This is a genomic window from Photobacterium ganghwense, from assembly GCF_003025595.1.
Classification (GTDB): domain Bacteria; phylum Pseudomonadota; class Gammaproteobacteria; order Enterobacterales; family Vibrionaceae; genus Photobacterium; species Photobacterium ganghwense.
On sequence record NZ_PYMI01000002.1, the window covers coordinates 749,730 to 980,415 of the forward strand.

Below are 230,686 nucleotides of genomic sequence, written 5' to 3' on the forward strand. Positions count from 1 at the left end.
TCAGAACTACTTGTGGGGTGACTTCGCGGCGGCTGCGGTATTGTCGGCGCTGCCAATCACCCTGGTATTCCTCCTGGCACAGAAATTCTTGGTTGGTGGCCTGACAGCGGGCGGCGTGAAAGGTTAACGGCAGCCTTTGAACCGAGTCTTCCGTAAAGCGAGTGGCTTCTGGAATAAATAGCGAAAAAGTAAAGCACATCAGGGCCTGCATATGCAGGCCCTTTTTTATGTGTTTATTCGCTTATATTTGGCGAGTTAACTGAGTCACTATCAGGTTTTGAAAAATGAGATTTCAGTGTTTGAAGTGAATGTTTGACGAGAATGAATACGGTCAAACGATATTATATGAAACGTTAGGCGATGGCTGATTTATTATTAGATTTATCAGGAAATTGATAATATAACGTATTAAATTTGATGAGTTTTGTAGTCTTTTTTATTTCCCATTCAGCTTGAGACTGTTATTATAATTTGTGTGGGGTATGTTGAGTACCTCATCTAATAACCTTAATAATAACACGCTTGTCGGTTCACTTAGGCAAGTGTTTTAAGCCGGAGTCTGACGTTGGTTTGGCCGCCGATCCGTCAGCAATAATTCGCGCTTATCTATATTGGCGTTGCTGCATAGCTGGGCTTGTTTTCTTTCGGGAAGGCAAGTTGACCTTAGTAACCGAACCCGATATCCATGGTCGGGTTTTTTTATATCTGTAATTTCACGCTCGCGTTTTCTGTGTTGCCTTTCTGTGTGCTTCTTTTGTGAACGTCATTTATGAGCTTCTATTTATAATGGCTTTCTGAGTGGATTCCTCGCAATGCGCTCTCGATCCCTAGATGCCAAGTCACTTAAGCCGCTATTCAGGACAGCTAAGTCAAGACAGCTAAGGCAATGCCCTAAGCCAAGGGACAAAAAACGCCTGTTGAGATAAAACCCAACAGGCGCTTATGCAAATCAATACGGATTACTTTTTAAGAAACGGGAACAGCGTTGCCACTTCCTCTGGTGTCAGGGCTTCTACCCGTTCAATGTTTCGCTCCGGGATCCCTTCAGGGTCAGGATAGTGTTTCAGAACTTTTTCCATGCTGTCTTCACGGATCAGATGGAAAATCGGGTAGGGCGAGCGATTGGTCAGGTTCTCTGCATCATCTGGGTGCGTGCCGTAGAAGCAGTAGTCCGGGTGGAAACTGGCAATCTGATAAATACCATCATAACCGGCTTGAATAAGTAGGCCATCAAGAATATCGAGAAACTGATTGTAGTCATCGAAACTCTCAAACAGATTCGGGGTGACAACCAATGTCGTTTCAAGGTCTTCAACAGGCGTCGTATCAAGTTCCTGCATCTGGCGGTAGATGTCTTCTAGCGCATCATTTTCTGTTGAAGCCTCACTGACGTGAATCTTAATTTGTTTATTGCGCTGTGGCTTAGCGGCAAACGGACACAGGTTCAGTCCGATCACGACGTTGTCCAGCCATTGCTGGACGGCAGTATGAACCGTGTTGTGATCTGATGTTGTTGATGACATAGCTGACTTCTTTTCGTAGTTATTGTACGTATTCGTTTAATCATGTTTGCAGGCAAGCAGATTGGTTGCACTGCGGATCGTAATGACAGCCTGAAAACTCAGGTAAGCAAAACAATCAATGTGCCCTGAACAAAGTATAAGGGCCAGCATCTGCTGACCCTTATTATTCTGAACAGTTTTTCTGAATCAGCGAATTATGCTTTTTCAGCTTCTGTTGTTTCTGATGTTACAGACGCTTCAGTCGCCGCAGATTCCACCGCAGGGGCAGTTGTTTCAGCTTCTGGCTTGTCTGATGGCAGATCAGGGTACTGCTTCACTGGTTTCGCAACCAGCTGACGGGTAGCAGCACGAACTTCAGCAATAACCACTTCGAAGTGGTCACCCAGTTGGTATTCGCGCACTTTGTCGATATTAATGATACCCAGATCGCCGTTACATTCGATACGCTCTTTGTTATCCAGGATAAGCGGAGCAGGAATGAAGGCCGCAGCACCGTTTTCGAGCAGACGCACGCGCATACCGGCACGGTTGATATCGAATACCTCAGCTGTGAAGACGGTACCTTCTTTAACAGCATCTTTCAGTAGGCGAACGTATAGCCAATCAGCCACATCACGTTCAGCCATGCGATGGTTACGACGGTGCGTTGCAATTTCTTCACCTACGCTGTCATCTGGCGTTTGTACCGGCTCCAGACCTGAAATCACCGCTTTCAGCAGACGATGGTTAATCATGTCGCCGTATTTACGGATAGGCGATGTCCAGGTCGCGTACACATCTAGACCCATTGCGTAGTGTGGAGCTGGCTTGTTGCCCACTTCACTGTATGCCTGGAACTTACGCAGACGATTGTCCAGATAGGTAGTGTCCTGATCGTTCAGCCAGCGGCGCAGCGCACTGAAACCTTCAAGCGTCAGCAGATCGTCTTTTTCAAACGGAGCTTCAGCGTTAGTCAGGAATTCCATCGCTACATCCAATTTTTCCGGATTGAAGCCGCTGTGGAAGTTGTACACACCCAGACCGAATTTTTCTTGCAACACGCGGCCTGCACAGATGTTAGCTGTGATCATGGCTTCTTCAATCATGCGGTTTGCAGTACGGCGAGGATCGGTATGAATCGCGATGACATCGTTATCTTCGCTCAGCTCAAAGCGGTAATCAGGACGATCCGGGAAAACCACGGCATGCTTGGCGCGCCATTCGCTGCGTGCGTTGGCCAAACCATGCAGGGCTTTAACCTGTTCAATCACGACGTCAGACGGTTCCCAGCCTTCACACTGGCCATTTTCCAGCAGATCAGACACATTGTCATAAGCCAGGCGGCCATGAGATTTGATCCACGCTGCGAAGAAGCTGATATCGTTCTGAATAACACCGTCTTTATCGATGGTGACACGACAGCACAGAGCCGGACGGGTCTCACCTTCCATCAGAGAACACAGTTCGTCACTCAGTTCACGTGGCAGCATTGGGATATTGCGGCCTGGCAGGTAGATGGTAAAACCACGCTGACGGGCTTCATCATCCATCTTGTCGCCAACGGTGATGTAAGACGTTGGATCCGCGATAGCGACCGTCAGTTCAAAACTGCCGTCTTCGTGAGCAACTGTATAGATGGCATCATCCATATCTTTGGTTGACTCACCATCGATAGTGATGAATGGCAGATCAGTCAGGTCCTGACGCTCCAGGCCTTCTTCCAGCATGCTCCAGCTTTCCTGTGGGGCTGGTTCTGCATTTGGCAGATCGTGACGTGCCAGAGTTACCCACCAAGGCGCAATTTTGTCATTGCTGTCAGTGATTTTCTCTTTCACTTCACAGAAGAAAGTTTTGTTATCACCGACCAGCGGGTGGCGGGTCATGTGAGCAACTACCCAGTCACCTTCTTTAAGAAGTTCAGGATTCAGACCTTTAACAGGGCGAGCCTTGATAGCGTCCTTTAGTTGCGGGTGATCCGGCACGACATGCAGGCGGTCGCGGATCAGTTTAATGCGGCCGATAAAACGGCTCAGGAAAGGCTCAATCAGTTCTTGCGGTTCAGCAACTTCACGCTCTTTCTCTGTACGAATCACAGCGATAACACGGTCACCGTGCATCACGTTCTTCATATAGGTCGGTGGAATGAAATAACTTTCTTTGTTATCGACTTCAAGAAAGCCGAAACCGCGGTCAGTGGCTTTGATGCTGCCTTCTTTCTTAGGAAGCGTTTCCTGAATCTGTTTTTTAAGTTGTGCTAGTAAAGGATTATCTTGAAACATTATGCCCGGTCTCAGGTTGTTAACTCGGACACTATAAAGTTTTCGGCCGCTAAAACCAAGTTTCTCGGGAGGAAGACACAGGAATGTCACAGAAAGATATACTGAAAAGAGGCTCAAATAGCGGATGGTATAAAAATTGTGACCGATAAGGCTGCTTATATATGTATCCGTTATAAAGGGTAAGGAACAAGGGGGAAGGGACACGTTGCGGGCGAAGAAACCCAGCGATATAGCTTTGGTTTCAGCCAGCAATAAGCAGTAAGTGGCTAGCTGAAGCAATCGGCTTAGGAATGTCGGAATAGGCATAAAGAGGGCTAAACGTAACGGTTTTGTGAGCTGTAGAACGTAATAATTGAGCCAGATGCGTTGTTTTTAAGACGGGTTGTGAAAAGCCGACGTGGGAGCGAAGCAGAACGGTGTATTCGGCGCCGTTATTTAGGGAAAGCCATGAAATTACTGTGTTTGTAAGGCACTGAACGGGGCGGTCAGGTTTGCCAAGGTGGGACTTCAGACGCTATCACTTGCATAGAAAATGCGTCGAAAAGAAACAAAAAACGGCAAGTCATTGGGCGAATTGTTTAAATAGTAGTTTCTTGAAAGTTAATTTGTGACAGCGCTCAATTTTTTCTGGCTTTTTATCGAGTAATGGCGCACAATGCGCGCCTTCACTATTGTCGAGGCCCAAGCTTGTGGTTGCTGTTGCAGAACCGTTTTATAGCCTTAGGGGCCCCGTTTTATGTTCGATTATTTATTGGGATCCCAATGCAAGAATCTGTTACAGAATTTCGCCAGTTAGACCTGGCCGACACACTACTATCCGCACTTGACTCAATGGGCTTCGTTGCGCCGACTCCAATTCAGGCGGCGTCTATTCCTCTTCTACTTGCCGGTAATGATGCGCTGGGTAAAGCGCAGACAGGTACGGGTAAAACAGCTGCATTCTCACTGCCGCTGCTGAACAAACTTGATCTGAACCAGCACAAGCCACAAGCCATCGTTATGGCGCCGACTCGTGAGCTGGCTATTCAGGTTGCAGCTGAGATTAAAGTTCTTGGTCAAAACATCAAGGGCCTGAAAGTTCTGGAAATTTACGGTGGTGCTTCTATCGTTGACCAGATGCGTGCTCTGAAATCAGGCGCTCACATTGTTGTGGGTACTCCTGGTCGTGTTAAAGACCTGATCACTCGTGATCGTCTGCACCTGGACGAAGTACACACTTTCGTTCTGGATGAAGCAGATGAAATGCTGAAGATGGGTTTCGTTGATGACGTAACCTGGATCATGGAACAAGCGCCTGAATCGGCACAGCGTGTTCTGTTCTCAGCAACTATGCCTCCAATCGTTAAGGAAATCGTTGATCGTTTCCTGCGTGATCCAGCGCGTATCGACGTAGCCGGTGAAAACCGTACTGTTGCTAAAGTTGAGCAGCAGTTCTGGGTTGTAAAAGGCGTAGAAAAAGATGAAGCAATGATGCGTCTGCTGGAAACAGAAGACACTGACGCGTCAATCGTGTTTGTACGTACTCGTCAGGATACCGAGCGTCTGGCTGACTGGCTGTCTGCGCGTGGCTTTAAGGCTGCGGCACTGCACGGTGATATTCCTCAGTCACTGCGTGAGCGTACTGTTGAGCACATCAAACGCGGTGTGATTGATATCCTGGTTGCAACTGACGTTGTTGCTCGTGGTCTTGACGTGCCACGTATCACGCACGTATTCAACTACGACATCCCGTTCGATGTAGAATCGTACATCCACCGTATCGGTCGTACAGGCCGTGCCGGTCGTAACGGTAAAGCGATCCTGCTGGTTCGTACCAACCAGATTCGTATGCTGCGCACTATCGAACGCGTGACTAAATCACGCATGGAAGAAATCCAACTTCCTCTTCGTGATGCTGTTGCTGAAGCCCGTCTGAGCCGTCTGGGCCAGGAGCTGGAAGCTCAGAAAGAAGAAGCAAGCCTGGAGTCTTTCGTTGAGCTGGTAGAAAAGCTGCAAGAAAGCATCGAAGTTGACGCGGCAACACTGGCTGCAATGCTGCTGAAGCGTCAGCAGGGTAACCGTCCTCTGTTCTACAAAGGTCCGGACCCAATGATCGCTGCAGTTGAGCGCGACAAGCAGCGTCGTGACCGTCGTCGTGATGACCGTGGCGAGCGCGGTGAACGTGGCGAACGCGGTGAGCGTCGTGAGCGTCGTACTTACAACACTGCTGACTGGGATACTTACCAGCTGCAAGTGGGCCGTGAGCAAGGCGTACAGGTTAAAGATATCGTTGGCGCAATCGCAAACGAGCTGGGCCTGAACAAAGACAGCATCGGTGCAATCAAACTGGCTCCTGAGCACACTTACGTTCAGCTGCCTAAGAAACTGCCAAACGAAGTTGCAGCTCAGCTTAAGAAGCTGCGCATCCGCCAGAACGACGTGAAAGCGGTTGTGGTAGAAGACGATGTACTGCGTGAGCACCGTCGTGGTGGCCGCGAAGGCAACCGTGGTGAAGGCCGTGAAGGCAACCGTGGTGGTTACCGTGGTAATGCCAATAATGGCAGCCGTGAAGGTTTCCGCCCACGTCGTGACGGTGAGCGTCGTTTCGACCGTAACCGTGGCGGCGATAACCGTGGCAGCTTCCGTGGTGAACGTAACCACGGTAGTACGGGTGCGCCACAGCGTCGTAGCAAGCCTCGCTTCGAAGACTAATCGTCTAGCGTAAAGCACTAAATCGTAATCCAGCCCTTAGGGGCTGGATTTTTTTTGCCTGTAAAACGCCCCTGCCAGTTGAATATAGCAATATTTACATTTGAGTTGATAATGGTTATCAGTTAGATTGTTTGGTCGCCACATTGAGACAGATTTCGTTGTCCCATGTAGCACAACCTCTATACTTTTTTCAGTTGTTTCTGAACTGTACAGAACCCTTGGAAGGACGGTGTGCTGATGCAGCACGTAAACGGCCTGACAATTTCGCCGTTAGGGCGGGTTCAATAGCATTCTTAAATGGTAGGACTTCCATATGAATACAGAAGTATCAACTTGGCTGGCACGCGATCCCGATCCGGTTACAAGAGAAGAATTACAACGGCTTATTGATACGAATGACCGTGATGCGCTGGAAGATCGCTTTTCATCTCGACTGGCGTTCGGTACTGCCGGATTGCGTGGGATTGTTGGCGCAGGACCCAATCGCATGAACCGCCTGGTGATTCAGGAAACGGCACTGGGACTTGGGAAGTACCTGCTGGCCACTTTTAGTGACGCAGCCTCACGAGGCGTGGTGATTGGTTATGACGGTCGTCCTGACTCCTCACAGTTTGCCCGTGATGCAGCCGCTATGCTGGCCTCACTGGGGATTAAGGTCTACCTGACTGAGAAAGTGGCCCCTACACCGCTAGTGGCATTTGGTGTCCGTCATCTTGGAACGGCTGCCGGTATTGTTGTGACTGCCAGCCATAATCCGCCAGCGTACAATGGATTTAAAGTGTATTGGGACAATGGCGCGCAGATCATTCCTCCACATGATTCAGGGATAGCAGCACAGATTGATATTGCAGCATCTGAACCACTACCGGTGATGAGTGTGGAAGATGCTGAGCATCAAGGGCTGTTGACCTGGCTGAACGGTGACTTTTACACTGAGTACCGTAAAACGCTCAATAACAGTGCGATTTTGTCCAATCATCAGCAGCCGGAGGCGGTTAGTCTGGCGTATACCGCGATGCATGGTGTTGGAGCTGACATGGCAGAGCAGTTGCTGGCTGATGCTGGTTTTAAAAATGTGTACAGCGTTAAAGCCCAACGCGAGCCGGACGGAACTTTCCCGACGGTGAATTTCCCCAATCCAGAAGAAGCCGGTGCGATGGATATGGTGATCGCTGAAGCCAAAGCCCATGATGCAATGCTGGCTTGTGCCAACGATCCTGATGCTGATCGCTTTGCGGTGGCAGTCAGGACGGAAGATGGCGAGTACAAAATGCTGACCGGTGATCAGGTCGGTGTGTTGTTGGGTCATTACCTGCTTACCCATGCTGCGCCGGAGCAAAATCTGGTTGGTACCACTATTGTTTCTTCTAGCTTGTTGAAGAAAGTTGCTGAGGCCGCTGGGGCGAAGTATTACCAGACATTAACCGGCTTTAAATGGCTGACCAACATTGCCATGCAGAAGCAAACCGGGGACAACCAGTTCTTGTTTGCGTATGAAGAAGCGCTGGGTTACACCGTGGGGCAGACCGTGTGGGACAAAGACGGCTTGTCAGCCTTGGTGGCCTTCGCACAGTTGACCTCAGAATTACAGGCTCAGGGTAAAACGATCTGGAACCGGTTGGAAGATATTTACCGTGAACACGGTTTTTACCTTAATGCGCAGCGGAGTATTGCCCTGGATCCGAGCTCGCCACCGGTTGGTGACAGTTTACGTACCACACCACCAGAAGCCATTGCAGGTCGCGCTGTGGTTTGCATTGACGATTTGAAAACATCGCAGCGCCAGTATGCTGATGGTAAGGTGGGAGCTATCGACCTGCCTGCGAGTGATGTGCTGATTTACTGGCTGGATGACGATTCCCGTGTGGTTGTGCGCCCGTCCGGTACGGAGCCAAAACTTAAGTGTTACTACGAGGTGGTAGAGCCGATTGGCCATGAAGATTGTCTCAAACATGTCCAGCAGCGGGCGGCTGAAGCGATGGACGATCTGATCACCAAACACCAGGCATCTTTACCGAAATAGTTTACCGAAATAGCGAGATGGAACACTGGTATCTGCGAAAGCTTCAAAGATCGCGATAGGTTTTAGCGGATAACAAATAGCCGGGCATAATCGCCCGGCTAATTTTTATAATGACTTTTGTTTTAACGCGTTGCTGCGGTGACTGGCTGCCTTTGTCCGATAAACAACTCATCGTATAAGCAACCTGTTCTAAACCAGCTTGTTCAATGAACACTCAGCTTAAAAGTTATTGGCTGCGTTTTTCGTTAAGTTCTGCGTAGGTATGTAGCAGCTCGGTCAGCACTTTAATCCAGCCAAACGCGTCAGAGGGTGCATTTGGAAGAATTTTTTCTACCTGATCACAATGTTGTTCCAGTGTCACTGCCTCTTCCAGATTGAAAGAGATCGCGTAAAAATGCCAAAGCAGCAAACGCGTCATGCGCTCGGTATTTTGAGACGCATTGTCAGACTCACTAAACGCACCTTTCACTTCGCCCAGCGCAATGGCTGTCATACGTAACATCGCATCAAATTGCGCCGAAATAAGTCGCTCCTGACTGTCGACTTCTTCTTTGTCAAACGTAAACAATTCCTGCATGACATCTTCCGGCACCATGCGGCTCACCACTCGGTGGCTGAATTCTTCCAGTTCATGACGCGGCATGGTCATCAGGCATTCGAGTTTATAATCACGTTCCATAATTTTCGGCTTGATCGTTCAGTTAAAAATAGAATTCCCGCGTTAACATCATCACTATTTCGCGTAAAAACGCGGTGTGTGAATGATTCGGTGGGGGCAGGTATTCTGCGGGATTTTATCGCGGATTACCAGTCGGGTTGCAACCTTGTGCTGTGATCTCGCCATCTGCAAAAATCAAGTGTTTAGCCGCTTTTCATGTAGGCTTTGACATTTTTCTGACACCGCAAAATGATGCTTGCGCTAATGTCTGCGCGTTATTTCTACCAGAAACAGACTATGACAAAGCAACAGACACCTGACGATTCTAAGCAATCACCTGAAAACACCCCTTCTTCACGCATGGTTCCGCCTAAAAAGAAGAAGGAAAAAAAGCGTAGCTGGCTGGCTTACACCGCAATTGCAGCGGTTATTGCCACATCTGCTGGCCTGATGAAAATGGGCTACCAGCTTAACGATGAGGTGACCGCCAAATTTGAAGGGGAGCTCTGGCAGCTGCCTTCTGTGGTTTATGCCCGAGAGCTGACACTTCAGCCGGGCGCATTGATCCGTTACGAAGATCTGGTCAATGAGTTGAAGGTACTGAAATACCGGAAAGTGGACAAACCGTCTCAACCGGGTGAGTACACCACCAGTCGATTAAAGGTCGAGTTCATTCGCCGCCCGTTTGAGTTCCGTGATGGGGAGCAGGATGCCCGCCATGTACAGGTGACCTTTGATTATTCCAGTGTAAAGAAAATTATCGATGTCGCCAGCAAGCGAGAAATGGGGATCTTGTCGGTTGAACCGAAACTGCTTGGCATGCTGGAAGCGAAAACCGAAGAGCAGCGCATTTACAAGCCAAAAGATGAAATGCCGCAGCCTCTTATTGATGCGCTGATTGCCACCGAAGACCGCGACTTTTATGAGCACGAAGGGGTGTCTCCGACTGCGATTATGCGCGCATTTGTCGCAAACCTGAAAGCCGGCCGTACCGTTCAGGGAGGCAGTACCCTGACCCAGCAACTGGCGAAAAACATGTTTCTGACCAGTGAACGCAGCTTGTGGCGGAAATTCCGTGAAGCCTATATGGCTCTGATCCTGGATTACCGATTCACCAAAGATCAGATTCTCGATGCTTACCTGAATCAGGTATACCTGGCGCAGAGCGGTCGTGAGGCGGTGCATGGCTTTGAGTTGGGCTCTCGGTTCTATTTCGGGTTACCACTGTCTGAGCTGCGGGTTGATCAGCAGGCATTACTGGTGGGTCTGGTCAAAGGACCGTCTTACTACAATCCGTGGCGCTATCCTGAACGTGCAAAAACACGCCGTAACTTGGTGTTGAAGCTGATGGCAGATAATGGCGTTCTGGAAGAAAACGAGTACAAGAAGGCTTTAGATAAACCGTTGGATTTGCAACCGAAAGGTAAGATTGCTAACCGACAGCCTGCGTACTTTGGCCAGTTGGAACGTGAACTGCAAGCGAAAGTCGACGGTTACCAGCCGGGGAAAGGGTTGCGTCTGTTTACTACGCTGGACCCCCGCTCACAAGAGCTGGCTGAGCGATCGGTCAATTCGGTTATTCCACAATTGGAAGCACGAGCTGGCAATGAGCTGGAAACCGCGGTGGTTGTGGCGGATCGCCTGACAGGTGAAATCCGCGCGATGGTGGGAGGCTCTCGTACCGGTTTTGACGGGTTTAACCGTGCGATTGATGCGAAACGTCAGATTGGTTCGGTGGTGAAACCTGCGGTGTATTTGTCAGCACTGGAGTTGCCAAAGCGTTTCTCACTGGCGACCAGTTTGCAGGATCGACCACTGACGCTGAAAGGACAGAAAGGTGAAAACTGGACGCCACGAAATTATGACCGTCAGTATCGAGGAGAAGTGCCATTGTATCTGGCACTGGCTAAATCTTACAACATCCCGACAGTCAACCTGGGGATGGCGGTTGGCTTGGATCATGTCATTGATACCATGACCAAGCTGGGAATCGATGAAGGTGAAATCCCGAAATTACCTTCAATGCTACTGGGAGCATTTACGCTGACACCACTGGAAGTTACTCAGATGTACCAGACCATCGCCAGTGGCGGTCGTCGCAGTAAGCTGACGGCACTGAATGCGGTGGTGGATAAAGAAGGCAATATTCTTTATCAGCATTTGCCGACATCCAAAGAAGTGGTATCTGAGGAAGCGGCGTGGCTGACACTGTACGGTATGCAACGCGTGGTGACAGAAGGTACAGCGCGTTATCTGAATTCTGTATTGCCGTCTTCCCGTCTGGCTGGTAAAACCGGTACCTCAGATAAGGGCCGTGACAGCTGGTATGTGGGGGTCGACGGTCGTGAAGTGGTGACGATCTGGATGGGGCGCGATGACAACAAGGCGGTGAAGCTAACAGGTTCTGCCGGGCCACTGCGTCTTTATGCTGACTATATCCAGCACCGTGATCCTGAACCGTTGGTGCTGAAACGTCCGTCAAAAATTGTTGATTTTGATTATTACACAGACCGCCAGGGCGTACTGGCACAAAGCTGTATCGGCCAAACGCATCTGCCTGCCTGGGATCCGGAAGGAACGTTAAAGCAGGGCTGTATCCATCAGGGCTTGGGTGATGATATTTCGGAAGGGATTCGCAAAGGCTCCGGCCAGGTTGAAGGCTTCCTGAAGCGTCTGTTTACCTGGTAACCCTGAGAAACTGATTCGCTGGTTTATCCTCACTGGCTTTACTGCTATAGGGGATCGTACCGATAAGGGGATCGGTGCCGGGCATTGTCGAAATGGCTTCAGGCCGCTACAATGCCCGGCTCTTTCATCCGGTAGCAGAGACTTCTTCCATGCGTTTACTCCAATCAAGTGTCCATCCCGAGCTGACTAATTTGGACGGCACGCTTTTCCATCGTAAAGCGGCACGTGGCATCATCCTGAAAGGCGAAGAGATCCTGATGGTGTATACCGCACGTTATCACGATTACACGTTGCCGGGTGGTGGACTGGATGATGGAGAAGACGCTGTTGAAGGGCTGATTCGTGAGCTGCAGGAAGAAACCGGTGCCAGAAATATTCGCGACATTCGTGAATTTGGTCTGTATGAAGAATATCGCCCTTGGTATAAACCGGATTTCGATATCATGCACATGGAATCATACTGCTATGTGTGTACGATTGATGATGAACTCGGTGAGACCCGTTTGGAAGACTATGAAGTCAGTAATGGGATGAAACCTGTGTGGATCAATATCTTTGATGCTATCGCTCATAATGAACACACCATGGCGAACAGTGAGAAGAAAGGCATGTCGATTGAGCGCGAAACGTTCCTGCTCAAGCGCATTGTCGAAGAGTTGTTGCCTGAGGCGTCTGAAACGGTGCTTCAGGCTGCGAGCTGAGCATACAGAAGCCAGCGTAGTATGTTAATGCTTTGCAGCGAAAACATCTGCGGCTCCCAAAGACTTATATCTGTGAAAGGCTGCCAAATGGGCAGCCTTTCATTTATGTACTTGAACCTGTTTTACGTTGTTTTACGTAATGTGGCATTTGGTCTGATGCTGAACTTGATTTCAGCAGGCTGGATGCCGTTGTCATACACCAACGGTTTTATCAAATTCACTCTTGGTGACTTCATCAAAACGGGCATTAGGGGTCAAAGCTTTCATGCGGTTAATGCAATCCAGTCGTATTTTGGTGTATTGATACTGTGTTTTACAGATCAGCCATTCCGATTTGTCCGGCTGAATGTCGGTATCGATACACCTTCCTTCTACAGTAGAACCATCCCGTAATTCCAGCTGCACATCGTAATGATACAGGCAGGCTAGCTCAAAATGGTCATACAGGGCGCAATCAATGGGTTGGTAGCGGTCACTCATGGTTCCCTCATCTGGTAGTGGACACGTTTCAAACGCAGGTAATTTACACGCAAAACTAAACACCTGTTATTTAACCGTAGACAACATCACTGTGTCACAAAACCGTCATGAGCGACTTTTGAGACTCAATATCGAAAAACTGTCTGTAGTTTGAGACACCACCGTGACTAATTGATTCCTGTTATCCCTGAGATTGTGTGTTTGAATAGGCGCTTCACAGCACTTTTCACAGAAGTCGTAATTATGCTGTGAAGCTGCACTTTCGATGGTTTGTGATTACGGGTATAAAGTTGGCCGCCGCTCATTAGGTTAGAGAGGTAAATTGGTAGATAGTTACATAGGTGGATAGTTAAATAGGTTGATAATAGCTAGGTTGATAATAAGTAGATAGGGACGACGGATCCGACAGCAGTGGGTCGGCGGCCAGAACTGCAGTTTACATGCTGAAAACTAAAACCCGTCGATTAAAACCCCTTTTTAGTCAATCCCGCTGAGTAATATCAGTGTTAGTGCCTGGTGTGAACCTGACGGCTGGTTAGCTAGCCAGCCGGTTAGGGTGCAGGTATTGCTGCCAGGCATCATGATACAGAGCCTGTGAAGTAACCCTAAGTTGGCTGATTTGGGCCAGTTCAAATTCACTCAGGTCGCGAGATTCATGTTGTGCGCGACGCTCAATGTGCTGAATCTGTTCATAGATGTCATGCTCAGGGCCGCTTTTGACGGTAGAAATCGCATCCAGGTGAAGCTGAACTTCAGCAATCATGCCGGTTTCCGGCAATTGAACCAACACTTTCAGGTCGCGGTAACCTGACGGGGCCGGATTTTTAAAACGGTTCTTAACCGCAATCAGGGTCGACTCCTTTCCAACCAGTTCAAATGCCTGTACCAGGCTGGGAATATCACGGGCAACAATGGATGCACGAGCCAGGTCGGTGATCTGGCTGGCATCGCCATTGAGCTCTGTCTCAATTTTACTGAGCGCGCGTTCTTTGGATTTTACATCAGGAATAATCACGTCGTTCCCGGTCATCATCCCCACTTCTTTAATCAGGTTGCTTAGCTCTTCTTGTGCATGCGGAGCGACCTGATACAGCGCATTAAAGTGGCTGTAAGGCTGTCGAATGTCTGATGAGCGCCAACTATTGATGCTATATAGGCCACTCAGACTGCGCTGAAACGATTTCTTGCTAGTCTCGGATTGCTTGGATGAGACCTCATAATCCAGACGGTCAAAGTCATTCAGTGTCGGGGAGGCAATGGCAGAGCCTCGACCCATCACACAGAACAGAATAAATGCGGTACGTAGTACGCCTTTAATATCCATTAAACAACTCCTGTTTCGCCAGATTTCTGGCTGATACGTAAAACGTTAAAATGATGGGTAGCCCCATGCAAAAGCGACGTATCCAGTTGTGTTGCCGAATGATTTTCTTCAGTAATGAGATTATCAACTTTATCTGAACGACACATGAATTTTACGTCAGCGTGAAGTGAAATCGATCACATTGGTGATAAATCATCGATTCTGTGAAGTGATTTGTAACATTCCTTATCATTCCGAAAGGATCTGACGTGTTTAATGATAAAATTTTGGCCTGATAGCGGGAGGTGAGTCAGGAAAAAGCGCCTGGATAAGTGCCTTACACACGAGATATGGCTGCTATGACGCTATCGGAATGGCGTGAGCAGATGAGACGCTACATCTGCTTTTTTAACATCTACAGGCGAGCACAACTGCCAGGGTAAAATATGCAACAAGATCTATTAATCATTTTTGCGGCCGTATGGCTTGGTATGGCGCTGGGCAGCTTTATGCTGTTTCATCGGGGAAAAGACGTTGCGAAAAAACGTAAGTTGTGGCCGGTGTACACGATCGTCAGTAATGTCGTGATTGCTGCGGTGATTGTTTACATGCAACCGCCATTCACCATGATGCTGGGATTGCTGGCTTTTATGGTGCCTTTGACCTGGCTTACCATTCGTTCAACACGTTTTTGTGATGCCTGCGCACACCCGAGCCGCAGCCCATTTTTTATGAAGCCGCCATCAACGTGCTCGCACTGTAAAAAGCCGCTGCATTAAGCATTCTAAACAACGCCCGGTATTCAGTGATGATCGGGCGTTTTCTTTTGCGGGCGTTTGTTTAAGCTTTATTGCTTATGTTGTTGATGTAATAAAAAGCTCGAAACATCAGGGTTTGGTGGTCAGAGGGCAGTCGTCAAACTTAATCCCGGCCCAGCCATACTTCATAAAATGGCGAATGTTCTGATGATCGCTGCCAGCTGGGTGTTGCAAAACATCATTACGGTAAAACTCACCAAAGCAGGCGAGTGTTTCAGCTTCTGTCAGTTTGTTCAGTTGAGCGAAGGCAAAGATGCGGCAGGAGCCTTCATTCGTACCGGCTGGATTAGTCAACGTTTCTTTGCCTAAACCGTTTGAGAAGGTCACAGGGGCATATGCGTAGTTGTCGTTGATAACCTGCATGACCTGGCTGAAACTTACTGATTCCGGCTGCTGTTTGAGTTGGGTAAAAAATGCCTCCATGGCAACATTCCTCGTAAAGTTAACGCAGTTTCTGTAGGAAGTGATGGTAAAAAAGGGGGAGTCAAACACTCCCTCTTTATTGGTGTCAGCAATTTTGAGAGCGGGTTGCCCAAAAATTCGCAGGAGCAATAATCGCAACTTAGCGGGATTGTTTCTTTTCCTGCTGACGCAGTTCAAAATCCAGCTCTTCAGGATCGATAACTAAGCCATCTTCGTCCACATTCGGAAAGACGACAACAGCCAGTTGATCATCCGCTAAGCCATAAGTCCAGCGGCTATGCCATTTATTCAGCGAAATTGATTCAGCCTTGCAGGACTCCCAGTCTCCGGTTGCCCAGGCTTCTGCAAACTCACGGTTAGGCCAAACCGGTACACAGTCATCATCTTCTGTATTCAGCATGACGCAGCCATGTTCGTCAGTCAGAATCCAAATTTCTCGATTGGCTACCACTTCTTTCAGCAGATACTGGTAGCGTTTCTCTGAATCATAATTTTGGATTGTCGCAATTTGGCTTGGGTCTAGTGGCGTAGACATGCAATTTTCCTGTCACTCATAGTAATAGCGTTATAGCTTAGAGGAAAATTAGACTTTAGTCATTGAAGGATTCCCCGCCAGTGAACTGACGGGGAACAGATGCGCGTTATTTCAGCGTATATGGAATGCGGACAGAAAGTTGGAAGTCAGGGGCGTCAGCGGTTAAACCGGCTGTCACACCGACGTTCAGTGTTGTATCTCGGTTAATGGCGTAGTTGGCACCCATCGAAATAGAGTCCAGTTGCAGCAATTTGGCATCCGCCGGGGTAGAACCATTCACTTCTGATTTGAAGATGGTTTTGTGGCTAAGGCCCAGGCTGAATGAAAAACGGGGATTGACGGCAAAACCCATACCGGCGCTGAAACCAATGGTATCACCTAAGTCAATACTGGTTTTAGTCCGTTCACCGTCTTGTTCAACCGTTACATCATCTTCAATATTCCAGATGTAGCTCAGGTTGGCATAAATAACCGCCGGGTCGATGGGCATAATCATTGTCATGCTCGGCTCTATACTTGGAAATCCAGAGCCCGTAGGCAGTTCTGCAAAACCGAACTGATCGTCAATAGGCACATCATATGGCGATGAACCTGTGGTTGTTTTAAAACGGACACCTGCGATCCAGTAAGGCGCTTCTAGCATATTAATTTGATACTTAAAGGCCGCTTCTATATCGCCAAGATCACTATTATCAAAGGTTCTGAGTTCAGGCGCATCACTGCCTGAGCCATTCACGCTTCGACGAGAAATCGAATCATAACGATATACCCAGGGAATTCTGGCTTCTACTTCCAGTCGGTTGGTGATCCCGTAACGGCCCGTTAAACCGAATGTGAGTGTTGTTCGGTCAGTGTCATTGGCTTCGATAAGGCCAACAATCAAAGACGGCAAAACGGTGTAACCTACGACAGATACGGTATTAGATGAGTTCTGGGTAAAGGAAAGACTGGTATCCAGAACAAAGGATCCTTTAGGGGTCAGAACGCCTGGCTGTTCAAAAATGTCAGCGACCGTTTGAACCCTTTTCGGCTTTTTGTCTGGAGCTGTTTCAGCAGGTTCTTCTGCTGCTACACCTCCGGACACCAAAGCAAGAAGCACGATTAGGCTTTTGTTATTGAAAGTAGTCACGATTTCCTCACTTATTACTAAACGGCTAACCCCTGAAGGTATAAAAGCAGTAGGCTTCTTTTATGAATAAAAAAGTGAAACGAACTGTTAAGAAAATCATAGTCGAGGTGAGAATAAGGTGGTAACTGAGATTCTCAGAATAAGTCTTAGTAATGAGAACAAACCATATCCTTCTATAAAATGAGAAACAGGTTAAATTTTTCTTAAAAATAAAAAGGTGCTCTGACAATTGAAAATGTGAGACAAAATTTCAATATGTTTACGATATAAATAGAGGTAATTAAAAAGGAAATTTAATGATTTAATTGATTCTATTTTTATTAAAAATAATACAGAAGCCAAACTTGCCATCGCTATAGTTAAGTTATCTCGCAAACACGTGCGAGTGATTATAAGAAAATAACTCTCAATATATTTGGAGTACTATCATGCGTAAAACACATATCGCACTATTAGTAGCAGTCGTAGCTTCACCTCTTGCGCTAGCAAATACATATTATGACCCTTATAACCCATACGGTGGTTATGACAGCAGTGATAAAACAGTTTCTGACTCATACAACAAGTCTTTAGACGCCAGTCTGTATGTAGACGTAAATAAAGAGTACAACATCGAAAAGACTTACAAGTCTGATGACGATGTTTTGAAAATGTACGACGTGAATAACACGTACAAAAAAACCTGGACTGATAACAGCTCACATGATTACAGCCAGGATTGGAATATCAATTTAGAGTACAACGACGTTCAGGCTGTTTCTCACCTAGACGGTGCAGTCACCTACAGTGAAGTGACTTACGGCGGTGCTTGCTGTGACAGTGGCCATGGTTACGGCAGCTACGGCGGTGGTTACGGTGGTGGCTATGGTTCAGGTTCAACACTGACTGTTAACCACACTAATGATATGTCCGGTGCATTTGGCGGTGCTTCAGGTATCAATATTGCTGGTCAGAATGCGGGTAACAACTCCTTGGTTCAGCAAAGTGCTAGCACCAACGCCATGTTAGCAGGTAATTAATCAAGTATAACTGAGGGCTGCAAGTCAGCCCTCAGGAGGATGTCATGAAATATTTAACGCTGATAGCGGCAATGATAGCAACAACCAGTGCTTTTGCTGCTGATGAGTTGGATATTCTAGCAAATTCCGAACAGCTCTCGTCCGAAATGATGTCTGTTTCAAGGGGAGGGGAGTATGAGCTGAAGTTGGATAATCTTTACGCCAGTTCGGAAATGAATGGTGATGTTGCAGGAAACGCGGCCTATAACAATACAACAGGTGATAACCTGATTGATGCAGGTTCATTAAGTAATTCATCTGGCGTGTTTAATATAGTCCAAAACACAGGTAACAATGTGTTAATTCAGAATGCAACAGTGGTAAACCTGACATTGAAGTAATTGTTAGTCTATCTACGCTAACTGAAAGTTAGTATCCAACAAATAACAATAGAAATATGTTGGTTTCGCAGGGCATAACAAATCTTCTAAGATCTTGGTTTTTATCATTATCCTCAAAGATAATTGATTACCATTTGAAACGGATTTATCTGAATAAATATATATAATTAATTTGGAGTATGATCATGCGTAATACAAAAATTATGCTACTAGCAGCAATTATTGCGTCACCTCTTGCACTGGCTGACGGCGGATATGGTGGTTACGGCGGTTACGATAATGGCTATGACGATTATGATAACGTCACCATTGATGGTAGCTATAACAAAACTACAAATGTTGACGTTGATCTTTCATACGATAAGACTGTCAATTACAGCAAATACAGTTCATCAGATGATGATTATCTGAAAATGAAAAATGTGGGTAATACTCACGAGTTTGACTATGAAGATAATTCTTACAAGGATGCTTCAAAAGATGTAGATATTGATGTTGAAGTCAACAAATACCTTGCAGAATCAACACTATATGGTTCTGTTATGGATACGAGTGTTACTTACGGTGGGGCATGCTGTAAAGGCTCATCAACTGATGTCATGGTTGACCATGCGAACAACATGCACATGTCTTACGGTAGTGCATCAGGTATTAACATCGCGGGTCAGAACGTGGGTAACAACTCCCTTGTACAACAAACTTCAAGCACAAACGCAGCGCTTGTTGGCTCAGGTAGTGGTGGTTCCTACTAAAAATATAAAGGGCCGTAAGGCCCTTTTTATTTCGGGTTATCAAATCTGATATTTGTGACTTCTGCAGATTCACTATAGTAACTATAACTTCAGTTTTCAGGTAGGCGGCAAGCGTATGAAAAGATCAACTTTATTGCTTATCGGCCTGTTTACATCAACACATGTATTGGCACTGGACTATTTCCCTAGTCGCGGCGGGTACAACGTTCAAGTAAAGAGTTATCAAGAACAACTTTTTGGTGATGTTTTTAAACAACAATATGACTTTAGCTGTGGTTCAGCTGCCCTGGCATCGCTGTTGAGGTTTCATTATGGTATTGATGCGCAGGAAAATACGATTTTTGATTTCATGTTTAAAAATGGTGATAAGAAAAAAATTGAAAAACAGGGATTTTCAATGTTAGACATGAAAAAATATCTGGATTCTCTTGGGCTTGATGCGAACGGGTATAATATCCCGCTTGAACGGTTTCAAAAAATACGCATTCCAGCAATTACAATTGTGAACTTTGATGGATATATGCACTTTGTTGTTATTAAAGGGATGAATAAAAAGAATGTGATTCTCGGTGATCCATCTCGTGGTACACTTATGATGCCAATAGATGATTTCAAAAACTATTATAAAGGCGCTGTGCTACTTGTGAAGAACCGAGCGAAAATTGGTCGCGAAAGCTTTATTACTGCAGATAATTACAATATTTATACACCTTCACCCTCGTCAGAAGCGGTTGTCAGAGACTCGTTATCGACATTCAGCATTACTCTACCTGGGTCGAATGAATATTAGAGGCTAGTATGAAAAGGTTAACTCGGTTATTTGTCGCTACGGCATTTGGGAGTACTGCGCTGTTAGCGCATGCTTCTATCAGTTATCTATCCGTTGATGAATTGGGCTTAACCTCCTTGAGTGAGAGTGAAATGTCCTCATTAAGAGGGGGATTTGTCTCTATCAGCGACAACATAATCAACATAGGGCTATCAATCAGTACCGCTATTAATGGCGAAACTGTATACTCCACTCACATCGCCGATTTTACGATTAATAATGGTATATTGACCAGCCGGGATGGCAGGGACACCTATGATTACGGTGACCCGGTAAAAATCATTTCTCATGGCTATAATAATATTGTTAAAGGTAAGCCAGGATCTGATGTGATGGGTGTCTTTGTCCAGAACTCAAAAGATAACACCGTTATTAACAACCAGACTGTTTTGGATATTGAAGCTGATATTAAAAGCTTTAATCAACAAACTCTCTTTAAAACCCGATTGGAAAACTCCATTCTTTACAATGGATATTAAACTAGTCTTATAGTAAAAATTTGTCATATTATCACTTTTTTGTCCATTCTAAAGGTATTGCTAATGCAATACCTTTTTTATTTGCATCTCTTTTGGCGTAAACAATAAAAAGTTCAGTTTTTTTTGTCTTTTTTCACCACTGATAAGTTAATGATAATGTTGATATTAAGTAATTAATTGTTTATTTGTTTTAGGGTTTTAAGCATTTCTTAATTTTGAAACTCTACCAAAAATGAATTTTTTGCCTATATTTTTATTACATTGATAATAAGTATAAATTGATAGAAGGTGACTTCGATGGTGGCTCAAAGTCAAAATAAATCAATGACTGGTCGTTTAGTTGCAATTGGATGTAATTATGAACCTTGGATTGCGCTGCTTGAACAATCAGGTTGGAAAACACATTGTTGTTATGACCTGCGTACTGCAGATTCAATTCTTGAAGAGTACAGTCCATGCATCTGTGTCGTTGATTTAAGCAATAACGACTTTAGTTTGAATAGCATTTCTTTGAGGGCAAATAAAACTAAACAAGTTAAATGGATTGCGATTATTAAAAAAGAGCAGCTGAAAACGGATGCCATCTGCCAATTTATCAATAACTTTTGCGTTGATTATTTCACCGTTCCGGTTCCGGGTAGTCATTTGCTTGACACGGTCGGACACCAGTTAGGAATGTTGGAAATTGAATCACGTACCTGGGTCGAGATAACCTCACAGCATGATATGGGCCTGTTTGGTGAATCGAAATCTATTAAACAATTACGGGATATGGTTCGTCGTGTTGCAATGACCGAAGTGAATGTATTCCTGACTGGGGAAAACGGTACAGGTAAAGAGTTGATAGCAAAATCGATTCACAACCTGTCCAAGCGTAAAAATACACCATTTACTGTCGTAAACTGTGCCTCTTTAAATCGTGACGATGACAAAATGTCACTGCTGGACGGTTCATATCGTCAGGAAGATGGTACGCGTTTTACCGGCACATTAATGCTCGATAACGTGGAAGAACTGTCAAAAGACTTACAAGAAGATCTGCTGACTTATTTACAAGCGCCGGCCAGCGAAACACTGGATGGAGAAGATGCGGCTGATATACGAATCATTGCCACTTCCAGTGCTGATCTAGAGGCGGCTGTGGCAAGCGGAGAATTCAGTAAAGAGCTGTTCTACCGGTTAAATGTGTTCCATATCAAAGTACCAACCTTGCGTGAACGTGGGTCAGATATTTTCCTTTTAGCAGAAACGTTTTTGACCAAGTTTGCTCGCGAGTACAGCACAATGGCTGCTTCGTTTTCGGAAGATTCCAAACAGCTACTGCTTCGCTACAGCTGGCCGGGTAATGTGCGTGAGTTGATTAATCAGGTCAAACGTGCGGCATTGCTGGCAGAAGGCAGCGAAGTACGAGCAGAACATTTTGATCTGCCTAGTAAGGCAAACCTGAAGCAAAGTCTGCGAAATATTAAAGATGAAGCTGAAAAAGATGTTCTGGTTGCGGTACTGGAAACACATCGTGGTCAGGTCGCTTCTGCAGCCAAAGACCTGGGGGTTTCAAGAGCAACAATGTATCGCTTGTTGAATAAACACAACATTGTGCCAGATTCCCGTCACTACAATAATGGGTTTATCAGAGACTGAACTGAGGCAATACCCAGATAATCAGAAGCCCCCAAATGGGGGCTTCTTCTTTATTTTATCTTTGTTCTGTTCTCTGCTCTGCGTGAAAGCGGCCTTTGTGAAGTTTATGAATTAATGGGTACGAACATGCTGGCTCAGGTAGTTTTCTACACGCCAGCAATAGTTGGCTTTATCCTCATCGGAGATAAAGCTGGCTTCAATCGCATTCAGGGTAAACTGCGCGAGTTGTGAATTGCTGAGTGGATGGGCTTGCGCCACGGCTAAAAAGTTGTCTGTCATGTACCCGCCAAAATAGGCAGGATCATCAGAATTGATGGTGACGCAAAGCCCTTTATCCAGTAAATCCGTAATGTTGTGTTCGGCCATGGTCTTAAACACTTTGAGCTTAATGTTTGAGAGTGGGCAGACAGTCAGTGGCATTCGCGATTCAGCCAGCTGGCTGACCAGGGTTTCGTCTTCGATACAGCGTACGCCATGGTCAACCCGCGAAACGCCAAGCATTTCTATCGCGTCATAAATGTTCTGTGCCGGACCTTCTTCACCAGCGTGGGCCACTGTTTTGAACCCAGCCTGCAATGCGGTTTTAAAGACCCTAGCAAATTTTTCTGGCGGGTTGCCTTGTTCGGATGAATCCAGACCAACACCCACGATTTTGTCTTTAAACGGCAATGCTTCTTCAAGGGTTTTGAACGCCGATGTTTCATCGAGGTGACGCAGGAAGCACATAATGATCTGGCTGCTTATACCAAGCTCTTTCTTCGCCTGATCAAGGGCGCGGCTGATACCGTTAATGACGGTATCAAAAGGAATTCCGCGTTCGGTGTGGGTTTGAGGGTCAAAGAAAATCTCTGTGTGAATCACATTATCCTGCTTACAGCGCAGCATGTAGGCCCAGGTCAGATCGTAAAAGTCCTGTTCGTGAATCAGTACATTGGCGCCCTGATAGTAAATATCCAGGAACGATTGGAGATTGGTGAACTGATAGGCGGCCCGAACGGCTTCAGGACTTTCAAAAGGAATTCTGACCTGGTTGCGTGTCGCCAATTCAAACATCAGCTCTGGCTCAAGAGAACCTTCGATATGGAGGTGGAGTTCAACTTTAGGTAATCCGTTGATAAAGTCTTTCATAGTAAGCCCTTATTCTTCTCATAGAGTTAAATCTGTTTCCGGTACATGGCCAGAAGGAGGAGATTAGCGCTAAGGTACTTTTCTGCTGAGTAGTGAAAGAATTACAAAGAGAAAAGCACATTTGCGCTTCACTCTTCGTAATCAGAATTTTACGGATTCTGGTAGAAACCCCCATACCTTATTAATGGGGTTATACGAAGTGTTCTGCCAGCTATGGAGTAAGTCTAGACATCGATCTTACTGAATAGCAAAACAATAACGATATACAGGCGGGCGATGATTGCATAAAGTGGCTGACCTTGCAACGTAGTTTATCAATAGTGGATTGATACGTACGCGGTTTTAGATGCCTGTCAGACCCAGCTTCAGCGTCGCCGTAGGGCTCGCTTAATTTTACTTTTCACGGCTCGCCAGTGAGTGATCGGTTTGCGTGGGGCGCGCTCCAGCACATGCTGATAGTCTTCTGGGGACGGTGTAATTTCTCCGCCATGAGCAAGAATGATGGCATCCGGTTCAAGTGCCATAATACGCTGTACTGAGGCGCGGTAACGGTTAGGGTAGAATACGGGAAATGGCGGGATGGAGCGCCCCTTCACTTTTACCATCAAGTCGGCCACATAGACTTTTCTTGATGGTTGGTGATAAAGAGACAAGTCACGATCTGTATGGCCCTGAGTTGAAATGGCTTGCCAATCTGGAAAACCGGGAATCTTTTCGCCGTCATCTAGCAGAAAGTCAGGTTTGAGTTTGGCGGAGTACCAGAGAAAACGACGCGGCTTGCCCATACGTTTGGCAACCCAGTCTGCCAGCACCAGATCGGCCCAATGCATCAACTGTCCGTCAAGTCCGCTGTACCATTGGCCGGGAACATTTGCCGAGGAAATTCGGCATCCTGTTAGTGTTCGTAAGCGGTGTGCAGCCCCGGCGTGGTCAGGGTGCATATGCGTGACAATCACCAGGGATAAATCACTGAATGCACGCTGCAGTGTGTGGGTGATGTAACTTCTGATAAGAGGGATATCTGCCCGGCAGCAGCCGTCAAGGAGAAGCAGGCCGCGGCGGTATTCCGCCAGATAAATGGTCTGTATGTAGCCTTCAATTCTGTGAAGTTTGATCATTGATGACACGTCCTGCGTCCTTATGTAAACATCCGTTTAAATTTAATTATGCCCATTTTTTATCGTGCGACAAGTTGCGGTGGTGAGAAATGAGTCAATCGCTCAGAAAGGACAAGGAAGACAGCAGAACAGAAATGACGGCTTGATGATATTTGCGGCTCAGCACCTTGGTTGACTATAGCGCGTCGATAAGTCATTTAAATAAATAGAAAATATAAATGTCTACATTGTAAATTGTAGAAATAGGGTAAGCAGAATGGTTACATTAGGGGCAACTGATGTATGAGATTTTCCAAGTATCTATGTCGTTTAATATTGTTAAATATAGAATAGAGATTTATATGGCGATAACCTGATTTCGTCCTTTGTTTTTAGCATTGTAAAGCGCATCATCAGCACGGTGAAATAGTGCATGAAACTTTGTGTCATCATTTGACAGATCTGTTACACCAATACTCAGGGTTAAATTGATATGTGATTTACCGACGTTGAATAAGTGCTTGCTGACGGCCTCACATAAACGATCTGCTAGTAAATGTGCCGCATCGAGCGGGGTGCCGGGTAATAAAAATGCGAACTCTTCTCCACCGATCCGACTGATCGTATCTTCATTGCGAATGTTGTTGCTCAGAAAAATACTGAGGGCTTTCAGCACCTCATCACCAGCATGGTGACCAAAGGTATCGTTGATTTTTTTGAAGTGGTCAATGTCAGCGATCAGCAGCGAGAGAGGAACACCATGGCGCTTGGAGAATGAGAAAGCTTTATCAGCCTGATAGAAGAAGCAGCGCCGGTTGGCCAGTTTGGTCAGATAGTCTGTATTGGCTTGATTTTCGAGTTTCAGTTTCAGCTTATGCAACGCAGTGATATCGGTTGATACACCATATAAGCCGATCACTTGTTTGTCTTTGCCGAAGATTGGCGCTTTGACTGTTTTAAAGACGCGAAGCACTTGCTGGGAAATCAGGTAACCGCTTTCTTCAATTTCGACCAATTGCTTCTTTTCAATAACGCGCCTGTCACTGTCTAAAATCCCCTGTAAATGACTGGAGGTAAAAAAGCTTTCATCACTTTTTCCTATAATGTCATCTGGCGTGCAATGAAAAAGATCGCAAATTAATTGGTTAACGTATAAATAGTTTCCATAAACATCTTTAATATACACATATGCGCCCATATGATTTAAGACACTTTCAAATATTGTGTTTACATTATTTATAGTAAGCTCACTATCTTCAATTTGTATCATTTTTTCCATGTGAAAGGATGAAATAGGGGGAATGATAGTAAGATTCTATATCTCAAATTAACGCATGTGGGTTTAAATTATTCTGTCTGGATGAATTTGTGAAACAATTCATATTATGAATGAAAAAATAAGCTGCCAACTTGGCAGCTTATTTAATTATGATTTTGTTATTTCGCTATCAGTGACCGCTATGATCCATCTTCATCGCATCTGACTGATAAGTCGCTTTTTCAACCTTCACTTCAACTTCTACGGTACCGGCATGTTGGAAGTTCAGAGTGAGCGGGAAACTTTCACCCAGTGCCGGGGTTTTCTTCAAATCAAAGAACATGATGTGCAGTCCGCCGGGTTTAAGGTTCTGCTGGCCTTCTGCAGGAATGGTGATTTCTTGTACTTCCCGCATTTTCATCATGCCATTTTCATTCACATGGGCATGCAACTCGGTTTTTCCGGCGATCGGAGAGCTGGCGCTGAGCAGGGTGTCCGCTTCTTTGCCGTGATTATCGATAGTAAAGAAAGCGGCAGCAACCTGTGAGGTCGGTGGGACTTCTTTTGACCACGGGTGATCAATGTTCAGATTTCCCCCTTTGTATTCATGGGCTGACGCGATACCAGAAAACGTAAATTGTGTAGCAAGCAACATTGTGGCGCAGATGAAGGCATTTTTAAGTGTCATAATTTTTCTCCTTAAGGCTGGAAGGTCAATCCAGCGGTAATAATCACATTGAATACTGAGTTGAGTTAACGTGATCCAGTGGTGGAGAATGTTTGGGCGCAAAGCGGTAAAAACGTTTACTAATCGTAAAGGGAGAGGAAACAGGCTTAACACGCCGACGATAACTGACCAGCGCCATGATCAGTAAAAATGCCCCTTCCAGATTGAAGTGGTTGCCAGGATGCAGTTTAAACACCGGACAGTGGCTTTTCAGGAGAGTCTGGTGGTCAGTTTTTGTATCTGATTCAGCCTGGCTGGATTGCAGGCTACTGAGTGAAACCCACTTCAGTCCCTGACTGGTGCATATCAACACTTTGTCCCGTGTCTGCCAGTTTTGTGGCACGTTGCTTAGATATGCGTTTTTTTGATGCTCGTTTACTTGGGATACTGCTTCTTGGTAGCCAGTCTCTTGGTATCCAGTTTCTTGGTATCCGGCGCTGGCACCCGGTAGCAGGCCGACATTGAACACCACCAGTGAAGAAAGTAAACCCGATACGATGATCGACACCACCACCAGGTAACAAAGACCAGTGTGCAGGCTTTTGGGTATGGGAAACAATGTATGGTGGTTGACTGACATTTTTTCAGTGTAGGACTTTTTGGGCGTGAATATTAACAGTCACACATATACTTGTAATCAAAGTTGTTACATAGACGTTGGGAAATTGAGATCTGTCTAACGCTTGTTATGCTGACCTGAATAATTGGGTCAGCCTGCTGTGCCTGTGCCTGTGCCTGTGCCCGTGCCTGTGTATTGTGATCATTAAAAGTATCAGCTGCCTAAACGTAGTCAGATGATTCACAGCGGATGGTATCGACGTTCAGGACGACCGACAGTGCCGTAAGACACTTCAGCATTCAGCTCGTCGGTACTGACCAGAAATTCCAGATAGCGGCGTGCTGTCGTCCGGCTGGCACCGATTAACTGCCCGACTTCTTCGGCATTAAGGGCATTGTGGCTGCTTTTGAATACCGCTCGAATTTTGTCCAGGGTAATGCTGTCAATGCCTTTGGGAAGGCGAGGGGCACCAGATGTATTTTGCTGGATTGTCGCTGATTGAAGCAGGCCATCCACATCGCTTTGTACCAGAGATTCCATGTCGGAAAGTTTGCTGAGCTGACCACGAAACTTATCTAGTGACGCCTGCAGGCGCTCAAAAACCAATGGTTTGAGAATATAGTCAAAAATGCCGTAACGCATTGCGGTGCGTAAGGTCTCGACTTCTTTGGCTGCGGTAACCAGAATCACGTCAGTGTTGCAACCATCGGCGCGTAACTCCCGGAGCAAGTCCAGCCCCGTCCCGGTCGGGAACTGGTTATCTAACAGCAGCAACTGAGGTTGAAATACCTCAATTAAATCACGTGCGTCGTTCAGACTGTGGGCGATACCAACCACATGAAAGCCGTCGATCCTTTCGACAAAACGTCGCTGAATTTCTGCGATTTGTTGATCATCTTCAATGATGACCAGGCTTATTGGGGTTGTCATTTGAATTCCTTTCGTTTCTATCAGTTTGCTGGCCCTGAAAAGGGGATTGGACCGGCATTTAAATCTTTACCGCGTAGTAACTCACTCAGTTCTTTCGGTAAATATAAGGTGAAGCGGCTGCCATATGGCGAAATAGGCTCGACGGTGATCATGCCGCCTAAATGATCGGTCAGGCTTTTCACTAAGTCGAGCCCGATACCATGGCCGGGTTGAGACTTGGTAGAAAAGCCCCTAGTAAATATTCTCTCACGGTCACTTTCCGCGACGCCTGGCCCTTGATCTTCGATTTCAAAAATCAACTCTTTACCATAATCAGAAAGTGACAATGTCACGGATCCGCCCCGACCATAATGTGCCAGTGTGGCTTCCAGCGCGTTATCGATCAGGTTACCTAAAATGCTGACTAACTGCTCTCGCGGCAAGGCATCAGGCAGTGCCGACATCTGACTTTCCTGCTCAATGTGTAGCGTCAGGCCCAGTTCTTTGGCGCGGTTGTATTTACCCAGCAGGCACCCGGCCAACACACTGTCAGAAGTCACGCTCATCAACTGCTGTATAAAAGCCTGATGACTGGATGTTTCCTGACCGATCACCGCCAACGCTTCGTCTTTAGCGTCTATCTGAATGAGCCCGGCAATAGTGTGGAGCTTATTGTTGTATTCGTGTGCCTGACTACGAAGGCTGTCAGCGTATTGCTTGATGCGGGTCAGCTTCCGGCTGACCAGATCGACTTCATTTTTCAGTCGGAAACTGGTGACGACACCCGTGGTCTTATCGTCCTGGCGAAGTGGGATGCGGCTGGCAATCAGCAGATGATTGTGCAGCCAGATTTCTTGATCGAACTGTGGCTGACCGCTTCGCAGAACGTGCAGCATGCCGGTATCTGGCAGTACTTCCATAATATGTTTACCAATATACTGCTCGTTTTCCGGTAGTTCTAACGTCCGAATTGCCGCATGGTTAAAGGTGGTAATCATGCCTTTCTGGTTGATGGCAACAATGCCTTCCCGCACCGCTTCCAGTGTGGCATTCCGCTCTTCAAACATCTGTCCGATCTGCTCCGGCTCTAAATCAAAAATCGCTTTCTTAAAGTGACGGGCAAACCAGATAGCGGTGAACACACTGAAAGCAAAGGCCGCGGCGATGGCCAGCATCATGGACAAGCGATGATTACTGACTAATTGTTCAACGGTATCAAGTAGATAACCAACGGACACAACGCCGATAATTTGAGTGCCTGTGTGATTGAAAATCGGGGCTTTGCCGCGTACCGACCAACCGATACTGCCTAACGCTTTGGATACATAAGGTATTCCTCCAATAAGCGCTGGTGCATTGGTATCACCGTCATCGTCAGACATGGGTTTCCCAATACGCTCCGGAAATGGGTGAGCGAGGCGGATGCCATCCCGGTCTCCAATGACGACAAATTTTGCTTCGGCAGATTTTGCTATCTTGTAGCTTAAAGGTTGCAGTATGTCGGTGTTTCTTGTTTCAACGGCATCGATCAGCGTGGGGGAGGCTGCAATGGCCTGTGCGACTCGCATGGCCTGGTGGCCAATTTGTTCTTCTAATACTGTATCGAGATAGCGTATCGCGAACTGGCCAAGAATACCTGTCTGTGATACCGCAATGACGCCTAAAATCAACACCATACGTGTTTTTAACTGTAGGTGGCGCAGCGATAATAATTGGGTCATGTGGGTGAATCCTTCCACCAGAACGTGCAGGGGGACTACTTTACCGTTTTCTGTTCAGCTTTGCTGTGAACATTATGAACAAAATGATGTTTAACTTCGTTATTCACAATAAATTTACAATCTGTTAATCGGGATGACGCTGGCATAACTTTAGCGGTGGAGGAACACATAACTATTTTAAGAGGACATCTTATGCTTACTCAGTTCATCTCCCGCAAACGTGTTACTGTACTTGCAGCATTTATGGCGTCGGCATTGAGTGTTGGGCACGCTCAGGCCAAAGTTGAAGAGGTTCATTTCCTGGTTCCAGGTGGCGCTGGTGGCGGCTGGGACAGCACAGCCCGTGGCATTGGCGAAGCCCTGTCAAAATCGGAGCTGGTTGATAAAGTTTCCTACGAAAACATGTCCGGTGGTGGTGGTGGTAAAGCGATTGCTTACCTGATCAAGACCGCTGAACAGTCCCAAGACACGCTGATGGTCAACTCCACACCGATCATCATCCGATCTCTGTCTAACGTGTTTCCACAGTCTTTCCGTGATCTGACTCCTGTCGCTGCGACGGTTGGCGACTTCGGCGCGTTTGTCGTGGCAAAAGACTCTCCTTACCACTCGTTCACTGAACTGGCGGAAGCTTACAAGAAAGATCCTCGCTCAGTTTCTGTTGCTGGTGGTTCTGCTCGCGGCAGCATGGATCATCTGGTTGCGGCACTGGCTTTCAAAGCGGCAGGTGGTGAACCACGTAAACTGAAATACCTGGCTTACGATGCTGGTGGTAAAGCCATGGCGGGTTTGCTGTCTGGCGAAACACAAGTGCTTTCTACCGGTCTGAGTGAAGCGCTGAGCCTGGCTGAAGCCGGTGAGATCCGCATTCTTGCGATGACAGGTGATGCGCGTTCTACTGCAGCACCTGATGTCCCGACGCTGAAAGAGCTGGGCTACGACGCTACCTTTGTCAACTGGCGTGGCTTCTTCGGTGCTCCGGGGCTGAGCGATGAGCAGGCCGATGAGTTTGCTGATGTACTGAAGAAAATGTACGAAACCAAAGCTTGGGAAACCGTTCGTGACCGCTACGGCTGGACTGAAATCTACAAGCCTCGCAAAGAGTTTATGGCGTTCCTGGAGCAACAGGAAAAAGAAGTGGGCGGCCTGATGCGCGAGCTGGGTTTCCTTAAGTAATCTTCAACGGCGTACCCGGATGTTCTGTTCTTCGATGAGAGATTTATCCGGGGCGCCATCTGTTGCGGCGCTGGTTCGTTACTACAGGTTGGCATCCCGCCTTGTGCCTTGTCCGGGCGCTGTTCGAAATCAATCTAACCTGTTCAGTTCACGTGCTGATCATGTTCTCACTAAATACATGTTTCTGCTCAGGTCATGTTTTAGTTAACGACATGTTTTAACTAAAGAAAAGAGGGATCACCAATGACGATAACGAAAGATCATATCGGCGGTCTGGTGTTTTTATGTTTTTCCATCGCCTACGGCTACTACGCCAATGAAATCGTGTTGTTTCCCGGTGATGAATTTGAACCCTTCAATGCCAGATCCATGCCAACAGCCCTGGCTTTAATGGGAGCCGTTCTGGCGGTGTGTCAGCTACTGACGGCCAGTAAAAAAGAGAAAGAATGTCTGAAGCTAACCGGTTACGACTTTTCGCTGGTGGCTAAGTTACTGGTTCTGATGGTGCTGTTTGCCGTGTCACTGGAATGGCTGGGCTTTATGGTGGGAACCATTTTCTTCCTGGCTGGTGGCTACTGGCTGCTGGGTGAGCGAAGAATCAGGATTGTCGTGTTGGCGTCTGTACCGTTTGCTGTCGGGTTTTGGTATGTCCTGACGCAACTGTTAGATATTTATCTGGCTCCGGGCCGGGTCTGGACAATGATGTTGGGGAGCTAAACCATGTTTGATGGAATGATGTCAGGGCTGACAACTGCGTTTATGCCCTTCAACTTACTGATGGTTGTCGTCGGGTGTTTTGCCGGTACTTTTATCGGCATGCTGCCGGGACTGGGTCCTATTTCTGCTATTGCGCTGATGATCCCGATTACCTACGGGCTTGATCCTTCTTCGGGTATTATTCTGATGGCCGGGGTGTATTATGGCGCTATTTTCGGGGGATCAACCTCGTCGATCCTGATCAATGCGCCGGGCTGCGCGAGTACTGTGGTGACTGCGTTCGACGGTTATCCGCTGGCACAAAAAAATCAGGCTGGCAAAGCACTGGCACTGGCGGCGTATTCTTCTTTCACCGGTGGTACGGTTGGCGCCATTATTCTGTTGTTTGCCGCACCGGCTCTGGCAAAAGTATCGCTGAGCTTTCAGTCGTCAGATTACTTTGCACTGATGGTACTGGGGTTAACGGCGGTAGCGGCTTTTTCCGGGAAGGGGCAGGTGCTGAAAGCCCTGATGATGACGGTTTTTGGCCTGATGATTGCGATGGTCGGCAACGATGTGATGACCGGCATCCCACGTTTTACCTTCGATAATATCAACTTGATTGATGGCATCAGCTTCCTGCTGCTGGCAATGGCAACATTTGCCCTGACAGAAGTCATTATGACGGTACTGCGTGGCGAGCATAAAGAAGAAGAGCCGCAGATGGACATGAATTCCCTCGGCAGTATGAAGCTGAATAAAGAAGAGGTGAAGCATGTTGCGCCGACTATTGCGCGCTCGTCGGTGTTCGGTTTTCTGGTTGGTGTACTGCCGGGTGCTGGTGCAACTATCGCCTCTTTCCTGAGTTACGGTATGGAGCGAAACCTGGCACCAAAAGCGGAGAAAGCGAAATTCGGGAAAGGCGCACTTCGCGGGCTGGCAGCACCGGAGTCAGCGAACAATGCGGCTTCTACTGGTTCGTTTGTCCCTTTGCTGACACTGGGCATTCCTGGGTCAGGTACCACTGCTATTATGCTGGGAGCGCTGATTGCTTACGGGATTCAACCGGGCCCGCGTCTGTTTGTCGATAATCCGGATGTATTCTGGTCAGTGATCATCTCGATGTACTTCGGCAATCTGGTACTGCTGATTCTGAATCTGCCGTTGATCCCTTACATTTCTAGATTGTTGGTGATCCCGCGTCCGATTCTGATCCCGTTGATCCTGTTCTTCTCTATCACAGGGGTATATCTGGTTAGCTTCAATGCGTTTGATATTCATATGATGGTTATCATTACCGTGATTGCGACATTCCTGAAGTTACTGAATTTCCCGATGGCACCGATGCTGCTTGGCTTTATTCTGGGGGATATTCTGGAGAAGAACCTGAGTCGATCACTGACATTGAGTGACGGTAGCTACTCTTTCCTCTGGGAGCGCCCACTGACACTGTCGATCATGATCATCGCGGCGCTGGCACTGCTGATGCCGTTGGTAACTGCGGTGCTGGAGAAGCGCAAGCAAAAGTCTGCTCAGGCGACCTTAACGGAACTGAACGATGGCGAAGCCAGGCTCAAAGCGGGTGAATAAGCTGTTGTTCAGACAAGCCCTTTAAAAGGTATACACATTTAAAATCCCGGTGACTTGCCGGGATTTTTTATTGTCGCTACACTCCGTTGATTTATTGGGATGGAGCCTTGCTAAAAGGCTTTTTCCTTACCGACTCAGTCCTTGTTAACGCTTTCGGGAGAGTGTCCAGTGACCCATGACAAAGCCAGCCAAATGGTGATTTTTGATACCTTATTGCAGGCCGGAAGTTTTACCGCTGCCGCCAAACAGCTGGGTGTCTCGACCTCTCATGTCAGCAAGCAGTTGGGCGCGCTCGAAGAAGCGTTGAACGTAAAGCTGCTGCAGAGGACGACCCGGACATTTACTCTCACCAATGCGGGGCAGGAGTTTGCCATTTATGCCCGCCAGGTTGTAGAAGCCGTTAATAATGCCACGGACTCTATGGCGTTCGAGCGTGATGACGTGGCCGGGGTGCTGCGTCTAGGGTTATCCCAGTCTTTCGGCACCATGCACATCATTCCCGCCATTGAAATTCTGCAGCAAAAATATCCGGAACTGCAGGTTGAGCTGAGCTTGTTTGACCATCAGGCTGATATGCTGGCTGATGGGTTGGATCTTTGGATCACCAACTATGAAAATATTCCGCAGGGCTATGTTGCACAGCGACTGGCTGATACTCGCTTTGTTGTTGCTGCATCACCAAAGTATCTGCTGAAGCGAGAAGTGCCATACCACCCGTCAGAGTTGGTCAACCACAATTGCCTGACTTATCAGAGCCGACAGCGAAACTACAGTTGCTGGGAGTTTGCAAAAGACGGTGAGGCTACCACGGTGAATGTTTCCGGCAATTATCGGGTGGATCTGGCAGAAGCCGTACGAGATGCCGCCGTGGCTGGGTGGGGGGTAGCTTATCTGGCCACATACTTGCTGCGCGATGAGTTTCGGGACGGTAAGTTGATTCAGTTGTTACCTGACTGGCAGGCAGCGCAACGTATGCCATTTTACGCGGTTTATCCGAGCCGTAAGCATTTGCCGCGCAAGATCACGGCGGCGATTGACTTCTTCAAACATCACATCGGCGAACAGCCTTACTGGGATAAAGCGCTGATGCCTTGGGTTAAGCTTTGAGGCCGTGATCCAACCAGATACGAAAATAGCAAAGTGAATGACAAGGATGGGCATCCTACGATTAAGAGCTATTTCTAGGCTCGGCTTTTAGTACGAGACTTTTCAGCATATTCGTATCAGTACAAAACAGGCAGTGGTTAGAGTAAATACAGGTCAGTGTGGTTTTTTTCAGCAGCTCCCTGAAAAGATTGTTCGCGCTGACAGAAATATTTTTTCCATATGGAAAAAATTTCCTTTGGAACTCCAATATTTTCAATACTATCAATTTGTTGAAGACTCTCGACAGGTGAGGTAAGAAACTCAGTAACAAACCGGCAGCAAAAGGATCTTGAAGGCAAACCTTTGCGCTATAGAATGCGCCGCTTCTTCATTGAACGTAAGGTTTTACTATGTCTTCCCTCTTCGGTATTGCTGCGATTCTGCTGTTTGCATACCTGCTATCGACAGATCGCCGGAATATTCCGCTGAAAACGGTCAGTCTGGCTTTCACCCTTCAGGTGTTGTTTGCCTTACTGGTGCTTTACGTACCCGCCGGTAAGGAAGCACTCAGCCAGGTTACTTCTGCGGTCTCCAGCGTAATCGATTATGGTCAGCAAGGGATTTCATTTCTGTTTGGTGGTCTGGCTACAGGCAGTGTCGGGTTCGTTTTTGCCGTTAATGTTCTTGGTATCATCATCTTTTTCTCCGCTTTGATCTCTGCCCTGTACCATATCGGTCTGATGCCAAAAGTCATTAATGTGATTGGCGGCGGGCTGCAACGTTTTCTGGGTACCGGACGTGCCGAATCGCTGTCGGCCACCGCGAATATTTTTGTCGGTATGGTAGAAGCGCCGCTGGTGATCAAACCGTATTTGCAAAAAATGAGTGATTCTCAGTTTTTTGCTGTCATGACCTGCGGTCTGGCCTCTGTAGCCGGCGGCACGTTGGTGGGGTATGCCTCTCTGGGTGTTGAACTGAATTTCCTGATCGCTGCCGCGTTTATGTCAGCACCGGCAGGTTTGCTAATGGCAAAAATGATGGTTCCGCCATCCGCTGAACAGAGCGGGGATGACGAAGTAACCTCGGTTGAGATTCCACGCGCCACCAACGTGGTGGAAGCGCTGGCGGATGGCGCAATTGCAGGCCTTCGTTTAGCGGTGACCGTTGGTGCGACCCTGCTCGCATTCATCAGTGTTATTGCCCTGCTGAATGGGTTACTGGGAGCGGCCGGTGATCTGTTCGGTCTGTCTCTGAGTTTTGAAAAGTTGCTGGGCTACGTATTCGCGCCGGTCGCTTTTTTACTGGGTGTTCCCTGGAATGAAGCCAGCATTGCCGGCTCACTGATTGGCAATAAGATTGTGGTCAATGAGTTCGTGGCATTTATTCAGATGATGGAAGTGAAAGATCAGCTGAGTGAGCACTCTCAGGCAATTGTGACTTTCGCGCTGTGTGGTTTTGCCAATATTGGTACGATGGCCATTTTGATTGGCGGCCTTGGCAGTATGGTTCCTGAACGTCGCTCATACATTTCTAAAATGGGCTTCCGTGCAATTGCGGCAGGCGTACTGGCTAACCTGATGAGTGCTGCGGTGGCCGGAGCCATTTTGTCTTTCTGATTTACACCGCTCCAACCCGTTAATACGTTAAACCAGAAAGGGCCTTCGGGCCCTTTTTTGTGCCTCTCGAACGGGTGTTGAGCCGATAGGCGTTCGCAAAGCCTGCTGGATTAAATGATTACGTTATGTACTTAGGTGAAGTAGCTATTCTGATGGAGTAGCCGTTCAGATGGGGACAGGGAGCCAGGGCTTACGTCTGCCACACTGTAAATCGTGTCAGCTTACCGTTCAGCAGTATGTCTCAAACCAGAGGCTCCAACAGTGAAAATATAATCTGTGTTGCATATTTCCTTTTAAGTAAACTTAAAAATTTACTTAATCGATGGGTTTTGGTAGCGTGAGTATTAAGAAGAGCTGCAACAGCGTTGTGGAACGAACCGTGTGCTCCCAATGGGTACCGGTTATCTGATACCACCTTGCGTTAATGAGGTTGAATCGGGGCCTGTGGCTCAATCAAGACAGAGATTAATGCGGAACGATGAAAAGGATATCTGGATGAAAGTTATTGCTTTTGCTGCAACAAACAGCACGACATCTATCAACAAACAACTGGTTAGCTATGCGGTATCGCTCCTCGGTAATGTTGAGGTGGAGCTGCTGGATCTGAATGACTATGAAATGCCGCTATACAGCGAAGATCGGGAAAAAGCGACGGGTCACCCAGAACTGGCCAAGCAGTTTTTGAACAAACTGAATGATGCCGACGCCATTATCATTTCATTTGCTGAACATAACGGATCTTACTCTGTGGCTTATAAGAACGTTTTTGACTGGTGTTCTCGTATTCAGCATAAGGTGTATCAAGGCAAACCTATGGTACTGCTGGCAACGTCACCGGGAGCGGGTGGTGCACAGAGTGTACTGGCGGCGGCAAATGGCTCAATGCCATATTTTGGGGCTGAGGTGAAAGCGTCCTTGTCAGTACCGAATTTTTTTGACAATTTCGACACCGAAAACCAGCGCATGATCAATCCTGAATGGGATGACCGACTACATTCTGCAATGCAACAACTGTTAGCCTAATGCAATTCCTGTCACGCTGTTGTGAACGATGATCACGACATAACCGTTCCAGGTGTTGGATGCTGAACTTTAGCGGCTGCTTTGATTCACCCCCTCAGTTTCATCTGTTGACGGCGGTGATGAATAGCAGCCGTTGGTATAAAGAGCAGCAATCCATAGTCTCGAATTACGACAAGAGGAACGGGAAAATATAAGAACTATTTTATATGTCATATTTTCTCTTTGTTATTTTTAAAAGTTAAATAATTACAACTACCGTTGATTCAGTCACACTCATTACAATAAATATATTTATCAGAATGCGAATTGCTTCTTATTTGACAGTTTATTTCAAAAGGTTTCAAAATATTTTAAATTATTTACTTTTATTTATCTGTCTGAATATTAAGGATTTTAAACCAGTTTCTTCATACCAAATGACTAACTCAAACATCATTGTGGCCAAATATTGCTCAGTTGTGTGTTGAGACTTTTAGTCAACCTTATATAATTCCGCCGTACACAACACTGTTTTATACGATAGAGTTTTAAACACTATTCCCCATTTTTATTCCAGCTTGTCAAAGCGGAAGGTCGTTCTTTGCCTGCGATTTGGAATCCATTATGAAATTATTGAAATTACACTTGCTGCCTGTTTTAGTACTCGGCCTGACCGCCTGTGGGGGAGGGAGCGGAGATGACACACCTTCGCAACCTACAGTGGACAGCGGATCACGTGCTCCGCATGGATATAAGATGACGCTGAATATTGATCAGAATGATCTACAGGCGCTGCAGAACGTGAAATATGCCTCCAATGGTGGTGCGGGGATCTCTACGCCGGATAATTTCAAAAAATAGGTAATATGATGAAAAAATTGATTATTGGCTCGGCAGTATTGGCTGTCTGCACGCAAGTCAATGCGGCTCCATCAGTTCAAGGTTATTACCAGGCGAAAGAGCTGATTACGTATACCACGGAAAAAATTCAGCAGAACAAAGCGGAATTTTTCATGCTCGACTTTGCATTGACGAAACCGGCTCAGTCACAACCGCTGTGGATTACCTCCAATGATGCGTTGGGATATTTCCAGGCTAACAATACTGATGTAAACGAGGATGAGTTTACGCGGATTTTGACTAAAGTCAGTCCGAATGGTCTTCAGGATCAGTCTGTCTGTCGGGTCGATAGTCAGGGTACTCAGGTTGCTTATTTTGCTAATGGTCGTGATAACTGCTCCGAACATTATGAGCAGCAGCCAATGGCTATGAGTAAAAAAGGCAACAAAGTGTCTTTTATGCGTCGTTGGGATTTCGACAATAATCAGCCGCATTTTGATATTCAAAGTTACGATTACACTGATCAGTCTGAAACATTGACCCTGGACTATCTGCTGCAATTTGAAGGGCGCTGGATTGGTACAGTTGTGCGTATAAACAAAAGCGAAACAACTCTTAGTTCAGGGGAAAAGACACCCACATACGATGTGGCTAGTTATGGGTATTCCGGCCCGCGATCAGGAATACTCTCAGGTGGCGAAAGCTTACTTTACAGTGAAACGCCGTACTATCTCTCAGACAGTGAAGAAGATACTGCGCAAGGTTCGTCGGCAAAACATTTAGTTAACACCCGTTTCTATACCGTCAGCCTTGTGGATGCGGACTATCGTGGGCGCAATCTGGTTACAACGAGTCCGACTTACCAGATCAACCGGGATTTCGTAAAAGCATATACTCTGGAAAATGGAAAAACGGCGTATTTTGTGTCTGATCCGCAAACGTTCCGAATAGATCAATCGCTGACAGGCCCTTACGACAGCGGGGTATATATGGATGAAACCCCGTATGATCCTGAACGCGGCACAGATGCTGCCAGTAGCGGTGAATGGGTAAGCCATGCGTTCAATAACACGCACCATCTTGTTAGTTTCAGCCCGACATACTGCATGATAGAAGATATCGCCAAGGATCGCCCGGTGACCTCATATCTCACCCAAGACGGAACAGGTTCATGGCTACCGTCAATGTATGATTGTAAGCAGCATGAAAACGGGACGGTGCCGAAAGTGTATACCCATTTCATCAACAGCAACGGCGATGAGTTTCCGGTGACGGCATATAAACAGAGCGCCAAAGATATTTTGTATGTGCGTAATCAGCATCCACAGGGAGAAGAGGAGCTGTTGACACCTAGTGAGGTGACTCAACTGGTAAATTCATCCCGTTATCAGGAACTGAAAGCTGAGTTGAGTCAGCGGTTTCGTTGGTCGGAGCCATACAGTATTCTGTATTAAGACGCGTGCGGAGATTAAGTCAGAAACAAAAAAGGTCGCCGAGGCGACCTTTTTTGTACGTCTGTTTTACGGACTCGGCATGCCGGATTGCTTGGCATCTGCTGATTGCCGAACTTGTACATCCGGAAAGTGCCTCCGTAATGGCTCAGGCGGCTGTTTCATCGCTGTACAAGTCAGCAAATCCGATACCATTGATGGCGCATTGTTCATCAATGTCAGAGAGATCACCACTTACACCAACTGCCCCCAGTACCGTTTTACTGGCATCTCGAATCAGCAGACCGCCGGGTACCGGCACCATATTGCCGTGAGCCAGAACGTTTACGGCAGAAATAAACGCGGGACGAGTGTCTGCATCTTGCGCCAGCTTACGTGATGAGCAACCCAGCGCCAGCGCTCCCCAGGCTTTTGCGATGGCAATGTCCGGGCGCATCATGCTGGCCCCATCCTGCCGTTGCAGAGTGATCAATTTTCCTCCGCTGTCGAGCACCGCGACGGTAAGTGGTGCGCAGTTGCACTGTTTACCGGCCTGAAATGTGCCATCAATAATGGCTAACGCTTGTTGTAGACTTAAACTTCCCATGTTAACTCCTGATTTTTGTTAACTTAGGCTGCTCCTTTCAGCAGCGCATAACTTGGTAGAGTCAGGAAGTTGGCAAATTCGTCAGCTGTAGACAGTTTATAAAAAAGGTCAGCGGTTTCTTCAAACCGTCCGGCAGCATAACGAGGCTCACCAACTTCCTGTTTTATGGTATCCAGCTCTTGGTAGAGCCAGGTGTGAAAAAGTTCTGCGGTAAAACGCTGGCCATCGTCCAGCGTTACGCCGTGATGGATCCATTGCCAGATATTGGCGCGGGAAATTTCTGCTGTCGCAGCATCCTCCATCAGGCCGTAAATTGGCACGCAGCCCATGCCCTGAATCCAGGCTTCGATGTAGTAAAGGGCGATGCGAATATTTTTTCTGACCCCAGCTTCATCTCGGGAACCCTGGCAAGGCTGGAGCAGTAGCTCGGCAGAAATCGGGCTTTCTGGACTCTGGAAGTTGAGCTGATTCTTCTGTCCGTTCAGGTGTGCGTCGAAAACGGACATGGCCAGATCGACTAACGCCGGATGTGCGACCCACGTACCATCGTGGCCATTACGGGCTTCACGCTCTTTATCGTCGATGACTTTGGCGGTGACTTTTTCCATCTCAGCAGGATCTTTAGCCGGAATGAAAGCAGACATTCCGCCCATCGCCAGTGCGCCTCGTTCATGGCAGGTACGCACAAGTAACTGGCTATAGGCTTTGAGGAATGGCTGATCCATGCCAACGCCGTGGCGATCCGGTAGGATCCGGTCGGTATGATTTTTCAGGGTCTTGATGTAACTGAAAATGTAGTCCCAGCGGCCACAGTTCATGGCGACGATGTGATCCTTCATCGCATACAGCATTTCTTCCATCTGGAAAACGGCCGGTAGGGTTTCAATCAGCACTGTGGCACGAATTGTGCCCCGTTCTACGCTGAAGTGATCTTCAGTGAAGCGGAATACATCATCCCACCATTGGGCCTCTTCCATGCATTCCAGCTTCGGAATGTAGTAGTAAACGCCCAGGCCTTTTTCGGCACGAACTAGGTAGTTGTGGAAAAAGTACAGGGCAAAATCCATCAGACAGCCGGGAATTGGCTGGCCATTAAAGGTAATTGATTGCTCAGGCAGGTGCAGGCCACGCGGACGAGCAATCAGCAGCGCAGGGTTGGCATTCAGCGAATAGTGTTTATCTTTCTGATTGTCATAGTAGCTGATGGTACCCAAATTGGCATCGCGCAGATTGATCTGTCCCTCAACCATGTTCTGCCAGGTCGGGGAAGATGCATCTTCAAAGCAGCACATGAAAACTTTGGCGCCGGAATTTAGGGCATTGATAACCATTTTGCGGTCAACCGGACCGGTGATCTCTACCCGGCGGTCTTTCAATGCGTCGGGAAGGGCTGCGACTTTCCAGCTTTTATCTTCACGAATTGCTTTTGTGTCTTCACGAAAATCCGGTAATTCACCGGCATCAAATCGTTTTTGTTTACGTTCGCGCTCAGTCAGTAACTGATTGCGTCGTTCGCCAAACTCACTCACCAGCAAGCATAAAAAATTCAGCGCCTCTGAAGAGAGGATTTGTTGGTATTGACTGTCGGCGGTACATCCTCGTACTTCCAAGCAGGCACTCAAGGCTCTGTCCGTATTTTCTGTAAGCATGTTTTTATCGTCTCCTTTAAACAATATCTTACGATTTTGTGTACAAAAAATAAGATACGTAAATACTTATATTGGAATTTATGTAAACAATCAAAGGTTATTTTAACAATCTTGTTTCATTTTAAAAAGGGCAAAAAATATTTTTATCAACGAGATGTAAAATTAATCGCTGCAAAGACAGGGGCTTACCGCTGTTGGGGTGAAAAAGAAATGGCGTTGTTGTTAAGAAAATGTTTTTTCGAGGGTTGCGAAATTCTGTATATCAGCCATAGTACACAAAATGATTGAAAATTGTATACAATGAAATGGAGGTCTGAATGGCAAAGATGAAAGCAATCGAAGCCGCGGTTGAAGTACTGAAACGTGAAGGGGTAGATATCGCCTTTGGTGTTCCCGGTGCGGCAATTAACCCTATGTATGCGGCAATGAAAAAATTGGGGGGCATTGATCATGTTCTGGCCCGTCACGTAGAAGGGGCATCCCACATGGCGGAAGGGTATACCCGTACGTCAGCAGGTAACATCGGTGTATGTATAGGTACGTCAGGTCCGGCGGGGACAGACATGATTACCGGTCTGTATTCGGCCACGGCAGATTCTATTCCGATTTTGTGTATTACCGGCCAGGCACCACGTGCCCGACTGCACAAAGAAGATTTTCAGGCCGTGGACATTGAGTCTATCGCTCAGCCTGTCACTAAGTGGGCGACCACAGTACTGGAACCGGCTCAGGTACCGCGAGCTTTCCAGAAAGCATTCCACCTGATGCGTTCAGGCCGTCCTGGCCCGGTGCTGATTGACCTGCCGATTGATGTGCAGTTGGCGGAAATTGAGTTTGATATTGACAGTTACGAACCACTAGAAGCCTATAAGCCGCAGGCTACCCGTGCGCAGGTTGAGAAAGCCCTGGCGATGTTGAGTGCTGCGGATAAACCAGTGATTGTCGCCGGTGGCGGGATCATCAATGCGGACGCATCTGATCTTTTGCAGCAATTTGCTGAAATTACCGGTGTTCCTGTTATTCCGACCCTGATGGGCTGGGGCTCGATTCCGGACGATCACGAGTTAATGGTCGGTATGGTGGGTCTGCAAACGGCACACCGTTACGGTAACGAAACACTGCTCAATGCTGATTTTGTCATGGGCATTGGCAACCGATGGGCAAACCGTCATACCGGCTCTTTGGATGTGTACACCGAAGGCCGCAAGTTTGTTCACATTGATATTGAACCCACTCAGATTGGTCGGGTGTTCTGTCCGGATCTGGGGATTGTTTCTGATGCGAAGGCCGCACTTGAATTGCTGGTGGACGTTGCTCGCGAATGGCGTGCTGCCGGGAAACTGGCTGACCGCAGTCAGTGGGTTGGGGAATGTCAGGCGCGTAAATCCACGATGCTGCGCAAAACCCATTTTACTGATACCCCGATTAAACCAATGCGCGTCTATGAGGAGATGAACAAAGTCTTTGGCCGTGATACCTGCTACGTCAGCACAATCGGTCTGTCGCAAATTGCCGCAGCCCAATTCCTGCATGTGTACAAACCGCGCCATTGGATTAACTGTGGTCAGGCTGGCCCGCTGGGCTGGACAACACCTGCAGCATTGGGAGTGAAAGCAGCGGATCCGAGCCGTGATGTGGTGGCTATCTCCGGTGACTATGACTTCCAGTTCATGATTGAAGAACTGGCGGTAGGGGCGCAGTTCAATCTGCCGTACATCCATGTGCTGGTGAATAACTCCTACCTGGGGCTGATTCGTCAGGCTCAACGTCAGTTCGATATCGATTACTGTGTTCAGCTGGCCTTTGAGAACCAGAACGCACCAGAGCTTAATGGCTATGGGGTCGATCACGTCACGGTGGTGGAAGGTCTGGGCTGTAAAGCCATTCGTGTCACCGATCCGGATCAGTTGCCGACGGCGTTTGCTGAAGCCCGTGAGCTGATGAACAAACACCAAGTGCCGGTTGTGGTGGAAGTCATTCTGGAGCGTGTGACCAATATCGCGATGGGTGTTGAGATTAACGCCATCAATGAGTTTGAAGCGCTGGCTGATAGCATTGCAGATGCTCCAACTGCGCTGGCTCATCAGGCCGGGACGTCTGACCCATCTTGAGCAGCCTGAATATGAGTTGGATTGCAAGTTTAGAAAGTTAGAAAGGTAAGTGGCTGCGGACTCTTTGTTTGGGCAGCCGCTGCCAGGAACGGCTCTCTTAACGTTGACTGGCCAACTCAGGAAATAGCGTTCCCACGCTGACAATATCGTACTTTGCTGGTCACGATAACCGGCAAAGTACCGGACTTGCTTAGAAGCAGTGGCTCAGTGGTAGAGCCACAGAAATGGATACACATTTTAAGGACAGAACCATGCCAAAATTTGCTGCAAACTTATCCATGCTGTTTACCGAACATGCTTTTCTGGATCGCTTTGAAGCCGCCGCAAAAGCCGGGTTTGACGGGGTTGAATACCTGTTTCCTTACGATTTCCCGGCGGAAGAAATTAAAGCTCGACTGTCAGAATACCACTTGCAACAAGTGCTTTTTAATCTGCCTGCAGGTGACTGGGATGCCGGCGAGCGCGGGATAGCGGTTGACCCGTCTCGGGTACAAGCATTTCGCGATGGTGTACCAAAAGCGATCGCGTATGCCAAAGCGCTGGGCTGCACTCAGGTCAACTGTCTGGCCGGTATTGTGCCGCAAGGTGTCAGTGCACAGGAGGCACATCGTACTTTTGTCGACAACCTGCGTTTTGCTTCTCAGGCGCTGGAAGCCGAAGGTATTCGTCTGGTGATTGAAGCCATTAATACCCGTGATATTCCGGGGTTTTTCCTGAACACAACTGAGCAGGGGAAAGCCGTGATTGCAGAGGTGGGCAGCACTAATCTTTCACTACAGTACGACATATATCACATGCAGATCATGGAAGGGGATCTGGCAACCACCCTGACTGATAACTTGGTGCAGATTGGACACGTACAGCTGGCAGATAACCCTGGTCGCCATGAACCGGGTACCGGTGAAATCAACTACCCGTTCGTGCTGAGCCACTTGGACTCGCTGGGGTATGAAGGGTGGGTCGGCTGCGAATACAAACCGAAAACGACCACGCTGGAAGGACTCAACTGGCTGAATCAGTACCGCTAGTCTGGCAATACAGCCACAGTACATCATCGGATTTCAGTGAGTTCGGAATACATTCAAGATTAAGGAGAATTAGGGATGAAAATCGCATTTATCGGTACCGGTATCATGGGTAAACCTATGGCGGAAAATCTGCAAAAAGCCGGTCATACACTGGTACTGTCGGATCACTACAGTAAGCCACCACAGGATCTGGTCGACGCGGGTGCACTGGTTTGCCGGACACCGAGCGAAGCCGCCAAGATTGCCGACGTGGTCGTTCTGATGGTGCCAAACACACCACAGGTGGAAGCGGTGCTGTTTGGTGAAAACGGCATTGAGCAGGGTATTCAGGCCAGTGGTGATGCGACCAGCAAGCTGGTCATCGACATGAGTTCGATTTCCCCAATTGCCACCAAAGAATTTGCTGCTCGCATCAAAGAAAGCGGGGCACAGTATCTGGATGCGCCGGTATCCGGTGGCGAAGTGGGCGCGATTAACGGTACGCTGAGTATCATGGTCGGCGGTGCTCAAGCGGCGTTTGACAAAGCAGCACCTCTGTTTGACATCATGGGCCAGAACATCACGCTGGTGGGGGATAACGGCGCCGGTCAAACGTGTAAAGTCGCGAACCAGATTATTGTCGCACTGAATATTGAAGCGGTTTCGGAAGCACTGGTGTTTGCCTCTAAGGCAGGAGCGGATCCGGCTCGAGTGCGTGAAGCTCTGCTGGGTGGGTTTGCCAGTTCGAAAATTCTGGAAGTGCATGGTGATCGTATGGTTAAAGGCACCTTTAACCCAGGGTTCAAAATCGCACTGCACCAGAAAGACTTGCGCCTGGCACTGAGCGGAGCTGAAGCATTGGGTGTGTCTTTGCCGAATACAGAGACCGCACAAGTCTTGTTCGACGAGTGTGTGGCACTGGGTGGTGAAAACTGGGACCACTCAGCATTGATTAAGGCCATTGAAAAGCGTGCGGGTCATTCGATTCGCGGCTGATAGCCTGACTATGCTAAAAGGCAGTTAAGCAGGGGCATGCTAAGCTGCCTATCTCGGTGATATCAGAATTCTTACTAAACCGCGCGCTTTTGTCTCCTTTATCGCGCGTTCCCGCTGTCCTGAACGGTACGGGGTCAGGTGTCGGTGAAAACTGGCAGGACTCTGGCATGCAGGCCTGCCGCTGACTGGCAGCGGGATCTTTTCCTCACTCTCTCACGTTTTATCTGTCGACAAGGAGTTGCAGATGGATATCGATGCAAAACAGTTTTTGCGCATACTTTATGACAGTGCAGTAAAGCAGGCTTTGCCGAAAGGCAATATGGCTGCGTATCTGCCGGATACACTTTTTACGCAAGCTGGTAACAAACGCGGGCGAACCGTGGTGATTGGTGCCGGTAAAGCGGCGGCTTCTATGGCACAGGAGCTGGAACTGATCTGGCGGCAGAAGGTGCCAGCAAATCTGTCGTCTGAGGCGTCATCAAAAGCAGTGTCAAAGTTTTCAGCCGCTGCAAAGCAGAGCCATGATTCAGAGACCGTGGTCGAGTCAACGGGGGGCAAGCTGGAAGGGCTGGTTGTGACACGATATGGGCACACAGCTGCGTGTGACATGATTGAAGTCATTGAAGCCTCACACCCGGTGCCGGATGCCATGGGGATGGCAGTCGGTGAGCGTGTGCTTGAGCTGGTGTCTGGTCTGAACGAAGAAGATACCCTGATCTGCCTGATTTCAGGTGGCGGCTCTGCCTTGTTGAGTTTACCGGCTCCGGGCATTACGCTGGCCGAAAAGCAGGCGATCAACAAATCGTTACTTCGTTCCGGTGCGGCGATTGATGAAATGAACTGTGTGCGTAAGCACTTGTCTGCCCTGAAAGGCGGTCGGGTGGCGAAGCTGGCGTATCCTGCTCAGGTGATCACGCTGGCGATTTCGGATGTTCCGGGTGATGACCTGAGCGTGATCGCTTCCGGCCCGACAGTGCCCGACAATACCACTCGCTTTGATGCACTGGCCATTCTGGAACGTTACAAGATCGACATTCCGGCTTCAGCGTTTCAGTGGCTTAATCAGCCGGAGTCTGAAACGGTGAAACCGAATGACCCGTGTTGGTCACGGTGTCAGAACCATCTGATTGCGACCCCACAGCTGGCGCTGGAAGCGGCGGCGGCAGATGCTGAAGGCATGGGGATTCCGGCTTATATTCTCAGTGACAGTATGGAAGGTGAAGCCCGGGATGTCGCCAAAGTGCATGCTGCGTTAGCGCGTCAGATTGTCTCACACCAGCAACCCTTTCAGACACCGTGTGTGCTGATCTCTGGCGGCGAGACTACTGTGACCGTAAAAGGTGAAGGGCGAGGGGGGCGCAACTGCGAATTTTTGCTCAGCTTACTTAACGAGTTAAAAGGGTTACATCGGGTTTATGCCATTGCCGCTGATACAGACGGTATCGATGGCGTTGAAGATAACGCTGGTGCGTGGGTAACCCCCGAAACTTGGGCGAGGGCACAGGCGCTGGAATTGAACCCGGACAGTTACCTCGACAATAACAACAGCTACGCGTTTTTCGAAAAGACGCAGAGCCTTATCTTTACCGGGCCTACGTTAACCAATGTGAACGATTTCCGTGCCATTCTGATCGTGTAACCCGTCCTCGTTGGTGAGGGAGCCACGCCAGTTAAGGGGCTATGCCAGAGTAACCTCATCCTCAGTCACTGAGTTTACGCCTGTCAAACTGGCCTGGCCCCTTCCTTCTGTCAAATGTTTATGTCGGTGTGTTTGTCACACTGACATCATTGATTAAAGACAGAGACAAAGTTGACCTGAGCACCATTTTTACTTCCCTCTCGTTGGTGTTTATCGTTGATTTCTTTAGACTAAATGAATCAAGTTTCAGCCAGGACATGGCAATGACCCGGATCAGGCAAAAAAATCAGGCGCTCATCATTCAGGTCGCTAGTGAGCAGTTTGCAACACACGGTTACTCAGCGACCAAAATGGTGGATATCGCCAGGGCAGCGGATATCCCGAAAGCCAATGTTTTCTATTATTTCAGTTCGAAAGATAAGCTGTATTTTGCCGTGCTGGAAACCGTGACAAAACCTTTGCTGGCAGCGTCGCGCCCCATTGAAGAGTTGGATGACCCGGTTGAAGCTCTGACCCGTTACATTCAGACGAAGCTGATGATTTCCCGTGATCATCCTCATGCATCCCGCGTGTTTGCCAGTGAGGTGATGTCAGGCGGTCAGGCATTGCCGGATGATATTCGTGAAGAGCTGTTTCTACAGTCTCAGATGATCATCGGAAAGTTCACCAGTTGGAGCGAACAGGGGCTGATGGATAAAGTGTCTGCTCATCACCTGATGTTTATGATCTGGTCAGCCACTCAGACATATGCTGATTTCAGCTGGCAGATTTGTAATGTGATGAACAAAAATGCACTCACTCACGACGATTACGATGACGCGGCACAGTTTCTGACCCAATTAGTCATCAAAGGCTGCGGAGTGAAAAGCCACACTCAGGTATGAGTGCGGCTCAGTCATGCCGAGCCACAAAGAGTCTGGCTGCAAAAAATCTGGCAATACAGGAATCCAGCCATCTCTCAAGCTGAATTTTAAGTCCAGTCCGTTCTTCAGCGTTTAAAGCGACATTTGAAAACGTGACAATGGTTTCCGTGCTATCTGCGGTTTAACGTACCATGGAATACTGGTTAAAACGATAAACCGAGAGCCCTCAATGCTTGTTCACACTGCGCCGCGCTCTCAAATTGAATGGCTGTGATACTGACTGATTCTGCTCCTCTGACATTATGTGGCATGTCGTCGATAAAAACAGTCTCCGACGCTGACAAGGCGTGCTGATCTAACAAGGAATGGTAGATTTCAGGCTGAGGTTTTAACAGTCCCAGCTCGGCTGAGACTGTGGCTCCGTCAAAATGTTCCCAGAAGGAATAAGTTGACTGGAGATATTCCACAATCTCGGTCACGTTATCTGTGAGCGCGTAAACACCATAGCCTGCCGCTTTAACTCGCTGGAGTAAGTCTACGGAGCCAAAAAGCAGTATCTGGGTTTGTTTTACGTAGTAAAAGAGGCGTTCACATTCTAATTCAGATAAACCAATCGTTTGTTGGTATTGCTGTTTGGCTTCAGCTTCAGTCAGCAGACCTTTATTCAGGTCTAGCCACGTATCGCTTCTGAAAATCGTGCTACCTAATTGTTCGGGAGATTCTACGTCACCAAAAGTGAGTCGCACAATCTCTTGCGGTGCCCAGCGGACAATGACATTGCCTACATCAAAGACCACGTTCTTAATGCTACTACGTTCCATTTTTACTCCTGTCTCTTAGCCTGCTTGCAAATAAGTTACCGTATTTAATGGGCCTGCATCAGATAGGTATGTCTTGATGCCGCTTTTAGGATGTATCTGGCAAATAGTATGTATCAGCCAAAGAGGGACTTGGAAGGTATGCCGTGGCATCAAAGTCATACATTGATGGTATATGCGACCAGTCTCACTAATTTCGACTTACTTTCCGATAAAGCGATAAAGCGATAAAGCGATAAAGCGATAAAGCGATAAACAGAATTGTTTTTTCTCTTGTTGCATCGGCGCGGTAAATTCAGGATTGGTCGCTCAGGAAAAGCAACGCTATCGTACTTTCAGCGACAATAAAAAAACCGCCCTGCAGGTTGAAGCTGTCAGGGCGGAAAGGACAAAGTCTTTATCGTGACATGGTCTTTTAATTAGACATGTTCTTTTATTGTGTTAGTAAACGTTATTGGTGAGTGCTGTTCGCCTCGGGACGGTTTTCCAATGGGCGATATACAGCAGTCATATTTGCGATTAAGAACCTTTATCGGCGAATGGTCTGTTGTGCTTTTTGCGCCAGGCGTTTGGCCGCTGCACGGTGTCGGTGCAGCAACAACTCCATGTCGACACCTCGCACAGTACCGTCCAGCACGCGCCATTCTCCTGCAACCATGACTCTGTCAGCGTGCTGCGCTCCACACAGAATCAAAGCGGCCAGCGGATCGTGGCTGCCTGAAAACCGGATGTCATCTAACAAGAACATGGCCAGGTCGGCCTGTTTGCCGACGGCAATTTCCCCGATATCGGTACGTCCCATTGCCCGCGCGGAACCGGATGTCGCCCAGCGCAGGGCATCAAAGTGGGTCACATTCGCCGAGCCGTATTGCAGACGCTGCAGATACATGGCCATTCTGACTTCTGCAATCAGGTTGGAACCGTCATTCGAGGCGGAACCATCAACGCCGAGGCCAACTTTGACGCCAGCGGCTTCCAGTTCACGATTTTTGCAGATGCCGGAGGCCAGCATCATGTTAGATGTCGGACAGTGACAGATCCCGACGCCCGCCTTGCCCAGACGTTCGATTTCCTGCTTGTTGAAGTGGATGCCGTGGGCCAGCCAGGTGCGATCGTTCAGCCAGCCCACTTCTTCTAAATAGTCCACCGGACGCAGGCCGAAGCGTTCAATACAGAAATCCTCTTCATCCAGTGTTTCGCACAAATGGGTGTGCAGCATGACCTGATACTCTTTACCCAGGTAGGCGGTTTCTTTCATCAGGTCAGTCGTAACAGAAAACGGAGAGCAAGGAGCCAGCGCAATTTGGGTCATTGCACCGTCATGGTTCTGGTGGTATTCGCGGATCAGACGGGTACTGTCATCAATAATTGCCTGCTCAGTCTGAATCGTGTGTCTTGGCGGCAGGCCGCCATCGTCTTCACCGAGACTCATCGAGCCACGAGTGAAAATAGCCCGCACTCCCAAATTTTTTGCCGCCTCAACTTGCAGGTCAATGGCATGCTCCAGCCCTGTGGGCAACAGATAATGGTGATCGGATGCGGTGGTACAGCCCGACATCATCAGTTCCACTAAGGCCAGTTCAGTCGCCACCTGCATCATTTCTTCATCAAGGTTGGCCCACACCGGGTACAGGCTTTGCAGCCAGTGAAACAGCTCCTTGTTGAGAGCATCCGGGTAGGCCCGGGTCAGGGTCTGATAAAAGTGATGGTGGGCATTGACCAGTCCCGGAGTGATCACATGCCGGGAGGCATCAACCGTGTAATCGACGGGGATGGAAGGGGACTGGTTGAGGGCGAGCAGTTCAACAATTTTATCGCCTTTTACCACGATACCGCCACGGGCATCATCAGTGTTGCCGGTGTAAACGGCGAGTGGATGTTTAATCCAGATGGTTTCCATTCATGCTATTCCTTAGCCATCTCTGCCTTTGCAGGGGAGAGGGTCTTGATGTGTTGATAGTGGTTGAAAATAGGTTTTTTGCGTTGTGTTTCAGGTGTTAAAAGTGCCGGTCACGTGCATATTATTTGTGACCGGCGGGTAGTCAGCCGCATCTGCCATCTGTGGGTGTTCATCACCGAAATCGCAGAGCGGCTGTCAGATTTAGTCTTGCTGGATGTTCAGTTGCTGAGGCTGCGGAGCCCGCGCTGATTTTTTATTATCTTGTACCGGTACCGCTTCTTTTGTTGCTCCCGCTTCTTTTGCCAAACCAGGCGCAGGGTGTTCACTGTCATGCTCAGCCAGTTCAAGTTCAACCTGGGTCTGGCTCTCGACCAGCGCTTCGCGTTCCTCTTTACGAGAAGCTCTTGGCAGCAGCTGGTTCAGAATGACTGTCACGATAGTGCCCGTTGTAATTCCGGAGTGCAGGAAGTTCGACAGGTCATGCGGCAGGTGCTGCAGCAGGCGTGGCTCAAATGTCACTGCCAGGCCCGATGCCAGACCAACACAAATTACCAGCGCGTTACGTTTGGTATCTGCCGCTTTAATCAGCATGCGGATACCGGCGTAGGCAATCATGCCGAACATGATGAAGCCAACACCACCCAGCACCGGTTTCGGGATGGTCACGGCAATAGCTGCCAGTTTCGGGAACAGGCCGCCCAGAATCAGTAATCCGCCGGTCGCTGCAACCACGTAGCGACTGGCAACACCGGTGATACCTACGATACCGACATTTTGGCTGAATGATGCCAAAGGCATTGCGGTTAGCAGAGATGCCAGAGTGCTGCCCAGACCGTCGCCCAGCAGACCACGTTTCAGGTCATTACCGTCTATGCGGGTCTGGCAGTTGTTGGCCAGTGCCATGAAGTCCCCGGTGGCTTCTGCGATCACCACAATGTAGACAAGGCTCATGCTGATGATGGCTCCGGTTGAGAAAGTCAGGCCATATTTCAGTGGTTCAGGGCCACCGACCCAGGGAGTTGCCGCGATCTGCTCCAGATCCACCATGCCCAGTGACAGTGCAACCAAATAGCCACCCGCCAGACCAATCACAATGGCTGAAGCTGCCACTGCACCTTTGCAGTACACCGATACGATAACCACAATACCCAGTGAGATCGCGGCCAGGAAGAGTTTCGGCAGAGTGGCAAATTCCTGACTGACGGCAGGCGCATCACCGACCCAGTTCATGGCCACGGGCAGGATAGTCAGACCAATTAAGGTCACTACCACTCCGCTGACGACGGTGGGAAACAGCTTGCGGACTTTGTCCATGTAGAAACTGGCAAAAATCACGAAGAAGGATCCAACCAGTGCTGCCCCCATAATGCTGCCGACACCGCCGTCTTTACCAATACTGATGGCGACGCCCAGAAAACCGAAACTGGAGCCCATCACAACCGGTAATCGGATGCCTACCGGGCCGAAGCCGATACACTGGGCAATGGTCACGATGCCGGAAGCCAGTAAGGCGGCATTGATGAGTGAAACAATTTCTCCATTGGGCAGGCCAATGGAAGAGCCGACAATTAAGGGGACTGCAACGATCCCACCTATTGAGGCCAGCATGTGTTGCAGAGCGAGTAAAAACGTTAATCCATAAGGTGGTCGTTCGTTTAAGGTATACAGTAGTTTCATTGACTGTTCCTCTCAGAGCCGTTTCCGTCCGGGCTCATTGTGGTTTGTAGTTTAACGACCGCTACATCCGGGGCAGGGCCATCCTTGTCATCCAACGCTGAAAAAACTCTGCTGACCGGACCAGCGTTGGCTGAAAACAAGGTGCACGAAACCGATAGAGCTGACAGGCGTTGTCCTCTATGACGGGTTATCAGTGCTCGGTGCGTGCACCTTGTGTGTGACTGTATTGCGTACTGCGTTTTATGTGCTGAGCGGCGAAATATGGACTGCCGTCTCAGGGGTGCCGCGGCTAGCCGATGTAGACCAGTTTGGCGATAAAGAGTGCTGTCAGAACGTACATTGAGACAGAAACATCCTTGTTGTGTCCGGTTGAAACTTTCAGCACGGTATAGGTGATAAAGCCCAGTGCGATTCCGTTGGCAATGGAAAATGTCAGTGGCATCATTAACGCGGTAATTGCTGCCGGGGCAGAATCAGTGAACGACTTCCAATTCACATGCTGCATACTGCCCATCATGACAAACGCCACATAGATCAGGGCTCCGGAAGTTGCATAGGCCGGAATCATGCCTGCAACGGGAGAAAGAAAGATTGCGGCAACAAACAGGGCGCCTACTACCAGAGCCGACAGGCCTGTACGTGCACCTGCCGCCACACCGGCCGCACTTTCTACATAGCTGGTGACCGGAGGGCAACCCACACAGGCACCGGCGACACTGGCAACACTGTCGGCTTTGAGCGCTTTGCTCAGTCCTTCAATTTTGCCTGTTTCGTGGTTGATCAGGTGAGCTCGCTCAGCCACCCCCATCAAGGTACCTGCGGTATCGAACATATTGACAAACAGGAATGCCAGAATCACGCTGATCATCGAGATCTGAAACGCACCACTAATGTCCATAGCAAGGAAGGTCGGTGCGAGACTCGGCGGTGCGGCAAAGAAGCCGTTATAGGTGACCAGCCCCAGCATCATGCCGATGAGTGTGACACTTAGAATGCCGATCAGGACGGCACCGAACACCTTACGCTCGCTCAGTACTGCGATAATCAGAAAGCCGATGGCTGCCAGCAGCGCCTCGGGGCGGGTAAAGTCGCCCAATGAGACCAGCGTCGCCGGGTTATCGACAACGATCCCTGCTGTTTTCAGACCAATCAGGCCCAGAAACAGACCCACACCGGCAGTCATGGAAAACCGCAGGCTGGGGGGAATACTGTCGATAATCCACTCCCTTACCTTATAAAAACTCATGCCGACGAATAATAGGCCGGACAGGAAAACCGCCCCCAAAGCGACCTCCCAGCTATAACCCATTTCGTTGACAACGGTAAAAGAGAAAAAGGCATTTAGTCCCATGCCCGGAGCGAGGCCAACCGGCCAGTTCGCAAACAGGCCCATCAGCAGGCAGCCCAGCGCCGCACCAATACAGGTTGCGACAAAAACGGCACCTTTATCCATCCCGGAGACGGCCATGATGTTCGGATTGACGAAAATTATGTACGCCATGGTGGCAAAAGTGGTTATGCCGCCAATCATTTCATTCTTAACACTGGTGCCGTGCGCTTTTAATCGGAAAAAGCGCTCCAGGATCCCTTCCGATCCCGATTCATTGAGTACTTCCGTTTTGCTTTCACTCATTTTCAGCAAACCTTTACTATGTTCGTTTCAGCAAATTGAATACAACCAAACTTCAATTCTCCATCTGCTGTTTTATTGTTGTGTTTGCAATGGCTGTGTTTGCAACGATTGCGTGTATATAACGTGTAATAGTTTTTATGGATGGAAGGCCATGCCGTCGGGATGCTGTTCCTCTAACGGCGGGTTGTGAGCCACTGGCCTCTTGCTGTATCTGCTATGGATGAACAGCGGTTGCTTCAGATTTAGCTGCCCCGATAGGTTGAGAAGCTGTATGGCGAAACCAGCAGCGGCACGTGATAGTGCGCCTGCTCATCATTCAGACCAAAACGAATCACGACATCATCCAGGAAAGGGACGTCGTCAAGCGTGACCCCTTTTTGGGTGAAATAGTCAGCAACATGAAACACCAACTGATATTTACCGGCTTTAAATGCCGCGCCTTCCAGTATCGGACCGTCTGTCCGGCCGTCGGCATTGGTCGTGACGGTTTTTACCTTTTCACACTGTTCGCCATTCAGACGAAACAGTTCTACCTTAATTTCCGCGCCTGGAAAGCCACTCATTGTATCCAAAACATGTGTTGTCAGTTTGCCCATAAGCTGTAAACGCTGTGCGTTCTCCTTGTGTTTTCCTTTCCTATTTGTGTACAAGTGCCGTTGGCTCTTGCCTTGATTTGGATCTTATATGTACACAATGTACTTGGTTAGTAAAGCACACTGTTACTAAAATGTTAATTATGAATTTGCAGAATTTCCAAGACCGTGAGCCATTTAAAACTTGTGGCAATTTGCACTATCCCGCTAAGCCACTGAAAATGGGTGTGTTGTTATAAAGATGTTTTGTTGAAACAAATTCTTTACAAGATCGAATTTTATTGTATACAATGTTTAGTACAAAATGATTGGTTCATGTATTACAGAAATACATGACTGAGCGTAAGGAGAACTTGGATGGAAACGGAATATTCAAGAGATCTGATCGGGTACGGGGCAAATCCACCTGATCCGAAATGGCCAAATCGCGCCAGAGTCGCGGTGTCATTTGTCTTGAATTATGAAGAAGGGGGCGAACGGTGCCTGCTTCATGGTGACGATGAATCGGAAGCATTCCTGTCGGAGATCCCCTCCGCACAGCCAATAAAAGGTGAGCGACATATCAGTATGGAGTCCATCTATGAATATGGCAGTCGTGCTGGCGTGTGGCGGGTGTTACGATTGTTTGAGGAATATAACATTCCTTTAACAGTGTTTGCGGTGGCAATGGCATTTGAACGTCACCCGGATGTCGCCAAAGCCATGGTCGAAGCGGGGCACGAAATCTGTAGTCATGGTTATCGCTGGATTGACTATCAGTACATGGATGAGTCAGAAGAACGCGATCACATGTTCAAAGCGATCGACATCATTCGTAAAGTGACCGGAGAACGTCCTTACGGCTGGTATACCGGCCGCACAGGGCCAAATACCCGTCGGATTATCGCGGAAGAGGGCGGTTTTTTGTATGACTCTGATGCCTATGATGATGATCTGCCTTATTGGCACACGGAAGTGGGTAAGCCACAGCTGGTTATCCCTTACACGTTAGACGTGAACGACATGCGTTTTGCAACGGTTCAGGGCTTTAACTCAGGCGAACAGTTCTTTCAGTACTTGAAAGACACCTTCGACACCCTATATGCCGAGGGAGCAACGGCGCCAAAGATGATGTCGGTCGGTTTGCATTGCCGTCTGATTGGCCGTCCGGGTCGTATCGCTTCACTGCGTCGCTTCCTGGACTATGTGAAACGTCACGATGACGTCTGGTTGTGCCGTCGCATCGACATTGCTCGCCACTGGCATGAACACCACCCTTACCGGGGTAAACCAACGAAAGGATCCGGTGCCTGACGCCGGCTCGACCAAGGAAGGAGAACCTTTTTATGACTGCATTTCGTTTCTGTAAGCCTTCTGATATGAGCCGCGAGCACTTTGTGGAAGCATTCGGCGATATCTATGAGCACAGTCCGTGGGTCGCGGAAGCCGTGTTCGAACAAGGGCTTCAGGCTGAAGACAATCAAATTGAAACCCTGCACCTGAAAATGGCGACGGTACTGCTGGGGGCTGACAAACAAGCGCAGCTTGATCTTATTAATGCGCACCCGGATTTAGCCGGACGTGCCGCAATTAATGGTGAGCTGACAGAAGCATCGACAAAAGAGCAGGCCGGGGCCGGGATTGATCAGTGTACTCCGGAAGAGTTCGATAAGTTTACGACCTATAACGATCGCTACAAAGAGCGTTTCAAGTTCCCGTTCATCATGGCAGTGAAAGGTGCAAACCGACATCAGATCCTTGATGCGTTTAAAAAGCGCCTGACCAATGACGGTGAGACAGAATTTGAAACCGCCATCAAAGAAATTAACAAAATCGCGTTTTTACGTCTCTGGGATATGTAAGTCACTTCGCTGACAACCGTTCCCGGAACCCTCTCTGGCACATGCACAGGTGAAAACCTGGTGGTTGCAGGGGTAGCCAGACACACACTGAGTTGTTTATTGATTAACTACTTAATTGGAAAGGATGACAAGACATGTCCTTAGATTTTTCGCAATACGTCAATCTGGCTGATGAAAAACTGGGCGCAGAAGCGCTATTCGCAACTGATGATTTTTTCGCAGATAAAAGCCGACTCCTGCGCCGTGAAGCGCCTGAGTGGAAAGAAGGCGTATTTGACGACAACGGTAAATGGATGGATGGCTGGGAAACTCGCCGCAAGCGTTCAGAAGGTTACGACTACTGCGTTGTGAAGTTGGCTCTGTCTGGTGTGATTGCCGGTGTGGATATCGACACCTCTTTCTTTACCGGGAATTTCCCGCCTTCTGCATCGTTGGATGCCTGCTACAGCCCGGATGGTACACCGGATGACAGCACTGAGTGGGACGAAATTGTCCCGTCACTGAGTCTTCAGGGTAACAGCCATCATCTGCAGGCAATCAGCAGCGAGAAAACTTATACCCACGTTCGTCTGAATATCTATCCGGACGGTGGGGTAGCCCGCCTGCGCGTATACGGCCAGCCAGCCGTTGACTGGGATCGTATTGACCCGCAGCAGCAGGTTGATCTGGCAGCAGTGGAAAATGGTGGTCGAGCTGTGGCCTGTAGTGATGAGCACTACGGTAAAACATCGAACATTTTAGGCCCGGGCCGTGGCGAAAACATGGGGGACGGTTGGGAAACTGCGCGCCGTCGTACACCAGGTAACGACTGGGTGCTGGTGGCGCTGGGTCATGCCGGTACGATCGACCGTATTGTCGTTGATACCGCACACTTTAAGGGGAACTACCCTGACAGCTGTTCAATCCAGGCTGCTTATGTGAAGGGCGGTACTGACGAGCAAGTCGCGACCCAGAGCCTGTTCTGGCGTGAACTGTTGCCATCTCAAAAGCTGAGTGCGCATGAAATTCATGAATTCAGCAATGAGATCAATGACATTGGCCCGGTAACACACGTTCGACTGAACATCTTCCCTGATGGTGGTATCAGCCGTTTGCGTCTGTTTGGCACCAAAGCCACGACAAAAGCATAACCATCAGGAAGGAATAAAGAATGAGTAATGGATTACGCCGTTTAACGATTGAACCACTGACACAAGATGCCTTCGCACCGTTTGGCGATGTGATTGAAGTGGAAAACCGTGACTACTTCATGATCAACAATGGCTCAACCCGCCGTTATCACCAGCTGGCGCAGGCCGATGTAGCAGAGCAGGGTGGCAGGGCTATCATCAGCATTTTTCAGGCAACACCCCTGACATACCCGCTGACGATATCCATGCTTGAACGTCATCCGCTAGGTTCACAGGCGTTTATTCCATTACTCGGGCAACCATACTTAATTGTGGTTGCCCCTAAAGGAGACGACCCGCAGCTCTCCCAGAGCCGCGCGTTTCTCAGCAATGGGCGCCAGGGTGTTAACTACCACAAAGGTGTGTGGCATCACCCGGTGCTGGCACTGACCGAACAGGATCAGTTCCTTATTGTTGACCGTGCCGGTAATGGGAACAACTGCGACGAAGTCTATTTTGAAAACGAGCTGGTATCACTGCATTTAGAGGACATACCGCATTGCGACACCATCATTAAACAGCATCAAGCAAACACGGCTCAGTTGCTGTCAAGGAGTTAAAAATGGATCCACATATCACGGAATGGCTGAATTTGGCAGTACGCTGGATTCATATGATTGTCGGGATTGCATGGATAGGTGCATCCTTCTACTTCGTATGGCTGGAAAACAACCTTAACAGGGTTAATCCGAAAACCGGCCTTTCCGGAGACCTTTGGGCAATCCACGGTGGGGGGATCTACCACCTGGAAAAATACAAACTGGCACCACCCAAAATGCCGGAAAACCTTCACTGGTTTAAGTGGGAAGCCTACTTTACCTGGATATCTGGAATCTGCCTGCTGTTCATCGTTTACTACCTGAACGCGAAGATTTACCTGATTGCACCGGGTGCGGATATGGCACCATCAACTGCAATCGCAATTGGTATCGGTTCCCTGGTTGCTGGCTGGCTGGTGTATGACTTCTTGTGTGACTCGCCACTGGGTAAAAAACCAGCGCTGCTCGGACTGGTTCTGTTCCTCGGGTTAGTTGGGGCGGCATACGGCCTGGCACAGGTGTTCAGTGGCCGTGGTGCGTACATCCATGTGGGTGCAATCATCGGTACCATCATGGTGGGAAACGTATTCCGTGTCATCATGCCAGCACAGCGTGGCCTGGTGAAAGCGATTGAGGAAAACCGCGAGCCGGATCCGGAGTTGCCAGCAAAAGGTCTGTTGCGTTCGCGCCATAACAACTACCTGACGCTTCCAGTGCTGTTCATTATGATCAGTAACCACTTTCCAAGCACCTACGGCTCGGAATACAACTGGTTAATTCTGGCGGGACTGGCGGTATTCAGTGTACTGGTGCGCCATTACTTCAACACCCGACATGACGGCCAGAAATATGCCTGGACTGTGCCTGTTGCCGCGTTGGGTATGATTGCGCTGGCGTTTGTGACATCGCCATATGCCAATCAGCCAAGTGTGTCGGTAACGGCTAAAGCTGCCACCGTATCCAATGTCGTAGACTCAAACTCGGCATCAGTAACGGATTCGGCAACCCCTTCGTCGGCTGACGCGATTGCTTTTGCTGAAGTGAAGGACGTTATAAACAACCGGTGTACTGAATGTCATTCAGCGACACCGACCAACGCCGCATTCAGAACTGCACCTGCCGGTGTGATTCTGGATACTGCAGAAGAAATTCAGACTAACGCACCTCGCATCGTCGCTCAGGCGGTACAAACCAAGGTGATGCCATTAGGGAACTTGACCCAGATGACAGATGATGAGCGCTCTCTCATCGGCAAATGGGTACAACAAGGCGCGTTACTGCAATGAGTCCCTTAGTGTCCACTTAGATTGCAATCAACAATCTCTTAATCGCCTGTTAGGTGTTCGCCCCGGTCCCTGTCCGGGGCTTTTTTTATGAATGATCCCCATGCTTAACACTGTATCTTCCCTGTTATAAGATATTGAGTTCATATTTTGTGGAGCAGGATGTATGACAGTTTGGGCTTTTAATGGATGTAATGAAAATAAAGAAAAAGGGTTGCTACTAGGTTCGTTGAAAGCAGGGAAATCCAGATTTGGTTGGTCTCAAGATGAAAACCACAATCTGCTGATTAAAAATAATTGGACAGATTGGCACTCGCGACAGCTATTTTTATTAGAAATAAAAGAAGATGATTGGATTGTCCATATAAATGTCCCAACTTGGGGAAGATGTGTTGCTGCAAAGGTTGTTAGCCGCTATGGTTTTGACGAAGGGCTTGAATGTTCTTGGGGAACGGATTTTAGGCATTTTTTTAGTATAGATATTGAATCAATTATTGAATTTGAACGTCGTGATCCTAATGTTTTACCAACTGTTAACTTAAATCCACGATATAGATATCACAGAATTCATGCTCAAGAAGATTTTTATACATCAATAAATAATATAAAAAGTAACAAAGTTAATCTGTCTGAAGGAGAAAACAAAGAAGAATATCATTTAAAGCAGAGTACATATTCCTATCTTAAAGAACTGACGGTATTAATACAGTCTATGAATAAAAGTAAGAATCTTGAACGATTTCTTGCTAAGGTATTTAGAAAAATGCCAAATGTCATTGATGTCGAAGAAAACGGATTCGGTTGGGGTACTGATTATGGGGCTGATCTCATTGTAACGGTTAAGTCACAATTAGTATTAAGTGATATGGAAACTAAAATGATTATTCAAATAAAGTCGTACTCAGGTGACCATACTGACTTATCAGCAATTGACCAAATTAGAACAGGTTTAGAAAAGTATAATGGGGATATCGGTCTATTAATTACGACAGGTGAAAAAACTGAAAGCTTGGAAAAAAAAGCAATGGAAGTTTCTGATAATATTGGGTGCCCAATAGATATACTATCGGGTGATGATGTTGCTAGATTTGTTATCAAGTATGCTCCCGACCTTATTTTTGATATGGGTGTTTTGGCATAACATTAATAATACTATTTTTAACTAGGAGTTTTTATGCCAGAAAGAGTGAACTATGAATATTTGCCGACTATTGCAGGGCCTTATGTGCATGCGGTAAAGCACAAGGATACCTTGTATGTGTCAGGGCTAACCGCCTTTGGTACATCAGCGCAGTCAGACCCATTAATTGCACAGAGCGAAGTGATTCTTGCTCAACTGGCTCAAATACTGAAAACCGAAAAACGCTGTAAAGAGGATTTGGTCAAGTTGACCATTTTTGTTAAGGATATTAGTCAACTCTCATTGATACGCGAACAACTTTTTGGGTTTTATGAGAGTTTCTTACCGGCTTGTTCATTGGTTGAAGTCTCTAATCTGATTCATCCGGATCTACTGATTGAAATCGAGGCGGTTGTCGCGCTGTCTTAGTGAAAATACTTATAGTCCGTCTTTTCAGCCAGCATATTCTTGGACGATATTTTTATCCCATTATTGTCGAACTGCACTTGTGAGGCAGACACCCGACAGGTTAACCCGAAACATCTGAGCTGGCATTCCTGGCTAACTGTAGATTGCGCCAAGAATGTGAATGCATCAGGCTGACTCATTCTCGCTGCAAGGTGTTTAATTCTTCATCAAGTACAGCTGATCACATTTTTATGATCTTAGCGGGTATAGATTAACCACTAAACTTGCAAGGATAATGAAAGGCCGCCATGCATAGACGCTTGCTTTAAGCAGGTGCTGAGGGCTGGTTTTGTTCTTTCATTGTTATAAACCGTGGGATAAATGCAGTAAAAGGAGTCCTGGAATGAAAAGCATCATGATGTTGATATCAATGGCTATTTTGTTGAATGTGACTTTTACCAGTGAAGCGATAGCCCAGCAGGGCATGTCATGGCACGGGAGTGGTGGATGGGGACATGGTTCTCAATATGGGATGATGTATGACCCGCAAACTATAGAGTCGATCAGCGGTGATGTAGTCTCTGTTGATAAAGTCACTCTCATGCACGGGATGCATTATGGTGTTCACCTGACGGTGAAAACCGCGGAGGGTAACGTCTCCGTCCATCTTGGTCCTGCGTGGTACATTGAAAATCAGGATGTGAAAATCACCCCCAATGATAAAGTCACGATAAAAGGTTCCCGTATTACGTTTGACGGGCAACCGGCCATGATTGCGATTGAAGTACGAAAAGGCAACGAAGTGCTGACATTGCGAGATCCTGAGGGTTATCCTGTCTGGAGTGGATGGAAGCGTCAATAGGCTTAAAATCATCTGAAGCCAGCGAAACGCCGGTTTCTGGTAATGCTCGGGGAGGCGGATAACGACAATGCTCGTCTGTTATCCGCTTCCTGAAATCGTTTCCGACTATTAGCCGGAGTTTGTTTAATGTTTAACAGCTGATGACCACCCCGCTGTGAAAGCGGAAATTGTTTTTATGCGATGTTTTATCCTAAAAGCAGTTTTAAATTCGTTCATATAGAAAGCAATTTAATTTTTACCACTATCACCACCTCCATCACCATTAAACGGTGTCAAATCCATTTCCTCTATCGTACATACGGCCTGAACGGTCGGGTGAGCAGCCATTTTCATCAGGAAAGCTGATAGGTGAGGGAAATGCATCGGAGACTTCTTAACCGGTAGCGACCATTCGGCGAGCATAAACAAGAAAAAGTCACAAGCGGTCAGGTGTTCACCAAGTAAATAGGGCTTTCCTGCTAACTGTTCATCAATGACGGTCAACGCTTCAGAAATGCGTTCATCTTGTGCGGCAATGATATTGGGAATGGTTGACTCATCATTCGTATGACGGTGCGGATAATAACGTACCATCAGTTCGGCTTGCAGGGTGTTATTGAGGTAAGCCAGCCACTGGAAGAAAAGTGGGCGTTCTGGCGTACCCAGGTGGGGAATCAATCCGTATTCAGGGTGTTGTTCGCAGAGGTGAATACAAATGGCTGGGCTTTCAAAAATGGCCATACCATTATCTATTAAGGTTGGAATACGGCCCGCCGGGTTGAGTTTAAGATAATCAGCCGATTTCTGAGCATTGGATTTTTTATCCACCAGTAACAGCTCATACTCAAGCCCCATGTGATATAGCAAAAAGTGCGGTGCCAGGCTGGCATTATTTGGGTAGTAATATAGCTGATACATAAAATCTCCTGTTAGGTGAAGGTCACTGTAATCGAGACGAAAGTTGACGGGTTGCCTGAATTAAATGTGCTGACAACATGCGTATATTTTGCTTAGTAAAGTCAGTTTTATTTACGCCTAAACTGATAGCTGCAATGGCTGTATTGTTTTGGCTTAAAACCGGTGCAGCAATAAAATTAAGATCATTTTCAGACTCGCCTTCAGCGATGGCATAACCCAGTCGGTATGCCTGTTTCAGTTCTTCTATTTTGATGTTCAGTCGTTTGTTGAGATCCAGTCCTTTAGGCAATATGTGAGAAAGGTATTCTCGCTGATATTTTTCATCGCGTGTGGAGAGAATCGCTTTCCCTGCTGCCGCGTCGTGAACAGGGAATGTCGTACCTATATAGACATTGGATACTTTCGCCATCGAAGATTCGGTTTTCGCAATCACGACAATTCTGCTGCCTACTTCAATGTTCAAATACACTGACTGGTAGGTTTCATTCTTCAAAATTTCAGCAATAGGGTGAAAAATCGATATGGAATCTTGTCGGCTGAAAACGGTTGAAGCCAGCTGAAAGATGGTGGCACCCATGCAGTATTTTTTCCTAGTACTCGGGTCGAGACTAATCATGTTGTGTTGCAGAAGAGAGTCAATCAGCCTGTGTGTGGTTGAATATGCCAGGCCCGTCTCTTCTGCAATTTCAGACAAGGTTAACGAGCTTGATGAGCGTGCCAGCAGCTGCAAAACCTGGATGGCGCCATCAACAGCAGGGGCTTTAGAGTGGGTGTGTGGCATCGAGATTGTGTCCCGTAAGTTCAGATGAAGTCACAGATACTTTTCCATATATGGAAAAATAATTCTTTTACATTGTTCACATTTGACCAACTTATATAAAGCTCAATAAGATTCGTGAAAACACCTTGGAGAGACTTTATGCGAGTGGAACGTAACTTTGTAAACAATCAGTTTCAGGAAACATCCGTCAGTGATCTGATTACGGTGTACAACCCTGAGAACGAAGAGCCGATCGCTCAGGTGACGGCAGCAACATCAGCCGATGTGCTTGAAGCGGTGAACATTGCCAACCAGGCACAAAAGACCTGGCGTAAGTTGACGAGTATCCAAAGAGGGGAACACTTAAAAAAACTGGCGGATAAGTTGGCGGAGAAGGCTGACGAAATTGGTCAGATTCTCGCGCTGGAGTCAGGAAAAAGCGTAGAAGATGCAACAAACGAAACTCACTATGCCGCGGATATCACTCGCTACCATGCAGAATGGGCTCGACGTATTGAAGGCGAAATTATTCCCAGCGACACACCGGATGAAAACCTGTTGTTGCACCGTGAGCCTATCGGGGTGGTTGCTTGTCTCATTCCATTTAATTACCCGGTGTACACGCTGCTGCGTAAAATCGCGCCGGCACTCATCACAGGCAACACTGTGGTTGTCAGACCTAGCAATAATACTCCCTGCTCAGCGTTTGCCATTGCCCAGGCCATTTTGGAAGCGGAACTCCCTGCTGGGGTGGTAAACATCCTGACCATGGATCACACCACGGCAGAAACCATGTGTACACATCCTAAAGTGGGCATGATCACTTTAACCGGCAGTGTCGGGGCGGGTCGTAAAGTGCTGGAATATTCTCAGGTGAACATCGCTAAATCGTCACTTGAGCTCGGTGGGAAAACTCCGGCAATTGTTACTCCTGACGCTGATCTTGAGAAGGCGGCACGTGAGATTGTGATTTCAAAAACATCAAATTGTGGACAGCTATGTACTGCCGTTGAACGTGTATATGTTCATGAATCTATTCAGGCTGAGTTTATTCAGCGACTGAAACAGGAAATGGAAAGTATCTCGTTTGGTGCCCGCTCTCTGAAGCCGTCCAACATGGGGCCGTTAGTGAATGAGAATGCTCGCCTGAATATTCATCAGATGGTAGAACGTGCCATCGATGATGGTGCGCATCTGCTGACGGGTGGTTATATACCTGAAGGAAAAGGGCATTTTTACCCGCCTACGATTCTGACTCAGTGCCGTCAGGATATGGAAATCGTACAGGAAGAAATCTTTGGGCCTGTGCTGCCAATTCTGACTTACAAAACTATTGATGAAGCCATTGAACTGGCCAATGACCATCAGTTTGGTCTTGCCTCACTCATCTATACCGAGAATTACCGCGATGCGATGAAAGTTGCCAATAACATCGAGGCCGGTGAGTTCTACATTAACCGGATTCCTGCCGACCCCTATCAGGGGTATCACCAGGGCTGGAAGCGCTCGGGGCTGGGCGGTGATGACGGCAAGCACGGAATGCTCGACTACACCCAGACACGGTTAGTTATCGCGAAGTACTAATCGCTAGCTTACCTCCGGAAAGGCGCACGACAGATAAAAAGACACAAAGTGCGCCTGCAAACACAAAAGGACTGAATCATGTCAAATGCAACGATAGAAAACGTTGTAGGCACTCCTACATCCAAAAAAGAACGCATTAGCCGCTACTTTCAATTTCTTCTGCTGTTACTGGCGGGCGGAGCGATTTACCCGCTGTTGTATCTGCGCCAAAACTTCGAGGTTTCTATTCTGGAGGTGTTCAATATCACCATTTCAGAGCTTGGTAGCTATTACTCCGCTCTGGGCGTGATGTACATGGTGTGCTACCTGCCTAGCGGTTGGCTGGCGGATAAGTTTTCCCCACGTTTACTTATTACCTTTTCAATGGCAGCAACAGGAGGACTTGGCCTGTGGTTTGCCACGATTCCTTCCAAAGCAGTTTTGCCTTACATCTTTTTAGGCTGGGGGCTGGCAGCCGGACTTACTTTTTGGGCATCACTGATTAAAGGGGTCAAAATGCTGGCCGGTAAAAATGAACAAGGCCGGTTCTTTGGAATCCTTGATGGGGGACGGGGTCTGGTTGAGGCAGTTTTGGCCACCATCGCCGTGGGTTTGTTTGCCTATATGATTGAAACCAATGGTGACTCCACCACTGTGGCCTTAAAGCAGGTTATTCACCTGTATGCCTATACCTGTCTGACGCTGGCGGTTGTGATCTTCCTGTTCTTCAAAAACAAAAATGAAGTCGAAGAAGTAAAAAATGTTCGCGAAGGCAATTTGCTGAGCAACCTGAAGTTTCTCGCGTCAATTCCTGAAATGTGGCTGGTGGCCGGGGTCATCTTTTGTGGCTACCAACTGTTCTGGGCAACGTACTCCTTTTCAGCCTACATGCAGCAAAGTTACGAGGTCACAGCCGTGACAGCCGGGTTTATCACTGTGGCTAAGTTATGGATGCGTCCAATTGGCGGGATAGGTGCCGGATTTCTTGGGGACAGGTACCGCATTGAAAATGTGCTTGCTGTGTCGTTAGTCGGTTCATCTTGCGGTTTGCTGCTGATGATTGTCTTACCCGGCATGCAAAGTATCTTCTTCCTTCTGTTGCTGGTGCTGTTTATTGGTGTGTTGACCTATGCAATCCGCGGTCTGTACTGGGCCATTTTGGATGGCTGCGAAGTGCCACCACAGGTTACCGGTCTGGCTGTTGGGGTTATATCGCTGATTGCATATACACCGGATATATTCCTCCCCATGCTAAACGGCTACCTGGCAGAAAATTACGAAGGATTGACGGTTTACCACCTCTATTTTGGCTATATCGCGGTGATGGGTTTTGTTGGCGCGGTTGCCTGTATGAAATTGAAACAAATGATTGATGCAAAGCAGGGAGCTTAATTTATGAAAGTCACACATTTAGAAACCCATATTGTGGCGACGCCACCTCCTCATATTGGTGGAATGTACTGGATTTTTGTTCAAATCCGCACAGATTGCGGCATTGAAGGGATCGGTGAAGTTTACGCTGCCTCTTTCCATCCTGAAGTGATGAAGATGGCGATTGAGGATGTCTTTGAGCGATATCTGAAAGGTCACAATCCTCACCATGTTGAACGTTTCTATCGCGAAGCCTACTCCAGTGGCTTTACGCAAAGGCCTGACCTTACCATGATGGGGGTCGTGAGCGGACTGGAAATGGCGTGCTGGGACATCATAGGTAAAGCCGCCGGGAAACCTGTCTATGAACTGATTGGCGGAAAGGTCCATGACAAACTGCGTTCGTATACGTATCTCTATCCGGAGAATAAGCGTGGGGAATATGATTACAACAGCGTAGATCTGGCCGTAGAGTGTGCGATCAAAAACATGGAGCAGGGGTTCACTGCACTCAAATTTGATCCCGCAGGCCCTTACTCCGCGTACTCCGGTCATCAACTGACGTTAGAGGCCATGGATAAGTCCGCCCAATTCTGTGCCCGTATTCGTGAAGCGGTTGGCAATCAATGTGATCTGTTGTTCGGCACTCACGGCCAGATGTGTGTCTCTTCAGCGGTCAGGCTTGCAAAGCGGCTTGAGCCTTTTGACCCGCTCTGGTTTGAAGAGCCTGTGCCACCGGGTCAGCATGAGGCCATGGCTAGGGTCGCCGCCAAAACGTCGATTCCCATTGCGACCGGAGAGCGTCTGACAACGAAATATGAATTCCATGAAGTTTTGCGCAATCATTCCGCTTCAATCCTGCAAATGAATCTGGGGCGTGTGGGTGGCATTCTGGAGGCGAAGAAAATCGCCGCGTTGGCCGAGGTGCATTACGCCCAGATCGCGCCACATCTTTATAACGGTCCGGTAGGCGCCGCAGCCAGCATTCAGCTTGCGACGGCAACGCCTAACTTCCTGATTCAGGAAAGTATCATGACCTGGGGCGGTTTCCATGCCGACGTGTTGCAGGAACCCATTCGCTGGGAGAAGGGCTATATCATTCCATCAGAGAAACCGGGGCTGGGTGTTGAGCTGAATATGGATGTCGTTAAAGCCATGTCGCCATACAAAGGGCGCGCACTGCATTTATCGATGGATTCTAAACCTTACGATGTCACCCAAGAATCCTCAACATCATGGAAAGTGAAACCGGAGTAATGAATATGGAGCAGTACGATTACATCATAGTGGGTGCAGGCTCGGCAGGATGTATTCTTGCTAACCGACTGAGTGAGTCCGGGGAGCACTCCGTTTTGCTGATTGAAGCTGGGGGGAGAGATATCAATCCTTGGTTTAAATTGCCGGTTGGTTTTGCCAAAACCTATTATCACCCTAAGTACAATTACATGTACTACAGTGAGCCAGAAGTGGAAATGGCTGGCCGGTCAATCTATGCGCCACGCGGTAAGGTACAGGGTGGCTCAGGCTCCATCAATGCCATGATCTATGTTCGTGGTCAGCGCAAAGACTATGATGACTGGGCACAACAGGGCAATCCGGGGTGGAGCTATGATGATGTTCTGCCTTATTTTAAGAAACTTGAGCAGCATCCATTGGGTGACACTGAATATCACAGCTCAACAGGGCTGATTGGTATCACACAGATGAAGCATGATGCGCATAAAATCTGCGATTATTACCTGAAAGGATGTGAAGAGCTGGGATACCCGTTAAACGATGATTTCAATGGGGCGCAGTTTGAAGGTGCTGGTATTTACGAAACTAACATTCGTAACGGCATGCGAGATTCCAGTAGTTTCGCTTACCTGGAACCGGCAAAGAAACGTTCAAACCTGACTATTTCGCATCATACCCAAACACGTAAAGTGCTCATTGATGGGCATTTGCGAGCAACGGGGGTTGAAGTAGACGTCAGCGGCGTGCGGAAAGTGTTTCATGCCCGAAAAGAAGTTATCTTGGCTGCCGGGGCGGTGGATTCTCCCAAGCTGTTGATGTTATCCGGCATTGGTGACCGCCAACAATTAGAAACTATGGGCATTAACGTTATTAAAGAATTGCCTGCAGTCGGCCAGAACCTGCAGGATCACGTGTGTGTGAGCTTCTTTTACCGCGCGAACCAAAAAACGCTTAACGATGATCTGACGAGCTGGTGGGGACAAGCAAAGGCCGGGGTTCAGTATTTGCTAAATCGCAGAGGGCCGCTGGCGCTCAGTGTAAATCAGGCGGGGGGATTCTTTAAAGGTGGGGAAGACGAAGAGCATCCGAATATTCAGCTGTACTTCAATCCATTGTCTTACGAGATTCCGAAAGATCCCAATGCGAAGTTAGTCCCTGATCCATATTCAGGTTTTCTGGTAGCCTTTAACTCTTGTCGCCCAAGCAGTCGGGGAGAGATCGCGCTGAAATCGGCTAACCCGGAAGACGCTGCGGTAATAAGGCCTAAATACCTGAGCACGGAAAAAGATCGTCAAGAGGTGATTCAGGGCAGCAAGCTGATTCGCAACATAATGAGTTCGCCTGCGCTGCAATCTTTGTCCGACTCAGAAGTAAAGCCTGCCGGTTTGGTGCATGATGATGCCTCAATGATTGCCTATTTTCGTGAAAATGGTGGCTCGATTTACCACTTGTGTGGGTCATGTGCCATGGGGCCAACCGAAGTTGATGCGGTGGTAAATCATGAATTGAAAGTGCATGGTATTCAGGGATTGAGGGTTGTTGATGCGTCTATTTTCCCGAATATCACCTCCGGCAATACCAACGCTCCGGTTATGATGGTTGCGGAAAAAGGTGCTGATTTAATTTTGCAGGCATCAGCGGAACCTGTTCCTGGCCAACAAAGTGGCAGCATGAAGGACTGTGCCTGATTCAGCGTGCTGGAGTAACATCGAAAGCAATACGGATATAAAAAGCTAGGCGTATATAAAAAGCTATGCGTTATTGACGCATGGCTTTTTTAGACACATGTGGCTTTTTATGTTCGCGTGGTTTTATTTTTATGTGCCTTTTTATTTGTACATGGATTTGTATCGTTTTGAGGGCATAAAGGCAATTTCCCAGAAAGAGCAAAGGATGAAATGTTCCTGCCGGGCTCTGTTGCCGAAATGGCTCCAGAGCCTTTTGCTGTAAATGCTGGTTTGTTGCTGGGTTTCCTCGCTTCTTCAGCGCAAGGCTGAAGGTGGTATCAACGTCGCGGACTCGTAGAAGTCATCAAAAATGCCCGGACAGAAAGTCCAGAAAAGCCCGGATTTTGCTGGAGACTAAATGACGGTGCTGATAAATCGCATACGTTGCGGTCAGTTGTTCGCAGGGGCTGAAGGTGTGTTTATCCAGAACCTGCACCAGCGTACTTGAAGCCAACTCTTTCTCGACCGCCCAGAATGGAATCAGGGCGATACCGCCACCATGCAGAATCAGCTGTTTTTGCCCGTTGACTGAATCGACGGTCATGTAGCCGTTTACATCCAGTTTGACCGGCTTGCTGTTCATCACGAACCAGTCGTGCCAGCCTTTATAGCCATACAAAATACAGTCGTGAATGGCCAGATCATCAATGTGTTCAGGTGTTCCTCTGTGTGACAGGTAGCCGGGGCTGGCACACAGAATAAAATCGTTGTTCATCAGCTTCTTGGCGATCAGATTCGAGTCCGGAAGGTGACCGCTGCGAATCGCGATATCGACGTTTTCCTCAATCATATCTACCACGCGTTCTGTCAGTTCAATGGCCACATCAATATCCGGATACTGCTTTCGAAACAGTGGCAACAGCGGCAAGATTTTACTCTCGCCAAAACCGACTGTGGTACTGACTTTCAGTTGACCTCTCGGGTTGTGGTGCAGATCACTGACAGCTTCCCGCGCTTCATCGAATTCACTGACAATGCGTTTGGCATATTGGTAAAACGTTTGTCCGGCTTCGGTCAACCCGACATTGCGCGTTGTCCGATCGAGCAGTCGAACCCCCAAATCATTTTCCAGTGCAGCCAACTGGCGGGAAATGGATGAAGGTTGGACATCGAACTGACGGCTGGCTTTCGAGATACTGCCGTGCTCAACCACACAGTTAAAGTACATTAGGCGGGTAAATAAACTCATGGATTCAGTTTTGCTTAAAAGACAAAAGTGTTTTGATTATAGAGATATTGTTGCGTCACAGGCAATCCATAGAATGCAGGGAGCCGTTTCCAGAAGCTGTGCCTAAAAGCTTTTCCTGAAACCATTTCCAATTGCCATTTTCAAGAGCAATCTCCACAGGAGTAAACGATGAAAGCCATGATTCTTACCCGTCTGGGTGACGTAACTGTTTTTGAAGAGCAAGATCGCCCGGATCCGATAATTACTGACGGACACGTGATTGTTGAAGTCAGAGCAACCAGTGTTAACCCTATCGATACGATGCTGCGCGCTTCGGAAACACCCTGGTCGCAAAATTTGCCGGAAATTTTGCACGGTGATTTTGCCGGTGTGGTGATTGAAACCAGCCCAAACAGCCGTTTCAGAGTTGGCGATGAGGTGTATGGCTGTGCTGGCGGTATCGCTGGCATGAACGGCGCTCTGGCTGAAAAAATGCTGGTGGATGAATCGCTGATTGCACTAAAACCGGCATCACTGACGATGCGAGAAGCAGCAGCTCTGCCTTTGGTGGCCATTACAGCCTGGGAAGCATTGGTAGAAAAAATGAATATTCAGCCGGGTGAAACCCTGCTGGTTCACGGTGCAACAGGCGGTGTCGGGCATATTGCGGTACAAATCGGGAAGGCTCTGGGAGCAACCGTTGCGGCCACGGTTCGTCCTCATAAATACGATCATGCACAGACGCTGGGTGCTGATTACGTGATTGATGTTACTGATACGACGGTCAGTGATTATGTTGGGTTGTGTACTGACGGAAAAGGGTTTGATGCGGTGTTCGATACCATCGCAGGCGAACATATTCAAAATAGCTTTGAAGCCGTGCGCTTTAACGGCAAAGTCGCGACGATTCTGCCGGTTAACGATACTTTACCGGTTGCGCTGAAAGGACTGAGTTTTCACAGCGTGTTGATGCTAATTCCGATGACTGAAGGCATTGAGCGATTTCGTCATGGCGAGATCTTACGTCAGATCGCAGTCTGGGTTGATCGCGGGTTGCTGAAACCATTGCTGGATGAATCCCGTTTCACGATCTGGGATGTGGCTAAAGGGCATGAACGGTTGGAGTCGAAAAAAGCTATCGGCAAAGTGGTGCTGGAAGTGTAGTGCTCGTGGTTAAACCGCGGTCTTAGAAGCCCTGTGATTTTTTACGTTCAGTGTTGTTGGCGTTCGCTGAATGAACACCAATCGTTTTCAAAGAGAGTGACGTTAAACGGTTCTGAGGCCGCAGCCTATACCTAAATCCTAGACCTTATGAGGGACACGGATATTGGCTGGCTGGGTTGCAGAAGGTGGCGCTTCGCTGGTAAGGAGACGAGAACACAGACGAAGCGCCGAGGTAAAACACGGTGCTTAGCTGGCGATTTGTTTGGTCTTTTCAGCATTGGCTGAATAGGCCAGATCGCCATAGATGTAGGTTTGGTACACGGCCTGTTCCCCGCCCAGACTCATCAGAACAAACAGCTTTTCTTCCAGAGTTTTTGTCTGCTCCATTCTAAAGCGCATTAACTGAGTGGCATGGAGGTCGAGAACAACAAAATCGGCCTCTTTACCGACCTCAAGATTGCCAACCTTATCGTCCAGGCTCAGAGCATGCGCTCCGCCCAGTGTCGCCAGATACAATGACTTGAACGGATGCAGTTTTTTCTGTTGTAACTGCATGATCTTATAGGCTTCACTCATGGTCTGCAGCAGTGAGAAGCTGGTACCGGCTCCGACATCGGTGCCCATTCCGACTTTAATCTTAAACGCTTCCATTTTTGGCAGGTTGAATAAGCCCGAACCAAGGAACAAATTAGACGTCGGACAGAAAGCGATGGCCGAATCGGTTTCAGCGAGACGTTGGCACTCACAATCTGAAAGATGGATACCGTGAGCAAACACCGCCCGCTGGTGCAGTAAGCCATAGTGATCGTAAACGTCGAGGTAACTTTCCCGTTCAGGAAATAGCTCCAGTACCCACTCAATTTCTTTTTTGTTTTCTGACAGGTGCGTGTGCAGGTAAACATCAGGGTATTCTTTAAGCAGTCTGCCGACCATGGCCAGTTGTTCATCAGTACTGGTTGGTGCAAACCGGGGCGTAACGGCATACAGCAGGCGACCACGTTTATGCCATTTCTCAATCAGTGCTTTGGAGTCGGCGTAGCCTGATTCCGGCGTATCGGTTAAATAGTCCGGCGCGTTACGGTCCATCAGCACTTTACCGGCAATCATGCGCAAGTTGCGTTTTTCGGCCTCTTCAAAAAATACATCGACGGACGATTTGTGGACGGTCCCGAATACCAGTGCTGTGGTAGTGCCGTTGCGGGCCAGCTCATCAAAAAACAGGCGGGCAACTTTCAGGGCATAGACCGGGTTTTTAAATCGGCGTTCTTCCGGAAATGTGTAGTTTTCCAGCCAGTCGAGCAGCTGTTCACCGTAAGACGCGATCATACCCGTTTGCGGGTAGTGAATGTGCGTGTCGATGAAACCAGCGGTGATCAGCTTGTTATGGTACTCGGTTACGTTGAGATTGTTCTGATGCCTTGCTAATACTTCGTCGGCTTCACCAATGTCGGTGATGTGGCCGTTTTCCACCACCAGGATACCGTCATCAAAGTACTGGTAAGACGCTTCCTGCCCGACAACGGCGGGGTCAGCAAGACTGTGTAAAATACTGGCTCGATAGGCCTTACGATGGGTGTTCATATGTGTCTTTCCTTCTACTTCCTTGCATAAGGAAGGGCTAGGCGATTTTTTCTTCCAGCCCAGCGTCGTTCACTGACTCAGATTCATTGTCTGGCTGCGGGCGTTTTTGTTCAAGTGGGTGGCCCTGATAATGGGCGATCAGTTCACCGGCAACAGAAACGGCAATCTCAGCCGGATGTTTACCATTGACCATGCTGATGCCGATAGGGCAGATCATGGTGTGAATCTGTGTCTGGGTGTAGCCACGCTGAGCCAGTCGCATGTCGAATTTTTTACGTTTGGTCAGTGAGCCGATCAGGCCGAAATAGCGGCTGTCGGCTCGGTCGATAATCGCTTTTGCTAACTCAAAGTCTAGTTGGTGATTATGTGTCATGACTAGGTAGTAGCTATTGGGCGGCTGCTGGTTGACCTCACCAACCGGATCATCGCTGACGACTTTTGTGACACCGTGAGGTAAGGTTTCCGGAAATTCTTCGGCGCGTGAATCTATCCATGTGATGCGAAACGGCAGGGTAGCCAGTATCGCGACTAAAGCTTTGGCGACATGCCCGGCACCAAACAGCACAAGGTGTTTTTCCTGCGTGCCGATGGGTTCGAAGCTTAGTGTCGCCATCCCGCCGCAACATTGCCCCAGCCGAGCGCCTAAATTAAAGCGCTCAATTTTCAGGGTGCTTGCATCAGCCAACAGCATTTCACGGGCCTGTTGGGTAGCGACATGCTCAAGATGGCCGCCGCCAATGGTCGCGATAACCCGATCGCGGGTCACCAGCATTTTTGTACCGGCATCCCGAGGGACGGAACCGCGATCCTCCAAGACCGTGACGATGACACAGGGCTCGCAGTTCGCTTCACATTTTGCCAGCTCGTGAATCCAGTTGTCCTTAAACATAGTGTTCCCCTTGTTGTGTCTGTTTACTGCTGTTGCTGTTGCTGTTGCGCGAATTTCCGGTATGAGGCTTTTTGTAACGTCACGTTATGCCCACGGTTAATCACTATCGTGATGTTCCTCCGTTACGCCGCCACGGTTTCATCCTTGTTGCTTGGCTCAGTTGCCCCCTGGCTGACAGCCTGAATAGCCATTAGCACGCGCTCTGGTGTCGCGGGGGTATTGAGTTTCGAAATCGCTCCATTGACAGCGACGGAAGCAATGGCATCTTTCAGCGCACTCCATACCGACATCCCCAGCATAAAGGGCGGTTCACCCACGGCTTTGGAGTGGAAGACGGTATCTTCCGGGTTGCTGCGGTTTTCCAGCAGATGGGTACGGAAATCGATCGGCATATCGGCAATGGCCGGAATTTTGTAACTGGCCGGGCCGTTGGTCATCAGGCGTCCGTCATGGTTCCAGACCAACTCTTCCGTGGTCAGCCAGCCAGCCCCCTGAACAAAACCACCTTCAATCTGGCCGATATCAATGGCTGGGTTGAGGGACGCCCCCACATCATGAAGAATATCGACCCTCAGGATCTTGTATTCCCCGGTCAGCGTATCGACGATCACTTCTGAGCATGATGCGCCGTAGGCGTAATAGTAAAACGGGCGGCCACGGGCTTTTTCATGGTCATAGTGAATTTTCGGGGTACGGTAGAAACCAGTGCTAGACAGCGAGACCTGATTAAAATAAGCCTGCTGAACAAAGGCCTCAAAGGTGATTATTTCATCACGAATGATCACCATGCCGTTTTTAAACGTGACTTCTTCAGGTGTCACTTTGTAGTGACCGGCAGCAAAATCAATCAGGCGCTGCTTGATGTTTTGTGCTGCATTTTGAGCCGCCTTACCGTTGAGATCTGTGCCGGATGAAGCCGCTGTCGGTGAGGTATTCGGCACCTTATCGGTGTTGGTCGCGGTGATCTGATTGCGATCAATGTCAACCTGAAATTCCTGTGCGACGATCTGTGCCACTTTGGTGTTCAGACCTTGCCCCATTTCGGTGCCGCCGTGATTCAGGTGGATACTGCCATCGGTGTAGATGTGGATCAGCGCACCGGCCTGATTCAAAAACGTCGCCGTAAATGAGATCCCAAATTTTACCGGGGTGATCGCCAGACCCTTCTTCAGGATCGGGCTGGTACGATTGAAAGCTTCAATCTCGCGGCGGCGATGATGGTAGTCACTGTTCTGTTCCAGTTGCTCGGTGATTTCCGGCAAAAAGTTGTCTTCCACGGTCTGATAATAATGGGTGACATTGCGACCTTCACCGCCGTAGTAATTGGCTTTGCGTACTTCCAGCGGATCTTTTTTCAGATAACGAGCAATTTCATCCATGATGTGTTCAATCGTCATCATGCCTTGCGGGCCGCCAAAACCACGGTACGCCGTATTCGAGGCCGTGTTGGTTTTACAACGATGGCCAGTTACTGTGGCGTTGCCCAGGTAGTAGGCGTTATCTGAGTGGAACATGGCTCGGTCAACAATGGAATTGGATAAATCCGGCGAATAACCGCAGTTGCCGGATACGGTAATTTCCGCCCCTTGAATCACACCATTGTCGTCAAAACCAATACGGTACTGGTTATAAAACGGGTGACGTTTACCTGTCATGGTCATGTCTTCGTTACGAGGCAGGCGCATTTTTGTCGGGCGTCCTGTCAGGTGGGCGATGACTGCAGCCATACAGGCCGGTGCTGCCGCCTGGGTTTCTTTCCCCCCAAAGCCGCCACCCATGCGGCGCATGTCGATGACGACCTTGTGCATGGGAACGCCGAGCACTTCGGCGACCAGTTTCTGGACTTCAGTCGGATTCTGGGTAGAGGTATAGACAATCATTCCACCGTCTTCGGTTGGCATGACACTGCTGACCTGGGTTTCAAGATAGAAATGTTCCTGACCGCCAATGTCCAGATCACCTTCAATGACATGCTTAGCCGCGGCAATCGCGCTGGCAGCATCCCCACGCTTTTGCTGATGGCTAGCGGAGACAAAATGTTTTCTGGCCAGAGCGTCTTTGACATCCAAAATGGCGGGCAGCGGCTCGTACTCTACAATTGCCGCCATCGCTGCTTTACGGGCCGTCTCCATATCATTGGCGGCCACAGCCAGCACTGGCTGACCGTAGTATTCCACTGTTCCGTCCGCCAGTAGGGGATCGCCCGGTAATACGGCACCGATATCCAGCTGACCGGGAATATCTTTGCTGGTAATTGCAATCGCAACACCTTCAAACTCATAGCAAGGCGAAACATCCAGCTTTGTGATATTGGCGTGGGCATGCGTACTCAGCCGCGCGTACACGTGCAGCTGATTTGGAAATTCCAGTCGGTCGTCAATATAAATCGCTTCACCGGTTACTTGCTTCGGGGCACTGTCATGTTTCACGCTTTTCCCGACACCGGTTTTCAGATCCTGCTTCGCGATGGCGACCATTTCTTCATGGCTCATGGTGTTGTGATTCGCATTAGACATAAGACGTTACCCTTGTTTCGATGTGGTTATCCTGGTTCTGCTGCTCAATGAAATACCGGCGTAGCATGTTGGCAGCTGTCAGGGTGCGGTACTCCTGGCTGGCCCGAAAATCAGACAGCGGCTGGAAATCCTGAGTCAGTGCCTGCATGGCTTTGCTGATGGTGTCACTGTTCCAGGGTTTACCTGTCAGGCTGGCCTCGCAGTGACTGGCTCGCTTGGGAATGGCGGCCATTCCACCGAAGGCAATTCTGGCGTCTGAAACCGATCCGTCCAGAATAGTGATTTGAAAGGCACCGCAAACCGCAGAAATATCATCATCAAGACGTTTTGACAGCTTATAAGCACGGAACTGTGTATTGGCTGCGGGCTTAGGAATGATGATCTGTTCAATAAATTCACTGGTCTGACGGGCAGTCACTTTGTAACTGATGAAAAAATCTTCCAGCGGAATGGTTCGGGTGTTGGCGCCGCATCGCAGTTTAATATTGGCTCCCAGTGCCAGCAGTAACGGTGGTGCATCACCAATGGGGGAGGCGTTGGCAATATTGCCGCCCAGTGTGCCTTGGTTACGAACCTGCAGAGAGGCAAAGCGATGTAACAATTCACCAAAGTCACTGTAATGCGTAGCAAGAAGCTGATAAGCATCGCTGATCGGCACGTTAGCGCCAATGATCAATGCATCATCAGTTTCAGCGCAGACTTTCATGTCCTGCACCAGGTTCACGCTGATCAGCGTCTCTATTTCGCGGTGGAACTGGGTAACCTCCAGCGCTAAATCTGTGCCACCGGCAACCAGTTTTGCCTCTGGGTATTGCTGGTAAAGGCTCGCCAGTTCTTCGGTCGTGCGAGGAGAAAATGCTTTCAGTCGCCCGTCAGTCAAGGAAGCAGGCGTTGCTTGCATCGCTTTGAGCTTGGCAATGGTTTCACGCTCAAGTTCTACAAACTGATCCCGCAATGGCTGATCGGAGGACAGGGACAACGCGGCATCAACAATTGGACGGTAACCCGTACAACGGCACAGGTTGCCGGCCAGTGATTCCATGACATCGGCTTTGTCTGCGGCGGGCTTGTTCTTGCTCAGCGCAAACATTGACATGATAAAACCCGGGGTGCAGTAACCGCACTGCGAGCCGTGAAACTCGACCATAGCCTGCTGTACCGGGTGCAGGGATTTATCTTTGTTTTGCAGATCTTCTACGGTGATTAGCTGCTTGCCGTGCAGCGCTGATACAAATGTCAGGCAGGAGTTGACCGAACGGTACTCCAGCCGACCATCGACCAGTTCGCCTAACACAACGGTACAGGCGCCACAGTCACCTGAACCACAACCTTCTTTTGTACCTGTTTTCTTTTGGACGGTGCGTAGATAATTCAGCACGGTCATATTGGGAGACAAGTTCTCTTCTTGTCGGATTTCTTGATTGAGCAGAAAAGTAATCAAGAGACCTCCTTGTACATTGACTCACTAATTCGATTTTTTCTGACCTTTGGGTCAATAATTGGTCAATCTGACCTGTTGGTCAACTTTATTTTTCACAAGTTGATAACATTTGGTGGTGTGGAAAAACCAAGAAATGGGCTGAATGCAGATCTTTATTGTTGATACACTCAATAGAAGTTTGAGGATGTTCTGCTGTCTCTGAGTAATTTGGATACAATAACTGTATACAATTTTGTTTCAAATTTGTGTTGGGACACAAATCTAGCCCAGAAAATGGCGGACGAAAGTAACCAGTTTTGAGTAGGTAAAAGTTGTAAATATGAGGAAAAGACTGGATGGGAGCAAGTTTACGAGAGTTGTGTCAGGGGGGGCTGATAGGATGCTGTAAAAAACAAGCCACCAAAAAAGGTGGCTTGATTTGATAAGGGGAAATCTCAGTCTCAGCGATTTTTCAGTACATTAGAGAAAACCACATGCAGGTCGCTTGATGCTGTACGGCCATCCAGATTCAGTTTCGAGCGGATATGATCCAGGTGCTCCTGCATCAGAGCCAGTGCCTTCTCCTTGTCACCGGACTCGATGGCATTCAGCAGGGCACTGTGTTCATCTTGCGAGCAGTTTGAATGATTGCTGGTTTCATACTGGGCAATCAGCAGTGAAGTCTGAGAAACCAGGCTGCGTTGGAATGCCAGTAATGGTGCGTTCTCTGCCATTTCAGCCAGCTTGATGTGAAACTCGCCAGACAAGCGAAGACCACTGCCGTAATCACCCTGCTCAAAAGCTTTGTTTTCTTTTGCGACCAGCTTGCGGCATTCATCTATCTGAGCTTTGGTGGCGTTTTCGGCGGCCAGTTCTGTGATGGCAAGTTCCATGACTTCGCGGGCTTTGATGATTTGCCTTGCTTCATCTACTGTTGGTGAGGCTACCATTGCACCGCGGTTTGGGCGAATGACAACTACCTGCTCCAGAGACAGACGTAACAGAGCACGGCGGATGATAGTGCGGCTTACGCCAAAAATCTCAGCCAGTGCTTCTTCGCTGAGCTTGGTTGCCGGTGGCAGACGTTGTTCCAGAATGGCATCAAAGATGTGGCAATAAACGACATCATCTTGTGACTGACCGGCAGTTTTAGTTTTTGTGGCTGGTTTCATCGAACTTTTAAGGCTTCCCATCAGCGCTATAACCTTCAACCTTTTTATTTCCCTATTAAAACCATCATACTGACTTTGCTTTCACTGATGGCGACGGGTATTCAGAAGTGTGACGCATTTTACAGCCTGATGAAAAAAATCACCATTATTGTGCACAATTAAATCGGAAAGTTTTGTACACATGAAAGGCGCTAAACTAAAAATCCGTTTAACGCCTTGTGTTTGGGGGAATTGAATCAGATCTGGCGGGTTAGCTTGCCGTGCACGTGCTTTGTGCAACCACGGCGGGCTTTCGGTGCAAATCGTGCCACATCATTGGAATTACTATCATTGCCAGTGCGATATTGGATAACGGCATGGCAAGCCAGATCCCATCGATTCCCAGCATTTTTGGTAGCCAGTAGAGGAATGGGAGCTGAATCATCATATTACCGGCTGAGATAAACAATGCTTTCCCCCCTTGATTCATCGCCATAAAGTACACGGCAGACAGAACAATGAATCCATCCAGAAATAACCCGAATAAATGCAGACGAATCCCGTGTACCGTTTCAGCCATCAGCGCCGCGTCTCCGTGCGCAAACAGGTTCGCCAGTAAGTCGGGGTAAAGGTTCAGGAGGCTGACGGCGGCAATGCCTATGAATACAACGACTTTGCTGGCAAGGATGACGGTGGCCTTGATACGGTCGTGCTGCTTCGCACCCAGATAGTAGCTGACTGGTGGCTGCATACCCATCGCAATACCTTCTGCCAGCAAATAATACAGCGTGACAAGGTAACCTATGATTGCAAATGCCCCGACATGAACTGGCGTGCCATAACTCATGAATAAGGTGTTATGGATGGCCAGTACGAAGCTGAAATAGGCATACATAAACAACTGTGATACGCCAAGTTTGACAATCTGACTCGCCAGAGGCAGTTTGAAACGGCAGGCCGAGGCAGTCAATTTGAGCGGTGAGTGACGGGTAAAACAGTAGCCGACAGCGGCGATGGTAATCAGTGCCTGCGCGATGATAGTGGCAATCGCTGCGCCCTCTAGTCCCCACTGCATCACACCGATAAACACATAATCCAGTGCAATGTTCAACACGGCGCCTGTAGCCATAAGCCCGGTCGCAAGGTTAGGACGGTCCAGGTTTCTGACCAACATTGGCATCGCACCTGCCGCGATAGTGAAAATGGCGCCAGTGCTGAATACCCTTAGGTATACTTCACCCATTGCTAGCAGGTGGCCTTCAGCGCCTTGCTGAGTCATTAACCAAGTGCGGGTAATGCTGAGCAAACCGGTCATCAGCAGTCCGGCAATCACAGTCAGCACGATGCCGGAAAACAAAGCATGACGTGCCTGATGGCGGTTTTGCTCTCCGCGGAAAATCGACATCAGCGTGCCAGCGCCCATACCAATCAGGACGCCGATACCGGTCAAGATACCGATCACCGGCCAGGCAAGGTTGATGGCAGCTAAGCCTTCATAGCCGATGTAGTGGCCAACGAAGAGGCCGTCAATGATTTGATACATACCATTAACCAGCATGGCGACCATAGAAGGAATGGCAAAACGCCAGAAATTCTTGCCGATTGAGTGTTCTTGTAATTGCATATTTGTACTCGGTTAGTTTCAATGCGGCCATTATGTCCATAAATCGGATTGTTCAAAGTTAGTTACCATCCGAAAATCGGATGGATAAAGCGCGCAAACTTCACTACACTCACCTCAGTCGTTTTCAAATTGATAGAGCTAAGATACTGAATGAACTGGACTCTTGACCAACTGGAAGCCTTTGTCAGTGCGGTACAGCAAGGCTCATTCACTGCTGCTGCCCGCAAGTTAGGCAAAGCGCAGTCTCGTGTCAGCACAGCAATTACCAATCTGGAGCTGGATTTAGGGTTTGATCTGTTTGACCGCAGTGCCAAGCTGCCCGTTTTAACGGTACGCGGCGAGGACATGTATGTAGAAGCTCAGGCCGTATTGGCCCAGTGTCAGCGGTTACAGTCACGGGCATTGACCATGGCGGCAGGGGAGGAGAGTGCGTTCACTATCGCGATGGACGAAGCTGTGCCGATCACTGTGTTCGAATCCCTGTTTGCGCAGCTTGGAGAGAGTTTTCCTCTGCTGAAACTAACGGTGATAAATGGTTCCCAACAGGACATTGCACAGTGGGTTGCGGAGAAAAAAGCCGACATCGGAGTGGTGTTCCATCAGTCTGCGTTACCGGACGGCCTGGAATTCACCTCCATCGGCCAGTTTAAACATGCATTGGTGGTGGCCCCGCATCATCCGCTGGCGAAAAATCCAGCCCCTACAATTAGTGAGTTGACCGACTATCGCCAGTTGGTGATCCGAGATCGTATGGGACGAAGTCAAGGTAAGCCACTATCGGCGAATTACTGGCATATCGATAGCTACTATCTGATTTCCTCAATGGTGATTCGAGGCATTGGATGGGCTTTGGTGCCTGAACATGTGATTCGGGAGGACTGGTATGCGCCTTATCTGGTTGAGCTGTCAACGGAAGCGATTCCTGAGCCTCTGATGGTAGAGATGGGAGTGGTCAAACGTCGAGACAAAGGTGAGGGACGGGTGATGAACTGGTTGTACACAGAACTGGCACGCTTGTTTCAGCAAAATGGGCGCTAAGTGTACTTATTTGCTTTAGGTCCACTTAAGACTGAGCAACAGTATCTGCGAGCAATCCACAGAGTGAAGCTGCTGGGTAAAAACGGTGTCAAGTTATGTGATTCTGCCCAGGCAGAGGATAGATCGTCACGCGCATTATTGGTACTGTGATTAAAAAAGAATAAAAGAGTCATCTGGTTATGCCTGAAACATCACAAGAACAACTACAAACGATTGTATCTGATCTGCCGCTGATTCTTGCGGGCCCGGTGTTACGTAAAGTGACACCGCAGGAAATAACGCTGTGGCTGGCCGTTTCTTCCCCACTGGATGGCACGTTTACACTTCACCGTGCCAGTGAAGAGGAAGCCTGTTTTGAAGCGGATCTGGCATCCGGACATCATGTTCGAATTGGGCAACATGCCTGGATATATCAGGTAACGTTTCACGGCGAATTCCCGGCGAACACGCCACTGGAATATGATTTGCTGACGCAATCTGGTTCACTGGCGAAATTACAACCTTCTTTGCTTTATGGTACAGAGCAACGGGTTTCTTTCATCATCAAACCGCGGGCAGATTATATTCTGCATGGCTCTTGCCGAAACCCTCATTATCCAAGTAAAGACAGCTTGGTGGCAGCGGATACCCAACTGGAAAGCCAGGCTATTGAAGAACGTCCATCACTGCTGATGCTCAGTGGCGATCAGATTTATGCCGATCACGTGGCAGGCGCCATGCTGGATGCAATCCAGCAAGTCATTGAACGGTTGGGGCTCTATGATGAGACGTTTGAGAAAGCCAGAATTCAGAGTGCCTCCGAGTTGTACCAGCATCCGTATAACTTTTATCTGCGTGACAAAATTCTGCCGCATTATTTCGAAGGCGGAGAAGAAATTATTGATAAGTTGCCAGCGCTTGGCCGCTGGCTGCGACGCCGGGTGCCGGTTTTCAGCTCGCGCGAATCAGGGAACCACCTGATCTCGCTGAGTGAATTCATGGCGATGTATCTGTTAGTTTGGTCGCCGGTTTTATGGCGATGTGTTAATCCGCTGCGCCTGCAAGAATCCCAGTTCAACTGGGGTGGAGAAACGTTGCCGTCCCAATGGCAGCAGCTCTGGATGAAAGAAACCCCGGAAATTACCGCGTTTGTTGAAGGCTTGCCGCAGGTTCAACGACTGCTGGCGCATTTGCCGACATATATGATTTTCGATGATCACGACATTACTGATGACTGGAACCTGACAGTGGGTTGGGAACAGGCAGCATACAGCGATCCATTTTCCCGCCGTATTATCGGGAATGGCCTGGTCAGTTACTGGTTATGTCAGGGATGGGGGAACGCACCTGAGAAGTTTGATGAGACTTTTCTGACTCACGCTATGCGTTATTTTGATGAGCCTGACAGTGATAATCAGGATAGCTTCATTGATTATCTTTATCGCTTTGAAGGCTGGCACTATACCGTTGCCACGACGCCGAAAATGGTGGTGCTGGATACCCGCACCCGACGCTGGCGCTCTGAGTCAACAATGAATAAACCCTCGGGGCTGATGGACTGGGAAGCGCTGCTGGAATTTCATCAGGAGTTGATCGATGAGTCGGCGGTGATTGTGGTATCGGCGGCACCGATGTTTGGGGTGAAATTCATCGAGACGTTACAGCGTCTGATGACCTGGCTGGGGCGTCCGCTAATCGTGGATGCGGAAAACTGGATGGCGCATCCGGGGTCGGCCAATACCATGATCAGCATATTTACGCATTCAAAAACGCCGACGAATTTTGTGATTTTGTCCGGAGATGTTCATTACTCGTTTGCCTATGACGTGAAGCTGCGTTTTCGAAAAAGTAGCCCGAACATCTATCAGATTACCGCCAGCGGCATTAAGAATGAATTTCCTGAACGACTGTTACGTATCTGCGACTTTCTGGATCGGATTCTGTACAGCCCGCGGTCGCCACTGAACTGGTTCACCAAACGTAAGCGATTGAAAATATACAAACGCGATCCGGATCTGGATAACGATCATCGCCTTATCAACCGCAGCGCCATCGGAGAAGTTCGCCTGGATGACAAGGGGAAACCGATTGATATTGCGATCTTAACCGCAGAAGGGAAGCGAGTTTCTTTCCCCCCCATTAACCGACGAGGTAAAGCTGGCCTATAGTTCTAGGATTGCAAACCAAAAAACGAGGTGAATGATGGCTTTAGGGATGAAAAAGGCAATATGCGGGTTAGCCGTGGCTGGTTTGATGCTGGCGGGCAGTGTACCTGCGTTTGCAGGCTGGAATCTGGATGGCAGCAAATCCAGCGTTGGCTTCTCTTCCGTTAAAAATGACGCGGTGTTTGAGCAACACGGATTCCGTAACCTGAGCGGTTCCATTTCTGACGATGGCGAAGTAAAACTGACCATTGACCTGAACAGTGTTGATACCAATATTCAGATCCGCGATGAGAGGATGAAAAAAGAGCTGTTCGACACTGAAAAATTCCCTTTCACAACAGCTATGGCGAAAGTCGACGTCGCCAAGCTGAAAGCATTGGCGCCGGGTAAAACAGAAGTGACCGATGTTGAATTTGCGTTAGATCTGCATGGCAAAAATGAACGCCTGGTCGCATCAGTACAAATTACCGGTTTGGAAAATGGAGGTTTACTGGTTTCGACGATTAAACCTGTGGAAGTAAAAGCAGGGGCATTTGGGCTGGATGGCGGTGTGGACAAACTACGTGATATTGCCAAACTGAATTCTATCTTGCTTTCAGTTCCTGTGAATGCAAACTTAGTATTTCTCTCTGAGTAACAGTAGAATAGCGAAACAACCTTAAGTGCCGGCACGATGCCGGCCTTATTGCTTTTGGCGTTGCTGATTTTAGCAGCTTGAGTTATGTGAACAGACAACTGTGGATTGATTCTGACGGTTGTCTTGGCTCATAGCACTTGATAACAAGAACTGTCACCGCCGCGAATTTTTACATGCTTGGCGTGATCCATGCCTGAGGCTTTATTGCTGTAGTTTTAGCCGAAGTGATAGCTGTCGTTTTCCAGACTTGAGGCTACCTGTGCATGGGTGAATCTTCCAAGATACTGATATTTCGAATATTTAAATCATCCAGAGCCTGGATTATTTAGCACTGTGATTAGTAAACAAGGATGCCCAATGAAAACAGTAGTCGTTGAAAATACACCTGTCTCCCCCGGTAAAATTATTTGTGTTGGCCGAAACTATGTCGCTCACATCCATGAGCTTGGCAATGATATCCCCGATGAAATGGTGCTGTTTTCCAAACCAAATTCTGCAATAACAAATCAACTTTCCGCTTCTCACAATGGCGATGAGTTACATTACGAAGCTGAACTGGCTTACCTTTATCAGGATGGTGTTTTTTCTGCTGTTGCCGTGGGGCTGGATCTGACTAAGCGTGAAGTGCAGAACAAGCTTAAGGAAAAGGGGCTGCCGTGGGATCGTTGCAAGGCATTTGACGGCGCGGCTCTGTTCAGTCCGTTTGTTTCTATCAGTCCCGCAGTGAGCAGTGATGCATTGCAGGAAACGCCATTGGGTCTGACGCTTCATATTGATGGTGAACTCACGCAAAGTGGTACAACAGACCTCATGATTTACAAACCTGACGTCGTTCTGGCTGAGATACAGAAATTCATGACGCTGGAAAATGGCGATATCGTTATGACGGGGACTCCGGCAGGGGTGGGGAAAATTAATGCTGGCGCAGTGTTCAGTGCAGCAGTGGTATGTGGTGACCACATACTGACATCTGTGGAATGGACTGCGGCAGCGTAACCTGACCAAATCATTAAGTAACGACAATTTAAAGAAGGTATCCCGTGAGTAGTGAGCATTTTCAAGGGAAATACGAAGTTGAGTTAAAATACCGACTGGCATCCAAGTCTGCTTTTCTGGCACAGCTGAAACAGATGCCACATGAAGTGATGCTGGAAGAAAATGTTGAATCGGATACCTTTTTTGATACACCTTCCCGGACTTATGCTAAACAGGGAAAGTTGGTGTCTATCCGCAGCATGTCGCCTTCCGGTATTCAGCTATGGATTGTGAAGGGGCCTGAGCCGGATCGCTGTGAAGCGGTCAATATTACCGATGCCGATAAAGCCTGCAGTATGCTCCTGACGATGGGGCTTGATCCTGTGCTTCAGACCAGCAAAACACGCAGTATTTATTTTCTGGGGGAGTTTCATATTACAGTCGACAGTCTTGCGGGTATTGGCGACTTTGCGGAGTTTGCCATTATGACTGACGATGAAGCCAAACTGGATGGTTACCGTGAACAGCTGACGACTATGGCTGCGCAATTCGGGTTGCAGGATAGTGATCGGGAATGCCGTTCTTATCGAGACATGCAAGCCTGAGCCCTATCAGGCTAATTCTACATTTTTCAGCTTATATGTTGCCTATGTTAAGGCTCCATGTTACGGCACTAAGTTGAGGCTCTGTGTTGAGGCTGAAGCACTGTGTTAAGACACTAAGTGACATTCCGCATACTAAGGCTTAAAGATGTCTTTTCTGATATGATCAGACCGATTGAAAACAACATGCAAAAGTAGTGACTCACATGTTTGATAAAGAGCAAATAGTAAAACTGGCTAATGTAAAAATGCCGTTTGGAAAGTACAGCGGGCGTGTCATCATCGATCTGCCTGAAGAGTATCTGCTTTGGTTCGATAAAAAAGGCTGGCCGAGTGGCGAGCTGGGTGACCTATTAAAGCTGTGTTTAGCGTTGAAAATTGAAGGGCTGGACAGCGTCGTGAAACCTTTGAAGCGGATGTGACCTACATCGGTAACCTTAATTTTTCCCACTATACAATGTGTTTTTCTTCAAAAGAGTAAGACTGTCTGGCTGACTCCTTTTTGCCCTAAAGTGAGTCGCGACCGCCTCCATAGTGAATAGTAGAGTTCTGGTTATAAAAAACATTAACTCATGCTAGCTAAAGGAAATACCTGACCCGATAGTTCTTCTCTAGCCAATCTTCTGTTTGGCTCATTATCGCTAACACCCTCGCGCTAAATAGCATAAGATACTCGGCCTTTACCCAGTACTGAGCCACTCATCGTAATGACAGATAAAACACAGCAAGCGACATTTGCCGACCTTGGCCTGATTCCAGCCTTAGTCGAGCGACTAGAAGTGTTAGAATATAGCCAACCAACACCTATTCAATCTCATGCCATCCCGCATGTGCTTGACGGCAGGGATATGGTAGGCGGAGCCAATACGGGCTCAGGTAAAACCGCCGCTTTCTCGCTGCCAATTTTGCAGAAAATTCTTCAGCAAGGTGAATCAAATGCTCGTCGTGGCAACTTCGTTTCTCATCTGATTTTGGTTCCTACTCGTGAGCTGGCATCGCAGGTGGCTTACAACGTTAAATCCTACTCATACCATCTTAGAGATAAGATCAAAACGGTTGCCGTATTTGGTGGTGTATCCGTGAACCCACAAATGCAGGCGCTGCGTGGTGGCTGTGACATCATTGTTGCAACGCCGGGACGACTACTTGATCTGGTATCGAGTAACGCGATTAAGCTAGACCAAGTAAAAACGCTCGTGCTTGATGAAGCCGACCGTATGTTGAGCCTAGGATTTACCGAAGAACTCAATAAGATTCTTGCTTTACTGCCTGAGAATAAGCAGACGCTGCTATTTTCTGCCACTTTCCCTGAGAAAGTCACGACTTTGGCTCAGCACTTACTTAACGATCCTGTTGAAGTTCAGTTACAGAGTGCAGAAGCCAGCACTTTGGTGCAGCGCGTGTTTAGTGTCAATAAAGGTGAAAAGACGGCGGTACTCGCACATCTAATCAAACAGCATCAATGGCGCCAGACTTTAATTTTTGTGAATGCTAAGAATGCCTGTAACCACCTAGCTCAGAAACTGTCAAAACGCGGCATCACTGCCGAAGTTTTTCATGGCGATAAAGGGCAAGGCGCTCGTACTCGCGTTCTTGAGGGTTTTAAGTCTGGTGAGATTCAAGTACTGATTGCTACCGATATCGCAGCGCGCGGTCTCGATATTGAAAAATTGCCAGTGGTGATTAACTTCGATCTTCCGCGCAGTCCTGCCGACTATATGCATCGAATCGGGCGTAGTGGTCGTGCAGGTGAAGTGGGTCTAGGGTTATCTCTTATCGATTACGATGACTACCACCACTTTAAAGTGATAGAAAAGAAAAACAAGTTCCAGCTTGAACGCGAGCAGGTAGAAGGCTTTGAAGTGGAAGACGACCAAAGTGAAGCCTACTTTTTACCGATGAAGCCGCGTGCAAAGCCGGCAGGAACGGGTAAAAAGAAGAAAAAGCGTAATCAGTAGAAGACGTAACCTACAAGTTAGTCGAATTACGAGAGTTTCTTGGGCGTAGATTAACCAGTTGGCCACTCGCTGCCGTTGACCCGTTTAAAGAACAATAGAGCCTTGCTGGATCCGTCAGCAGGGCTCTATTGCTTTCTAAGGAAGTGTACTAGCGACGTGTCGGACGGTCACGAGATGAGCGTTTTTTAAATGAGGATGCTGCTTTAGCTTGTGACTTAAGAATAGAGTCAACGGTTAGCGGCATCGGCTCTTTAGGTTCAAGACCATGAGGAAAAGTTCGAGCTCTCGGTGGTAAGTTGTATTCTTCTTCGCTCGCGCGTGGCATGCGCTTAAAGCGATAAAGGTAAAAGTTTTCTAATTTTTCTCTCGCCCATTCGGTTTTCTTCAAATACTTCACGCTACTTGCAATCGAGGGTTTAGTGTTAAAGCAATTAAAGCGCATGGCTGTATCTAGAATGTCCCAGCCATAAAAATCCACCAACTCTTGCAACATAGTCTCTAGCTTTAACCCGTGCAGTGGGTTGTTTTGTTGCAGTTCGATTCTCTCTTCGTCAGTCATCATTTCAGGGGCCTTACTCATCAAAGGGCGGAGTTTAGCAAAGTATACAGTGCAGAGATATCTATAGTTAGGCCGCGATGGTTTGAGTAGAAACGCCAGAAGAAATTTGCTTTCTTTGGGCTCAGAAAGAAAGGGTTCTCGGAAGGTGAGTTGGGTTTACTGATGGCACTGGCACTTAAGATTGAAGGGCTTGACAGTGTCGTCAAATCGCTGAAACGTTGAGTATGATGTTTCTTCTTACTGGCTATTTGTTATCGTTCAGAAGAAACTTGCACGTAGAGTCACACTGACTCAACAACTGATAGATTGAAAGGGGGCTGAAAGTACTGAATTTATTTCAGGAACAATGGGTCTTCCGCATGAGTCACATCTTTCAGCATTTTTTGAAAAGACGGGCATTGTAAATGGTTTTCTTCAGGGCATTCAGCAACATGCCGTAACCCTAACTGAATTTTGGTTAATTGGCGGATTGCTTGTTCGAGTGCATTGGCTTTATTCAGTAGTACGGCGCGATCAATATCCAGATGGCCGTCATCAGTGAACATTTCACGGATCTCTTCCAGTGTCAGGCCTCCCATTCTTCCGAGTGAAATAAGCGATAGCTGCTGAATCACTTTGGGGTGATATTGTCTTCGTAATCCTTTTCTGCCAACTGCCCGGATTAATCCACGGGATTCGTAATAACGCAAAGCTGAGGGTTTTAATCCTGTCTGCTTGGTGACTTCACCAATATCGAGCCATTCCATACTTGACCTCAATCTGACTTTAAGTTGTACGATGCAACTGTAGCAGGATATGCACATGATCCCAATGGTTAGATCTAATTGAATAGATCGTGACAGTTTCGCTGAGAATCGGGTGAGAGGTATGGCTGCAGAATCAATCTTACAACGGTAACACTGTATCAAAGGAGCAGGGAATGGTTATATCTGGGGTGAATGAATTCATTGTTCAGGCTGTGATTCTGGGTGTGGGCGCGACAGTGGTGATGGATGCATGGGCGTTGTTTCAGCGTCATGTGCTGGGCGTTCCGACGCTGAACTATGCAATGGTCGGGCGGTGGCTGGGGAGAATGACCTATGGTGAATTTGCGCATGCTTCGATTGCTGACGCGTCAGATGTGAAAGGTGAAACCGTACTCGGATGGGGAGCCCATTATCTGATTGGCATTTTGTTCGCCGCAATTTTGATTGCAGTGGTCGGCGAAAAATGGTTATCGGCCCCTACATTGTGGCCGGCTGTGATGGCTGGCGTTATCAGTGTGTCGGCTCCTTTTTTGATTATGCAGCCCGCATTTGGATTAGGGGTAGCGGCTGCGAAGATGCCATCTCCCTTAAAAGCCAGAATCAGAAGTGTTATCACCCATGTTATATATGGCTTGGGTCTGTATCTGACAGCATTGCTGATGCAATATGTATCTGATAGTTTCTAATACTGTTCCTGCAGCCGGATAAAGCTGATGGACTTAAGCTGGCTGCCAGCAGACTTTGACGCGTTGTATGCTATTTATTCAGATTTGGAGGTTGTCGCGAATAATCGTTTTTTACCTTACAGCTCTCGCAATTGTTTTGAAGCCATGTTTATAGATGATCAATACAATTTTGTCTGTTGTGCTGATGATGGTGAAATACTGGGTCATCTGGCTATCATCGGATCAAATAAGCCGAGGACCCGACATGTTGTGTCTTTTGGAATCGCGGTCTCTAAACGCAGTAGGGGGCAAGGTGTAGTGCGACAACTCATGCAACACCTTATCGATTATTGTGATAACTGGCTGAATGTGAGGCGTATTGAACTGGAAGTTCATGCCAATAATGAAGCTGCTTTAGGACTGTATAACACCTTTGGTTTTGAGCTTGAAGGTGCGAAAAAACAGGCCGTGTTCGTATCGATATATTGTTGATGGCCAGGCTCAATGGTCGCTCTTAATAGCGTTACGCTTTCAATTACAACAAGGACTGTTTTCATGAATATCATTGCTCTTTCTTCCGTTGATGGTTACGAAAATCAACTACGGGAGTTATTACAGGACTGCGTCGGCAGCGGTGCATCTGTGGGTTTTATTGCGCCAATAGCACATGCTGAAGCAAACAGCTACTGGCAGGATGTTCAGGGCGGATTAGCGAATGGTACAAGAAAACTCTGGGTGGCAATAGAAAATGGTATGGTAGTGGGCGCAGTTCAGCTGGGGTTGTGTTCCAAAGCGAATGGTTCGCATCGTGGTGAAGTAGAAAAGTTGATGGTGCATACTTCAGCGCGAGGAAAAGGGATTAGCAAAAAGCTAATGGCGTCACTGGAAGAGGTGGCTGTATCGCTTGAACTGCTACTATTGGTGCTGGACACCCGACTCGGTGATATCGCTTCCACACTATATCGTCAGCTTGGGTATACCGAAGCAGGTCAGATACCGGCCTTTGCGCGAAGCTCTGACGGACAACTCGACGCGACGGTGCTATTTTATAAGCAAATTAATGGTATGAAGCGTTAAATGGTTTGTAAATGGCGTGATTGGGATAGTCATTCCAGTTATCAATTTCCACTAGCAGCCATCATTCATTCTGTTGTTGGCTTTCATTTTGATACCTATACCATCTTACCTAAACTCTGGAGAGAGACATGATAACGGGAAATGATCTGCTGTATCTGCAACGCTGTATATCCTTAGCTAAGGAAGCCTTGGACGCCGGAGATGAACCGTTTGGCTCTTTGCTGGTGGCAGAAGATGGCACCATTTTATTTGAAGATCGTAACCGTGTGGCCGGGGGCGATCGTACCCAGCATCCTGAGTTTGCTATTGCTCGCTGGGCAGCAGCAAACATGTCGCCTGAAGCGCGAGAAAAAGCGACAGTATATACCTCCGGTGAACACTGCCCGATGTGTGCGGCGGCACATGGCTGGGTAGGGCTGGGACGTATTGTCTATGTCAGTTCATCGGCACAGTTATCGACATGGCTGCAGGAGTGGAATGTCCCCTCAGCGCCTGTAAAAGCATTACCCATTCAGGATGTAGTACCAGGTGCTCAAGTGGAAGGCCCAGTACTGGAATTAGCGGATGATATCCAGGAACTGCATCGTCGTTTTTACCAGGTTTAATTTATTTGAAAGAAAGAGAGTGCATGAGGCGCCAAAATGATGGCGCTTTTTTTGTGAAACGATTTCTATGATTAATGTGATAGTTCGTGACAGGTCACAAAAATGAAAACTGGTTAAAGCATTTTTGGGTAGTTAAACGTGCCGGCAAGTAAGCCAGTTCTCGGTCAAAAAATGTGGTTTTAGATAATCAGTTTAAAAATAAAGGTGTCAATAAGGATAAATCATGTTTATAACTGGATTTAAAGCATAGCCATATTGTAGTAGACGCATTTTAAATCCCAAGAGTCATTAAATCTCAACACGTTCCTTTTATATAAAATTCCCATAAGGAATCATTTGTTCATCTATATTGTTATTTAGATGTATAGATGACAGGGAATGTCCGATGTTTGGTCTATTGAAACGCAATACGGTTTCTCAGGAAACACTTTTATCCGTTACCCATCTTTACCATGAATCTCATCAGTTATTGACTGCAATTACAGACTCATTTGCCTCTATTGAATTTACCCCATCCGGTCAGATCCTTTTGGCTAATCCACTTTTTCAGAGCGTGATGGAATACTCGATTGATGAGATAGAAGGTAAACACCACCGTATGTTTTGTACTGAGCATACCCGGAATAGCCAGGAATACAGAGAGTTCTGGCACCAATTGGCGTCGGGTGTCCCGATTAATGGATTATTCCAACGGGTAACAAAAAGTGGTCGGGAAGTCTGGCTAGAAGCCAGTTATTGCCCGGTGCATGATCAGGAAGGACGGGTGTGTAAAATCATCAAGGTGGCGACCGATGTCACCGAGCGGGTTATGGCCCATCACCATTTAGAAAGCCAGGTGAAAGCGGTTTCTCGATCGATGGCTATCATTGAGTTCGACCTGTCCGGCAATATTCTGTTTGCCAACGAAAATTTTCTCGGGGCCGTTGGATACCGCCTGGAAGAAATACAGGGACATCATCACCGTATGTTCGTTTCACCGGAATATGCTCAGTCTAGGGAGTATCAGCAATTTTGGGCAAAACTGAATCAAGGGCAGTTCCTGGGCGGCAAATTTGAACGGGTGAATAAAGCGGGGGATCGTCTTTGGCTAGAGGCAACTTATAACCCGATTTTTGATACTAATGGCCAATTATACAGAGTGATCAAATTTGCCACGGATATCACCCAGTCGGTCTTGCTGGAGCAGGAAAATAATCAACTGGCTTACGAGTTATCCGTAAAAACCTGCCAGCTGTCGGCCGAAGGTTGTGAGTCGGGGCATCAGGCAATTGCGAAAATGTCCGAAATGGTTGCTGGCCTGAATGCAACTTCAGACGTGATTTCGCAACTGGAGGCTCAGTCCCAGATTATCACCAGTATGGTAGACACTATTTCGGCGATTGCTAACCAAACCAATTTATTAGCGCTTAATGCGGCAATTGAGGCGGCTAGAGCTGGAGATCAGGGAAGAGGCTTCGCAGTGGTTGCCGATGAAGTGAGACAGTTGGCGGCTCGTACCAATGAATCCACCGTCAGAATTGAAGATGTTGTTAAGCAAAACAGCCAAGTGACCTCTCAAGCCGTGGATTCTATGTCGACAATCATTGCCAGTGCCCGAAGCAGTATGGAAAGGGTTAAGGCGGCGAATGAGGCGATTCAGGATATTGAAAAAAGTATCAATGACGTTGTGGCAGCGATTCAACGATTGTCGGCGACAGGATAGCAAAGCATGGTTGTTTGAGTCCTGATCTTCCGCAGGTTTTTATCTGACTCGCGTTCAATTATCTTGATAGTCTGTTAACGACTGCTACTTAGTCAGACACGCCCAACTGCTTTGACGAGGTTGGGCGTGTCCGTATTGCTATGCAGTTTGGGCTTGCTGCTGCGTCAAAAGCTGCGCCAAAAATCGTAGTGGATAAATGCCGCGGCTATAAATCAAACGGCCAAAATGTCACATTTAAGAGTCGGCGGTTGAGTATATCGATCCGTCCTGATCCATCTGGGTCAGCAACAAACGGGTATCAAACTCAAGTTGGTGGTAGTGCGGTTCCATATGGCAACAAAGCTGATAAAACGCCTTGTTGTGTTCTTTCTCACGAATGTGAGCCAGCTCATGTACCACGATCATACGAAGCATTGGCTCAGGGGCTTGTTTAAACAAGGTCGAAACCCGAATTTCATTTTTCGCTTTTACTTTATTGCCATGCACGCGAGAGACAAAGCTGTGTAATCCTAAAGCATGATTAACAACATGAATTTTGCTGTCGTAGGCCACTTTACTGATGGGGGCAGATTTTCGAAGGTACTGATTTTTGAGTGCCATAACAAAATCATACAGCGATTTCTCAGATTGAACCTGATGTGCTTCAGGGTATTTATTCAACAAGTAAGCCTTTAGCTTATCATTTCGAATAAGGGTGCTGATCTGGTCAGTTAGATGTGAAGGATAACCCTGTAAATATTTCAGTTCGTGCATGAGAGAATACCAGAAGCAGATCAAAGCGGTGATTCTAGCCAGAGCGCAGTGCGACTGCAATGGATTAAGTACGGTGGCCAGTAGCCATTTAATTGTTAGTGCAATAAATTCAGAACGATGGACGTTGTCAGAACTGAGAGTTCTCGCCCATACTTATAAGCAGAAGCAATCGAAAATGCTGATTAGTCAGAGCTTTGTACCAATAAGGAGCGCACTATGTATTTACGGCTGCCACCCCCTTTAGTTTTACTGCTGTCGGTTTTTGGCATGTATTTGCTGGCACAATTAATGCCTTTGTACGAATTTCACTTTGCCGGGCAGCGTATGCTGATGCTAATGTTCTGTTTGGCGGGGACGCTTATTGGACTGGCTGCAGTCATGTCTTTTGCCAGAGCGAAAACAACGGTTAACCCACATAAACCCGCAAAAACGTCAGCCCTTGTCACAACGGGTATTTACCGGATCTCTCGCAACCCAATGTACCTCGCTTTACTGTGTCTTCTCATGGCGGCTTTCATTTACTTTTCGGCCCTATCAGCGGTGCTGATGATCGGCGTGTTTGTTATGTACATGAACCATTTCCAGATTGCGCAGGAAGAAACAGTCCTGAAAGCCATGTTTGGTGAGCGGTATGAGAAATACTGTCATCGTGTAAGACGCTGGTGTTAAAGTTTTTTTGTGTTGACGTGGTTTTGAATAGTTGCTCTGAACTGGCACCATCCCAACTCATTGCTATTGAGGCAATGGTCATTCATTAAAATGAATTCATATATTTAGGCGTGGTTTCATTGCATGATGAAACCACGCTGACATGATATTTCCCTGCATTGAATGCTTTATTTTCCCGCCAAATGAATCTTTTCTGACATGATTTTCCACTTGTTTTGATTTTTTGCACTTGCACTTGCACTTGCACTTGCATCCACGCCCTGCAATATGGTTGTGCTTATTCGAAATGTACAGGGGCAGTTTGCGTTCATAAAGGCACTGACGATAGGCGTCGTCGGTCTACACTTGTTTGATAAAGGCAAAAAAGAGGGAATTACAATGAGCTATTTACATGGTGTGCATGTTGAAATTGAACAAAATGAGAACCAAATTTTCATGGAAATGAAAGCAATCGGCACGCTGACTCATGAAGATTATGAAAAAATCACCCCATTATTGGAAACAGCCCTGGAAGGCACAACGGATCCTGTCGTTAATGTTTTCTTCGATGGGACAGAATTTGAAGGCTGGGATCTGCATGCTGCGTGGGACGACCTTAAACTCGGGCTGCGCCATGGGAGAAAATTTAACAAAATAGCGTTCTATGGTAATGAACGGTGGCAATCGATTATGTCCAAAGTCGGAAGCTGGTTTATCAGTGGTGAAGTGCGCTATTTCGAAGATTCTATTGAAGCCATTAACTGGCTTCGGGAAGCAGATAAATCTGCAAGCTGATTCACTATAGCCTTGTATCCTTGAACTGAATGTCTTGGAACCGAGTGTATAGTATTGAATATTAGATTGATTTAATATAACCACTCAAAAAAATAATAAGGCAAAAACCCGTTTGCCTTGCGTTGAAGGTGTGGTGGACATGAGAAAAAGAATAACCCTTGCCGGATTCATCTTTTCGCTGTTTCCGGCGACGGTATGGTGTGAAAATGCGAGTCAGGGATTGACAGACATTCAGCCTGCTTCAGATCTGCGGTATTTTGTTGGTTTGCGTGCTGGTGCCAGTCAAATGGGTAATGATGATAAAGCGACCCTTGTGAATGGCGGGCTTTTTACTTCTGATGACAGTAGTTATGCAGGCTTTGGTGGTCTGGACTTTGGAGTGTACAGCCAAAAGTGGAACACTCGCATGTATTACAGTTATGAATACCACACCTCGACGACAGAGTTTGAAGGGGATGATGCGTACGACATTAACGCCCATCTACACATGCTGAGTGCTGATCGTATATTCCGGCCTGATTCAAGTATCCAGCCGTTTGTGGGACTTCATTTTGGTTATGCGTTTGCAAAATCGGATTCTCGCTTTAATGATAAATATGAAAACGATGGATTCGTTTTTGGTTTTCAGGCAGGGGTAGACTGGAGAATTTCTGATAGTGTTGCTGTTGAACTGGGTCTGCGACATAGTGTGTTACCGTCAGATCGCACCAACTGGTCAGCAGAAGACAGCCAGGGTCAACCTGTTAACGTCGAAACGCAACTCACTGGGGTTTCTTCGGCGTATCTGGGCGCAAGTTACCGATTTTAAGCCGCTGGTTTACTCAGAAAAATAGCTGCGTATAATGCCTTGCCGCAACCAGAACCAATAAGGACTTCACTTTGAAGCTATTTGTAAGAGATCTAACCGTTATCGATGCCTCGTACCTGTGTGAGCAGCGCGGAATGGTAGGAGAGAGCTGGATTCTTGATGTGGTCATGTCGGGCGAACTGAATGAAATGAGCATGGTGCTTGATTTCAGCCGCGTGAAAAAACGTATCAAGCAGCTTGTTGATGAATTTGTTGACCATCGACTGATTGTGCCTCGTCAAAGTGCGGCGATTCGCATTGCTGAAAGCCAATTGGGCTATTCAACGGTTGACCTGTTACGCGGCGAAAAGAGTATTTACCTGAACTGTCCTGATGAGGCGTACTGCTTTATTGATGCCAATGAAGTCACGATTGAGTCGGTTACTCAGCACATTTATGATGTGCTCAAAGGTCAATTACCGGAAAATGTACAGGGTCTCGAACTGACACTGCGACATGAAGCGATTCCCGGGGCGTTCTATCATTACAGCCATGGTTTGAAAAAGCACGATGGTAACTGTCAGCGTATTGCCCATGGTCATCGTTCTCCGATTGAGTTGTTGGTTGATGGTGAGCGTGATGCATCATTGGAACAGCAGTGGGCTGAGCGTTGGCATGACATTTATCTGGGTACTCAGGAAGATTACTGTTCGTTGAATGAACTTGATCTGAGTCCGGAAGCAAAAGCCGCGAAAGAAGAAAGTCATTTTGCTTTTCGCTACACCGCACCTCAGGGTGAGTTCCAACTGGCCATTGCTCGTTGTGAAACGGAAATGATTCCGACTGATACAACGGTTGAGTTACTGGCACAATACATTGCCGAGCAGGTTAGTCTGCAAGTCAATGAAAGTAGTGTACTGGACGTTGTGGCATATGAAGGTGTAGGCAAAGGTGCGATGGCTTCAATGCCCGGACGTAAAAGCGCGTAATTCGGGTTGTCGCCCAAGGTGGATGTTCAGAAGCTTACTTGTCTTTGGGCTCCGACTACAAACGCACACAGCTCAACGATAGTTTTCTAAAGCCCCTGTTTCAAGACAGGGGCTTTTTCTTGCCTTACGTTTTTTGGCAACTCTTAAACTCGGCTGTTTTTAGTATGACAGTTTGCTGCTTTTCAACGGTGGTTCAGGCTTAACGGGCGAGCATCAGAGTAGATTCTCAATAGGCAGAATACCGGAGAACCATGCCGCGATCCGTAGCCACATGCTGGCATCAGGCTCGGTTGAGTATTGCTTGCCGGTCGCATCATCAAACCAGACGATCTCGCCACTTTCATTCAGTTCAAGGCGATAGGTAAACTGCGGCATATGTTGCTCTATACCCTGGTACACGTCATCAGCAAAGGCAGGAGATTGCACCAGTACACCCATTTCGGTGTTGAGGTAGGCAGAGCGCGGGTCAAAGTTAAACGATCCGACAAATACATCCTGTTTATCAATGATGAATGTTTTGGCATGCAGACTGTTTCGGGAACTCCCCAACCATGATCGTTCTCGCTTATGCAGGCGGTCAGCTTTGACTTCGTACAGTCGGATGTTGGCTTCCAAGAGCGATTTTCTGTATTTTGCGTACCAGCCGTGTACGGCAAAGACATCGTTAGATGCCAGTGAATTGGTAATGATGGTGAGCGTAATGCCTTTATTAGCCGCTCGGGTTAATGCATTGGTTCCCTTTCGCGTTGGCACAAAGTAAGGGGATACCAAAAACAGTTCAGATTGCGTTTGCGACAAAATGGCATCCAGTTCATGGAGCAGTAAGTCACTGTTTGCGCTCTGATAGATTTTCTCTGGTGGATCGTAATGTAGTTCAGCTTCACCCCAGTAAAAGGACAGGGATTTGTCTTGAATTTTCTTTGCAAGAGGTAATTCCGACAGTTGAGCGACATACGGCGACTGAGTTTCAATTGCCTGTTGCAGCATGGCTTCCCATTTATCCAGTTGTGCCTGAGAAACCGGCGCATAGTTATCCACCAAATCTTCGATTGGTGAAGCTGGCTTACTGTTCCAGTAAGTATCAAATTCAAGGGAGAGTTGAGGAATAATATTTCCGAGCATCAGGAGATCAAAATCCCCGAAATCGACCTCCCCATTAGCCGAAAAATATTCATCCCCGATGTTGCGTCCGCCCGCGATACCGAAAGTCCCGTCGACAATAAGCGCTTTGTTGTGCATACGACGATTTAAACGGTCAAAGTCACCAATAAACCCCAGAGCACGACTGACACGCTGACGAAATGGATTAAAGAGCCGTACTTCAATATTCGGGTGGCTGGATAGCGAGGCCATAACAGCGTCATCGCGAGACTGCATGTCATCGAGTAACACCCGCACCCGCACGCCACGCTCTGCCGCTTTATATAAGGCATAAGTGAGGAGAGAGCTGGTGGCATCGTCGCGGTATATGTAGTACTGAAGGTCGATACTATTATCGGCGCTGTGGATGAGTGCCAGTCTTGCCAAAAAGGCTTCCTGTCCATCAGCTAGAGGGTAAAAACCGGTTAACTCAGGATGGCTGTCCACATAAGGTTGAGCAACCTTTGCAAGTCTGCTGTTGGTGTCAGCAGACATCGCCTGGCTCGGATGCTTATCGTTACTTGGGGCATGGCTACATCCAAACATAAACAAAGATGTCGCTAAAAATAAGTTTAATTGTAGTCTGCGGCAGGGTACCAAGGAAAAGTCCCGGGTTGTTTTCGACCGAAGAAAAGCAGGGATCAATGGCATAGACAAGTGTCATTTTGCTCTGAATACCAACAGTGTATGCAGCAGAGGGTTTGTTTTCAATTGCTTGCTTTGAGCTTTAGCTGTTATTGGGATACGGAAAAAGGGAAAGTGGTGTTTTAAAGCGAACATTGCGTATGCACTTACACCTTCGTTATAACAGCTGCATTGACGCTGCAACCTGAATCGCAAAAAGGTGAACATTGACACATTTGTAAATCATTAAACGTCATGATTTTTAAGGAAAATATCTTAACTGTGTTGTTTGTCGAAAAAAACAAAATCGCTTACAAATATAAGGTGAATTCATTTTCAGGCGACACTAAATTGCGTTCTGCAGGCAGCAAACTGTACTGCAAATTAACTCGATTTATTGTAAGGACAAAAATGAAACCCTCACTACTTGGTTTGACCCTTTTGGCTTCGTTTAATTGCGTTGCAGAAGGCGCATTGGATTTACATACCCTGTCTAATAACAATACAGATAACCTGGTGTGGGTAGGACATCTTAGTCCTGATACCGACAGTGTTGCGTCAGCAATTATGGCGGCACACCTCTATGGCGGCATTCCTGCGATCACTGAAAATCCTAACCCGGAAAGTCAGTTTGTACTGAATTATTGTGGAATTGATGCTCCACAGGTAAAAACGGATTTTTCTTCATACCAAATAGGTTTGCTGGACTTTAATCAGTCAACGCAATTAGCTGCCTCTATTCAGCCGGAATCAATCACAGCGATTATTGACCATCATGCATTGGGAAGCTCCCCGATTCGTTTACCGCAAATTGTGAGTATGGATATTCGGGCGTGGGGGTCGACCGCGACGATCCTGACTGAAAGTGCAGGAAGGTTAAAAGTCGATATCCCGAAAGCAATAGCATGTGTGGGACTTGGGGCTATTCTTTCTGATGCCGTAGTTTTTCAGTCGTCAACCACAACGGACTATGACAAACGTTATGCCGACAAACTGGCAAAAATTGCAGGTATTAAGGATATTCAGGAATTTGGCCAACAAATGCTGGTGGCGAAGTCGGATCTCAGTCATTTCTCTGCTGAAAGTATTTTGACGATGGACTACAAAAATTTCGAATTCGGCGGGAAGAAGGTGGGCATTGGCGTTGCAGAAACGCTGACCGCTCAGCAGTTAATTGACAGAAAATCAGAATTTCTTACAGCAATGACATCTTTCAAAAAAGAACAGGGGCTCGATTATCTGTTCTTTTCAATCACAGATACGAAAAACAAGCGTGCCAATATTCTTTGGGTAGACAGTCAGGATAAAAAAGTGTTGGCGGACGCTTTCGGTACTGCTATCAAAGGAGACATTCTGGTTATGGATGGCGTGACGTCCCGCAAGCGTCAAATCGGTCCTGCCATTCAGAAATCCATTGAGGCACAATAACCCACACTTGTACTCGTTGAATAACAAGTGACTCATATTGCTCTTCTGGTTTGAATGCGTATTACGAAAAAGCCCCAGCATAACTGCTGGGGCTTTGAATGTGGCGGAGAGATAGGGATTTGAACCCTAGATACGCTATTAACGTATGCCGGTTTTCAAGACCGGTGCTTTCAACCACTCAGCCATCTCTCCGTAGGTCGCGAATATTACCCAGACTAGCATGTGCTGTAAAGCAATAATGTAGAAAACGCAACCATTCACTCAAAAAGCAATCAGGTTTGGTGCTTTTTAGTCTGCAAAATACCGTTCAGGTGTCATTAAAATACTTTGCTTACAAAATAAATTTTGTTATGTAGGTGTTAAATATTGACATACATCACAATTATTGAATGTGAATATTGTGATGACTAGTGGCATTAAAGATGAATTTAATCAGGTATTCGTTGATGGTTGCAGGAAAATAATCGGATGAAAGGTCTTTCTTTGGAGGTTGTTAATTTCACAGAGTAGTGATAATCGTGTTTCTTTTACTCTGTACTCTTCACATCACTGTGAAGTTGCGTATATTGGTTCAGGAGCCCAACAACACTGTGGTTCTGGAAGTTAGCCTTCCTGTAGTTGTTCCAGAGAAGTACCCATAATTCGTTGTGGGCATAGATTTAGTCCGAGGTAAGTAAATATTAACAAGGAGTAAATATTATGGCTAAACGCGTCTCTAACAAACGTATCCGTGAAATTTTGGATGAAGCAAAATCCAAGAAGTGACTATTTCATTCTGACTTGTCTTTGCTGAAGATAAGCTTCTACATATAATGTTTAGATAGCTTTTAATATAAATCTTCAAAAATACAGCTTTTTAACAGATGGCTTTTCAGTATTACATCTAAAGCAGTGTATAGATGCAAAGAAAAAATAGTAACGTCAACAAAGTAACGAAAGCCTCCATGTCGGAGGCTTTTTGATTTAAGCAATTCTGTCATTCAGTGCACCGTTGGTACGGGTCAAATCACCTGTACCAGAGAGCCCAGTAGCAGGGCCGCCATTCCGTAGTTAAACCAGCGTAGTTTGTTTTCTTCATTAAGGACTGATTGCATTTTCTGTCCGGCATAGGTCCACATACTGACCGCGGGCACGTTAACGAAGGCATAGGCTGCAGCAATGATTGCAATGCCTTGCCAGTTTTGTGACAGATTGAAAACACTCACTGTAGATAATGCCATTGACCATCCTTTGGGGTTGAGCCATTGAAAACCGGCTGCTGACAAAAATGTCATAGGTTGGTAATCTGATGCTTGCGAGGTGCTTGGCTTACTTTTCGCAATGGCGTAGGCAAGATATACCAGATAAACGGAGCAAGCGATTTTCAGTATATCTTGTAACACGGGGTAGGCTTCAAAAAAGCCAACCAGCCCGATCCCCACTAGAATGACCATGAAACTAAAACCGAAAATAATGCCTAACATGTGTGGAATCGTGCGCATGAAGCCGATGTTGGCACCAGAGGTCATGAGCATGATGTTATTCGGTCCCGGTGTTGCGCAGGAAACAAAGGCAAAAGTGACAAGTGCTGCAAGCTGTTGATATTCCATGGTTATTATCTTCCCGTTCAAGTGTTTTTCTATGCTTGAATATTAATTTAAATCTCATTAAATTATCTGTCTGAATGTGCTTGAAACTGAAATAATTCACAATGAAGTTGTGCTATGGATAGATTTGACGAAAGAATATTGCATGAGCTAAAAGCCAATGGTCGACTCTCGAATGTTGACCTCGCCCAGCGGGTGGGTTTATCACCATCGGCAACATTAAGACGGGTACAGGAACTGGAAAAAAAAGGAGTCATCAGCGGATACCGAGCTGTACTCGACAGAAACAAGCTGGGAGTAGGGTTTGTGGCCTATGTGTCAATTGGGTTGTCAGATCACAGCCGCAAGTCTCAGCGTGATTTTGAACTGCAGGTTATGGATTCAGAGCAAGTTGTGGAATGTCATAATATAACAGGCAGTAGTGAGTACCTGATACGGGTTGAAACTGCGGATCTGGCGTCTTATAAGCGCTTTCATTCCGAAAAGCTCGGTGAAATACCACAGGTTAACACCATTACGACCATGGTGGTGATGGATACGCCGAAAGATGAGCGAGGATAAAAAGGCACCCAATGGTGCCTTTTTATCTTTAATGCCCAGTATGCTATGCAGGGCGGCCTAGATCTAAGTCTGTGGTCTTATTTACACGTCTTCGTCGAAGCCGAAATCGTCTCCGCCTAGAAAGCTATCTTCGCCAAAGCCGCCTTCACCAAAGTTATCACCACCAAATCGGGTTGGATCCGCGCTGGCAAAACTGTCGTCGAAACCGGCGCTGCCGAAACCACTTTCTTCAAATCCGGCGTTTCCGAAACCTGTGCTGCCATCGGTGTAATCTGATGCGAAGCTTGAGCTGTCATCCAGGAAACCACCAGTGTTTTCCTGTGCGGCATCAGTGGATGCTGTTTCAGTGACAGAATCAGCTGTTGCGGTATCGGCTGCCGCAGCATCTGCCGATGCCGTGTCCGCAGCTGCAGTTTCTGCTGCTGGGTCATCATTGCCAAACAGGGCATTGCTGATCATGTGTCCTGCAACCATACCAACGGCTACGCTGGCAGCAGTCTGCATGAAGCTGCCGAAGGCACTTGGTTGATGAACAGGGCGAGGTGGCATCGGCTCAGGGCGGCTGCCCCCCATCATTTTACTCAGAGCACCGCGATTAGCTTCCGTTTTATGGTGCTCAACGCACTGCTCCAGGTAGTCGTTCTTTTGCTTGAGCTCTTTAAGCGCCATCTCCTGAACCAGTACAGCCTGAGTCAGTTTGTAAATGGCATCTTCCTGTGAAGCAATTTCATTGCTGATCAGGCTTTCAGCATCAGCATCTTTGTTCTTTTTCGGGCTTTGCTTCAGTTTGTTGGCAACATTTAAGATGAGCTCTTTTTCTTGTGGAGTCATGGTTTACCTTCTCTAAATATGTACGGATTGCACTTGAAGTAGCACTTTAGTTAATATTTGGATTTATGACCACCATCGTAGCCGAGGGTTCCTATTTAAATCTGTAACTATACGTAACTGAGTGATAATAGGATGAGAAGCAAACGGTATGGTGGAGGAGTGAACCAGAAGTTCAGGGCGGACTGTTCCGTTAGCGTTTGGCATTTGCAAAAACTCACAGCCAGACTTACTGGGTAAGAGGCAATACAGCTCAAAGGCTACCTGGCGAAAGCCGAAAATGGAATAAAAAATCCGGCCTTAGCCGGATTTTTAAAGCTTTGCAGAAGTGACGGCAAGTCATGATTTCGTCAGTATTACTGGCGAATACCTTCAACATGCAGTTCAAGGTCAGCATAGCTGGATGTACCCATTACCTGAATACCGAAATCTTTCAGTTCAATACGGGTTGAGCCTGTGAAACCGGCACGGTAGCCGCCCCACGGGTCTTCACCTGCACCAACAAATTTAGCATCAATTTCCAGAGGTTTTGTCTGGCCATGCAGTGTCAGATCACCATAAATGGTCATTTCACCATCTGCTTTAGGCTCTACTTTTGTTGATGTGAAAGTCGCGGTACCGTATTTGCTAACGTCAAGAAAATCACCACTGCGAACGTGCTTATCACGCTCAGCGTGGTTACTGTCAAAACTTGAAGTATCAACATTGACTGTTACTTTGGATGCAGCCAGATCTTGCGGGTCATAGCTAAATGAGCCGTCAAATTTATTAAAACGTGCTTTAATGAAGCTGTAACCCAGGTGGCTAACTTTCAGGTTGATTGAAGCGTGCGCGCCTTTAGTATCAATCACGTAGTCAGCGGCGTTGGCAATAGTTGGTACAGAGGCTGCCGCCATTAAGCCCAAAGCAATCAAATGTTTCTTCATATTATTTAACTCCCAACATTTTTTTCAATGTATTGTCCTTGTTGATGAAATGGTGCTTTAACGCAGCCAAAGCATGGATTACTGCGAGTCCTATCAGGCCATATGCCAGGTATTCGTGGATTTCGCCTGCAATGTCAGACTGATCTGGAAACAGTTCGCCCATCGCGGGTACAGAAAACCAATTAAAAACGTCAATAGCTCGCCCGTCTTCAGTCGAAATCAGATACCCAGACATAAAAATGCCAAACATCATCAGGTAAAGCAGAAAATGGGCGATTTTAGCGCTCACTATTTCCCAGCGTGCACCTTCGATTACGGGTGATTTTGCTAATAATTTCCACAACAAACGAAAAACCGTGACAATTGCCAGACAGATACCGACTGACTTATGCCAGAACGGTGCGGTTTGATACCATTTTGAGTAGTAATTCAGATCTACCATCCAGAAGCCTACTGCAAAGAGCCCAATGACAACGATTGCCGTCAGCCAATGGATAATGACCGTTAATGGGTCGTAAACTTGTTTTTGTTTCATGACCGGCACACTCATCACTATGAATGATTACTATTTTAGATTGTCTGAAAAAGAATATAAGGTGTCGTAGTTGAACAACAACATCGAATAATTTGAATGAACCTTTTCCATTTGATGCCTAAGTTAGCGATATGACGGTAAAAAAGACAAATTTTATGATCGGTTTGACGGAAAAGTATTTGTTTCAGAATGAGATAGAAGTCTCATTGAAAATGGTGTGAGAAAAAATGAGCCGTACCTGCAATGCAGTTACGGCTCTGGATATGGTTTTTGGCGTGGCCCCGGAAAGCTCTATTTCAAGGGGCACTTTTTGCATGGAGACCGTTTTTTCTGCGCGGAATGTTTTTCTCAATCCGCATTAACGCAAAATGTTATTTTCGTGGCGCCAGTCCATGATGGTCCACTCATTCATTTGTGCATGGAGCGCCAGTGCCGGATCCGGATTTACCGCGAAAGGACGGTCTACCGCATCCAGCATAGGTAAATCATTAATGGAGTCACTGTAGCCATAACTGCCCTTAAATTGGGTGTCCTGCTCATCCAGCCAAGCTTTCATCCTTATCACCTTTCCATGTTGATAGGTCAGAGTTCCTGAGGTCTTTCCGGTTAAAATACCGTTGATATGTTCAAGTTTTATGGCAATGGCATCGTCTGCGCCTATCATGGCAGCAATGGGTTTGACCAGGTGTTCGCCAGTTGCTGAGATGATCAGCACTTTATCTCCCCGCTTTTTGTGCCATTGAATGCGTTCAATGGCGTCATCATATAAGGCTGGCTTGATTTTTTTCTCGATGAAGTCGTCAACCAAGGCATTGAGAGCCTGGTAGTCCATGCCCGCGATTGGCTTTAAGGTGGCTGCCATATAAGCATCCATATCCATTTCACCTTTTGCGTAGGCTTTCATCATTTCCTGCTCTTCCTCAAGCAGTGAAGCGGGAGCGATACCTTGCTCAACCAGGTAAGCAATCCACAAGCTGGCGGAATCAGCGGCGATGAGGGTTTCATCGAGGTCAAACACAGCGAGGTAAGGATTGGCTTTTGCTGTAGGAATACTGGAGATCAACGTCTGTTCCTATTTTATTGTGAGTACTAATATTCAGTTTCTACTGGCATCCGCTCAGTTTGCAACAAGCCTATGCAAGATGTGTGACACTTATGTTGCGACAAGATGTACTTTTTAAGTCGGCAGGAGAAAGTCAAAATCAGGGCAGGGTGAGGGCGTGCTAACCTCCCGACACCTCATTCTTTGTATTTCATAAACCTGATAACTGGAGTTGGATCTTTGTTCCATTTCTGCCTATAGATTTAATAAATCAACAATATATCTATCTACTTATATGCCTTTCTACGCGCAGGCATGCATTGTTTTACTATTAGGAACAAGGAGCGCGGACAATGAAAAAGACACTGCTGATATTGACCGCTAACCATCTGCTCTTTGTGTTGTTTCTGGTTTTATACAAATTTCTCTGGTTACATACCCAAGGAGAAAATGTTGCTGAGGTGAGTGATTCCTCGGCTTCACTGCTGATAAATGTATATGGTATGTCATTGTTTCCATTGCAATTACTGGTGGAACTGGTTTTTGTACTGCGCCTTGCTTATTTAGTCATCATTAAGAGTGCGCAGTTTGATCATTTTTATGCTTGGTCAGCATGTCTCGCCAGTGGCGGACTGGTGTGCTGGTTTACTTTGGTCCCTCAGTAACTCTCTGTGGTAACGCTATTTCACCTGTATTCTTTGAGGGCTGTGCACGGATACTCAGAGCAGCAGAAAAACAAGGCACAATTCGAGAAAGAGTACTTGAATAAAAGCGTGCACTTTTGTTAAAGAGAGATACCGACAGTTTAGTATCAGATGGTCACTGTAGCAGCGATCGTTGTAGCAACGATCGCTGAATTAATGGTGGCTGGTTACATTCCGTATGGGAATTTTTCTGATAAACCATCAAGGGAGCGACGTACATCTTTCAGGGCCTGAGCGTAGGCATTCAACTGGTGTAAGGTGTAGCTACAGCGTTCCGAAAAATGATGATCGCTGCATTGGAGATCCTGCGTAATTAACGCTTCCGACTGTCTGAAGATAAGGTGATCAGGAATGAAGCAGGCGTGATTGTTTTTCGAACCCGTCATACGCAACTCCGAAATGGGATACACGCCATTGATACTGGCAGACACACTGGTCAATAACACCGGCTTGTGTCCCAGCTCTTTATCTGTACAAAGTAACAGGAAATTTTTCAGGGCGGGTGTCGCCATACCATGCCACTCAGGCGTGATGAGAATTACTGCATCGGCTGCTTGGAGTGTCTGAGCCACTGGCTGCCAGCCGTTCCACTCCTCGGAGCCTGACCAAAATCCTTCATTCCAGAAAGGCAGTGCCAGATCATGTAGATCCAGAACATCTGCGCGTGTAAAGCCTTGCTTCAGGCTCTGAGTTTTTAAGTAATTTGCCACATGCAGGCTCTGAGATGCTTCGCGCTGACTGCCAGAGATAATTAATACATTCATGGTATTGTCCTATTTTGATAGCTGAGTCGTTAAAGTGGTTGTGGTTGCTGCCTGAGGTCGGGGCAGGGAGAAATACAGTGCAATGACAATGCTGAACGCGCCGAGTAACTGGTATTGAGACAATGTTTCACCCAGGATAAAGAACCCCAACAGACAGGCAGAAACAGGACTAAGGAAACCAATGAAAGATGTGGTGACTGTCGGCAGCTTTTCGATGCCTCGGAACCAGATCATATAGCTGAATACTGCGCCGATTAATGCCAGGTAGCTGTAACCCAAGACATTATTCACTGTCAGACTTGATGGGAGCCCTTCCAGTAACAACGTCAGAGGCAGCAGGAACAAACCACCGAAAGTGAGCTGCCAGCCGGTAAAACTGAGCAGTGACAGTCCATCCGGACGCCCCCAGTATTTGGTCAGCACAATACCGCCAGCCATACAGATTGAGCCTGCAACTCCGGCCAGAATGCCTTGCCAACTGATTCCTGCACTGGCATTGAGAACCAGCATAGCGACGCCTGTGATACCAAACACCGCGGCCAGCGCATGGTGAAAACTGAGTCTGGTTTTAAGCAGCATGACGCTGAAGAACATCACAATCAATGGCTGGCATGACATGACCAGAGCGGCAATTCCTCCCGGCAAATAATACGCAGCGACAAAGAGAAAATAGAAGAAAGCGCCAATATTCAGGATGCCGAGTATGGCCACTCGTACCCACCATCCACGGCGGGGAGCCGTCCGGCACAAGGCTAACAGAATCAATCCGGCAGGTAGAGCCCGCAGTGTTGAAGCCAGTAGGGGCATATCCGGCGGCAACAGTTCCGTCGTTACAATGTAGGTACTGCCCCAAACCATCGGTGCAAGTGCTGTAATCAGCAAATTTAAGAGTAATGTGTGCTTGGCCATGACTTCTCCTTGATGACGCACTTGTTGAGTGCGAACAGTTAACTGAGTGCGAGCAGTTAAATTGTTGCCAGCGATCTGCTAGGCAGTTAATCGCGATGTCCTGACTGGGTTAACGTGAATATGATGATTAAAAGTATCTCTCATTAGAGATACTTTTAATCTAGCGGGTTGGTTTGTTATGGTCAAGTATCTTTTGTTAAAGATAGTTAAGGGATAATTCACAGAAGTAAGGTGTTAAATAGGCGCTGGAGGTTATGGATTTGTCTGGTAAGATGATTTTTATATTCAAATCAATGCATTTCGGTGTTTGTTTTGATGTTTGTGTAATGATGCAGGCTTTGATTTTGCATCAACGAGGAAGGAAAGAAACAAAACGTTACGGAGGCCGGAGTGGTGGAAAATCATCGAATAAGACTTGAATTACCCAATATGTGTCATGTTGAATCCATGTATGAGGCGTTCGAAGAGAGTCGGGAAGTACTGGGGCGGTTTATGCCGTGGCCACATGTTGTGTCATCTTTAGATGATATTGCTGAGAACATGCAGCAAGCGATCACAAACAGAGAAAAGTTTGAAGGTGAGTTGCGTTACACCCTAATTTGCAAAGAGACCGAGCGTGTATTGGGGGTGTTAGGGTTAACGATCCTGGATAAAACCGTGCCTTCGTTTGAAATCGGATACTGGTTACGAAACTCAGCTGTAGGTAAAGGTTACATGACAGAAGCGGTTAAGCTGGTGGAGCATTATGCATTTGAAACGTTAAATGCCAACCGTATTCAGATTTGTATGGCAGATAAAAATCTAAAAAGTCGCGCTATCGCAGAACGTTGCGGTTACAACCATGAAGCGACATTACTCAATGCCCGTCGGTTACCCAACGGAGAACTGGGTAATACCCTCATTTATTGTAAATTGCCGGCATAGCTCCTGCGTAGTTCCAGCATAGTTCCCGCATTGTCCCAGAATTATCTCTGCATAACACTGATTGTTGTACGAGAGGCGATTGACACTCCGTGAAGAACGGTTCACGGAGTTAGTCAGCCAGCATCAGGCTCATTTCTGTCACTGGGAAAGCAGATCTTTAAGCAATTAACTCTTCAAGCAAGCAGTCCTTCAAGAAATAGGTTTGTGCTCTCAATAGCTTGGTGCAATGCTGCATCGGGCTGGTCATGTCTGGATATCCAGAGAGCAGACTCCATCAATCCACCGTTTATAAATCGGGCCAGAAGTTCCGGGTCGCTTTCTTTAATAATGGCTAGATCCATTAAAGTACGCAGTCTGTCGGATATGGCGCTGATGCAATTGAGCCTGATGCTGTGTAATTGTTCTGCATCTAAAACAGAATACGCATCGCGCAGCACTATCCGCTGAATTTCAGGTTCGGTCGCCATGGCCAGATAAGCATGACAACGAGCCAGAAAGGCGTCCCATGGTGATTGAATCTCTGAGGCGATGGCCGCTAGTCGCTCATCCATTTCCGCATCAACTTGTTGTAATACGGCAAAAAATAACCCTTTCTTATCACCAAAATGATGGTAAAGAGCACCGCGTGTCAGTCCTGCCTGTGCGGTTAGATCATCCATCACCGTCTCAAAAAAGCCAGCATTCGCAAAGTGCTGGCGAGCTGTGTTTAACAGTTTTAACCGTGTTTCTTCCATCATTTCGGCACGGGTTCGGCGTGTCATCATGCAGTCCTTTTTGAACAAATGTCGGGTATTAAAATATTTGACATACGCTGTGTATGTCAAATATTTTAATATACGCTGCGTATGTGAATGTGTTGGGAATGCAGCAAATTTCGATAAATGGATTTTTAAGGAGAAAATATGGCCAATCCATACCGATTATTGTTTAAAAAGCCGGGGACTGTGGCTTTCACTTTGGCAGGGTTAGTGGCAAGAATGCCAATTTCGATGGTGGGCATTGGAATCATTACAATGGTGGCCCAACTGCGCGATTCTTATTGGTTAGCAGGTGCGTTAGCCGCGACCTTTACGCTCACAATGGCATTTGCGGCTCCACAAATTTCGCGGGCAGTGGATCGTTTGGGGCAATCTACAGTATTACCTTATGTCACTGTCGTTAGTGTACTGGCAATGTGGTTGTTATTACTTTCAGTCAGGATGGGCGTGCCGGACTGGATTTTATTTGTTCTGGCATCCTTAGCCGGATTAATGCCAAGTATGCCTGCGATGGTTAGAGCTCGCTGGACGGAAATTTTACGGGATACACCGGATTTGCATACCGCGTATTCGCTTGAATCAGTACTGGATGAGGTCTGTTTTATTCTTGGCCCGCCGCTGGCCGTAGGATTAAGTGTAATCGTCGCACCGGAAGCTGGTCCTTTGGTTGCGAGCCTGCTTCTTGCCGTTGGAGTGACGGCGTTTGTCATGCAGAAGAAAACCGAACCAAAAGTTACGCCTGAACCAATCGATGACAGCCCGCCACTATTAACATCATTTGCATTTATCACACTTATTCTGGTGTTGATTGCTCTAGGGACAATTGTTGGTTCTATTGATGTCATCAGCGTGGCCTTTGCGGAGCAGCAAGGACAGCAAGTCGCGGCAAGTTTTGTACTTTCTGTTTATGCCATTGGCTCATGCCTGGCGGGGCTGGCTTTTGGTGCAATGAAGCCACAGCGAACTTTGAATCATCAGTTGGCCATCGCGGCAACGGCAACAGCGTTAACAACCTTACCATTGATGTATGTCAGTAATTTATGGATGCTGGCTGGCGTACTTTTCCTGTCAGGAATCTTTTTCGCACCAACCATGATTATTGTGATGGGGATAGTCGAAAAAATGGTGCCTCAAACCAAGCTCACCGAAGGGTTAACCTGGATGATTACCGGTTTGAGTATTGGCGTTGCGACGGGAGCGGCTTTAGGTGGCTGGTTTATTGATCAGCACGGTATATCTTCCGGTTTTCTGCTGGCTGTCTTTTCCGGTATTTTGGTCTTTTTGCTGGCGATTTTGTATCAGTTTACTGGCAGGAATCGAGCCGTTGCGACAGTCTCACAGAAGTTTTAATTTTCTTTTCGCTGCTTATAAGTTTAGGAACTCATACTCTTAGGAGCTTAGCCTCTTAGGGGATCAGAACGACAAAACGCCAGTTGAGAGTACTGGTTTTATCTAACCAAGTTAGGGGCTTGGCGCTAACTTGGTTTTTTCAATCATGCGTAAATAAAAAGCGCGTTTAATCATTTCACGGATTGACGAAGCAGGCTGTTCATCGTTTTCCGGTATGACGATTCATAAGAAGTACTGTCTCCAAATTCTGCTCGCACTATCATTCCCTCAAGGAATGTCAGCAATATTTCGGCATGCTCATGGACCCAGTGGGTGAGATCTTCTTGATCATTACGATCATTTAGCGCTAGCACCAGAGATTGCATTAATGTTTTCAACCACGCTTTATGGGCAAGTGCGTGCTCGGCAATTGCCTGATCATGGCCTTTGAACTCCGCCAGGGCATGCATGAACATACAGCCTTTAAAGTCGGAAGCGTGAAACCACGAAAAATGCCAGTCCAATAAGGCATCAAGTTTACTAAACGGTTCTGGCTGTGCATCTGTCACCGCTTGCAGTTCTTCCTCAAAGCGCTGATGGCGGCGAATTAAGACGGCTTCAATGAGTTTGTTTTTCGAACCGAAGTGGCGGTACATCGATGTCTTCGATACGGCGGCTTTATCCCGAATCAAATCTACGCCAACGGCGGTATATCCTAATTCGTTATACAGCGCTTCAGCGATATTCAGGATGTGATCTTTCTTACTCACGGCTCATCCTCCTCAGGCGTTCCGAAATAATTTAACGCCTATCATAAAAGATTCTTGCGCTCAGGTGTACAGATCTGTATTCTTTTTGTTGTGTACAGATCTGTACACCCGTGAGGTTACACTACTCAGGGGTGGAAAGCGCTGTACGGTTCGTCTTTAAGCCATGTGGATGACACGAAATACGTTTACAAATGTTTCGCGATACAAGCTTTGATTAAAGCTGCCAGAAGAGCTTCAAAAATTTGGCTCGATAAATTCTCAGGAGATGATGATGAAAAAGCTAAAAGGAGGCGGATCGTTGCCGCCAAAACCAAGTAATGTTCAGCTACTAAAAGGCCTGATAGGTGGGTTTCTGGGCATATTAACCTTGGGATTACTCACACAAACGACGGGAAGTGCATGGCTGATGGCACCTTTCGGTGCAACCTGCGTCATATTGTTTGCCGTGCCTGACTCCCCGCTGGCGCAGCCGAGAAATGTGATTGGTGGCCATTTTGTTACTGCGGCAGTCGGGTTGGTTGCGTTGTACACTTTCGGGGATTCGATGCTGGTAATGGCACTTGCTGTGGGTGTCGCCATTATGCTAATGCAATATTTCAGGGTGGTGCATCCGCCGGCGGGCGCAAACCCATTAGCTGTGATTCTTGCTGGTCAGCAAGCCGTCGGTTTTGATTTTCTGATCACACCAGTGCTGGTGGGTAGTGTGATGCTGGTGCTAATCGCGTCCTTTGTTAATAATCTTGGCAAAGAAAACCGCTGGCCGGTTTACTGGCATGGTGTTTCCAGGCAGAAGAGCTAATTGTTTGGATAAACCAGCAAGCCAGTTTGTTGGCTTGCTGGTCAATCAGGAAATAGCCAGAGGCGTGATATCGAAAGGGCTGCCCCCTCAGTAGAGAGGCGGTGCAGTCAACAAAAGATCTGCGCAGTTAACAGATGAGCTACACAATTTATCGCGCAATAAAGAGATTAACTGCGAAGCAATGTCAGCAGACAATTCAGTGCGGTATCCAGGTCGTCATAACGTTTACTTTTTCCCAGAACTCGCATCCCCTGCATGTGATTTAAAATCAGACGAGCCAGATCCTCTGCAGGCAGAGACGATTTTATTTCATTGCTTTGCTGTGCATTTAGTATTGCATGCGTGATCACAAGCAATAACTGGTCAAACAACGCGTTGCCTTTTGTCAGCACGTGCTGATCTTCACCAGCATGTTCAACCAGCGCATTTTGCATAAAGCATCCGCTTGTGTTTTGCCGTTGAATAGCCGCAAACCTTTTCAGAAAAGATTCCAGATCCGGCATTGAAGATGTTTCCTTTGTTAATTCAGACAATGAAGGAAAAGAAATTTTATTGAGGTAGGCATCCAATGCTTCGTAGTACAACTGCTGCTTATCGCCAAATGCATTGTAAAGACTGAAGCGATTGATATTCAGTGCATCCACCAAATCTGAAATCGCGGTATTGGCATAACCTTTCTGCCAGAAAAGCGCCATCGCTTCCATCAACTTTTCATCCCTGTCGAAATTCGCTTTTCTTGCCATCGCACACCTACTCTGAAACAGCTTGTAATTTATTCTTGACCGAACGTTCTGAAACTGTCTAAAGTATAACCTAAACGATCGGTTAGAAAAAGCATAAGGACCAGCAAATGAAGATTTATGAAACGGCCATGACACCGAGCTGTAAGCGTGTCTCAATTTTTTTGAAAGAACTTGGGGTTGAGGTGGACCGAATCGCGTTGAATGTCAGAGAAGGGGATAACCTGCAGCCTGCGTTCAGCTCCAAAAGCGTGAATGGCAAAGTACCGTTGCTGGAATTGGATGACGGAACAACAATTTGTGAGAGTGTGGCAATCTGCCGGTATTTTGATGAAGCGGTGGAGAATGACCTGGCGCTTTTTGGCCGTACGGCTGTGGAAAAAGCCAAGGTAGAGATGTGGCACAGAGTTGTTGAGTTTCAGGGGCTTTACGCTGCTTTTCAGGCGTTTAGGAACATCACTGCTATTTACAGTGACCGGGAAAACTGTGTTGCCGAGTGGGGGCAGGAATCCAAAGAGCGTGTTGGTGCCTTTTTACCGCTACTGGATAAGCAATTGGCAGAAAGTCCTTATGTGGTTTCTGACCGCTTCACAATTGTTGATATTACGGCCTTTATTTTTGTGAACTTCGCAATCAACGGATTGGCGTTTAGCGTGCTCGAGCAATACCCAAATATTGCCCGCTGGTTTGAAACGGTAGCAGCACGTCCCGCGTTTCAGTAACAGGTACTGATATGATTGAACTTTATACAGCGGCAACGCCGAACGGGCACAAAATTTCTATCGCACTGGAAGAAATGGGGCTCGACTATACTGTGCATGCTCTGGATTTGTCGACAAATGTGCAAAAAGAGCCTGCCTTTATTGCCATCAATCCCAATGGCCGTATTCCGGCGATTATCGACAAAAGCAATGACGATTTTGTTGTGTTTGAGTCTGGGGCTATTTTGCTGTACCTCGCCGAGAAAACCGGTAAGTTTCTGCCTAAAGACGAAAAAGCACGCTCTCAGGTTATTCAGTGGCTGATGTTTCAGATGGGAGGTGTAGGCCCTATGATGGGTCAGGCGAATGTCTTTTATCGCTACTTTCCAGAAAAAATTCAGCCAGCTATCGACCGATACCAGAAGGAAGGCCGGCGTTTGTTTGAAGTGATGAACGGACAGCTGGCTAAGCATCGCTATCTTGCCGGGGAGGACTATACCATTGCGGATATGGCGACCTGGCCATGGGTTCGAATCTATGACTGGAGCGGGATTGACATTGAAGGGTTGGATCACCTTCAACGCTGGATGAACGAATTGGCTGAGCGTCCGGCGTGTATTAAAGGCATTAACACTCCGCCGTCAGAAGATATTGATCCGGAAGAAAAAGCAAAACAGATCAGTAAAATGGTGACCAAGTAATCGGTGACTTGGTCGGCGTGACTAAACAATTGTCAGAGTCTGCAAAAGCGAACCCCAGGGTTCGCTTTTATTTTATATGGCGCATAAGAATGAGACATCACTCTTATTTTGAGTGTTTGCTGCTGAGATTGATGGAATGTTTACGAAAGGCATGCAGCATGTTGATAAACTAAATACATCACTTAAGGGAGAGCGTGAGTGTTTTCCAGCGTATGTGGTTGCCCTCTGTGAAAAGCATAAAATCCACTCTTGGCATGCGAGTCGAATCGAAAGGACGTTAAGGAAGCACTGTATGGGAAAACTTTATTCAGAACTGACAGACAAACAGATTGATTTCATTGAACAGCAGAAAATATTTTTTGTCGGGACGGCGGCAGAAACTGGTACTGTAAATATTTCGCCCAAAGGCGGAGATTCGCTGCGTGTACTTGATGAAAATACTATCGCCTGGCTCAACCATACCGGAAGTGGCAATGAATCGGCTGCGCATGTGCTGCGTAACCCCCGCATGACCATCATGTTCTGTGCTTTTGAAGGAGAGCCTTTGATTTTGAGGGCTTACGGGCAGGCGCGGGTAGTCCATGCCAGCGACGGTGCCTGGTCGAGTTTGTTGGATTTGTTCCCGCCCAGTGTCGCCGCGCGGCAAGTGTATGTGCTGGACATTGAAAAAGTACAATCGTCTTGCGGAATGTCTGTGCCTTATTACGACTATCAGGGCGATCGGCAGGAATTAAACAACTGGTTTGAACGAACCGGTGAAGCCGGTATCAAGGATTACTGGGTTAAAAAAAATCAGCAGAGTATCGACGGTTTTGACACTGAGATTGTCGAGCGTGCCGGTTTGCAAAGTCCGAAGGAATAGCGGTAATTCACTCCATATAGGACAGATTCTTTGCGTGCTCCCATTCTGTTTATATTCTCGGGGTTGCCTGCGACAGGCAAAACGACGCTTGCTAAGATGTTGGCTCAGCATTGTCAGGCTACCTATTTGAGGATAGATACTATTGAGCAAGGGTTACGTGACCTTTGTCATATTCAGGTCGAAGGTGAAGGGTATCGGCTCAGTTACCGTATTGCCAGAGACAACCTGTTGCTCGGGAATTCGGTTGTTGCCGATTCCTGCAATCCTATCTGGTTGACTCGAAAAGAGTGGCAGCAGGTAGCGCTTGATGCCGATGAAGAACGGATCTTTTGGGCAACATCGGCTCCTAAAGACAGTACATCGCCTGAAATCGAAACGGAAATCGATATGCAAGTCGCTTTCGGTGCACGAATGGCTGATGGGGAAGAGGACGAAGCCCGAATATCCTTTGTCGATATCGAAATTTGCTGTTCCGACAAGGGCGAACATCGTCGCCGAGTGGAACAACGGGTTGGTGAGCGTATTCATTGGATCGATAATCTCTCCTTACCGGATTGGGAGCAAATTCAGAACCGGGAATACCATCCCTGGTCAGGAGAGGTCATTCATATCGACACCAGCCATCGGAGTGAGGAAGAAGCATTTCAGAGCTTATTGGCTGCTTTAGCTCAGCATGGATTGGAGCTTGCTAAAGACGTTAAATGATTTGGTTAAGAGAGCCATACTTTTAAGCCATCTCTCGAAGCTATACCTCAGCCACACCTCCAAAGTTATACCTCCAAAGCTCAAACAGGGCTCTCCAATCTGCGTTTTGGTGCGGCCGGGATACAGGGACAATACGCATGAACATTTTTGTCTGACAAAAATGAATAAATTTATCATTAAGACTGGACAACCGTTTGCGTAATCGATATCATCCGGCTCCGAAAAACAAAGTCGGTCAGCAGACCACCTTTATTGCACAACTGATTCTGTCAGTTGTCTTTCTTTTTTTCTAAAAGAGGGAGACACAAAAAGGATCAGAATCATGTCATCAGTCACACCATCGGTTGAATCTTCAGCCCAGTCAGTCAATCAGTCAACCAGCTGGCAGACCAAAGCCATTCTCAGCGTAGCGTTTCTCATGGCAACCACCTCTGTGGGGCCGGGATTCCTGACGCAAACTGCCGTGTTTACCAACATGTATCAGATTGACATGGCATTTCCTGTGTTTGCTTCCATGTTCATCACTTTTGGTATTGTCATGAACCTGTGGCGCATTGTCGGCGTATCCGGCCTGCGGATTCAGGACATCGCCAACCGCGTCGCGCCGGGGCTGGGTTACCCGATTGGTATCCTGTTGGCTTTGGGTGCCGTTGCCTTTAACTTTGGTAATGTCAGCGGCTCGGCTCTGGGTATTCAGGTACTGACGGGAGTGGATACCGGATGGGGAGCGCTGTTTACCGGTATTATCGGTAGCCTGCTGTTTGTTATCCATAATGCGTCAAAACGAATGGATCAAATGGCTCGTTACCTTGGGTTATTCATGATTGTGCTGATTGCTTATGTTGCGATGACCAGTCTGCCGCCGCTGATGCCAACAGCAATTGCTGCGGTAGCCCCTTCTGATTACGGTAACCTGTTGCTGCCGACACTGACCATTGTTGGTGGCGCTGTGGGCGGTTATTACACGGGGGCACAACGTCTGGTTGATATCGGCCTGAAAGGCGAAGCCAATGTAGCAGACATTAAACGTGCTGCATGGGCGGGTATTTCCATCGCCGTGGTCATTCGTATTCTGCTGTTCATGGCGATTCTTGGTGTGCTGGTAACCGGCGTTACTCTGGACGCGAAAAATCCGGCTGCTGATGCATTCCGTCACGGAGCTGGCGAGGTGGGTTATTTCATTTTCGGTCTGGTGCTCTTTGTTGCCTCTATCACCTCTGTGGTGGGTAACTCTTACATGGCTATCTCATTGGTGAAAACCCTGTTTCCGGCCATTGCCCGTAATGAGAAAGCCTGGTGTGTCGGTTTTATTCTGGTAACCAGCCTAGGCACGGTGTTCATGAACATGCCGATTTTGCTGTTAATGCTGGCGGGCCTGGTGAACAGTCTTATTCTGCCGATTGTGTTGGCGACAGTACTGGTAGCAACGAAACGTAAAGATATCGTTGGCGATTACCGTCACCCAATGTGGCTGACTCTGATGGGAAGTGCGATTGTATTGGTCATGGGCGCTGCCAGTGCGACCAACATCAGTAACTTCATCGGCAAATTCTTCGGCGCGTAAAGTTAAAGCGCTTGTTTAAATAAATGTAAAGGCACGCCCTCATGGTGTGCCTTTTTTGTTTCTGTTGAGTAAAATCTGAAAATTATGATAGGGTTAGCGGGCCTTAGACCTGTGATTTCGTGTCTCTGCTCGTTATCTCAGGATAAACGAACAATCAACGCATTAACGGAGAGCCAGGATGGCAGAATATACGGCGGAAGTGAAATGGACACGCGGCAAGGATGAAGCCTTCAGCGACAATAAATACAGTCGCGGCCATACCTGGTCGTTTGATGGCGGTGTCACCGTGCCTGCGTCATCCTCTCCCCATGTTGTACCGCTACCTTACTCTGTGGAAGCCAATGTGGATCCCGAAGAAGCGTTGGTGGCTGCATTATCAAGCTGCCATATGCTGGTGTTCTTATCGATTGCTGCCAAGCGGAATTATGTGGTCGAGTCTTATGTCGATAATGCTGTTGGTATCATGGAAGATGATGAAAACGGTCGGACCTTTGTCTCGAAAGTGACTTTACGACCCAAAATCACATTTTCCGGGGAACGTCAGCCAACGGTTGAGCAACTGGAAAAACTCCATCATATTTCACACGAAAACTGCTTTATTGCTAATTCCGTGAAAACGGAAGTGACAACAGAAATTTTGGTTTGAACCAAGGTTGATTCGGTGGAAACATGAATCTTGAAATTACAGAAACACTTTCGGCAACGGAAGAATACGTGGCGCTTAGGGTGACAGCCGGGCTGTCAGCCAAATCCCTGGAAGCGGCAAAAATTGGGCTACCCAACTCACTGTACATGGTGTGTATTCGTGATAACACCAAACTGGTAGGAATGGGGCGTGTCGTTGGGGACGGCGCATGCAATTTTGAAATTGTCGATGTCGCGGTTGACCCTGCATATCAGGGGCAGGGGCTTGGCAAACAAGTAATGCATCATATCGACCGTTATTTACAGCGCACAGTGCTGGAAGGCTCGTATGTTTCGATGATTGCTGACGAACCCTCATTCTATGAAAAACTGGGGTATCGGCTAACCGCTCCCCGAAGCGAGGGAATGACAAAAAAATTTCTACCTCAGTCTCCTCACACCTGATAGCCATCTTCTCGCACCGGTACTTTTGCGTATAAAAGAGCTTAGTGCCAGTGCTGATCTGTTTGGTTCGTATCCGTTGGCTGCGACAAAATAAACAGGGAGTGACACCACTCCCTGTTTTTCTGATTGTTTAAACTATTTCTACACTCATTTATCTCATGCACGCTTATTTTTTCCATTTTTGCGCGCAGTATCTGTTGATTAAGGGAGGACAAATTTTCTTTTTATCTATGACTACACAGTTTTTGACGCATGATGTTTAGTTGTCAGAGATGCTTTTTTGTGGACCAACATCCGTTGAAAATAAAATTCATTAATTTTGCCGATATCTTAATATTAATTTTTATAATTGATGTTTTAGTATTGTTTATCTGATTTTATGACGAAATTTGAATATAAAATCTATTAGACGAATTATATTTTAGTACATTTTTAATATTATGAAGCAATTGGTTACAATCATTTTTTCGTCTAAATTTGTTAATGATGTTGAACTTTAATCTCACAATGATTTATTTAAATAGTTGTTAGCGCTGCTTTATGTTTATTTAAAGTCCTTGCTACTTAATGGGCTTTATCTCTAGTTGATTTATCTTTTTTGTTTGATAGAGTCAAAGCATTAAATACGATTTATAACAGATAAAAATAAAGTTGATATTTTCGTAAGGTACTAAATAGTAGTTTATGGATAATTAAGAGGAAATAGTGCTTAAAATAATTCAGCTTGTTGCTGCATTATTGCAACGTTTTATTTTAACCAGTGATGTGGTGACTTATCAGTCCCCTCTGTTTTTACAACATCTTCTGGAAAAACATGAAAAAAATAAGCTGTCACCTTGCCGAAGAAAAATCGCGGTTGGTGACAGAATCAGTTTTTTAAACTTAGTCACTAACGAATACTCTCATGTCATCCTGGTTTCATCACAACACAGTGAACCGGAACATGGTTTGATATCATCGTATTCGTACTTAGGAGGAATGTTACTCGGGCTTTCGCAAAGCGATCAGTTTGAGATCTATGTGTGGGGCAGAGTGCATCGGTTTGAAGTTACTACCGTCATGCCGAAAAAAACCATTTAAGAACTTGTATAAGCTTTTTAGCAAGACCATTTTGGTAAGGAGTTAAAATGAGTAAAAAAGATTTGAAAAAACCGCAGTTAAGTTTAAAAGAAAAACGTAAAGCAAAACAGGAGAAAGCCGCTGAAAACACTGTCGAAAAACAACGTAAAAGCCGTAAAAAGTAATTATAAATACGTATTTTCATCATATAGCCAGTATGATTTCATACTGGCTTTTTATTATTTATTCTGTAATGAACGGTTAAGCACTGAACAACGCGGAAATGATAGCTGTGTTGAAAATGATATATTGATAAGACGATCATAAACTTTTCACTGATTTAGCGTTATTATTCACCCGTCTTAAAGACAGCCTTATTAAGCAAGCGTTAAGCATGTAAGAACTGTAATAAGGTGAAAATATTATTAATCTAGTGAAACAGGAGAGCGTCATGTTCAGCCACGTTTTTGTTGGTAGCAATGACCTGGAAAAATCAAAGCACTTTTACGACGCTATTTTTGGCGCATTGGGCTACCGTTCAGGAGTCAGTGTCGGCGATGAGCGTTATGTGTATTCGAATGACAAAGGTTTCTTTGCCATTACTCGCCCGATTGATGGCCAGCCAGCAACGTCAGCGAATGGTAGCACCATTGGTTTCTATGCCAAGACGCAGGAAGCCGTAGACAACTGGCATGCTGCCGGTGTCGAGAATGGCGGCATGTCTATTGAAGAGCCACCAGGCGTGCGTGATACCCCATTTGGCGCAATTTATCTGGCTTACCTCCGTGATCCGGACGGTAATAAGCTTTGTGCCATGTACCGTGTTCAGGCCTGAACCTCGGTAGACAACAGCGTTAAACCTTCAATAAGTGGCAACATGTAGGCATTAGAAGCTGGTATCAACCCTTATAGTGACCACGTGTTAACCCGTTGGGGTAGTAAAGTCATTGATCAAGCGAATCTAACGGTTCGCTTTTTTGATCCCGAATTCTGCATGTTGACGCCAGGCCGTCTAAGAATTTGCTGCCGAAGAAAGTAAAAAGGCGAACCCTGAGGTTCGCCTTTATGTTTTTCTGGTATATCAGAAAAAGTATCTATTAATCTTCGATGTAGTTCTCGATGCTTGGGCAAGAACACACCAGATTACGGTCGCCGTACACGTTGTCAACACGGTTAACGGTTGGCCAGTACTTCGACTCTTTCGTGTGTGCTGATGGGTAGCAACCCAGTTCGCGGCTGTAGCTGCGGTTCCACTCTGGATCCATAATGTCAGCCTGAGTGTGAGGTGCATTAACCAGTGGGTTATCTTTCAGATCCCACTCACCATCCTGAACACGGGCAATTTCGTGACGGATTGAGATCATGGCATCACAGAAACGATCCAGCTCAGTCAGGTCTTCCGATTCAGTCGGCTCAATCATCAGGGTGCCGGCAACCGGGAATGACATGGTTGGCGCGTGGAAACCGTAGTCCATCAGGCGCTTGGCAACATCTTCTTCAGAGATACCTGACGCTTCTTTGATTGGACGGATGTCAATAATACACTCGTGCGCAATACGACCGTGAGTACCGCGGTAGAGTACTGGGTAGTGTGGGCGCAAACGTTCCATCACGTAGTTCGCGTTCAGGATTGCCAGGCTTGTTGCTTTCGACAGACCTTCTTCGCCCATCATCGCGATGTAAGCATAAGAAATTGGCAGAATCGACGCTGAACCAAAGTTTGCAGCAGAAACCGCGTACTGAGGCTTGTCGCTTTCTGATTTCTCAACGTGGCCAGGCAGGAATGGTGCCAGGTGAGATTTCACACCAATTGGACCCATGCCCGGACCGCCGCCACCGTGTGGGATACAGAACGTTTTGTGCAGGTTCAGGTGAGAAACGTCAGAGCCGATGAAACCTGGGTTAGTCAGACCAACCTGTGCGTTCATGTTCGCGCCGTCCAGGTAAACCTGGCCGCCAGCTGCGTGTACCAGTTCACAAACTTCCTGTACGGTCTCTTCGTAGACACCGTGAGTGGAAGGGTAGGTGATCATGATGCACGACAGGTTATCACGGTGCTTCTCAATCTTCGCTTTCAGATCTTCAACGTCGATGTTGCCGTTTGCATCACAACCAACAACAACGACCTTCATTGATACCATGGCAGCTGAAGCAGGGTTAGTACCGTGCGCTGAGCTTGGGATCAGACAGACGTTGCGGTGGCCTTCGCCGTTCGCTTCGTGGTAGCGCTGAATCGCAACCAGACCGGCATATTCACCCTGAGCACCAGAGTTAGGCTGCAGTGAGAATGCATCGTAGCCAGTCACTGAACACAGCATTTCAGACAGCTTGTCGGTCAGTTCTGCGTAGCCTTTGGTTTGCTCTGCAGGAGCAAACGGGTGAAGCGCACCAAACTCAGGCCAGGTAATTGGAATCATCTCAGCGGCCGCGTTCAGTTTCATGGTGCAGCTGCCCAGTGGGATCATACCGTGGGTCAGTGAGTAGTCTTTGTTTTCCAGCTTCTTCATGTAACGCATCATGCGCGTTTCACTGTGGTACTTGTTGAACACAGTGTGCGTCAGGTATGCGCTGCTGCGGCGACAGCTTTCAGGAATCGCGGCAAACTCATCGCTCGCGATATCAGCTGTGAACATGGATGCTTTCAGGTTGTCACCACCAAACAGAGCCAGCAGTTCCTCAACGTGCTCAACTTTGGTTGTTTCATCCAGGCTGATACCCAGTTGCGTATCGTACTTACGCAGGTTGATGCCCGCATCCAACGCTTTCTTGTAGAATTCGTTTGTTTTCTTGCCAGTGTTCAGAGTCAGAGTATCGAAGAAGGTGTCGTTTGCCAGTTCGATACCGGTATTACGCAGACCCGCAGCCAGAATTGCTGTCAGGTGGTGGACACGGCGGCTGATCTTACGCAGCCCTTCCGGACCGTGGTACAGCGCGTAGAAAGCAGCCATGTTGGCCAGCAGTGCCTGCGCAGTACAAATGTTAGAGGTCGCTTTTTCGCGACGGATGTGCTGTTCACGCGTCTGCATTGCCATACGCAGTGCCTGGTTATCACGCGCATCTTTAGAGACACCGATAACGCGGCCTGGCATTGTACGTTTGTGAGCATCTTTAGTTGCCATGAAACCAGCGTGTGGACCACCAAAGCCCATTGGTACACCAAAGCGCTGGGCAGAACCGATGACAACGTCTGCACCCATTTCGCCCGGCGATTTCAGCAGGGTCAGTGCCAGCAGGTCGGAAGCAACAGCAACCAGTGTTTTCTTCGCGTGCGCTTTTTCGATGATTTCTGTCAGGTCAACGATGTTACCTGTTGTGCCTGGGTATTGAACCAGTGCACCAAAGACATCGTGGTTATCCAGCTCGTCAATGCTGCCGGAAATGATTTCAATGCCGATGTAACCGGCACGGGTACGAACAACATCAACAGTTTGCGGATGTAGATCGTTAGAAACGAAGAACGCTTTGCTCTTGTTCTTGCTGGCGCGCTGACACAGGGTCATGGCTTCTGCCGCTGCGGTTGCTTCATCAAGCAGGGAAGCGTTGGCCAGTTCCATGCCCGTCAGATCCATCACCATCTGCTGGTAGTTCAGCAGTGATTCCAGACGACCTTGTGAGATCTCAGGTTGGTATGGTGTGTAAGCGGTATACCAGCCTGGATTTTCCAGCACGTTGCGCAGGATTACGTTAGGGGTGTAGGTGTTGTAGTAACCCTGACCGATATAACTGCGATTGATGATATTTTTGCTGGCAATAGCTTTCAGCGATGACAGCAAATCTGCTTCGCTCAGTGGAGCGTCTAGCTTCATTGGCTCTGGCAGACGAATAGCAGCCGGTACAGTTTCAGCAATCAGCTGCTCGAGACTAGCGACGCCAATGGTTTCCAGCATGTGTTTTTGTTGTGCTGAATCCGGGCCATTGTGACGAGCTACAAATTCCTTGTCGTCACTCAGTGCATTTAGAAGAGTCATGTCGGTCATGGTTCTTTCCTGAACAGTTACTATCTGATGCTTGTGAGCATCATGCATCAGACGGGTCATCGAAAAATTGAGTTGTGTAGATGGAAGACCGGCTTTCAGGCTAAGCCTAAAAGCCGGTGACTCAATTAATCTTCGTCGATAGTGGCTAGGTATTTTTCACCGTCGATCAGTTTTTCAAGCTCTGCAACGTCAGAGATCTTGATTTTAGCAATCCAGCCGCCTTCATAAGGTTCTTCGTTAACCAGCTCTGGGCTGTCTTCCAGGTTTTCGTTGATTTCAACGATTTCACCTGAAACCGGTGCATAGATGTCAGACGCCGCTTTTACAGACTCAACCAGTGAGAAAGATTCGCCGGCTTCCGTTGTGTCACCAACTTCTGGCAGATCAACAAATACAACATCACCAAGTAGACCTTGAGCGTGGTCAGAGATACCCATAGTGATAGTGCCGTCACCGTTGTCGCGTACCCACTCGTGGCTTTCAGTGAACTTCAGTGTATTTTCCATGTATAACTCCTTGCGCAATCTTTCCGCAGATATTGTTAGTTTTCCCGGCCGGTAGCCAGCCGGTGTTGTTATTCCGTTTCTTTATACTTAGTGGTAAAGCGGGAAGCGGCTGCACAGTTTCTGTACCTGTTGCTTCACTTGCTGCTCTACCGCACTGTTGTCTTCCGGGTTTGCTGCCAGACCGTCCAGAACATCACCGATCCATTCACCGATTTGTTTGAACTCATCCTGACCAAAGCCACGGCTTGTACCCGCAGGCGTACCCAAGCGGATACCTGATGTCACCATCGGTTTTTCAGGATCAAACGGGATTCCGTTCTTGTTACAAGTGATACCGGCGCGCTCCAGCGCTTCTTCAACCTGATTGCCTTTTAGACCTTTAGGACGCAGGTCTACCAGCATCAGGTGCGTGTCTGTACCGCCGGTCACGATATCGCACCCGCGAGCTTGCAGCACTTCGGCCAAGACTTTCGCGTTGCTGATCACATTCTTGATATAAAGCTTGAATTCCGGCTCTAGCGCTTCACCCAGTGCGACGGCCTTACCCGCGATGACATGCATCAACGGACCGCCTTGCAGGCCAGGGAAAACCGCAGAGTTGATTTTCTTATTAATTTCTTCGTGATTCGTCAGAATCATCCCGCCACGCGGACCACGCAGTGTCTTGTGTGTCGTCGTAGTTACGACGTGAGCATGGGGAATCGGACTTGGGTGCTCACCTGCTGCAATTAAACCGGCAATGTGTGCCATGTCGACCATCAGGTAAGCACCGACTTCATCTGCAATCGCACGGAACTTAGCAAAGTCGATTTGACGAGGAATGGCTGAACCACCGGCAATAATCAGCTTAGGCTGGCTTTCCAGTGCCAGCTCTCGAACCTGTTCATAGTTGATTTCGCAGGTATCTTTATCCACACCGTACTGAACAGCGTTAAACCACTTACCGGAAAGTGCAGGGCGTGCACCGTGAGTCAGGTGGCCACCGGCATCCAGTGACATACCCAGAATCGTGTCACCCGGCTGCAGCAGTGCCAGCATTACTGCGCCGTTTGCCTGTGCGCCTGAGTGTGGCTGTACGTTTACGTATTCGCATTGGAAAAGTTGTTTGGCGCGGGCAATCGCGATGCGCTCGACTTCGTCAACGTGCTCACAACCACCGTAGTAACGGCGTCCGGCATAGCCTTCTGCATATTTGTTAGTCAGGCAGCTACCCTGGGCTTGCATTACCGCTTTAGAGACGATGTTCTCAGAAGCAATCAGCTCGATTTGCTGGTTCTGACGGTCAAGCTCTGCGGCAATCCCGGCATTCACGGCACCATCAACCTGTGCCAGGTTGGTGGAGAAAAACATCTCTAAATCGTGGTTTTGATATGAAGCTTTCATTTCACGTTATCCTCTAATCGCGCTCTTGTAAGGGAGGTTCCTTGTTCCGAGCCAAAGCGTGTTGTTCGTTATGGATAATGTTTGCCGCGGGTTGCCTGTACCGGGTAGACCGTATCGGTTGAGTGTGGCCCCGAGATCTTACAACTGCGTAACATACTTCATTATAGATAGCCGATTAAACAAAAATTTCCAATAGTGGAATACGATGTACTTTAATGGCGGCAATCTTACGCAAACGTTTGCCTTTTGTCACCTGAATTTCTACAATAGCGCTAACTTTTTCACAATATTGTGTGCTGGTCAGGGTGTTTTTAAAACGTTACAAATGTTGCTTACCCCTTGCATAGCAAGTGATTTATACAAATGTAGTCCGAATTTGGAAGTGGTTTGCTCAGGGAGTGGCTTTGCGGTTGTATGCTATTTCAGGCAAGGAAAATGCGACAAAAAATGGTCAGGTTTCCTTTAGGAAACAAATTCTCAATAATGCCGCACAGGTCATATTTTTACCCTGCGACGGCTTTTGAGTTTCCGATTGGCTATGCCAGAATGAAATGACTGCAGTAACCAAGGAAGGATGGTATGAACGAGGAACAACGGGTGGATGTATACCCGTCCATGACAGTAGTCAAAGAGCAGGAATCAGATAAAACGGAACATATTGAGCCGTTACAGTTAGGCAAGCGATTAAAAGAAATTCGCATGACACTGGGTTTGACACTGGAAGAGGCCAGTAAGCGTACAGGTCTAGCTCGCTCAACGCTGTCAAAGATTGAAAATGAACAAATATCACCGACCTTCCAGGCGATGCAAAAGCTGGCAACTGGTTTAGACATTGATATTCCTCAGCTTTTTGCTCCTCCTAAGCAAATTACCGCAACAGGGCGTCGCGACATTACCCGTAACGAACAAGGAAAGCCGCATCCGACGACGACCTATGAACATGAACTCCTGGCTACACAGCTGACGAATAAAAAGATGATGCCTTTTAAGTCACGGGTACGGGCTCGGGCATTTGAGGATTATTCTGGTTGGATTCGTCATGACGGTGAAGAGTTCCTGCTGGTGCTGGGTGGTGAGATTACGTTTTTTTCGGAATTTTATGAACCGGTCAATCTGGCAGAAGGGGACTCGGTTTACTACGACGCCAATATGGGTCATATGCTGGTTTCGGTCAGTGAAGAGGACGCCCATATTTTATGGGTGACGGCGTCTTAATTTTTCCGATTGATTGACTGTTAGCACAGCTGTTAACCGCAGCCTGTTTTCAAGTCATGTATGTGAATGCGTACATTGTGTCGTTTGTATATTGTCCGCTGACCAGGAGCGGATCACGGGTGCAAATTGGGTTAATAAAATGGTTGGTTTGTTAATGTTTGCGTGAATGACGTGATTTGAGGCAAACCGGTCACGAACGTGTTTTTGTTACGACAGGGTAAAAATCCCTGCTGATGGAATTCACTCAAACTGTGATGAAGCACGGTTTGAAAGGTTGGAAACTTTGTTTACTATAAGAAACTATAGTTAACACAGTTGAAACATCTGATAAGGAAGATCGCCGCGATATCAGCGGTGTATGGAGTATAAAAGTATGTCTCAAGAGTTACAGGTAACACCTCTGCACGCACTACACATCGAAATGGGCGCGAAAATGGTTCCTTTCGCAGGTTACGATATGCCAGTGCAATACGCGCTGGGTGTGCGTAAAGAACATATCCACTGCCGTGAATCTGCCGGTCTTTTCGATGTTTCTCACATGGGCCAATTGCGTTTACACGGTGAAAATGCGGCCAAAGCTCTCGAAGCACTGGTACCTGTCGATATTATCGATCTGCCGACTGGTAAGCAGCGTTATGCCTTTTTCACGAACGAGCAGGGCGGGATTCTTGACGATCTGATGGTCACTAACTTTGGCGATCACCTGTTTGTTGTGGTTAACGCGGCCTGTAAAGAGCAGGACATCGCGCACCTGAAAGCGAACCTGCCGGAAGATGTGACCCTAGAGCTGATCGAAGATCGTGCGTTGCTGGCTTTACAAGGCCCGAAAGCTGCTGAAGTTCTTGCTCGTCTTAACCCTGCCGTTAAAGATATGATCTTTATGGATGCGATCACGCTTGATCTGATGGGTGTGGAGTGTTTGATCAGCCGTTCTGGTTACACCGGTGAAGACGGTTACGAAATCTCCGTGCCTGCTGATAAGTCTGAAGCGCTGGCTCGTGAACTGCTGGGCTATGAAGAAGTGGAATGGATTGGTCTGGGCGCGCGTGATTCTTTGCGTCTGGAATGTGGTCTGTGCCTGTACGGTCATGACATCGATACAACTACAACGCCGGTTGAAGCCAGCCTGCTGTGGGGTATCAGCAAACCACGCCGTGCAGACGGTGAGCGTGCCGGTGGTTTCCCTGGCGCGGATATTATTCTTGAGCAAATTGCGACGAAAGATGTTGCCCGTAAACGCGTTGGTCTTATTGGTCTGAGCAAAGCGCCTGTTCGTGAAGGCAGCAAACTGTTCGATGCCAATGATAACGAAATCGGTATTGTTACCAGTGGTACATTCGGCCCAACTAAAGGGGCACCTGTGGCAATGGGCTATGTTCAGTCTGATCTGGCTGCACTGGGTACCGAAGTGTTTGCCGAAGTTCGTGGTAAGAAGCTGGCGATGGTTGTAGAAAAAATGCCATTTGTGCCACAAAACTACCACCGTGGTTAATGCCTTTATTCTGGCTGACTGCCGAGTTGCTTGTGGAACGTGGGTCTGCAGCCACTGACTGCCAGTAACCTATGGGGATGGGCATGACCGTCAAGCGCTTCCTCAAACACGTATTTCTACGTCAAGATGAGCGTTCTGTTAGCCAGAGACCGCAAAAGAGCCTGCATTAAGCAGGCTCTTTTTTGTCTCAGATTCAGGTTGGCATAAGAGGGAGAAATCAGCTTTTCTTAACAGACAGGCTTCAATATCGTGATGTCTCAGGCGTCATGTGCAAAGCCGAACCCTGTTTTGAGAGGTGATGAGTATGAGCCTGCACCTGAATTTCCATTCTTTGGCCGCGTATGTGCCCTTCCGATGGCCGAACACTGGGCGATACTCTGCTTTATGCTCTGCGTTATGCCTTAGCGCTGGCGTGGTGACCGCTGAACCGCTGCTCATGACCTATGAAGAATATATGGATCGCTGTATGAGCACTTACGGCGAAGACAAAGTGACACGCAGTGTGTGCGATGCGCAGTTTCAAGCCATTAAGAAAAAAGAACAGGATCTCATGGCGCATGTTGAGGTTTCTCAGTCCGTAACGGGTATATCTACACAGATGTCCTCACCGTCACCCTCCCAAGCTTCTCAAAACAAGCGTATTTCATCGGACGGCAATACTTCATTGAGTGAAAAGAACCGCAGTCAGAATGATGAAATGTCTCAGCCGGACAATCGCTGACAATTTATTGCGTGAGGTGGGGCGTTGGCTCCATTACACTGTCTGCGGCCAGGTGTAGAGTTTCTTGCGTCGCGGGCAAAAATTGCTGCATGAGCCGTTTAAATACCTGGCAGGGTGGTTGAGAATCTTCGATTAATTTCACCTGCCGGTATTGCTGGCGCCAGCTGGACAGGTGCTGCTCGGCTTGTTTTCTGGCATCGGCGCGTTGCGGGGTATTGAAATAGGCAAACGACGCGGAATGAAACTCCGGCTGATGGGTTTCCAGTTGACGAAAACATTGCTTAATGGCCTGAATTTCTGAAATTAATTTCAATCGGGTGAAGCTTCCGCTTTGCTGTGATGCTGTTACTTCCAGTAACCGTTTCCAGGTCTGGGCAGCCAGTATGGCCATCGCTACATGTTCAGGTTGTTGATAATGCTCCAGGATATATTGTTCGAAATCATCTCTCAGTGAATTGTGGTTGGCATCCTGTCCATAGAGGTTTGCTTCATTACGCTCAATATAAACGGGGAGTTCAATGGTACTGACATTGAAGTGTGATAACACTTGCAGGGCATTAAATTGATTAATGGGTAAAGGTTGACTCATTAATGAGACGGAAAAAAATAAACAGCAGATTGCATTTAATCTTGTCAGCCATTTCATCGCCATTATTCCTGAATCGCACCTGTACCAAACTCTGAACATTTATAAGGGAAAGAACGTGAGCACAATTGGTGGTGAAAAATAATGCGATCTGTTCATCAATTAAATCTTTTTATTTCATAGGATTATTCAGGTTATGTGGACATGATCGAAGCCGCGGATTTATAACTGGCGGAGCCGAAATTGTTCAGGTTATATCTAGCCGAGAAATGTATGATGAAATTTCCCGGTCAGATCTATTCCATTTTATGCTGCTACCATTTCGTTGTTTATTGAGGTTAAAGCAAAACAGGTAGCGGTATTGACCGAAAGTAATTCAGGTGACAAGCGTGTGGACCGAGAGCGAAATGATATGCGAGAGTTAATATTTGAAATAGCGCTAGCACTAGTAGCGATCGCAGCTGCGGTAGGGTTATTTTCCGCCGTCATTGCATCTTCATAAAGCACCTAGCGGTGCTTTTTTGTTTATGATTTCGCGTTGCCTGGACGGCTGTTTGTTCGCGCTGTGATGAGAGTTATCTCTCCCGGCGACGTGACTGAGGCAGCAGAGGCCGGGGAGGAAGTGTTGACGGGCTTGTCAGTCAACGTCTGAGCGGTGGTGATCACAGAGCGGCAGGGTGACCACAACGTCAACGCCATTAAGCGACACATTATTTTGCAGTACAATTTGGCCATCATGAAAATTGGTGATCAGCCCTGCAATGAACAGCCCCAGTCCGAGATGGGGTTTGTCCTGTTTATCCTGTGTCCGGATCGACACCATTGAATTACACAACTGGGTTTCCATGCCTTTGGGCAGTAACGGGCCTTTGTTGCTGACAACCAGTCTGACCTGCGTGCCATGACGGGTCAAAGTTACCCTAATTGGCTGATCATTTTGGCTGAAATCAACCGCATTAGCGATAAGCTTATCCAGCAATTGCGCCAGATAATCTGGTGCGCCATCAATCATCAAAACGTCATCAGCTCGCACTGAAAATGCCTGTTCAGGATACGCCATTTGATAGCCTTGCATGCATCCCGACACCAGTTCATTGAACGGGAAGACTTCTTTTTCGGCACCTTGCAGGCTTTGTTCAATGCGGGTTGCCTCTGTCATGCTCGAAAGAATGGTACTCAGGCGCTGGACACCCTCCTGAGCACGGGCAATATAACGTTGACTGTCTTCATCCTGATTTTGCAACGACAGGTTTTCAATCGACGAGCGAACCACAGCCACCGGTGTTCTCAGTTCATGCGATAAACGCGATGATAAATTTTCCAGATAGTGATTGTATTGACCTAACCGGTTGACCATTGCCGCCAAACTACGGCTGAGGTCACCAATTTCATCGGTGTTTGCAGAAGGGGTAATAGGCTGGCAGATCCGCCCCTGGCTATCTATTGCTTGTTCTGCTTCGTCACGAAGGCGACGGATTCTGCCCGATATTTTCGAGGCAAATAACAGCAAGGTCACGGTACCTATCAGTATCACGGCCAGCATTGCGTTCAGCAGTTTTTCCAGTGCACGGTTTTTGAGGGTCTGAATGCCGACGGTAGATTCTTCTGCCACTACCGCGCCCATGACGTTGTCACTGAGCCAGATAGGGTAGGCCGCAGCAAGAATCATCGCTTTTCCGTCTTCGGAACGCCGCCATTGTGAATAGCCGCGTCCTTGCAGAGCCTGGTATATATGCACTCCCTGTAACTGGGCCGAATCTTTAATCTGATCGTCAAACGCCTGTGGCTCATTGAGCAGGTAACGGTAATAAATTGGGTGCAGCCATTTTTCTTCAAACGCTGACCACCAGGAGTTGTCGTTGTTGCCATATTTGACCGAGGTAGACCATACACCGTTGGATTCCTGAATATCGCCGGATTTGGCCAATACCCGCTGGTGGCGGTCAATAACCCAAAGTCGGGTGCTGGTATGCCCCATACCTTTCAGGATGTTTTCGATATCCGGTGAAGGTACGAGGACGGTCCCCAATCGGTTTAGGTGATTGGTATTGGATGTGCCGATAATGGTTTCCACTTCGCGGTTCTGGCTGTTGTTCACATCATAAAAGGCAAAGCCGAGTTTGTTGCCCAGCATGGCTAAAGGCAGGCGCAGTTCGATGTTGTAGCCATTATCGGTCTGACGCCAGTAACCACTGATTTCCTCTGTTGGAATCACCGCCTCGGCATTACTGATTTCGCCCTGAAGCGACCAGATTTCAGCTTTCCCTTCGGTGAGAGCCGTCACCGCAAAACGCTGTAGTTCGCCCGTCGGAGTTGTCATGGCGACGATCAGGTGATCATTGCGATCAATCCGAACAGAATCCGGGCGGCGCAAAACCGGGCGTCGATCTGATACCTCAAACGCGGCATAAAGATAATCCCCATGCCGGCCAATTCCATGGCGGAACCGGATGCTATTTGCGTTATAAATACCGCGGCTGAACTGCACATCATCCCGGCCATAAGACAGCAGTTTATCGGTGCCGTCTGTCCAGTCGTCCAGAACGCCATCGAGCGTAACAGGAGATGTCAACGCATACGCGTAGAGATCCCTGCCTTTTTGAACCGACTGCAAGGCGCTGGCTTGTTCGTTGAACAGGTTAGGCCGCTCATTCAGTGCGGTCGCCACAGCTCGGGTCGTACCAATCAGTGTCTGCTCCTGTCCCTGACGAAGCAGCTTTTCCATTTCCAGCACATAGTTGTAACCTAACCAGGGTAAAGCTAGCAGCAAACTGGCGATAAGAATCACTTTTGTACGCAGACCAAATGCCGGCTTAAACTGCCACGCTTTTAACGATGATATGAGTAACCGAAAGCGTTTCAACAGAGAGGTTTTTAGCCCTGAACCGTGTGGCGGCGTTGCTCTGATGAAGGGCATATTTAACCGAGACTTTTTCACATCAGGCTCCCCAACGGTAACCCATACCGTAGACGGTGTTAATACAGTCGAAATCGTTATCGAACAGCATAAATTTCTTGCGTATCCGTTTGATGTGAGAGGTGATTGTACTGTCGTCGACCACTACTCGAGCTTCGTCCATCAGATCATGACGGCTTTTGACATGGCCCGGGCGTTTTGCCAGCGCATAAACCATCCAGAACTCTGTGACTGTCAGTTCAATCAGCTGTTGCTGCCAGAAAACCTGCATCTTGTTTTTGTCGATGGTGAGGGGCCCTCGCTCTAGCAAGGTGTCCTGTACGGTCGGGGTGGCCATCAGCTCGCTGCGGCGAAACAGTGCTGCGATACGCGCCATCAGGTGTGGCAGGCTGATGTCTTTGGTCAGATAATCATCGGCCCCCATACGTAAACCGCAGACGGTATCAAAATCACTGTCTCTGGCGGTCAGGAAGATAATCGGAACGGTCGGCGACATAGCACGAAGTGACTGACACAAGGTGAAGCCGCCATCAATTTCATCCTGCAAGCCGATATCAATAATGGCTAAATCGGGCAGCTGTTGTTCAAATGCAGCCTGTGCATCAGGACGATTCTCGTAGCCTCTGACGTCATAACCGTGTTTTTTCAGCACGTCCATGTAGTTTTCGCGAATCGCGGTTTCATCTTCGACAATGACAATTTTTTTCATAGGTTGTATTCCTGCCAATCCAATACTGCGTCACAACACCAAGCGATTCATTGCAGAAAAACGATTGTGAACACTGTTAATGCAGTGACTATACAAGAAATCTCAAGTGATGAAAGGCCACTTTCGGGGATTCGGGCAATTGCCATTTTTTTGCCACAATTGACCATCACATTGCCTTTTTTTGTCCCTGCCAGTGCCAGAACTGCTTGGTTTAATAACCTCATCGAAACGGCGATTCCCAACGTTCAGCGAACATACGGCATACGACGATATAGCGCTGAAAACAACAAGCTTGCACCGGGAAACGTCGCTGCGAATAACCATCATCGAAAACAAGTACAAAAAATAAGCACAAAAAATAAGCAGAGGAAAACACCATGAAAAAGCAGCTAATTACCACTCTTATCGCCGCATCACTATTGGCATCTGTCAGCACGCCGTCTGCAATGGCGGATACTCAGTTGGGTGATGACAGCTACACCGTCGGTCAGCAGGAACAATTGGTCGGATTGGGTTCTGGCGCGGCACTGGGGGCGATTGTCGGTGGCCCGATTGGCGCGGTTGTGGGGGCAATGGTCGGTGGAATTGTCGGCACAGCCGTCGGGCAAGACCAGCATATTCAGGCTCAGGATGAGGAAATCACTGAAATTGCGGCCCGCAATACAGAATTGGAGCGAATCAGCCATAAATACAATCAGGCACAGCTTGAAATCGCCCGTCTGGAGCAGGAAAAATTTGAACTGATGAATATTCAACCAACGGATGTTGATTTGGCACTGGAGATGAATGTCCATTTCCGAACGGGGTCCGCGGAGATTGAACCTTTGTTTAAAGCCCAGCTGGATGAACTGGCGGAAGTCATGAAGCAGGCACCGGAAGTGAAATGGGTACTGGAAGGGTTTGCCGACCGCCGTGGTAGCAGCGAACGCAACTTTTCGCTGTCAGAGAGCCGGGTAGAAGCCGTACAACATTATTTGATCGAGCGTGGTGTCGACCATGAGCAATTTGATGTGGCCGCGTATGGTGATCAAAGTCCATTGAAAACAGAGCAGAACTTTGAAGACGATTTCTTCGACCGCCGCGTTACCCTGCGTAGCAGCAGTGCATCAGTACAAACCGCAGGACATCCATAAGGCAAGGATTGTTGTCGGGACCGAGATGTACAAAGCAGGAGTTCGAGAATGTCAAAATATATAAATCAACAACGCAGTGAGGGGGCTCCTTGCTGGGTGCTCGCCTTTTGCCTCACTCTGATGTTGACCGTACAGGTGAATGTCAAAGCGGATGAAACCTGGGGTGAAGCCCGACCGGAATCGTCAGGTGCTCCAAGTATCACATTAACGGATGGTCAGGTGCTCTATGCCTGGGAAAGTGACTGGGAGCAAAGCCGGGAAGCCGACTGGGAATCTGACCCTAACAATGTAGACCGCCACATTCCGCCAATGAAAGCGCAAACAGCCAATTATCGCTTTTAACGCAGGATGAATAGACAAACAGCTAATACGGGGATAACGGATGACAAGGGTATTCGCTAACGGGTTATCGGGACATGTGCAATTGACGCACCGTCTGGTCACAAACTGGATTTCAGAACAGAGGGACACCTTCAACAGGTTTTCTGATGACTTCTTTAAGAACGGGCCCTTTAAGAAGAGGCTCTTTGAGAAAAGACTCTCTGCGAGACGATATGTTGAAAAAGTGGATGCTGACTCATGGTGCTGGAAGGCTCAGACGTGGGATGAATCACGCTGGATTGAAGCACTGTTTAAACTCTCCGTGTTGCACTTGAGTCTGGTGTATTGTTGATTCGTAGAGTTATTCATCAGTTGAATTATCAACAAGTCGTGTATCGAATGTTTAGTCTGGCAATCACAGTGGCCTGACGAAGGTGGGTTAACGTGAGTCAATACAGGCGTCTTTCTAAGCTGGATTTTTGGGGGCCTGAGATCATGAAGACAGGAGGCGTGATGTTGCAGACAGAGAAAACTCGCCAGAAGGCGAGTTTTCGCAGCGGTATTGTGGCACTGGCAGGGGGAGAGTCCGGTGAAGGCGCTGGCTATGAAGTGCCGAGAACGTCCCGCAAACGATCCTGAACCACTTCGACCAGCAGGTCAGGCTGGAATTTCGAAATAAAACGGTCGCAACCGACTTTTTTCACCATTGCCTCGTTGAAGCTGCCGCTCAGGGATGTGTTAAGCGCAATGTGCAGGGTATGCATTCGGCTATCGCCGCGGATCTCATGGGTGAGTTTATAACCGTCCATTTCTGGCATCTCGGCGTCGGTGAACATCATCAGAATCTCATCTGTCACATTTTTGCCTTCATCACACCAGCGTTTCAGCAGCTCTAACGCTTTGCGGCCATTATGGGCCTCAATGACAGTCAGCCCCAGCTGGGTCAGGGTTTCACGCATCTGTGCACGAGCTGTTGACGAGTCATCGACAATCAGCACTTTGCGCCCGTCAAAATGATTCAGAATCGCAGTATCCAGTACACCAACGGAAATTCGCACGTTGTAGTTGACGATGTCTGCCAGTACTTTCTCGACGTCGATGATGCTGACCAGCCGATCCATGCCGTCACGCTGAACTTTGGTAATGGCGGTGAGATAGTTATTCTTGCCAACTTGCTCGGGTGGCGGCTGAATATCGCGCCATGTCAAATTAACGATGTTCATGACTTCCCCCACCATGAACGCCTGCACGGTACGGTTATATTCAGTAATAATGATATTTCGTTCACTGGCCTCGCTGCCGCCGGACATCCCGATAGCACGGCGTAAATCAATGACCGGAATAGAAGCACCACGAATGTTGGCGACCCCACTGATATTGGGGTGCGAGCCTGGCAGCATGTTCAGTTTGGGCAGTTTTACGACTTCTTTAACCTTGAATACATTGATGGCAAAAAGCTGACCGGTATGCAGCCGAAAAATCAACAGCTCAAGGCGGTTTTCCCCCACAAGCTGGGTACGTTGATCGACAGAATCGAGAAGTGTTGCCATACTGCCCGGTACTCCTAATTATTAAATTTATCAGTGGATTATATAAGCTGATTTTCAGAAATGTCACGCTGATTTAGCGCTAAAGGCAAAATAGTGCACTGCCTGATAGGCAACAACTTCCTTCATTTCCTAAATAAATATTCAGAATGTTCCAAATCAAGGAATTAAATTCTGCGGCTGATAATCTAGCCGAATACCTAAAAAAGAGGATTTTCCGTGTCCCTGCTGAATGTGTTCATGACAGGAGACTGGTTATCACTCCGTGCATCGGGCATGGGCAGTCGCTTTAGAAGCAGCTCCCAGATAAATAAAGGCGGCCAGAGCCCCAAAAAAATAATGGCGTCAGACAAAATAAAGCCCGGTGACACCAACAGAATGAGGCAATGAAGATGCATGTCACTATAGACGGACAAGTGCTGTCAGCTGACAACCGACAGACGATTCTTGAGGTCGCTCAGGCGAACGGCATTGAGATTCCATCTCTGTGCGGATTAAACAAAAACGGGGAAAAAGTGCCTTGCGGGCTGTGCGTGGTCGAAGTCGCGTACCAGCATGAACACCATCAGGCTTCTCTTCAGTCCACCATAACTACCGTTCGTGCCTGTGAAGTTGTTCCGGAGCCGGGTATGACGATTCGGACTCATAGCGAAGCATTGAGCACACAACGCCAGCAGGCACTGAAACGTATTTTGTCTGATCATTATGCCGATTGCCTGGCCCCGTGTCAGACGGCTTGTCCGGCCGGCGTCGATATTCAGTCCTACCTGTATCACATTTCCCAGAACGATCATCAAAAAGCGGTAGAAGTTATCAAGCGCACCCTACCGATGCCGCTTTCTATTGGCCGTGTGTGCCCGGCATTTTGTGAAGCGGAATGCCGCCGGGGCATTGTTGATGAGCCGGTGGCAATTCGTCAGCTTAAACGGCATGCGGCAGACTGCGATCTGGAAGCGCAGGAGCAATATATTCCACCACGTAAGGCGGATAAGGGGAAGCGTATTGCAATTGTTGGTAGTGGCCCTGGCGGGTTGAGCTGCGGCTATTACCTGAGCATTGAAGGTTACAACGTCACTGTGTTGGAGTCGATGCCGCAGCCCGGCGGATGGCTGCGATATGGGATTCCGGAATACCGCTTACCGAAAGCGATTCTCGACAAAGAAATTGAACTGATGTGCCGCAACGGGATGACGATTCAAACCAATACGGCACTGGGCAAAGACATGCCGCTGACAGCACTGATTGAGCAATATGACGCAGTGTGTCTTGCGGTCGGCGCGTCGAAAGCGGTGGCAATGACCTATCCCGGCAGTGATTTGGATGGTTGCTATCTTGGGGTTGATTACCTTAAAGATTTTGTCACCGACAAAACTTACACCACCGGACAGAAAGTGGCAGTGATTGGAGGAGGAAACACCGCGATTGACTGTGCCCGCACGGCGATAAGAGCCGGTGCCGACACCACGCTGATTTATCGCCGTACCCGGGATGAAATGCCGGCTGAAGACTATGAGATTGTCGAAGCGGAGCATGAAGGGGTGAAATTCCACTTTCTGACAAACCCGGTTGAGAACCTGGCGGATGAGACTGGTCGGGTCAACGCCGTAAAACTGGAAAAAATGGCGTTGGGGGAGCCGGATGCATCGGGACGCCGCCGACCTGAGCCAACCGGTGAGTATGTTACTGAAGCGTTTGATACCGTAATCGCCGCTGTTTCTCAGCAACCTGATCTCAGTTTTCTGGAGCAGGCTGGCATTGAATTACCCGTTACGCGTTGGCAAACCGTGGACGCGGATTCACGCTCTTTGTATACCGGTGTGGCGAACGTCTTCAGTATCGGTGACTTACGACGCGGGCCGGCGACCGCCATTGAGGCCGTCGCTGATGGGCGACTGGCCGCCGAAGCGATAAACCGGTTCCTGCAAGGGCAGTCCGTGACGGCTGCTGTCGCCCCTTTTGATGCTAAGAAAGCATCGCGGGTAAAAGACATCGATCTGACGCAATATACTGCCATTCAGAAAGCGGTGCGTGCAGTAATGCCGGAGTTGTCTGCCAATGAGCGGCAGGGGAGCTTTGCCGAAGTGGAGACAGGCTTTTCTACCAGTGATGCAATGGTGGAAGCGGCACGCTGCCTTGAGTGTGGGTGTCAGGCGAATACCGACTGCCAGTTGCGGGACTATGCGACGGAATACGGGGTTCAGCGCGAGGAGCTGGATACCGCTGACTGCCAGAAATTCGTCGTGGATAATAGCGCAGAGTTTATCGTGTTCGATGCCAACCGCTGTATCAGCTGTGGCCAATGTGTGGCTGCCTGTAACGAGCAGGCGGTACATGGTGTTTTGAGTTTTTCCCGCAACCCGGATGGCTCTGGTGCGAGCAGACCGGAATGCCGTCCCGGTTTTGAACAGGGATACAGCATGGGTGATTCGGCCTGCGTACAGTGCGGGGCTTGCGTGCAGGTGTGTCCGACCGGAGCGCTGGTGGATGCGAGGGATAAATCGCAGGGGCGGATTGAGATGCTAAAGCCGACAGAAACCATCTGTACCTATTGTGGCGTCGGCTGCAAAGTGACTCTGTTTGTCGATGAAAGCCGAAATCAGATCCGGTATGTGCAAGGGGCTAAAGACTCTCCGGTTAATCAGGGAATGCTCTGTGTGAAAGGCCGGTTCGGTTTTGATTTTATTCACAGCAAAGAGCGCCTGACCCAACCCTTAATTCGTCAAAACGGTGAGTTGCAGCCTGCCAGTTGGGATGAGGCCATTGAGCTGGTGGCGAGTAAGTTCAACCGAATCAAAACCTTGTTTGGGGGCAATGCCCTGGCGGGATTCTCATCGGCCAAAACCACCAACGAAGATAACTTTGCGTTCCAGAAGTTTATCCGGCGTGAGCTGGGTACTAACAATGTCGATCATTGTGCCCGGCTGTGTCATGCCAGTACGGTGACTGGGCTGGAGGCATCGCTGGGCAGCGGGGCCATGACCAATGATATTCCGAGTATTGCCCATTCGGATCTGATCTTTATCATTGGCTCGGATACCACAGCAGCGCACCCGATCATCGCATCACATATCAAGCAGGCGATTCGCAAGGGCACTGCGCGTCTGGTCGTGGCCGATCCAAAACGGGTAGACATTGCCGATCATGCTGAGTTGTATGTGGCACAGCGTCCCGGAACCGATGTGATGCTGCTGAATGGCATTATGCAGCAGATTCTTGTGAATGGCTGGCACAGTGAACACTATCTCCATGAGCGTGTTACGGGCTTTGAGGCGTTTGAAGCTGAAGTGATGCGTGACGCTTATTCGCCGGAGAGAGTGGAACTGGTGACTGGTGTGAAACAGGCAGACCTGATGCGGCTGGCCGAAATGATCGGACAGGCAAAGCACACGGCAGTGTATTACGCCATGGGTATTACCCAGCACACAACAGGTCACGACAATGTGCGGGCCATTGCCAACCTGCAGCTGCTGTGCGGCAATATTGGGGTTGAAGGCGGAGGCATTAACCCGCTGCGAGGGCAGTCAAATGTGCAGGGCGCCTGCGATATGGGAGCTTTGCCGGACAATTTCCCGGGTTATCAGAAAGTGACCAATCCGGAAGTTCATCAGAAATTTGCACAGGCATGGAATTGCTCTGACTTGCCGGATCAACCGGGGTTAACACTGACGGAAATCATTGATGCAGCCTGCCAGAAGCAGGTGCGTGGTCTGTATGTGATGGGGGAGAACCCGGTACTCAGTGATCCGGATCAGCACCATGTACTGCAAGGGCTCCATGCGCTTGATTTTCTGGTGGTGCAGGACATTTTCCTGACTGAAACCGCTCAGCTAGCCGATGTCGTGCTGCCTTCTTTCGCCTTTGCGGAGAAATCAGGCCATTTCACCAACACTGAACGTCGTGTTCAACGGCTCCAACCGGCTGTAAAAGCGCCGGGAGAAGCGAGAGAAGACTGGCAGATTATTCAGTCTATTGCGAATGCCATGGGCAGTGACTGGCAATATCACTCCGTGGCGGACATTACTCGTGAAATCAACCAGTTGACTCCGCAATATGCCGGAATTACCTGGGAGCGTGTCGGCCCTGATGGCTTGCAATGGCCATGTCCGCATGAAGATCATCCGGGTACCCGAGTGCTTCATCAGGACACATTTGTGCGGGGCAAGGCTGAAATGGTGGTGACGCCGTTCCGTTACGCGGCAGAAATGCCGGATGCCGATTTCCCATTGGTGCTGACGACAGGTCGTCTGCTGGAACAATTCCATACCGGTACAATGACCCGTAAAACCAAAGGCTTGGATAATCTGGCCGGACCGCGGGCGATGATTTCAGTCGTGGATGCTGAGAAGATAGGGATTACGAACGGCGAGATGATTCGCCTGGTGACCCGTCGTGGCAGTATTGAAGCCCCAGCATTTGTCACGAAACGGATGCAGCCCGGTGTGGTGTTTACGCCATTCCACTTTGCGGAGTCTGCGGCAAATAAATTGACCATTTCAGCAACCGATCCCCATGCCAAGATCCCGGAATTTAAAGTGGCTGCCGTCAGGGTCGAGAAACTGTCACAAACAGAAGTCGTGGCGTGTTAGTGTGCGAGTGTGGTGCCTGAGCATTTGCCTGATGCATTTAATCTGTCATGTTAAACGGTAAGTGACACCAAAGTCCGATGTACGCATTAGCCCGACGTACGTATGTATATCCAGTGAATGTGTACGCCGGGCTTTTTTGCAAAGGTTTACGGCTTTGAGGTTGTCACACCGTAACGTCTTGGCACACGAGGAAAGTGACCGCTGACGTCATTTCACGCCTAAGCGTTTGGCCAGACGATGAAGATTCCCCGTGTCCAGCTTCAGGGCACGAGCCGCCGCCGCCCAGTTTTGATTACAGCGCTCATAGGTCTCCATAATGAGCTGACTCTGGAATGAGTCCGTGGCATCTTTTAGTCCGGCATCACTGAGCCGGTGATTGACCAGATCGCCAGTGGCCGTTGACTTGCAATCAGCTTTTTCCGTCTGTGGCGTGCCTGTTAAATCAGCGACGGCGTACATGGCTACTAAATCAAAATCATCAGGGACCAGTTCAATAACGGGTGACTCGGTGGATCGTGCTGAAGCGGCAAATCTGGCACGTGCAATCACAGCCGCGCGATTGATGGCGTGTTCAAGTTCACGGATGTTTCCCGGCCAGTGATAGGCTTTCAGCATCTGACGAGCATCAGCAGAAAGGCGGATCGTTTTTACCCCTAATTTGGTCTGGCAGCGTTCAATAAAAAATCCAGCCAGTAGCACCACATCGTTATCTCTGTCTCGCAGCGGAGGGGCAACAATCGGGAATACGCTTAGACGGTGATACAGATCTGCCCGGAACTTTCCGGCTTTCACTTCAGCATGCAATTGTCGGTTGGTCGCGGCGATAATGCGTACATCCACTTTCAGGTGTCTGTCATCACCCACCCGTTGTAGATCACCGTATTGCAGAACCCGCAGCAGTTTTGCCTGCAGGGCCAAAGGGAGTTCACCCACTTCATCTAAAAACAGGGTACCGCCATCAGCCATCTCAAACTTTCCTTTCCGATCGCTGACGGCACCGGTAAAGGCACCTTTGACATGTCCGAATAGCTCACTTTCAGCGACCGACTCCGGTAACGCCGCGCAGTTGAGGTACACCAGTGGTTGCTGACTGCGCTGGGAAGACTGGTGAATCGAAGCGGCAATCAGTTCTTTCCCTACGCCGGTTTCACCGGATACCAGCACAGTCAGGTCTGTACCCGCCACAGCCTGAATCTGATTTTTTAGTTCACGCATGGCCGCAGAATGACCAATCATGTTCACTGCCCCTTTGCCGGGGGCAGATGTTCCTGATGCTTGCGGGACATCGACCGCCTGGCGCTCAAGTTGCTCCATTAGCAGGGCTGTTTGCAGGCTGGCCGCTGCCAGCGCACTAATGATTCGCAACTCCTCGTTGCTGAAACGATCAAACTGGTGAGGATCGAATCCGTCGATGGTCAGCGCACCGATAAGGGTATCGTTCGCGATCAAGGGTAAGCCGACACAGGCATGGACATGCAGATTTCCCTGATGGCTGGGAATCAGGCCGTCATACGGATCCGGCAGATCACTGTCGTGAGGAAAACGCACAATGTCACCCGCTCGGGCGATAGCTTCCAGCCGGGGGTGATCGGCAATTGAAAACTGGCGCCCCATAACCTCGTCATATAAGCCATTAATGGCCAAAGGTGAAAAGTGTTGGTCCCTGAAGGCCAGCAGGGCCGAGGCATCACAACTGAACAGGGTTTTTATGACGCTGAGTAATCGTGCAAAACGATCCTGACTTGAGAGCACCTGAGTCAGATCCAGTGCTAACTGCGCGAGTTCTTTTGGCGTGTTTTTCATGAATGCCTCAACCATATATACATTGACAGTCATTATGACACTTAAGTTGTCATTATGACACCTTTAATGGATTGTCATAATGACAATAAACCTATCGATAAATATATTAAATGATTTAAAAACAATGAGATGAAAACTTGGTATGGTCAGTGCATTACCTAAAGCAAAGACAGAGCAAGCTGTTCGCTCTGGGAATCACTAAAGGTATTGAAATGACAATTCACGTTAAGAACAACATCCATTGGGTAGGTCAACGCGACTGGGAAGTACAGGACTTTCACGGTACTGAATACAAAATGACAAAAGGTACCAGTTACAACAGTTATTTGATTCGTGAAGAGAAAACGGTACTGGTCGACACCGTAGATCACCGTTTCAGCACACAGTTTATTCAAAATCTTGAGATGGAAATCGATCTGGCTGACATTGATTACATTGTTATCAATCATGCTGAGGAAGATCATTCCGGGGCATTAACCGCATTGATGGCACGCATTCCCGGCACACCTATTTATTGCACTGAGAATGCGGTGGATTCGATTGTCGGCCATCACCACCACCCTGAGTGGAATTTCAACGTGGTCAAAACCGGTGACACACTGGATGTCGGTAACGGCAAACAGCTAATCTTCATTGAAGCCCCAATGCTCCACTGGCCTGACAGCATGATGACTTACCTGACAGGCGATGCGGTACTGTTCAGTAACGATGCGTTTGGTCAGCACTATTGTGATGAGCACCTGTTTAATGATGAGGTGGATCAGAATGAGCTGATGGAGCAGTGCCTGCGTTATTACTCCAATATTCTGACGCCATTCAGCAATCTGGTTACGGCCAAAATCCACGAAGTGCTCAGCTTTAATGTGCCGGTAGATATGATTGCGACGTCGCACGGTATTGTGTGGCGAGATAATCCAACCCAGATTATTCACCAGTACCTGGAATGGGCAAACAATTACCAGGAAGATCGCATTACGATTTTTTATGACTCGATGTCGAATAACACCCGCTTGATGGCAGACGCCATTGCTCAGGGCATCCACGATGTTGACCCAGGTGTGGCGGTGAAAGTCTTTAATGTTTCGCGTCAGGATAAAAACGAAATTCTCGCTAATGTATTTCGCTCTAAAGGCATTCTGGTCGGCTCTTCAACCATGAATAATGTCATGATGCCAAAAGTGGCCGGTATGCTGGAAGAGATCACCGGCTTGCGATTCAAAAATAAAAAGGCCGGGGCGTTTGGTAGCTACGGCTGGAATGGTGGCGCTGTTGATCGCATTCACTCCCGTCTCACCGATGCCGGATTTGAAACCACCATCGGCCTGAAAACCAAATGGAAGCCGGACGGAAAAGCGATGCGTGAATGTCGGGCGCATGGCCAGATGATAGCCAGACAATGGGCGTTCCCCAAAGCAATATCAGAAATAGCGTCACCTGGAATATCACAGGCGTCTCACCAGGATGATGTGATGAGTGAGAAGACTGGTAGCTATGCCGTACCACACGCGAGTAATAGGTCAGATGAGGTGGCTGTCGTGGCTTTGACAGCCCGTGAAACACCTGAACGTGGCGTAAAACCAGCCATACCGAGATCCACGGTCTCTCAGAAGATGGTGTGCACCGTGTGTAACTGGGTTTATGACCCTGCGATGGGAGAACCTAATCAAGGCGTTGCCGTTGGCACATGTTGGTCTGATATTTCGGCGACTTTTTTATGTCCGGAATGCGGTTTGGGGAAAGAGGTTTTTGAGCCGGTACGAGGCGTATAACTATGACATATCCAGTGGTTATTATTGGTAGCGGCTTTGCCGCTTACCAATTAGTCAAAGCGATTCGTCGTGCCGATCAGCAGATTCCCATTCATGTTTTCACCGCGGACGATGGCCATGACTACAACAAGCCGGATCTAAGCCACGTCTTCACCAGGCTGCAGACCGCCGGTGATTTGATTCGTATGACAGGCGAAGACTTTGCAAAGGAATACCAGATAGAACTGCATAGCCGCTGCCGCGTCGAAGCTATCGATCCCGACGCGCATCAGGTTTTCGCTGAAGGATGCGCATTGACGTATAGCAAACTGGTGTTGGCAACGGGTGCCCGTACATTCGTGCCTGATGTTACTGGGAGTGCTACAGACCGGATTGTCACGCTGAACAGCCTGTCGGAGTACGAAGCCGCTCAGCAGCAATTACATCAAGCGAAGCGGGTATTAGTGATGGGAGGCGGGCTGATCGGCACTGAGCTGGCGATGGATTTAGCTGGGGCAGGGAAAATTGTTGTTATTGTCGAGCCAAGCCAGACCCTGATGGGTAATTTACTTCCGGAATACCTCGCCCTGAAAATGCAGGCCGTGATGCGACACCTGAATGTTGATATGTATCTTTCAGACAGCGTGATTGAGTTGGCGTGCAATGGGAGTCATGGCATGACAGTGACGCTGGCCTCCGGTAACTGTCTACAGGCCGATGTTGTTATCTCGGCGGCTGGGTTAGTGCCCAATGTCTCACTTGCTAGCCAAGCCGGGCTGGATACTCGGCGTGGCATTGTAGTGGACGATACCCTGCAAACCTCGGCGCAGGATATTTACGCCCTCGGAGATTGTGCCGAAATACAGGGGAAGGTACTGGCCTATTTACAGCCTGCATTATTGAGTGCCAATGCGCTGGCAAAATCATTATTGGGTCAGCCAGGCCGATTGGCTCTGCCGCCGATGATGATAAAAGTGAAAACACCGCATTTTCCTGTTCAGTTAGGGAGTGCTGCGCAACCATCCAGTGGGACACTTCCTGACAATGCGCGCTGGCAGATGAACGTCGATCCTCAAGGCTGTACGGCAAGAATGTTGAACGACGCTGGGCAGATAAAAGGTTTTGTTGTAACGGGCGAGCATGTTTCACAGGCTTTGCCGTTATTGAAAGCCTTACCGACTGAGTAGCGAAATAGACAGGCAACCCGCTGATTCTGAAGAAGTTGGACTTTTGTAAAAAACGAAAGCGACTCTGAAATCTCGATCTTATAAATATGAATTAGGCACACCAGTACAACCGGTATCACTCAGATGCTGAGTCTTGTTTTATGACCGTGGGTGACACTCAACATGGCCAGAAACTCAGTATTGTGATACCGGTTTTTTTGTTGGATCACAAAATAGATCAATTAATTTCAGCAACCTTAAATTCCATATTTAAAGCTAAATAAGCATCAAAACGATGGATTAAATTTCGTGTAAATTCATACCAAACTTGGAAACAAAGATTAAAAATTTGGAAACTTGTGGTTTGATAACATTTCTTACAAAACACACTGTTTTTAACAAAGTTTTAACGATTAAGTTGTAATTCATTAGGTGATAGGGAGTTAGAGTGTTACAAAATGTAAACTTATGAAATATTGAGGTTTTCGTGAAAGCAACAAGATTTCTGACCTGTATGCTTCTTGAACAAAAAGTGGGAAAATAGCGTTGTGCAGTTAAATCACAGAGAAAGGACGCTTTATCCTGTTTTTGTCGTGAGGTAGATATGAAATTTCTGTCAATTTTGTTGTTGTCCGCGCTAGCGGGTGTGCTTTCTGGTGAGCATTTTCACTCATTCATGGTTGGTTTCGGTGTTGCTGCTCTGGCTGTCGGTACGGGTTACTGGCTGGCATTTCGCTGTTCAACACGCTACCCGCAACTGGCGGTGCTGATGTTGATGATGGGAGCAGCGGCCAAAATTGGTGTAACAGTAACTGGCGTAATGTGGGGGCTTGAAGCGAACTTGATCAGCTCACCATTTGTATTCTCTTTGTCGTACTTGTTTTTCTCTATTGTTGCGACGTATCTGTACGCCAAGCTGCGAGAGTTCCAGATGTCACGTCTGGTTGTAGCTAAAGCGGCTTAATGCGCCGCTTTATCCACTATTGTATTGACAAAAAACGGGCTTTGGCCCGTTTTTTGATATCTGCCATTTGTGATCGTGTGGATCCTTCTATTTTCGAAACAAATTAGCGGCTTGACGTTACCTGGATCAATAGATCGAGATAGGGGATCTGTGTCGGGCCATGCAATTTGCAAATTGCATCTGAATTTTTAGTGTTTGCAGTCTGAAAATTCAGACGTGCCACAGCTGTTATGCGTGGAAGTGCTTATAAAACTCTGGGAAGCTCTTATAATAAGGAACGCCGTTGCGAAGTGGCTGTTGAATAATCTTAGCCTAAGTGCCGCCAAATTCAGGCGTGGTATTTGCATTAGTCGTTACATGAAGTGAAGGTGTAAAGCCGCCATCATGAACGGGAACACAAGAAAGTGGATGTGTCCCATGATTCTTACTTGCAAAGGTATAGCCAATGAAGACCACTTTTGCCCTGCTCATGCTACTGTTCTTTAGCCACATCGCTGTTGCTAATGACTTTGGCCAGGCAAAAGAATTGTCTCGTTGTTATATCATTGTTTTACCGCCTAATTTGGTGGACAAAGAAGACTACACTGAGAGCGAATTTAAGAACTTGCTGGGGCTGGAAGAACATTTTAAAAAGCAGGCAAAATTGCTGGCAGGTTCGCAGTGGGAACTGGTCTCCTTTATGGCGCTTTCCTGGGCCGAAGGGATCATCTCAACGCATCAGTTTAATGGCGAGCAGTTACATAACTATCGTGACTGGGTACTGGAATCCTGCCGGGAATATTACGGTAGTGGTGGATACAAGCACGTTCGTCTGAAAGACAGTAAGAAGTTGGCGGCCCCTAGTTCGGGTGATAAATATAATTAAATACTATTATGGCTCATCATGACTGTTTTCATGGTGGTTATAAATTGGTTTTTATGATTGTTGTTATCTGGTGTTCACGCTGCAATCAGCTTAAAGCTTCCTCGCTATCACAATCACGGCTATAAGCAATTCATAGAAATCCCCCCTCATGCCTTTCAAAGCTCTTTTTCCATCAGGAGCAGCGGCTTTCCGTCGAATTCCGTTTTTGAAAAAGGGTTGTAACCCATTTTTTGGTAGATGTGTTGACCACGTGTATTGAAGGCAAATACATCCAGCCAGATTCGGTGTCGGTCTAACTGCTGTGTACAGTACGCCTCCATGGCAAGCATAGCGGCCTGACCTATGCCGTGACCTTGCTCTGCTACAACAACACGGCGACACTCGACGCTTTTCTCACCATCCAATGCCAGAATAATGAATCCAACAAGTTGAGTTTGTTTATAAATTGATAGGTAAACCCGCTTAGGATTGGCCATTTCCGCCAGATGTTTGTCAGGGGAGTAAGGAATAATAAAATTTCGGACATCAGAGAGGCTTTCAAAGGTGCAGAACTGGGCAATCTCAGTCACTGAGGATGGATGCAATCTGATCACTGAAGGTCCTTCTTGTTTTCCTGTCAGCATATGTCGATAAGCCTTATGCTGCTAGGCATTGTACTACGCGGGTTTATGCAGCATGCGGGCGAAAGATAGCGTATCAGAGTCCATATGGATATGTGTTATCGCGCTTATTGTGACTGAGTCCCACACAACGGCGGAAACAAGAGCGGCATAGTCTCACTCAGGAGTTAAGACGGGGGAATCTGTCAGGTAAGAGCTATCGCTCACCTGGTAGGAATAACTTCTGCCTATGCCGCCCATACCCGTTGGGTACATCGCTATTTTTACGTTAAAATAGGAAACCTAAAACAGAAAAAATAAGAAAATAAGGTTCCTCTTTTATGAGCGGTCAACGGCTAAAATCTCAGTTCCAGCGCCTCTTCAGTCACTTTAATGGGCAAGACAGTGACACGACCCTGCAAGAGATTTCGGAAGTCCTGTTCTGCACCCGGCGTAATGTGCGCATGGTGATGAATAAAATGGCCGAAAACGGCTGGATTGACTGGGATCCGGCGGTGGGGCGGGGTAAGTTGTCCCGTCTCACATTTCATAGTACCGACAGTGAGCTACAGCAACTTCATGCCCGAAAATTGGTGGCGGAAGGCAAACTGGAACCGGCGCTGGAAGCCCTCGATTATAATGCTGATAAACTGGCACAGATTATTCAAGAGCAGCTGGGTCATACAACGGATCACGGCCAGCAAATTGTACGGTTACCTTATTATCGTGAGTTTACCAACCTGAACCCGCTCCAGCCGTTGCGCCGTTCTGAGCAGCATCTGGTCCGGCAAATTTTTAATGGTCTGACCCGGATAAACGAGGAAAAAGAGGAAGTCGAAGGGGATCTTGCACATCATTGGGAAGCGCTGACTCCACGACACTGGCGGTTCTATATTCGTCCGTCAGTGCGATTTCATGATGGCAGCCTGCTGGAAAGTGAGGATATCATCGCGACATTCGATAAAGTCAAAAGGCACAGACTGTTCAACCACATTGAACGAATCGATGCTCCGTTTAACCATACCATTGATTTTCACCTGCATTACGACGATCACCGTTTTCCTGATCTGCTCAGTAACCTGATTGCGATGATTCAACCGGCAGAAGCCGACATGGATAATTCCAACGAGTTGTTTCCGATTGGTACCGGCCCCTACAAGGTGATTCAGAACGATACCAAGCGTTTTAAACTGGAAGCGTTTGATCAGTATTTTGGCTTCCGGGCACTGATTGACGTGGTGGATATCTGGATGTTGTCTGAAGTGGCCTCTTGTTACCTTCAACCGGCCTCAGACATCTCTCAGGTAGGGGATGTGAGTGTATCGACTCGCCTGAAACTTGATGAAGGATGCAACTTCCTGCTGTTCAACCGAACCGAGGGACTGGCAAGTGATCCTGAATGGCTGACTTACTTTCTGGCCAAACTGAACGCATTGAATATTTTGCAGCGACTCAATAAAGAGCAAATCGGCGATTTTCGCCTGACTAACGCTTATGGCTTATTACCGGGTTGGGCACATGTTCCGTTAAGCCGCCATCCTGTTCCTGCACCGCCGAAGCCTAAATCAGTCACCATTGCATTTGCGTGCCAGCATCCTGTGTATCCGCACGTGGCGACTGCTATCGAGGAATTACTGGCAGAAGACGGCATTAAACTGAAAATGCTGGAATTAACCACAACGGAAATTGCACTGGGTAAACATGCGGGGAAAATTGATATCTGGCTGGGGGGCATGAGTTTGATGAACCACCGTGATGATGCGTTGTTGTCCTGGTTCTTTAACTTTGACCATATTGCCCGGGCAATGCCGGAAACTGAGTTTGATGCATTGGAGAATGAAGTCGCGTTGTGGCGTCAGTCTCGTGACACTATTGCACCGTGCCAGCAATTGGGGGCGAAGTTGGTAGAGTTTGGTCAGGTGTTGCCTTTGTTCCACAACTGGCTGGGGGTTGATGACACCGGAGCCGTACAGGGTATGCAGTCTAACTCAATGGGTTGGTTTGACTTTAAATCTGTGTGGATGAAGCCTGAGCTGGATACCCACTGAGGCTAACGTCTGAAGTTCAATAAGGTATTGCTATATAGGTGATTTTTAGATTCGGGTTAAGTTGGTGTGCGGGATGCTCGAAGAACATCGCAAAACGGGCACCCAAAGGGCAGAGAAAGTGCTCCTTCATTGAATCGCCATGCGGCATTCACCTGATTGACATGCCATGCTTTTAAAAAGGGTAAGGGACAAGAGATGCGATGGCATCTGGCACAGTTTGAAAGAGCTAGCTGCAACAGTCATACAGGAGGTGTAGGATGTTACCTGATTACCTTGAACCCGGTGAGATTGAGCCCCTTGAAGGTGAACCCTGGGACGAATACCGAAAGGACAGTGATTGCGAAAATCGGTTTAACAGCGACTTGTTTGATACGGAAGACTTTGACGACGACCTGGACTGAAGCTCCAGGTCTGATTCAGTGTAGAGTGTGTTTATTGGCATCCGTTTTGAGTAAGTAGGCTTTGTGGTCCACAGGCAGCCACCTTGTCAATGCCATATTCACGGCTCGTTCATTAACGGGTGGCTGCACGCAATTCATCTGTTTACTATTCATCACTACTATTCATCACTACTGTTCAGTCACAGGTTTGGGCTCCCAGTCCTGACTGCTGAACCACTCGTTGATGGGGCGCCAGACCACATCAACCATGGATTTGTACCACGGCGCTTTTTCCGATGCTTCCTTGGCCAGTAAGGGACGCTCAGCAATCACCTCATCATTGAGATACCACTCCACTTTGCCCACGGTCTGGCCGACTTCGACCGGTGCTTCCAGATTGTGATCGTAAGTAATCGTATAGGTGATGTTTTTTCTTTCACGGCGAGGAACGGTAATGGTGCCACCTTCTTCAACCTCAAGATTAATGGAGGAAGGAGAGCCATACCAGACCCGCAATGGAGCCAGTTCTTTGCCGCTGAATTGGGGGTGGATATCCTGATAGAACCGAAATCCCCAGGTCAGCAATTTCTTGCTTTCAGACTGACGCGAAGATGAACTTTGAGTGCCGAGCACCACAGCAATCAGGCGTTGTCCGTTCTGCTCAGCCGATGAAACCAGGCTGTAACCGGCTTCTTTGGTGTAACCGGTTTTCACGCCGTCCACATTCAGTGTGGTGTCCCATAACAGTCCATTTCGGTTCCCCTGTTTGATTTTGCCGAAGGTAAAAGATTTCTGTTTGAAGATAGGGTAGACATTCGGTAAATCACGGATGAAGGCACGTGTTAACACCGCCATGTCGTAAGCGGTGATAAATTGATCGTCAGAATCCAGGCCGTGGGGGTTAGTAAAGTAACTGTCTTTCATGCCGAGTTTTTCCGCATGCCGATTCATCATTTCAATAAAGGCAGACTGATGCCCAGCGACATGTTCTGCCAGTGCTACAGTGGCATCGTTACCGGAAGAAATGATGACGCCGTGGTTGAGATCATCCACACTGACCTGATCCCCGACATTCAGAAACATTTTTGACGAACCCGGAAATTTTTGCCCCCAGGCATTTTCACTGATAACCACCAGATCATCGGTGGCAATGTGACCCGCTTTCAGTTCCTGTCCCACCACATAAGAGGTCATGATTTTTACCAGGCTGGCAGGGGCATGTTGCTTGTGGATGTTTTCACCGGCAATCACCTGACCGGATTCATAGCTCATCAGCACCCAGGCTTTGGCTGCAATTTCCGGAGGAGTAGGTAGGGGTTCCGCCTGTGATAAGACGGGAAGTGAAGCAGCAAACGCCGATAAAAGTAGCAGCAACGGTTTCCGGAACGTATTGAACATCATCACTGGTCAACCTCATGTGGCAATACACTCAGGCAGCTATTACCTGATTTACCCGATCAAAGTCGTTTTGACCCGATAAAAATAGCTTAGTAAAAATAGCTTAGTAAAAAATTGCCGTTTCTGTTCCGGATGAAAAAATTTTGCGCTGCACAGGTTGAAGTTACACGGCATGGAAAGGCCTGAAGATAACATCCAACGAAGCATCGGTATCGTCTTTTAGGGTTACCCCGGATTAGACGTGAGGGTGATCGGCCGATTGGCCTGCATGAAGCGGACATGTAAATCAACCAGCTGATTGCTTTCCTGCTGCCAGGCTGGTAACGGCTGGTGCTGACAGAACTCCAGCATACTGACAATCATTCGGTCCATTTTTATCAGGCACCAGCGTTTCATTGCCGGGTCTTGCTGCGGTAAACAGGCTAACTGCTGGAGTTTGCTGTAACTGAATTGCAGGTAGCTGTACGCTTTGTCTGGCTTGTCAGCATGCAGATACATGCCACTTAAACGCTGGCAAACGTGAAACCAGTAAGCCAGTGCTTCACTATGGACCGGTGTCAGAACCGGTCCATAAATTTCGGCTGGTGGCTGATTTATCAGTTTCTCCAGACAGGGAGCCGCGTCGGTGATGTTTGCTTCATCGAACGCTTTGAGTTGTTCCAACCAGCTTATCAGCTCTGTCATGCTGCTGTTGCCCCTTTCCAGTTACTTACAAAATGGTTGTCACCGACCTTTAACACACCGTTAGCGGTTACCCGGCTGATTTCACGGATCTTGTCAGCGCTTAACGCATAGTTTGGTTCAGATTCCACCAGATTGGCAAAAGGCAGATCCGGATCCGGCACGGCTGAAATCAGCAAACGGGTGTAAGGGTGGGTGGGCTGGCGTAAAATAGACTGAGTGTCCCCCCATTCGACAATTTGGCCGCGATACATAACGGCTGTTTCTTCCGCGATGTAGTGAGCGGTTGCCAGATCATGTGTGATATACAGAAATCCAATGTTCAGTTTTTCCTTCATCTCTTTCATCAGGTTCAATACCCCGAGACGGATTGACACATCCAGCATAGAGGTTGGCTCATCGGCAAGAATGATTTCGGCACCGACGGCAAGCGCTCGCGCTAAGTTGACTCGTTGGCGCTGGCCGCCGCTTAGTTGATGCGGATACTTGGCCAGATCACTGGTTGGCAACTCGACCTGTGTCATCAGTGTTTCTAAGCGCTCATGCAGTTCGCTGGTATCGGTAACCTGCTGATGAATTTTCAGGGGCCTGGTGAGGTGATGTCGGATGGTATGGGTAGGATTGAGGGAGCCGAATGGGTCCTGAAAAACCATTTGTACTTTGCTGCGATAGTGCAGCAGGTCATTCCGCCGGGTAATCTCATTAATGTTTTTGCCATGGAAGAGGATCTGGCCCGATGTTACCTTGTGGACTTTAGTGATAAGACGGGCGCAAGTGCTCTTACCGCAACCTGATTCACCCACCAATGCCAGTGTCCGACCCGGGTACAGTTTCAGACTGATATTATTGAGTGCGCGAAAGGTGTCTGTGGCACCGAATCCACCACCGGCAGCAAAGTCTTTAATGACATTCTTCATCTCAATAACAGGTTCGGCGCTGATGTCGGTGCGCGTTGTGTTTTCAACATGGTGGGTTAGTAAAGTCATGCCGGGATTTCCTCACTGATTGTAATCTGGCGTGTGCTCTGGTGAATATTAGGGAACGAGTCCCACAGTTGACGGGTGTATGGATGCTGCGGGGCATTTCGGATCTGCCGGGCTATGTTCACTTCCACTATCTCGCCGTGACGCATGACGGCAATGCGATCACAAAGCTGGCTCATCAGAGCAAGATCGTGCGTGATAAAGAGCACTGAAAATCCAAACTCTTTTTGCAACTGAAAAATTTGCTGCAGAATTTCACGCTGCACAACCACATCCAGTGCGGTTGTGGGCTCGTCCATAATGATGAGTTTCGGGTTCAGGCTGAGTGCAATCGCGATCACCAGTCGCTGGCGCATGCCCCCACTGAATTGGTGTGGATATTCATTCAGGCGCTCACGGGGAATGTTGACGAGATCCATCAGCTTTTCAGCGCGCGCCCGGGCTTGCACGTTGCTGTAACCGAGATGGTGACGCATGACATCGGCGAATTGCTCGTGAAGGGGGAGCACAGGGTTGAGCGAATTCATGGCACTCTGGAACACCATGGCAATGTCTTTCCAGCGAACTGCCGCCATTTGAGGCTCGCTCAGTGTGAGCAAATCACGACCGTCAAATGTTATCTGGCCATGAGTGATCATCGCGGGTGGTTTATGTAAGCGGTTGATGGCAAAAGCGATGGTACTTTTACCGCAACCCGACTCGCCGGCCAGCCCGAAAATCTCGCCTTTGCCAATATCAAAGCTAACCCGTTTGACGGCCTGGAAGTCGCCGTCATTGGTGATATACGTCACCTCCAGCTCCCGGACTGTAATTAGAGGATCAGTGTGATAAGCCTGTTCCATGTCGTTCCCTTCTGAGTAATCATAAAACCAAATCAATAATGCAAATGAAAACTATTATCATTCTGGTGAGGTGTAAAGTGAAGAGGGTCTGCGGGGCTGAAAATTATCGAGCCAAATAGCACTTTTTTCACAACAGTTTCAGATTTTCTCAAACTAATATCAGGGAGTGTAATTACGCTCACACTGTTAACTTAATGTTGCGTAGGTTGTTATGTTATTGGAATGCTTCACGTAAATGCCATTATGAAAGAGGTACACTGATTAATATCCATTTATTTCTCAGGGAGTGAGTGAACGATGAGAGTGAGTCATGTCTTTATGTCTGTACTGGCTGTCTGTGCAGCGGCTCCGGCATTGGCGGTGGAAGGCGCAATGAATCTCACCCATTCAACGGTGGGGTATGCATCATTACTGATTTTTGCGCTGGCATACTTGCTGGTGATGGGGGAGGAATATCTCAAGCTCCGTAAGTCTAAACCCGTGCTACTGGCTGCGGGGGTGATGTGGCTGATGATTGGGTACGTCTATCAGGAACATGGTATGGGGGAGGTCGCCAAAGAAGCGCTTGAACACAACCTGCTGGAATATGCAGAACTTCTTCTCTTCCTGCTGGTGGCCATGACATACATCAATGCCATGGAAGAGCGGCGTTTATTTGATGCCCTGCAGGGATGGATGGTTAGCAAAGGATTCAATTTCCGTAGCCTGTTCTGGCTAACTGGGATGTTGGCTTTTGTGATTTCTCCCATTGCTGACAACCTGACTACTGCGTTGCTGATGTGTGCTGTGGTGATGAAGGTAGGTGGCAGTAACATCCGCTTCATTAACCTAGCGTGTATCAACATTGTGGTTGCGGCTAACGCCGGAGGGGCGTTTAGCCCATTCGGTGATATTACAACGCTGATGGTGTGGCAGGCGGGGTTGGTCGACTTCATGGGATTCCTGGATTTGTTTCTGCCGGCGTTGGTTAATTATCTGGTGCCCGCGACACTCATGTCGTTTTTCGTCCCTCAAACTCAGCCGAATACTGCAAGTGAATATGTGGAGATGAAACGCGGCGCACGTCGTATCGTATTGCTTTTCATTCTGACCATTGCCACAGCGGTTGGCTTCCATGGCTGGGTGCATTTCCCGCCAGTAATGGGGATGATGATGGGGCTTGCATACCTTCAGTTCTTTGGTTTCTACCTGCGTAAAACCTTGCACCGCTCTCTGGAAAGGAAAAAAGCCATTGCGATAGCCAACCATGATGAAGAAGCCCTGAGACGATTAGGTTCTGTAGTGCCGTTTGATGTGTTCAAACGAATCTCTCATGCTGAATGGGATACCCTGCTGTTTTTCTACGGTGTGGTGATGTGTGTGGGTGGGTTGAGCCTGCTCGGATATCTGGGACTGGTTTCTGAAGTGATGTACACCGAGTGGAATCCGGTCTGGGCAAACATTATGGTTGGCTTGTTGTCAGCGATCGTCGATAACATACCGGTGATGTTCGCTGTATTGTCAATGCAGCCCGATTTATCACTGGGGAACTGGTTGCTTGTTACGCTGACTGCCGGGGTGGGGGGAAGCCTGTTGTCCATCGGTTCTGCGGCGGGTGTAGCACTAATGGGTGCGGCGCACGGCAAGTATACCTTTTTTGGCCACCTGAAATGGACACCGGCGATCGCCTTGGGCTACGCGGCCAGTATTTTGTGTCACCTGTTGCTCAATAGTCGTTTGTTCTGAGTCTTGCCGCTTTGACAAGAAAACATTTTTCCGGTCATACAAAACCATAGAGGGGTCCATAGGGCGCTTTGATCAAAGACATCGAAGATCAAAAACGAAAAGGCACCTCAGGTGCCTTTTGTCGTTAATCTTCGCTCAGTTTGTTACTTGGTTTATTTGTCGCTGGCGTATCTTTGTGAGCAAAACTTTGTAAACGGACTTTGCAGGTGAAACCAGTGTTAGTCGGTTTGCAGATGCGGTGCAAGATTGCTGACTGTCGTTTTCAGTGCCGAAATAAACGTATCAATATCTGCGCGCGAAATATCCAGATGTGTGACCAGACGCATTGGTTGACCCGCACTGATCAGAATGCCTTGTTCTTTGAGTGTTGCCACAAGCTGATGTTGATCCAGCGAGGGGGCCACTTTGGCAAAAAGCATATTGGTCTGTATATGTTGGGTATTGACGGAAAATCCTGCCACCTGATTTAGTTGCTCTGCCAGATATCGGGCATTAGCATGATCATCAGCCAGACGCTCAATATGATCTGTTAACGCGATCTTTGCGGCAGCGGCGAGAATACCCGCCTGGCGCATCCCGCCACCCAGTACTTTACGCCAGCGGCGGGTACGCTGAATAAATGCGCTGTCACCCAGCACCAGTGAGCCAATCGGTGCGCCCAGCCCTTTAGACAGGCAGATGGTCATGGAGTCGAAGTACTGGCTGATGTCAGTAATATCGATGTTCAATGCAACAGCGGCGTTGTACACCCTCGCACCATCCAGATGAAGTTTGAGTTGGTGCTCATCAGCAAATGCCCGTGCCTGAGCGAGATAGCTCAACGGCAGAATTTTACCATTGATGGTATTTTCCAGACTTAATAACCGGGTGCGGGCAAAGTGCGGATCATTCGGCTTAATGGCTGCTGCCAGCTTGGTGAAACACAATGTCCCGTCTTTCTCATTCTCAATCGGCTGAGGTTGAATTGAGCCAAGAACGGCCGCGCCGCCCCCTTCGAACTTGTAGTTGTGCGCCTGCTGGCCGCATAGGTATTCGTCACCACGTTCACAATGAGCCATTAGTGATAAAAGGTTTGCCTGAGTACCAGAGCTGCAAAACAAAGCACTCTCGAATCCGTGGCGTTCGGCTGCCCATTGTTCCAGCTCATTGACGGTTGGGTCGTCCTGGTAAACATCGTCGCCAACAGCGGCTGTAGACATTGCCTGGCGCATGGCTGGGGTAGGTTGTGTCACGGTGTCGGAACGGAAGTCAATCATTGCGTCATCCTTGCAGTGTTTTTTGCCAATATATCATAGCGACTGAAAATGTAACCGAATTCCATGCGCTATAAATTGTTAAGGTTGAGAAACCTTCAGGCTGTCAAGGTGATGAAACGTTATTTGTTCCGTGCTTGACGAAGGGCAAAAAACTTCCGGAATATTTGTGTTGATTTGATGAATCTTTATTTAACCCCTACCAGGTTGACTAAACTTACCATTGATCCTGTTGGGTAACTTTGAACACTTACCGGGATCATTCTTATGGCTGAGTTCAGATAGGAGGCTGGTGTATGTTGGCTGAGCATAGGCAATATCTATTGCCAGAGGGATGTGGTTTACATGCGAAAGTAACCGTAATCCCCACCGGAGAGCTGGAAGTCAATATATTAGAAGAAGATAATCACTATAAAGGTGAATTTGATGAGCTGTACTTCTATTCTGCTGGTAAAAAAACAGAATTAGTGTGCAAAGATCAGCTAAAGCCAGAGAATATTCGCTGGCACTTATGCTTAACCAGTGATGACGCTAGAGAGCTGGCTAAGCTAATTGAGTTGGCTGAAGAAGAATTCGAGATCTTGATGAGGGATCTCTAATCGCTCATTCCAACCCCAATTTTTGTATCTGATAGCCGTACCTTTAAAGCCCTGTGCATCAGTACAGGGCTTTTTTAGCTGCGACTCTGTCCAGCTGACAAATTGGATAGTTATGATGAAATGGGGAGGTTTAGATAGTTAGTCTCTTCTCTATTTTCTCTTTCTACCCTCTGCGAGTCGAAAGCCTGTCAGAAGCGCTTATTTCCCATTTGATATACGCTGCATACGTCATTACTGGCGTTCAACAACGTGATATTGGCTTTGTAGCCGGGCTCCAGTTTGCCGTACTCGTGATCGATACCAATGGCGCGCGCTGGATACAAACTGGCCATCCGTAAGGCTTCCTCGCGGGATATTCCTACATGCTGATTCAGGTTTTTTACACCTTCAATCATAGTGATGGCAGCGCCTGCGATAGTGCCATCTGCATAATGGCATTTCCCATCGGTCACGTACGCTTTGGTGCCAGCCATATCGTATTCCGTCATATCGGTTCCGGCGGGTGTTACCGCATCGGTTACCATAAAAAGCTTATCCTTGAGGATCTCATGTGCGATTCGAACGGAAGCAAAATCAGAATGTATGCCATCGACAATGATACCCGTGTAAGGTTTGCGATCGAAAATATAGCCCACAGCACCCGGTTCGCGGGAGCCCAACGGGCTCATGGCGTTGTATAAGTGCGTTGCTAATTCGAGGTGATCTTTCGTATTAAGCTCATGGTAGCTGGCATTGGTATGGCCGAGAGAAACCCGGATTCCGGCCTGATGCAGGATATCGATAACAGATTGCGGTGTATGTTCAGGAGCCAGGGTCACAACAGATATCTGGTCTTTGTGATCGGCGAGATAGAGCGCCGTCAGTTCATCTAAAGTGCGAATGTGGTTTTCGTTGTGCGCCCCTTTCTTTTCTTTGCTAATAAAGGGGCCCTCAAGATGCAATCCCAGCACACCCAGTGCCGATTTATTCTTGAGGCCGGCGACGACATCAATGGCGCGACACATGCTGTCATGCTGGCTGGTGATGAAAGTCGGTAAAAATTGTGTAGTGCCGGACAGCAGATTGGTCCTGTTCATCACTTCCAGTGTTTTTTCGCTGGTTTGTGTATTAAACAGTACGCCACCGCAGCCGTTGAGTTGCAGGTCGATAAATCCTGCTGTCGCAGTCAGCCCGTCACCGTTGTATTGTTGGCTCGGCAGGACAACCGATTCATTCATAGGCACAATATCGAGAATGATGTCGCCATCTACAATGATGGCCTGATTGGGCAAGATGGTGGAGCCATTAAAGACGTTAACATTTGTGATAGCGTACATGGGCGTTCCTACTGATTTATCAATGCGACAGCAATTAATACCGGTTTATCACCTACGCTGGCCTAACCGTTTTTATGGAGCGATTGTTTGGGCTGATGAGCCGACCAGTGCTATGTCCAGTGGTGTGTCTGCGTAGTGATTGTTATTTTTTGATAAAAAATAAGTTATTGCAATCATCCTTATTTGTCAACTGCTGTGCCCAAAACTGTGTCCTTCTCCCAGCAGAATACCAAGGTATATTTTGCAAAAGCTCTCTCAAAAGCTTTTCTGGTAAGGTTCTTGGTAAAGGGCTTACTGCTAATGATTGCCTGAGAAAGAGGACTCTATGGTTACTGTGAATTCAGGCCGGTCCAGTTTTCATGGAAGAAGTCAATCAGTGCCTGTGTTCGCTCCGGAAGGTGTTTGCGGCTGGGATACAGCATCATGACATCAGCCCCTTCAATCTGCCATTCGGGTAACACCTGTATTAATTCACCATTCTCCAGCGATGCTCGGACGTACCATTCGGGGAGTTTTGCCACGCCAAACCCTGAGATAGCCGCATGATGAATACAGTCTAGTTCGTCAGACTGAATCCGTCCGTTATGCTTAAGACTGACGCTATTTCCGTTCGGGTGAAGAAAATGCCAGCGTTGATCAGGGTTTGAGGTTAGCAGGAGATGGCGTGCCAACTCATTTGGGTGCGAGATCGCCGGATGAGTCGTCAGGTATTCCATGCTGGCGCAGAGAATTGCCGGGTTGTGGGCAATTTTCCGGGACACCCAGTCTGACGGAGGTTGCCGGCCAAAACGTAGGGCAATGTCGATATCTCCTCGCATAAAGTAGTCGGCTTGGTTACCCAATTGAAAACGCAACTGAATGTTTGGGTGGTGTTTGGCAAATTCCAGTGCAATTAAACCCAGAGGGTGTTGGGTTGGAATAATTGGTGCATTGATCACAATCAGCCCAGACAGCTGATCTTTTTCATCATCGATTTCTGCCACGCGTGCCTGCAGGTCGTCAAAGAGAGCGGCAAACTCTTTCACGAACAGCAGTCCGTCTTTGGTCAGCTGCATGTCTTTGGCATGGCGAACCAGCAGCTTGCGGCCACTGTCACTTTCAAGTTGTTGAATACGGCGACTGAGCGTACTGGTCGGAATGTTGATTTGACGGGCTGCGGCAGCAAAGCTTCCTGCTTTGACTACCCGGAGAAATAAAGCAAGATCATCAAGTTTCATACAGTGATCCCAAAAATGGAATTTTGACCTTCATTATATCCTGTTTTCGAAATTCACTTCATGAATTATCCTTGCCATGCCATTGAAGGAGAATGTATGTCGCCAAAAACCATCTTTGCCAGTGTCGCGCTGGTTATTGCGTTAGGATCTTTAGAAAAAAGTATCGTGACCACTCCGTTACCCATTATTGGTGACGAGCTGGGAGCCGGTCAGGCTTTGACCTGGGTTGTCACCGCTTACCTGCTTGCTGCCACGGCAGTCTTACCGGTATACGGTAAGCTGAGTGATATTTTTGGGCGGGTGAAAATGCTCAATGCCAGCATTGTCTTGTTTGTGCTGGGTTCGATTGCGTGTGCGTTGGCACAGGATTTGCCGACCCTGATAGCCGCCCGTGTCCTGCAAGGAATTGGCGGCGGTGGACTGATCGCTCTGGCGTTTACGGTGATTGCCGACTCTATCCCTGCACGCGAAGTGGGTAAATATCAGGGGTATATCTCTGCGGTTTACGCGGTGTCCAGCATTGCTGGACCATTGCTCGGCGGCTACTTTGCTGAACACCTGAGCTGGCGTTGGGTGTTCTGGATCAATATTCCACTCGGTGGACTGGCGCTATGGATGATTAATACCAACCTGAAGCATCTGAATCAGGGGCGAGAAAGTCAGTTCGATTGGTTGGGCGCCGGTCTGCTGATGATCGCAACAACTCTGCTATTGCTGTTACTGTCTCCGGAAGCGGCTATCAGTAAGGTATTCCTGGCATTTGCGCTGACAATCAATCTGATTGCTTTGGTGCTGGTGGAACGCAAGGTTTCTGATCCAATTCTGCCTGCGAGGCTGACCCGTCTGCCGGGTTATATGATCAGTGTCTCTCTTATTATGTGTTCGCAGCTGCTGATGTTTGCGGTGCTGGTGTATTTACCGCTGCAAATGCAGTGGCAGCAAGGGATGACGGCCTCAACAGCCGGTTTGATTATGGTGGTGTTTATGATGAGCATCACGGCCGGGGCGTATTTTGGCGGTAAACGTATTGCTAAAACCGGGGTGTATAAATCACTGGTTGTCCTTGGTTTTGCCATGGCCAGTGTGGCGCTGGGCTTGCTGTATTTCGGCATGCTGACGAAGGTTGCCCTGGCGCTGGGTGGCCTGGGACTGGGGTTGACCTTACCGGCATTGGGCGTTGTGGTACAGAACGTACTGCCGGCATCAGATCGTGGTATTGGATTGTCCATGTTCGGTTACAGCCGAGAATTGGGTGGTGCGATTGGCGTGGCGCTCTGCGGCGCGTTGTTCCACATGAAAGTACCGGTGCTTGTCGGTGAAGGCGCCGGACATGGGTTGTCACATTTTGATCCTCAGGTTCTGGGCGAAGGATTTACCCTGACTTATGCGGGAATGGCCGTAGTTTCCGTCATTGCGCTGCTAGCCACTATCGCTTGCCTGAAAGCGCAATCGCTGGCAGAACACGTCACTCATGATCAAACGCTTGAGTCCGGACATGAGCAAGGAAACCTGCCAGCCGGAAATCACAAACCCGATAGAAAAGACATCGCAGAAACTGAAGCAACAGGAGCGGCTGGTGATACAGGGAAAGGCAACGATGGCACGAAATAGTTGTGTTGGGTAACTTCTCAGGGTTCGTCTCGGGACTAGACGTTCGGAAGATGAAAGATAGGCTCTGAAACAGCGCCTTGAAACAATGATTCCGAATTATGACACCCGAAACTATGGCATGAAGTTTTAGAGCATTTTACTGGTAAAAAACGTATTGGGTTCACGGCCAGCAGATAGCCGCAGAGGCCCGGATTTCATTAGCATTACGGCTAGGAGTGGGGCAGAATAACGCCCCGTGATTCACGAATACAGCAGGAGAATTAGGTGAAAGAGGTGCATCATGGCTTGGTTTGAATGGCCATTGATTCTGTCCAGTGTGTTAGCCGGTGTGGCTATTGGCGCATTTTTGATAAATGGAGCTGTTATCTTATCCGGCAAACTGTGTTTTGGTCAGTCTGATCGCTTACACCGTACGATGCCGGTATTGTGGCTGATGATTTTTCTGTCGATGTTTTTCAGAGAAACCACACTGATTCTTGCCGCGGCAGAAACGGCTTACCAGCCAAGTCTTGCCGCTATTCTGGTGTTTACGTTTTTTGCGCTGGCTCTGATTTATTGGTTTGCCGAAAAGGCACTTTGGGGCAGTGATAGATTGCGCCGTAGCCTGTTGGTTCTGGTCATGCTGGTGGGGGCGGGGATTTTTCTTCTGGCCTTCCAGGGACACGGATTTGTGATGCAGAATGATTCGCGACTGGCGGTGGGTTACTTTCTGGCCGTGGTCTTGTGTGGTGGCACGCTACTGGCTCACACCATGTTGATAAGAGCAGAGCACAAAGTCGAGCCTCTGAACCGGATATTGCCTTATGTCGGGCTGGCTATCGCGGTGGTTGGTTTGCTCGCCGCACTTCCGCAACTCACTATTCTTGCTGAGGAATTGGAGTTGATGGGTGAGGTGATGCCATTTGTCACCCAACTAATGAGTGTGGGATTACTTCTTGGCGCTCTGGGCGTCTGGTTTATGCCTGCCCTGACACGCAGTAAACCGGTTGCCGGAGTCATGACATTTGCGTTGGGGCTCAATGCGGTAGCGGCGTATTTAGTTGGGACTGGTATCTAGACAATGCTCATTCTATAAGCCACATCAAATAGCCTGGCTTACAGATAACAAATCTCAGAGAGAATAAAGCCGCGATAGTCGCGGCTTTGTCGTTCTAAGATTCTCAATATTTTCAGGGACTACTTGATGATGTTCAGAATCTGTTTGAATCGCTCTCCTTGGGCGACTTCTTGCAGCTCGAAGAGAACCATTTCGGTACAGGTGAGAACAGCACCAGCCTGCTGTAATTTGGTCAGGGCAAGCTTGCGGTTTTCACCGTTTCGGGACGAAACTGCGTCGCGCACGATTTCAACGTGGTAACCGGCATCAAGTAACTGGCGCACTGTCTGATAAACGCAAATGTGCGCTTCAATACCCATCACCAGAACATTTTTACAGCCTGTGTCTTTAAGGGCTTTAACAAACTGTTCGTCACGATAGCAACTGAAGCTGTTTTTCGCGATAGGTTGCAGCTCGTGCAGATGATCCGAAATCTGAGGAATGGTTGGCCCTAGTTTATCCGGCAGCTGTTCAACCCAGATGATCGGTAATTCCAGAATTTTGGCGCCTTTCACCATGGTTTCCAGGCTATGAAATAACGCATCCTTGTTGTCCATGATTTGCGCGAGCTTCCCCTGGACATCGACAATGACCAGAGCTGTATCGTTTACAGTAAGCATGGTTGTATCCTTTCAGTATTAGGGTAAGAGTCTCAGTAACATCTGTTTTCGTTATTGGTCACTGATAATCATAATACAAAAATCGATACTTCGAGATATCAGGCGCACTTAATATGTTTTATATCAGTGTGTTAATCCCTTAATTTGAAACCGGCATATTCAATGCCAGCCAGCCTTGCCATGTCGTGATGCCAGGTCGCCAGGTCTTCTTTATTGAATTGATTCAGGTGATGGTGGCCGCAGGCGCGTGCCATGACTTGCATCAGCTCCACTGAGGCTGTCAGAAAATTGGCAAGCTGGCGGGAGGCTTTGTCTGGATTGAGCTTTTGCCGCAGATCCGCTTTCTGAGTCGCAATACCGGCCGGGCAATTGTTAGTGTTGCAGATGCGTGCAGCCACGCACCCGATGGATTGCATCGCACTGTTGGCGATGGCGATACCATCAGCTCCCAGCGCCAGGGCTTTGATGAAATCAGCCGGGGTTCTCAATCCGCCGGTGATAATCAGGGTGACGCTGTCACTTGCACCTTGTTTGTCGAGGAAATAACGTGCTCTGGCAAGTGCCGGAATGGTCGGCACGCTGATGTGGTCTCTGAACAGCTGGGGCGCCGCGCCGGTACCGCCACCGCGCCCATCCAGAATGATATAGTCAGCACCAGCCTCCAATGCAAAACCGATGTCACGCTCAATATGGTTCGCACTGAGTTTGAAGCCAATTGGGATACCCCCGGTAATTACCCGGACATTGTCCGCAAAGACTGCAAAGTCCCGCGGTGTTCTCAAGTCTCTGAATGTCGGTGGGGAAATGGCGTCTGTTCCTTCTTCGAGGCAACGGGTTTTCGCAATTTTGCCGACATTCTTCGCTGCCGGCAGATGGCCACCCGTGCCGGTTTTGGCCCCTTGGCCTCCTTTAAAATGAAATGCTTGTACCTTTTTCAGTAAACCTTCGTGGTAGCCGAATTTAGCGCTGGCTAATTCGTAAAAATAACGGGAGTTGGCTTGTTGTTCTTCTGCCAGCATACCGCCTTCCCCCGAGCAGATACCGGTACCGGCCAGCTCAGCCCCCATTGCCAGGGAAATTTTGGCTTCTTCTGACAACGCGCCGAAGCTCATGTCTGACACCAGTATGGGAATATCCAGTACCAGCGGCTTTTTGGCTTTAGGACCGATCACAAGCTCAGTCCCCACCTTGGCTTCTTCCTGCAAAGGTTTGGTCGCAAGTTGTGCTGTCATGATCTGAATATCATTCCAATCGGGTAAGTCATAACGGGGGACTCCCATCGCGGTAATCGGTCCGTGGTGTCCCATTTTACTCAGTCCCTCTCTCGCCAGTTGATGAATAAAGGCGACGGTGGGTTCTTCTTTGGTTGGCTGGGCAACGGGCATGTCTTCGCCTGCTGATGCCGAGGTGCTGAGGTTTTCTCTGCCCGGACCCTCTTTACCCACGTCTTTGGCATTAAAACGTTGATGGGTGCCGTCGCAGAATGGGGCGTGACCTGTGTGCTTACAGGCACAAAGGTACTCTTCGCCGTCTTTCTCTGCCTTAAAAGCCAGTGGTGTCAGACCTGTGCCCTTATGGGAACCATCGCAAAACGGTTGGTTTGCCGAACGTCCGCAAACACAGAAGTGATATTCTTTCCCTTTATCCAGCTGTACTTTCACTGGACGGTTATTGGCAATCACAGGCTTAGACATAAGGATCTCCTTCCCGGTACGCAATCAGAAAAGCACGTCAATTTCAGATTTATACAGCTGTAAAGTATGGAAGAGGAAAACGAGGTTTGCTGTCGCATTCGCAGGCAGAGCAGGGCTGCTTTGCTATATTTTTCACTGAGATTGCATGTTTTACCGCCGCCTTTTAATGCTTTGTAACGCCCTGAGGCTTTACAGGAACATCATTTCACGAAACAATGCGACCGTTTATTTTTGGAAAAATACTGTAAAAGATTATGGCTGAGAAAAAAGCAAGTCCTCTTAATGATTTGATTTTCAATGTTATTGTGCCTTCAGTGGTACTGATGAAACTGAGTGGTGATGAATACCTGGGGTCAGTTGGTGCGCTGCTGGTTGCGCTTGCCTTCCCGGTGTTGTTCGGTGGCTACGAATTGATTAAATACAAGAAATTCAATTTCATTTCTCTGCTTGGTTTTGTGAGTGTGCTAATGACCGGCGGAATTGGCTTGCTGGAGTTGGATGCTAAATGGCTGGCAGTCAAAGAAGCACTGATTCCTGGTCTGATTGGTCTTGGGGTCTTTATCTCAACGTTCACTAAGTATCCGGTGGTTAGCAAAATGCTGATCAATGACACTGTACTGAATATGGCGTTGATTAACGAAAAGTTACAAGAATTCAATAAGAAAGCTGATTTTGACCGTAGCCTGGTTTTTGCCAATTATCTGTTTGCCGGCACGTTCGTATTTTCATCAGTGATGAACTATGTGTTGGCGAAAGTGATTGTAACCAGCCCGTCAGGATCTCAGGCGTTCAATGAAGAATTGGGGCGTTTGACGTTGGTCAGCTACCCAATGATTGCGATTCCTTCGATGGTGATGATGATGGGTATTTTCTACTACATGTGGCGTCAAATTCGTCAGATGACACAGCTGGAAACCGCTCAAATCCTTAAAACCGAGAAGTAAGCTCAAGCGGAACAGGACACACAGCAGTGATGTAAATGTAGTGGTATAGAGACAGAGCTCAGCCAATACATTGAGCATTTTTTGCAAAGCGCTATCGATAAGACAACAAAAAGCCCGCATTTGCGGGCTTTTTTTTGGCTGAGGAATCATCAATTCCCTAACCAGGAGATGTGGCTTACTTAAATTCCGCTTTACGCATCCGGTTAAGCACTGCCATAACCTCAATTACGCGAGGTTTAGCAATATCACCGTAGTTAGGCATTGTACGGAACCAGTTGTCGTCTGCCAGCATGGTTTCAAACGCTTTGCTCGGGTTTTTCTCCCAGCCTTTGTTTTGTGCAATCTGGAACCACAGCCAGCCAACCGCATGCAACTGGCTGGAATCTGCGACTTGCTCAAGTGCCTGCAAATCAACGTACTCGCGGCCAAAGCGCAGGGACGATTTGTCTTTCACCTGAATACGGAACTTACCATCTTCAAGCAGGGCTTTCATCGCCACACGATTCAGCTGACGGGTACGCGGGCGTGTGATCTCGCTGCTGCCTTCAAGTTGACGACGGGTAGGATGCTCGGCAATCACGGCTTTGGCTTTTTCTGTGACATCCAGAGCTTGATAGTTGTGCATCTGAATCACGGTATCGGCAACGTCCAGGTAGTCGCCCGAACCGCCCATAACCAGCAGAACAGAAATACCTAGCTGATCACGCAGCAGAGAAATGCGATCGACCAGTGGAGTAATCGGTTCATCATTTTTCGCAATCAGGGCTTGCATGCGCTCGTCACGAATCATGAAGTTCGACGCAGAAGTATCTTCATCGATCAGCAGGGCATTGGCACCCGATTCAATGGATTCCTGCAGCCAGGCCGCCTGAGACGTTGAGCCGGAAGCATTCTGGGTCGAGAACATGCTGGTATCTTTACCCATAGGCAGATTACTGATGTATGGGGTTAGGTCAACCTGATGCACACAACGGCCGTCTTCTGCGCGGATCTTCGTAGCCGATTCATCCGTGACAATATATTCGCGGCCATCACCAGGAATATGGTCGTACACTGAGCTCTCAATCGCGTTCAGCAGCGTTGATTTACCGTGAAAACCGCCACCAACAATCATGGTAATGCCTTTTGGCACACCCATGCCCCGAATTTTACCACGGTGAGGGGCAACCAGCTCTACCGCCAGACTTTCCGGGCTGACAAACGGAATAGCATCAGGCATCGGCAGTTCACTGTTACCGGCCAGACGCGGCAGAATGCTGTCATCAGCAACGAAAGCCATCAGCCCTTTATCAGAAAGCTGTTTACGCAGCGCAACCTGATCTTCAACGGTTTCACAATGACGTTTCAGCGCTTCCATTGGCAGTTCTCGGGCAATGGTGGCGCGACGGATAATTTTCGGTAGTGTAAACGTCAGCAGATTGAGGGTTTTCTTTGCAATAATGGTGCGACCGTCAGATGGCAGATCAACGCGAAAACGCAGTTCAAGTGCATCATCGTCAAAGACAACGGCTGTGCGGTCAATAATGCACTGTCCCGGGCGATCAATCTGAATTTCGTTGATCTGTTGGGCCAGTTCTGCAAACTGACGGGCAATGAAATCACGGGCAGCCCGTTGGTAATCAGGAGACTGTTCTTTGAGCCATTCCAGATCGGTCAGCGACCATTTGCGGCGAGCGCGAACTCGTGAAGCCGGGGCATAGGGATCTGCCTGAGTAATATCGATGAAGAAATCGAAGTCAACGAAATGGTATTCTCCGCGTAGGCTGGAGTAGCTGCGGTAATTGTGACGGTCAATTTTATGTAGTTTTGCTTCGAGTAATTGCATGTCGACTCGATACCTTCGTTTTAAATTCCGGGGGCAGGATTCTACACCAAACCTTTTTGAGACGCATATAATCTTTAGGTTTTCAGTGCTTATTCTTTAAAACTGGCACTCAGGTGTCCTACCATCGTCTAATTGAAGCCCTTTTGATGGTGTCATTTAATGAAACAGACATTATCAAAGGAGTATGGTCATGTTACCTGTAGCGATGAGTGTAGCTGAATACCTGTTTGTTCTGACAGGTATTGGCATGTTAATGACCGGCATTGTGCAATATGGCCGCCGTACCAGTGACTGGGGCGGGATTGTGAAAATGTTTTATAAGCGCATTGGGATGACGGTCAGTGAGTACAAATGGTATCGCCTGGGTATCGGCGTACTGATGTTGGGTATCGTGATTCGGATTCTGAATTTGACCCTGTGGCCGATGTAAGCCTGCTTCATCGGTACAAGTGAGATGAAACAGGCTTGTTGCCGTTCTTGTCGCATTAGCTTCCGGTGATCATCGTTCAGGGTGATAACCACCGGAACTGTTGCGCCTGGTTACATCAGGTAAGTTTTATCAGGTCATTAGATGAGTTGCGAGTTACTTGTCGCCACTTATGTGCAACTAGTTACGTGGTTTCGGCAACTGAACCGTTGCCCGTAATCCGCCTAGCGGGCTTTTCTCCAGCCCGAGGCGACCCCGATAAGTATGGGTCAGTTCTGCAACAATACTGAGCCCCAGTCCGGTACCCGGTGTGGTTTCATCCAGCCTCACTCCGCGCTTCATGGCGTCCTGACAGGCTTGCGCATCAATACCGGGCCCATCATCGTCAATAACGATGGTCACCGTGTCTCTGTCGCTCTCAGTCGTTTTTGTGCCTGGGGTCGGAGGCAACTGGTGAACGCGAATCAGGCTGGTTGCCCATTTGTAGCTGTTTTCGATCAGGTTACCCAGAATTTCATCCAAATCCCGTTTCTCGACCGCTACCATTAAATCACTGTCCAGCTCATTAACCAGGATAAGATCTCTTTCTACATACACTTTATCCATCGCCATTGAAATGGCATCCACTCGCACAGACGGAGCGGTTTTGGCTGCGAGAATATTGGCTGCACCTGCCATACGGGCACGGCCCAGATGGTAATCAATGTGTTGCTGAAGTTGGGCCAGTGTTGGCTGCAAACGATCTTTTTCTTCTGGCGGCAGCTTTCCGACTTCATTGTGAAGCACGGCTATAGGGGTTTTCAGGGCATGAGACAAATTGCCGGCATGGTTTCTGGCGCGTTCCAGCACTTCCTGATAGTGGAAGAGCAGGGCATTCAAATCATCAACAACCGGGTGGATTTCCGCCGGGTATCGACCGCTGAGCTCTGAAGCTTCACCATCACGAACTTGTTTGAGCTTCTGCTGCAGACGACGCAGTGGCAGCAGCGACCAGCTGACCTGAAACCAGATCAAGATCAGAATCCCGATGACCATCACCGTCAGAATCATCCACAGCCCGTTAGTCAGCTGTTTCAGGGTGTGAAGTAACGGTTCCTGGTTCGCGGCAATGACTACATCTACCGGCTCCTCTTTTTCAGGCAAGAAGAACTGACGTTTTACGACCAGCAAAGACTGCTGATTAGGGCCGGTGTAGCCATTTTCTTCGTCACCTTGAATACGGGTATCCCATAGCGAGCGTGATCGTAATTCGAGCCCGTTGATGCTCAGGCTCCAGTAAAGGCCACTGTAAGGCTGCTGAAAACGAGGATTAGAAAGCCGTTTGGGCGCAATGACATTACGGGTGCTGTCGACATCCACCATCGCTGTCAGTTCATCCATGTAGAGATAGAGTTGCTCTTTCTCTTGGTCGACGAGATAGCTTTTGATGAAAGTCGGCACCACATAACTTGCCGCAGCAGTAATACCCAACAGCCATACCGCCGCTGCCAGCAGCAGTCGGCTGCGTAGACTCGGCAGAGGGCTGGATGCAGGATTAATCTGCATTGATTCGGTATCCGAGGCCCCGAACGGTTTTGATCACATCGCCGCCAATCTTACGTCGGATACGCCCGATAAAAACTTCAATGGTATTGGAGTCTCGGTCGAAATCCTGTTTGTAGATATGTTCAACCAGCTCGGTACGGGAAATCACTTTGTCAGCGTTGTGCATCATATACGACAGCACTTTAAATTCGAGGGCAGTCAGTGAAATATCTTCACCATTGTGAGTGACTTTGGAACTACGTGTATCGAGGCTTAAACCACCCACCTGAATCACCGGTGAGGCATTGCCGGTTGAACGTCGGAGCTGAGCACGTAAACGGGCGATAAGTTCAACCATTTGAAAGGGCTTGGTCAGATAATCATCGGCCCCGGCATTTAGCCCTTCCACTCGCTGGGTCAACTCGTTACGGGCACTCAGAATAATCACTGGACAGGAGACGTGTTCTTCACGAATGCCTTTTAACACGGTCAGACCGTCCAGTTTTGGCAACCCCAAATCGAGCACTATGGCATCCCATGGCTCTGATGTGGCACGGTATAACGCGTCAATCCCGTCACTGGATAATTCCGCAACCCAGCCACTTTGTTCAAGTCCGGCGACAATTTGATCCCCAAGGGCTAGTTCGTCTTCTACCACCAGTACTTTCATTCGGAATCCTTGATAATGTGTTCTAAACCACGGCCTTTTATTTCGGTTAGGGTGAGGGTTTTGGCTTCGTACTCGACTTTAACGACATTATTTTTCGGATCGAGTAGCTTGAGCTCATAAACCCAGACACCGTCGTCTTCTTCCAGCTCTACTTTGATGATTCTGCCATTGAGCTGATGTTTTACTTTGGCCTGAAGCTCGGAATAAGGACGAATTAAGCCCTGCTCAACGGCAAGCATGACATCCGTTTGGCGTTCATCAACTTCCAGCGGGACATCATCGACACTGAACGCGGCCGGACTGATGACAGAAAGTGATGCAGCCAGAATCAGTGAGTGTAATAAAAGGCGTTTACTATTCATGAGTTTGAGTGTAACGAAACCTTGATGAATCTGGAATGAATATCATCATGAAATTTAGTGGGTTTTGATTAAAAAAGTACTATTCACAAGTCGCATATAATATAGTGGTCACACTTAAAACCTCTTTTTTATTAACAATTTACAAACAATTAAGGGATGCGATGCAGTTATCATTAAAAGCAAAGCTTTTGCTGTCGAGCTTTGCCGCCATTTCTATTACGGCTGTCGCCCTTGGAAGCTTTTCGTACCTGTCGGCAAAAGATCAGGTCTGGCAGTCGATCAAAAGTGAAAGTAAACATACGGCTATAGCGGTGACCAAGGGGATTGATGATTGGCTTTATGGGAAGCAAGCTGCAGTTTCAGCTGTGGTTAAAGTTCTGGAACGACAGGACAATCCGGATGTTGTTGCCCACTTGAAGCAGTCGCTGGACTCCGGTGAATTCGGGCTAAGCTACTACGGCAGTCGTGAGGGGCAAATGTTCCGTCATGATCCGAGCCTGAACACGGCGGGTTATGACCCTCGTACGCGCGGTTGGTATAAGCAGGCGCAGTCTGCGGGCAAAGCCATCATCACTGCACCTTATATCAGCCACACAATGCAGACACTGGTCGTGACGCTGGCTGAGCCAGTCAATAAGCTTGGTCAGATGCAAGGGGTTGTCGGGGCAAACCTGGCATTGGGTAAGCTGACACAGGATGTCCTGAATATTCCGGTACCGGGCGACGGTTATGCCATGCTGTTAGATCTGAATAATCAGATTGTAGTGGCACACCCGAACGGTCAGTTGCAGCTAAAGCCGTTGTCTGAGCTGGGTTTGTCTGCAGGCATACTTCAAAATGCGATGCGAGAAGGTGGTTTCTTCTTCAGTAACTTTGATGGCCGAGAGCGAGCCGTTGCGGTGAACACGGTTGAGGCCTCTGGCTGGGCTCTGGTTTTGGTCATGGATAAAGCAGTACTGGAAGCGCCGCTGCAGCAAATGCTGATTGATGAAATTATCATTGGTTTGATTGTGATGCTGGGTGTAGGTGGTGTTGTCAGCTGGATGCTGACCCGTCAGTTACGCGAGCTGAACAATGTGTCGATGGCACTGGCAGATATTGCCAACGGTGAAGGGGATCTGACGGTACGCATTGATGTCAACAGCGAGGATGAAGTGGGCAAGCTGGCATCAAACTTTAATCAGTTTGTGGCACGTCAGCATGTGATGGCTTGTCAGCTGCGCGATATTACCAGTGAGCTGAACCGAAATGCGGCAGAAGCGGCCGCAGCGGCGACACAACGCAGCGAAAATATCCGTCAGCAGCAGGATGAAATCACCATGGTGGCGACGGCAGTGACGGAAATGGCCAGTGCAACGCAGGAAATTGCCGGCAATGCTGAGCACACCGCAAAGACGGCTGAACAGGCAGTGACCCTGGCGGGGGAAGGCCATCAGCAGGTCAGCCAAAGTCAGTCCTCTATTGGTAATCTGGCTAGCGAAGTAAACAGCGCCGTTGGCATTATTGAAGTGCTGAATGAGCATGCCCAGAAGATCAGCACGATTCTGTCGACTATCCGTGCTATTGCTGAGCAAACAAATCTACTGGCTTTGAATGCGGCCATTGAAGCTGCTCGTGCCGGTGAGCAAGGTCGTGGTTTTGCGGTTGTGGCTGACGAAGTGCGCGTATTGTCCCAGCGTACTCATACCTCAACGGAAGAAATCCAGTCGATGATTGAGACCTTGCAGTCAACCACTCGTCAGGCGGTTACTGTTATGAGTGACAGCCATCAGTTGGCAGAAACCAGCGTACAGGATGTGGATGCCGCAGGTGTCAGCATCAGCAGCATCACGCGTGAAATAAACCTGATAAGTGATATGGCGACACAAATTGCGTCTGCTGCCGAAGAGCAGTCAAGTGTGACGGCTGAAATCAGCCGAAATACAGAAGGCGTGCAGGAAGTGGCTAACCAAATGGCTCAGGAAGCGCTGGAAGCCGCGAAACAGGCTGAGAACCTGAAAGCCCTGGCAGACCAGCTTGAGCTTGAGGTAAGACGCTACAAACTGTAGTTCGAGTCAAGCTGTAATTCGAGTATCTGTTTAATACATCAGAAAACGCCCTGTATGGAGTCATTCATGCAGGGCGTTTTTATTTTTGGCGCGTTTATTTTTCAGTTTGATCGGTGTTTATTACCTTGAACCCCGCGTATCTCCTGCGCTATAGATGAGAGACTATTAATACAGGGTTTTAGGTGTGGTTAAAAAACGGTGGTTAAAAAACTATGGTTAAAAAATTGTGGTTTAAAAATCTGCGCATTAACGACCAGGCTGAGTTAAATGTCCGGACTTTCACGAAGACGAATAAAACGGGCAAAGCGTGGGATGCCTCGGTCGGTATAGCCGTTAAATCTGAATTGAACAGTACTGCCTATGGGCGGTGGGTTAGCACGTTCAAGGTCAGAGAATCCACTTCCAATTTTGAATCGGATATTGTCTGAGGTTTGTACCCAGATTGCTCCCATCTTTCCCGCGTATTTTCCTTTACCCGGCTCGTATCCCACAATAATGGCTTCGCTGTCTTGGTGCGTCTTTAGCTTGATAAGTCCGTTACTGATACCATTCTGATAGGCGTTGTTTTTGTGATGAAGCATGACCCCTTCACCGCCGTTGGTATCAATACGCTTTAACAGCGTTTCAAGTTGCACATAGCGTTCAAGCCTGCGTTGCTCAATGACACGAATAAAGGGTTCATCAATGTGCTGCGATAAACTAGAAAGCGCCGCTAAACGGGTTTTGAAGGGGCCTGCGACAGAAGGTGCATCAAACAGCATAAAGTTGACAGCCTGCCATTGCTGAGCATTAGGAACTTTATCCCTGATAATGGTTGCCAGTGTCTGAAATTGGCCACGACCAATCCATAATTCACCTTCAATGATGGTCTGTCGGGGTAACGAACGGGTGAACCAGTCAGGGGCATAAATAGGGTTTCCCTGCCGCGTTTTCAGCTGAACGCCATCCCAAATCGCACGAATGCCATCCAGCTTTTCACTTACAAAATAATCATTGAGTGACAAGGATCCCTCGGTAACGGTGCCAGAGCTATCACTAGCGATAGGATGAGGTACTGCATTTTGGGCAGTGATAATTGCATGCAGTGTTTCAAGGCTGACAGGGCTTGATCGCATGACAGTAAGTGGGGATTGTAAAGGCTCTGGAGCAACTGAATCTGGATTGAGTTGCAAAGATTGGGATGAAACACAAACCCCGAAAGGGCTGATACTTAGGCCGATCAGTGCGGCCAGCATGGAAAGGCGAGAAGGCTGAATCACGGGTTGGCTCATAATGTTACCTGCGTTCATGGAAACGGGATCTTTACCCTAATACCTGTGGTATGTGATGAAGACAGGTTCTGGCCGCCTGATACACGTAATTTCGGGAGACCTATCACCAGTTATGCAATGGATGGAGCATTTACACTGAAATTGCGGGTAGACTGACGGCTCAAAAGCGGTGAGAAAGTTGCCTGTGCAGAGCCGCTTAAGTTAATAAACTGATTACTTAAATCAATTTACAGGCGACTGAAGTCCGGCAACAGGGAGAGTTGAGTCAATGGCTGAAGAATTGGCACAAATGGGGGCATCAAGTGTTAAGAAAATTCATTGGCAGGGGAATTGGGCGATTCAAAAGACAGACGCCTCACTGCTGGAAATGATCTTTTACCGCGATGTTGCACCTGAGTTGCAGCCTCTCGGCGTGCAAACACCGAACTTACTGGCATGTGATGTCAGTACCCGCCGGTTAGTAATTGAATATCTACCCACTAAAGTGCAATTAACGGAAGCATCACTCATACAGGCATTGGCTCACCTTGCAGCGTTACATGAGGTGAAAGGGATTATGAGTCGTCCACCCATGTATACCTGCACCTGGACGTTATCCGCCACTGAACAGGCACTTGATGCTCTCAGACTTGATCATCCCTCGGCACGGATTATGGCGGAATTACAAAGTCAGTCGGATTATTTGTTTGAACCGCTGCACTTTTTGTCCGGTGACAGCAATGAAGGAAATTGGGGCAGAAACATGGCAGGGCAACTCTGCCAGTTCGACTGGGAGCGATTTACTGTGGGGCATCCAGCCATAGATTTGGCACCAATGATTCCCGGCATGGGAAGCCGTGATAACTACGAAGCAATGGCAGACATGTACTTAGCCCATCGTCATTGTTCCTCGGGCACCGTCCCATCACGGTCTGAACTGATTCGTCATATTGCACTGGCAAAATCCTGGCTCATTGTTGAAGTCGTCAACATCCTAAAGCAAAGGAAGCATCCTGCTATCGGAAAATATCTCGACTGGTATCGCCAGGTCTTACCCGATTGGCTACAGCACTCCCATAAACTCTGCAACCTGAGTGTTCTGTGAAAGTGGAGCGTGTGTTGTGATCCAGGGACGTACGAAATATGAAGATGCCAGATGCCAGATGCCAGATGCCAGATGCCAGGTGCTAGACGACAGGTGGAATGAGCTATTTGCAGGTGCTTTGCGAATGCCAAATGCCTGATAATGACCCAGGAATGACATTGAGTGCATATTTTATAAGAAAAGCAGCAACATAAAGATGGCAGACGTCATTGGCACCCAGCCTTGAGTGAGATAAAATCCGCCATCTTTCTGTTCAATCACCACATTTTTCATACAACATTATAAAAATATGCAACAACAGCAGCTATTCTCATCCCGTTTAAGTGCTTTTCTGGCACGAAAAAACATCTCACTATCAGCGCATACTTATTTGATTCATGCCATGAGCTTTATGGCGTTGGGTTTGTTTTCGTCTCTGCTGATTGGCTCGATTCTTAATACTATTGGCATTAAGTTCGGTATTCCGTTGTTTACGGACACCCTATGGCCGCTGGCAAAACAAATGACAGGGCCGGCCATTGCCGTTGCTGTGGCTTATGCCCTGAAAGCACCGCCGTTGGTTCTGTTCTCTGTCACGACAGTTGGAGCCGCAGGTGCTGCAGTTGGCGGGCCGGTCGGTGCGTTTGTTGCCGCTTTGGTTGCGACGGAAACCGGTAAGCTGGTGGCAGGTGAAACCAAAGTGGATATCCTGGTCACACCGGCCGTGACAGTGATTTGTGGTGTGGCCGTTGGTGCCTGGATAGGCCCTTACATCGGTGCGCTCATGACTTCGTTAGGCGATTTGGTTATGTCAGCCACTCAGTTGCAGCCGCTATTGATGGGCATGGTGGTTGCGGTATTGATGGGGATGGCATTAACACTGCCAATCAGCAGTGCGGCGATTGCGATTATGTTAAGCCTTAACGGACTGGCTGCAGGGGCGGCAACCGTTGGTTGCTGTGCGCAGATGATTGGTTTTGCGGTGATGAGTTTTCGCGAAAACCGTTGGTCGGGTTTGGTCGCCCAGGGACTGGGGACTTCGATGCTGCAAATGCCCAATATCATCCGTAACCCTAAAATCTGGTATCCGACTATTCTGACCTCCGCTATCCTTGGGCCCATTTCGACCCTGGTGTTCTCAATGGAAAACACACCGCTCGGGGCGGGGATGGGGACATCCGGTTTGGTCGGACAGATTCAGTCATATATTGCTCTTGAGGCCGCTGGCTGGCAAAGCAGTGATATTTACCTGAGCATTATCTTACTGCATTTGGTGTTACCTGCCGTGCTGACGTTGTGTTTCTCAGAACTGATGCGCAAGAAAGGGTGGATTAAACCGGGGGATCTAGCGCTGGATGTTTCGGGCACTAAGTAAGCAATTGAACTATTCCCCTGTTTTTTCAGGATGTTTGATATTACTTTGACATTCGTGCTCACCTATACTGGTAACATAGAAAAAATTATTGTCTGGTGGTCTTGGTTACCGACAGAGCATGGATAAAAGTATGACATCTTGGAAAGTATCTTTAGTGGCTGGTTTAGTGTTAGGCGGAATCTTAGCCACTGCCGCTTTACAGCGTGAACCGGGTCCGAGTCAGGAAGCTTATGATGAACTGTTGCAAAAAAATGCCCAGTTGGTAAGTGAACAAGAGTCGATGACGGCGCGATTTGAGCAGTTTGAAACGGATAAAGCACTCGAGCTTGAAGCGATTAATACCTTGCTGCGACAAAAAGAAGAAGCGCTTGATGCGCAGAAAAGCAAATATGAGCAGGAAATCGCCCAGCTGAAGCAGCAACAGCAAACCATCAAAAAAACGGTGGTGGTAACCAAGAAGAAACTGGAAAATCAGGTTGTTGAACTGGCATCAACGGCTGAAAAACAGAAAAAGGTTTTGGATAACTCTAAAGCGCTTTATCAGCAACAGCTTTTATTGCAAAAGCAGGTTGCTCAGGCGGAAGTGGATGTCAGTACGGCAAAGCGTAAAGCGAAAGAGTTCAAGAAGGCTTGTGATGAATTTAAGTCCGGCACCAGTTGGAACTGGGTATCTCAGGCCGATTGTGACAAATATGAAGCCCGTCTAAAAGCTGTCGATGATGCGCAGGCGCAGCAAACTGCGTTAGAGCAGGAATTGGCAGAGCTTAATCAGAAGATTGATATTGAGATCCCAAAACCTTAATTGCCTTTAACCTCTGCTCACAACGAGCAGGCTGCGAGCCAGTTAACGAAGAACGCCAAAAAGACGAGGAAATCCCTCGTCTTTTTTTGTTAAACCTAAGGTGGCAGCAGAATAGTTTTTACGAGTAACAAGTGACATGTATGTCGATCTGGTCCTGAAGTCTATTTGTACCAGAGCCAGAAGCACTGATGAAAGGCAGCACGGAAATGGAATCCTGAACCCCAATTCAAAAGCCAATACCGAAACCAGAAACCAGAAATGAAAAAATTACTCATCGGTTTTAAACAAAGGAACCCGAAAAATGCCGAACGTATTTCATGCCATTCCCGGCGCATTACCCGAAGAATTGATGGAGGATTTGGTTTCGACGTCCCAAGTTAGGATTGAGCGGATTGTTTCGCGTGGCCATACGACACCGACAGATCAATGGTACGATCAGGATGAGCATGAATGGGTTATGGTGGTTAAAGGACAGGCCCGATTGCTGTTTCAAGAAGGGATGAAGGAAATCAGTCTGAATGAAGGGGATTACGTTAATATTCCCGCTCATGTCCGCCATCAGGTTTCATGGACCAAGCCAGATGAAGAGACCATCTGGCTTGCCATTTTTTACCATGATTAATGCACACACTGAGAAGTGACACTGCGTGTTTTAACTGTTGTACTTAAGCCAACAGTTGAGATCTTTCAGGAGCGAAGACAATCTCAAGCTAACGGATAAGACAATGTTTTTGCCAGTGCTTCCGGGTATTCGCGTTCTATAGCCAGCTCAATCGCCTTCGATTCCACTTCATGATGAGAAAGTGACGATGTCACCGGGAAGGCGTTTTTCTGACTCTCTGAACCGGACTTCAGCGTGATTAAACCATCACGTTGTAACTTTTCCAAAATACTGTCAGCGGCGGATAGTGCAGAAGACGCTTTTACAATTTCTGTTCTAGCGTAACGGTGCCCGTCAAAAGAAATATCGGCAGCCCGCAGAGTGGCATCATCACCGGGAATTTGCTGAGCACCGAACAGTGGTTTACCGCCAATCGTCGCGGACTCGTACGCCGGAACAAAACGGGCGATATGACTGATAGCTCGCTGCGAGCGCAGGTGAATATCTTCAGTTTGCCACCCGGTAGTCAGCTTACGGATGAAGCGTTCAGCCAGCTTTGGTTGGGCACTGTCCGGTGTGCTGGCAACCAGCCCTTCACGGAACAAGGTGATGTCTTCTGTCATTCCATGTAACTGGAAAAATCCATCAGGATAAGGAGTGAGCTGCGCCATGCCATCCGGAGTGCCGCGTTCACCATGGAAAATGACCTCCGGCCAAACGCCTTCACATTCCAGCCAACGGGTAACATAGGCGGCTTTGAATTCCACCAATCGCTGACGTTTCAGTTTGGCCAAATCATCAATAACACCGGTCTGGAAACCGCAGGCATTGACCAGATAATCCACTTGCGTGCTGAGACGTTGAGACTGCTGCGAAGCAGAATCGTACTGTTCAAACTCGATGCTCCAACGTAAATTGGCTTCCTGATTCACTTTTACCACGCGGCTACGCGTGTGTACCTGGCAGCTTGGTAACCGATCCAAAGCTAGGTTGGCTGTGGCGGCCAGACGGAACACACTCCATCCATATTCCTGTACCAGTACCATCGGGTATTTAAACTTATCCAGTTCCAGATGTTTGGCAACAGGAATCATCCAGTCATCAAGCCGTGTTGGCGTAACAGGGTTAGGCTGGCAGCGTAGTAGCTCCATAGCCGCACGATCGTACAGCTTGAAGTAATGTTCGGGATTACCCAGGACACGATTTCCGACATCTTCATTAACCAACTGGCGGTAAGCAGCCTGAAGCTGAGTCAGACGTGGCTGCAGGGCGTCTGGCTGACCGGCATCATGTTGCGGTATAGCGACCACTGTCGGGCGAATATTGGTGGTGTGCGGAAATACTTTGAGTGTCTCGATGGACTGTTTTAGCAGGGTAAGACACTGCTCGTCAGAAATCTCCCGATAGAGGTTCCCCCCTGCGTGCAAGTGGCAGATTGGCGGCCCATTGACCAGGCTGCTCCCTTCTTCAAACAGTTCTACCTCAATACCTAATTCGGCCAGACGTAGTGCGATGGTTGAACCTGCAATACCACCACCGATGATACCTACCGACAGCGGGCTGTGTTGAGGATCTGCAGCGAAGCCTTGATCTTTCATAAATGAGTAAGCCGTTTTCAAAAATAATCTGTTGAAACTGGGTCGATTCTACTGTGCAGGGGAGTTATTGAAAACCGAAAAACTTTAGGGACATTCGAATTCTCGCTCATGACACTGTCAGAAATTAAAGACAATGAGTGTTATTGATTAAAAAAGTTCAATATTGTGTCAAATTTATCCTATGTTATTGATGAGGTTTACGTTCGCAGTTAGCATGTATTTGCTTTTGGGTGATAGGGTGCACATAGGATGGCTGTAAACTAAGCCGTAAACTCACCAAAAAACAGCGACCTCTAAAACTGGTGATTTTTTTGGTAAGGAAATTTGTACAAACATCCAGAGTGTTCTACACATAACTTTAGGCAGTGGCATAAACAAAAAAAGGAACAAAACGTATGGCAAAAATCTTAAAATTGCTACCGTTGGCTATTTTGATTTCAGGTACGGTGAGTGCAGCGACAGATAACCCTTGGTATGTCGGTGCTCGAGTTGGTGGGACAACCTTCGATAATCAGGATGGTGTCCTCAGTGGTCAGGATCTTGATAAGAATGACTGGGGTGGCGGTGCATTCCTTGGTTACAACTTCAACAAATGGTTTGGCGTTGAAGTAGGTTATACCTACCTGGGTCAGGCTGATTATCTGAATGACGGCTTTGAAGTTCAGGGTATGGATTTCGTGGGTAAATTCACTTACGAAGTTTCTAAGTCGTTTGATCTCTACCTGAAAGCGGGTGGTTACTGGTTTGATGCTGACAATGGTGTTGTGAACGAAAGTGATACCGGTGTCAGCGGAACAGCGGGTGTTGGTGCGGAATACTTCTTTAACAATGACCTGTCTGCGCGTCTTGAGTACCAGTACTACAACCAGATCGGCGATAAGCCATCTCCTGGTGAAAGTGATGTGCATTTCTACGGTGTGAGCCTGGTTTATCACTGGGGTGCTCCAGCACCTGCGCCTGTCGTTGAACCAGAGCCAATGCCAGAACCTGTCCCGCAAGTTGTGCGTGTTGATGCAGTGAGCGCAACTCTGCCGTTTGCGTTTGACAGTAAAGCATTGTCTCCTGACGACATTCAGAAACTTCAGCCAGTGGCTCAGCAACTGGTCGATTACCCTGATACCAAACTTTACGTCGTAGGCCACACAGACAGCCGTGGTTCACTGGAATACAACCAGAAACTGTCTGAAGAGCGTGCGAAAGAAGTAGCCGGTTATGTTGGCCAGCACTTTGGTATCTCTCCTAGCCGTGTTGTTGTGAAAGGCAGCGGTGAACTTGAGCCAGTTGCATCAAACGATACTGATGAAGGCCGTGCACAAAACCGTCGTGTCGAAGTCTATGTTCCTGGCTTCGAAATGACGAAGTAAGCGAGATCTGAAGTCAGCTATATCTACCGCAACTGTTTGTTTAGGTACGATTCTGCTGTAATTGATTTTTTCGATACACGCAGAGCAAATAAAAAATCCAGCCCACATGGGCTGGATTTTTATTTTGGGCTTGGTTCTGCTTGTTGGTTGCTGTGTCTCGATGACTGTCTGTCTTAGTCTGTTGTCCGGTAACAACTACGTTGTAGAAACAACTCAGAAACACAGCGTATCCAATAAAGCCTGTAAAAATTTATGCGGCTTCAGCTTCAGCCGCTTGTGACTTTGCCTCGGCAGCCTTACATGCTGCAGCGGTAAAGATCACGTCGGTTGAGCTGTTCAGCGCTGTCTCTGCTGAATCCTGAATCACACCGATAATGAAGCCAACCGCTACAACCTGCATTGCCACTTCGTTTGGAATGCCAAACAGGCTACATGCCAGAGGAATAAGCAGCAGAGAGCCGCCCGCAACACCAGATGCACCACATGCAGAAACCGCCGCAACAATACTCAGTAGAATCGCTGTCGCAATATCAACATTGATACCCATTGTGTGTACCGCCGCCAGTGTCAGCACTGTGATAGTGATTGCGGCACCACCCATGTTGATGGTTGCACCCAGTGGGATAGAGACTGAGTAAGTATCTTCGTGCAGATCCAAGTCTTTACACAGCTGCATGTTCACAGGGATGTTAGCTGCTGAACTACGTGTGAAGAATGCGGTAATACCACTTTCGCGGATACAACGCAGTACCAGCGGGTATGGGTTTTCTTTCGTTTTGAAGTACACGATGGCAGGGTTAACAATAAAGGCAATCACAGCCATAGAACCCAGTAGTACACCCAACAGGTGTGCGTAACCAAATAGTGCGTCAAAACCGGTTTCAGCAAAGGTACTCGCAACCAGGCCGAAGATACCGATTGGTGCCAGACGGATCACGAAACGAACGATTAGCGTAATACCGTTGGAGACATCGTGGAAAACCTGCTTAGTCGCATCGCTTGCCTGATGCAGTGCAAAGCCTAGTGCAATCGCCCATGCAAGGATGCCGATAAAGTTACCTGTCATCAGAGCGTTAACTGGATTATCAACGATCTTGAATAGCAGGGTATTAATCACCTCAGTGATCCCTTCAGGCGGGTTAGCACCTGTTGCACTGGTAACCAGAGTCAGAGTGGTTGGGAAAAGGAAACTCATGGCTACTGCTGTCACCGCTGCCATGAATGTACCGAACAGATACAGCACAACAATTGGTTTCATGTTGGTGTGAGCGCCTTTCTTCTGGTTGGCAATGGATGATGCGACCAGAATAAAGACCAGAATCGGAGCAACTGCTTTTAGCGCGCTGACAAACAGACCGCCAAGGAAACCAACCTTGAGAGCAGATTCCGGAGAGAATAGAGCAATAACAATACCGGCGATAATACCGAAGAGTATTTGTACCACGAGGCTGCCATTGGCGACCCGTGCCAGAAAGGGTTGTGATTGATTCATATTACATCCTGCTTATTTTTTACTTATATGTGGAAGCATTTAATATTGCTTCCGCCGCATTTTGTAACAGGAATTGTGGCATATTTCTATAGCCAATCAAAGAAACTTTTACTTTACTCAATATTAACATTTGTTTCCCCTTTATTGGCAAAGTGCTGCCGTATCAGGGGCGGCGATGGTGGTTTTCTTAACAATTTGGGGTTTTAAGGGGCGATAATGTTAAAAAAGCCCACATTACGTGGGCTTTTCGATACGATTGTCATTAACACATCCGACGATTACGGTACAATTGGTGCAAGGTGAGAGCGACTTTTTGCCTCTTCTTCACTCGGGGTTGCCCGTAAATTATTCAGTATTGTTAGTAATTTTTCTGTGTTCACCTGTGAGCTTTCAGGAGATTCACGGGCAAAACGTTGTGCCATGATGTTCGCAACCAAGGCAGAAAGTTCCTCTCGTTGCGGGTGCGTCGGGTTGTATTTTTTCCATTGCTGGAAAAAGGTTTGCAACTGAATGGCATCATTACGTTTGACTGCCGCCATCATCCCATCCACGGAGTCCGCATAAGTGGTTAAACCTGCGGGCATCTCCGGTTGCTTCATCAGTGTACGCAGTTGACGTCGGGCATTTAGCCACAATTTAACCGTGAACAGCCACAATGTGGCGAACCCCAGAGCTACCCAAGGCCACCAATCCGATTGGGTTGTGGAACCGAATTCCGCGGTGGTATGTGCAGATGCGTCAGACGGAGAAGTAACCATCGAGGTGTCTGCTGGGTTAGTTGGTTGGCCGCTTGTTTGAGTGCCTGTTTGCGTAGCCGTCTGGCTCATTGCGCCGGACAGGTTAACCGGGCTGGAACCTTCACCTGGCACTACGTGTAGTGTCAGACCATCGATACGGCTGGTTTGCTGCTTACCTTCAACAGTGTTCCACCAGTTAATGGCGAGTGATGGCAGTGTGAGCTCACCAGACTCCCGAGGAATGATGACTTGCTTCAGCGTCATGGTGGTGTAGTTTGCATCGGTGCCATAAACCGGTTTTTCGTCATACACCCGAACTGAGCCAGGGTACTGAAGGTTCAGGTTCGGCAGTCGACTTTGTTCGGCATTTTTGATCCGAAGGGTAATCGTGCGAGTCAGAGGCTCGCCGACTTTTACGGTCGCTGACTCCGGCTGCCAGTTTTGCTCAAGTTGCAGGTCTTCCGTCGGTAGCCATAGCCCCTGATAATCTGAAGGCTTATCTTTTACCGCAATAGAAAAATCTTCCCCTTGTTTCTCGACCGGCACACGCAAGGTAGAGCCAAATCCACGACTGCCTTTAATAATGCTGCCTTTGAATGCGGCACCGCGCAGCAGGATATCGCCGGGCTTATTCGCCGTGATTTGGTAATTACGGGTGATAATCAAGTAGCGGCGCCCATTCAGCACGGTTTCTACCTGGTGGTCATCACCGATTTGGCGTACATCCAAGCCATCCCCCGAGGGCGCAATCAAGCTAGCCTGACTCATTTGCTCCCCGATACGAATCCGTACGGTGTAGCGAATGGTTTCGCCAAGATAGAGGGCCTCTTTATCGACATTCGCACTGATGTGAATATCTGGTTGTGCAGAAGCCGCGTTGCCGTCACTGGCCGACTTCATCGAGGTGATTGTTATTGGCTCCGTTCGGCTGGAACCGATTTTGAAGCTCGGAATGGTAAACGTTCCGACTGCTTTGGTTGCAATGGCCACTTTCCATTCTGTCTGGCGGGTTACTACGCCATTGACGTAGCTGGTTCCGCTACTGATGGACGGCGTGCCGTAATTGAAATCATCGTCCAGCACCGACAGATCGAGTGCATTGGTGTTCACGTTGTCATCAATGCTGATCTGCAGCTGAAATACCTCATTGACCCCGACAACATTTTTCGACACGGTTGCAGTCGCTAGGGCGGCATAGGAAAAAGAAGAAAACATCGCCAACAGACTGAAAGCGAGTCCGAGCATCACCTTGAAGGGGGTGCGCGAAGCGTTGCTGTTTAGTCCTGGTCGCAGCATATTAAACCTGTTCATCTTTGGGTTACCATGAATTTTCTGACGCATTAGGTGCTTGCTTTTGTCTGGCTTGCAGAATTAACTGGGCACGGATCAAACCACTGGTGTCATCCTGAACCTGTTCAAGTTTTTTCAGTACGGGATCGCTGGCTGAAATAGAGCTGTTACTGCCTGTTTCCGCAGCGGAGGTGGCAACGGATGGTGGTGCATCTGAATCTTGTTCCTTGCCATTGTCAGCGGATTGCTCATCGGCTGAAACGGCTTGTTGGCTGTCAGGCTGTGTCTCCGTTGGTTGCTGCTCTGATTGCTGGACGGTTTGTTGGGCAGTTTGCAAATCACTCTGTTGATCTGCCTCTTGTTCAGAGCCCGCATGCGAAGCCGAGCGAGAGTCATCCGGTTTAGCATCAGCCGTACTTCCGGAAGTAGCGTTTGTATTCTGACCCGCATTGCCAGCATCACTTTGTTGATTTTCAGCATCACTCTGTGATTCTGATTGCCGATTATCACTTTGTTGCGGCTGATCCTGATTTAGCTGGCCTGGTTGCTGTCCGGATTGTTCCCCTGACTGTTGATCTGGGTGTTGCCCCGACTGTCCATCCTGTCCCGCATTTTGCCCCGGATCTTGTTCTGATGATTGTTGCGACGACTGCTCTTGTGAGGAGTCTGCGTTTTGCTGTTCAGACTGCGGGTCATTGGAATTAGCTGGGTTGTCTTGCTGCTTGCGCTGATTTCCACTTTTATCTTGTTGCTGTTCGGAAGGTTGTTTATTCGCGCTGTTTGCCTGATTTTGTGGTGATTCAGGCTGATTTGCTTTCAGTTGTCTGGCAATCTCGAGGTTGTGTCTGGCGTCCTGATTATCCGGATTACGTTCAAGCAGTCGCTCATAGATTGAAATGGCGTCGTCATACTGGCCGATTTGCACATAAGCATTGCCGAGATTGTATTGCGAGGCGTCATTCTCAAGTGGCTTCAGTGTTTCAATCGCTTTGTCGTATTCGCCGGCTTTGTAATAGGCTGCACCTTTCCACGCTGCAGACGAGAATACTTTGGCCGATTCAGCGTACTGTTCGTCCTCAAACAGCTGATAAGCACGTTGGTCACGGTTTTTGAAAGCGAAACCTGTATCTGCGGCATAACTTTGATCCACAGGAATGAAAATCAGACAGGCTGCCAGTAATACACCCCGGCGAAAACCCAGCAAAGCAATGACAATGACCGGAATCAGCAGCCAGAAGCCATTATTCAAGCGTTCTTCCAGTTCCTGTTTGTCTTTGTCCTGAACCGTACTCTGAGGTGGCTTAGCTGTCGCTGCGATTAACGCGTTGACATCACTATTCGTTGGCTTTGCTAACTGCAGTACGCCCCCAGTTTCTTTTGTCAGTGGGAGTAGGGTACTGAGATCAACGCGTGATATGACTGTACGACCTGAATTATCAGTTTGCAGACGACCATCCGGTAAGGCAATCGGGGCTCCTTGTGTGGTACCCATAGCCAGAACCGAAACCCGATATTCAGTGTTGGCAAGTAATGCCAGGCTGTCGTCAGACTCTTTGTCACTCAGGCCGTCAGTGATCAGGATAATGTCCCCCTGAATATGGCCTGCCTGTTTGAGCAAAGTGATAGCTTCCTGGATCCCGGCGGCCGCATTACTGCCCTGTATAGGCAGGATCTCAGGCGACAGATGAGGAATCAGGGTAGTCAGGGTCTGACTGTCTTTGGTTAACGGGCTGACGGTGTAGCCGTCGGCAGCGTAAGTCACCAGTCCTGTACTGCCTTCTTTCCAGCCGGGTAGCAGATCTAACGCTTTAAAGCGTGCCTGAGTCAGACGATTCGGGGTAATGTCTGTGGCGTACATAGATCGGGACATGTCCATCACCAGCACGCGGGCTCCCGACAGGCTGTAAGCGGGTAGGGTGGTTTTTTGCCAGCTTGGGCCTGCCAGTGCTGTCACACTCAACAGCCAGACGAACGGCAACCAGGTAAGCAGCCCTTGTACAGGCTGACGCTCATTCAGCCCTAGTCGGGCAGCAAGGTGAGGGGCAATCAGCCCCTGCTGAGTTTTTTGGCGGATTAGCCAGGGCAAGATAACGCCCAGTGGAATCAATGCCAGAAACCACATCGGATAAAGAAAAGTCAGACTAGCCATTTCGTTTTCTCATAACCACAATCACAACAGACAACAACAGCGCAGCGGCCAGCGGGAAACGAAACAGTTCCTGACGTGGACGCCAGGTTTGCTGTGCCTGATTGACCGGCTCAAGCTGGTCGATCATCTGATAAATGTTTTCCAGCTCCTGCGGATTACGCGCGCGGAAGTATTGTCCGCCTGTCATTTCAGCGATTTGTGTTAAGGTTTTTTCGTCCAGATCCTGTGAAGGATTGACCGTACGGCTGATGAAGAATGAACGCTGTTCCATCTCCTCAGCACCTACGCCGACGGTGTAAATCGTGACATTACTCCGGGCTGCCAGCTCTGCGGCTTCGATCGGATCTATCACACCGGCAGTGTTGGCACCATCACTTAATAGAATAATGACCCGCTGCGGCGCATCACCGTCAATGAAGGTACGGGTTGCAACGCCCAGCCCTTCGCCGATCGCGGTGCTCTGGCCAATCAAACCCAGAACGGTACGATCGAGCTGTTGCTGAACGGTATGGCGGTCAAAGGTGAGCGGTGTTTGCAGGTAAGCATGATTGGCAAACAGCACCAGACCAAGGCGATCGCCTTTACGTTTACCAATGAAATCATGCAGTACCGATTTTACTGCGGTCAGTCGATCAATTGCCTCACCTTGCGGTGTGATCATGTCTTCCATTGACATGGAACCAGAAAGGTCGACAGCCAGCAGCATATCCCGGTGATCAGGATTGATTTCAATCGGATCGCCATACCAGACTGGCCTTGCCATGGCGAGAAGCAGGAAAATCCAGCCAATCGACATCAGCACCGCCAGCCAGCGGCTGCGTTGTTGCTTCTGGCCTAATCCGTCTGGCAACTTTGGCAGCGGGATCGCTGAAGGAGGCGGAGTGGATGGCATCAGCCGATAAACCAGATAAGGCAGAGGCAGCAGGATCAGCGCCCATAGCCAGAGAAACTCAAACATGGCCGGACTCCTTGCTCGCTGCCTGCAGTTTCTCTGACGGGACAGTTTTTGACGGCAGAGGAGTTGGCAACGCGTTGTCTATGTGCGCGCTGTCTGCAGATGTATATGCAGACGGGACGGTGTGTTGCGTCATCGTGCCTGAAGTGAACTCCGCTTTCTGAATCCACCGCTTGGCCTGCTGATAACATTTTTTGAATGTTTGGTTATCGAGTGGCTCTGGTGAGAACAAACCCTGCTGCCAGACCGATGCAAGTTCAGTAAACCCGCGGTGTTTCTCCGGCAGGCAGCTATCAAGAAATGTCAGCCATGCGCTTCCGGTCAAGCCCGCGACGTCTGCGCGGGGCAGGTAGCTCATGGCCATCTGGCGCAACAAGAGATTCAGTTGGTTGAAGTGCTCAGCAGATCGGAGTGACCTGAGCTGATGTAAGGCTTCCTGACGCGCCTGATTGGCCCTTTTATATCGTCGCAGGGTAATCAGCAGCCAGGCACCCACAAGGCCAAACAGTGCTAATAGCATCCACCATCCCCATGCCAGCGGCCAGTAACCTGGCTCAGCAGGAAGATGGAGACCTGCCAGAGAAATCGCTGGTGTACTCCCAGATGTGGCAGGTGCCGATACATCCGGTAATGTTGCGGCAGGGGCTGCAGTTAATGGCACCTGTGCTAAAGCCGTGTTTGTCAAAAATGTCGTTGCCAATACTGTCATTGGCATCGCACTTCGCCAGACTTTCGCACTGGAAATAGCACGAAGTGTATGTTGGCTTGGGGATTTATGAAGCCGTTGCATGTTTGTCAGAAACGTATTGAACAGGGAATTGCCTCTGAGTCTCATGATGCACTCCCGTTATTTCCAGATTCAGCGTTGCGTCCGTTTTGTGCCATGCCAAGCTGCATCATCAGTGGGATGGCGGCTGACAACGGATGAAGAGGAATCGCCAGACTTTTACATAAGCTGTGTAAAAATGCCTGGAGTTGCTGATACTGCTCATTCAGTCCTTGCCGGGTCTTCTGGGAAGAAAAATCCAGCCACGCGGTTTTTTCCTGATCGGCGACATAGGCGGTACCGGAGAAGGCCGTTTGTCCGGATTCCAGCGGATCAAACAGTTGCACGAACTGAATCCGATTGTGTTGCCTTAGTTGGCTCAGGCGGCGCTTGTCTGTCATTGCAAGCTGATAAAAATCGCTGAGAATGACGATTTCACTGCCTTTAGGGCAAAGATGATGTAAATGTTTGAGTGCATCAGCAAAGGGCAGGCGCGTTTGCGGCTGAGTTGCTGAATGGCTGAGCATCAGGTGTTGCCGATGTGCATCGATCAAGGCGTTGATGACACGCAATGGCCCCTGTTGACGGGCAGTAGGTTTGCACTCAATTAGAGTCGAACCGGTGTAAATCATGGCACCGATGCGATCTTGTTCACTGACGGCCAACCAGCTGAGCAGGCTGGCAAAATGGGCAGCCTGCACGGATTTGAGCATCAGCTGCGAGCCAAACTGCATACTGGCGCTCATATCCACTAACAGCATGACCGGTTGCTCACGTTCTTCAGTAAACAGCTTAGTGTGCGTTTTGCCGGTACGAGCGGTTACCCGCCAGTCAATTGCCCGGATGTCATCACCGGGCTGATACGGACGGACTTCAGAAAAATTCATCCCCCGGCCTTTACGGCGACTTTGATGGTGACCGTTGAGTTGTGACCAGACGCTTTGCGCTGGTGGCAGCCAGCGCACAGTTTTATTTTTGTAATGCAGCAACTCAGCCAGACACAAATTGACGCCGTCACTGTGTGGGGGCAGTGCTGGGGTCACGGAATCTGTCATGCGCAAGCTACCTGAGTGATCAACTGTTCCACGATGGTGTCTGGTGAAATCGCTTCGGCTTGCGCTTCATAGCTCAGTAACAGGCGGTGGCGCAGAACCGGATAGGCCATTTGCTGAACGTCTTCTGGCGTAACAAAGTCACGCCCGCTCAGCCAGGCATGAGCACGGGCGCAGCGATCTAACGCCAAGGTGGCACGCGGGCTGACGCCCATTTGCAGCCAAGCGGCAAGCTGGTCGCTGTAACGGTGCGGCTGACGTGTTGCCATTACCAGGCGAATGATGTACTGCTCGACATCTTCGGCCATATGGATATTGAGCACAGCTTTGCGTGCCGCAAAGATTTCTTCCTGGGTCAGATGTACCGGTTCTGACGCTTCAATGCCAAGTGCCTCACCGCGGTTCAGTCTCAGAATCGCCAGCTCGCTGCTGTCATCCGGGTAGTTCACATTTAGCTGCAGCAGAAAACGGTCAAGCTGCGCTTCAGGCAGCGGGTAGGTACCTTCCTGCTCAATCGGGTTTTGTGTTGCCATAACCAGAAACAGTTCCGGCAGCGGATAGGTTTTACGTCCGGCAGTGATTTGTTTTTCAGCCATGGCTTCAAGCATCGCCGCCTGTACTTTCGCAGGTGCACGGTTAATCTCATCTGCCAGCAGTAAGGCATTGAAAATAGGGCCGGGCTGGAACGTAAACTCCCCGGTTTCAGGGCGGTAAATATCGGTTCCCGTCAAATCAGCCGGCAGCAAATCGGGGGTAAACTGAATGCGGTGGAAACTGCCTTCAATGCAGTCTGAAAGCACTTTGACGGCGCGGGTTTTGGCCAGTCCCGGAGGGCCTTCAACCAGTATATGACCATCTGCCAGCAGGGCAATCATCAGTTGTTTAACGAGGTCAGGCTGACCAATCACCTGGCTGTTCAGGTAAGTTTGAAGGCGCTGGAAAGTAGAAGTCAACATAGTGGGTTTGTGTCCTATTAATACTTCAGTCGACAAAGACATATGGACTTTCAGACTCAATTTAAAGAGGAAAGTTCATCAAAATTATGTTGCTGAACAGGGACAATCTGGATGAGATAAGTTTGCTGTGGCACACCACTTACTACTAACTATAGTGAACAGCAAAATATTGAGGGAAATGGGTGACACCACTCATCTGACGGAAATCATCTTTTCAGCTGCGGGCCACTGGCGCAATAGCATCCGATCTTTTTTATGGCATGTCATTATAGGCTGGTGCAACGCCAAGGTGCAGAGTATGAATAATCTGATATAAATTAGTGCATATGTACCTGCTTTTATGCACTAAAAAAGTGCTGGCAAGTCAGAAATGCCCGGATTTATCGAATGTATTTGAATGGTTTCTGGCGTGGTTAAAGTGGCATTGTTAATAAGTTAATGATCTTTATTGAAAATAAAATTTCGCTGATAAAGATAACAACATTGGCATGATGGCTGCTTGTGAAGATAAGTTATTCACAAGGAGTATAAATATGTCAGCGAAGACTACCCATCCCGCACTGATTGGCGCAGTGGCATCCCTGTTTTTCTCCAGCCAACTATTGGCCGCTGAAGAGACTATCAAAGTCGGCGTTCTGCATTCCCTGTCCGGCACGATGGCCATCAGTGAAACGACCCTCAAAGATACGATTTTAATGCTGGTGAACGAGCAGAACGCCAAAGGCGGTTTGCTGGGGAAAAAGCTGGAAGCCGTGGTGGTGGATCCGGCATCAAACTGGCCGCTGTTCGCAGAAAAAGCCCGGGAACTTTTGGAAAAAGAAAAAGTGGATGTGGTGTTCGGTGGCTGGACGTCGGTATCCCGAAAATCCATGTTGCCGGTTTTTGAAGAACTGAACGGTTTATTGTTTTATCCGGTGCAGTATGAAGGCGAAGAATCCTCAAAGAACGTCTTTTACACCGGCGCCGCGCCAAACCAACAGGCGATTCCTGCCGTGGACTACATGATGAACGAGTTGGGAGTCAAACGCTGGGTATTGGCGGGGACTGACTATGTCTATCCACGCACAACGAACAAGATTCTTGAAGCCTATCTGAGTGCCAAAGGGGTAGATAAAGCCGACATCATGGTCAGCTATACCCCGTTTGGCCATTCTGACTGGCAATCTATTGTGTCAGATATCAAAAAATTCGGCAGCACCGGCAAGAAAACCGCGGTGATCTCTACGGTGAATGGGGATGCCAATGTACCGTTCTATAAGGAATTGGGAGCGCAAGGGGTTTCCGCTGAAGAGATTCCTGTCGTTGCGTTTTCGGTCGGCGAAGAAGAGCTGTCCGGCATGGATACCTCACCGTTGGTTGGTCACCTGGCGGCATGGAATTACTTCATGAGTGTGGATACTGATGCCAACGCTGATTTCATTGAAAAATGGCAGAAGTTTATCAAAGACGATAAGCGGGTGGCGAATGACCCGATGGAAGCCAGTTACATTGGCTTCAATATGTGGGCTCAGGCGGTACAAAAAGCCGGAACAACGGAGCCGGATGCCATTCAGGACGCCATTATCGGGATTACCGTTCCGAACCTGACGGGGGGATACGCGACTATGATGCCGAACCACCATATCACTAAGCCAGTGTTACTTGGAGAAATCCAGGAGGATGGCCAATTTGAAGTGGTGTGGGAAACAACCGGCGTGGTGGCGGGGGATGCGTGGTCTAACTACCTGCCGGGCTCTAAAGACCTCTACGCCAGTTGGCAAAAGCCTTTCTCGTGCGGCAGTTTCAATGTGGTGACCGGGAAATGTGCCGGTGTTAAGTGATGGTGCTAAGTGATGGCATAAGGTGGCAGTGTCACCTTATGCCTGAGTTACCGAGTCATGCTGAGGTTCTGAGTAGCGCTTGGCTGCGCATGGACTAGCGCTTGGATAAAAGGAGCGGTGTCAGTCTGCCCAGAGGCAGGCACCGTTTCAGACCGAACGGTGACATTCTTCAGTGCTTCGCTCAGGTCTTGTACCACCTTCATGGAAGAAAATTATGAAAATATATTGGTGGGGATGGCCATCCAGCCATGCTCCGAAACGCTTTCTGGCCACTTCTGTGACCTTTTTGTTGATGATGTTCGCCTTGTTTATCGGCAGTGCCGTCGCGAATGCACAAGTGAATACGTTTGAAGACGCCGCTGAGCGGTTCAGCCAACGTCAGTTTGCGCCTAAGCAGGAAGCGGTAAACTGGCTGGTTTCAAATCAGCACCCATTCGCAAGGGACATTCTGTCCGGTCTGATGGATGGGCGCCTGTATTATCAGCCATCAACGCGGCAGCTCTATCTGATTGAGTCACTCAGTCGCGGTGCGACGGCAATGGAATTCCCTTACCTGACTCCGACGGAGATTGTTCAGACCCGCGATTTTCGAAAAGTTCGGGTCAACAATGCGCTTCGGGTAACGATCCGCCAGGGTATAGCCCAGTTGGATCTTACATCGACATCGGAAACGCGTCGGCTGGCGGCGGCAAAGAGCTTGCTGGGAGAAACATCACCGACGGTGCTGATGCTGGTGGAGCAGGCCTATCAGACAGAAACCTCAGAGCCGGTCAAAGATATCCTTGCGTTGGTTCTGGCAATCGCGAATATCCAATCCGGGGAGGCGAATCTCCGGCAATCAGCCATAACCGTGTTGTCGGACTCACTTGAACCGGCGGCATATCAGGCCTTGCTGAAGGCCAGAGAGACGGAACTGCAAAAAGCCGTTGAGGATCAGACCGCGTTGCCGACCTTGAATCGGGCAATTGATGCCTATCAGCAAAGCCAGCGTGTGTATGAAATGGCTGAAACCCTTTTTTTTGGCCTCAGCCTGGGATCTGTGCTGGTGTTGGCCGGTATTGGCCTTGCTATCACTTTCGGGGTGATGGGGGTGATCAATATGGCGCATGGCGAACTGATCATGATTGGTGCCTATACCACGTACGTGATCCAGCAATTGCTGCCTGATCATATCGGGTTGTCAATATGGCTGGCGATCCCGGCTGCGTTTGTGGTCTCTGGTGCAGTGGGGATTGCAATTGAGCGTGGTGTGATCCGTTTTTTATATGGACGCCCGCTTGAAACCCTGCTGGCCACCTTTGGTATCAGCCTCGTGTTGCAACAGGCTGTCCGCAGTGTGTTTTCTCCTCTGAACCGCTCTGTCAGTACACCGGACTGGATGAGCGGAATGTTGGAAATTAACCCGTTACTTGCCCTGACGTACAACCGACTGTACATCATCCTGTTCTGCCTGATGGTGTTTGGGGCACTGGTTGTTCTTTTGAAAAAGACCCCGCTGGGTTTGCAGGTCCGTGCTGTTTCGCAAAACCGTGCCATGGCAAGAGCGATGGGGGTGCGTTCGGAATGGGTCGATGCCATGACCTTTGGCTTAGGGTCAGGCGTCGCCGGGATAGCAGGGGTTGCACTTTCTCAGCTCAGTAATGTTGGCCCGAATATGGGGCAGAGCTACATCATTGACTCTTTTATGGTGGTGGTGTTTGGCGGTGTCGGGAACTTGTGGGGAACACTGGTTGCCGGGATAAGCCTGGGGATTTTCAATAAAGTACTGGAGCCTTGGGCTGGCGCTGTTCTGGCGAAAATTCTGGTGCTGATTTTTATTATTCTGTTTATCCAGAAGCGGCCTCGCGGGTTGTTCCCGCAACGTGGTCGTGCGGTGGAGGGCTAACCGTATGCTGGTTTCAATACTTAAATCTGATCGAGGCGGGCAGGTACTGCTTGGCGTGCTGGTGGCGCTGGCTATTGTGGTTCCAGCACTCAACCTGCTACTGGCACCGGATCATCCGCTGCATGTTGATACGTACACGATCACCCTGATGGGCAAATACCTGAGTTACGCCTTACTGGCGCTGGCGGTGGATCTGGTATGGGGGTATCTCGGTATTCTGAGTCTGGGGCATGGCGCATTTTTTGCTCTTGGCGGTTATGTCATGGGGATGTACCTGATGCGTCAGATTGGCGACCGAGGCGTGTATGGAAATCCGGAATTACCTGATTTCATGGTGTTTCTTAACTGGGACGCGCTGCCGTGGTTCTGGCTGGGGGTTGATATGTTCTGGTTTGCCTGTCTGATGGTCGTGCTGGTGCCCGGTCTTCTGGCGTGGGGATTTGGTTATCTGGCATTTCGGTCCCGGGTTTCAGGTGTCTATCTGTCGATCATGACACAGGCACTGACTTTCGCCCTGATGCTGGCGTTTTTCCGTAACGAAATGGGGTTTGGCGGTAACAATGGTCTGACAGATTTCAAAGACATTCTTGGTTTCAGCCTGCAGGCGACAGAAACTCGCTTGGCACTATTTATTGCGACGATTTTAGCCTTGATTTCAGGTTATTTGGTATGCAGAGCCGTCATTGCCAGCCGTGTCGGGAAGGTGGCCATTGCTGTCAGGGATGCTGAATCGCGGGCCCGTTTCATCGGCTATCAGGTTGACCACTATAAGTTATGTCTGTTTGTGCTGTCGGCGGTCATCGCCGGTGTGGCGGGCGCTTTGTATGTCCCTCAGGTCGGTATCATCAATCCTGGCGAATTTGCCCCCCTGAACTCTATTGAAGTGGTGGTGTGGGTTGCTCTGGGCGGAAGGGCGACTCTGTACGGTGCGGTGATCGGGGCGGTGCTGATTAATTACCTCAAAAGCTGGTTCACCATTGAGTTTCCTGAAATCTGGCTGTTTGTACTGGGGGGCATGTTCGTTCTGGCAACCCTGTTTCTGCCCAAAGGCGTGACCGGTTTGCTGACGTCATGTTTCGCCTGGCTTCAGTCTATTCGCTGCCGGGTGATGGAAAAAACGTTTCCCAGTAGCCGCCAGACTGAGCTTGCAAAGAGGCCGCTGACTGGCCAGCAAGAAGAAAAGGAGGCGTTGCTATGACTGTACATTTATCTGTAACCGGGAACACGCCAACGGTATCACACCAAGTCGCATCCTTTTCGGCTTCCCTCGGACTGACTGATGCAGCAACTGAAATCGGTCATGAAACCACTTCTCTCGAGGGCAGCCCTGAGCGTCAGGGAGGCATGACTGAAAACCGCACTGGGTGGAGCGGAAAAATGCGGGATCTGGTGCGTCGTGATCAGGTGTTTGAATTTCTGATGCCTAATCAACATCCGCTTATTGATACCCGCCATAACATGCTTCTGTATCTCGAAGGGGTGTCGAAATCCTTTGACGGATTTCAGGCTATCCGGGATCTCAATCTTTACATTCGTGAAGGGGAATTGCGCTGCATTATCGGACCGAATGGTGCAGGAAAAACCACCATGATGGACATCATCACCGGTAAAACCCGGCCGGACAGCGGTGCGGTGTGGCTGGGCAGCAATATTAATCTGCTGCAGATGGATGAAGCACAAATTGCCAATGCCGGTATTGGCCGTAAGTTTCAGAAACCCACCGTGTTTGAGTGCCTGTCCGTATTTCACAACCTGGAACTGGCGATGGCCGGTGCCAGAGGAGTCTTTGCTGTTCTTCGGGCGCGTCTGAGCGGTGAACAGCGGGATCGGATTGCACAAGTGCTGGAATTGATCGGGCTGGCAGAACAAGCCGGTAAGTTAGCTGGCAGTTTGTCCCATGGCCAGAAGCAGTGGCTGGAAATCGGCATGTTGCTGATGCAAAAACCGAAATTACTGTTGGTTGATGAACCAGTTGCGGGAATGACCCATCAGGAAATGGATAAAACAGCAGAATTGCTGCGCTCGCTGGCAGGTGAACACGCCGTCGTGGTGGTCGAGCATGATATGGACTTTGTCCGTTCGATTGCAACAACGGTGACCGTGCTTCATCAGGGGCATGTCCTTGCAGAAGGTAACATGGCCGATATTCAGGCTAACCCGAAAGTCAAAGAAGTGTATCTCGGAGAATGAACATGCTCGCAATCAATGGACTGAATCACTTTTACGGCGAAAGCCACACCCTCTGGGATATTGACCTGACGCTGACTGCGGGGAAATGCACGGTTTTGATGGGGCGTAACGGAGTCGGAAAAAGCACCTTACTGCAATGCATCATGGGGCTTGAGCCTGTGAAAAGTGGCTCGTTGCGGATCGGAGATAAAGAGATGAGTCGTTTGTCGGCAGAAAGTCGCCCCCGTCACGGTATCGGTTATGTCCCTCAGGGGCGTCAGATATTTCCGCTTTTAACAGTGGAAGAGAACCTGCAGATCGGTCTGCCCGTCAGACCGCGGGGTGACAGGCGGATTCCAGATCTCATTTACGCGCTGTTTCCGGTGCTGAAAGACATGCGCCATCGTCGAGGCGGCGACCTTTCGGGCGGTCAACAGCAGCAGTTGGCGATTGGCCGTGCGCTGGTCGTGAATCCGTCACTGCTGATACTGGATGAACCGACGGAAGGGATTCAGCCCAACATTGTGCAGGAAATCGGCGACATCATTCGACGGCTGAATCAGGAACTGGGGCTGACGGTACTGCTGGTGGAGCAGAAACTGCCGTTTGCCCGAAAAGTCGGTGACCATTTCTGCCTGATGGATCGAGGCAGGATGGTGGCTGACGGACGAATGCCTGACTTAAGTAAGGCACTGATCCAGGAGTATCTGACAGTATGAGTACGCAACAGGCACTGTCCAATCTCACTCCAACAGCCCGTATCATTGCGGATAAAGTCAACCAGGAAACGCCTTTGGATGGGAACCCTGACGCGAGTCATATCCGTTTAACTCAGCGTTTTCCTGCTATTTCAACTAAACCCACGCCGGATAATCTTGCTGAACAGTCAGGCTGGAAAGCGGAGATCCAGCTGGGCTTCTCTCCGGCTCGTACCATGGCTGCTGAGACGCCCAAAACGGTCGTGCGTCATCGCCGACAGTCTGGCCCACTGGCAATCCAACGGCCGCTATACCCTGAAGGATCACCTTGTCATGTCTATCTGCTGCACCCGCCGGGTGGTGTGGTCGGCGGCGATCAGCTTCGGATTCAGGCGCAGTCAGACAGTAGAGCGCACGCGCTGGTTACCACACCCGGGGCGACCAAATTTTACCGCTCGGCTGGTGCGTATGCGTATCAGCGTCAGGAACTCAGGGTTGAAACGGGTGGGATTCTCGAGTGGTTCCCGCAGGAGAATATTTATTTCCCTCAGGCAAAAGTTCGGCTGGATACCGAGATCACGATCGCTGAAGGCGGACGTTTTGTGGGTTGGGAATTGCACTGCTTTGGACGGCCTGCACTAAAAGAGGGCTTCGATTCTGGCAATGTCGTGGGCTGTACCCGTTTAACAGTGAATCAGCGTCTGGTGTTAGCGGAACAAATTAACGTTCAGGGCGGCGACATGCACCAGCAGAATGCGGGGTTACGGGGTTATGCCATGATGGGAAGCCTGTTTGTGGTGCATGCTGATGAGAAACTACTCAAAGTGGTACAGACCTTGCTTAATGAACATTCGGATTATTTGAATAAAAACAACATGGTGGCAGCAGTAACCGCCTTGTCGGGTGATATCCGAAGCTCCAGATCTGATGACCAATCCGTGTTGGTGGTTAGGGCCATGGGGCAGAGTAGCGAGTCAATGACACGACTGTTCACCCGTATCTGGCTACAGGTCAGAACCCATTGGCTCGGGGAGTCACCGGCAATTCCCAGAATCTGGGCGACCTGAGCTATCAACAATACGTGACAAACTGACTATATAAATCATAGGGCTATAGATGGAACTGACCCCAAGAGAAAAGGATAAGTTGCTGCTTTTTACAGCAGCACTGTTGGCCGAAAGGCGCAAAGAAAAAGGCTTAAAGCTCAATTACCCGGAGTCTGTCGCGTTGATCAGTGCGGCGATCCTTGAAGGTGCTCGCGAAGGAAAAAGTGTCGCGGAACTGATGGATCACGGACGCACGATCCTGACTGTCGAGGATGTCATGGAAGGGGTGCCTTCAATGATCCATGACGTTCAGGTTGAAGCAACGTTTCCAGACGGAACCAAGCTGGTGACCGTGCACGATCCGATTGTGTAGGGGGCTGCTATGTCTACTCTGCCCGAAGATAAAGCTGGGATCCTATCTGGTGCTTTGATCCCTGGCGAACTGCAAGTGGCTCAAGGTGACATTGAGCTGAATATTGGATTGCCCACTCTGACGATTGCCGTTGCCAATGTCGGTGACAGACCCATTCAGATCGGTTCTCACTATCACTTTTATGAAGTTAATGACGCATTGAGGTTTGAACGGGAACCTACCCTGGGCTTCAGGCTGAACATCGCTGCCGGAACAGCAATGCGTTTTGAACCGGGACAGACCCGCACCGTTGAACTGGTCAGCTATTCGGGGAAGCGGGTAGTTTATGGCTTTCAGGGCAAGGTGATGGGACCGGTTTCTGCAAAACGGTCGTGTTAGAACGCTGAACTAAACATAAAGCAACTATTGATTTGAAAATTAAAGAAAAACACTGCATGGGCGCCGTGTTTTTGTACACGCCATGCTGCTGAGGAACAGCGGAAAAGAACAATGCAATCGGAGTGCTGAATGGCAAAAATATCAAGGCAAGCTTATGGGGAAATGTTTGGCCCGACGGTCGGCGATCGATTACGGCTTGCTGACACCGGGCTCTGGCTAGAAGTCGAAAAAGACTTCACCAGCTACGGCGATGAAGTGAAGTTTGGCGGCGGAAAAGTGATCCGTGATGGGATGGGACAAAGTCAGGCCCTGTGTGCAGAGGTGCCGGATCTGGTGATCACCAATGCCGTCATCCTTGATCATTGGGGCATCGTGAAAGCCGATGTTGCGGTGAAAAATGGCCGTATCGCGGGAATCGGAAAGGCCGGGAATCCTGATGTGCAGCGAGGGGTAGACATAGTGATCGGGCCGGGGACGGAGATTCTGGCCGGTGAGGGCTCTATTCTGACCGCCGGTGGTATTGACTCACACATCCACTACATATGCCCGCAGCAAATTGAAGAAGCGCTGTGCTCAGGGGTCACCACCATGATTGGCGGTGGGACGGGGCCAGCCACAGGCACGAATGCCACGACTTGTACCCCCGGCCCCTGGAATATCCACCGGATGCTTGAAGCGCTTGACGGTTTTCCGATGAATTTCGGGCTGTTGGGCAAAGGCAACGCCAGTTTACCGGAACCGCTCAGAGAGCAGGTAGCCGCCGGAGCGATTGGCCTGAAACTGCATGAAGATTGGGGAACCACACCCGCGTCGATTGATAACTGCATGAGTGTCGCCGAGGAAACGGACATTCAGGTTGCCATTCATACGGACACTCTGAATGAATCGGGTTTTGTTGAATCAACACTGGCGGCTATCGGCGACCGGGTCATTCATACCTACCATACCGAAGGAGCCGGTGGTGGGCATGCGCCGGATATTATCCGCGCCTGTGGCGAATCCAATGTGCTGCCGTCATCGACTAATCCGACCCGCCCTTATACGGTCAACACCGTGGATGAGCATCTGGATATGCTAATGGTATGCCACCATCTTTCTCCGTCAATTGCGGAAGATGTCGCCTTTGCGGAATCCCGTATACGCCGTGAAACCATTGCCGCAGAAGATATTTTGCATGATCTTGGTGCATTTTCGATGATCGCATCGGATTCTCAGGCAATGGGGCGAGTGGGGGAAGTGATCACCCGTACCTGGCAGACGGCGCATAAGATGAAAGTTCAGCGTGGGAGCTTGCCGGAAGATTCTGCCTACAGTGATAACTTCCGCCTTAAACGCTACATCGCCAAGTACACGATCAACCCTGCCATTACACATGGGATCGGCCATGAGGTCGGCTCTGTGGAAGTGGGAAAATTGGCCGATCTGGTGCTGTGGAAACCGGCTTTTTTCGGCGTTAAACCCAGTGTCATTCTGAAAGGCGGCATGATTGCAGCTGCACCAATGGGGGATCCCAACGCGTCTATTCCGACGCCACAGCCCGTACATTATCGGCCGATGTTCGGCAGTTTTGGCCGTGCAGCGGCGAATACCTCCATGCTCTTTTTGTCCCGTCAGGCTGTAGATGACGGCATACCCGCGGAACTCGGTCTGCAGAGTCTGATTGGTACCGCGAAAAATTGTCGGACGGTCCGCAAGGCCGATATGGTGCACAACAGTTGGCAGCCACAGATTGAAGTGGACTCACAAACTTACCAGGTTCGCGCCAATGGTGAACTACTGGTTTGCGAGCCTGCGGCGGTATTGCCAATGGCTCAGCGGTATTTTTTATTTTAAGGGGATGCCATGTTGGTTTTAACGAAACACATTCAGGCAGCTGATGCCTCAGAGGTGGCGGACGTAGAGTCTCTGCACCCATTAAGTCTCTCTATTGATGATCGGGTTAAAAGCCGATTCCTGACGCAGCTGGCAAACGGAACGGAAGTGCGCTTGTTTCTGCCAAGAGGCCGGATTCTGCGACACGGTGACGTGCTTGAAAGCGAGTTTGGCGAGCGGGTGAGAGTAGAAGCGGCTGCTGAGCCTGTATCGACGGTTTACTGTCAGGATCTGCATTTGCTGGCCCGAGTGGCCTATCACCTGGGAAACCGCCACGTTCCGCTGCAAATCAGTCCGGAGTGGGTACGCTATCAGACCGATCATGTGCTTGATGCCATGGTGGAGGGGCTTGGTGCAAAGGTGACTGCTGAGTGTGCCCCTTTTGAACCGGAAGACGGGGCGTATGGCGGGGCTCATGGCGGTCACCATGGTAGTAGCCGTAACCACCAGCGTCATCAAGAAAATAGCGACAATAGCAATCACGGAACTAACCGCGAAAGTGTCCACGAAAGCAGCCAGAACAGCCACCATCACTAAATTGGTAAAGAACGACAAAAGTGGATGACTTCATCCTTTATTGGCGGGAAGCCTGACTAACAAAAAAATAAGGAAATAATGATGACACATCTCAAGCAACTGTCTCACGCACTCACGACCCCTCTTCTGACTGGGTTGGCATTACTGAGCTCTGGATCCGTCTGGGCGCATCCCGGACATGATGAATTATTGGAAAACAGCAGCCTGATGGCGGGATTGCTGCACCCGCTGACCGGATTTGATCATCTGGTCATGCTGATCGGGGTTGGCTTTATCGCATCTCAGATGGCACAGCGTTCACATGCCGTTCGGGTGATGGTGTCAGCCATTGTCCTGCTGCTCGCTGGCATGGCGATGGGAGCCTTGAGCGGGTTTGCGACAGGCATAGAAGCGATGATCCTTGCGTCTGTCGGCGTTGCAGCCGTGGCGTTGTATCGCCGCCAGGGAGCTGCATCTACCTTGCTATCAACACTGGCGGTATCACTGGTGCTGTTTCATGGCTGGGCTCATGGCCTTGAAGCCAGTGGTAATGCGCTGGCAGGATTTGCCACAGGCATGATCGGCAGTGCCTCGTTACTAATCAGCACCGGCTATCTGCTTGGCCGTAAAGTGAGCCCGAAATGGCAGAGTGCAATGGTAGCCGTCAGTGGCGTGGTACTTGTCCTGGCCGGTTAATTGACGGAATCACGCGATGACAGAGTGCCCGCAAACACTTTCAAATTTTCGCTTGTATCAGCTGATTAGTCCGTCACTACCTATTGGTGCGTTTACTTATTCGCAAGGGTTAGAGTGGGCAATCGAAGCTGGATGGGTAAGTGACAGTGTCACTTTCGAAGGTTGGCTGTTGGATGTTTTGCATCACAGCCTGGTGACCCTTGAGCTGCCAATTCTCAGGCGGTTATATAAGGCTGTTACTGTTCAGGATGACGAGCAAGCCAGGCGATGGAATGAATGGTTATTAGCCAGCAGGGAAACGATGGAACTTCGGCAGGAAGAGTTACAGCGAGGGCGGGCAACCGCCCGCTTACTGGAGCAACTGGAACCCGCATTAACTCAGGAACAGATTCAGCTCGTAAGAGCTTCTCAACTGGCTGGATTTGCACTGGCTGCCACCCGGTGGGGCATCAGCACAGAAGCGTTATGTGCCGGTTATCTCTGGAGTTGGCTGGAAAATGCTACGATGGCGGGAGTGAAGCTGATCCCGCTTGGGCAGACCGCGGGACAGCAGATTCTGATGACGGTATCCGAGCATTTATCGGATGCTGTGGCCGCATCACAGTATGTGGCTGACCATGAGATAGGGAGTTTTACTCCGGCTCAGGTCATTGCCAGCGCTCGTCACGAAACCCAGTACACCCGACTATATCGATCTTAAGGAAGCGATCATGAATCAATCACATTCACCGTTACGAATCGGTGTAGGGGGGCCTGTTGGCTCCGGAAAAACGGCTTTGCTTGAAGTGTTGTGCAAGGCAATCAGGGACCGGTACAACATTGCTGTCGTGACCAACGATATTTATACCCAGGAAGATGCAAAAATTCTGACCCGGGCGCAAGCGCTGGCCGCAGACAGAATTATCGGAGTGGAAACCGGAGGGTGTCCGCATACCGCAATTCGTGAAGATGCATCTATGAACCTGGCTGCTGTTGAGGAACTGTGTGCCCTGCATGAAAACCTGGATATCGTCTTTATCGAAAGCGGCGGTGATAACCTCAGTGCGACTTTTAGCCCTGAGCTGGCGGATTTGATGATTTACGTGATCGATGTCGCGGAAGGAGAGAAAATTCCACGTAAAGGCGGGCCGGGTATTACCCGATCAGATCTGTTGGTGATTAATAAAATCGACCTCGCGCCCTATGTTGGTGCATCTTTGACCGTGATGGATCAGGACACCGCGAGAATGCGGCCAAATAAACCTTATGTTTTTACAAATTTGAAACAAGGGGAAGGTCTACCAGAGATAATTGATTTTATTATTACTAAGGGAATGCTTAGTTAATTTTCTTATGAAATAAAGCGCATTAATATAAACAGAAAGCAGATACGAATTATTCCTATCTGCTTTTTTTCTTTTTAAACCACTTACTGGTTGCGCATTTTTAGTGAGCTTAATGCATTATTTTTGTGCAAGTTTCGTTGAAAAGGCTGGATAAATTTAATCTTTATTCAGTCTCCCACCACTATAAACGCTGAATTTAAATAATTATTCAGGGTGTTCTAAAGTTGGCATTTAATATGCTTATCAAAATATAACAATACTGACACATTTGATGGTTAAGGTCGTTGCATTTTATAAGTGTGATTCTATGCAGGAATATTTGGTACGACCATTAATTCCCCTGGTTGATATATCTATGTGCCTGTGTTCTTATAATATTTATGCAATAGAAAAGTCACCCAAGTGTCTTTTTAGCTCGCTAGGATGCAACAAAGATTAGAAACTGAACTGACATTCGGTTCACGTTGGTTAGTGGCCCTTAATAACAATGATAGGCAAGTAATTGTAGTTAAGGGTTTTTTATCATCATCATGATGGAAATGGAGTCTTCTGTAATGAGTAAAACAGCATTAGTAACTGGCGCTAAAGGCGGTATTGGTTCTTCTATCACACAAGGATTGGTCGAAGCGGGCTATCGTGTTATTGCAACTTATTTCCCTAATGGTGAAGCAAAAGCCAAAGAGTGGTTTAAGGAAAATAATTATTCAGAGGAACAGGTTCGTTTATTCCCTCTGGATGTGACGGATACGGCGTATTGTAAAGAAGCTTTAACAACTTTGTTGCAAGAGGAAGGCAAGATTGATGTACTTGTTAACAACGCCGGAATCACTCGCGACACCACATTTAAGCGTATGACCAAAGAGCAATGGGACGAAGTGATCACCACTAACCTGAACAGTCTCTACAACGTCACCCATCCTCTGTTCGCTTCAATGTGTGATCATGGTAATGCTCGCATTATCAATATCTCTTCGGTGAACGGTCTTAAAGGCCAGTTTGGCCAGACAAACTATTCTGCGGCAAAAGCAGGCATGATTGGTTTTACTAAGGCACTGGCAGCAGAAGGCGCGCGCTTTGGTGTTACCGTCAACGCAATTGCTCCTGGGTACACAGGCACTCCAATGGTTGAAGCCATCAAGCCTGAAGTGCTGGACAGCATCAAAGCAGAAATTCCGATGAAACGTCTGGCTGCACCGGCAGAAGTTGCCGCAGCGGTTGCATTCCTGGCAAGTGATGCCGCTGCCTACATTACCGGCGAGACACTGTCGGTAAACGGCGGTCTGTACATGCACTAATTGACACATTCGATTGAGTAAGGACGCTAAGCACTATGTCAAAAGTTTATATTGTTGCAGCTAAACGTACGCCTATTGGCAGTTTTAACGGCGCGCTGAAATCTGTTTCAGCGGCACAACTGGCTGCTACAGCAATCAAAGCCGCTCTGGAAGAAGCGAAAGTTGCACCAGAGCACCTGGATGAAGTGATTCTGGGTAACGTAGTTGGTGCAGGTCAGGGCATGGGTCCTGGTCGTCAGGCAGCCCTGTATGCAGGCGTGCCAAATGAGGTCCCTGCTTATACTTTGAATATGGTTTGTGGCTCCGGGATGAAAGCAGTCATGGATGCGGCGGCGCATATCAAAGCTGGCGATGCGGATCTGGTTGTTGCGGCGGGTGCCGAGAACATGTCTCAGATTCCTTTCTGTGTGCCGGGCTCTTCCATCCGTGATGGTCAGAAGATGGGTAACCTGCAATTGTCTGACCTGCTGATTGCTGATGGTCTGACAGATGTATTTAACAACTACCACATGGGCGTAACGGCTGAAAACGTGGTGGAGAAAGTTGGCCTGACGCGTGAGCAGCAGGATAACTTCGCACTGGCCAGCCAGCAGAAAGCCGTAGCGGCCATTGAGCAAGGTAAATTTGTTCAGGAAATCGTTCCGGTTGAAGTGACAGTACGTCGCCAGACCACTGTTGTCGATACGGATGAGTATCCAAAAGCGGATGCAAGCATTGAAGGGCTGGCCAAACTACGTCCTGCATTTAAGGCTGAAGGCGGTTCTGTCACAGCGGGTAACGCATCAGGCATCAATGACGGCGCAAGTGCGATTATCGTCGCTTCTGAAGCTGCCGTTGCTAAATACGGTCTGACCCCGCTGGCTGAAATTGAAAGCTACGCACAAGCAGGTATTGCCCCGGAAATCATGGGTCTTGGCCCTGTGCCGGCGGTACAAAAAGCCCTGGTGAAAGCAGAGTTGTCTATTAATGACATCGGTCTGTTCGAATTCAACGAAGCGTTTGCCGGTCAGGCGCTGGGTGTCCTGCATCAGCTGGCTGATGATCTGGACGTTCAAGTGGAAGATTTGGCGGAACGTTCAAACGTAAATGGTGGTGCGATTGCACTGGGTCACCCTCTGGGCGCATCCGGCAACCGTATTATTGTCAGCCTTCTTCATGAAATGCGCCGTCGTGGTACAGAGCATGGCCTTGCCACCCTCTGTGTTGGTGGCGGCATGGGTACGGCAATCGTACTCAAAAACGTTTAATTAGATAGGCATTCAAACTAGTGCCCGGTTTGAACCATGGCCCGGGCACAACATTCATTACTTGGCATGAAGGAAACAAGCTATGTATACGGAAATGTTCAAATCTTTCTCTGAGCAGACTGAGAAAACTCTTGCACCATACGTTAAGTTCAACAAAGTGTTCACGAAGAACGTTGAAGAACTGACTGAACTTCAACTGGCAGCCGTTCGTGCTTATAGCGATCTGGGCCTGTCTCAGCTTAAAGCTGTGAGCGAAGTGAAAGATGTTCAGTCTTTCGCTGCTTTCAACAGCCAGCAGCTGGAAACGCTGACTAAGCTGTCTCAACAGCTGATCGACGACAGCAACAAGTTTGCTTCTATCGCTCAGTCTTTCAAGACAGAAGTTGATGAGCTAGTTGCTGAAAATGTAAAGCAAGTCAACCCAGCGTAATTCAAATGACCACTCAGCCGCTCCCGTTCGGGAGCGGCTTTATTAGTCCCGATATAGAGGTCATTGTAATGAACCAGAACTTCTTTACGGACTACTTTGCCAAGCTCCAGGAACTCAACCAGGCATGGTGGAAGGAGATGGATTCAGGCAAGGCAGCCATGAATACGCCTTTAAATAAAGCCCTCAATGAAGTCAGCCTCGATGACACGGCCAAGTTTATGGAAAAGGCCGCTGCGCAACCGGCAGTGCTCGCACAGCTTCAAATGGAGTGGTGGGAAAATCAGATGCAGATCTGGCAAAACGTCACGATGAAAAGTGACAATGAGCCGGATATTGTCCAGCCGGAAAAAGATGACAAACGTTTTGTTGACCCTGCGTGGGAAAATGAGGCGTTTTATAATTTCATCAAGCAGTCATATTTGTTGTTCAGCAACAAGATGAAAGAGACGATCGATTCGATCGACGGGCTGGATGAAAAAGCAAAAGAGCGCCTGGGTTTCTTCTCGCGTCAGGCCATTAATGCCCTGTCACCAACGAACTTCATTACCACCAACCCGGAACTGGTAAAGCTGACCGTTGAAACAAATGGTGCGAACCTGGTGAAAGGCATGGAGCTGCTGCAACAGGATATTCAATCCAGTGCGGATGTGCTTAAAATCCGTATGACTGATGATTCTGCGTTCGAGCTGGGTAAAGACGTTGCAAATACACCGGGTGAAGTGGTTTATAAAAACCACCTGTTTGAGCTGATTCAGTACAAGCCGCTGACAGAAAAAGTGAATGCCACGCCATTACTGGTAGTACCGCCTTTCATCAACAAGTACTACATTCTCGACCTGCGTGAGAAAAACTCGATGGCGCGTTGGCTGGTAGAGCAGGGACACACGGTATTTATGATGTCGTGGCGTAACCCGGATGCCAGCATGTTTGATGTCGACTTTGACGATTATGTCGTTGACGGTGTCGTTAAAGCGGTCGATGTTGTTGAAGATATTACTGGTGTCAGCGAAATGAACGCCGCAGGTTACTGCATTGGTGGTACATTGCTGGCAACTGCATTGGCGTACTACGCTGGTAAGCGCATGCGTAGCCGCATCAAATCCGCGACGTTCTTCACAACGTTGCTGGATTTCTCTCAACCGGGAGAAATCGGTGCGTACATCAATGACCCGATCATTTCGGCCATTGAGGCACAGAACGAAGCGAAAGGTTACATGGATGGTCGTTCATTGAGCGTAACGTTCAGTCTGCTGCGTGAAAACAGCCTTTACTGGAACTACTACGTCAATAACTACCTGAAAGGCAACAGCCCAATCGATTTTGATTTGCTGTACTGGAACGGTGACAGTACCAATATCGCCGTAGCATGTCACAGCACATTGTTGCGTCAGTTCTATCTGGAGAACAAACTGGTCGACCCTAAAGGATTTAAAGTACGTGGTGTGTATATTGATCTGTCGAAGATCAAGATCCCGACTTACTTTATTTCGACACAGGAAGACCACATTGCGCTTTGGCAGGGAACTTACCGTGGGGCACGTAACCTAGGCGGCAAGATGACGTTTGTTCTCGGTGAATCCGGCCATATTGCTGGCATTGTTAACCATCCTGCTAAAGGCAAGTACGGTTACTGGACCAGCGGTAAGGTTGTGAATGATCCGGAAGCTTGGCTGGACGGCGCTAAACGCCATGACGGTTCCTGGTGGGGACACTGGAATGAATGGCTGGCTGGGTTTGAAGAGGGTGAACCGGTCGCACCGCGTGTTGCCGGAAGTGCAAACTATCCGGTACGTGGTGAAGCTCCGGGTGACTATGTTCGCCAGAAGCTGCCGATTGAAGTCTCTAATGCACTGAATGAATACCACGAAGTGCCTGAAAAGACCGATGGCTAACACAGCCAAACTAGTCATAAACTATTTTGTCACTCACATCCGTTGGCTGACAAAACTCTCAACCAGTGCTTAGGCGCTGGTTTTTTTATGTCTGCTGAAAACCTGAGTACGGATGAAGGCAAACCCATGAATAATAGCAAAACAGTGGATTACGATGAGCAAGTCCAGGGTTCTGGTGGCTATAAGAACCAGCAGACCAGATAGTAAAGTCTCTCAAAACAAGGTGATAACAATAGCTATTTTGTATTATGAGGCCCAGTCAGTACTGTTTTATCCACTGTGTAGCCTACTCATGCCTCTATTTTGTCATAGATGTAAGCCTGAAGGTCACTGGTTGAAAAGATAGAGCGGGGGCATCAAGAATCGGCTATTTACGCTGAATAATCGGGCTGGGGCAGAGCAATTCTGTTTCCTGCAAAACGGCTTTTTGTAATTCATCATCATGCTCCAGTGCAGGGTAATTGTGTTTAACATTTTCCATGCAAAATTTTGCGGTGTTGATAATAGCCATCATCTCATCCTGAGACTGGACAACTCGGGTTAAATCTCCACTTTGCTCAGCATCTGACAACATGCTCATGACGCTTTCAGCTTGTTGATACGGCGCTCTAAGACATTCACAAATATCCTTGGCGATGATGTGTGGTTCTTCGGCGAAAGAGACGGTACTAGCGACAAGTAATGAGCAGGAAACAAATGCTGTAGATGGGTTCATAATCAGCCGCAATCTGGGATTTTCATAAGTATAGTCATTCAGCTGTTGATACATCTGGCAGTAGCGTCACACAAGGCAAATTTTTTCTCTTATAGAGTAAAATGTCATAAGTATTTACGGACTGGTATAAATCTGTCTATAGAAAATTAAGTATAAGAATATTCACTATTTTTCTTTTGTATCCGCATAAGTCTGTTTCAATACTCACCCATTAGAATTTTCCCTATCTCCCTGATATGTAATGGTATTCATTGCTGTGTGCAATATTGTGCTGGCAAAGTGGCGCAAAGGTTGTATTTTTTTTGCGACAAAAACTTCATGGCTGTTTTCTATACTCAGTTCGTTCAATGTGAAGTAAATCACGCTCCGGTAAACCACAGACAGCTTACGAGTCGCGCTATGAACACGACAGTTTCTCGAATACAGCCAGTCAGGGTGGTGCGATAAAACCAAAAATGGAGTCGTGACTGTCATTGGGGGACGCTATGAAGATGTCGTTGAGGGGATGGATTTGCTTTACCTCAGCCTCATGCCTGATGTGTGCACCAATGTGGGGACTGGCGCAAGAGCAGGATGCCGAAGCATCACTGAGTAGTCGGATCTCTGCAGAAATGTCCGGTGCCGTATCAGATCTGATGGTAATGGCGAGCAATGTCAGGGTAGACAAGGTTGATAAGAAAGTACGATCGCAGTTGGATTCTGCATCGTCTTCGGGTATTCGTTTTAATGGCCTGTCTGACCGTGCGTCGTCAAATCGTGCGACATTACGTTATGACCCGTTTTCTTTGTATTCTTTGCCGGTCAATTCTGAACTAGCCGTCTATAACGATACGGCATTGGACGGAGACTCGTCGTCAGCCATCGGCGGCTATGTGCGAGTAGATAACAAGTCAATGGGTAAACCCCGTGGCCTGAATACGTCCAAAGAGCAGGAACACAGCGGCTATTCGCTGACATTGGGAGGCGATTACCTATTTCGGGAAAACTATCTGTTCGGGTTGACCCTTGGGCTGCCGTTTTATCAGTCAGGTAACGAAATGAAGGATACGGAAATCGATGGATTGATTGCATCTGGTTATTTCAGTTACTTTCGGGATAACTGGTATCTGGATTTTACCGCCAGCTATGCCGTGATGGATACCGACATTGAACGCCAGGTCACCATGTATACCGATACGGTGGTTAACAACGCCAACGAAGCGGATTCGGATATCTGGGTTTTTTCACTGGGCAGCGGATACCTGTTTAGCTATAACTACCTGAATATCGCGCTGGAAAGCAGTTTGCAATACACCTTATCGGATACGGATCGTTATTCTGAGAGGGTCTCAACAACCAGTTCTAATTATTTGATCACGAAAGTTGAAAACGTTGATGCGCTTGAATCGACCATGCTGATTTCCGGGTTGAGTGTATCGCATCCTTTTCGGACACCGTTTGGCGTATTTCAACCCTATGCCAAAGGTTATCTTCACTATGATATGGCCAGTGGTAATCAGCGGGTGATCTCGCAACTAAAATCCAATTATTCGGGCACGATTCTACCTATCGTCGTCGACAGTAATGACAAGGTTTATGGCCGGATGCATCTTGGGTTATCAGGGGCGTTTAACCGCGATTGGTATGGGTATGCTGAAGCCAGCAGCTTACTCTGGCATGATGATTTATCTGCATACACTTTTTCGGTAGGGGTAAGTATTGGACTGGATTAGCCATGTTTGTCATGAGCACGAATTTATTCAGACGATGCTGAATACCTCTTTGATGCCGGTATCCTGATCAGATACCGGCATTTTTGTGACTGTTATAAACATCTGTGCAACAAAGCAAAAAACCTCTCGTCCGCACAAACAGTGATTTAGAGCCAAAACATTTTAACTTGTTGTTATTAAACTATATTTGGTTGCTGTTGATCACGGTTTGCATATCACGCTTTTGAGTATGGTTCCCGCCATAATAACAATCCAATCAGCATTACTTCCCCCCAATTAGGTAATGACGACCAAGGAATTTACGTGAATTTTAAAATGTCTGCTGTGGCGAAAGCCATCATGCCGCTGTGCTCTGTTTTTTTGCTGGCTGGCTGCAATAACTCATCATCAGAAAATAATCCGGGGAGTGTTGAATCCGGTAAATTAGTCGCTATCGGCGAGAATCAGGCAGCGATTTACTTTAAGAATAATGACATCGCCAAGTCATCCGTTACGCAGGATTACAGCGGATATACCCTATATGTGTGGAATGATGAAAGTTGCAGCAATTACGCAGGTACAGCAACCAGCTGGGAGAAAGGACTACCAGTCAGTGGTGTTGATGAAGAGCTGGGAGCTTACTGGATTATTGATATCAACGATAATGCTTCACAGTGTGTGAATTTTATCCCGCGTGACGCCAACAACGATAAGCCATTGGGTGATTTCAATGCCAAACTGGCGCTTTCGCAGGTGCATGCCGACGGTAACTACGTGTTTACCAAGTCTGGTATTGCGGCGGTGTTCCCTGAGTATATCCCGCCACTTCCGGCCAATACGCTTCGTCTGTACCTCAATATGGGAGAGGAAGACATTGGCGGTATGACACTCCATGCCTGGAATGATGCAAACTGCGACAGCTTTGGCGGCGACGATACGGCTTGGGACAGCGGTTTACCGCTGACTGGCTCCAGTAAGACATATGGCGGCTACTGGGATATTCCACTTAAAGCGGGCAGCCAGCAATGTGTGAACGTGATACCGCACCGTGGCGATGAAAAGCCATTGGTTAGTGATTCCCGCTTGGATCTCGAAGCGGCTGCCAAAATTGGGTATGTTGCATTTACCTTCAACGGAAACGCCACTGTGTACTATCGTCCGATGGCAACCTTGCCCGCTGCCGAGCTTTCCGGTGCATCCGCTCACTGGTTAACAGGCGACATACTGGCAATGGAAGCGGGAGCCAGCCGTGTCGAGCTGCTCTATGCTGAAAACGCTGGAATCGCCTATGATGCGAACCGCCAGACATTCAATCAGGTCGACCGTGTGATTTCTGCGCATAGAGCAGGGAGCAACAGCTGGGCAACGGAGTTTCCTCACCTCAGTGAGCTGGAAAGCTGGCAGCTCGATTTTACGGACGTGGGATTGTCAGCTAAAGATCTGCTGAAAGGACAGTTGATTGCGGTAGCTTATGACAGTCAGGATAAACCTCTGGTCATTACGCAGGTTCAGCCTGCCGGAGCGCTGGATGCTTTGTATGCCTCAACCGCAGCGAAACACACTTTCGGTGCCGTGATTAACAGTGGCGACGTCCAGTTTGCGCTATGGGCCCCAACAGCTCAGTCAGTTTCTTTGGTGAAATATGGGCAGGATAAAACCGCTCAGGCCAGTTATCCGATGATCTTTAATCGGGAAAGCGGTGCATGGGAGCTGACATCCGGGGACTTTGCCGCAGGCGATTTTTATCGCTATAAAGTGAAAGTGTATCACCCGGTCAGCAAAGGGATCATGGAATACGAAGTGACGGATCCATACTCGTTAAGCCTGTCTCTCAACTCCGAATTCAGTCAGGTCGTGGATCTGAATGATCCGGCGTTAAAACTAGACGGTTGGGATGAGTTGAAACGCCCGGTTGCGCAGACCAATCCAAGCCGCTTTGTGATCTATGAATCTCAAGTACGTGATTTTTCTGCACTGGATGCATCCACGACCCACAAAGGGAAGTTCCTGGCGTTTACGGAATCTGAGTCCGTTCCGGTTAAACACCTGAAGTCGTTGAGTGAAAGCGGAACCACACATCTCCACTTGCTGCCAATCTTTGATATCGCGACGATAAATGAAGACCCGGCGGCAACGGCGAACATCGATGCGCCATTCAGTAAGCTGTGTACGGTCAATCCTGCGGTGACATCGTCGTCATTTGGCAGCTACTGTACCAGTGGAAAGCTGATTTCAGAGGTGCTGAGCGATCTTCGGCAGGAAGACACGCCTGATAATCCGGTTGTGCAGCAACTGAACCGTTTTATCTCTGAAACTGACGGGTTCAACTGGGGCTATGATCCTTACCACTACACAGTGCCGGAAGGTTCTTACGCCACCAATGCCGAGGGTACGGCGCGTATTCTTGAGCTGCGTCAGGCCATTCACGCCATTAAATCGCAAATCGGTATGAATGTAGTGATGGATGTGGTGTATAACCACACCAATGCTGCGGGTCCGGAATCCAAGACTTCCGTATTGGATAAAATTGTGCCTTGGTATTATCAGCGCCTGAATCCGGTAACGGGCGGTGTTGAGAACTCAACGTGTTGCTCGAATACGGCACCTGAGCGGGCGATGTTTGAAAAATTGATTACCGACTCTTTGGTTGTCTGGGCACGGGATTACAAAATTGATTCATTCCGATTTGACCTGATGGGGCACCACCCGCTGGCGCAGATGCAGCGTTCGCTGAAAGCGGTACAGGCAGTTGATCCGAATACATACTTCTATGGCGAAGGCTGGAACTTCGGTGAAGTGGCCAACGACGCTCAGTTTATTCAGGCTACGCAGCCTCATCTGGGTGGCACAGGAATCGGCAGTTTCTCAGATCGTCTTCGTGATGCCGTTCGTGGCGGTGGTCCGTTTGACGGTGGTGAAGGAATACGCCAGAACCAGGGCTTTGGTAACGGCGCAGCGGTTTTACCCAATGAGTACAATACGGTGTCTCGTGATACCGCCCTGCACCTGTCAGATCTGACCCGCTTGGGTATGGCCGGCAACCTGAAACAGTTCCGATTCCAGGACGCGACCGGGAAGATTATTTTCGGTGAAGAGCTGGATTACAACGGTGCTCCGGCCGGTTATGCTGTTGATCCGACCGAGATCCAGAACTATGTTTCCAAGCACGATAACCAGACATTGTGGGATAACCACCAGTACAAAATCGGCTTTGATGTAGATACGCAAACCCGTGTAAGAATGCAGGCCGTATCGCTGGCTACAGCCATGTTGGGGCAGGGTGTGCCGTTTACCCATATGGGGGTTGAACTGCTGCGCTCGAAATCCATGCAGCGTGACTCTTACGACTCCGGTGACTGGTTCAACCGCGTTGACTTTACGCTGGAAGATAACAACTGGAATAAGGGGCTGCCGCGTCAGGATAAGGACGGTGATAACTATGCGCTCATTAACAAAGTGCTGACCACCGCTGGCACCAATACTCAGCCTGACAGTGCCGATATGACGCAAATGGTCACTTTTTATAAAGAGCTGGCCAGTCTGCGTAAACATTATCCGTTGATTACACTGGGTACCGGCGCAGAAGTTGTGAAACGGGTGGATTTTCATAACACAGGTAAAGAACAGCAGGCCGGTTTGATTGTGATGTCGATTGATAACGGCACTTCAAGCGGTGCAGATCTGGACACGAGTGTAGATGGTCTGGTGATTGTCATTAATGCAACCGGTGACACACAAATTCTGGACTGGTCAACGGATCTCACTCTGAGTCCGCTTCACACTTCAGCGTTGGCGAGTGCTGCCGCATTTGCGGACGGGCAATTGTCGGTGCCAGCCTGGACTCCGGCGGTATTTGAGATTCCCCGTGTCAATGACGTACGTGGTCTCGGTATACCGGTCGCTGCCAAATAACAGTCCAATTTTTGGTTGATAGACTGTTAAATAAAACACAAAGCCCTCATTCGAGGGCTTTTTCGATCAGCAGTGTGTTTCATGAAAACTGTTGATTCAGGTCTATCAAGACGGGATTGGCAGGGAAAAGAATCACGTCTGTTCATGATTGGTTCATTTTAGTTGCGATAGACTGCTTGCTGTACACAAATGATAGAAGGTTTGAGCTATGAAAAATGCGATTGCAAGTGTTTTTGCCCTGGTGATAGGTTTCTTTACCCTGATGTTTGCAGCGGTAATGGGGCTGTTTATCGGTGTGGCAGCCTTAATTGCCAAACCGTTTTTAAAACGTAAAATGCAAGCCGCTTACGAAGACGCGGTTCAACAGCAGGCAACGTTTCAAGGGTTTACCCGCGTTTACACTGATGGCAAAACGATTGATGGTGAGTTTGAAGATATTACTCACAAACCGGCTTCTGCCCAATAAGCCATTCGAAATGAATTTCTCAACGCCAGCCAATTGCTGGCGTTTTTATTATGGGGCGCACGTACAGCCATCGCGCAATACTGCCATGCAGGACAGTGGTTCGGGCGAAAGCTCATGATTGACTAGTGATAGTAAGTATTGACGCAAGTCAGAAACGCTTTCAGGTCGTTGGGCTGAATGTTAAAGCGGTAGGAATCGGCATCACTGAGTAGTTCAAAATGCCCTTTATCTTCGACAATCAGTTTGGTCAGTACGTCAAATCCCTGCTTATCACTGGTTCCTCCCAACAACACCAGCCTTGCAACAGTGTGAAGATTACCGTTTTTTCGCCAGTTCGCCGTAAAGACCTCGACCGGTGAACCGGTACGGAAATAGCGGATATTTTCAAAACCGGCAGGATGGTCAATGCCGGCTTTCAACGCCACAAAACGCTGACGAAACTGATTATCGGTGATCAGTGCCACCTGAAAGGTACTGACAAATTGTTTTTGCCGGTTTTTTTCCAGATGATATAAATCAAGTCTGCACTGATTTTCAGAAAGCTGTGTTGTACTGGTCGGTAAAACCTCTGCCTGAACCTGGAAAAAGCAAAAGCTCAGCCCCCACACCAGTACCAGAAAAAAACGACACATACATCAACCTCTGCCGTGTAACCTATGCGAGCCACCAAACAGGTGAAGAGCATCCCGCTTGTCTGCACTCTTACCTAGCATAGTGATATTCGACAAAGTGCATGTGTATCAATGGCGAAACATCCTAGCGGAGAGTTTAACGTTTCTGGTCCGTTTGGCCTTGATCGTGCCATCATGTTGATTTGGTACCGTTTACTACTGGAAGATTGTTACCAGTTACCAGTTACCAGTTACCAGTTACCAGTTATGAGAAATGACTCACGGGTTGTATGTTTTGGCTTTTACCATTCGACGATACTGGCTTGGCGTCAGTAAAAACTGCTGATGGAAGCGGGTTGAAAAATGATAGGCATCTTTATATCCCACTTGCTCGGCAACATCCTGTACTGACATTCCGACATCGCGTAATAACTGTTGGGCGGTTTCCATACGGATACGCTGCAGGTACTGGTGCGGCGTTTCGCCGACCTGATCCTTGAACTTCCGGTTAAAACTTCTCAGCGGTAACTGACAATGATCGGCGACACTCTGGGCTGTAATGGGTTTATCGAGATTTCGTTTCATCCAATCCTGCGCCAGCGCAATTGACTCATCAAACTGTAATTGGCCACCGATTTGGTAGAAAGGCTGCTGAGTCGACTTTGAAATTTCATGCCCATAATGGGTTTCAATAGTTTTGGCGATTTTCTGGCCGTACTTTTCCGCAATCAGATACAGCACCATTTCGGTTTGGGAGTTAATACTGGTGGTGCAGTAAATGCCATTGGCTGCGGTAATTGAGGCTTTTCGGTGTAACGTGATTTTCGGGTAACGTGCCGCGAACTTGTCATAATAATACCAGTGTGTGGTAGCAACTTGTCCGTCGAGCAGACCTGTTTCAGCCAGCCAGGTGACACCGGTCCCCGTGGCCATCAATTTGGCTCCTTTTCGGTAGTGGGTGCGCAGCCAGGGCACAATTTCCGGGTTATGGTGAAGGGAGCGCAGGGGGTTTCCCCACATGGGTGGCACAATCAAAATGTCAAACGTCGCTTCATCCTGATAGGTGATATCCGGCTGCAACCGTAATCCGGCCGTGGCTTCTGTGGGTGCCAGGGTTGGCGCAATCAACCGGATTGAAAAGGGGGAACGACGTTGTTCATTTCGGGCGCGAAGGCTGGCAGCACTGCTGAGCATTTCTGCGGCCAGTGATACTCCTGTAATGAGCGCCTGAGGAAAAAGTAAAAAACCAACGTTCATGCTGACTCCAATCACACGGCCAATATTGGCGCAAATTTCAGTGATAATGGCATAGATGTTAGGTGAATGAACAGTGTAAAGTGATAATCTAGTGCCACTCCACATGAACAAGTAGGTTTAGGATGTCAAAATTACCCGTAATTGTCGGATTCGGCGGAATCAACGCTGCAGGTCGTAGCTCTGGCTTTCACAGCTACAAGCGCATGGTCGCGGATGTCTTATCCGATGCTGATATGCAGTCAACCTGGCAGGATCTGGCACACCGCATGGGGCTGTCTGATGGCACTGAACCTGATGCTGAAATCATTGAGGCCATCAAAGCTGGTACTCTGGTGCGCCGAATCGAATCTTTTGACCCTGATAACCTTCTGTACCAATACAAAACCACGCTGAACAGCAGTGAAGCGATCCGTTTTAGCATGCGTAAATCCAAACTGCCTGCCGATATTCCGGCTAACTGGCAGGTGGAAGAGCAGGGCAGCAAGGTCAACATTACTGTTACCGGTGAACTGAATGCGCTGCTTGAAGACCGTGTTAGTTTTCCGGTGACCAGCGGTGGCAATATTCCGTCGGGTTTTGAGCCGGGCAAGCTTTATAACTCGCGTTTCCATCCCCGTGGTTTGCAGCTGACTGTCTACGGTGCGTCAGATGCCCTCAACTCGCTGGGTATGGACTGGGAAACTGTCCTTGGCCATATTGAGCCGGATCAGGTGTCGGTATATGCCGGCAGCGCCTTGTCTCAGATTGATGATCATTCCCTGGCGGGTATGTTGGCTGCACCACTGACCGGCGGTCGTGTCAGTTCCAAAATGATGGCGTTATCCTTTGCCGAAATGCCGGCAGACTTCATTAACGGCTACGTCATTAACAGCGTTGGCGCGACCGGAACCAATATGGGCGCATGTGCTTCTTTCCTGTATAACCTGCGCCAGGGCATGCAGGATATTCAGCAGGGCACTGCACGTGTCGCGATCGTCGGCAATGCAGAAGCGCCGGTCGTTGCTGAAGTGATGGAAGGCTTCCGAGTAATGGGCGCACTGGCGGAAGATGCTCAGCTAAAAGCGCTGGATAACAGCGATGAAGTTGACAACCGTCGTGCCTGCCGTCCGTTTTCGGATAATGCCGGTTTTACCATGGCTGAGTCCGGACAGTTTGTGGTTCTGATGGATGATGAGCTGGCACTGGAGCTTGGGGCTACGATTCACGGGGCTGTAGCGGATGTGTTCGTACATGCAGATGCCAATAAAAAATCGATTTCAGCGCCGGGTGTGGGTAACTACGTGACAGTCGCTAAAGCTGCGGCACTGGCTCAGGCCATTCTGGGTAAAGACGGCGTGAAGCAGACGTTTGTTCAGGCTCATGGTACCGGCACACCGCAAAACCGCGTGACTGAAAGTCATATTCTGAACGAAGTCGCCAAGACATTTGAGATTGATGCCTGGCCTGTAGCGGCAATCAAATCGTATGTCGGTCATTCCATGGGTACGGCTCCGGCTGATCAGCTGGTGGCTTCACTGGGCGTGTGGCAATACGGCTGGATTCCCGGTATCAAAACCATCGAAAAAATCGCCGATGATGTTCACCATTCGAACCTGAATATTCTCACCGATCATAAGTTTGCCGGTGAAAAAGGGGAAGACTATAAAGCGGTGATTATCAACGCAAAAGGTTTTGGCGGTAACAATGCTTCAGGGCTGGTTTTATCGCCGCAACAGACCATGACAATGCTGGGCAAAAAGTACGGTACGCAGGCAATGGCACGTTATGCTGACAAAAACGATACGGTTCGTCAGGCAGCGACCGAAAATGACCAAGCGGCATGCATCGGACAGGAGACCATCCGTTATCATTTCGGTGAAGCGGTAATGGACGAAAATTCGGTGACCCTGTGTCAGGATGAAGTGAAGCTTTCTGCGTTTGCTAAAGCGATTCCATTAATTCAGTCAAACCCTTACGCTGACTACAGCTAAGCGGTAAAAAGACAGAGGTCTGAATTTAACAAGCCGTACGTGATCGCGTACGGCTTTTTTGTCATTATTTTCTGTCACACTCAGATTGAATAACTGGGAATAATAATTCTAACGGAGAGAAGCAGTTGGCGAAGATCATGTTGATCGCAAACCTGAATTGCGATCGGGTGTTGCAATTGGAAGAACCGCTGGTAACCGGTGGACGCCATCACTATCAGGATAAAGGACGTCGGCTGGGGGGCGGTGGCGCAAATACCGGGCTGGGGCTGATCTGGGCGGGTCATCAGGTGGCATTAGTCAGCCAGGTAGGAAAAGATGAGACGGCGGATTGGCTGTTGGCTGAAGCCAGCTTGTTGGGGCTTAACTGCAGTTTGTTGCACCGCAATGACGTACCAACCCCGGAGCTGTTATTGATGATGACACCCGATGGCGAGCGAACGATCGTGCGCCCGCAACGACCACCGTTTACTCTGGATTCGCCGCCTGACTTTTCCTCTTGGGATGCGCTGTACATTAATTCATCGGCACAGGGCTGTGAACGCTGGGCACAGGCTGCGTTGCCTCATACACTGGTGATAGCACAGCTGGCAAAAGATGATCGCAGCAGACCTTGCCATGTGCTGATTACGTCACGTTCTGACTGGCAGGGCCGAACAGCGTTGACCCCTTGGGAATACGGGTTGTCGATCGCCGGTCGTTCACTGCGTTACATGGTCGTCACTGATGGCCCGCGTGGTGCCACGGTCTTTACTGCGGAAGATGTGGTTTCGGTTCCTGCTGTCGCGGCGGAAGTGGTGGATACCACTGGTGCCGGTGATGCGTTTGCTTCAGGTCTGATTCATGCTTTGGTCAGCGGGCAATCCATTGTGGAAGCGATGCGTGAAGGTGCGAAATGGGCATCATTTGCCGTCAGTACACAAAGCTCAATTCCTGGTGAAGCCTTAAAGGCATACCTGCACGCCTAAACCATGCCGCTAAGCGTTGTATCGTTTTGGGTCTGTTGCATGTTACCCGATTCTGGGCATAAAAATCCGGCATCTGAGGTGCCGGATTTTTTATTCTGATACAGAACCTGCGATGTTGCGTGTGAAAACGCTAGTACCCGTAGTGAGTGCTTTCAAAGCTGTTCAGCAGCCGGTGTACCAGATAGGTCATCAATAACGTGGCGACAATCGCAAAGACGATGCAGCCGACCCGGTACATCGCACTGTAGATCAGGTCATTTGTCGGGGTCAGGTACTGCCCGAACAAAATCCCCAGCGTTGTTAACGCGCCAAACCCGACACCGGAACCGCTGGATTCTTTCACATGCACATAGCTGAACAGCATGGTTCCAATCCATAACAGCGGAATAACAAACAGCAATAAATCTGACCAGTCGTACAACACCAGTTGTCCCAGAATACCAAATGCGACACCCAAAATTGTGCCCATGGCCCGTTTTCGCGCATAACCCAGCGCCCCGTTCCAGTTCATCGGGAACAGCAGCAGAATGGTGGTCGCTTGGGCAGACATGGAATCGTTCAAATCCAGTATCTGGAACACGACAAACGACAGGGTGGCTAACGACGCGCCCAATAACGCCTCATGGCGCATCCTGTGCGACCCTTTGGGCGAAGCCGGAGCCGGTTGCCTTGACGAGACATCAGGCATTAAGAACGTGACCAGATAGGCGATGACGATTGATAATACGCTGGCGAGCAGATTCCCAAAAATCAGTTCATTCAGATCGACCGTCGGGTAACTGGCAAAATGCAGCATGATACTGAGGCTAAGGACACTGTTGGCACCGAATAAAAAGAGGCTGCCTTTCGACATACAGGCAAACTTGTAAAGAAACAGACCAAAGGCCAGCAAAGTCATGATAGCGGGATGACCGCCGAACAACCCGCCAAGAATCCCCACCTCCAGGCCGCAGATAACGCCAGACGCAAGCAGTTGGCGTGCGGCATGGGCATTCATAACCGGTACCATACCCAGCAACAGCATCGGGAAGACGGTGAAAAAGACACCGTAGTTCCAGCCAAAGACTTTACTGATTGTAAAACCCAGCGTTGCCCCGGTGGCGATACGCAGACATTGTCGTAAGTCATTGTCTGTCATGGGGTGATCCCAAAGTCTCATCATGCCTCCGGATTAATAAATGTAATGCAGGGTACTCAGCAGTTTAATTTGCAGGCGGGCAAGCCAGCCCATCAGGTGGCCATCCGGTACTAACTGGACAGTTGCGCGTGCACCTGCCGGGAGTGAGTTCGGCAGATTGCCTGCGACGGTCAAATGAAGACGCATACGCTGTGCGTCCCGAACCCATCGATTCGACACTGTGGGTGTAGCGAGGCTGCCGTCAGCATTAAACTGACCACTGCTGACACCGGCATCCAGGCTGCTGATTTCAGCACGGTACACTTTGCCTGGTTGGCTATCGAAGGCGATCAGCGCGTAACTGTGATCATCGATGCGGCGCAGACTCTTCTCTCTGAAATCGGCAATAATATCCACTTCCGTGTCGACCAGAGCAACCAGTGGCATTCCGGCGGCAGCATATGTTCCGGATTCAAGCTGAAGGTTGGTAATTGCCCCGTCATGTTCAGCCGTTACCTGGGTATAAGAAAGGTTCAGTAACGCTTGTTCCAGCTGATTTTTGGCGATCTGAACGGCCAGGTTTGAATCGTCTGTCGCGCCGCGATTGACTCTCAGCTCCTGTAAACTGGCTTTGGCTGCTGCCAGGTTGGCTCTTGCCGCAGTGGCATCGCTGGTTGCGTCATCACGCTGCTGACCGGATACACCATTTTTCTTAAACAGCGTATTGAACCGGTTCGCTTCACGGGTTTTCTGCTCAGCAATAATCTGTGAAGCCGCTACACGAGCCTGAGCAGCAGCAATTGAGGCATCCAGTTGGGCATTATTTTTTGTGGCTTGTGCCAGATTCAGACGAGCTTGCTCAACGGCCAGTTGAAAAGGGCGTGGATCGATTTCAAACAGTACGTCGCCTTTTCTCACCAGCTGGTTATTGCGGACATAAATTGCGGTGATTTGCCCGCTGATGCGTGGGGCGACTTTAGTTACTGTCCGAGTCGCCATCGCCTGAGGCGTAAGCGGGATGGTCAGATCAGCAACCAGAAAATAGGCAAAAACGAGGACAAACACGACAATGGCGTGTTTAACCCAACGTGCAAATTTTTGATCGGGAGTCATAAGGCTGTTTCTTCTCTTCTATTTTTTATCGTGGTACATGTGTGATTGGTGCGGTGTGCAGAATGGCCGGTCAGGGGATTGCCGGTGATTTTTTTGTCTGCCTGCTTTCACTCGCATTACTCTTTCCCGTTACTCACTGTTTGAGGATGGGGGGAAGCAAAGTGTCTGCTGGAATCGGTTCATTCATGGTGGTAAGCGCATTGTTAGCGATAGTTTCCAGCACCTCGCTAAGCCGCATCAGTTCTTGCTCGGAAATATCCGTGAGCAGGTTACGGCGAACCTGCAGAATCCGGGTTTCCATCTGAGCGATGAGCGTGCGCCCTTCCTCTGTCAGGCTGACAATCCGGGCGCGTTTGTCATGGTCACAACAGTGGCGGACGATCAGCCCTTGCTCTTCTAGCTGTTTCAATGTCCGCATCAGTGAGGCCAACTCGATTTCCAGCGCTTCGGCCAGAGTTTTCTGGCTGATGTTGTCACCAAGGCGTTGCAGCTTCCATAACGCTGTCCAGCGAGGGTGCGTCAGGCCCAGAGGGGCCAATTCACGATCGGCGACCATACGCCAGAGACGTGACACGCGTGCCAGCTGCTCTGCCAGTGATAAATCCTGAAGAATTTTGAGATTGTTAACCATGGTAATGCCTGAAATGAGTGTGATGCGGTAATTACTTAGCCTGCTAAGTAATATAATTTAGTTAGCAGGCTAAGTAAATGGTTTGTGATAAATATCACGTATTTTTATTACCATTATGATTTCAGAATGCAGAGTCAGGCGCACTCAGAGTCAAGTGCACACAGGCGGGAAAAGACGACTGAACAGTAGGAAGGAAAACACTTAAGAAACGGATTTGGAAACTGAAAAGAAAAAGCCGCTGACTGGCAGCGGCTTTTTTGAACGTGTGCTGTAAACTCTTTGGATTTCAGAGTAATAAGCAGCAGCGTGATTATTTTTTCAGTTGGCTGACGCCAGCACGGCTTTTGTTAAGGACAGCGCGACGCAGGCGTGCACGACGCTCTGCATCAGACTGATCGCTCGGGTTGTTTGTACGGCCGCGACGGTCACGGTAAGCGGGTTTGCTGTGCATTTTTTCCAGCAGGGCGTCACGGTTTTTCGGCTCGTAACCAACCAGCTGAATACGGCGAATACGTTGCTTGATCAGGTTTTCAACCTGAACCAGCGTCAGCTCTTCTTCGCGGCTGACAAACGACACGGCATGTCCTTGTTCACCGGCACGGCCAGTACGTCCGATGCGGTGCACGTAGTCTTCGGCCAGGAATGGCATATCGAAGTTAACAACGTGTGGTAGTCCTTTAATATCCAGACCACGAGCGGCAACTTCGGTTGCAACCATTACACGTGCTTTACCTTCTTTGAATTCGTCCAGCGCACGGCGGCGTGCACTTTGCGCTTTATCACCGTGGCAAAGCACTGCTTTGATGCCATCCAGTTTCAGCTCTTTGACCAGTTCATTTGCGGTTTCTTTGTAGTTCACAAAAACCAGCACTTGTTGCCAGTTTTTCTTGCCGATCAATTCTGACAGCAGCTCACGTTTACGTTCCTGATCAACAGGGTATACAACGTGGGCAACGGTTTCTGCGGTAGCATTTTCCGGGCTGACCGAAATGCGTTTTGGTTTTTGCAGGATGTCACCGGCCAGTTTGTTCATCTGGCTGGAGAACGTTGCAGAGAACAACATGGTTTGCGGTTTGGTGCGAATATCACCCATGATCACGCGAATATCACCGATAAAGCCCATGTCAAGCATACGGTCAGCTTCGTCAAAGACCAGAAATTCCAGATTAGCGAGAGAAACGTTTTTCAGTTCCATGTGCTCAATAAGACGGCCTGGGGTAGCGACCAGAATATCGACGCCTTTCTCCAGTTTTTTCTCTTGAGAAGACATTTTAGTACCGCCGTAAATGGCTTCAACGCTGATGTCTGTGTACTTGGTGTAGTCTTCGATGTTCTTCGCAATTTGCGCAACCAGCTCACGAGTCGGAGCCAGAATCAGCGCGCGTACATTAAAGCGGCTACGTTGCTTTGAATTGTCCAGGATCTGCTGAATGATCGGCAGAGAAAACGCAGCCGTTTTACCGGTACCGGTTTGCGCATTGGCAAGAATATCGTTTCCGCGACGAGCGTGTGGAATCGCTTGTTTTTGGATTGGGGTTAATTTCTCGTAGCCGCATTCGGTAAGTGCGCGCACAATTTCCTGAGAAAAGTTTTGTGATGCAAATGACATTCTTATTTCCTAAAGCAGACGTAGCCTGACAAAAATTCGGTCGGTGATTATAGAGGAATAATAGGAGAGTGTGGGGACTATTTTCAGATAAACAGCTAAAAAGTGTCCGTTTATCGCTTATGTCCCCATAATTTGTGCTGGCTAAAGCGCTAGGCAGTACCCAAGTCAGCCTGACCACGATGAACAATCTCTTGTTCTCTGGGATAAACCTCTCAAGCGGCCGTTAAAACGGATTAGCAAACCTGAAACTGATCCGGCTTGTCCGTAATGATATTGTCGACCCCCATTTTGAAAAAGCGGTCGGCTTTCGATGGGGTGTTTAATGTCCAGATTTTTAGGACCAGTCCGGCGGCTTTGATGCTGTCGGCAATGGTAGGAGTCAGTATGTGATGGTCGATGTGAATACTGTACAGGTCCAGCGATTTTAATGAATCGAGGCTGTAGCCGTTCCACACTTCACAAATAAAGCCTCGGCGAACTTCAGGCCATAATGCCTGACAGTGCTCAAGCGCTTCTTTCTCAAAACTTGAAAAAATTAGTTTGTCGACAGGAAAAGCTTTTTGCTGAATAAGTGTAACTACCGCTTTCACCAAGGGTTCAATTTGATGGCGATGGTGGATTTTCAGTTCAAGATTCAGACTCAGGTCCAGTGCCAGGCAAGTATCTAGCAACTCTTCCAGAGTCGGGATAGTCTCGCCCTTAAATGCCGGGCTGAACCATTGTCCGGCATCCAGCGTCTTCAGTTGTGCCATTGTGTGGTCAGCTACTTTTCCTTTGCCGTTACTACAACGGTTCAGTGTTTCATCGTGGAAGACAATAGGAACACCATCAAGGCTTAACTGAGTGTCCACTTCAATCCAGGAAACGCCGGATTCAGCGGCTTTTCTGACACTGGCGAGGGTATTTTCGGGAGCAAGCGCTGCCGCGCCGCGGTGACCTGAAATCATCATAGTATTTTACAACTGCCTTTGAATAAGTACGGATAAGCGCCGTGCCGATATGCCAAGCAGGGGGAACCCCAAAGTCTTCATATATCATACATATCGGTTGGATATGATAAGTATTATACGTCCAGTCACATAAAGGAAATATGACATTCTGCCTGCTGAAGCGAATTATATATTGGTAAGAAGGTAAAAGCGTGATGGGGTTGCCAGACAAGGAGGCATGCCAGTGCAGAACTGGCAAGCGGTCAAGTAGGTGTATTAGTCGGGTCGGAAGCAGCAGTTAAATCAGGAACAGAAAGGGGGATGGCGCACAGTACATTGCTGGCAGCTCTTGTCCCTTTATCGAATCAGAATAGCGTCCCGGTATGTAGGGGAGGACGCGACTGAATCTTGTCCGTCTTCAACTGTTAGTCAACCGATGCCTGTTCCGTTTCCTTGATATTCTTTGTTTCTTGAATATTTGTTGTTTTTTGGATATTCGAAGTTTCTTGAGCCCTAGGGGTGTCCTGAACATCTGTCATGTCATCGTCGGTGTGGCCGCCGATTGGCACAAAGTACGTACGCTGACAGTGAGTGCAGCGAAACTTTTGCTGGTTACGATGAGAGATGGATTTCTCCCAGAACTGGCGTTTTATTCGTATATCGTGACTTTTCACTCCGCAATATTTACACATGCTGACCTCCTTGTTGCGGCATTCATTACGGCTTAAATATTCGGATTGTTGATACAGGCAGTGCTACGTAATCAACAATGCCTGTGATCTAATACACTTTAGTATGCGAACAATTGCAATTCAATGGCATAAATATGATGTACGCTAGACAAATTTACTTGCTTGCAAAAATGTGAACTGCTGGTAACAAAATGGCTTTGGTGATTGAAGATGGATTTCTTGATCCCATCAAGTGAAGCAATACGGTATACTGCGTGATTTCGTCATGCTTTCCGGATACTAACGGTTGTTGCTGTCGTATGGTTGAGCCAAAAGGTTTGTTATACGGTCTGTCAGTCTTGTGTTGTATGGTCTCCGGAAGGTCAGTCTCTATAAAAGGAAACCTTCATGAAGCTGTCTGTATTAGATCAAGCGTTGTTTGACCACCTGTACCGTGATATCCGCGAATTTCGCAGCACTTTTGATTTAGACATTGAGTCGGCTTCGACCTTGAATGAGCAGGCAGATGCGCTGCATACGTCCTTGGCTGTGGAAGAGATGACTGAACTGGCGGAAGCTGATTCACTGGTTGAGCAAGCCGATGCAATTGTGGATTCTGTTTATGTCCTGATGGGGCGCCTGGTACACCTGGGTGATAACAAGGTTGAAGCCAATATCGGTATCAGCTATCTGATTGATCTGCTTCTGCAAATTGCTCAGCGCCTGGGCTTTGATTTCGTGTCATGCTGGGATGAAGTTCACTCAAGCAACATGAGCAAAGTGTGTCGCACCGAGCAAGAGTTTGAAGAGACGAAAGCCCACTATGCTGCACAGGGTGTTGAGATTGTTGGTAGTCAGAAAGGCGAGTACATTATCGCTAAATGTGCAAAAGACGTTGATCTGGATGGAAAACTGATCCGCCAAGGTAAAGTATTGAAATCTATCTACTATCGTCCAGCCAATCTGGTTCAGCTAGTGACCCAGTAATACCATTCACTGCCGAAGCGCATTGAATGTGCCCGAGGATTAACCACCTCGGGCAATATCCCACCAAAGTCTCATTTCAAGTCTGAAAGTTATTTTCTTGTTACTTTAGCTCCGAGAGAAAAGTCCGTAGACTATGCACCCATTAAAAGAATTCTAAACGGTAGCAAAAGTCAGTTATGGTCTCTCAAACATCCTGCCGTACGAGGCAGTCACATCCCGGACTTGGCCGTCAGCTTTATCAAATGACCTGGCCCATGTTGTTCGGCGTCTTATCTCTGATGAGTTTTCAGTTGGTTGATAGTGCGTTTATCGGTCAGCTTGGCGTTTTACCTCTTGCTGCTCAGGGATTTACGCTCCCTATGCAAATGGTGATTATCGGTCTTCAGGTCGGGCTGGGTATCGCCACGACATCACTTATTTCCCGGATTCTCGGGCAAGGCGATGAACAACGCGCTAAACAGTTGGGCGGGCTGGTGGTCATTACCGGCGCTATCAGTGTACTGGGCGTGTGCCTGCTGATCTGGGTCAGTCGCGGCGCCATATTGTCTCTGCTAAGCGCACCTGATGATGTTTATCCTGTGGTTGATCAGTATTGGCCGGTTTGGCTATTGAGTGCCTGGACCGGTGCAATGGTTTATTTTGCCTACAGCCTGTGCCGGGCGAATGGTAATACCATGTTGCCGGGGATCATGATGGTGATCACCAGTCTGCTGAATATTGTGCTTGACCCACTGTTTATCTTTACCCTGGATATGGGATTGGTTGGTGCTGCGTGGGCCACGGTCATTTCCTTTACGATTGGTATGCTGGTGGTGTTCCCTAAAGTGTTACAACGTCATTGGATGAGCTTCAATTGGGAAGGTCTGGATATTTCTGCATCCATCAAAGAACTGGTTCACATCATGGCACCAGCCATGATGAGTCAGCTGTTACCGCCGTTGTCGTCGATGCTGGCAACCAAGCTGGTGGCCGGATTTGGTGCGGCGACTGTGGGGGCATGGGCGCTCGGATCACGTTTGGAGTTTTTTTCAATCGTCATTGTGCTGGCTCTGACGATGTCGATGCCACCGATGGTGGGAAAAATGCTCGGCAGTGGGGATACCGATAAAATTAAGCAGCTGATTCGTCTGGCTGTGAAGTTTGTACTGGGATGGCAGCTGGCTGTTGCTGTTATTTTGTTCGTTACTGCGCCTGTGCTGTCTACATTACTGGCGAGTGAGGCTTCAGTTCAGGGCGTTCTGTTGATTCATCTTGCCTGGGTACCTATCAGCCTGGGGCCGTTGGGTATTTGCATGTTGATGGTGTCAGTCTGTAATGCACTGGCGATGCCGATGCGTGCGCTGTGGATTTCAGCATTGCGTCTGTTTGTCTGTTTTCTGCCGGTTTTGTGGCTGGGTTCGCAATTGGGGGGTATTCCCGGACTGTTCATCGGAGCAACGGCAGGGAACATCCTTGCTGGTCTCATGGCATGGCTTTTCTATCAACGCGGTATCAAAACCATTGAGCTGAAATATGCATCAGCATCGTAATGCTCACAGTGAGTACGTTTTAAAAAGGAACCTGAGTGAATGAACACGTTTAATGTCGATACGCAAACAATGCATTACCTGGATGTCGGCCAGGGTCCGGTGCTGGTTTTTGGTCACAGTTACCTGTGGGACAGCAGCATGTGGGCGCCTCAGGTTGATGTTTTGAGTCAGTCTTACCGATGCATAGTTCCGGAGTTTTGGGGACATGGGCAGTCATCCCCTGCGCCAGCCGCAACCCGAAGCCTCAAAGGTTACGCTAAAGACGTGCTGGCGCTGCTTGATACACTCGGCATTGACGAATTTTCATTGGTTGGCTTGTCGTCTGGCGCAATGTGGGCAACTGAAGTCGTGATTGAGGCGCCGGCCAGAGTGACCTCTCTGGTATTGATGGATACTTTTGTCGGTTTGGAGCCTGAAGTCGCGAATATGCGTTATTTTGATTTGCTGAGCCAGGTTGATGAAGCCAAAGGGTTCCCAGATGCTGTGATAGACTATTTCACTGCGATTCAGTTTGGTAATTCTCCGTCAGAATCACTCAAAGATAGCTTCCGTCAGGCGTTGGCAGGTGCTTCTGAAGAGCAAGCTGCGGCACTGGCCCATGCGGGGAGAATGATTTTTGGACGCCGTGATATGTTTGAAGACGCAGAGATGTTCGCTATTCCATCTCTGATTATGGTTGGTGCGCAAGACAAGGTACGCCCGGTTCTCGAATCTCAGCTGATGCATGACGGCATCACAGGCAGTGAATTTTTTCTGATTCCAAACGCTGGTCATATCAGTAACCTTGAGCAGCCAGAGTTAGTTACCGAAAAACTGTCGGACTTCTTCGCCCGTCACGCGCGCTGAGTGCTTGTCAGCCCGAGAGGCAATAAGTTATATGGACAATGAAAAAAGCAGCTATTTGGCTGCTTTTTTATTTCCAGATGTGGTACTGGGAAACGTGTTTTATGTTCTGGAGCCTTAAGCGACGCAGGTCAAGACTGATGTCGAAGAATAAAGTCAATCGAGTGCTGGTTAAATTCGTCCGGACGTTCAACATTACAGACGTGTCCGCAATCTTTCAGCTCAGTCAAATAGCACTGCTCATGTGTTTTGACTAACTCTTTGACCGGTTTAATAAACATATAGTCGTGACTACCCATCAGATACAGAGTCGGAATCGGGATTGCCCGCTCACGAAAATACTTCATCAACGGATTCACATCCGTTGCCAGTTTAAACCAG

The 230,686-nt window shown here is 48.4% G+C and carries 203 protein-coding genes, 1 tRNA gene, 4 pseudogenes and 1 riboswitch (2 of these 209 only partly in view); of the genes and pseudogenes, 121 read left to right on the forward strand and 87 right to left on the reverse strand.

What is annotated here, in order from left to right; translation table 11 throughout:
* On the forward strand, positions 1 to 127 hold the end of the coding sequence (malG, locus tag C9I92_RS09175; RefSeq protein WP_047884595.1) for a maltose ABC transporter permease MalG. It extends 764 nt beyond the left edge of the window; the window shows 127 of its 891 coding nt (coding positions 765–891); its start codon lies off the left edge, out of view; the stop codon is at positions 125 to 127.
* Between the two features lie 832 nt (positions 128 to 959).
* Here malG and C9I92_RS09180 read toward each other — a convergent pair.
* Both C9I92_RS09180 and C9I92_RS09185 read right to left on the reverse strand, forming a co-directional pair.
* Positions 960 to 1,523: a DUF1415 domain-containing protein gene (locus C9I92_RS09180; protein WP_047884594.1), complete on the reverse strand. Its 564-nt coding sequence runs from the start codon at positions 1,521 to 1,523 to the stop codon at positions 960 to 962.
* Between the two features lie 194 nt (positions 1,524 to 1,717).
* Positions 1,718 to 3,781 carry an exoribonuclease II gene (locus C9I92_RS09185; RefSeq protein WP_047884593.1) on the reverse strand — a complete coding sequence of 688 codons (2,064 nt, stop codon included), beginning with the start codon at positions 3,779 to 3,781 and terminating at the stop codon, positions 1,718 to 1,720.
* A gap of 762 nt (positions 3,782 to 4,543) precedes the next feature.
* On the opposite strand from C9I92_RS09185, the gene C9I92_RS09190 reads away from it, so the two are divergent.
* The gene (locus C9I92_RS09190; protein WP_047884592.1) at positions 4,544 to 6,472 is read left to right on the forward strand and encodes a DEAD/DEAH box helicase; all 1,929 of its coding nucleotides are present in this window, start codon (positions 4,544 to 4,546) and stop codon (positions 6,470 to 6,472) included.
* A gap of 313 nt (positions 6,473 to 6,785) precedes the next feature.
* On the forward strand, positions 6,786 to 8,495 hold the full coding sequence (locus C9I92_RS09195; protein WP_047884591.1) for a phospho-sugar mutase: 1,710 nt from the start codon (positions 6,786 to 6,788) through the stop codon (positions 8,493 to 8,495).
* A 226-nt stretch (positions 8,496 to 8,721) separates the two neighbouring features.
* Here the strand turns inward: C9I92_RS09195 and C9I92_RS09200 are convergent, their stop codons facing one another.
* Positions 8,722 to 9,174, reverse strand: a complete 453-nt coding sequence (locus C9I92_RS09200) for a hypothetical protein (RefSeq protein WP_047884590.1) — start codon at positions 9,172 to 9,174, stop codon at positions 8,722 to 8,724.
* A 276-nt stretch (positions 9,175 to 9,450) separates the two neighbouring features.
* Between C9I92_RS09200 and mrcB the strand changes: the two genes are divergently transcribed.
* Both mrcB and C9I92_RS09210 read left to right on the forward strand, forming a co-directional pair.
* Positions 9,451 to 11,841, forward strand: coding sequence for a penicillin-binding protein 1B (gene mrcB / locus C9I92_RS09205; protein ID WP_084712528.1), 2,391 nt, complete (start codon positions 9,451 to 9,453; stop codon positions 11,839 to 11,841).
* A gap of 149 nt (positions 11,842 to 11,990) precedes the next feature.
* Positions 11,991 to 12,542 carry an NUDIX hydrolase gene (locus C9I92_RS09210; RefSeq protein WP_047884848.1) on the forward strand — a complete coding sequence of 184 codons (552 nt, stop codon included), beginning with the start codon at positions 11,991 to 11,993 and terminating at the stop codon, positions 12,540 to 12,542.
* Between the two features lie 192 nt (positions 12,543 to 12,734).
* Here C9I92_RS09210 and C9I92_RS09215 read toward each other — a convergent pair whose 3' ends face one another.
* Together C9I92_RS09215 and C9I92_RS09220 are read right to left on the reverse strand one after the other, a co-directional pair.
* The gene (locus tag C9I92_RS09215) at positions 12,735 to 13,022 is read right to left on the reverse strand and encodes a Rho-binding antiterminator (RefSeq protein ID WP_047884589.1); all 288 of its coding nucleotides are present in this window, start codon (positions 13,020 to 13,022) and stop codon (positions 12,735 to 12,737) included.
* Positions 13,023 to 13,557: 535 nt separating this feature from the next.
* On the reverse strand, positions 13,558 to 14,346 hold the full coding sequence (locus tag C9I92_RS09220) for a RelA/SpoT domain-containing protein (protein ID WP_047884588.1): 789 nt from the start codon (positions 14,344 to 14,346) through the stop codon (positions 13,558 to 13,560).
* A 425-nt stretch (positions 14,347 to 14,771) separates the two neighbouring features.
* On the opposite strand from C9I92_RS09220, the gene C9I92_RS09225 reads away from it, so the two are divergent.
* The gene (locus tag C9I92_RS09225; protein ID WP_047884587.1) at positions 14,772 to 15,104 is read left to right on the forward strand and encodes a hypothetical protein; all 333 of its coding nucleotides are present in this window, start codon (positions 14,772 to 14,774) and stop codon (positions 15,102 to 15,104) included.
* 108 nt (positions 15,105 to 15,212) lie between these two features.
* On the opposite strand, the gene C9I92_RS09230 is transcribed toward C9I92_RS09225, so the two are convergent.
* The 3 genes from C9I92_RS09230 to C9I92_RS09240 form a co-directional block, all read right to left on the reverse strand.
* Positions 15,213 to 15,566 (reverse strand): HopJ type III effector protein, encoded by a 354-nt coding sequence (locus C9I92_RS09230; protein ID WP_047884586.1) that lies wholly within the window; start codon positions 15,564 to 15,566, stop codon positions 15,213 to 15,215.
* 139 nt (positions 15,567 to 15,705) lie between these two features.
* Positions 15,706 to 16,101: a DUF2750 domain-containing protein gene (locus C9I92_RS09235; RefSeq protein ID WP_047884585.1), complete on the reverse strand. Its 396-nt coding sequence runs from the start codon at positions 16,099 to 16,101 to the stop codon at positions 15,706 to 15,708.
* A 106-nt stretch (positions 16,102 to 16,207) separates the two neighbouring features.
* Positions 16,208 to 17,230, reverse strand: coding sequence for a transporter (locus C9I92_RS09240; protein WP_047884584.1), 1,023 nt, complete (start codon positions 17,228 to 17,230; stop codon positions 16,208 to 16,210).
* 428 nt (positions 17,231 to 17,658) lie between these two features.
* Here C9I92_RS09240 and C9I92_RS09245 point away from each other — a divergent pair, with 428 nt between their 5' ends.
* From C9I92_RS09245 to C9I92_RS09270, 6 genes are all read left to right on the forward strand, one after another.
* On the forward strand, positions 17,659 to 18,249 hold the full coding sequence (locus tag C9I92_RS09245) for a hypothetical protein (RefSeq protein ID WP_047884583.1): 591 nt from the start codon (positions 17,659 to 17,661) through the stop codon (positions 18,247 to 18,249).
* Between the two features lie 44 nt (positions 18,250 to 18,293).
* Positions 18,294 to 18,629 (forward strand): hypothetical protein, encoded by a 336-nt coding sequence (locus tag C9I92_RS09250; RefSeq protein WP_047884582.1) that lies wholly within the window; start codon positions 18,294 to 18,296, stop codon positions 18,627 to 18,629.
* Positions 18,630 to 18,814: 185 nt separating this feature from the next.
* Entirely contained in the window at positions 18,815 to 19,381 is a 567-nt protein-coding gene (locus tag C9I92_RS09255; RefSeq protein WP_047884581.1) for a hypothetical protein, read from the forward strand.
* Between the two features lie 115 nt (positions 19,382 to 19,496).
* Positions 19,497 to 20,171 (forward strand): C39 family peptidase, encoded by a 675-nt coding sequence (locus C9I92_RS09260; RefSeq protein ID WP_047884580.1) that lies wholly within the window; start codon positions 19,497 to 19,499, stop codon positions 20,169 to 20,171.
* Between the two features lie 8 nt (positions 20,172 to 20,179).
* Positions 20,180 to 20,689: a hypothetical protein gene (locus C9I92_RS09265; protein WP_047884579.1), complete on the forward strand. Its 510-nt coding sequence runs from the start codon at positions 20,180 to 20,182 to the stop codon at positions 20,687 to 20,689.
* A 297-nt stretch (positions 20,690 to 20,986) separates the two neighbouring features.
* Complete coding sequence (locus C9I92_RS09270) at positions 20,987 to 22,330, forward strand: sigma-54-dependent transcriptional regulator (RefSeq protein WP_047884578.1); 1,344 nt, start codon at positions 20,987 to 20,989, stop codon at positions 22,328 to 22,330.
* A gap of 111 nt (positions 22,331 to 22,441) precedes the next feature.
* Here C9I92_RS09270 and C9I92_RS09275 read toward each other — a convergent pair whose 3' ends face one another.
* The 7 genes from C9I92_RS09275 to C9I92_RS09305 all read right to left on the reverse strand — a co-directional run bounded on the left by C9I92_RS09275 (position 22,442) and on the right by C9I92_RS09305 (position 29,729).
* Positions 22,442 to 23,458, reverse strand: coding sequence for an adenosine deaminase (locus C9I92_RS09275; protein WP_047884577.1), 1,017 nt, complete (start codon positions 23,456 to 23,458; stop codon positions 22,442 to 22,444).
* Positions 23,459 to 23,576: 118 nt separating this feature from the next.
* Positions 23,577 to 23,676, reverse strand: a riboswitch (purine riboswitch).
* A gap of 147 nt (positions 23,677 to 23,823) precedes the next feature.
* Positions 23,824 to 24,573, reverse strand: a complete 750-nt coding sequence (locus tag C9I92_RS09280) for an MBL fold metallo-hydrolase (protein ID WP_047884847.1) — start codon at positions 24,571 to 24,573, stop codon at positions 23,824 to 23,826.
* A 340-nt stretch (positions 24,574 to 24,913) separates the two neighbouring features.
* Positions 24,914 to 25,825, reverse strand: a complete 912-nt coding sequence (locus C9I92_RS09285) for a sensor domain-containing diguanylate cyclase (protein ID WP_047884846.1) — start codon at positions 25,823 to 25,825, stop codon at positions 24,914 to 24,916.
* 178 nt (positions 25,826 to 26,003) lie between these two features.
* Entirely contained in the window at positions 26,004 to 26,501 is a 498-nt protein-coding gene (locus tag C9I92_RS09290; RefSeq protein WP_047884576.1) for a copper chaperone PCu(A)C, read from the reverse strand.
* Positions 26,502 to 26,544: 43 nt separating this feature from the next.
* Positions 26,545 to 27,120, reverse strand: coding sequence for a hypothetical protein (locus C9I92_RS09295; protein ID WP_047884575.1), 576 nt, complete (start codon positions 27,118 to 27,120; stop codon positions 26,545 to 26,547).
* 219 nt (positions 27,121 to 27,339) lie between these two features.
* Positions 27,340 to 28,029 carry a response regulator gene (locus C9I92_RS09300; protein WP_047884574.1) on the reverse strand — a complete coding sequence of 230 codons (690 nt, stop codon included), beginning with the start codon at positions 28,027 to 28,029 and terminating at the stop codon, positions 27,340 to 27,342.
* 20 nt (positions 28,030 to 28,049) lie between these two features.
* Positions 28,050 to 29,729, reverse strand: a complete 1,680-nt coding sequence (locus C9I92_RS09305; protein WP_047884573.1) for an ATP-binding protein — start codon at positions 29,727 to 29,729, stop codon at positions 28,050 to 28,052.
* Between the two features lie 192 nt (positions 29,730 to 29,921).
* On the opposite strand from C9I92_RS09305, the gene C9I92_RS09310 reads away from it, so the two are divergent.
* From C9I92_RS09310 to C9I92_RS09345, 8 genes are all read left to right on the forward strand, one after another.
* Complete coding sequence (locus C9I92_RS09310; RefSeq protein WP_047884572.1) at positions 29,922 to 30,905, forward strand: tripartite tricarboxylate transporter substrate binding protein; 984 nt, start codon at positions 29,922 to 29,924, stop codon at positions 30,903 to 30,905.
* A gap of 243 nt (positions 30,906 to 31,148) precedes the next feature.
* Positions 31,149 to 31,622, forward strand: coding sequence for a tripartite tricarboxylate transporter TctB family protein (locus C9I92_RS09315; protein WP_047884571.1), 474 nt, complete (start codon positions 31,149 to 31,151; stop codon positions 31,620 to 31,622).
* A 3-nt stretch (positions 31,623 to 31,625) separates the two neighbouring features.
* Positions 31,626 to 33,191: a tripartite tricarboxylate transporter permease gene (locus tag C9I92_RS09320; protein ID WP_047884570.1), complete on the forward strand. Its 1,566-nt coding sequence runs from the start codon at positions 31,626 to 31,628 to the stop codon at positions 33,189 to 33,191.
* A gap of 168 nt (positions 33,192 to 33,359) precedes the next feature.
* The gene (locus C9I92_RS09325) at positions 33,360 to 34,298 is read left to right on the forward strand and encodes a LysR family transcriptional regulator (RefSeq protein WP_169776017.1); all 939 of its coding nucleotides are present in this window, start codon (positions 33,360 to 33,362) and stop codon (positions 34,296 to 34,298) included.
* Between the two features lie 389 nt (positions 34,299 to 34,687).
* A complete protein-coding gene (locus C9I92_RS09330) occupies positions 34,688 to 35,893 on the forward strand; it encodes a NupC/NupG family nucleoside CNT transporter (RefSeq protein ID WP_047884569.1) in 1,206 nt (401 codons plus the stop codon).
* Between the two features lie 495 nt (positions 35,894 to 36,388).
* Entirely contained in the window at positions 36,389 to 36,916 is a 528-nt protein-coding gene (locus C9I92_RS09335) for an NADPH-dependent FMN reductase (RefSeq protein ID WP_047884568.1), read from the forward strand.
* 603 nt (positions 36,917 to 37,519) lie between these two features.
* Positions 37,520 to 37,756, forward strand: coding sequence for a hypothetical protein (locus tag C9I92_RS09340; protein ID WP_242551958.1), 237 nt, complete (start codon positions 37,520 to 37,522; stop codon positions 37,754 to 37,756).
* Positions 37,757 to 37,764: 8 nt separating this feature from the next.
* Positions 37,765 to 39,189, forward strand: coding sequence for a hypothetical protein (locus tag C9I92_RS09345; RefSeq protein WP_047884567.1), 1,425 nt, complete (start codon positions 37,765 to 37,767; stop codon positions 39,187 to 39,189).
* Positions 39,190 to 39,334: 145 nt separating this feature from the next.
* On the opposite strand, the gene C9I92_RS09350 is transcribed toward C9I92_RS09345, so the two are convergent.
* Together C9I92_RS09350 and aceB are read right to left on the reverse strand one after the other, a co-directional pair.
* Positions 39,335 to 39,772: a GlcG/HbpS family heme-binding protein gene (locus C9I92_RS09350; protein ID WP_047884566.1), complete on the reverse strand. Its 438-nt coding sequence runs from the start codon at positions 39,770 to 39,772 to the stop codon at positions 39,335 to 39,337.
* Between the two features lie 23 nt (positions 39,773 to 39,795).
* Positions 39,796 to 41,421: a malate synthase A gene (aceB, locus tag C9I92_RS09355; protein ID WP_047884565.1), complete on the reverse strand. Its 1,626-nt coding sequence runs from the start codon at positions 41,419 to 41,421 to the stop codon at positions 39,796 to 39,798.
* A gap of 317 nt (positions 41,422 to 41,738) precedes the next feature.
* On the opposite strand from aceB, the gene gcl reads away from it, so the two are divergent.
* From gcl to C9I92_RS09380, 5 genes are all read left to right on the forward strand, one after another.
* Entirely contained in the window at positions 41,739 to 43,532 is a 1,794-nt protein-coding gene (gene gcl, locus C9I92_RS09360; RefSeq protein WP_047884564.1) for a glyoxylate carboligase, read from the forward strand.
* 251 nt (positions 43,533 to 43,783) lie between these two features.
* The gene (gene hyi, locus C9I92_RS09365; RefSeq protein WP_047884563.1) at positions 43,784 to 44,560 is read left to right on the forward strand and encodes a hydroxypyruvate isomerase; all 777 of its coding nucleotides are present in this window, start codon (positions 43,784 to 43,786) and stop codon (positions 44,558 to 44,560) included.
* A gap of 75 nt (positions 44,561 to 44,635) precedes the next feature.
* Entirely contained in the window at positions 44,636 to 45,535 is a 900-nt protein-coding gene (locus tag C9I92_RS09370) for a 2-hydroxy-3-oxopropionate reductase (RefSeq protein WP_047884562.1), read from the forward strand.
* 244 nt (positions 45,536 to 45,779) lie between these two features.
* Positions 45,780 to 47,174 (forward strand): glycerate kinase type-2 family protein, encoded by a 1,395-nt coding sequence (locus C9I92_RS09375; protein ID WP_047884561.1) that lies wholly within the window; start codon positions 45,780 to 45,782, stop codon positions 47,172 to 47,174.
* Between the two features lie 263 nt (positions 47,175 to 47,437).
* Positions 47,438 to 48,058, forward strand: a complete 621-nt coding sequence (locus C9I92_RS09380; RefSeq protein WP_047884560.1) for a TetR/AcrR family transcriptional regulator — start codon at positions 47,438 to 47,440, stop codon at positions 48,056 to 48,058.
* A gap of 182 nt (positions 48,059 to 48,240) precedes the next feature.
* Here the strand turns inward: C9I92_RS09380 and C9I92_RS09385 are convergent, their stop codons facing one another.
* The 5 genes from C9I92_RS09385 to uraH all read right to left on the reverse strand — a co-directional run bounded on the left by C9I92_RS09385 (position 48,241) and on the right by uraH (position 54,661).
* Complete coding sequence (locus C9I92_RS09385; RefSeq protein WP_047884559.1) at positions 48,241 to 48,858, reverse strand: HAD family hydrolase; 618 nt, start codon at positions 48,856 to 48,858, stop codon at positions 48,241 to 48,243.
* A gap of 526 nt (positions 48,859 to 49,384) precedes the next feature.
* Positions 49,385 to 50,755: an 8-oxoguanine deaminase gene (locus tag C9I92_RS09390; RefSeq protein WP_047884558.1), complete on the reverse strand. Its 1,371-nt coding sequence runs from the start codon at positions 50,753 to 50,755 to the stop codon at positions 49,385 to 49,387.
* A gap of 201 nt (positions 50,756 to 50,956) precedes the next feature.
* The gene (locus C9I92_RS09395) at positions 50,957 to 52,432 is read right to left on the reverse strand and encodes a nucleobase:cation symporter-2 family protein (protein ID WP_047884557.1); all 1,476 of its coding nucleotides are present in this window, start codon (positions 52,430 to 52,432) and stop codon (positions 50,957 to 50,959) included.
* A 289-nt stretch (positions 52,433 to 52,721) separates the two neighbouring features.
* Entirely contained in the window at positions 52,722 to 54,065 is a 1,344-nt protein-coding gene (locus C9I92_RS09400) for an NCS2 family permease (protein WP_047884556.1), read from the reverse strand.
* 242 nt (positions 54,066 to 54,307) lie between these two features.
* The gene (gene uraH / locus C9I92_RS09405; RefSeq protein WP_047884555.1) at positions 54,308 to 54,661 is read right to left on the reverse strand and encodes a hydroxyisourate hydrolase; all 354 of its coding nucleotides are present in this window, start codon (positions 54,659 to 54,661) and stop codon (positions 54,308 to 54,310) included.
* 354 nt (positions 54,662 to 55,015) lie between these two features.
* Here uraH and puuE point away from each other — a divergent pair, with 354 nt between their 5' ends.
* The 8 genes from puuE (at position 55,016) to C9I92_RS09445 (ending at position 61,880) form a co-directional block, all read left to right on the forward strand.
* The gene (puuE, locus tag C9I92_RS09410; RefSeq protein ID WP_047884554.1) at positions 55,016 to 55,951 is read left to right on the forward strand and encodes an allantoinase PuuE; all 936 of its coding nucleotides are present in this window, start codon (positions 55,016 to 55,018) and stop codon (positions 55,949 to 55,951) included.
* A gap of 32 nt (positions 55,952 to 55,983) precedes the next feature.
* The gene (gene uraD, locus C9I92_RS09415; protein ID WP_047884553.1) at positions 55,984 to 56,499 is read left to right on the forward strand and encodes a 2-oxo-4-hydroxy-4-carboxy-5-ureidoimidazoline decarboxylase; all 516 of its coding nucleotides are present in this window, start codon (positions 55,984 to 55,986) and stop codon (positions 56,497 to 56,499) included.
* A 134-nt stretch (positions 56,500 to 56,633) separates the two neighbouring features.
* Positions 56,634 to 57,629 (forward strand): allantoicase, encoded by a 996-nt coding sequence (alc, locus tag C9I92_RS09420; RefSeq protein ID WP_047884552.1) that lies wholly within the window; start codon positions 56,634 to 56,636, stop codon positions 57,627 to 57,629.
* 20 nt (positions 57,630 to 57,649) lie between these two features.
* Positions 57,650 to 58,228 (forward strand): ureidoglycolate lyase, encoded by a 579-nt coding sequence (locus C9I92_RS09425; RefSeq protein WP_047884551.1) that lies wholly within the window; start codon positions 57,650 to 57,652, stop codon positions 58,226 to 58,228.
* Positions 58,229 to 58,230: 2 nt separating this feature from the next.
* On the forward strand, positions 58,231 to 59,493 hold the full coding sequence (locus C9I92_RS09430; RefSeq protein WP_047884550.1) for a urate hydroxylase PuuD: 1,263 nt from the start codon (positions 58,231 to 58,233) through the stop codon (positions 59,491 to 59,493).
* Positions 59,494 to 59,656: 163 nt separating this feature from the next.
* Positions 59,657 to 60,631, forward strand: a complete 975-nt coding sequence (locus tag C9I92_RS09435; protein ID WP_047884549.1) for a restriction endonuclease — start codon at positions 59,657 to 59,659, stop codon at positions 60,629 to 60,631.
* A gap of 33 nt (positions 60,632 to 60,664) precedes the next feature.
* Positions 60,665 to 61,039 carry a RidA family protein gene (locus tag C9I92_RS09440; protein ID WP_047884548.1) on the forward strand — a complete coding sequence of 125 codons (375 nt, stop codon included), beginning with the start codon at positions 60,665 to 60,667 and terminating at the stop codon, positions 61,037 to 61,039.
* Between the two features lie 382 nt (positions 61,040 to 61,421).
* Positions 61,422 to 61,880, forward strand: a complete 459-nt coding sequence (locus C9I92_RS09445; protein WP_047884547.1) for a MamS/MamX family magnetosome protein — start codon at positions 61,422 to 61,424, stop codon at positions 61,878 to 61,880.
* Positions 61,881 to 62,108: 228 nt separating this feature from the next.
* On the opposite strand, the gene C9I92_RS09450 is transcribed toward C9I92_RS09445, so the two are convergent.
* Complete coding sequence (locus tag C9I92_RS09450; RefSeq protein WP_047884546.1) at positions 62,109 to 62,777, reverse strand: glutathione S-transferase family protein; 669 nt, start codon at positions 62,775 to 62,777, stop codon at positions 62,109 to 62,111.
* Positions 62,778 to 62,799: 22 nt separating this feature from the next.
* Positions 62,800 to 63,558 carry an IclR family transcriptional regulator gene (locus C9I92_RS09455; protein ID WP_047884545.1) on the reverse strand — a complete coding sequence of 253 codons (759 nt, stop codon included), beginning with the start codon at positions 63,556 to 63,558 and terminating at the stop codon, positions 62,800 to 62,802.
* 138 nt (positions 63,559 to 63,696) lie between these two features.
* On the opposite strand from C9I92_RS09455, the gene aldA reads away from it, so the two are divergent.
* The 4 genes from aldA to C9I92_RS09475 all read left to right on the forward strand — a co-directional run bounded on the left by aldA (position 63,697) and on the right by C9I92_RS09475 (position 69,395).
* Complete coding sequence (gene aldA / locus C9I92_RS09460; RefSeq protein WP_047884544.1) at positions 63,697 to 65,121, forward strand: aldehyde dehydrogenase; 1,425 nt, start codon at positions 63,697 to 63,699, stop codon at positions 65,119 to 65,121.
* Between the two features lie 78 nt (positions 65,122 to 65,199).
* A complete protein-coding gene (locus C9I92_RS09465) occupies positions 65,200 to 66,492 on the forward strand; it encodes an MFS transporter (RefSeq protein ID WP_047884543.1) in 1,293 nt (430 codons plus the stop codon).
* A 3-nt stretch (positions 66,493 to 66,495) separates the two neighbouring features.
* On the forward strand, positions 66,496 to 67,728 hold the full coding sequence (locus C9I92_RS09470; protein ID WP_047884542.1) for a mandelate racemase/muconate lactonizing enzyme family protein: 1,233 nt from the start codon (positions 66,496 to 66,498) through the stop codon (positions 67,726 to 67,728).
* Entirely contained in the window at positions 67,707 to 69,395 is a 1,689-nt protein-coding gene (locus tag C9I92_RS09475) for a GMC family oxidoreductase (RefSeq protein ID WP_207104068.1), read from the forward strand. Before C9I92_RS09470 ends, C9I92_RS09475 begins: the two co-directional genes overlap by 22 nt.
* Before the next feature lie 343 nt (positions 69,396 to 69,738).
* Here the strand turns inward: C9I92_RS09475 and C9I92_RS09480 are convergent, their stop codons facing one another.
* Positions 69,739 to 70,623, reverse strand: a complete 885-nt coding sequence (locus C9I92_RS09480) for a LysR family transcriptional regulator (protein WP_047884541.1) — start codon at positions 70,621 to 70,623, stop codon at positions 69,739 to 69,741.
* 168 nt (positions 70,624 to 70,791) lie between these two features.
* Between C9I92_RS09480 and C9I92_RS09485 the strand changes: the two genes are divergently transcribed.
* On the forward strand, positions 70,792 to 71,766 hold the full coding sequence (locus C9I92_RS09485) for a zinc-dependent alcohol dehydrogenase family protein (protein ID WP_047884540.1): 975 nt from the start codon (positions 70,792 to 70,794) through the stop codon (positions 71,764 to 71,766).
* Between the two features lie 246 nt (positions 71,767 to 72,012).
* Here C9I92_RS09485 and guaD read toward each other — a convergent pair whose 3' ends face one another.
* The 6 genes from guaD to C9I92_RS09515 form a co-directional block, all read right to left on the reverse strand.
* Positions 72,013 to 73,347 (reverse strand): guanine deaminase, encoded by a 1,335-nt coding sequence (gene guaD, locus C9I92_RS09490; protein WP_047884539.1) that lies wholly within the window; start codon positions 73,345 to 73,347, stop codon positions 72,013 to 72,015.
* 37 nt (positions 73,348 to 73,384) lie between these two features.
* The gene (gene xdhC / locus C9I92_RS09495; protein ID WP_047884538.1) at positions 73,385 to 74,236 is read right to left on the reverse strand and encodes a xanthine dehydrogenase accessory protein XdhC; all 852 of its coding nucleotides are present in this window, start codon (positions 74,234 to 74,236) and stop codon (positions 73,385 to 73,387) included.
* Positions 74,237 to 74,358: 122 nt separating this feature from the next.
* Entirely contained in the window at positions 74,359 to 76,752 is a 2,394-nt protein-coding gene (gene xdhB / locus C9I92_RS09500; RefSeq protein WP_047884537.1) for a xanthine dehydrogenase molybdopterin binding subunit, read from the reverse strand.
* Positions 76,745 to 78,193 carry a xanthine dehydrogenase small subunit gene (xdhA, locus tag C9I92_RS09505; RefSeq protein WP_047884536.1) on the reverse strand — a complete coding sequence of 483 codons (1,449 nt, stop codon included), beginning with the start codon at positions 78,191 to 78,193 and terminating at the stop codon, positions 76,745 to 76,747. Before xdhA ends, xdhB begins: the two co-directional genes overlap by 8 nt.
* A gap of 440 nt (positions 78,194 to 78,633) precedes the next feature.
* The gene (locus tag C9I92_RS09510) at positions 78,634 to 79,365 is read right to left on the reverse strand and encodes a GntR family transcriptional regulator (RefSeq protein WP_047884535.1); all 732 of its coding nucleotides are present in this window, start codon (positions 79,363 to 79,365) and stop codon (positions 78,634 to 78,636) included.
* A 229-nt stretch (positions 79,366 to 79,594) separates the two neighbouring features.
* Positions 79,595 to 80,947, reverse strand: coding sequence for an MATE family efflux transporter (locus C9I92_RS09515; protein WP_047884534.1), 1,353 nt, complete (start codon positions 80,945 to 80,947; stop codon positions 79,595 to 79,597).
* A gap of 150 nt (positions 80,948 to 81,097) precedes the next feature.
* Here C9I92_RS09515 and C9I92_RS09520 point away from each other — a divergent pair, with 150 nt between their 5' ends.
* From C9I92_RS09520 to C9I92_RS09550, 7 genes are all read left to right on the forward strand, one after another.
* Complete coding sequence (locus C9I92_RS09520; RefSeq protein WP_047884533.1) at positions 81,098 to 81,985, forward strand: LysR family transcriptional regulator; 888 nt, start codon at positions 81,098 to 81,100, stop codon at positions 81,983 to 81,985.
* Between the two features lie 179 nt (positions 81,986 to 82,164).
* Positions 82,165 to 84,132 carry an alkaline phosphatase D family protein gene (locus tag C9I92_RS09525; RefSeq protein WP_047884532.1) on the forward strand — a complete coding sequence of 656 codons (1,968 nt, stop codon included), beginning with the start codon at positions 82,165 to 82,167 and terminating at the stop codon, positions 84,130 to 84,132.
* A 46-nt stretch (positions 84,133 to 84,178) separates the two neighbouring features.
* The gene (locus C9I92_RS09530; RefSeq protein WP_047884531.1) at positions 84,179 to 84,766 is read left to right on the forward strand and encodes a YceI family protein; all 588 of its coding nucleotides are present in this window, start codon (positions 84,179 to 84,181) and stop codon (positions 84,764 to 84,766) included.
* 357 nt (positions 84,767 to 85,123) lie between these two features.
* Positions 85,124 to 85,762, forward strand: a complete 639-nt coding sequence (locus C9I92_RS09535; RefSeq protein WP_047884530.1) for a fumarylacetoacetate hydrolase family protein — start codon at positions 85,124 to 85,126, stop codon at positions 85,760 to 85,762.
* Between the two features lie 44 nt (positions 85,763 to 85,806).
* Positions 85,807 to 86,346 carry a class IV adenylate cyclase gene (gene cyaB / locus C9I92_RS09540; protein ID WP_047884529.1) on the forward strand — a complete coding sequence of 180 codons (540 nt, stop codon included), beginning with the start codon at positions 85,807 to 85,809 and terminating at the stop codon, positions 86,344 to 86,346.
* 203 nt (positions 86,347 to 86,549) lie between these two features.
* Positions 86,550 to 86,765: a DUF3820 family protein gene (locus tag C9I92_RS09545; RefSeq protein ID WP_047884528.1), complete on the forward strand. Its 216-nt coding sequence runs from the start codon at positions 86,550 to 86,552 to the stop codon at positions 86,763 to 86,765.
* 285 nt (positions 86,766 to 87,050) lie between these two features.
* Positions 87,051 to 88,301: a DEAD/DEAH box helicase gene (locus tag C9I92_RS09550; protein WP_047884527.1), complete on the forward strand. Its 1,251-nt coding sequence runs from the start codon at positions 87,051 to 87,053 to the stop codon at positions 88,299 to 88,301.
* A gap of 148 nt (positions 88,302 to 88,449) precedes the next feature.
* Here C9I92_RS09550 and C9I92_RS09555 read toward each other — a convergent pair whose 3' ends face one another.
* Positions 88,450 to 88,863 carry a VF530 family protein gene (locus C9I92_RS09555; protein WP_047884526.1) on the reverse strand — a complete coding sequence of 138 codons (414 nt, stop codon included), beginning with the start codon at positions 88,861 to 88,863 and terminating at the stop codon, positions 88,450 to 88,452.
* Between the two features lie 123 nt (positions 88,864 to 88,986).
* Between C9I92_RS09555 and C9I92_RS25870 the strand changes: the two are divergent.
* Positions 88,987 to 89,082 (forward strand): annotated as a pseudogene (locus C9I92_RS25870) (DUF3820 family protein); the annotation flags it as partial.
* Between the two features lie 110 nt (positions 89,083 to 89,192).
* On the opposite strand, the gene C9I92_RS09565 reads toward C9I92_RS25870, so the two are convergent.
* Entirely contained in the window at positions 89,193 to 89,606 is a 414-nt protein-coding gene (locus tag C9I92_RS09565) for a helix-turn-helix domain-containing protein (protein ID WP_047884525.1), read from the reverse strand.
* 173 nt (positions 89,607 to 89,779) lie between these two features.
* Between C9I92_RS09565 and C9I92_RS09570 the strand changes: the two genes are divergently transcribed.
* The 5 genes from C9I92_RS09570 to C9I92_RS09590 all read left to right on the forward strand — a co-directional run bounded on the left by C9I92_RS09570 (position 89,780) and on the right by C9I92_RS09590 (position 93,655).
* Entirely contained in the window at positions 89,780 to 90,292 is a 513-nt protein-coding gene (locus tag C9I92_RS09570) for a DUF2938 domain-containing protein (RefSeq protein ID WP_047884524.1), read from the forward strand.
* A gap of 27 nt (positions 90,293 to 90,319) precedes the next feature.
* Complete coding sequence (locus C9I92_RS09575; protein ID WP_047884523.1) at positions 90,320 to 90,763, forward strand: GNAT family N-acetyltransferase; 444 nt, start codon at positions 90,320 to 90,322, stop codon at positions 90,761 to 90,763.
* Positions 90,764 to 90,826: 63 nt separating this feature from the next.
* Entirely contained in the window at positions 90,827 to 91,348 is a 522-nt protein-coding gene (locus tag C9I92_RS09580; RefSeq protein ID WP_047884522.1) for a GNAT family N-acetyltransferase, read from the forward strand.
* Positions 91,349 to 91,476: 128 nt separating this feature from the next.
* A complete protein-coding gene (locus tag C9I92_RS09585) occupies positions 91,477 to 91,953 on the forward strand; it encodes a nucleoside deaminase (protein WP_047884521.1) in 477 nt (158 codons plus the stop codon).
* A gap of 385 nt (positions 91,954 to 92,338) precedes the next feature.
* A complete protein-coding gene (locus tag C9I92_RS09590; RefSeq protein ID WP_047884520.1) occupies positions 92,339 to 93,655 on the forward strand; it encodes a methyl-accepting chemotaxis protein in 1,317 nt (438 codons plus the stop codon).
* A 234-nt stretch (positions 93,656 to 93,889) separates the two neighbouring features.
* Here the strand turns inward: C9I92_RS09590 and C9I92_RS09595 are convergent, their stop codons facing one another.
* Complete coding sequence (locus C9I92_RS09595; RefSeq protein ID WP_047884519.1) at positions 93,890 to 94,408, reverse strand: M48 metallopeptidase family protein; 519 nt, start codon at positions 94,406 to 94,408, stop codon at positions 93,890 to 93,892.
* A gap of 216 nt (positions 94,409 to 94,624) precedes the next feature.
* On the opposite strand from C9I92_RS09595, the gene C9I92_RS09600 reads away from it, so the two are divergent.
* From C9I92_RS09600 to C9I92_RS09615, 4 genes are all read left to right on the forward strand, one after another.
* Positions 94,625 to 95,077 carry a methyltransferase family protein gene (locus C9I92_RS09600; protein ID WP_047884518.1) on the forward strand — a complete coding sequence of 151 codons (453 nt, stop codon included), beginning with the start codon at positions 94,625 to 94,627 and terminating at the stop codon, positions 95,075 to 95,077.
* A gap of 378 nt (positions 95,078 to 95,455) precedes the next feature.
* Positions 95,456 to 95,851 (forward strand): SpoIIAA family protein, encoded by a 396-nt coding sequence (locus C9I92_RS09605; protein WP_047884517.1) that lies wholly within the window; start codon positions 95,456 to 95,458, stop codon positions 95,849 to 95,851.
* 133 nt (positions 95,852 to 95,984) lie between these two features.
* Entirely contained in the window at positions 95,985 to 96,659 is a 675-nt protein-coding gene (locus C9I92_RS09610) for a porin family protein (RefSeq protein ID WP_146149681.1), read from the forward strand.
* A 71-nt stretch (positions 96,660 to 96,730) separates the two neighbouring features.
* A complete protein-coding gene (locus C9I92_RS09615; protein ID WP_047884516.1) occupies positions 96,731 to 97,627 on the forward strand; it encodes a 6-pyruvoyl trahydropterin synthase family protein in 897 nt (298 codons plus the stop codon).
* Positions 97,628 to 97,840: 213 nt separating this feature from the next.
* Here the strand turns inward: C9I92_RS09615 and C9I92_RS09620 are convergent, their stop codons facing one another.
* Positions 97,841 to 99,313, reverse strand: a complete 1,473-nt coding sequence (locus C9I92_RS09620; protein WP_248827370.1) for a phospholipase D family protein — start codon at positions 99,311 to 99,313, stop codon at positions 97,841 to 97,843.
* A gap of 489 nt (positions 99,314 to 99,802) precedes the next feature.
* Here C9I92_RS09620 and C9I92_RS09625 point away from each other — a divergent pair, with 489 nt between their 5' ends.
* Positions 99,803 to 100,819, forward strand: coding sequence for a manganese-dependent inorganic pyrophosphatase (locus C9I92_RS09625; protein ID WP_047884840.1), 1,017 nt, complete (start codon positions 99,803 to 99,805; stop codon positions 100,817 to 100,819).
* A 101-nt stretch (positions 100,820 to 100,920) separates the two neighbouring features.
* On the opposite strand, the gene C9I92_RS09630 is transcribed toward C9I92_RS09625, so the two are convergent.
* Together C9I92_RS09630 and C9I92_RS09635 are read right to left on the reverse strand one after the other, a co-directional pair.
* A tRNA-Ser gene (locus tag C9I92_RS09630) sits at positions 100,921 to 101,011 on the reverse strand.
* Between the two features lie 809 nt (positions 101,012 to 101,820).
* Positions 101,821 to 102,408 carry a LysE family translocator gene (locus tag C9I92_RS09635; protein ID WP_047884515.1) on the reverse strand — a complete coding sequence of 196 codons (588 nt, stop codon included), beginning with the start codon at positions 102,406 to 102,408 and terminating at the stop codon, positions 101,821 to 101,823.
* A gap of 114 nt (positions 102,409 to 102,522) precedes the next feature.
* Here C9I92_RS09635 and C9I92_RS09640 point away from each other — a divergent pair, with 114 nt between their 5' ends.
* Entirely contained in the window at positions 102,523 to 102,966 is a 444-nt protein-coding gene (locus tag C9I92_RS09640) for an Lrp/AsnC family transcriptional regulator (protein ID WP_047884514.1), read from the forward strand.
* Between the two features lie 81 nt (positions 102,967 to 103,047).
* On the opposite strand, the gene C9I92_RS09645 is transcribed toward C9I92_RS09640, so the two are convergent.
* From C9I92_RS09645 to C9I92_RS09660, 4 genes are all read right to left on the reverse strand, one after another.
* Positions 103,048 to 103,797 (reverse strand): DUF2076 domain-containing protein, encoded by a 750-nt coding sequence (locus C9I92_RS09645; RefSeq protein ID WP_047884513.1) that lies wholly within the window; start codon positions 103,795 to 103,797, stop codon positions 103,048 to 103,050.
* A 353-nt stretch (positions 103,798 to 104,150) separates the two neighbouring features.
* A complete protein-coding gene (locus C9I92_RS09650) occupies positions 104,151 to 104,720 on the reverse strand; it encodes a YceI family protein (RefSeq protein ID WP_047884512.1) in 570 nt (189 codons plus the stop codon).
* Position 104,721: 1 nt separating this feature from the next.
* Complete coding sequence (locus C9I92_RS09655; protein ID WP_047884511.1) at positions 104,722 to 105,255, reverse strand: cytochrome b; 534 nt, start codon at positions 105,253 to 105,255, stop codon at positions 104,722 to 104,724.
* Positions 105,256 to 105,613: 358 nt separating this feature from the next.
* Complete coding sequence (locus C9I92_RS09660; RefSeq protein ID WP_107193834.1) at positions 105,614 to 106,318, reverse strand: HAD family hydrolase; 705 nt, start codon at positions 106,316 to 106,318, stop codon at positions 105,614 to 105,616.
* 332 nt (positions 106,319 to 106,650) lie between these two features.
* Here C9I92_RS09660 and C9I92_RS09665 point away from each other — a divergent pair, with 332 nt between their 5' ends.
* Complete coding sequence (locus tag C9I92_RS09665; protein ID WP_047884510.1) at positions 106,651 to 106,962, forward strand: hypothetical protein; 312 nt, start codon at positions 106,651 to 106,653, stop codon at positions 106,960 to 106,962.
* Between the two features lie 206 nt (positions 106,963 to 107,168).
* Here the strand turns inward: C9I92_RS09665 and C9I92_RS09670 are convergent, their stop codons facing one another.
* Together C9I92_RS09670 and C9I92_RS09675 are read right to left on the reverse strand one after the other, a co-directional pair.
* Entirely contained in the window at positions 107,169 to 107,765 is a 597-nt protein-coding gene (locus C9I92_RS09670; RefSeq protein WP_047884509.1) for an NADPH-dependent FMN reductase, read from the reverse strand.
* A gap of 9 nt (positions 107,766 to 107,774) precedes the next feature.
* A complete protein-coding gene (locus C9I92_RS09675) occupies positions 107,775 to 108,674 on the reverse strand; it encodes an EamA family transporter (protein ID WP_047884508.1) in 900 nt (299 codons plus the stop codon).
* A 393-nt stretch (positions 108,675 to 109,067) separates the two neighbouring features.
* Between C9I92_RS09675 and C9I92_RS09680 the strand changes: the two genes are divergently transcribed.
* Positions 109,068 to 109,598: a GNAT family N-acetyltransferase gene (locus tag C9I92_RS09680; protein WP_047884838.1), complete on the forward strand. Its 531-nt coding sequence runs from the start codon at positions 109,068 to 109,070 to the stop codon at positions 109,596 to 109,598.
* Between the two features lie 173 nt (positions 109,599 to 109,771).
* Here C9I92_RS09680 and C9I92_RS09685 read toward each other — a convergent pair whose 3' ends face one another.
* Positions 109,772 to 110,359, reverse strand: coding sequence for a TetR/AcrR family transcriptional regulator (locus C9I92_RS09685; RefSeq protein ID WP_047884507.1), 588 nt, complete (start codon positions 110,357 to 110,359; stop codon positions 109,772 to 109,774).
* Between the two features lie 141 nt (positions 110,360 to 110,500).
* Here C9I92_RS09685 and C9I92_RS09690 point away from each other — a divergent pair, with 141 nt between their 5' ends.
* On the forward strand, positions 110,501 to 111,706 hold the full coding sequence (locus C9I92_RS09690; protein ID WP_047884506.1) for an MFS transporter: 1,206 nt from the start codon (positions 110,501 to 110,503) through the stop codon (positions 111,704 to 111,706).
* Positions 111,707 to 111,876: 170 nt separating this feature from the next.
* Here C9I92_RS09690 and C9I92_RS09695 read toward each other — a convergent pair whose 3' ends face one another.
* Positions 111,877 to 112,455 (reverse strand): TetR/AcrR family transcriptional regulator, encoded by a 579-nt coding sequence (locus C9I92_RS09695; RefSeq protein WP_047884505.1) that lies wholly within the window; start codon positions 112,453 to 112,455, stop codon positions 111,877 to 111,879.
* Positions 112,456 to 112,723: 268 nt separating this feature from the next.
* Here C9I92_RS09695 and C9I92_RS09700 point away from each other — a divergent pair, with 268 nt between their 5' ends.
* On the forward strand, positions 112,724 to 113,254 hold the full coding sequence (locus C9I92_RS09700; protein WP_047884504.1) for an HPP family protein: 531 nt from the start codon (positions 112,724 to 112,726) through the stop codon (positions 113,252 to 113,254).
* A gap of 167 nt (positions 113,255 to 113,421) precedes the next feature.
* On the opposite strand, the gene C9I92_RS09705 is transcribed toward C9I92_RS09700, so the two are convergent.
* Positions 113,422 to 113,997, reverse strand: a complete 576-nt coding sequence (locus tag C9I92_RS09705) for a TetR/AcrR family transcriptional regulator (RefSeq protein ID WP_047884503.1) — start codon at positions 113,995 to 113,997, stop codon at positions 113,422 to 113,424.
* A 107-nt stretch (positions 113,998 to 114,104) separates the two neighbouring features.
* Here C9I92_RS09705 and C9I92_RS09710 point away from each other — a divergent pair, with 107 nt between their 5' ends.
* The 9 genes from C9I92_RS09710 to C9I92_RS09750 all read left to right on the forward strand — a co-directional run bounded on the left by C9I92_RS09710 (position 114,105) and on the right by C9I92_RS09750 (position 121,510).
* Entirely contained in the window at positions 114,105 to 114,716 is a 612-nt protein-coding gene (locus C9I92_RS09710; RefSeq protein ID WP_047884502.1) for a glutathione S-transferase, read from the forward strand.
* 11 nt (positions 114,717 to 114,727) lie between these two features.
* Positions 114,728 to 115,396 carry a glutathione S-transferase family protein gene (locus C9I92_RS09715; RefSeq protein ID WP_047884501.1) on the forward strand — a complete coding sequence of 223 codons (669 nt, stop codon included), beginning with the start codon at positions 114,728 to 114,730 and terminating at the stop codon, positions 115,394 to 115,396.
* Between the two features lie 292 nt (positions 115,397 to 115,688).
* Positions 115,689 to 116,258 carry a pyridoxamine 5'-phosphate oxidase family protein gene (locus C9I92_RS09720; RefSeq protein ID WP_047884500.1) on the forward strand — a complete coding sequence of 190 codons (570 nt, stop codon included), beginning with the start codon at positions 115,689 to 115,691 and terminating at the stop codon, positions 116,256 to 116,258.
* A gap of 30 nt (positions 116,259 to 116,288) precedes the next feature.
* Positions 116,289 to 116,963, forward strand: coding sequence for a P-loop nucleotide/nucleoside kinase family protein (locus tag C9I92_RS25875; RefSeq protein WP_047884499.1), 675 nt, complete (start codon positions 116,289 to 116,291; stop codon positions 116,961 to 116,963).
* Between the two features lie 322 nt (positions 116,964 to 117,285).
* Positions 117,286 to 118,527 (forward strand): NRAMP family divalent metal transporter, encoded by a 1,242-nt coding sequence (locus C9I92_RS09730; RefSeq protein ID WP_047884498.1) that lies wholly within the window; start codon positions 117,286 to 117,288, stop codon positions 118,525 to 118,527.
* Between the two features lie 178 nt (positions 118,528 to 118,705).
* Positions 118,706 to 119,173 carry an OsmC family protein gene (locus C9I92_RS09735; protein ID WP_047884497.1) on the forward strand — a complete coding sequence of 156 codons (468 nt, stop codon included), beginning with the start codon at positions 118,706 to 118,708 and terminating at the stop codon, positions 119,171 to 119,173.
* A gap of 23 nt (positions 119,174 to 119,196) precedes the next feature.
* Entirely contained in the window at positions 119,197 to 119,616 is a 420-nt protein-coding gene (locus C9I92_RS09740) for a GNAT family N-acetyltransferase (protein ID WP_047884496.1), read from the forward strand.
* Between the two features lie 705 nt (positions 119,617 to 120,321).
* Complete coding sequence (locus C9I92_RS09745; protein ID WP_047884495.1) at positions 120,322 to 120,696, forward strand: GreA/GreB family elongation factor; 375 nt, start codon at positions 120,322 to 120,324, stop codon at positions 120,694 to 120,696.
* Positions 120,697 to 121,126: 430 nt separating this feature from the next.
* Positions 121,127 to 121,510: a VOC family protein gene (locus tag C9I92_RS09750; RefSeq protein WP_047884494.1), complete on the forward strand. Its 384-nt coding sequence runs from the start codon at positions 121,127 to 121,129 to the stop codon at positions 121,508 to 121,510.
* Between the two features lie 262 nt (positions 121,511 to 121,772).
* Here C9I92_RS09750 and gcvP read toward each other — a convergent pair whose 3' ends face one another.
* The 3 genes from gcvP to C9I92_RS09765 all read right to left on the reverse strand — a co-directional run bounded on the left by gcvP (position 121,773) and on the right by C9I92_RS09765 (position 126,541).
* Complete coding sequence (gene gcvP / locus C9I92_RS09755) at positions 121,773 to 124,652, reverse strand: aminomethyl-transferring glycine dehydrogenase (protein ID WP_047884493.1); 2,880 nt, start codon at positions 124,650 to 124,652, stop codon at positions 121,773 to 121,775.
* 125 nt (positions 124,653 to 124,777) lie between these two features.
* Entirely contained in the window at positions 124,778 to 125,158 is a 381-nt protein-coding gene (gene gcvH / locus C9I92_RS09760) for a glycine cleavage system protein GcvH (RefSeq protein WP_047884492.1), read from the reverse strand.
* An 87-nt stretch (positions 125,159 to 125,245) separates the two neighbouring features.
* The gene (locus C9I92_RS09765) at positions 125,246 to 126,541 is read right to left on the reverse strand and encodes a serine hydroxymethyltransferase (RefSeq protein WP_047884491.1); all 1,296 of its coding nucleotides are present in this window, start codon (positions 126,539 to 126,541) and stop codon (positions 125,246 to 125,248) included.
* Positions 126,542 to 127,120: 579 nt separating this feature from the next.
* Between C9I92_RS09765 and C9I92_RS09770 the strand changes: the two genes are divergently transcribed.
* From C9I92_RS09770 to C9I92_RS09780, 3 genes are all read left to right on the forward strand, one after another.
* Positions 127,121 to 127,756: a helix-turn-helix domain-containing protein gene (locus tag C9I92_RS09770; RefSeq protein WP_047884490.1), complete on the forward strand. Its 636-nt coding sequence runs from the start codon at positions 127,121 to 127,123 to the stop codon at positions 127,754 to 127,756.
* Between the two features lie 373 nt (positions 127,757 to 128,129).
* Positions 128,130 to 129,248, forward strand: coding sequence for a glycine cleavage system aminomethyltransferase GcvT (gene gcvT, locus C9I92_RS09775; protein WP_047884837.1), 1,119 nt, complete (start codon positions 128,130 to 128,132; stop codon positions 129,246 to 129,248).
* A 304-nt stretch (positions 129,249 to 129,552) separates the two neighbouring features.
* Positions 129,553 to 129,969, forward strand: coding sequence for a hypothetical protein (locus C9I92_RS09780; protein ID WP_047884489.1), 417 nt, complete (start codon positions 129,553 to 129,555; stop codon positions 129,967 to 129,969).
* Positions 129,970 to 129,973: 4 nt separating this feature from the next.
* On the opposite strand, the gene C9I92_RS09785 is transcribed toward C9I92_RS09780, so the two are convergent.
* The 3 genes from C9I92_RS09785 to pdsR all read right to left on the reverse strand — a co-directional run bounded on the left by C9I92_RS09785 (position 129,974) and on the right by pdsR (position 134,181).
* Positions 129,974 to 130,615, reverse strand: coding sequence for a hypothetical protein (locus tag C9I92_RS09785; RefSeq protein ID WP_047884488.1), 642 nt, complete (start codon positions 130,613 to 130,615; stop codon positions 129,974 to 129,976).
* Positions 130,616 to 131,192: 577 nt separating this feature from the next.
* The gene (gene pdsS, locus C9I92_RS09790) at positions 131,193 to 133,493 is read right to left on the reverse strand and encodes a proteobacterial dedicated sortase system histidine kinase (protein WP_242551961.1); all 2,301 of its coding nucleotides are present in this window, start codon (positions 133,491 to 133,493) and stop codon (positions 131,193 to 131,195) included.
* 1 nt (position 133,494) lies between these two features.
* Entirely contained in the window at positions 133,495 to 134,181 is a 687-nt protein-coding gene (gene pdsR / locus C9I92_RS09795; RefSeq protein ID WP_047884487.1) for a proteobacterial dedicated sortase system response regulator, read from the reverse strand.
* Between the two features lie 66 nt (positions 134,182 to 134,247).
* Here pdsR and C9I92_RS25410 point away from each other — a divergent pair, with 66 nt between their 5' ends.
* The 4 genes from C9I92_RS25410 to C9I92_RS25780 all read left to right on the forward strand — a co-directional run bounded on the left by C9I92_RS25410 (position 134,248) and on the right by C9I92_RS25780 (position 136,274).
* Positions 134,248 to 134,562, forward strand: a complete 315-nt coding sequence (locus C9I92_RS25410) for a hypothetical protein (RefSeq protein ID WP_157038313.1) — start codon at positions 134,248 to 134,250, stop codon at positions 134,560 to 134,562.
* Entirely contained in the window at positions 134,559 to 135,314 is a 756-nt protein-coding gene (gene pdsO, locus C9I92_RS09805; protein ID WP_047884486.1) for a sortase-associated OmpA-like protein PdsO, read from the forward strand. The genes C9I92_RS25410 and pdsO overlap by 4 nt, the downstream gene beginning before the upstream one ends.
* A gap of 48 nt (positions 135,315 to 135,362) precedes the next feature.
* The gene (locus C9I92_RS09810) at positions 135,363 to 135,656 is read left to right on the forward strand and encodes a hypothetical protein (RefSeq protein ID WP_047884485.1); all 294 of its coding nucleotides are present in this window, start codon (positions 135,363 to 135,365) and stop codon (positions 135,654 to 135,656) included.
* A gap of 492 nt (positions 135,657 to 136,148) precedes the next feature.
* Positions 136,149 to 136,274 (forward strand): hypothetical protein, encoded by a 126-nt coding sequence (locus C9I92_RS25780; RefSeq protein ID WP_282958006.1) that lies wholly within the window; start codon positions 136,149 to 136,151, stop codon positions 136,272 to 136,274.
* Here C9I92_RS25780 and C9I92_RS09820 read toward each other — a convergent pair.
* A complete protein-coding gene (locus tag C9I92_RS09820) occupies positions 136,238 to 137,185 on the reverse strand; it encodes a chemotaxis protein CheV (RefSeq protein WP_047884483.1) in 948 nt (315 codons plus the stop codon). The two genes, C9I92_RS25780 and C9I92_RS09820, sit on opposite strands and share 37 nt — an antisense overlap.
* Positions 137,186 to 137,574: 389 nt before the next feature.
* Here C9I92_RS09820 and fdhF point away from each other — a divergent pair, with 389 nt between their 5' ends.
* On the forward strand, positions 137,575 to 141,768 hold the full coding sequence (gene fdhF, locus C9I92_RS09825; RefSeq protein WP_047884482.1) for a formate dehydrogenase subunit alpha: 4,194 nt from the start codon (positions 137,575 to 137,577) through the stop codon (positions 141,766 to 141,768).
* A 207-nt stretch (positions 141,769 to 141,975) separates the two neighbouring features.
* On the opposite strand, the gene norR is transcribed toward fdhF, so the two are convergent.
* Entirely contained in the window at positions 141,976 to 143,571 is a 1,596-nt protein-coding gene (gene norR / locus C9I92_RS09830) for a nitric oxide reductase transcriptional regulator NorR (protein ID WP_047884835.1), read from the reverse strand.
* Positions 143,572 to 143,783: 212 nt separating this feature from the next.
* Between norR and norV the strand changes: the two genes are divergently transcribed.
* The 4 genes from norV (at position 143,784) to C9I92_RS09850 (ending at position 148,314) form a co-directional block, all read left to right on the forward strand.
* On the forward strand, positions 143,784 to 145,340 hold the full coding sequence (gene norV / locus C9I92_RS09835) for an anaerobic nitric oxide reductase flavorubredoxin (protein WP_047884481.1): 1,557 nt from the start codon (positions 143,784 to 143,786) through the stop codon (positions 145,338 to 145,340).
* A gap of 2 nt (positions 145,341 to 145,342) precedes the next feature.
* Positions 145,343 to 146,506, forward strand: a complete 1,164-nt coding sequence (norW, locus tag C9I92_RS09840; RefSeq protein ID WP_047884480.1) for an NADH:flavorubredoxin reductase NorW — start codon at positions 145,343 to 145,345, stop codon at positions 146,504 to 146,506.
* Between the two features lie 583 nt (positions 146,507 to 147,089).
* Positions 147,090 to 147,449 carry a hypothetical protein gene (locus tag C9I92_RS09845; protein WP_047884479.1) on the forward strand — a complete coding sequence of 120 codons (360 nt, stop codon included), beginning with the start codon at positions 147,090 to 147,092 and terminating at the stop codon, positions 147,447 to 147,449.
* A 445-nt stretch (positions 147,450 to 147,894) separates the two neighbouring features.
* Positions 147,895 to 148,314, forward strand: coding sequence for a hypothetical protein (locus C9I92_RS09850; protein ID WP_047884478.1), 420 nt, complete (start codon positions 147,895 to 147,897; stop codon positions 148,312 to 148,314).
* A 155-nt stretch (positions 148,315 to 148,469) separates the two neighbouring features.
* Here the strand turns inward: C9I92_RS09850 and C9I92_RS09855 are convergent, their stop codons facing one another.
* Positions 148,470 to 148,937 carry a GNAT family N-acetyltransferase gene (locus tag C9I92_RS09855; protein WP_107193836.1) on the reverse strand — a complete coding sequence of 156 codons (468 nt, stop codon included), beginning with the start codon at positions 148,935 to 148,937 and terminating at the stop codon, positions 148,470 to 148,472.
* A 317-nt stretch (positions 148,938 to 149,254) separates the two neighbouring features.
* On the opposite strand from C9I92_RS09855, the gene sgrR reads away from it, so the two are divergent.
* Both sgrR and C9I92_RS25415 read left to right on the forward strand, forming a co-directional pair.
* A complete protein-coding gene (gene sgrR / locus C9I92_RS09860; RefSeq protein WP_047884477.1) occupies positions 149,255 to 150,961 on the forward strand; it encodes an HTH-type transcriptional regulator SgrR in 1,707 nt (568 codons plus the stop codon).
* 257 nt (positions 150,962 to 151,218) lie between these two features.
* On the forward strand, positions 151,219 to 151,362 hold the full coding sequence (locus C9I92_RS25415) for a hypothetical protein (RefSeq protein WP_157038311.1): 144 nt from the start codon (positions 151,219 to 151,221) through the stop codon (positions 151,360 to 151,362).
* A gap of 168 nt (positions 151,363 to 151,530) precedes the next feature.
* Here the strand turns inward: C9I92_RS25415 and C9I92_RS09865 are convergent, their stop codons facing one another.
* The 4 genes from C9I92_RS09865 to C9I92_RS09880 form a co-directional block, all read right to left on the reverse strand.
* Complete coding sequence (locus tag C9I92_RS09865; protein ID WP_053061768.1) at positions 151,531 to 152,742, reverse strand: D-alanyl-D-alanine carboxypeptidase family protein; 1,212 nt, start codon at positions 152,740 to 152,742, stop codon at positions 151,531 to 151,533.
* A gap of 222 nt (positions 152,743 to 152,964) precedes the next feature.
* Positions 152,965 to 153,423, reverse strand: coding sequence for a hypothetical protein (locus tag C9I92_RS09870; protein WP_047884476.1), 459 nt, complete (start codon positions 153,421 to 153,423; stop codon positions 152,965 to 152,967).
* Positions 153,420 to 154,406: an ABC transporter ATP-binding protein gene (locus C9I92_RS09875; protein ID WP_047884475.1), complete on the reverse strand. Its 987-nt coding sequence runs from the start codon at positions 154,404 to 154,406 to the stop codon at positions 153,420 to 153,422. Before C9I92_RS09875 ends, C9I92_RS09870 begins: the two co-directional genes overlap by 4 nt.
* The gene (locus C9I92_RS09880; protein ID WP_047884474.1) at positions 154,403 to 155,245 is read right to left on the reverse strand and encodes an ABC transporter ATP-binding protein; all 843 of its coding nucleotides are present in this window, start codon (positions 155,243 to 155,245) and stop codon (positions 154,403 to 154,405) included. Before C9I92_RS09880 ends, C9I92_RS09875 begins: the two co-directional genes overlap by 4 nt.
* Before the next feature lie 318 nt (positions 155,246 to 155,563).
* On the opposite strand from C9I92_RS09880, the gene nhaD reads away from it, so the two are divergent.
* The gene (gene nhaD / locus C9I92_RS09885) at positions 155,564 to 156,970 is read left to right on the forward strand and encodes a sodium:proton antiporter NhaD (RefSeq protein WP_047884473.1); all 1,407 of its coding nucleotides are present in this window, start codon (positions 155,564 to 155,566) and stop codon (positions 156,968 to 156,970) included.
* A gap of 218 nt (positions 156,971 to 157,188) precedes the next feature.
* Here nhaD and ltaE read toward each other — a convergent pair whose 3' ends face one another.
* On the reverse strand, positions 157,189 to 158,226 hold the full coding sequence (ltaE, locus tag C9I92_RS09890; RefSeq protein ID WP_047884472.1) for a low-specificity L-threonine aldolase: 1,038 nt from the start codon (positions 158,224 to 158,226) through the stop codon (positions 157,189 to 157,191).
* Positions 158,227 to 158,519: 293 nt separating this feature from the next.
* Here ltaE and C9I92_RS09895 point away from each other — a divergent pair, with 293 nt between their 5' ends.
* Complete coding sequence (locus C9I92_RS09895) at positions 158,520 to 158,822, forward strand: hypothetical protein (RefSeq protein ID WP_047884471.1); 303 nt, start codon at positions 158,520 to 158,522, stop codon at positions 158,820 to 158,822.
* Positions 158,823 to 159,010: 188 nt separating this feature from the next.
* Here the strand turns inward: C9I92_RS09895 and nagA are convergent, their stop codons facing one another.
* Both nagA and C9I92_RS09905 read right to left on the reverse strand, forming a co-directional pair.
* On the reverse strand, positions 159,011 to 160,138 hold the full coding sequence (gene nagA / locus C9I92_RS09900) for an N-acetylglucosamine-6-phosphate deacetylase (RefSeq protein WP_047884470.1): 1,128 nt from the start codon (positions 160,136 to 160,138) through the stop codon (positions 159,011 to 159,013).
* Between the two features lie 329 nt (positions 160,139 to 160,467).
* The gene (locus C9I92_RS09905; protein WP_047884469.1) at positions 160,468 to 161,355 is read right to left on the reverse strand and encodes a LysR family transcriptional regulator; all 888 of its coding nucleotides are present in this window, start codon (positions 161,353 to 161,355) and stop codon (positions 160,468 to 160,470) included.
* A gap of 51 nt (positions 161,356 to 161,406) precedes the next feature.
* On the opposite strand from C9I92_RS09905, the pseudogene C9I92_RS09910 reads away from it, so the two are divergent.
* Together C9I92_RS09910 and C9I92_RS09915 are read left to right on the forward strand one after the other, a co-directional pair.
* A pseudogene (locus C9I92_RS09910) lies at positions 161,407 to 162,819 on the forward strand (MDR family MFS transporter); the annotation flags it as partial.
* A 427-nt stretch (positions 162,820 to 163,246) separates the two neighbouring features.
* On the forward strand, positions 163,247 to 164,023 hold the full coding sequence (locus C9I92_RS09915; RefSeq protein WP_047884468.1) for a DmsC/YnfH family molybdoenzyme membrane anchor subunit: 777 nt from the start codon (positions 163,247 to 163,249) through the stop codon (positions 164,021 to 164,023).
* 119 nt (positions 164,024 to 164,142) lie between these two features.
* Here C9I92_RS09915 and C9I92_RS09920 read toward each other — a convergent pair whose 3' ends face one another.
* Together C9I92_RS09920 and C9I92_RS09925 are read right to left on the reverse strand one after the other, a co-directional pair.
* The gene (locus C9I92_RS09920) at positions 164,143 to 164,682 is read right to left on the reverse strand and encodes a hydrolase (protein WP_047884467.1); all 540 of its coding nucleotides are present in this window, start codon (positions 164,680 to 164,682) and stop codon (positions 164,143 to 164,145) included.
* A gap of 131 nt (positions 164,683 to 164,813) precedes the next feature.
* Positions 164,814 to 166,376 (reverse strand): glutamate synthase-related protein, encoded by a 1,563-nt coding sequence (locus C9I92_RS09925; RefSeq protein WP_047884466.1) that lies wholly within the window; start codon positions 166,374 to 166,376, stop codon positions 164,814 to 164,816.
* A gap of 254 nt (positions 166,377 to 166,630) precedes the next feature.
* Here C9I92_RS09925 and C9I92_RS09930 point away from each other — a divergent pair, with 254 nt between their 5' ends.
* Positions 166,631 to 167,320: a VC0807 family protein gene (locus tag C9I92_RS09930; protein ID WP_047884465.1), complete on the forward strand. Its 690-nt coding sequence runs from the start codon at positions 166,631 to 166,633 to the stop codon at positions 167,318 to 167,320.
* Positions 167,321 to 167,495: 175 nt separating this feature from the next.
* On the opposite strand, the gene C9I92_RS09935 is transcribed toward C9I92_RS09930, so the two are convergent.
* Positions 167,496 to 169,145: an ABC-ATPase domain-containing protein gene (locus C9I92_RS09935; protein WP_047884464.1), complete on the reverse strand. Its 1,650-nt coding sequence runs from the start codon at positions 169,143 to 169,145 to the stop codon at positions 167,496 to 167,498.
* Between the two features lie 190 nt (positions 169,146 to 169,335).
* Between C9I92_RS09935 and C9I92_RS09940 the strand changes: the two genes are divergently transcribed.
* Positions 169,336 to 169,575, forward strand: a complete 240-nt coding sequence (locus tag C9I92_RS09940; RefSeq protein WP_242551962.1) for a hypothetical protein — start codon at positions 169,336 to 169,338, stop codon at positions 169,573 to 169,575.
* A gap of 177 nt (positions 169,576 to 169,752) precedes the next feature.
* On the opposite strand, the gene C9I92_RS09945 is transcribed toward C9I92_RS09940, so the two are convergent.
* From C9I92_RS09945 to C9I92_RS09955, 3 genes are read right to left on the reverse strand one after another with little or no spacing between them, the layout of a single operon-like run.
* Positions 169,753 to 171,117 (reverse strand): ATP-binding protein, encoded by a 1,365-nt coding sequence (locus tag C9I92_RS09945; RefSeq protein ID WP_047884462.1) that lies wholly within the window; start codon positions 171,115 to 171,117, stop codon positions 169,753 to 169,755.
* Positions 171,107 to 171,766, reverse strand: coding sequence for a response regulator transcription factor (locus tag C9I92_RS09950; RefSeq protein ID WP_047884461.1), 660 nt, complete (start codon positions 171,764 to 171,766; stop codon positions 171,107 to 171,109). Before C9I92_RS09950 ends, C9I92_RS09945 begins: the two co-directional genes overlap by 11 nt.
* Positions 171,763 to 172,128, reverse strand: coding sequence for a PepSY domain-containing protein (locus C9I92_RS09955; protein ID WP_047884460.1), 366 nt, complete (start codon positions 172,126 to 172,128; stop codon positions 171,763 to 171,765). Before C9I92_RS09955 ends, C9I92_RS09950 begins: the two co-directional genes overlap by 4 nt.
* Before the next feature lie 161 nt (positions 172,129 to 172,289).
* Between C9I92_RS09955 and C9I92_RS09960 the strand changes: the two genes are divergently transcribed.
* Positions 172,290 to 174,176 carry a methyl-accepting chemotaxis protein gene (locus C9I92_RS09960; protein WP_047884459.1) on the forward strand — a complete coding sequence of 629 codons (1,887 nt, stop codon included), beginning with the start codon at positions 172,290 to 172,292 and terminating at the stop codon, positions 174,174 to 174,176.
* A 263-nt stretch (positions 174,177 to 174,439) separates the two neighbouring features.
* Here the strand turns inward: C9I92_RS09960 and C9I92_RS09965 are convergent, their stop codons facing one another.
* Positions 174,440 to 175,447: a DNA ligase gene (locus C9I92_RS09965; protein WP_169776016.1), complete on the reverse strand. Its 1,008-nt coding sequence runs from the start codon at positions 175,445 to 175,447 to the stop codon at positions 174,440 to 174,442.
* Positions 175,448 to 175,715: 268 nt separating this feature from the next.
* Between C9I92_RS09965 and C9I92_RS09970 the strand changes: the two genes are divergently transcribed.
* The 4 genes from C9I92_RS09970 to C9I92_RS09985 all read left to right on the forward strand — a co-directional run bounded on the left by C9I92_RS09970 (position 175,716) and on the right by C9I92_RS09985 (position 179,309).
* The gene (locus C9I92_RS09970; protein ID WP_053061766.1) at positions 175,716 to 176,531 is read left to right on the forward strand and encodes a phosphotransferase family protein; all 816 of its coding nucleotides are present in this window, start codon (positions 175,716 to 175,718) and stop codon (positions 176,529 to 176,531) included.
* Positions 176,532 to 176,820: 289 nt separating this feature from the next.
* Positions 176,821 to 177,885: a PTS sugar transporter subunit IIC gene (locus tag C9I92_RS09975; protein ID WP_047884458.1), complete on the forward strand. Its 1,065-nt coding sequence runs from the start codon at positions 176,821 to 176,823 to the stop codon at positions 177,883 to 177,885.
* Positions 177,886 to 178,015: 130 nt separating this feature from the next.
* Positions 178,016 to 178,687 (forward strand): chromosome segregation ATPase, encoded by a 672-nt coding sequence (locus C9I92_RS09980; RefSeq protein WP_242551964.1) that lies wholly within the window; start codon positions 178,016 to 178,018, stop codon positions 178,685 to 178,687.
* Between the two features lie 301 nt (positions 178,688 to 178,988).
* Positions 178,989 to 179,309: a cupin domain-containing protein gene (locus tag C9I92_RS09985; protein ID WP_047884456.1), complete on the forward strand. Its 321-nt coding sequence runs from the start codon at positions 178,989 to 178,991 to the stop codon at positions 179,307 to 179,309.
* Between the two features lie 83 nt (positions 179,310 to 179,392).
* On the opposite strand, the gene C9I92_RS09990 is transcribed toward C9I92_RS09985, so the two are convergent.
* Positions 179,393 to 180,886, reverse strand: a complete 1,494-nt coding sequence (locus C9I92_RS09990) for an FAD-dependent oxidoreductase (RefSeq protein WP_047884455.1) — start codon at positions 180,884 to 180,886, stop codon at positions 179,393 to 179,395.
* Positions 180,887 to 181,281: 395 nt separating this feature from the next.
* Between C9I92_RS09990 and C9I92_RS09995 the strand changes: the two genes are divergently transcribed.
* Positions 181,282 to 182,250 carry an outer membrane beta-barrel protein gene (locus C9I92_RS09995; RefSeq protein WP_047884454.1) on the forward strand — a complete coding sequence of 323 codons (969 nt, stop codon included), beginning with the start codon at positions 181,282 to 181,284 and terminating at the stop codon, positions 182,248 to 182,250.
* A gap of 250 nt (positions 182,251 to 182,500) precedes the next feature.
* On the opposite strand, the gene sstT is transcribed toward C9I92_RS09995, so the two are convergent.
* From sstT to C9I92_RS10030, 7 genes are all read right to left on the reverse strand, one after another.
* Positions 182,501 to 183,742, reverse strand: a complete 1,242-nt coding sequence (gene sstT / locus C9I92_RS10000; protein WP_047884453.1) for a serine/threonine transporter SstT — start codon at positions 183,740 to 183,742, stop codon at positions 182,501 to 182,503.
* Between the two features lie 278 nt (positions 183,743 to 184,020).
* Positions 184,021 to 185,790, reverse strand: a complete 1,770-nt coding sequence (locus tag C9I92_RS10005; RefSeq protein ID WP_248827368.1) for a BatD family protein — start codon at positions 185,788 to 185,790, stop codon at positions 184,021 to 184,023.
* 7 nt (positions 185,791 to 185,797) lie between these two features.
* Positions 185,798 to 187,918: a VWA domain-containing protein gene (locus C9I92_RS10010; protein WP_047884452.1), complete on the reverse strand. Its 2,121-nt coding sequence runs from the start codon at positions 187,916 to 187,918 to the stop codon at positions 185,798 to 185,800.
* A complete protein-coding gene (locus tag C9I92_RS10015; protein ID WP_047884451.1) occupies positions 187,911 to 188,876 on the reverse strand; it encodes a vWA domain-containing protein in 966 nt (321 codons plus the stop codon). The genes C9I92_RS10010 and C9I92_RS10015 overlap by 8 nt, the downstream gene beginning before the upstream one ends.
* Entirely contained in the window at positions 188,869 to 189,708 is an 840-nt protein-coding gene (locus tag C9I92_RS10020; RefSeq protein ID WP_084712506.1) for a DUF4381 domain-containing protein, read from the reverse strand. Before C9I92_RS10020 ends, C9I92_RS10015 begins: the two co-directional genes overlap by 8 nt.
* Complete coding sequence (locus tag C9I92_RS10025) at positions 189,705 to 190,694, reverse strand: DUF58 domain-containing protein (protein WP_047884450.1); 990 nt, start codon at positions 190,692 to 190,694, stop codon at positions 189,705 to 189,707. Before C9I92_RS10025 ends, C9I92_RS10020 begins: the two co-directional genes overlap by 4 nt.
* Positions 190,691 to 191,647: an AAA family ATPase gene (locus C9I92_RS10030; protein ID WP_047884449.1), complete on the reverse strand. Its 957-nt coding sequence runs from the start codon at positions 191,645 to 191,647 to the stop codon at positions 190,691 to 190,693. The genes C9I92_RS10025 and C9I92_RS10030 overlap by 4 nt, the downstream gene beginning before the upstream one ends.
* 533 nt (positions 191,648 to 192,180) lie before the next feature.
* Between C9I92_RS10030 and urtA the strand changes: the two genes are divergently transcribed.
* The 17 genes and pseudogenes from urtA to phaC all read left to right on the forward strand — a co-directional run bounded on the left by urtA (position 192,181) and on the right by phaC (position 209,289).
* Complete coding sequence (gene urtA, locus C9I92_RS10035) at positions 192,181 to 193,467, forward strand: urea ABC transporter substrate-binding protein (RefSeq protein WP_047884448.1); 1,287 nt, start codon at positions 192,181 to 192,183, stop codon at positions 193,465 to 193,467.
* A 958-nt stretch (positions 193,468 to 194,425) separates the two neighbouring features.
* Positions 194,426 to 195,352 (forward strand): annotated as a pseudogene (urtB, locus tag C9I92_RS25880) (urea ABC transporter permease subunit UrtB); the annotation flags it as partial.
* A 4-nt stretch (positions 195,353 to 195,356) separates the two neighbouring features.
* Positions 195,357 to 196,550: an urea ABC transporter permease subunit UrtC gene (urtC, locus tag C9I92_RS10045; protein ID WP_107193837.1), complete on the forward strand. Its 1,194-nt coding sequence runs from the start codon at positions 195,357 to 195,359 to the stop codon at positions 196,548 to 196,550.
* Between the two features lie 146 nt (positions 196,551 to 196,696).
* Complete coding sequence (gene urtD / locus C9I92_RS10050) at positions 196,697 to 197,542, forward strand: urea ABC transporter ATP-binding protein UrtD (RefSeq protein WP_047884825.1); 846 nt, start codon at positions 196,697 to 196,699, stop codon at positions 197,540 to 197,542.
* A gap of 2 nt (positions 197,543 to 197,544) precedes the next feature.
* Positions 197,545 to 198,240 carry an urea ABC transporter ATP-binding subunit UrtE gene (gene urtE, locus C9I92_RS10055; protein WP_047884447.1) on the forward strand — a complete coding sequence of 232 codons (696 nt, stop codon included), beginning with the start codon at positions 197,545 to 197,547 and terminating at the stop codon, positions 198,238 to 198,240.
* Positions 198,237 to 199,286: an urease accessory protein UreD gene (locus C9I92_RS10060; protein WP_084712504.1), complete on the forward strand. Its 1,050-nt coding sequence runs from the start codon at positions 198,237 to 198,239 to the stop codon at positions 199,284 to 199,286. Before urtE ends, C9I92_RS10060 begins: the two co-directional genes overlap by 4 nt.
* A gap of 49 nt (positions 199,287 to 199,335) precedes the next feature.
* Complete coding sequence (gene ureA / locus C9I92_RS10065) at positions 199,336 to 199,638, forward strand: urease subunit gamma (RefSeq protein WP_047884446.1); 303 nt, start codon at positions 199,336 to 199,338, stop codon at positions 199,636 to 199,638.
* 9 nt (positions 199,639 to 199,647) lie between these two features.
* Positions 199,648 to 200,016 carry an urease subunit beta gene (locus C9I92_RS10070; protein WP_207104081.1) on the forward strand — a complete coding sequence of 123 codons (369 nt, stop codon included), beginning with the start codon at positions 199,648 to 199,650 and terminating at the stop codon, positions 200,014 to 200,016.
* A gap of 129 nt (positions 200,017 to 200,145) precedes the next feature.
* Positions 200,146 to 201,849, forward strand: coding sequence for an urease subunit alpha (ureC, locus tag C9I92_RS10075; RefSeq protein ID WP_047884445.1), 1,704 nt, complete (start codon positions 200,146 to 200,148; stop codon positions 201,847 to 201,849).
* Positions 201,850 to 201,858: 9 nt separating this feature from the next.
* A pseudogene (gene ureE / locus C9I92_RS10080) lies at positions 201,859 to 202,344 on the forward strand (urease accessory protein UreE); the annotation flags it as partial.
* A 162-nt stretch (positions 202,345 to 202,506) separates the two neighbouring features.
* The gene (locus tag C9I92_RS10085) at positions 202,507 to 203,100 is read left to right on the forward strand and encodes a HupE/UreJ family protein (RefSeq protein WP_053061762.1); all 594 of its coding nucleotides are present in this window, start codon (positions 202,507 to 202,509) and stop codon (positions 203,098 to 203,100) included.
* Between the two features lie 16 nt (positions 203,101 to 203,116).
* On the forward strand, positions 203,117 to 203,800 hold the full coding sequence (locus C9I92_RS10090; protein ID WP_047884442.1) for an urease accessory protein UreF: 684 nt from the start codon (positions 203,117 to 203,119) through the stop codon (positions 203,798 to 203,800).
* Positions 203,801 to 203,810: 10 nt separating this feature from the next.
* Complete coding sequence (gene ureG / locus C9I92_RS10095; protein ID WP_047884441.1) at positions 203,811 to 204,425, forward strand: urease accessory protein UreG; 615 nt, start codon at positions 203,811 to 203,813, stop codon at positions 204,423 to 204,425.
* A gap of 554 nt (positions 204,426 to 204,979) precedes the next feature.
* Positions 204,980 to 205,720, forward strand: coding sequence for an SDR family oxidoreductase (locus C9I92_RS10100; protein WP_047884440.1), 741 nt, complete (start codon positions 204,980 to 204,982; stop codon positions 205,718 to 205,720).
* Positions 205,721 to 205,755: 35 nt separating this feature from the next.
* On the forward strand, positions 205,756 to 206,967 hold the full coding sequence (locus C9I92_RS10105) for an acetyl-CoA C-acetyltransferase (RefSeq protein ID WP_047884439.1): 1,212 nt from the start codon (positions 205,756 to 205,758) through the stop codon (positions 206,965 to 206,967).
* An 82-nt stretch (positions 206,968 to 207,049) separates the two neighbouring features.
* The gene (locus C9I92_RS10110; RefSeq protein WP_047884438.1) at positions 207,050 to 207,397 is read left to right on the forward strand and encodes a phasin family protein; all 348 of its coding nucleotides are present in this window, start codon (positions 207,050 to 207,052) and stop codon (positions 207,395 to 207,397) included.
* Positions 207,398 to 207,465: 68 nt separating this feature from the next.
* On the forward strand, positions 207,466 to 209,289 hold the full coding sequence (gene phaC / locus C9I92_RS10115) for a class I poly(R)-hydroxyalkanoic acid synthase (protein ID WP_047884437.1): 1,824 nt from the start codon (positions 207,466 to 207,468) through the stop codon (positions 209,287 to 209,289).
* Between the two features lie 367 nt (positions 209,290 to 209,656).
* Here phaC and C9I92_RS25275 read toward each other — a convergent pair whose 3' ends face one another.
* Positions 209,657 to 210,004: a hypothetical protein gene (locus C9I92_RS25275; RefSeq protein ID WP_157038310.1), complete on the reverse strand. Its 348-nt coding sequence runs from the start codon at positions 210,002 to 210,004 to the stop codon at positions 209,657 to 209,659.
* 485 nt (positions 210,005 to 210,489) lie between these two features.
* Between C9I92_RS25275 and C9I92_RS10125 the strand changes: the two genes are divergently transcribed.
* The 3 genes from C9I92_RS10125 to C9I92_RS10135 all read left to right on the forward strand — a co-directional run bounded on the left by C9I92_RS10125 (position 210,490) and on the right by C9I92_RS10135 (position 216,073).
* Complete coding sequence (locus tag C9I92_RS10125) at positions 210,490 to 211,716, forward strand: autotransporter outer membrane beta-barrel domain-containing protein (RefSeq protein ID WP_084712503.1); 1,227 nt, start codon at positions 210,490 to 210,492, stop codon at positions 211,714 to 211,716.
* 315 nt (positions 211,717 to 212,031) lie between these two features.
* Positions 212,032 to 215,607 (forward strand): pullulanase-type alpha-1,6-glucosidase, encoded by a 3,576-nt coding sequence (gene pulA / locus C9I92_RS10130; protein ID WP_047884822.1) that lies wholly within the window; start codon positions 212,032 to 212,034, stop codon positions 215,605 to 215,607.
* Between the two features lie 208 nt (positions 215,608 to 215,815).
* Positions 215,816 to 216,073: a hypothetical protein gene (locus tag C9I92_RS10135; protein WP_047884434.1), complete on the forward strand. Its 258-nt coding sequence runs from the start codon at positions 215,816 to 215,818 to the stop codon at positions 216,071 to 216,073.
* 122 nt (positions 216,074 to 216,195) lie between these two features.
* Here C9I92_RS10135 and C9I92_RS10140 read toward each other — a convergent pair whose 3' ends face one another.
* Both C9I92_RS10140 and C9I92_RS10145 read right to left on the reverse strand, forming a co-directional pair.
* On the reverse strand, positions 216,196 to 216,705 hold the full coding sequence (locus C9I92_RS10140; RefSeq protein ID WP_047884433.1) for a hypothetical protein: 510 nt from the start codon (positions 216,703 to 216,705) through the stop codon (positions 216,196 to 216,198).
* A 258-nt stretch (positions 216,706 to 216,963) separates the two neighbouring features.
* On the reverse strand, positions 216,964 to 217,941 hold the full coding sequence (locus tag C9I92_RS10145) for a GlxA family transcriptional regulator (protein WP_047884432.1): 978 nt from the start codon (positions 217,939 to 217,941) through the stop codon (positions 216,964 to 216,966).
* Positions 217,942 to 218,063: 122 nt separating this feature from the next.
* Between C9I92_RS10145 and C9I92_RS10150 the strand changes: the two genes are divergently transcribed.
* Complete coding sequence (locus tag C9I92_RS10150; protein WP_047884431.1) at positions 218,064 to 219,911, forward strand: beta-ketoacyl synthase; 1,848 nt, start codon at positions 218,064 to 218,066, stop codon at positions 219,909 to 219,911.
* Between the two features lie 125 nt (positions 219,912 to 220,036).
* The gene (locus C9I92_RS10155; RefSeq protein WP_047884430.1) at positions 220,037 to 220,876 is read left to right on the forward strand and encodes a PfkB family carbohydrate kinase; all 840 of its coding nucleotides are present in this window, start codon (positions 220,037 to 220,039) and stop codon (positions 220,874 to 220,876) included.
* Positions 220,877 to 221,006: 130 nt separating this feature from the next.
* On the opposite strand, the gene C9I92_RS10160 is transcribed toward C9I92_RS10155, so the two are convergent.
* The 6 genes from C9I92_RS10160 to C9I92_RS10185 form a co-directional block, all read right to left on the reverse strand.
* Positions 221,007 to 222,035, reverse strand: coding sequence for a DUF2955 domain-containing protein (locus tag C9I92_RS10160; RefSeq protein WP_047884429.1), 1,029 nt, complete (start codon positions 222,033 to 222,035; stop codon positions 221,007 to 221,009).
* 12 nt (positions 222,036 to 222,047) lie between these two features.
* Positions 222,048 to 223,106: an HlyD family secretion protein gene (locus tag C9I92_RS10165; RefSeq protein ID WP_047884428.1), complete on the reverse strand. Its 1,059-nt coding sequence runs from the start codon at positions 223,104 to 223,106 to the stop codon at positions 222,048 to 222,050.
* 133 nt (positions 223,107 to 223,239) lie between these two features.
* Entirely contained in the window at positions 223,240 to 223,737 is a 498-nt protein-coding gene (gene slyA / locus C9I92_RS10170) for a transcriptional regulator SlyA (RefSeq protein ID WP_047884427.1), read from the reverse strand.
* Between the two features lie 310 nt (positions 223,738 to 224,047).
* Positions 224,048 to 225,346, reverse strand: coding sequence for a DEAD/DEAH box helicase (locus tag C9I92_RS10175; RefSeq protein ID WP_047884426.1), 1,299 nt, complete (start codon positions 225,344 to 225,346; stop codon positions 224,048 to 224,050).
* A 233-nt stretch (positions 225,347 to 225,579) separates the two neighbouring features.
* Positions 225,580 to 226,293 carry a glycerophosphodiester phosphodiesterase family protein gene (locus tag C9I92_RS10180; RefSeq protein ID WP_047884821.1) on the reverse strand — a complete coding sequence of 238 codons (714 nt, stop codon included), beginning with the start codon at positions 226,291 to 226,293 and terminating at the stop codon, positions 225,580 to 225,582.
* Positions 226,294 to 226,700: 407 nt separating this feature from the next.
* The gene (locus tag C9I92_RS10185; RefSeq protein WP_047884425.1) at positions 226,701 to 226,967 is read right to left on the reverse strand and encodes a hypothetical protein; all 267 of its coding nucleotides are present in this window, start codon (positions 226,965 to 226,967) and stop codon (positions 226,701 to 226,703) included.
* A 387-nt stretch (positions 226,968 to 227,354) separates the two neighbouring features.
* Between C9I92_RS10185 and C9I92_RS10190 the strand changes: the two genes are divergently transcribed.
* The 3 genes from C9I92_RS10190 to C9I92_RS10200 all read left to right on the forward strand — a co-directional run bounded on the left by C9I92_RS10190 (position 227,355) and on the right by C9I92_RS10200 (position 230,308).
* Positions 227,355 to 227,933 carry a nucleoside triphosphate pyrophosphohydrolase family protein gene (locus C9I92_RS10190; RefSeq protein ID WP_047884424.1) on the forward strand — a complete coding sequence of 193 codons (579 nt, stop codon included), beginning with the start codon at positions 227,355 to 227,357 and terminating at the stop codon, positions 227,931 to 227,933.
* 176 nt (positions 227,934 to 228,109) lie between these two features.
* Positions 228,110 to 229,462: an MATE family efflux transporter gene (locus tag C9I92_RS10195; protein ID WP_047884423.1), complete on the forward strand. Its 1,353-nt coding sequence runs from the start codon at positions 228,110 to 228,112 to the stop codon at positions 229,460 to 229,462.
* Positions 229,463 to 229,501: 39 nt separating this feature from the next.
* Positions 229,502 to 230,308, forward strand: a complete 807-nt coding sequence (locus C9I92_RS10200) for an alpha/beta fold hydrolase (protein WP_047884422.1) — start codon at positions 229,502 to 229,504, stop codon at positions 230,306 to 230,308.
* A gap of 128 nt (positions 230,309 to 230,436) precedes the next feature.
* Here C9I92_RS10200 and C9I92_RS10205 read toward each other — a convergent pair whose 3' ends face one another.
* Positions 230,437 to 230,686: the 3' end of an alpha/beta fold hydrolase gene (locus C9I92_RS10205; RefSeq protein WP_047884421.1), read on the reverse strand. It continues 548 nt past the right edge of the window; the window shows 250 of its 798 coding nt (coding positions 549–798); its start codon lies off the right edge, out of view — the gene reads right to left on this strand; the stop codon is at positions 230,437 to 230,439.

What these genes read in the sequence shown, in the direction of transcription:
- C9I92_RS09180 (WP_047884594.1), bottom strand. Translation starts at nt 1,523, where the DNA reads ATGTCATCAACAACATCAGATCACAACACGGTTCATACTGCCGTCCAG.
- C9I92_RS09185 (WP_047884593.1), bottom strand. Translation starts at nt 3,781, where the DNA reads ATGTTTCAAGATAATCCTTTACTAGCACAACTTAAAAAACAGATTCAG.
- C9I92_RS09190 (WP_047884592.1), top strand. Translation starts at nt 4,544, where the DNA reads ATGCAAGAATCTGTTACAGAATTTCGCCAGTTAGACCTGGCCGACACA.
- C9I92_RS09195 (WP_047884591.1), top strand. Translation starts at nt 6,786, where the DNA reads ATGAATACAGAAGTATCAACTTGGCTGGCACGCGATCCCGATCCGGTT.
- C9I92_RS09200 (WP_047884590.1), bottom strand. Translation starts at nt 9,174, where the DNA reads ATGGAACGTGATTATAAACTCGAATGCCTGATGACCATGCCGCGTCAT.
- mrcB (WP_084712528.1), top strand. Translation starts at nt 9,451, where the DNA reads ATGACAAAGCAACAGACACCTGACGATTCTAAGCAATCACCTGAAAAC.
- C9I92_RS09210 (WP_047884848.1), top strand. Translation starts at nt 11,991, where the DNA reads ATGCGTTTACTCCAATCAAGTGTCCATCCCGAGCTGACTAATTTGGAC.
- C9I92_RS09215 (WP_047884589.1), bottom strand. Translation starts at nt 13,022, where the DNA reads ATGAGTGACCGCTACCAACCCATTGATTGCGCCCTGTATGACCATTTT.
- C9I92_RS09220 (WP_047884588.1), bottom strand. Translation starts at nt 14,346, where the DNA reads ATGGATATTAAAGGCGTACTACGTACCGCATTTATTCTGTTCTGTGTG.
- C9I92_RS09225 (WP_047884587.1), top strand. Translation starts at nt 14,772, where the DNA reads ATGCAACAAGATCTATTAATCATTTTTGCGGCCGTATGGCTTGGTATG.
- C9I92_RS09230 (WP_047884586.1), bottom strand. Translation starts at nt 15,566, where the DNA reads ATGGAGGCATTTTTTACCCAACTCAAACAGCAGCCGGAATCAGTAAGT.
- C9I92_RS09235 (WP_047884585.1), bottom strand. Translation starts at nt 16,101, where the DNA reads ATGTCTACGCCACTAGACCCAAGCCAAATTGCGACAATCCAAAATTAT.
- C9I92_RS09245 (WP_047884583.1), top strand. Translation starts at nt 17,659, where the DNA reads ATGCGTAAAACACATATCGCACTATTAGTAGCAGTCGTAGCTTCACCT.
- C9I92_RS09250 (WP_047884582.1), top strand. Translation starts at nt 18,294, where the DNA reads ATGAAATATTTAACGCTGATAGCGGCAATGATAGCAACAACCAGTGCT.
- C9I92_RS09255 (WP_047884581.1), top strand. Translation starts at nt 18,815, where the DNA reads ATGCGTAATACAAAAATTATGCTACTAGCAGCAATTATTGCGTCACCT.
- C9I92_RS09260 (WP_047884580.1), top strand. Translation starts at nt 19,497, where the DNA reads ATGAAAAGATCAACTTTATTGCTTATCGGCCTGTTTACATCAACACAT.
- C9I92_RS09265 (WP_047884579.1), top strand. Translation starts at nt 20,180, where the DNA reads ATGAAAAGGTTAACTCGGTTATTTGTCGCTACGGCATTTGGGAGTACT.
- C9I92_RS09270 (WP_047884578.1), top strand. Translation starts at nt 20,987, where the DNA reads ATGGTGGCTCAAAGTCAAAATAAATCAATGACTGGTCGTTTAGTTGCA.
- C9I92_RS09275 (WP_047884577.1), bottom strand. Translation starts at nt 23,458, where the DNA reads ATGAAAGACTTTATCAACGGATTACCTAAAGTTGAACTCCACCTCCAT.
- C9I92_RS09285 (WP_047884846.1), bottom strand. Translation starts at nt 25,825, where the DNA reads ATGATACAAATTGAAGATAGTGAGCTTACTATAAATAATGTAAACACA.
- C9I92_RS09290 (WP_047884576.1), bottom strand. Translation starts at nt 26,501, where the DNA reads ATGACACTTAAAAATGCCTTCATCTGCGCCACAATGTTGCTTGCTACA.
- C9I92_RS09295 (WP_047884575.1), bottom strand. Translation starts at nt 27,120, where the DNA reads ATGTCAGTCAACCACCATACATTGTTTCCCATACCCAAAAGCCTGCAC.
- C9I92_RS09300 (WP_047884574.1), bottom strand. Translation starts at nt 28,029, where the DNA reads ATGACAACCCCAATAAGCCTGGTCATCATTGAAGATGATCAACAAATC.
- C9I92_RS09305 (WP_047884573.1), bottom strand. Translation starts at nt 29,729, where the DNA reads ATGACCCAATTATTATCGCTGCGCCACCTACAGTTAAAAACACGTATG.
- C9I92_RS09310 (WP_047884572.1), top strand. Translation starts at nt 29,922, where the DNA reads ATGCTTACTCAGTTCATCTCCCGCAAACGTGTTACTGTACTTGCAGCA.
- C9I92_RS09315 (WP_047884571.1), top strand. Translation starts at nt 31,149, where the DNA reads ATGACGATAACGAAAGATCATATCGGCGGTCTGGTGTTTTTATGTTTT.
- C9I92_RS09320 (WP_047884570.1), top strand. Translation starts at nt 31,626, where the DNA reads ATGTTTGATGGAATGATGTCAGGGCTGACAACTGCGTTTATGCCCTTC.
- C9I92_RS09330 (WP_047884569.1), top strand. Translation starts at nt 34,688, where the DNA reads ATGTCTTCCCTCTTCGGTATTGCTGCGATTCTGCTGTTTGCATACCTG.
- C9I92_RS09335 (WP_047884568.1), top strand. Translation starts at nt 36,389, where the DNA reads ATGAAAGTTATTGCTTTTGCTGCAACAAACAGCACGACATCTATCAAC.
- C9I92_RS09340 (WP_242551958.1), top strand. Translation starts at nt 37,520, where the DNA reads ATGAAATTATTGAAATTACACTTGCTGCCTGTTTTAGTACTCGGCCTG.
- C9I92_RS09345 (WP_047884567.1), top strand. Translation starts at nt 37,765, where the DNA reads ATGAAAAAATTGATTATTGGCTCGGCAGTATTGGCTGTCTGCACGCAA.
- C9I92_RS09350 (WP_047884566.1), bottom strand. Translation starts at nt 39,772, where the DNA reads ATGGGAAGTTTAAGTCTACAACAAGCGTTAGCCATTATTGATGGCACA.
- aceB (WP_047884565.1), bottom strand. Translation starts at nt 41,421, where the DNA reads ATGCTTACAGAAAATACGGACAGAGCCTTGAGTGCCTGCTTGGAAGTA.
- gcl (WP_047884564.1), top strand. Translation starts at nt 41,739, where the DNA reads ATGGCAAAGATGAAAGCAATCGAAGCCGCGGTTGAAGTACTGAAACGT.
- hyi (WP_047884563.1), top strand. Translation starts at nt 43,784, where the DNA reads ATGCCAAAATTTGCTGCAAACTTATCCATGCTGTTTACCGAACATGCT.
- C9I92_RS09370 (WP_047884562.1), top strand. Translation starts at nt 44,636, where the DNA reads ATGAAAATCGCATTTATCGGTACCGGTATCATGGGTAAACCTATGGCG.
- C9I92_RS09375 (WP_047884561.1), top strand. Translation starts at nt 45,780, where the DNA reads ATGGATATCGATGCAAAACAGTTTTTGCGCATACTTTATGACAGTGCA.
- C9I92_RS09380 (WP_047884560.1), top strand. Translation starts at nt 47,438, where the DNA reads ATGACCCGGATCAGGCAAAAAAATCAGGCGCTCATCATTCAGGTCGCT.
- C9I92_RS09385 (WP_047884559.1), bottom strand. Translation starts at nt 48,858, where the DNA reads ATGGAACGTAGTAGCATTAAGAACGTGGTCTTTGATGTAGGCAATGTC.
- C9I92_RS09390 (WP_047884558.1), bottom strand. Translation starts at nt 50,755, where the DNA reads ATGGAAACCATCTGGATTAAACATCCACTCGCCGTTTACACCGGCAAC.
- C9I92_RS09395 (WP_047884557.1), bottom strand. Translation starts at nt 52,432, where the DNA reads ATGAAACTACTGTATACCTTAAACGAACGACCACCTTATGGATTAACG.
- C9I92_RS09400 (WP_047884556.1), bottom strand. Translation starts at nt 54,065, where the DNA reads ATGAGTGAAAGCAAAACGGAAGTACTCAATGAATCGGGATCGGAAGGG.
- uraH (WP_047884555.1), bottom strand. Translation starts at nt 54,661, where the DNA reads ATGGGCAAACTGACAACACATGTTTTGGATACAATGAGTGGCTTTCCA.
- puuE (WP_047884554.1), top strand. Translation starts at nt 55,016, where the DNA reads ATGGAAACGGAATATTCAAGAGATCTGATCGGGTACGGGGCAAATCCA.
- uraD (WP_047884553.1), top strand. Translation starts at nt 55,984, where the DNA reads ATGACTGCATTTCGTTTCTGTAAGCCTTCTGATATGAGCCGCGAGCAC.
- alc (WP_047884552.1), top strand. Translation starts at nt 56,634, where the DNA reads ATGTCCTTAGATTTTTCGCAATACGTCAATCTGGCTGATGAAAAACTG.
- C9I92_RS09425 (WP_047884551.1), top strand. Translation starts at nt 57,650, where the DNA reads ATGAGTAATGGATTACGCCGTTTAACGATTGAACCACTGACACAAGAT.
- C9I92_RS09430 (WP_047884550.1), top strand. Translation starts at nt 58,231, where the DNA reads ATGGATCCACATATCACGGAATGGCTGAATTTGGCAGTACGCTGGATT.
- C9I92_RS09435 (WP_047884549.1), top strand. Translation starts at nt 59,657, where the DNA reads ATGACAGTTTGGGCTTTTAATGGATGTAATGAAAATAAAGAAAAAGGG.
- C9I92_RS09440 (WP_047884548.1), top strand. Translation starts at nt 60,665, where the DNA reads ATGCCAGAAAGAGTGAACTATGAATATTTGCCGACTATTGCAGGGCCT.
- C9I92_RS09445 (WP_047884547.1), top strand. Translation starts at nt 61,422, where the DNA reads ATGAAAAGCATCATGATGTTGATATCAATGGCTATTTTGTTGAATGTG.
- C9I92_RS09450 (WP_047884546.1), bottom strand. Translation starts at nt 62,777, where the DNA reads ATGTATCAGCTATATTACTACCCAAATAATGCCAGCCTGGCACCGCAC.
- C9I92_RS09455 (WP_047884545.1), bottom strand. Translation starts at nt 63,558, where the DNA reads ATGCCACACACCCACTCTAAAGCCCCTGCTGTTGATGGCGCCATCCAG.
- aldA (WP_047884544.1), top strand. Translation starts at nt 63,697, where the DNA reads ATGCGAGTGGAACGTAACTTTGTAAACAATCAGTTTCAGGAAACATCC.
- C9I92_RS09465 (WP_047884543.1), top strand. Translation starts at nt 65,200, where the DNA reads ATGTCAAATGCAACGATAGAAAACGTTGTAGGCACTCCTACATCCAAA.
- C9I92_RS09470 (WP_047884542.1), top strand. Translation starts at nt 66,496, where the DNA reads ATGAAAGTCACACATTTAGAAACCCATATTGTGGCGACGCCACCTCCT.
- C9I92_RS09475 (WP_207104068.1), top strand. Translation starts at nt 67,707, where the DNA reads ATGGAAAGTGAAACCGGAGTAATGAATATGGAGCAGTACGATTACATC.
- C9I92_RS09480 (WP_047884541.1), bottom strand. Translation starts at nt 70,623, where the DNA reads ATGAGTTTATTTACCCGCCTAATGTACTTTAACTGTGTGGTTGAGCAC.
- C9I92_RS09485 (WP_047884540.1), top strand. Translation starts at nt 70,792, where the DNA reads ATGAAAGCCATGATTCTTACCCGTCTGGGTGACGTAACTGTTTTTGAA.
- guaD (WP_047884539.1), bottom strand. Translation starts at nt 73,347, where the DNA reads ATGAACACCCATCGTAAGGCCTATCGAGCCAGTATTTTACACAGTCTT.
- xdhC (WP_047884538.1), bottom strand. Translation starts at nt 74,236, where the DNA reads ATGTTTAAGGACAACTGGATTCACGAGCTGGCAAAATGTGAAGCGAAC.
- xdhB (WP_047884537.1), bottom strand. Translation starts at nt 76,752, where the DNA reads ATGTCTAATGCGAATCACAACACCATGAGCCATGAAGAAATGGTCGCC.
- C9I92_RS09510 (WP_047884535.1), bottom strand. Translation starts at nt 79,365, where the DNA reads ATGGGAAGCCTTAAAAGTTCGATGAAACCAGCCACAAAAACTAAAACT.
- C9I92_RS09515 (WP_047884534.1), bottom strand. Translation starts at nt 80,947, where the DNA reads ATGCAATTACAAGAACACTCAATCGGCAAGAATTTCTGGCGTTTTGCC.
- C9I92_RS09520 (WP_047884533.1), top strand. Translation starts at nt 81,098, where the DNA reads ATGAACTGGACTCTTGACCAACTGGAAGCCTTTGTCAGTGCGGTACAG.
- C9I92_RS09525 (WP_047884532.1), top strand. Translation starts at nt 82,165, where the DNA reads ATGCCTGAAACATCACAAGAACAACTACAAACGATTGTATCTGATCTG.
- C9I92_RS09530 (WP_047884531.1), top strand. Translation starts at nt 84,179, where the DNA reads ATGAAAAAGGCAATATGCGGGTTAGCCGTGGCTGGTTTGATGCTGGCG.
- C9I92_RS09535 (WP_047884530.1), top strand. Translation starts at nt 85,124, where the DNA reads ATGAAAACAGTAGTCGTTGAAAATACACCTGTCTCCCCCGGTAAAATT.
- C9I92_RS09545 (WP_047884528.1), top strand. Translation starts at nt 86,550, where the DNA reads ATGTTTGATAAAGAGCAAATAGTAAAACTGGCTAATGTAAAAATGCCG.
- C9I92_RS09550 (WP_047884527.1), top strand. Translation starts at nt 87,051, where the DNA reads ATGACAGATAAAACACAGCAAGCGACATTTGCCGACCTTGGCCTGATT.
- C9I92_RS09555 (WP_047884526.1), bottom strand. Translation starts at nt 88,863, where the DNA reads ATGATGACTGACGAAGAGAGAATCGAACTGCAACAAAACAACCCACTG.
- C9I92_RS09565 (WP_047884525.1), bottom strand. Translation starts at nt 89,606, where the DNA reads ATGGAATGGCTCGATATTGGTGAAGTCACCAAGCAGACAGGATTAAAA.
- C9I92_RS09570 (WP_047884524.1), top strand. Translation starts at nt 89,780, where the DNA reads ATGGTTATATCTGGGGTGAATGAATTCATTGTTCAGGCTGTGATTCTG.
- C9I92_RS09575 (WP_047884523.1), top strand. Translation starts at nt 90,320, where the DNA reads ATGGACTTAAGCTGGCTGCCAGCAGACTTTGACGCGTTGTATGCTATT.
- C9I92_RS09580 (WP_047884522.1), top strand. Translation starts at nt 90,827, where the DNA reads ATGAATATCATTGCTCTTTCTTCCGTTGATGGTTACGAAAATCAACTA.
- C9I92_RS09585 (WP_047884521.1), top strand. Translation starts at nt 91,477, where the DNA reads ATGATAACGGGAAATGATCTGCTGTATCTGCAACGCTGTATATCCTTA.
- C9I92_RS09590 (WP_047884520.1), top strand. Translation starts at nt 92,339, where the DNA reads ATGTTTGGTCTATTGAAACGCAATACGGTTTCTCAGGAAACACTTTTA.
- C9I92_RS09595 (WP_047884519.1), bottom strand. Translation starts at nt 94,408, where the DNA reads ATGCACGAACTGAAATATTTACAGGGTTATCCTTCACATCTAACTGAC.
- C9I92_RS09600 (WP_047884518.1), top strand. Translation starts at nt 94,625, where the DNA reads ATGTATTTACGGCTGCCACCCCCTTTAGTTTTACTGCTGTCGGTTTTT.
- C9I92_RS09605 (WP_047884517.1), top strand. Translation starts at nt 95,456, where the DNA reads ATGAGCTATTTACATGGTGTGCATGTTGAAATTGAACAAAATGAGAAC.
- C9I92_RS09620 (WP_248827370.1), bottom strand. Translation starts at nt 99,313, where the DNA reads ATGTTTGGATGTAGCCATGCCCCAAGTAACGATAAGCATCCGAGCCAG.
- C9I92_RS09625 (WP_047884840.1), top strand. Translation starts at nt 99,803, where the DNA reads ATGAAACCCTCACTACTTGGTTTGACCCTTTTGGCTTCGTTTAATTGC.
- C9I92_RS09635 (WP_047884515.1), bottom strand. Translation starts at nt 102,408, where the DNA reads ATGGAATATCAACAGCTTGCAGCACTTGTCACTTTTGCCTTTGTTTCC.
- C9I92_RS09640 (WP_047884514.1), top strand. Translation starts at nt 102,523, where the DNA reads ATGGATAGATTTGACGAAAGAATATTGCATGAGCTAAAAGCCAATGGT.
- C9I92_RS09645 (WP_047884513.1), bottom strand. Translation starts at nt 103,797, where the DNA reads ATGACTCCACAAGAAAAAGAGCTCATCTTAAATGTTGCCAACAAACTG.
- C9I92_RS09650 (WP_047884512.1), bottom strand. Translation starts at nt 104,720, where the DNA reads ATGAAGAAACATTTGATTGCTTTGGGCTTAATGGCGGCAGCCTCTGTA.
- C9I92_RS09655 (WP_047884511.1), bottom strand. Translation starts at nt 105,255, where the DNA reads ATGAAACAAAAACAAGTTTACGACCCATTAACGGTCATTATCCATTGG.
- C9I92_RS09665 (WP_047884510.1), top strand. Translation starts at nt 106,651, where the DNA reads ATGAAAAAGACACTGCTGATATTGACCGCTAACCATCTGCTCTTTGTG.
- C9I92_RS09670 (WP_047884509.1), bottom strand. Translation starts at nt 107,765, where the DNA reads ATGAATGTATTAATTATCTCTGGCAGTCAGCGCGAAGCATCTCAGAGC.
- C9I92_RS09675 (WP_047884508.1), bottom strand. Translation starts at nt 108,674, where the DNA reads ATGGCCAAGCACACATTACTCTTAAATTTGCTGATTACAGCACTTGCA.
- C9I92_RS09685 (WP_047884507.1), bottom strand. Translation starts at nt 110,359, where the DNA reads ATGACACGCCGAACCCGTGCCGAAATGATGGAAGAAACACGGTTAAAA.
- C9I92_RS09690 (WP_047884506.1), top strand. Translation starts at nt 110,501, where the DNA reads ATGGCCAATCCATACCGATTATTGTTTAAAAAGCCGGGGACTGTGGCT.
- C9I92_RS09700 (WP_047884504.1), top strand. Translation starts at nt 112,724, where the DNA reads ATGATGAAAAAGCTAAAAGGAGGCGGATCGTTGCCGCCAAAACCAAGT.
- C9I92_RS09705 (WP_047884503.1), bottom strand. Translation starts at nt 113,997, where the DNA reads ATGGCAAGAAAAGCGAATTTCGACAGGGATGAAAAGTTGATGGAAGCG.
- C9I92_RS09710 (WP_047884502.1), top strand. Translation starts at nt 114,105, where the DNA reads ATGAAGATTTATGAAACGGCCATGACACCGAGCTGTAAGCGTGTCTCA.
- C9I92_RS09715 (WP_047884501.1), top strand. Translation starts at nt 114,728, where the DNA reads ATGATTGAACTTTATACAGCGGCAACGCCGAACGGGCACAAAATTTCT.
- C9I92_RS09720 (WP_047884500.1), top strand. Translation starts at nt 115,689, where the DNA reads ATGGGAAAACTTTATTCAGAACTGACAGACAAACAGATTGATTTCATT.
- C9I92_RS09730 (WP_047884498.1), top strand. Translation starts at nt 117,286, where the DNA reads ATGTCATCAGTCACACCATCGGTTGAATCTTCAGCCCAGTCAGTCAAT.
- C9I92_RS09735 (WP_047884497.1), top strand. Translation starts at nt 118,706, where the DNA reads ATGGCAGAATATACGGCGGAAGTGAAATGGACACGCGGCAAGGATGAA.
- C9I92_RS09740 (WP_047884496.1), top strand. Translation starts at nt 119,197, where the DNA reads ATGAATCTTGAAATTACAGAAACACTTTCGGCAACGGAAGAATACGTG.
- C9I92_RS09750 (WP_047884494.1), top strand. Translation starts at nt 121,127, where the DNA reads ATGTTCAGCCACGTTTTTGTTGGTAGCAATGACCTGGAAAAATCAAAG.
- gcvP (WP_047884493.1), bottom strand. Translation starts at nt 124,652, where the DNA reads ATGACCGACATGACTCTTCTAAATGCACTGAGTGACGACAAGGAATTT.
- gcvH (WP_047884492.1), bottom strand. Translation starts at nt 125,158, where the DNA reads ATGGAAAATACACTGAAGTTCACTGAAAGCCACGAGTGGGTACGCGAC.
- C9I92_RS09765 (WP_047884491.1), bottom strand. Translation starts at nt 126,541, where the DNA reads ATGAAAGCTTCATATCAAAACCACGATTTAGAGATGTTTTTCTCCACC.
- C9I92_RS09770 (WP_047884490.1), top strand. Translation starts at nt 127,121, where the DNA reads ATGAACGAGGAACAACGGGTGGATGTATACCCGTCCATGACAGTAGTC.
- gcvT (WP_047884837.1), top strand. Translation starts at nt 128,130, where the DNA reads ATGTCTCAAGAGTTACAGGTAACACCTCTGCACGCACTACACATCGAA.
- C9I92_RS09780 (WP_047884489.1), top strand. Translation starts at nt 129,553, where the DNA reads ATGAGCCTGCACCTGAATTTCCATTCTTTGGCCGCGTATGTGCCCTTC.
- C9I92_RS09785 (WP_047884488.1), bottom strand. Translation starts at nt 130,615, where the DNA reads ATGAAATGGCTGACAAGATTAAATGCAATCTGCTGTTTATTTTTTTCC.
- pdsR (WP_047884487.1), bottom strand. Translation starts at nt 134,181, where the DNA reads ATGAAAAAAATTGTCATTGTCGAAGATGAAACCGCGATTCGCGAAAAC.
- pdsO (WP_047884486.1), top strand. Translation starts at nt 134,559, where the DNA reads ATGAAAAAGCAGCTAATTACCACTCTTATCGCCGCATCACTATTGGCA.
- C9I92_RS09810 (WP_047884485.1), top strand. Translation starts at nt 135,363, where the DNA reads ATGTCAAAATATATAAATCAACAACGCAGTGAGGGGGCTCCTTGCTGG.
- C9I92_RS25780 (WP_282958006.1), top strand. Translation starts at nt 136,149, where the DNA reads ATGTTGCAGACAGAGAAAACTCGCCAGAAGGCGAGTTTTCGCAGCGGT.
- C9I92_RS09820 (WP_047884483.1), bottom strand. Translation starts at nt 137,185, where the DNA reads ATGGCAACACTTCTCGATTCTGTCGATCAACGTACCCAGCTTGTGGGG.
- fdhF (WP_047884482.1), top strand. Translation starts at nt 137,575, where the DNA reads ATGCATGTCACTATAGACGGACAAGTGCTGTCAGCTGACAACCGACAG.
- norR (WP_047884835.1), bottom strand. Translation starts at nt 143,571, where the DNA reads ATGAAAAACACGCCAAAAGAACTCGCGCAGTTAGCACTGGATCTGACT.
- norV (WP_047884481.1), top strand. Translation starts at nt 143,784, where the DNA reads ATGACAATTCACGTTAAGAACAACATCCATTGGGTAGGTCAACGCGAC.
- norW (WP_047884480.1), top strand. Translation starts at nt 145,343, where the DNA reads ATGACATATCCAGTGGTTATTATTGGTAGCGGCTTTGCCGCTTACCAA.
- C9I92_RS09845 (WP_047884479.1), top strand. Translation starts at nt 147,090, where the DNA reads ATGAAATTTCTGTCAATTTTGTTGTTGTCCGCGCTAGCGGGTGTGCTT.
- C9I92_RS09850 (WP_047884478.1), top strand. Translation starts at nt 147,895, where the DNA reads ATGAAGACCACTTTTGCCCTGCTCATGCTACTGTTCTTTAGCCACATC.
- C9I92_RS09855 (WP_107193836.1), bottom strand. Translation starts at nt 148,937, where the DNA reads ATGCTGACAGGAAAACAAGAAGGACCTTCAGTGATCAGATTGCATCCA.
- sgrR (WP_047884477.1), top strand. Translation starts at nt 149,255, where the DNA reads ATGAGCGGTCAACGGCTAAAATCTCAGTTCCAGCGCCTCTTCAGTCAC.
- C9I92_RS25415 (WP_157038311.1), top strand. Translation starts at nt 151,219, where the DNA reads ATGTTACCTGATTACCTTGAACCCGGTGAGATTGAGCCCCTTGAAGGT.
- C9I92_RS09865 (WP_053061768.1), bottom strand. Translation starts at nt 152,742, where the DNA reads ATGATGTTCAATACGTTCCGGAAACCGTTGCTGCTACTTTTATCGGCG.
- C9I92_RS09870 (WP_047884476.1), bottom strand. Translation starts at nt 153,423, where the DNA reads ATGACAGAGCTGATAAGCTGGTTGGAACAACTCAAAGCGTTCGATGAA.
- C9I92_RS09875 (WP_047884475.1), bottom strand. Translation starts at nt 154,406, where the DNA reads ATGACTTTACTAACCCACCATGTTGAAAACACAACGCGCACCGACATC.
- C9I92_RS09880 (WP_047884474.1), bottom strand. Translation starts at nt 155,245, where the DNA reads ATGGAACAGGCTTATCACACTGATCCTCTAATTACAGTCCGGGAGCTG.
- nhaD (WP_047884473.1), top strand. Translation starts at nt 155,564, where the DNA reads ATGTCTGTACTGGCTGTCTGTGCAGCGGCTCCGGCATTGGCGGTGGAA.
- ltaE (WP_047884472.1), bottom strand. Translation starts at nt 158,226, where the DNA reads ATGATTGACTTCCGTTCCGACACCGTGACACAACCTACCCCAGCCATG.
- C9I92_RS09895 (WP_047884471.1), top strand. Translation starts at nt 158,520, where the DNA reads ATGTTGGCTGAGCATAGGCAATATCTATTGCCAGAGGGATGTGGTTTA.
- nagA (WP_047884470.1), bottom strand. Translation starts at nt 160,138, where the DNA reads ATGTACGCTATCACAAATGTTAACGTCTTTAATGGCTCCACCATCTTG.
- C9I92_RS09905 (WP_047884469.1), bottom strand. Translation starts at nt 161,355, where the DNA reads ATGAAACTTGATGATCTTGCTTTATTTCTCCGGGTAGTCAAAGCAGGA.
- C9I92_RS09915 (WP_047884468.1), top strand. Translation starts at nt 163,247, where the DNA reads ATGGCTTGGTTTGAATGGCCATTGATTCTGTCCAGTGTGTTAGCCGGT.
- C9I92_RS09920 (WP_047884467.1), bottom strand. Translation starts at nt 164,682, where the DNA reads ATGCTTACTGTAAACGATACAGCTCTGGTCATTGTCGATGTCCAGGGG.
- C9I92_RS09925 (WP_047884466.1), bottom strand. Translation starts at nt 166,376, where the DNA reads ATGTCTAAGCCTGTGATTGCCAATAACCGTCCAGTGAAAGTACAGCTG.
- C9I92_RS09930 (WP_047884465.1), top strand. Translation starts at nt 166,631, where the DNA reads ATGGCTGAGAAAAAAGCAAGTCCTCTTAATGATTTGATTTTCAATGTT.
- C9I92_RS09935 (WP_047884464.1), bottom strand. Translation starts at nt 169,145, where the DNA reads ATGCAATTACTCGAAGCAAAACTACATAAAATTGACCGTCACAATTAC.
- C9I92_RS09940 (WP_242551962.1), top strand. Translation starts at nt 169,336, where the DNA reads ATGTTACCTGTAGCGATGAGTGTAGCTGAATACCTGTTTGTTCTGACA.
- C9I92_RS09945 (WP_047884462.1), bottom strand. Translation starts at nt 171,117, where the DNA reads ATGCAGATTAATCCTGCATCCAGCCCTCTGCCGAGTCTACGCAGCCGA.
- C9I92_RS09950 (WP_047884461.1), bottom strand. Translation starts at nt 171,766, where the DNA reads ATGAAAGTACTGGTGGTAGAAGACGAACTAGCCCTTGGGGATCAAATT.
- C9I92_RS09955 (WP_047884460.1), bottom strand. Translation starts at nt 172,128, where the DNA reads ATGAATAGTAAACGCCTTTTATTACACTCACTGATTCTGGCTGCATCA.
- C9I92_RS09960 (WP_047884459.1), top strand. Translation starts at nt 172,290, where the DNA reads ATGCAGTTATCATTAAAAGCAAAGCTTTTGCTGTCGAGCTTTGCCGCC.
- C9I92_RS09965 (WP_169776016.1), bottom strand. Translation starts at nt 175,447, where the DNA reads ATGAGCCAACCCGTGATTCAGCCTTCTCGCCTTTCCATGCTGGCCGCA.
- C9I92_RS09970 (WP_053061766.1), top strand. Translation starts at nt 175,716, where the DNA reads ATGGCTGAAGAATTGGCACAAATGGGGGCATCAAGTGTTAAGAAAATT.
- C9I92_RS09975 (WP_047884458.1), top strand. Translation starts at nt 176,821, where the DNA reads ATGCAACAACAGCAGCTATTCTCATCCCGTTTAAGTGCTTTTCTGGCA.
- C9I92_RS09980 (WP_242551964.1), top strand. Translation starts at nt 178,016, where the DNA reads ATGACATCTTGGAAAGTATCTTTAGTGGCTGGTTTAGTGTTAGGCGGA.
- C9I92_RS09985 (WP_047884456.1), top strand. Translation starts at nt 178,989, where the DNA reads ATGCCGAACGTATTTCATGCCATTCCCGGCGCATTACCCGAAGAATTG.
- C9I92_RS09990 (WP_047884455.1), bottom strand. Translation starts at nt 180,886, where the DNA reads ATGAAAGATCAAGGCTTCGCTGCAGATCCTCAACACAGCCCGCTGTCG.
- C9I92_RS09995 (WP_047884454.1), top strand. Translation starts at nt 181,282, where the DNA reads ATGGCAAAAATCTTAAAATTGCTACCGTTGGCTATTTTGATTTCAGGT.
- sstT (WP_047884453.1), bottom strand. Translation starts at nt 183,742, where the DNA reads ATGAATCAATCACAACCCTTTCTGGCACGGGTCGCCAATGGCAGCCTC.
- C9I92_RS10005 (WP_248827368.1), bottom strand. Translation starts at nt 185,790, where the DNA reads ATGAACAGGTTTAATATGCTGCGACCAGGACTAAACAGCAACGCTTCG.
- C9I92_RS10010 (WP_047884452.1), bottom strand. Translation starts at nt 187,918, where the DNA reads ATGGCTAGTCTGACTTTTCTTTATCCGATGTGGTTTCTGGCATTGATT.
- C9I92_RS10015 (WP_047884451.1), bottom strand. Translation starts at nt 188,876, where the DNA reads ATGTTTGAGTTTCTCTGGCTATGGGCGCTGATCCTGCTGCCTCTGCCT.
- C9I92_RS10020 (WP_084712506.1), bottom strand. Translation starts at nt 189,708, where the DNA reads ATGAGACTCAGAGGCAATTCCCTGTTCAATACGTTTCTGACAAACATG.
- C9I92_RS10025 (WP_047884450.1), bottom strand. Translation starts at nt 190,694, where the DNA reads ATGACAGATTCCGTGACCCCAGCACTGCCCCCACACAGTGACGGCGTC.
- C9I92_RS10030 (WP_047884449.1), bottom strand. Translation starts at nt 191,647, where the DNA reads ATGTTGACTTCTACTTTCCAGCGCCTTCAAACTTACCTGAACAGCCAG.
- urtA (WP_047884448.1), top strand. Translation starts at nt 192,181, where the DNA reads ATGTCAGCGAAGACTACCCATCCCGCACTGATTGGCGCAGTGGCATCC.
- urtC (WP_107193837.1), top strand. Translation starts at nt 195,357, where the DNA reads ATGCTGGTTTCAATACTTAAATCTGATCGAGGCGGGCAGGTACTGCTT.
- urtD (WP_047884825.1), top strand. Translation starts at nt 196,697, where the DNA reads ATGACTGAAAACCGCACTGGGTGGAGCGGAAAAATGCGGGATCTGGTG.
- urtE (WP_047884447.1), top strand. Translation starts at nt 197,545, where the DNA reads ATGCTCGCAATCAATGGACTGAATCACTTTTACGGCGAAAGCCACACC.
- C9I92_RS10060 (WP_084712504.1), top strand. Translation starts at nt 198,237, where the DNA reads ATGAGTACGCAACAGGCACTGTCCAATCTCACTCCAACAGCCCGTATC.
- ureA (WP_047884446.1), top strand. Translation starts at nt 199,336, where the DNA reads ATGGAACTGACCCCAAGAGAAAAGGATAAGTTGCTGCTTTTTACAGCA.
- C9I92_RS10070 (WP_207104081.1), top strand. Translation starts at nt 199,648, where the DNA reads ATGTCTACTCTGCCCGAAGATAAAGCTGGGATCCTATCTGGTGCTTTG.
- ureC (WP_047884445.1), top strand. Translation starts at nt 200,146, where the DNA reads ATGGCAAAAATATCAAGGCAAGCTTATGGGGAAATGTTTGGCCCGACG.
- C9I92_RS10085 (WP_053061762.1), top strand. Translation starts at nt 202,507, where the DNA reads ATGACACATCTCAAGCAACTGTCTCACGCACTCACGACCCCTCTTCTG.
- C9I92_RS10090 (WP_047884442.1), top strand. Translation starts at nt 203,117, where the DNA reads ATGACAGAGTGCCCGCAAACACTTTCAAATTTTCGCTTGTATCAGCTG.
- ureG (WP_047884441.1), top strand. Translation starts at nt 203,811, where the DNA reads ATGAATCAATCACATTCACCGTTACGAATCGGTGTAGGGGGGCCTGTT.
- C9I92_RS10100 (WP_047884440.1), top strand. Translation starts at nt 204,980, where the DNA reads ATGAGTAAAACAGCATTAGTAACTGGCGCTAAAGGCGGTATTGGTTCT.
- C9I92_RS10105 (WP_047884439.1), top strand. Translation starts at nt 205,756, where the DNA reads ATGTCAAAAGTTTATATTGTTGCAGCTAAACGTACGCCTATTGGCAGT.
- C9I92_RS10110 (WP_047884438.1), top strand. Translation starts at nt 207,050, where the DNA reads ATGTATACGGAAATGTTCAAATCTTTCTCTGAGCAGACTGAGAAAACT.
- phaC (WP_047884437.1), top strand. Translation starts at nt 207,466, where the DNA reads ATGAACCAGAACTTCTTTACGGACTACTTTGCCAAGCTCCAGGAACTC.
- C9I92_RS25275 (WP_157038310.1), bottom strand. Translation starts at nt 210,004, where the DNA reads ATGAACCCATCTACAGCATTTGTTTCCTGCTCATTACTTGTCGCTAGT.
- C9I92_RS10125 (WP_084712503.1), top strand. Translation starts at nt 210,490, where the DNA reads ATGAAGATGTCGTTGAGGGGATGGATTTGCTTTACCTCAGCCTCATGC.
- pulA (WP_047884822.1), top strand. Translation starts at nt 212,032, where the DNA reads ATGTCTGCTGTGGCGAAAGCCATCATGCCGCTGTGCTCTGTTTTTTTG.
- C9I92_RS10135 (WP_047884434.1), top strand. Translation starts at nt 215,816, where the DNA reads ATGAAAAATGCGATTGCAAGTGTTTTTGCCCTGGTGATAGGTTTCTTT.
- C9I92_RS10140 (WP_047884433.1), bottom strand. Translation starts at nt 216,705, where the DNA reads ATGTGTCGTTTTTTTCTGGTACTGGTGTGGGGGCTGAGCTTTTGCTTT.
- C9I92_RS10145 (WP_047884432.1), bottom strand. Translation starts at nt 217,941, where the DNA reads ATGAACGTTGGTTTTTTACTTTTTCCTCAGGCGCTCATTACAGGAGTA.
- C9I92_RS10150 (WP_047884431.1), top strand. Translation starts at nt 218,064, where the DNA reads ATGTCAAAATTACCCGTAATTGTCGGATTCGGCGGAATCAACGCTGCA.
- C9I92_RS10160 (WP_047884429.1), bottom strand. Translation starts at nt 222,035, where the DNA reads ATGAGACTTTGGGATCACCCCATGACAGACAATGACTTACGACAATGT.
- C9I92_RS10165 (WP_047884428.1), bottom strand. Translation starts at nt 223,106, where the DNA reads ATGACTCCCGATCAAAAATTTGCACGTTGGGTTAAACACGCCATTGTC.
- slyA (WP_047884427.1), bottom strand. Translation starts at nt 223,737, where the DNA reads ATGGTTAACAATCTCAAAATTCTTCAGGATTTATCACTGGCAGAGCAG.
- C9I92_RS10175 (WP_047884426.1), bottom strand. Translation starts at nt 225,346, where the DNA reads ATGTCATTTGCATCACAAAACTTTTCTCAGGAAATTGTGCGCGCACTT.
- C9I92_RS10180 (WP_047884821.1), bottom strand. Translation starts at nt 226,293, where the DNA reads ATGATTTCAGGTCACCGCGGCGCGGCAGCGCTTGCTCCCGAAAATACC.
- C9I92_RS10185 (WP_047884425.1), bottom strand. Translation starts at nt 226,967, where the DNA reads ATGTGTAAATATTGCGGAGTGAAAAGTCACGATATACGAATAAAACGC.
- C9I92_RS10190 (WP_047884424.1), top strand. Translation starts at nt 227,355, where the DNA reads ATGAAGCTGTCTGTATTAGATCAAGCGTTGTTTGACCACCTGTACCGT.
- C9I92_RS10195 (WP_047884423.1), top strand. Translation starts at nt 228,110, where the DNA reads ATGGTCTCTCAAACATCCTGCCGTACGAGGCAGTCACATCCCGGACTT.
- C9I92_RS10200 (WP_047884422.1), top strand. Translation starts at nt 229,502, where the DNA reads ATGAACACGTTTAATGTCGATACGCAAACAATGCATTACCTGGATGTC.